The 229,354-nt window shown below is 64.7% G+C and carries 209 protein-coding genes, 2 tRNA genes, 1 other RNA gene and 1 pseudogene (2 of these 213 cut by a window edge); 103 read left to right on the forward strand and 110 right to left on the reverse strand.

Annotated features, from left to right (window positions below; translation table 11 throughout):
• Positions 1–1,674, reverse strand: the 5' portion of a protein-coding gene (locus K3148_RS01400; RefSeq protein ID WP_221425567.1) for a protein-disulfide reductase DsbD family protein. The gene continues 390 nt to the left of window position 1, outside the view; only the first 1,674 of its 2,064 coding nucleotides appear in the window; its start codon is at positions 1,672–1,674; its stop codon lies beyond the left edge, outside the window.
• A 43-nt stretch (positions 1,675–1,717) separates the two neighbouring features.
• Here K3148_RS01400 and K3148_RS01405 point away from each other — a divergent pair, with 43 nt between their 5' ends.
• Positions 1,718–2,932 (forward strand): FAD-dependent monooxygenase, encoded by a 1,215-nt coding sequence (locus tag K3148_RS01405; protein ID WP_221425568.1) that lies wholly within the window; start codon positions 1,718–1,720, stop codon positions 2,930–2,932.
• Positions 2,933–2,935: 3 nt separating this feature from the next.
• Here K3148_RS01405 and K3148_RS01410 read toward each other — a convergent pair whose 3' ends face one another.
• The 3 genes from K3148_RS01410 to hemC are packed head-to-tail and all read right to left on the reverse strand — an operon-like array spanning position 2,936 to position 5,502.
• Positions 2,936–3,832, reverse strand: coding sequence for an MICOS complex subunit MIC60 (locus K3148_RS01410; RefSeq protein ID WP_221425569.1), 897 nt, complete (start codon positions 3,830–3,832; stop codon positions 2,936–2,938).
• A gap of 57 nt (positions 3,833–3,889) precedes the next feature.
• Positions 3,890–4,573, reverse strand: a complete 684-nt coding sequence (locus K3148_RS01415) for a uroporphyrinogen-III synthase (protein ID WP_221425570.1) — start codon at positions 4,571–4,573, stop codon at positions 3,890–3,892.
• Positions 4,573–5,502 carry a hydroxymethylbilane synthase gene (hemC, locus tag K3148_RS01420; RefSeq protein ID WP_221425571.1) on the reverse strand — a complete coding sequence of 310 codons (930 nt, stop codon included), beginning with the start codon at positions 5,500–5,502 and terminating at the stop codon, positions 4,573–4,575. Before hemC ends, K3148_RS01415 begins: the two co-directional genes overlap by 1 nt.
• Positions 5,503–5,546: 44 nt before the next feature.
• On the opposite strand from hemC, the gene tsaD reads away from it, so the two are divergent.
• The 12 genes from tsaD to K3148_RS01475 all read left to right on the forward strand — a co-directional run bounded on the left by tsaD (position 5,547) and on the right by K3148_RS01475 (position 15,003).
• Entirely contained in the window at positions 5,547–6,587 is a 1,041-nt protein-coding gene (tsaD, locus tag K3148_RS01425; RefSeq protein ID WP_221425572.1) for a tRNA (adenosine(37)-N6)-threonylcarbamoyltransferase complex transferase subunit TsaD, read from the forward strand.
• Entirely contained in the window at positions 6,584–7,597 is a 1,014-nt protein-coding gene (locus K3148_RS01430) for an NAD(P)H-dependent glycerol-3-phosphate dehydrogenase (RefSeq protein WP_221425573.1), read from the forward strand. Before tsaD ends, K3148_RS01430 begins: the two co-directional genes overlap by 4 nt.
• Positions 7,594–9,129, forward strand: a complete 1,536-nt coding sequence (locus tag K3148_RS01435) for a lipopolysaccharide biosynthesis protein (protein ID WP_221425574.1) — start codon at positions 7,594–7,596, stop codon at positions 9,127–9,129. The genes K3148_RS01430 and K3148_RS01435 overlap by 4 nt, the downstream gene beginning before the upstream one ends.
• Positions 9,130–9,170: 41 nt before the next feature.
• Positions 9,171–9,908, forward strand: a complete 738-nt coding sequence (locus K3148_RS01440) for an OmpA family protein (RefSeq protein WP_221425575.1) — start codon at positions 9,171–9,173, stop codon at positions 9,906–9,908.
• 15 nt (positions 9,909–9,923) lie between these two features.
• Complete coding sequence (locus K3148_RS13935) at positions 9,924–10,049, forward strand: hypothetical protein (protein ID WP_282099594.1); 126 nt, start codon at positions 9,924–9,926, stop codon at positions 10,047–10,049.
• Positions 10,046–10,513: a helix-hairpin-helix domain-containing protein gene (locus K3148_RS01445; protein ID WP_221425576.1), complete on the forward strand. Its 468-nt coding sequence runs from the start codon at positions 10,046–10,048 to the stop codon at positions 10,511–10,513. The genes K3148_RS13935 and K3148_RS01445 overlap by 4 nt, the downstream gene beginning before the upstream one ends.
• 65 nt (positions 10,514–10,578) lie before the next feature.
• Positions 10,579–10,950, forward strand: a complete 372-nt coding sequence (locus K3148_RS01450; RefSeq protein WP_221425577.1) for a response regulator — start codon at positions 10,579–10,581, stop codon at positions 10,948–10,950.
• A 74-nt stretch (positions 10,951–11,024) separates the two neighbouring features.
• On the forward strand, positions 11,025–11,423 hold the full coding sequence (locus tag K3148_RS01455; RefSeq protein ID WP_221425578.1) for a four-helix bundle copper-binding protein: 399 nt from the start codon (positions 11,025–11,027) through the stop codon (positions 11,421–11,423).
• A 48-nt stretch (positions 11,424–11,471) separates the two neighbouring features.
• The gene (locus K3148_RS01460; RefSeq protein ID WP_221425579.1) at positions 11,472–11,909 is read left to right on the forward strand and encodes a lasso peptide biosynthesis B2 protein; all 438 of its coding nucleotides are present in this window, start codon (positions 11,472–11,474) and stop codon (positions 11,907–11,909) included.
• A 96-nt stretch (positions 11,910–12,005) separates the two neighbouring features.
• The gene (locus K3148_RS01465) at positions 12,006–13,181 is read left to right on the forward strand and encodes an acyl-CoA dehydrogenase (RefSeq protein ID WP_221426578.1); all 1,176 of its coding nucleotides are present in this window, start codon (positions 12,006–12,008) and stop codon (positions 13,179–13,181) included.
• 154 nt (positions 13,182–13,335) lie between these two features.
• On the forward strand, positions 13,336–13,977 hold the full coding sequence (gene maiA / locus K3148_RS01470) for a maleylacetoacetate isomerase (protein ID WP_221426579.1): 642 nt from the start codon (positions 13,336–13,338) through the stop codon (positions 13,975–13,977).
• A 15-nt stretch (positions 13,978–13,992) separates the two neighbouring features.
• The gene (locus K3148_RS01475; protein WP_221425580.1) at positions 13,993–15,003 is read left to right on the forward strand and encodes a fumarylacetoacetate hydrolase family protein; all 1,011 of its coding nucleotides are present in this window, start codon (positions 13,993–13,995) and stop codon (positions 15,001–15,003) included.
• Positions 15,004–15,025: 22 nt separating this feature from the next.
• Here the strand turns inward: K3148_RS01475 and K3148_RS01480 are convergent, their stop codons facing one another.
• Both K3148_RS01480 and K3148_RS01485 read right to left on the reverse strand, forming a co-directional pair.
• Positions 15,026–16,189 carry an acyl-CoA dehydrogenase family protein gene (locus K3148_RS01480; protein ID WP_221425581.1) on the reverse strand — a complete coding sequence of 388 codons (1,164 nt, stop codon included), beginning with the start codon at positions 16,187–16,189 and terminating at the stop codon, positions 15,026–15,028.
• A gap of 1 nt (position 16,190) precedes the next feature.
• On the reverse strand, positions 16,191–16,952 hold the full coding sequence (locus tag K3148_RS01485) for a crotonase/enoyl-CoA hydratase family protein (protein WP_221425582.1): 762 nt from the start codon (positions 16,950–16,952) through the stop codon (positions 16,191–16,193).
• A 115-nt stretch (positions 16,953–17,067) separates the two neighbouring features.
• On the opposite strand from K3148_RS01485, the gene K3148_RS01490 reads away from it, so the two are divergent.
• The gene (locus K3148_RS01490) at positions 17,068–18,336 is read left to right on the forward strand and encodes an acetyl-CoA C-acetyltransferase (RefSeq protein ID WP_221425583.1); all 1,269 of its coding nucleotides are present in this window, start codon (positions 17,068–17,070) and stop codon (positions 18,334–18,336) included.
• A 13-nt stretch (positions 18,337–18,349) separates the two neighbouring features.
• Here the strand turns inward: K3148_RS01490 and K3148_RS01495 are convergent, their stop codons facing one another.
• Positions 18,350–18,601, reverse strand: a complete 252-nt coding sequence (locus K3148_RS01495) for a DUF2061 domain-containing protein (protein WP_221425584.1) — start codon at positions 18,599–18,601, stop codon at positions 18,350–18,352.
• A gap of 202 nt (positions 18,602–18,803) precedes the next feature.
• Between K3148_RS01495 and K3148_RS01500 the strand changes: the two genes are divergently transcribed.
• Entirely contained in the window at positions 18,804–19,577 is a 774-nt protein-coding gene (locus tag K3148_RS01500; protein ID WP_221425585.1) for a WecB/TagA/CpsF family glycosyltransferase, read from the forward strand.
• Here K3148_RS01500 and K3148_RS01505 read toward each other — a convergent pair.
• The 6 genes from K3148_RS01505 to K3148_RS01530 all read right to left on the reverse strand — a co-directional run bounded on the left by K3148_RS01505 (position 19,574) and on the right by K3148_RS01530 (position 27,595).
• Positions 19,574–20,479, reverse strand: coding sequence for a sulfotransferase family protein (locus tag K3148_RS01505; RefSeq protein WP_221425586.1), 906 nt, complete (start codon positions 20,477–20,479; stop codon positions 19,574–19,576). The genes K3148_RS01500 and K3148_RS01505 overlap by 4 nt on opposite strands.
• 35 nt (positions 20,480–20,514) lie before the next feature.
• Positions 20,515–22,434 carry a sulfate adenylyltransferase subunit CysN gene (cysN, locus tag K3148_RS01510; protein ID WP_221425587.1) on the reverse strand — a complete coding sequence of 640 codons (1,920 nt, stop codon included), beginning with the start codon at positions 22,432–22,434 and terminating at the stop codon, positions 20,515–20,517.
• Positions 22,434–23,381 carry a sulfate adenylyltransferase subunit CysD gene (cysD, locus tag K3148_RS01515; protein ID WP_282099621.1) on the reverse strand — a complete coding sequence of 316 codons (948 nt, stop codon included), beginning with the start codon at positions 23,379–23,381 and terminating at the stop codon, positions 22,434–22,436. Before cysD ends, cysN begins: the two co-directional genes overlap by 1 nt.
• Before the next feature lie 137 nt (positions 23,382–23,518).
• Positions 23,519–24,931: an alpha-amylase family glycosyl hydrolase gene (locus K3148_RS01520; protein WP_221425589.1), complete on the reverse strand. Its 1,413-nt coding sequence runs from the start codon at positions 24,929–24,931 to the stop codon at positions 23,519–23,521.
• Positions 24,924–26,456 (reverse strand): MFS transporter, encoded by a 1,533-nt coding sequence (locus K3148_RS01525; protein WP_425594647.1) that lies wholly within the window; start codon positions 26,454–26,456, stop codon positions 24,924–24,926. Before K3148_RS01525 ends, K3148_RS01520 begins: the two co-directional genes overlap by 8 nt.
• Before the next feature lie 101 nt (positions 26,457–26,557).
• A complete protein-coding gene (locus tag K3148_RS01530; protein ID WP_221425591.1) occupies positions 26,558–27,595 on the reverse strand; it encodes a LacI family DNA-binding transcriptional regulator in 1,038 nt (345 codons plus the stop codon).
• A gap of 114 nt (positions 27,596–27,709) precedes the next feature.
• Here K3148_RS01530 and K3148_RS01535 point away from each other — a divergent pair, with 114 nt between their 5' ends.
• The 7 genes from K3148_RS01535 (at position 27,710) to K3148_RS01565 (ending at position 40,022) form a co-directional block, all read left to right on the forward strand.
• Entirely contained in the window at positions 27,710–28,402 is a 693-nt protein-coding gene (locus K3148_RS01535; protein ID WP_221425592.1) for a DUF6445 family protein, read from the forward strand.
• A 191-nt stretch (positions 28,403–28,593) separates the two neighbouring features.
• Positions 28,594–31,443, forward strand: coding sequence for a TonB-dependent receptor (locus tag K3148_RS01540; protein WP_221425593.1), 2,850 nt, complete (start codon positions 28,594–28,596; stop codon positions 31,441–31,443).
• A gap of 108 nt (positions 31,444–31,551) precedes the next feature.
• Positions 31,552–33,066, forward strand: a complete 1,515-nt coding sequence (locus K3148_RS01545; RefSeq protein WP_221425594.1) for a tryptophan halogenase family protein — start codon at positions 31,552–31,554, stop codon at positions 33,064–33,066.
• Positions 33,063–34,907, forward strand: coding sequence for an alpha-amylase family glycosyl hydrolase (locus K3148_RS01550; RefSeq protein ID WP_221425595.1), 1,845 nt, complete (start codon positions 33,063–33,065; stop codon positions 34,905–34,907). The genes K3148_RS01545 and K3148_RS01550 overlap by 4 nt, the downstream gene beginning before the upstream one ends.
• Positions 34,904–36,502 carry an alpha-amylase family glycosyl hydrolase gene (locus K3148_RS01555; RefSeq protein WP_247711609.1) on the forward strand — a complete coding sequence of 533 codons (1,599 nt, stop codon included), beginning with the start codon at positions 34,904–34,906 and terminating at the stop codon, positions 36,500–36,502. Before K3148_RS01550 ends, K3148_RS01555 begins: the two co-directional genes overlap by 4 nt.
• Positions 36,499–38,532 (forward strand): glycoside hydrolase family 97 protein, encoded by a 2,034-nt coding sequence (locus K3148_RS01560; protein WP_221425596.1) that lies wholly within the window; start codon positions 36,499–36,501, stop codon positions 38,530–38,532. Before K3148_RS01555 ends, K3148_RS01560 begins: the two co-directional genes overlap by 4 nt.
• Positions 38,529–40,022: a tryptophan halogenase family protein gene (locus K3148_RS01565; protein ID WP_221425597.1), complete on the forward strand. Its 1,494-nt coding sequence runs from the start codon at positions 38,529–38,531 to the stop codon at positions 40,020–40,022. Before K3148_RS01560 ends, K3148_RS01565 begins: the two co-directional genes overlap by 4 nt.
• A 60-nt stretch (positions 40,023–40,082) precedes the next feature.
• Here the strand turns inward: K3148_RS01565 and K3148_RS01570 are convergent, their stop codons facing one another.
• The 25 genes from K3148_RS01570 to K3148_RS01690 form a co-directional block, all read right to left on the reverse strand.
• Positions 40,083–41,063, reverse strand: a complete 981-nt coding sequence (locus K3148_RS01570; protein WP_221425598.1) for a hypothetical protein — start codon at positions 41,061–41,063, stop codon at positions 40,083–40,085.
• 171 nt (positions 41,064–41,234) lie between these two features.
• Entirely contained in the window at positions 41,235–42,017 is a 783-nt protein-coding gene (locus K3148_RS01575; RefSeq protein ID WP_221425599.1) for a Bax inhibitor-1/YccA family protein, read from the reverse strand.
• Between the two features lie 123 nt (positions 42,018–42,140).
• Positions 42,141–42,644, reverse strand: coding sequence for a type III secretion system chaperone family protein (locus tag K3148_RS01580; RefSeq protein WP_221425600.1), 504 nt, complete (start codon positions 42,642–42,644; stop codon positions 42,141–42,143).
• A 148-nt stretch (positions 42,645–42,792) separates the two neighbouring features.
• A complete protein-coding gene (locus K3148_RS13940) occupies positions 42,793–44,739 on the reverse strand; it encodes an SPOR domain-containing protein (RefSeq protein WP_221425601.1) in 1,947 nt (648 codons plus the stop codon).
• A gap of 45 nt (positions 44,740–44,784) precedes the next feature.
• On the reverse strand, positions 44,785–46,656 hold the full coding sequence (gene ftsZ, locus K3148_RS01590; protein WP_221425602.1) for a cell division protein FtsZ: 1,872 nt from the start codon (positions 46,654–46,656) through the stop codon (positions 44,785–44,787).
• Positions 46,657–46,794: 138 nt separating this feature from the next.
• Entirely contained in the window at positions 46,795–48,093 is a 1,299-nt protein-coding gene (ftsA, locus tag K3148_RS01595) for a cell division protein FtsA (protein WP_221425603.1), read from the reverse strand.
• Positions 48,093–49,001 (reverse strand): cell division protein FtsQ/DivIB, encoded by a 909-nt coding sequence (locus tag K3148_RS01600; RefSeq protein ID WP_221425604.1) that lies wholly within the window; start codon positions 48,999–49,001, stop codon positions 48,093–48,095. The genes ftsA and K3148_RS01600 overlap by 1 nt, the downstream gene beginning before the upstream one ends.
• Positions 48,994–49,983, reverse strand: a complete 990-nt coding sequence (locus K3148_RS01605) for a D-alanine--D-alanine ligase (protein WP_221425605.1) — start codon at positions 49,981–49,983, stop codon at positions 48,994–48,996. Before K3148_RS01605 ends, K3148_RS01600 begins: the two co-directional genes overlap by 8 nt.
• Positions 49,980–50,474 carry a DUF4262 domain-containing protein gene (locus K3148_RS01610; protein ID WP_247711610.1) on the reverse strand — a complete coding sequence of 165 codons (495 nt, stop codon included), beginning with the start codon at positions 50,472–50,474 and terminating at the stop codon, positions 49,980–49,982. Before K3148_RS01610 ends, K3148_RS01605 begins: the two co-directional genes overlap by 4 nt.
• Positions 50,471–51,400, reverse strand: coding sequence for a UDP-N-acetylmuramate dehydrogenase (gene murB / locus K3148_RS01615; protein ID WP_221426581.1), 930 nt, complete (start codon positions 51,398–51,400; stop codon positions 50,471–50,473). Before murB ends, K3148_RS01610 begins: the two co-directional genes overlap by 4 nt.
• Before the next feature lie 38 nt (positions 51,401–51,438).
• Positions 51,439–52,848 (reverse strand): UDP-N-acetylmuramate--L-alanine ligase, encoded by a 1,410-nt coding sequence (gene murC / locus K3148_RS01620; RefSeq protein WP_221425607.1) that lies wholly within the window; start codon positions 52,846–52,848, stop codon positions 51,439–51,441.
• Positions 52,845–54,041: an undecaprenyldiphospho-muramoylpentapeptide beta-N-acetylglucosaminyltransferase gene (gene murG / locus K3148_RS01625; protein ID WP_221425608.1), complete on the reverse strand. Its 1,197-nt coding sequence runs from the start codon at positions 54,039–54,041 to the stop codon at positions 52,845–52,847. The genes murC and murG overlap by 4 nt, the downstream gene beginning before the upstream one ends.
• Positions 54,038–55,297 (reverse strand): FtsW/RodA/SpoVE family cell cycle protein, encoded by a 1,260-nt coding sequence (locus K3148_RS01630; RefSeq protein WP_221426582.1) that lies wholly within the window; start codon positions 55,295–55,297, stop codon positions 54,038–54,040. The genes murG and K3148_RS01630 overlap by 4 nt, the downstream gene beginning before the upstream one ends.
• A gap of 5 nt (positions 55,298–55,302) precedes the next feature.
• Positions 55,303–56,580 carry a UDP-N-acetylmuramoyl-L-alanine--D-glutamate ligase gene (gene murD / locus K3148_RS01635; protein ID WP_221425609.1) on the reverse strand — a complete coding sequence of 426 codons (1,278 nt, stop codon included), beginning with the start codon at positions 56,578–56,580 and terminating at the stop codon, positions 55,303–55,305.
• Positions 56,577–57,647 (reverse strand): phospho-N-acetylmuramoyl-pentapeptide-transferase, encoded by a 1,071-nt coding sequence (gene mraY / locus K3148_RS01640; protein ID WP_221425610.1) that lies wholly within the window; start codon positions 57,645–57,647, stop codon positions 56,577–56,579. Before mraY ends, murD begins: the two co-directional genes overlap by 4 nt.
• A gap of 15 nt (positions 57,648–57,662) precedes the next feature.
• Complete coding sequence (locus K3148_RS01645) at positions 57,663–59,144, reverse strand: UDP-N-acetylmuramoyl-tripeptide--D-alanyl-D-alanine ligase (RefSeq protein ID WP_221425611.1); 1,482 nt, start codon at positions 59,142–59,144, stop codon at positions 57,663–57,665.
• Positions 59,141–60,619, reverse strand: a complete 1,479-nt coding sequence (locus K3148_RS01650; protein ID WP_221425612.1) for a UDP-N-acetylmuramoyl-L-alanyl-D-glutamate--2,6-diaminopimelate ligase — start codon at positions 60,617–60,619, stop codon at positions 59,141–59,143. The genes K3148_RS01645 and K3148_RS01650 overlap by 4 nt, the downstream gene beginning before the upstream one ends.
• Positions 60,606–62,318, reverse strand: a complete 1,713-nt coding sequence (locus K3148_RS01655) for a peptidoglycan D,D-transpeptidase FtsI family protein (RefSeq protein ID WP_221426583.1) — start codon at positions 62,316–62,318, stop codon at positions 60,606–60,608. The genes K3148_RS01650 and K3148_RS01655 overlap by 14 nt, the downstream gene beginning before the upstream one ends.
• A 41-nt stretch (positions 62,319–62,359) precedes the next feature.
• Positions 62,360–62,887, reverse strand: a complete 528-nt coding sequence (locus K3148_RS01660; RefSeq protein ID WP_221425613.1) for a hypothetical protein — start codon at positions 62,885–62,887, stop codon at positions 62,360–62,362.
• Positions 62,887–63,825 (reverse strand): 16S rRNA (cytosine(1402)-N(4))-methyltransferase RsmH, encoded by a 939-nt coding sequence (rsmH, locus tag K3148_RS01665; protein WP_221425614.1) that lies wholly within the window; start codon positions 63,823–63,825, stop codon positions 62,887–62,889. Before rsmH ends, K3148_RS01660 begins: the two co-directional genes overlap by 1 nt.
• A complete protein-coding gene (locus tag K3148_RS01670) occupies positions 63,822–64,247 on the reverse strand; it encodes a division/cell wall cluster transcriptional repressor MraZ (RefSeq protein WP_247711611.1) in 426 nt (141 codons plus the stop codon). Before K3148_RS01670 ends, rsmH begins: the two co-directional genes overlap by 4 nt.
• Before the next feature lie 463 nt (positions 64,248–64,710).
• The gene (locus K3148_RS01675) at positions 64,711–65,481 is read right to left on the reverse strand and encodes a GldG family protein (RefSeq protein ID WP_221425616.1); all 771 of its coding nucleotides are present in this window, start codon (positions 65,479–65,481) and stop codon (positions 64,711–64,713) included.
• The gene (locus K3148_RS01680) at positions 65,462–65,824 is read right to left on the reverse strand and encodes a hypothetical protein (RefSeq protein ID WP_221425617.1); all 363 of its coding nucleotides are present in this window, start codon (positions 65,822–65,824) and stop codon (positions 65,462–65,464) included. The genes K3148_RS01675 and K3148_RS01680 overlap by 20 nt, the downstream gene beginning before the upstream one ends.
• 32 nt (positions 65,825–65,856) lie before the next feature.
• Positions 65,857–66,873, reverse strand: coding sequence for a cysteine synthase A (locus tag K3148_RS01685; protein WP_221425618.1), 1,017 nt, complete (start codon positions 66,871–66,873; stop codon positions 65,857–65,859).
• Between the two features lie 42 nt (positions 66,874–66,915).
• Complete coding sequence (locus K3148_RS01690) at positions 66,916–67,233, reverse strand: 2Fe-2S iron-sulfur cluster-binding protein (RefSeq protein ID WP_221425619.1); 318 nt, start codon at positions 67,231–67,233, stop codon at positions 66,916–66,918.
• Between the two features lie 89 nt (positions 67,234–67,322).
• On the opposite strand from K3148_RS01690, the gene K3148_RS01695 reads away from it, so the two are divergent.
• Both K3148_RS01695 and K3148_RS01700 read left to right on the forward strand, forming a co-directional pair.
• Entirely contained in the window at positions 67,323–67,940 is a 618-nt protein-coding gene (locus K3148_RS01695) for a DNA-3-methyladenine glycosylase family protein (protein ID WP_221425620.1), read from the forward strand.
• Positions 67,941–67,970: 30 nt separating this feature from the next.
• Positions 67,971–68,777: an SDR family oxidoreductase gene (locus K3148_RS01700; RefSeq protein WP_221425621.1), complete on the forward strand. Its 807-nt coding sequence runs from the start codon at positions 67,971–67,973 to the stop codon at positions 68,775–68,777.
• Between the two features lie 47 nt (positions 68,778–68,824).
• On the opposite strand, the gene K3148_RS01705 is transcribed toward K3148_RS01700, so the two are convergent.
• On the reverse strand, positions 68,825–69,115 hold the full coding sequence (locus K3148_RS01705) for a 4a-hydroxytetrahydrobiopterin dehydratase (protein ID WP_221425622.1): 291 nt from the start codon (positions 69,113–69,115) through the stop codon (positions 68,825–68,827).
• A 58-nt stretch (positions 69,116–69,173) separates the two neighbouring features.
• Between K3148_RS01705 and ccmA the strand changes: the two genes are divergently transcribed.
• The 3 genes from ccmA (at position 69,174) to K3148_RS01720 (ending at position 71,092) form a co-directional block, all read left to right on the forward strand.
• The gene (gene ccmA / locus K3148_RS01710; RefSeq protein WP_221425623.1) at positions 69,174–69,755 is read left to right on the forward strand and encodes a heme ABC exporter ATP-binding protein CcmA; all 582 of its coding nucleotides are present in this window, start codon (positions 69,174–69,176) and stop codon (positions 69,753–69,755) included.
• Positions 69,752–70,411 carry a heme exporter protein CcmB gene (locus tag K3148_RS01715; RefSeq protein WP_221425624.1) on the forward strand — a complete coding sequence of 220 codons (660 nt, stop codon included), beginning with the start codon at positions 69,752–69,754 and terminating at the stop codon, positions 70,409–70,411. The genes ccmA and K3148_RS01715 overlap by 4 nt, the downstream gene beginning before the upstream one ends.
• Positions 70,412–70,516: 105 nt before the next feature.
• Positions 70,517–71,092, forward strand: a complete 576-nt coding sequence (locus K3148_RS01720; protein ID WP_221425625.1) for a DnaJ domain-containing protein — start codon at positions 70,517–70,519, stop codon at positions 71,090–71,092.
• A gap of 4 nt (positions 71,093–71,096) precedes the next feature.
• Here the strand turns inward: K3148_RS01720 and map are convergent, their stop codons facing one another.
• Together map and K3148_RS01730 are read right to left on the reverse strand one after the other, a co-directional pair.
• Positions 71,097–71,924 (reverse strand): type I methionyl aminopeptidase, encoded by an 828-nt coding sequence (gene map / locus K3148_RS01725; protein ID WP_221425626.1) that lies wholly within the window; start codon positions 71,922–71,924, stop codon positions 71,097–71,099.
• Between the two features lie 41 nt (positions 71,925–71,965).
• Positions 71,966–72,802, reverse strand: a complete 837-nt coding sequence (locus tag K3148_RS01730) for a PdaC/SigV domain-containing protein (RefSeq protein WP_221425627.1) — start codon at positions 72,800–72,802, stop codon at positions 71,966–71,968.
• Between the two features lie 43 nt (positions 72,803–72,845).
• On the opposite strand from K3148_RS01730, the gene K3148_RS01735 reads away from it, so the two are divergent.
• The 9 genes from K3148_RS01735 to K3148_RS01775 all read left to right on the forward strand — a co-directional run bounded on the left by K3148_RS01735 (position 72,846) and on the right by K3148_RS01775 (position 81,099).
• Positions 72,846–74,234 carry a leucyl aminopeptidase family protein gene (locus K3148_RS01735; RefSeq protein WP_221425628.1) on the forward strand — a complete coding sequence of 463 codons (1,389 nt, stop codon included), beginning with the start codon at positions 72,846–72,848 and terminating at the stop codon, positions 74,232–74,234.
• Between the two features lie 72 nt (positions 74,235–74,306).
• Entirely contained in the window at positions 74,307–74,660 is a 354-nt protein-coding gene (locus K3148_RS01740) for an SH3 domain-containing protein (protein ID WP_221425629.1), read from the forward strand.
• A complete protein-coding gene (gene argC / locus K3148_RS01745) occupies positions 74,650–75,591 on the forward strand; it encodes an N-acetyl-gamma-glutamyl-phosphate reductase (protein ID WP_221425630.1) in 942 nt (313 codons plus the stop codon). Before K3148_RS01740 ends, argC begins: the two co-directional genes overlap by 11 nt.
• A gap of 174 nt (positions 75,592–75,765) precedes the next feature.
• A complete protein-coding gene (locus K3148_RS01750; RefSeq protein WP_221425631.1) occupies positions 75,766–76,104 on the forward strand; it encodes a P-II family nitrogen regulator in 339 nt (112 codons plus the stop codon).
• A 61-nt stretch (positions 76,105–76,165) separates the two neighbouring features.
• The gene (glnA, locus tag K3148_RS01755; protein ID WP_221425632.1) at positions 76,166–77,575 is read left to right on the forward strand and encodes a type I glutamate--ammonia ligase; all 1,410 of its coding nucleotides are present in this window, start codon (positions 76,166–76,168) and stop codon (positions 77,573–77,575) included.
• A gap of 150 nt (positions 77,576–77,725) precedes the next feature.
• Positions 77,726–78,727, forward strand: a complete 1,002-nt coding sequence (locus K3148_RS01760) for a PilZ domain-containing protein (protein WP_221425633.1) — start codon at positions 77,726–77,728, stop codon at positions 78,725–78,727.
• 71 nt (positions 78,728–78,798) lie between these two features.
• Positions 78,799–79,404, forward strand: coding sequence for a lysozyme (locus tag K3148_RS01765; RefSeq protein ID WP_221425634.1), 606 nt, complete (start codon positions 78,799–78,801; stop codon positions 79,402–79,404).
• Between the two features lie 76 nt (positions 79,405–79,480).
• Complete coding sequence (locus K3148_RS01770) at positions 79,481–80,506, forward strand: hypothetical protein (RefSeq protein ID WP_221425635.1); 1,026 nt, start codon at positions 79,481–79,483, stop codon at positions 80,504–80,506.
• Between the two features lie 11 nt (positions 80,507–80,517).
• The gene (locus K3148_RS01775) at positions 80,518–81,099 is read left to right on the forward strand and encodes a fasciclin domain-containing protein (RefSeq protein ID WP_221425636.1); all 582 of its coding nucleotides are present in this window, start codon (positions 80,518–80,520) and stop codon (positions 81,097–81,099) included.
• A gap of 5 nt (positions 81,100–81,104) precedes the next feature.
• Here K3148_RS01775 and K3148_RS01780 read toward each other — a convergent pair whose 3' ends face one another.
• The 4 genes from K3148_RS01780 to K3148_RS01795 form a co-directional block, all read right to left on the reverse strand.
• Entirely contained in the window at positions 81,105–85,304 is a 4,200-nt protein-coding gene (locus tag K3148_RS01780) for a translocation/assembly module TamB domain-containing protein (protein WP_221425637.1), read from the reverse strand.
• Entirely contained in the window at positions 85,304–87,517 is a 2,214-nt protein-coding gene (locus tag K3148_RS01785; protein ID WP_247711612.1) for an autotransporter assembly complex protein TamA, read from the reverse strand. The genes K3148_RS01780 and K3148_RS01785 overlap by 1 nt, the downstream gene beginning before the upstream one ends.
• Positions 87,432–88,274: an arginyltransferase gene (locus tag K3148_RS01790; RefSeq protein ID WP_221425638.1), complete on the reverse strand. Its 843-nt coding sequence runs from the start codon at positions 88,272–88,274 to the stop codon at positions 87,432–87,434. Before K3148_RS01790 ends, K3148_RS01785 begins: the two co-directional genes overlap by 86 nt.
• A 162-nt stretch (positions 88,275–88,436) precedes the next feature.
• Positions 88,437–89,690 carry a threonine ammonia-lyase gene (locus K3148_RS01795; protein ID WP_221425639.1) on the reverse strand — a complete coding sequence of 418 codons (1,254 nt, stop codon included), beginning with the start codon at positions 89,688–89,690 and terminating at the stop codon, positions 88,437–88,439.
• 111 nt (positions 89,691–89,801) lie between these two features.
• Here K3148_RS01795 and K3148_RS01800 point away from each other — a divergent pair, with 111 nt between their 5' ends.
• Positions 89,802–91,451, forward strand: a complete 1,650-nt coding sequence (locus K3148_RS01800; RefSeq protein ID WP_221425640.1) for an amidohydrolase — start codon at positions 89,802–89,804, stop codon at positions 91,449–91,451.
• Here the strand turns inward: K3148_RS01800 and tatC are convergent.
• The 9 genes from tatC to K3148_RS01845 all read right to left on the reverse strand — a co-directional run bounded on the left by tatC (position 91,436) and on the right by K3148_RS01845 (position 98,753).
• Entirely contained in the window at positions 91,436–92,248 is an 813-nt protein-coding gene (gene tatC, locus K3148_RS01805; protein ID WP_221425641.1) for a twin-arginine translocase subunit TatC, read from the reverse strand. The two genes, K3148_RS01800 and tatC, sit on opposite strands and share 16 nt — an antisense overlap.
• Before the next feature lies 1 nt (position 92,249).
• Complete coding sequence (tatB, locus tag K3148_RS01810; protein ID WP_221425642.1) at positions 92,250–92,729, reverse strand: Sec-independent protein translocase protein TatB; 480 nt, start codon at positions 92,727–92,729, stop codon at positions 92,250–92,252.
• Between the two features lie 23 nt (positions 92,730–92,752).
• Positions 92,753–92,983 (reverse strand): twin-arginine translocase TatA/TatE family subunit, encoded by a 231-nt coding sequence (tatA, locus tag K3148_RS01815; protein WP_221425643.1) that lies wholly within the window; start codon positions 92,981–92,983, stop codon positions 92,753–92,755.
• Positions 92,984–93,050: 67 nt separating this feature from the next.
• Positions 93,051–93,614: an SMC-Scp complex subunit ScpB gene (gene scpB / locus K3148_RS01820; RefSeq protein WP_247711668.1), complete on the reverse strand. Its 564-nt coding sequence runs from the start codon at positions 93,612–93,614 to the stop codon at positions 93,051–93,053.
• A gap of 50 nt (positions 93,615–93,664) precedes the next feature.
• Entirely contained in the window at positions 93,665–94,468 is an 804-nt protein-coding gene (locus tag K3148_RS01825; RefSeq protein ID WP_221425645.1) for a segregation and condensation protein A, read from the reverse strand.
• Positions 94,465–95,484, reverse strand: coding sequence for a beta-N-acetylhexosaminidase (nagZ, locus tag K3148_RS01830; protein ID WP_221425646.1), 1,020 nt, complete (start codon positions 95,482–95,484; stop codon positions 94,465–94,467). The genes K3148_RS01825 and nagZ overlap by 4 nt, the downstream gene beginning before the upstream one ends.
• Positions 95,485–95,575: 91 nt before the next feature.
• Positions 95,576–96,295 (reverse strand): SPOR domain-containing protein, encoded by a 720-nt coding sequence (locus K3148_RS01835; protein WP_221425647.1) that lies wholly within the window; start codon positions 96,293–96,295, stop codon positions 95,576–95,578.
• Between the two features lie 3 nt (positions 96,296–96,298).
• Positions 96,299–98,038 (reverse strand): arginine--tRNA ligase, encoded by a 1,740-nt coding sequence (argS, locus tag K3148_RS01840; RefSeq protein WP_221425648.1) that lies wholly within the window; start codon positions 98,036–98,038, stop codon positions 96,299–96,301.
• Between the two features lie 61 nt (positions 98,039–98,099).
• Entirely contained in the window at positions 98,100–98,753 is a 654-nt protein-coding gene (locus K3148_RS01845) for a hypothetical protein (protein ID WP_221425649.1), read from the reverse strand.
• A 104-nt stretch (positions 98,754–98,857) separates the two neighbouring features.
• On the opposite strand from K3148_RS01845, the gene ispH reads away from it, so the two are divergent.
• From ispH to rnhA, 3 genes are read left to right on the forward strand one after another with little or no spacing between them, the layout of a single operon-like run.
• Positions 98,858–99,844, forward strand: a complete 987-nt coding sequence (gene ispH, locus K3148_RS01850) for a 4-hydroxy-3-methylbut-2-enyl diphosphate reductase (protein WP_221425650.1) — start codon at positions 98,858–98,860, stop codon at positions 99,842–99,844.
• Complete coding sequence (locus tag K3148_RS01855; protein WP_221425651.1) at positions 99,845–100,801, forward strand: homoserine kinase; 957 nt, start codon at positions 99,845–99,847, stop codon at positions 100,799–100,801.
• A 27-nt stretch (positions 100,802–100,828) separates the two neighbouring features.
• Entirely contained in the window at positions 100,829–101,278 is a 450-nt protein-coding gene (rnhA, locus tag K3148_RS01860; protein ID WP_221425652.1) for a ribonuclease HI, read from the forward strand.
• Positions 101,279–101,282: 4 nt separating this feature from the next.
• Here rnhA and K3148_RS01865 read toward each other — a convergent pair whose 3' ends face one another.
• Genes K3148_RS01865 through K3148_RS01875 form a run of 3 tightly spaced genes read right to left on the reverse strand, consistent with a single transcriptional unit; the run spans position 101,283 to position 103,603 of the window.
• Positions 101,283–101,459, reverse strand: coding sequence for a YegP family protein (locus tag K3148_RS01865; RefSeq protein ID WP_221425653.1), 177 nt, complete (start codon positions 101,457–101,459; stop codon positions 101,283–101,285).
• 60 nt (positions 101,460–101,519) lie between these two features.
• Positions 101,520–102,617, reverse strand: a complete 1,098-nt coding sequence (locus K3148_RS01870; protein WP_221425654.1) for an NAD(P)/FAD-dependent oxidoreductase — start codon at positions 102,615–102,617, stop codon at positions 101,520–101,522.
• Positions 102,614–103,603, reverse strand: a complete 990-nt coding sequence (locus K3148_RS01875) for an alpha/beta hydrolase (RefSeq protein ID WP_425594648.1) — start codon at positions 103,601–103,603, stop codon at positions 102,614–102,616. Before K3148_RS01875 ends, K3148_RS01870 begins: the two co-directional genes overlap by 4 nt.
• 81 nt (positions 103,604–103,684) lie before the next feature.
• Between K3148_RS01875 and K3148_RS01880 the strand changes: the two genes are divergently transcribed.
• From K3148_RS01880 to K3148_RS01910, 7 genes are all read left to right on the forward strand, one after another.
• Complete coding sequence (locus tag K3148_RS01880; protein ID WP_221425655.1) at positions 103,685–104,398, forward strand: A24 family peptidase; 714 nt, start codon at positions 103,685–103,687, stop codon at positions 104,396–104,398.
• A gap of 91 nt (positions 104,399–104,489) precedes the next feature.
• Complete coding sequence (cpaB, locus tag K3148_RS01885; RefSeq protein ID WP_221425656.1) at positions 104,490–105,599, forward strand: Flp pilus assembly protein CpaB; 1,110 nt, start codon at positions 104,490–104,492, stop codon at positions 105,597–105,599.
• Between the two features lie 38 nt (positions 105,600–105,637).
• Positions 105,638–107,206 (forward strand): type II and III secretion system protein family protein, encoded by a 1,569-nt coding sequence (locus tag K3148_RS01890; RefSeq protein WP_221425657.1) that lies wholly within the window; start codon positions 105,638–105,640, stop codon positions 107,204–107,206.
• 14 nt (positions 107,207–107,220) lie between these two features.
• Positions 107,221–107,874: a CpaD family pilus assembly protein gene (locus K3148_RS01895; protein WP_221425658.1), complete on the forward strand. Its 654-nt coding sequence runs from the start codon at positions 107,221–107,223 to the stop codon at positions 107,872–107,874.
• Between the two features lie 3 nt (positions 107,875–107,877).
• Positions 107,878–109,146, forward strand: coding sequence for a pilus assembly protein CpaE (locus K3148_RS01900; RefSeq protein WP_221425659.1), 1,269 nt, complete (start codon positions 107,878–107,880; stop codon positions 109,144–109,146).
• An 82-nt stretch (positions 109,147–109,228) separates the two neighbouring features.
• The gene (locus K3148_RS01905; RefSeq protein WP_221425660.1) at positions 109,229–110,200 is read left to right on the forward strand and encodes a type II secretion system F family protein; all 972 of its coding nucleotides are present in this window, start codon (positions 109,229–109,231) and stop codon (positions 110,198–110,200) included.
• Between the two features lie 23 nt (positions 110,201–110,223).
• The gene (locus tag K3148_RS01910) at positions 110,224–111,213 is read left to right on the forward strand and encodes a type II secretion system F family protein (RefSeq protein ID WP_221425661.1); all 990 of its coding nucleotides are present in this window, start codon (positions 110,224–110,226) and stop codon (positions 111,211–111,213) included.
• Between the two features lie 49 nt (positions 111,214–111,262).
• Here K3148_RS01910 and K3148_RS01915 read toward each other — a convergent pair whose 3' ends face one another.
• The 4 genes from K3148_RS01915 to K3148_RS01930 form a co-directional block, all read right to left on the reverse strand.
• Complete coding sequence (locus K3148_RS01915; protein ID WP_221425662.1) at positions 111,263–111,733, reverse strand: MarR family winged helix-turn-helix transcriptional regulator; 471 nt, start codon at positions 111,731–111,733, stop codon at positions 111,263–111,265.
• A gap of 65 nt (positions 111,734–111,798) precedes the next feature.
• Entirely contained in the window at positions 111,799–112,671 is an 873-nt protein-coding gene (locus K3148_RS01920; RefSeq protein WP_221425663.1) for a crotonase/enoyl-CoA hydratase family protein, read from the reverse strand.
• Positions 112,672–112,801: 130 nt separating this feature from the next.
• Positions 112,802–113,362, reverse strand: a complete 561-nt coding sequence (locus K3148_RS01925) for a DUF305 domain-containing protein (protein ID WP_247711613.1) — start codon at positions 113,360–113,362, stop codon at positions 112,802–112,804.
• Positions 113,363–113,380: 18 nt separating this feature from the next.
• The gene (locus tag K3148_RS01930) at positions 113,381–113,992 is read right to left on the reverse strand and encodes a DUF2231 domain-containing protein (protein WP_221425664.1); all 612 of its coding nucleotides are present in this window, start codon (positions 113,990–113,992) and stop codon (positions 113,381–113,383) included.
• A gap of 58 nt (positions 113,993–114,050) precedes the next feature.
• On the opposite strand from K3148_RS01930, the gene K3148_RS01935 reads away from it, so the two are divergent.
• From K3148_RS01935 to K3148_RS01950, 4 genes are all read left to right on the forward strand, one after another.
• Entirely contained in the window at positions 114,051–115,844 is a 1,794-nt protein-coding gene (locus K3148_RS01935) for a copper resistance system multicopper oxidase (RefSeq protein ID WP_247711614.1), read from the forward strand.
• Positions 115,841–116,821 (forward strand): copper resistance protein B, encoded by a 981-nt coding sequence (locus K3148_RS01940; protein WP_221425665.1) that lies wholly within the window; start codon positions 115,841–115,843, stop codon positions 116,819–116,821. The genes K3148_RS01935 and K3148_RS01940 overlap by 4 nt, the downstream gene beginning before the upstream one ends.
• 72 nt (positions 116,822–116,893) lie before the next feature.
• Positions 116,894–118,093, forward strand: a complete 1,200-nt coding sequence (locus K3148_RS01945; protein ID WP_221425666.1) for a pyrophosphate--fructose-6-phosphate 1-phosphotransferase — start codon at positions 116,894–116,896, stop codon at positions 118,091–118,093.
• A gap of 53 nt (positions 118,094–118,146) precedes the next feature.
• Positions 118,147–118,746 carry an SDR family oxidoreductase gene (locus K3148_RS01950; RefSeq protein ID WP_221425667.1) on the forward strand — a complete coding sequence of 200 codons (600 nt, stop codon included), beginning with the start codon at positions 118,147–118,149 and terminating at the stop codon, positions 118,744–118,746.
• A gap of 79 nt (positions 118,747–118,825) precedes the next feature.
• On the opposite strand, the gene K3148_RS01955 is transcribed toward K3148_RS01950, so the two are convergent.
• Both K3148_RS01955 and K3148_RS01960 read right to left on the reverse strand, forming a co-directional pair.
• Complete coding sequence (locus K3148_RS01955; RefSeq protein WP_221425668.1) at positions 118,826–119,611, reverse strand: SDR family NAD(P)-dependent oxidoreductase; 786 nt, start codon at positions 119,609–119,611, stop codon at positions 118,826–118,828.
• Positions 119,612–119,748: 137 nt separating this feature from the next.
• Complete coding sequence (locus K3148_RS01960; RefSeq protein ID WP_221425669.1) at positions 119,749–120,921, reverse strand: acetyl-CoA C-acetyltransferase; 1,173 nt, start codon at positions 120,919–120,921, stop codon at positions 119,749–119,751.
• A gap of 129 nt (positions 120,922–121,050) precedes the next feature.
• On the opposite strand from K3148_RS01960, the gene K3148_RS01965 reads away from it, so the two are divergent.
• The 3 genes from K3148_RS01965 to K3148_RS01975 are packed head-to-tail and all read left to right on the forward strand — an operon-like array spanning position 121,051 to position 124,391.
• Positions 121,051–121,797 carry a 2OG-Fe(II) oxygenase gene (locus K3148_RS01965; protein ID WP_221425670.1) on the forward strand — a complete coding sequence of 249 codons (747 nt, stop codon included), beginning with the start codon at positions 121,051–121,053 and terminating at the stop codon, positions 121,795–121,797.
• Positions 121,794–123,458, forward strand: coding sequence for a tetratricopeptide repeat protein (locus K3148_RS01970; RefSeq protein WP_221425671.1), 1,665 nt, complete (start codon positions 121,794–121,796; stop codon positions 123,456–123,458). Before K3148_RS01965 ends, K3148_RS01970 begins: the two co-directional genes overlap by 4 nt.
• Positions 123,459–123,464: 6 nt before the next feature.
• Positions 123,465–124,391 carry a class I SAM-dependent methyltransferase gene (locus tag K3148_RS01975; RefSeq protein ID WP_221425672.1) on the forward strand — a complete coding sequence of 309 codons (927 nt, stop codon included), beginning with the start codon at positions 123,465–123,467 and terminating at the stop codon, positions 124,389–124,391.
• 191 nt (positions 124,392–124,582) lie between these two features.
• On the opposite strand, the gene K3148_RS01980 is transcribed toward K3148_RS01975, so the two are convergent.
• The 5 genes from K3148_RS01980 to K3148_RS02000 all read right to left on the reverse strand — a co-directional run bounded on the left by K3148_RS01980 (position 124,583) and on the right by K3148_RS02000 (position 137,958).
• Positions 124,583–127,609 carry a TonB-dependent receptor domain-containing protein gene (locus K3148_RS01980; RefSeq protein WP_221425673.1) on the reverse strand — a complete coding sequence of 1,009 codons (3,027 nt, stop codon included), beginning with the start codon at positions 127,607–127,609 and terminating at the stop codon, positions 124,583–124,585.
• Between the two features lie 248 nt (positions 127,610–127,857).
• Positions 127,858–129,825 carry an alpha/beta hydrolase family protein gene (locus tag K3148_RS01985; RefSeq protein ID WP_247711615.1) on the reverse strand — a complete coding sequence of 656 codons (1,968 nt, stop codon included), beginning with the start codon at positions 129,823–129,825 and terminating at the stop codon, positions 127,858–127,860.
• Positions 129,826–129,953: 128 nt separating this feature from the next.
• Positions 129,954–133,451 (reverse strand): TonB-dependent receptor, encoded by a 3,498-nt coding sequence (locus K3148_RS01990; protein ID WP_221425675.1) that lies wholly within the window; start codon positions 133,449–133,451, stop codon positions 129,954–129,956.
• Between the two features lie 340 nt (positions 133,452–133,791).
• Positions 133,792–136,368, reverse strand: coding sequence for an ATP-dependent chaperone ClpB (clpB, locus tag K3148_RS01995; protein WP_221425676.1), 2,577 nt, complete (start codon positions 136,366–136,368; stop codon positions 133,792–133,794).
• A 141-nt stretch (positions 136,369–136,509) separates the two neighbouring features.
• Positions 136,510–137,958, reverse strand: a complete 1,449-nt coding sequence (locus K3148_RS02000) for an ATP-binding protein (protein WP_221425677.1) — start codon at positions 137,956–137,958, stop codon at positions 136,510–136,512.
• Between the two features lie 118 nt (positions 137,959–138,076).
• On the opposite strand from K3148_RS02000, the gene K3148_RS02005 reads away from it, so the two are divergent.
• The 5 genes from K3148_RS02005 (at position 138,077) to K3148_RS02025 (ending at position 145,327) form a co-directional block, all read left to right on the forward strand.
• A complete protein-coding gene (locus K3148_RS02005) occupies positions 138,077–140,326 on the forward strand; it encodes a penicillin acylase family protein (protein ID WP_221425678.1) in 2,250 nt (749 codons plus the stop codon).
• A gap of 56 nt (positions 140,327–140,382) precedes the next feature.
• The gene (locus K3148_RS02010) at positions 140,383–143,256 is read left to right on the forward strand and encodes a M16 family metallopeptidase (RefSeq protein WP_345719536.1); all 2,874 of its coding nucleotides are present in this window, start codon (positions 140,383–140,385) and stop codon (positions 143,254–143,256) included.
• A 65-nt stretch (positions 143,257–143,321) separates the two neighbouring features.
• Positions 143,322–143,627, forward strand: coding sequence for a hypothetical protein (locus tag K3148_RS02015; RefSeq protein ID WP_221425679.1), 306 nt, complete (start codon positions 143,322–143,324; stop codon positions 143,625–143,627).
• 204 nt (positions 143,628–143,831) lie between these two features.
• Complete coding sequence (locus K3148_RS02020; RefSeq protein ID WP_247711616.1) at positions 143,832–144,617, forward strand: hypothetical protein; 786 nt, start codon at positions 143,832–143,834, stop codon at positions 144,615–144,617.
• Positions 144,618–144,634: 17 nt separating this feature from the next.
• Positions 144,635–145,327 (forward strand): hypothetical protein, encoded by a 693-nt coding sequence (locus K3148_RS02025; RefSeq protein ID WP_221425680.1) that lies wholly within the window; start codon positions 144,635–144,637, stop codon positions 145,325–145,327.
• A 58-nt stretch (positions 145,328–145,385) separates the two neighbouring features.
• Here K3148_RS02025 and K3148_RS02030 read toward each other — a convergent pair whose 3' ends face one another.
• The 10 genes from K3148_RS02030 to rpsU form a co-directional block, all read right to left on the reverse strand.
• Entirely contained in the window at positions 145,386–147,542 is a 2,157-nt protein-coding gene (locus tag K3148_RS02030) for a S46 family peptidase (protein ID WP_221425681.1), read from the reverse strand.
• 154 nt (positions 147,543–147,696) lie between these two features.
• Positions 147,697–148,296 carry a hypothetical protein gene (locus K3148_RS02035; RefSeq protein ID WP_221425682.1) on the reverse strand — a complete coding sequence of 200 codons (600 nt, stop codon included), beginning with the start codon at positions 148,294–148,296 and terminating at the stop codon, positions 147,697–147,699.
• On the reverse strand, positions 148,293–149,558 hold the full coding sequence (locus tag K3148_RS02040) for a M48 family metallopeptidase (protein ID WP_221425683.1): 1,266 nt from the start codon (positions 149,556–149,558) through the stop codon (positions 148,293–148,295). Before K3148_RS02040 ends, K3148_RS02035 begins: the two co-directional genes overlap by 4 nt.
• Positions 149,555–150,424 carry a hypothetical protein gene (locus K3148_RS02045; RefSeq protein WP_221425684.1) on the reverse strand — a complete coding sequence of 290 codons (870 nt, stop codon included), beginning with the start codon at positions 150,422–150,424 and terminating at the stop codon, positions 149,555–149,557. Before K3148_RS02045 ends, K3148_RS02040 begins: the two co-directional genes overlap by 4 nt.
• A 118-nt stretch (positions 150,425–150,542) precedes the next feature.
• The gene (gene gatB, locus K3148_RS02050) at positions 150,543–152,042 is read right to left on the reverse strand and encodes an Asp-tRNA(Asn)/Glu-tRNA(Gln) amidotransferase subunit GatB (protein ID WP_221425685.1); all 1,500 of its coding nucleotides are present in this window, start codon (positions 152,040–152,042) and stop codon (positions 150,543–150,545) included.
• Complete coding sequence (locus tag K3148_RS02055; protein WP_345719537.1) at positions 152,043–152,807, reverse strand: hypothetical protein; 765 nt, start codon at positions 152,805–152,807, stop codon at positions 152,043–152,045.
• A gap of 178 nt (positions 152,808–152,985) precedes the next feature.
• Positions 152,986–154,467, reverse strand: coding sequence for an Asp-tRNA(Asn)/Glu-tRNA(Gln) amidotransferase subunit GatA (gatA, locus tag K3148_RS02060; protein ID WP_221425687.1), 1,482 nt, complete (start codon positions 154,465–154,467; stop codon positions 152,986–152,988).
• The gene (gene gatC, locus K3148_RS02065; protein ID WP_221425688.1) at positions 154,467–154,769 is read right to left on the reverse strand and encodes an Asp-tRNA(Asn)/Glu-tRNA(Gln) amidotransferase subunit GatC; all 303 of its coding nucleotides are present in this window, start codon (positions 154,767–154,769) and stop codon (positions 154,467–154,469) included. The genes gatA and gatC overlap by 1 nt, the downstream gene beginning before the upstream one ends.
• A gap of 62 nt (positions 154,770–154,831) precedes the next feature.
• Positions 154,832–155,401 carry an FKBP-type peptidyl-prolyl cis-trans isomerase gene (locus K3148_RS02070; RefSeq protein WP_221425689.1) on the reverse strand — a complete coding sequence of 190 codons (570 nt, stop codon included), beginning with the start codon at positions 155,399–155,401 and terminating at the stop codon, positions 154,832–154,834.
• 79 nt (positions 155,402–155,480) lie between these two features.
• Positions 155,481–155,687, reverse strand: a complete 207-nt coding sequence (gene rpsU, locus K3148_RS02075) for a 30S ribosomal protein S21 (protein WP_006834591.1) — start codon at positions 155,685–155,687, stop codon at positions 155,481–155,483.
• Between the two features lie 206 nt (positions 155,688–155,893).
• Between rpsU and crcB the strand changes: the two genes are divergently transcribed.
• The 6 genes from crcB to K3148_RS02105 all read left to right on the forward strand — a co-directional run bounded on the left by crcB (position 155,894) and on the right by K3148_RS02105 (position 159,443).
• Positions 155,894–156,304 (forward strand): fluoride efflux transporter CrcB, encoded by a 411-nt coding sequence (gene crcB, locus K3148_RS02080; protein ID WP_221425690.1) that lies wholly within the window; start codon positions 155,894–155,896, stop codon positions 156,302–156,304.
• On the forward strand, positions 156,301–157,431 hold the full coding sequence (locus K3148_RS02085) for an RluA family pseudouridine synthase (protein WP_221425691.1): 1,131 nt from the start codon (positions 156,301–156,303) through the stop codon (positions 157,429–157,431). Before crcB ends, K3148_RS02085 begins: the two co-directional genes overlap by 4 nt.
• Complete coding sequence (locus K3148_RS02090; RefSeq protein WP_221425692.1) at positions 157,428–158,081, forward strand: HAD-IA family hydrolase; 654 nt, start codon at positions 157,428–157,430, stop codon at positions 158,079–158,081. The genes K3148_RS02085 and K3148_RS02090 overlap by 4 nt, the downstream gene beginning before the upstream one ends.
• Complete coding sequence (locus tag K3148_RS02095; protein WP_221425693.1) at positions 158,074–158,286, forward strand: hypothetical protein; 213 nt, start codon at positions 158,074–158,076, stop codon at positions 158,284–158,286. Before K3148_RS02090 ends, K3148_RS02095 begins: the two co-directional genes overlap by 8 nt.
• A complete protein-coding gene (locus tag K3148_RS02100; protein ID WP_247711617.1) occupies positions 158,265–158,981 on the forward strand; it encodes an ATP12 family chaperone protein in 717 nt (238 codons plus the stop codon). The genes K3148_RS02095 and K3148_RS02100 overlap by 22 nt, the downstream gene beginning before the upstream one ends.
• A gap of 105 nt (positions 158,982–159,086) precedes the next feature.
• Positions 159,087–159,443, forward strand: a complete 357-nt coding sequence (locus K3148_RS02105; RefSeq protein ID WP_221425694.1) for a hypothetical protein — start codon at positions 159,087–159,089, stop codon at positions 159,441–159,443.
• 22 nt (positions 159,444–159,465) lie between these two features.
• On the opposite strand, the gene K3148_RS02110 is transcribed toward K3148_RS02105, so the two are convergent.
• Genes K3148_RS02110 through K3148_RS02130 form a run of 5 tightly spaced genes read right to left on the reverse strand, consistent with a single transcriptional unit; the run spans position 159,466 to position 163,450 of the window.
• The gene (locus K3148_RS02110) at positions 159,466–159,861 is read right to left on the reverse strand and encodes a hypothetical protein (protein ID WP_221425695.1); all 396 of its coding nucleotides are present in this window, start codon (positions 159,859–159,861) and stop codon (positions 159,466–159,468) included.
• A gap of 21 nt (positions 159,862–159,882) precedes the next feature.
• Positions 159,883–160,467, reverse strand: a complete 585-nt coding sequence (locus K3148_RS02115; RefSeq protein WP_221425696.1) for an ABC-type transport auxiliary lipoprotein family protein — start codon at positions 160,465–160,467, stop codon at positions 159,883–159,885.
• A 17-nt stretch (positions 160,468–160,484) separates the two neighbouring features.
• Positions 160,485–161,432 carry an MlaD family protein gene (locus K3148_RS02120; protein WP_221425697.1) on the reverse strand — a complete coding sequence of 316 codons (948 nt, stop codon included), beginning with the start codon at positions 161,430–161,432 and terminating at the stop codon, positions 160,485–160,487.
• Between the two features lie 3 nt (positions 161,433–161,435).
• Entirely contained in the window at positions 161,436–162,341 is a 906-nt protein-coding gene (locus tag K3148_RS02125; RefSeq protein ID WP_221425698.1) for an ABC transporter ATP-binding protein, read from the reverse strand.
• A complete protein-coding gene (locus K3148_RS02130; RefSeq protein WP_221425699.1) occupies positions 162,341–163,450 on the reverse strand; it encodes an ABC transporter permease in 1,110 nt (369 codons plus the stop codon). The genes K3148_RS02125 and K3148_RS02130 overlap by 1 nt, the downstream gene beginning before the upstream one ends.
• Before the next feature lie 105 nt (positions 163,451–163,555).
• Between K3148_RS02130 and K3148_RS02135 the strand changes: the two genes are divergently transcribed.
• From K3148_RS02135 to K3148_RS02145, 3 genes are read left to right on the forward strand one after another with little or no spacing between them, the layout of a single operon-like run.
• The gene (locus K3148_RS02135; protein ID WP_221425700.1) at positions 163,556–166,264 is read left to right on the forward strand and encodes a valine--tRNA ligase; all 2,709 of its coding nucleotides are present in this window, start codon (positions 163,556–163,558) and stop codon (positions 166,262–166,264) included.
• Between the two features lie 4 nt (positions 166,265–166,268).
• On the forward strand, positions 166,269–166,628 hold the full coding sequence (locus tag K3148_RS02140) for a VOC family protein (protein ID WP_221425701.1): 360 nt from the start codon (positions 166,269–166,271) through the stop codon (positions 166,626–166,628).
• A gap of 3 nt (positions 166,629–166,631) precedes the next feature.
• Entirely contained in the window at positions 166,632–167,366 is a 735-nt protein-coding gene (locus K3148_RS02145; protein WP_221425702.1) for a 7-carboxy-7-deazaguanine synthase QueE, read from the forward strand.
• Here K3148_RS02145 and K3148_RS02150 read toward each other — a convergent pair.
• The 5 genes from K3148_RS02150 to K3148_RS02170 all read right to left on the reverse strand — a co-directional run bounded on the left by K3148_RS02150 (position 167,363) and on the right by K3148_RS02170 (position 173,062).
• A complete protein-coding gene (locus K3148_RS02150) occupies positions 167,363–169,387 on the reverse strand; it encodes an ATP-binding protein (protein WP_221425703.1) in 2,025 nt (674 codons plus the stop codon). The genes K3148_RS02145 and K3148_RS02150 overlap by 4 nt on opposite strands.
• 99 nt (positions 169,388–169,486) lie before the next feature.
• Entirely contained in the window at positions 169,487–170,197 is a 711-nt protein-coding gene (locus tag K3148_RS02155; protein ID WP_221426591.1) for a TIGR02186 family protein, read from the reverse strand.
• 35 nt (positions 170,198–170,232) lie between these two features.
• Complete coding sequence (locus tag K3148_RS02160; protein WP_221425704.1) at positions 170,233–171,138, reverse strand: sulfite exporter TauE/SafE family protein; 906 nt, start codon at positions 171,136–171,138, stop codon at positions 170,233–170,235.
• Between the two features lie 56 nt (positions 171,139–171,194).
• A complete protein-coding gene (locus K3148_RS02165) occupies positions 171,195–171,665 on the reverse strand; it encodes a hypothetical protein (protein WP_221425705.1) in 471 nt (156 codons plus the stop codon).
• Positions 171,662–173,062 (reverse strand): glycosyl transferase family protein, encoded by a 1,401-nt coding sequence (locus K3148_RS02170; RefSeq protein ID WP_221425706.1) that lies wholly within the window; start codon positions 173,060–173,062, stop codon positions 171,662–171,664. Before K3148_RS02170 ends, K3148_RS02165 begins: the two co-directional genes overlap by 4 nt.
• Positions 173,063–173,145: 83 nt before the next feature.
• Here K3148_RS02170 and nhaA point away from each other — a divergent pair, with 83 nt between their 5' ends.
• Positions 173,146–174,363 (forward strand): Na+/H+ antiporter NhaA, encoded by a 1,218-nt coding sequence (gene nhaA / locus K3148_RS02175; protein WP_221425707.1) that lies wholly within the window; start codon positions 173,146–173,148, stop codon positions 174,361–174,363.
• Positions 174,364–174,388: 25 nt separating this feature from the next.
• Here nhaA and K3148_RS02180 read toward each other — a convergent pair whose 3' ends face one another.
• The gene (locus tag K3148_RS02180) at positions 174,389–174,826 is read right to left on the reverse strand and encodes a VOC family protein (protein WP_221425708.1); all 438 of its coding nucleotides are present in this window, start codon (positions 174,824–174,826) and stop codon (positions 174,389–174,391) included.
• 83 nt (positions 174,827–174,909) lie between these two features.
• Positions 174,910–175,659 (reverse strand): TorF family putative porin, encoded by a 750-nt coding sequence (locus K3148_RS02185; RefSeq protein ID WP_221425709.1) that lies wholly within the window; start codon positions 175,657–175,659, stop codon positions 174,910–174,912.
• Between the two features lie 269 nt (positions 175,660–175,928).
• Here K3148_RS02185 and K3148_RS02190 point away from each other — a divergent pair, with 269 nt between their 5' ends.
• The 3 genes from K3148_RS02190 to K3148_RS02200 are packed head-to-tail and all read left to right on the forward strand — an operon-like array spanning position 175,929 to position 178,549.
• Positions 175,929–176,732, forward strand: a complete 804-nt coding sequence (locus K3148_RS02190) for a metallophosphoesterase family protein (protein ID WP_221425710.1) — start codon at positions 175,929–175,931, stop codon at positions 176,730–176,732.
• Positions 176,733–178,043, forward strand: coding sequence for a UDP-glucose dehydrogenase family protein (locus K3148_RS02195; protein ID WP_221425711.1), 1,311 nt, complete (start codon positions 176,733–176,735; stop codon positions 178,041–178,043). It abuts the gene before it with no gap.
• A 50-nt stretch (positions 178,044–178,093) separates the two neighbouring features.
• On the forward strand, positions 178,094–178,549 hold the full coding sequence (locus K3148_RS02200) for a hypothetical protein (protein ID WP_221425712.1): 456 nt from the start codon (positions 178,094–178,096) through the stop codon (positions 178,547–178,549).
• On the opposite strand, the gene K3148_RS02205 is transcribed toward K3148_RS02200, so the two are convergent.
• On the reverse strand, positions 178,534–179,316 hold the full coding sequence (locus K3148_RS02205) for a hypothetical protein (protein WP_221425713.1): 783 nt from the start codon (positions 179,314–179,316) through the stop codon (positions 178,534–178,536). The two genes, K3148_RS02200 and K3148_RS02205, sit on opposite strands and share 16 nt — an antisense overlap.
• A gap of 168 nt (positions 179,317–179,484) precedes the next feature.
• Between K3148_RS02205 and K3148_RS02210 the strand changes: the two genes are divergently transcribed.
• Positions 179,485–180,366: a hypothetical protein gene (locus K3148_RS02210; RefSeq protein WP_221425714.1), complete on the forward strand. Its 882-nt coding sequence runs from the start codon at positions 179,485–179,487 to the stop codon at positions 180,364–180,366.
• Between the two features lie 156 nt (positions 180,367–180,522).
• On the opposite strand, the gene rnpB is transcribed toward K3148_RS02210, so the two are convergent.
• From rnpB to K3148_RS02235, 5 genes are all read right to left on the reverse strand, one after another.
• Positions 180,523–180,919, reverse strand: an RNA gene (rnpB, locus tag K3148_RS02215) — RNase P RNA component class A.
• Positions 180,920–180,964: 45 nt separating this feature from the next.
• Positions 180,965–182,290 (reverse strand): serine hydrolase domain-containing protein, encoded by a 1,326-nt coding sequence (locus K3148_RS02220; RefSeq protein WP_221425715.1) that lies wholly within the window; start codon positions 182,288–182,290, stop codon positions 180,965–180,967.
• A 37-nt stretch (positions 182,291–182,327) separates the two neighbouring features.
• Positions 182,328–183,077: an N-acetylmuramoyl-L-alanine amidase gene (locus K3148_RS02225; protein ID WP_221425716.1), complete on the reverse strand. Its 750-nt coding sequence runs from the start codon at positions 183,075–183,077 to the stop codon at positions 182,328–182,330.
• Positions 183,074–183,733 carry a histidine phosphotransferase family protein gene (locus K3148_RS02230; protein WP_221425717.1) on the reverse strand — a complete coding sequence of 220 codons (660 nt, stop codon included), beginning with the start codon at positions 183,731–183,733 and terminating at the stop codon, positions 183,074–183,076. The genes K3148_RS02225 and K3148_RS02230 overlap by 4 nt, the downstream gene beginning before the upstream one ends.
• A gap of 34 nt (positions 183,734–183,767) precedes the next feature.
• The gene (locus K3148_RS02235; protein ID WP_221425718.1) at positions 183,768–184,157 is read right to left on the reverse strand and encodes a M67 family metallopeptidase; all 390 of its coding nucleotides are present in this window, start codon (positions 184,155–184,157) and stop codon (positions 183,768–183,770) included.
• A gap of 69 nt (positions 184,158–184,226) precedes the next feature.
• Here K3148_RS02235 and K3148_RS13830 point away from each other — a divergent pair.
• The 3 genes and pseudogenes from K3148_RS13830 to rpoH form a co-directional block, all read left to right on the forward strand.
• Positions 184,227–184,370: pseudogene (locus tag K3148_RS13830) on the forward strand (GIY-YIG nuclease family protein); the annotation flags it as partial.
• Between the two features lie 147 nt (positions 184,371–184,517).
• Positions 184,518–185,459 (forward strand): RluA family pseudouridine synthase, encoded by a 942-nt coding sequence (locus tag K3148_RS02240; protein ID WP_425594653.1) that lies wholly within the window; start codon positions 184,518–184,520, stop codon positions 185,457–185,459.
• Positions 185,460–185,581: 122 nt separating this feature from the next.
• On the forward strand, positions 185,582–186,487 hold the full coding sequence (gene rpoH / locus K3148_RS02245; protein WP_221425720.1) for an RNA polymerase sigma factor RpoH: 906 nt from the start codon (positions 185,582–185,584) through the stop codon (positions 186,485–186,487).
• Here the strand turns inward: rpoH and K3148_RS02250 are convergent, their stop codons facing one another.
• Complete coding sequence (locus tag K3148_RS02250; protein WP_221425721.1) at positions 186,488–187,162, reverse strand: hypothetical protein; 675 nt, start codon at positions 187,160–187,162, stop codon at positions 186,488–186,490.
• Between the two features lie 107 nt (positions 187,163–187,269).
• Here K3148_RS02250 and mtgA point away from each other — a divergent pair, with 107 nt between their 5' ends.
• The 6 genes from mtgA (at position 187,270) to K3148_RS02280 (ending at position 191,950) form a co-directional block, all read left to right on the forward strand.
• Complete coding sequence (mtgA, locus tag K3148_RS02255) at positions 187,270–187,941, forward strand: monofunctional biosynthetic peptidoglycan transglycosylase (protein ID WP_221425722.1); 672 nt, start codon at positions 187,270–187,272, stop codon at positions 187,939–187,941.
• 239 nt (positions 187,942–188,180) lie between these two features.
• On the forward strand, positions 188,181–189,113 hold the full coding sequence (locus K3148_RS02260) for a cation diffusion facilitator family transporter (protein ID WP_221425723.1): 933 nt from the start codon (positions 188,181–188,183) through the stop codon (positions 189,111–189,113).
• Complete coding sequence (locus tag K3148_RS02265) at positions 189,113–189,682, forward strand: sigma-70 family RNA polymerase sigma factor (RefSeq protein ID WP_221425724.1); 570 nt, start codon at positions 189,113–189,115, stop codon at positions 189,680–189,682. The genes K3148_RS02260 and K3148_RS02265 overlap by 1 nt, the downstream gene beginning before the upstream one ends.
• Complete coding sequence (locus tag K3148_RS02270) at positions 189,679–190,398, forward strand: anti-sigma factor (RefSeq protein WP_221425725.1); 720 nt, start codon at positions 189,679–189,681, stop codon at positions 190,396–190,398. The genes K3148_RS02265 and K3148_RS02270 overlap by 4 nt, the downstream gene beginning before the upstream one ends.
• An 82-nt stretch (positions 190,399–190,480) precedes the next feature.
• Complete coding sequence (locus K3148_RS02275; protein WP_221425726.1) at positions 190,481–191,053, forward strand: fasciclin domain-containing protein; 573 nt, start codon at positions 190,481–190,483, stop codon at positions 191,051–191,053.
• Between the two features lie 192 nt (positions 191,054–191,245).
• Positions 191,246–191,950, forward strand: a complete 705-nt coding sequence (locus K3148_RS02280; protein WP_221425727.1) for a polysaccharide deacetylase family protein — start codon at positions 191,246–191,248, stop codon at positions 191,948–191,950.
• A 73-nt stretch (positions 191,951–192,023) separates the two neighbouring features.
• Here K3148_RS02280 and clpX read toward each other — a convergent pair whose 3' ends face one another.
• The 3 genes from clpX to K3148_RS02295 all read right to left on the reverse strand — a co-directional run bounded on the left by clpX (position 192,024) and on the right by K3148_RS02295 (position 196,022).
• Positions 192,024–193,280 (reverse strand): ATP-dependent Clp protease ATP-binding subunit ClpX, encoded by a 1,257-nt coding sequence (gene clpX / locus K3148_RS02285; RefSeq protein WP_221425728.1) that lies wholly within the window; start codon positions 193,278–193,280, stop codon positions 192,024–192,026.
• 195 nt (positions 193,281–193,475) lie between these two features.
• Positions 193,476–194,189, reverse strand: coding sequence for an ATP-dependent Clp protease proteolytic subunit (locus K3148_RS02290; RefSeq protein WP_221425729.1), 714 nt, complete (start codon positions 194,187–194,189; stop codon positions 193,476–193,478).
• A 111-nt stretch (positions 194,190–194,300) separates the two neighbouring features.
• Positions 194,301–196,022, reverse strand: a complete 1,722-nt coding sequence (locus K3148_RS02295; protein ID WP_221425730.1) for a methyl-accepting chemotaxis protein — start codon at positions 196,020–196,022, stop codon at positions 194,301–194,303.
• A gap of 381 nt (positions 196,023–196,403) precedes the next feature.
• Here K3148_RS02295 and K3148_RS02300 point away from each other — a divergent pair, with 381 nt between their 5' ends.
• Positions 196,404–198,494: a TonB-dependent receptor plug domain-containing protein gene (locus tag K3148_RS02300; RefSeq protein WP_221425731.1), complete on the forward strand. Its 2,091-nt coding sequence runs from the start codon at positions 196,404–196,406 to the stop codon at positions 198,492–198,494.
• 40 nt (positions 198,495–198,534) lie between these two features.
• Positions 198,535–199,902, forward strand: coding sequence for a cation:proton antiporter (locus K3148_RS02305; RefSeq protein ID WP_221425732.1), 1,368 nt, complete (start codon positions 198,535–198,537; stop codon positions 199,900–199,902).
• Positions 199,903–199,978: 76 nt separating this feature from the next.
• Here the strand turns inward: K3148_RS02305 and tig are convergent, their stop codons facing one another.
• On the reverse strand, positions 199,979–201,529 hold the full coding sequence (gene tig / locus K3148_RS02310; protein ID WP_221425733.1) for a trigger factor: 1,551 nt from the start codon (positions 201,527–201,529) through the stop codon (positions 199,979–199,981).
• Positions 201,530–201,589: 60 nt separating this feature from the next.
• Positions 201,590–201,674: transfer RNA gene (locus K3148_RS02315), tRNA-Leu, on the reverse strand.
• A gap of 151 nt (positions 201,675–201,825) precedes the next feature.
• Here K3148_RS02315 and K3148_RS02320 point away from each other — a divergent pair.
• The 5 genes from K3148_RS02320 to K3148_RS02340 all read left to right on the forward strand — a co-directional run bounded on the left by K3148_RS02320 (position 201,826) and on the right by K3148_RS02340 (position 204,796).
• Positions 201,826–202,074 carry a hypothetical protein gene (locus tag K3148_RS02320; protein ID WP_221425734.1) on the forward strand — a complete coding sequence of 83 codons (249 nt, stop codon included), beginning with the start codon at positions 201,826–201,828 and terminating at the stop codon, positions 202,072–202,074.
• A 23-nt stretch (positions 202,075–202,097) separates the two neighbouring features.
• Positions 202,098–202,268: a hypothetical protein gene (locus K3148_RS02325; protein WP_221425735.1), complete on the forward strand. Its 171-nt coding sequence runs from the start codon at positions 202,098–202,100 to the stop codon at positions 202,266–202,268.
• Between the two features lie 69 nt (positions 202,269–202,337).
• Positions 202,338–202,634, forward strand: a complete 297-nt coding sequence (locus tag K3148_RS02330) for a DUF3297 family protein (RefSeq protein ID WP_221425736.1) — start codon at positions 202,338–202,340, stop codon at positions 202,632–202,634.
• Between the two features lie 211 nt (positions 202,635–202,845).
• Positions 202,846–204,285, forward strand: coding sequence for a ribosome biogenesis GTPase Der (gene der / locus K3148_RS02335; protein WP_221425737.1), 1,440 nt, complete (start codon positions 202,846–202,848; stop codon positions 204,283–204,285).
• Positions 204,278–204,796, forward strand: coding sequence for a DUF2721 domain-containing protein (locus K3148_RS02340; protein ID WP_221425738.1), 519 nt, complete (start codon positions 204,278–204,280; stop codon positions 204,794–204,796). The genes der and K3148_RS02340 overlap by 8 nt, the downstream gene beginning before the upstream one ends.
• Positions 204,797–205,207: 411 nt before the next feature.
• Here the strand turns inward: K3148_RS02340 and K3148_RS02345 are convergent, their stop codons facing one another.
• Complete coding sequence (locus K3148_RS02345) at positions 205,208–206,500, reverse strand: DUF418 domain-containing protein (RefSeq protein WP_247711618.1); 1,293 nt, start codon at positions 206,498–206,500, stop codon at positions 205,208–205,210.
• A 294-nt stretch (positions 206,501–206,794) separates the two neighbouring features.
• Here K3148_RS02345 and K3148_RS02350 point away from each other — a divergent pair, with 294 nt between their 5' ends.
• The 3 genes from K3148_RS02350 to K3148_RS02360 are packed head-to-tail and all read left to right on the forward strand — an operon-like array spanning position 206,795 to position 209,664.
• On the forward strand, positions 206,795–207,520 hold the full coding sequence (locus K3148_RS02350) for a ParA family protein (RefSeq protein WP_221425739.1): 726 nt from the start codon (positions 206,795–206,797) through the stop codon (positions 207,518–207,520).
• A gap of 32 nt (positions 207,521–207,552) precedes the next feature.
• Positions 207,553–208,290: a hypothetical protein gene (locus tag K3148_RS02355; protein ID WP_221426739.1), complete on the forward strand. Its 738-nt coding sequence runs from the start codon at positions 207,553–207,555 to the stop codon at positions 208,288–208,290.
• Positions 208,291–208,329: 39 nt separating this feature from the next.
• Complete coding sequence (locus K3148_RS02360) at positions 208,330–209,664, forward strand: tetratricopeptide repeat protein (RefSeq protein ID WP_221425740.1); 1,335 nt, start codon at positions 208,330–208,332, stop codon at positions 209,662–209,664.
• A gap of 87 nt (positions 209,665–209,751) precedes the next feature.
• Here the strand turns inward: K3148_RS02360 and K3148_RS02365 are convergent, their stop codons facing one another.
• Entirely contained in the window at positions 209,752–210,981 is a 1,230-nt protein-coding gene (locus tag K3148_RS02365; protein ID WP_221425741.1) for a dihydroorotase, read from the reverse strand.
• Entirely contained in the window at positions 210,978–212,003 is a 1,026-nt protein-coding gene (locus K3148_RS02370; protein WP_221425742.1) for an aspartate carbamoyltransferase catalytic subunit, read from the reverse strand. Before K3148_RS02370 ends, K3148_RS02365 begins: the two co-directional genes overlap by 4 nt.
• 111 nt (positions 212,004–212,114) lie before the next feature.
• Between K3148_RS02370 and sppA the strand changes: the two genes are divergently transcribed.
• The 5 genes from sppA to K3148_RS02395 all read left to right on the forward strand — a co-directional run bounded on the left by sppA (position 212,115) and on the right by K3148_RS02395 (position 217,523).
• The gene (gene sppA, locus K3148_RS02375) at positions 212,115–213,995 is read left to right on the forward strand and encodes a signal peptide peptidase SppA (RefSeq protein ID WP_221425743.1); all 1,881 of its coding nucleotides are present in this window, start codon (positions 212,115–212,117) and stop codon (positions 213,993–213,995) included.
• Positions 213,996–214,066: 71 nt separating this feature from the next.
• Positions 214,067–214,141: transfer RNA gene (locus K3148_RS02380), tRNA-Val, on the forward strand.
• A 126-nt stretch (positions 214,142–214,267) separates the two neighbouring features.
• Entirely contained in the window at positions 214,268–215,053 is a 786-nt protein-coding gene (locus K3148_RS02385) for an enoyl-CoA hydratase-related protein (RefSeq protein WP_221425744.1), read from the forward strand.
• A gap of 2 nt (positions 215,054–215,055) precedes the next feature.
• A complete protein-coding gene (locus tag K3148_RS02390; RefSeq protein WP_221425745.1) occupies positions 215,056–215,871 on the forward strand; it encodes an HTD2 family dehydratase in 816 nt (271 codons plus the stop codon).
• Positions 215,868–217,523, forward strand: coding sequence for an acyl-CoA dehydrogenase family protein (locus K3148_RS02395; RefSeq protein ID WP_221425746.1), 1,656 nt, complete (start codon positions 215,868–215,870; stop codon positions 217,521–217,523). Before K3148_RS02390 ends, K3148_RS02395 begins: the two co-directional genes overlap by 4 nt.
• 31 nt (positions 217,524–217,554) lie before the next feature.
• On the opposite strand, the gene K3148_RS02400 is transcribed toward K3148_RS02395, so the two are convergent.
• Positions 217,555–218,844 carry an adenylosuccinate synthase gene (locus K3148_RS02400; RefSeq protein ID WP_221425747.1) on the reverse strand — a complete coding sequence of 430 codons (1,290 nt, stop codon included), beginning with the start codon at positions 218,842–218,844 and terminating at the stop codon, positions 217,555–217,557.
• Positions 218,845–218,968: 124 nt separating this feature from the next.
• Here K3148_RS02400 and K3148_RS02405 point away from each other — a divergent pair, with 124 nt between their 5' ends.
• Genes K3148_RS02405 through K3148_RS02415 form a run of 3 tightly spaced genes read left to right on the forward strand, consistent with a single transcriptional unit; the run spans position 218,969 to position 221,382 of the window.
• Entirely contained in the window at positions 218,969–219,787 is an 819-nt protein-coding gene (locus tag K3148_RS02405; RefSeq protein WP_221425748.1) for an aldo/keto reductase, read from the forward strand.
• Between the two features lie 46 nt (positions 219,788–219,833).
• Positions 219,834–220,784: an oxygen-dependent tRNA uridine(34) hydroxylase TrhO gene (gene trhO, locus K3148_RS02410; protein ID WP_221425749.1), complete on the forward strand. Its 951-nt coding sequence runs from the start codon at positions 219,834–219,836 to the stop codon at positions 220,782–220,784.
• On the forward strand, positions 220,777–221,382 hold the full coding sequence (locus K3148_RS02415; RefSeq protein ID WP_221425750.1) for a glutathione S-transferase: 606 nt from the start codon (positions 220,777–220,779) through the stop codon (positions 221,380–221,382). Before trhO ends, K3148_RS02415 begins: the two co-directional genes overlap by 8 nt.
• Here the strand turns inward: K3148_RS02415 and K3148_RS02420 are convergent.
• The 3 genes from K3148_RS02420 to K3148_RS02430 all read right to left on the reverse strand — a co-directional run bounded on the left by K3148_RS02420 (position 221,379) and on the right by K3148_RS02430 (position 225,490).
• Entirely contained in the window at positions 221,379–222,491 is a 1,113-nt protein-coding gene (locus tag K3148_RS02420) for an ATP phosphoribosyltransferase regulatory subunit (RefSeq protein ID WP_221425751.1), read from the reverse strand. The genes K3148_RS02415 and K3148_RS02420 overlap by 4 nt on opposite strands.
• Before the next feature lie 120 nt (positions 222,492–222,611).
• Positions 222,612–224,195 carry a phosphoglycerate dehydrogenase gene (serA, locus tag K3148_RS02425; RefSeq protein WP_221425752.1) on the reverse strand — a complete coding sequence of 528 codons (1,584 nt, stop codon included), beginning with the start codon at positions 224,193–224,195 and terminating at the stop codon, positions 222,612–222,614.
• Positions 224,196–224,335: 140 nt separating this feature from the next.
• Entirely contained in the window at positions 224,336–225,490 is a 1,155-nt protein-coding gene (locus K3148_RS02430; protein WP_221425753.1) for a phosphoserine transaminase, read from the reverse strand.
• A 259-nt stretch (positions 225,491–225,749) separates the two neighbouring features.
• On the opposite strand from K3148_RS02430, the gene K3148_RS02435 reads away from it, so the two are divergent.
• On the forward strand, positions 225,750–226,922 hold the full coding sequence (locus K3148_RS02435) for a glycosyltransferase family 4 protein (protein WP_221425754.1): 1,173 nt from the start codon (positions 225,750–225,752) through the stop codon (positions 226,920–226,922).
• 1 nt (position 226,923) lies between these two features.
• Here the strand turns inward: K3148_RS02435 and K3148_RS02440 are convergent, their stop codons facing one another.
• Positions 226,924–227,358: a hypothetical protein gene (locus K3148_RS02440; protein ID WP_221425755.1), complete on the reverse strand. Its 435-nt coding sequence runs from the start codon at positions 227,356–227,358 to the stop codon at positions 226,924–226,926.
• 90 nt (positions 227,359–227,448) lie between these two features.
• Here K3148_RS02440 and K3148_RS02445 point away from each other — a divergent pair, with 90 nt between their 5' ends.
• The gene (locus K3148_RS02445) at positions 227,449–228,765 is read left to right on the forward strand and encodes a replication-associated recombination protein A (RefSeq protein ID WP_221425756.1); all 1,317 of its coding nucleotides are present in this window, start codon (positions 227,449–227,451) and stop codon (positions 228,763–228,765) included.
• Positions 228,752–229,354, forward strand: partial view of a hypothetical protein gene (locus K3148_RS02450; protein WP_221425757.1) — the 5' portion only. The gene runs 279 nt beyond the window's last position; 603 of the gene's 882 nt are visible here — the first part of the coding sequence; the start codon lies at positions 228,752–228,754; its stop codon lies beyond the right edge, outside the window. The genes K3148_RS02445 and K3148_RS02450 overlap by 14 nt, the downstream gene beginning before the upstream one ends.

The raw sequence follows: 229,354 nt of genomic DNA on the forward strand, positions 1-229,354 counted from the left end.
GAGCAGGAATACGGAAAACGCCAGCGCCGCGAGCCAGACGGGCCGGAGCCATTTGCGCGGCGTCACCTTCGCGGTCGGCACGGACGAGAACGCAATCAGGGCGTTGATGAGCATGAGCGCGGCCACAACCGCCGCGATCAGGAAGGACCATCCTCCGACCCTCCAGGCAAGCCACGCCAGCGCCAACGCGGTGAGGCCCATCGGTAGCGCCATCCAGCGGCGGAAACGCTCCATCCACGGCCCCGGCTTGGGCAGGCGGCGGCGGAAGGCGGGAATGAAGCCGATCAGCAGGAAGGGCAGCGCAAGGCCGACACCGAGCGCAGTGAAGATCGCAAAGCCCTCGATCGGCCGCAGCACCAGCGCCGCGCCGAGCGCCAGCGCCATGAAAGGGCCGGTGCAGGGCGTCGCCACGAAGGCGGCGAGCAGGCCGGTGGCGAAACTGCCCCCTGTGCTCGCCCCGCGCCCCGAAATCGCAAGGCCCGGCACTTCAAACAGGCCGAGGAAATTGGCCGTGATCGCCAGCGCGAGCATGAGCAGCGCCGCCACCACCAGCGGCTCCTGCAATTGGAAAGCCCAGCCGATCTGCTGCCCTGCGGACCGCAGCAGCAGGATCAGCGCGCCCAGCGCCGCGCAGGCCAGCACGACCCCGGCTGTATAGGCGAGCGCATCGCGGCGTGCCGATATCTCGTCCCCGCCCGCCTTGGCCAGCGCCAGTGCCTTGAGGCTGAGGATGGGGAAGACGCAGGGCATGATGTTGAGCAGCAACCCACCGGCAAGCGCCGCGATCAGGAGCACCCAGAGCGCCGGCGTGTCGACCGGTCCACGAAGCGGCTTCACGCCTTCGAGCGGCACGTCGCGCTGTTCGGCCTCGAAGCGCAGCCCCTGCCCCTCGCCCAGCGAAAGGATGCCGGTCACGGTCTCCGGCAAGGGCGATGGGTCGAAGCCTTGCCGCTGTTTCAGGGGTACCTCGGCCACCAGCAGGTCGCCTTCGCGCACGAAGGTTTGCACCGCGGCGTAATCGGGCGCGAGGCCGCTGCCGAAATCGCTCGTGCCGACGAAGAGATGGAGGTCCCCGAGTTCGAGATCGGCGGGAAGCGGGATACCAACGCGCAGGCGGTTGCGCTGGACCTCGTACCCCGCCACGCTGTCGAGCTTCGGCGCGATCTTCGCCTGCCAGCGCGTGAAATCGCCACCCTGCTCCAGCGCCAGCCGCGCGTCCTGCGGCACACAGATGCGGTCGGTGCAGGCGAGGTAGGAGACGTAGCCGGCTATCGGCGCGATGTTGGCGACTGCTGCGTTTGGTGGCACCTCCACCGGCACCAGCACGGCGTATTCGCCTTCGTAAATGTGGTTCATCAGGCCGGAGATCACGAGCCGCTGTGGCACGGGATAGAGCGGCTCGCCCGCTTCCCAGCCCTCCGGCAGGTCGAGCGTAAGGCTCATGCCCTGCCCCGCGTCGCCAGGATTAGACCAATAGCCGTGCCATTCGAGGCTCGACGGGGTGAAATGCAGCGCCAGCATCCAGGTTTCGCCCGGCACCGGTGGTCCGTCGGCGCGCAGTTCGACGGCGATATTCTCGTCGCCGAAGCGCGCTTCCTGCGCTGAGAGACTGGCGGGCAGGACGAGGGCCAGCAACGCCAGCAGCAGGCGCAGCGTCCCCATCAAGCCGTCCATTCTGCTTGCTTCCGTCACATTTCGCGCATTAGGGACTGGCGCCATGACAGACAAGCGCGACCTGCTCATCCTCGGCGGCGGCCTCGTCGGCACCACACTGGCGCTGGCAGCAGCAAAACAGGGGCTTTCAAGCCATCTGGTCGACCGGGCCGATCCGGCAGACCTGACCGCAGAGGGCTTCGACGGGCGCGCCTCGGCGATCTCGACCGCGAGCTGGCGCCTGTTCCGCAACATCGGCCTGGCCGAAAGCCTCGAAGAGCACGGCTCCCCAATCGAAGCGATTGCAGTCGTCGACCAGATGAAGCCGGGCCGGATCGATTTCCGCCCCGAACCGCATGAAGGCACGCTGGGCCGCATGTTCGCCAACCGCCAACTGCGCATCGCCTTGTTCGAAGCGGCGAAGAACGAGCCGCTGATCGCCATGCACGCGCCGGTCGATGTAGCCAGCCGCCATCGCGACGCCTTCACCGCCAGCGCCACTTTGGGCGACGGCACGGTTCTCGAAGCCGATCTCCTCGTTGGCGCGGAAGGGCGCGGGTCGCCCACGCGCGAGGAAGAAGGGCTCAAGATGGCGAGCTGGGATTATTCGCACCGCGCAATCATCACCGGCCTCAACCATTCCAGGCCGCACCAAGGCGTGGCGTGGGAGATCTTCTACGAGGACGGCCCCTTCGCGCTCCTCCCCATGCTCGACGGCCCCGACGGCAAGCACCGCAGCGCGCTGGTGTGGACGGTGGACGAGAAGGACGCCGCCGGCGTGCTCAAGCTGTCCGACCGCGCCTTCCTTGCCGAAGTCGAAAAGCGCATGGGCGACATTCTCGGCCGCCTTGAGCTCAACAGCGGACGGTCCTCCTATCCGCTCAGCTTCCAGCACACCGCGCGGATCGTGGGCGAGCGCATGGCGCTGGTCGGCGACAGCGCGCACGGCATGCACCCGATTGCGGGACAAGGGCTGAACCTTGGCCTGCGCGATGTGGGCGCGCTGGTCGAAGTGCTGGGCGATGCCCGCCGTCTCGGGCTAGACCTCGGCGATGCGCAGGTGCTGGAGCGCTATGAGAAGTGGCGCGCGCTCGATTCCCTCATGGTCATGGGCGCGACCGATACGCTCACCCGCCTGTTCGGCGTGCCGGGCAAGACCGCGAGCGCGGTGCGCCGCTTTGGCATGGCCGGAGTCCAGCGCTCGGGCTGGCTCAAGCGTTTCTTCATGGACGAGGCGCGCGGCGTTTCGGGCGATGTGCCCGAGCTGATGAAGGCCTGAGGCCTACTCTTCCACCGGGCTGGGCTGCGAAATCCGGTTGCCGGCCCCGTCACGCAGGCGTCGCGGTTCAAGCACGGCCGAAGTCTCGATCAGGTCGAGCGCGCGCTGGGTCGCGGCATAGCGTTCCGCATCGCGCAGCCAGCCTTGCGCATTGGCCGCGCCGGGCATTTCGCGCACTTCGGCAATCGCGCTGTCGGTCCGGCCCGAGAGCAGGAACAGCCGCGCGCGTTCGATACGCATTTCGGGCTGCGGCGACGGCGCGCTTTCGCGGCGGATGGTGAAGAGCGCGCCCAGTTCCTCGGTAAAGCGTTCGAACCCGCCGCGATCGTCGCCCGACTGCAATTGCGGGGCGAGCCCGTCGAGCCGCGCGGTCAGCTGGTCGAGTGTTACCGGCTCGCGCGAGAAGGTGAGGATAGTGTTGACCGCGTTGGGCAGCGCGTCGCCGAAACGAAGCCGTAGCTGGTCCGCAAGATAGCCGAGTTCGGCGCCCTTATCGATGGCGCGGCGTATGGCGAAGGCGATCAGGAGTCCTTCGGCGCGCGCGGCGTTGCCGGCGGCGGCCTGCGCCTGCAGATCGAGGCGCGACAGGCGCTGTTCGGCCGCAGCGAGGCGCTGGTCGATCCCGCCCTGCTGTTCGGCCATCTGCTCGACCGTCTCGGCGTTGGCAGCGCGGGTCGGCCGGGCGCTGGGCGAAGGTACGGGCTGGCCCTCGGCGACGGGCTCCGCCAAGGTTGCCTGCTCACCCTCAGTCGGCGCAGCGTCGACCGCCTCGTCCTGGTTCATCCGCCATGTGACGTAACCGACCAGCGCGCCGCCAAGGGCGAAGGAGCCCGCGACCGCGAGCAGCATCGGCCGCATGGAGCGGCTGCGCGTGCGCCGGTTGCTCGAAAACTCGTCCATTCCACTCCAATCCGCGACCCGTTCGCGGCTCTCATTGTGCCGCGATATTCCCCGCGGTCAGCCTTGGCACAAAGCCTGCGCCAAGGCCAGTAGCTCGGCATCGCGCGGTGCGTGCGCGGTGTGGACAGCCTCCCAGCCATCGCCCGCCATTTCGGCGATGCGCGGGCCGAGCGCGGCGACGGTGATGGTCTTGCGGTCGATGCCGAGCCGCTCGCACTCCTCGATCAGGCGCAGCGCCGCCTCGCCCGAATGGAGAAGGGCCACCCCTCCCTCTTCGCGCATTTCCTTGCTGATCGAAGGCGAAATGTCGCGCGGCCGCATACGGTAGACGACGCGCGTCTCTATTGCGATGCCGATGGGCGGCGAGAGCTCGACCATCTTTTCGCCCGCCAGTCGCAGGAATGTGAGTTCGCGCCCCGCCACCTCGTCGAGCACGTGCTGCAAACCGCCCTTGCCGGTGAGCGTGACCATGAAGCCTTTTTCGCGCGCCGACTCTGCCGTAGCCTCTCCCACGGCGTAAACGGGCAGGCCTTCCAGCTTGTCGAGTTGCTTGCCGCCTTCGCGAAAAGCGTTCGAACTGCCGACCAGAAGCGCATCGACATCGCCTGTGTCGGGCAGCGACCATTCGACCGGGGCAACCTTGAACAGCGCGCAACCACTGGCCTCGAGGCCGAGCGCTTCGGCGGTTTCCAGCGTCACGCGCAGGCCCGGCTCCGGGCGAAAAACGAACAGCTTGCGCATCAGGCGAAGCTGCCGAAATGCGCCGCGACATGGGCGGGCGCTTCGGCGAGCAGGTCGGCGGCCAGCTGGCGCGGCGCGTCGAGATCGCCGGGCGCGAAAATCGCGTCGCGCGCAATGCGGATCGCGCCATCGGGGCTGTAGATCGCGGCGGTCATGCGCAGCGCATCGCCCTCGCGCCGGGTCAGAGCCGCAATCGGGCTGTGACAGGTGCCGCCCAAGCCTTCCAAAAGCGCACGCTCGGCCAGCACTTCCTCGCGGCTGGGCGCGTGATCAATGGCGGCGAGGATAGCTTGCGCCTCCTCGTCCGAGGCGCGGCATTCGATGCCGATGGCGGCCTGCGCCGGGGCAGGAAGCCAGTCCTCGGGGTCGAGCCTAACGCCCACTCCCTTCTCGCCCAGCCGGGCAAGGCCCGCTGCGGCAAGGAAGGTCGCGTCCGCCTCGCCGGCCTGCAGCTTGGCCATGCGGGTGGCGACATTGCCGCGAATGCCGACCACTTCGAGATCGGGGCGCGCGTGGAGCAATTGCGCCGCCCGTCGCGGCGCGCTGGTGCCGACCTTCGCACCTTGCGGGATCGCTTCGAGCGAAGTCGCGCCGAGCAGCACGTCGGCCTTGTCCTCGCGCGGAAGGATGGCGGCGATGGCGATCGCGTCCGGGCGGATCGTCTCCACGTCCTTCATCGAGTGGACTGCGGCGTCGATCCGGCCTTCTGCCAGCCAGATGTCGAGCTCGCGCGTCCACAGCGCCTTGCCGCCGATATCGGCTAGCGGGCGGTCCTGTATCTTGTCGCCGCTGGCGATGACGGGGACCAGTTCGACCCGCGCTTCGTCCCAGCCATGCGCGGCGCACAGCCGTGCGCGGGCTTCGTGGGCCTGCGCCATGGCGAGCGGGGAGCGGCGGGTTCCGAGGCGGAAAGGAGCGTTATCGGGCATGCGATTGCTTGCCCTAACGAGCGAGACCGCTAAGGGGAAGCGCAATGACACTCGTACTGGGCATAGAGAGTTCCTGCGACGAAACCGCCGCCGCGCTTGTCGACGGCGACCGGCGCATCGTGGCGCAGCGGATCGCCTCGCAGGACGCGGAACACGCGCCCTTCGGCGGCGTCGTGCCCGAGATCGCCGCACGCGCCCATGCCGAGCGGCTCGCCCCGATGATCGAGGGCGTGCTGGCCGATGCGAATGTCGCTCTGGGCGATCTCGACGCGATTGCCGCCACGGCGGGTCCGGGCCTTATTGGCGGGGTCATGGTCGGGTTGGTGAGCGCGAAGGCTCTGGCGATGGCGAGCGACGTGCCGCTGATTGCGGTCAACCACCTCGAAGGCCATGCTCTGAGCCCGCGGCTTGCCGACGCAGCTCTCGATTTTCCCTACGCCCTGCTGCTCGTTTCCGGCGGCCATTGCCAGATCCTGCGCGTCGACGGCGTGGGCCAGTACCGCCGCCTCGCGACCACTATCGACGATGCGCTGGGCGAAGCTTTCGACAAGACCGCCAAGATCCTGGGCCTCGGCTTCCCAGGCGGCCCTGCGGTCGAGCGCGTGGCGAAGGAAGGCGATGCAAAAGCGGTCCCCCTGCCCCGCCCCATGGTCGGCAGCGGCGAACCGCATTTCAGCTTCGCCGGCCTCAAGAGCGCAGTCCTGCGCGCGCATGAGAGCGGCCAATACAAGCCCGAAGACATTGCCGCGAGCTTCCAGCAGGCGGCCATCGACTGCGTGACCGACCGCCTGCGGATCGCGCTGGCCCAGATGGAGGATTGCAAGACGCTTGTGGTGGCCGGCGGAGTCGCTGCCAACGCCTCGGTGCGCGCCGCGCTCGAGGATGTGGCCCAAGCCCACGCGATGCGCTTCACCGCGCCGCCGCCTAAGCTGTGCACCGACAACGCCGCCATGATCGCCTGGGCGGGGATCGAGCGGCTGGCGCTTCCCGATTTCATCCCCGACCCGCTCGAAATTTCCGCACGGCCACGCTGGCCGCTCGATCCCGACGCAGAGCCCGTCCGCGGGGCAGGAGTGAAGGCATGAATTTGCGAGCATCCTCGGACCGGCCCATCGGCGTCCTCGGTGCAGGCGCGTGGGGAACGGCGCTGGCGCAGATGGTGGCAAGCGACGGCAGCGACGTGCTCCTCTGGGCGCGTGAGGCCGAACTGGTCGACGAAATCAATTCGCAGCGCACCAACACGGTCTACCTGCCCAGCGCCACGCTCGCCCCCTCGATCACGGCTAGCGACGACCTTGCCGAAATGGCCGCGCTCGATGTGCTGCTGGTGGTCACGCCCGCACAGCACATGGGCAGCGTGCTCGCAGCCATGCCGCGCCACCCGCGTGACCTCGTGCTGTGTTCCAAGGGCATCGAGGCAGGGTCGGGCCGCCTGATGAACCAGGTCGCGCGCGACGCGGCACCGGGGAGCGAGATCGCCGTCCTGTCGGGCCCGACCTTCGCACATGAAGTGGCCGCCGGACTGCCCGCGGCTTCGACCCTGGCCTGCGCCGGCGGCGAGGACCAGTGGGACCGCATCGCGCCCCACATCGCGCGCGCTGCCTTCCGGCCCTATTATTCCGACGACGTGGTCGGCGCGGAAATCGGCGGGGCGGTCAAGAATGTCCTCGCCATCGCCTGCGGCGTGGTCGAGGGCTTGCAGCTGGGCCAGAACGCCCGCGCTGCCCTGATCGCGCGCGGCTATGCCGAAATGCTGCGCTTCGGCGAGGCCAAGGGCGCAAGGCCCGAAACGCTGACGGGCCTGTGCGGCCTCGGCGATCTCGTGCTCACCTGTTCCTCCACCTCCAGCCGCAATTTCTCGCTCGGCAAGGCGCTGGGCGAAGGCCATAGGGCCGAGGAGCTGATGGCCGACCGGCGAACCGTCGCCGAAGGCGCGCACACTGCGCCGGTACTGGTCGAACTCGCCGCGCGGCACGGCATCGCCATGCCCATTGTCACGGCGGTCTACGACCTCCTCAAGGGCGACGATCCGCGCGAGGTGGTGCAGGGCATCCTGTCGCGTCCGCTCAAAGCGGAACAGGATGTCGCGGGATGAGCACCGCCGCCAGCGAAGACGACATGTCCGCCATCGCCAAGGGCGGTAAGCAGAATTTTCTCGGCTTCATCCTGCGCCTGCTTGCGCGCCTGCCGTTCCTGTTCATCGCCGGACGGCTCTACGGGCCCGACGCGCTCGGCCGATTCGCTTCCGCGCTGGTGGTCGTCGAACTGGTGGCGCTGGTCTGCGCCATGGGCGAAAAGCGCGGCCTTGCGCAGCGCCTTTCCGATGGCGAGGAAGCGCATCCGGCAAACCTCGTTTACGACGGGATGCTGCTCGCACTGATCTTTTCCAGTCTTGCCGCGCTGTTCTTCTGGTTCGTGCCCGCCCCCCTCTTTCCGAGCGGGGAGTTCACCGAGCTCGACCGGCTCGTTGTACTTGCCATTCCCGGTTACGCGCTGACCGAGATCGTGCTGGCCGCGCAGGCTTACAAATACGACATCGCCACCACCGTGCGCGCGCGCGCCGTGGTGGAGCCGTGGACGATTTCGATCATGGCAGGCGTGTTCTACTTCGTGCCCGTCCTGTCGGATTCCGGCCTGTCGCTCGCCTATTTGGTGTCTATCTACGCCGGGCTGGCCGTGGGCCTGTGGTCCTTCTTCCGCAGCTATGGCCCTCCGCGAAAGTGGCGTCCGCACCCGGTTTACATGGGCCGGATGACCGCCCGCGCCTTGCCGCTGGCGACCGCCGACGCCATCGAATGGGGCACGCGCCGGGTCGACATCCTCATCCTCGGCCTCTTCGCCGCGCCTGCAGCGGTGGGCGTCTATTACATCGCCCAGCAGGTCGCGAGCCTGCCGCAGAAGCTGAAGACCAGCTTCGAGCCGATCCTTGGTCCAGTCATCACCAAGAACCTCAAGATCAAGAACTACGAAGCTATCGCCAAGCAGATCTGCCAGGTCGGTTTCTGGATCATCGCCATGCAGGCCGGCATCGCGCTGGCGCTCGGCGTGCCGGGCGAAGCCGTGATGGGCCTCGTGGGACCGGAATTCGTCGGCGGTACGGGCGCGCTTGCGTTCCTGCTCGCCGCCGAAGTGGTTGCGGCCACGGCGGTCGTGTCGGAAGCGGTGCTCGTCTACATCGCGCGGGTGCGCAACTTGTGGATCTCCATCGCCACGATCGCGGTGCAGGCGTTGCTCACGATCCTCTTCATCGATTTGATGGTCAGCAATGGCTATGGCGAGCCCTTCAAGGCCGCGGCGGCGGCCATCGCGCTGATGGTCTCGCTCGGATTGGCCAGCCTGGTGAAAGCCTTCCTGCTGTCGCGCCTGATCAAGCAACCGATCAATCCCTTCCGCTGGTCGCTCGTCTGGGCGGTCGCGCCGGCGGTGTTGGTGGGCATCCTTGCAACATTCCTTCCCGAATGGGCCGAGCTAGCCTTCGGTGTGCCGGCCATCCTTGCGACCTATGGGTTCGTGATCTGGAAACGCGGCTTCGGCCCGGAGGACCGGATGCTGTTCAAGCGCAACAAGTACGCCGCCGCCGAGAAGGACGCGGCCGAGACTTCGCAAACCGTGGCGGAAAAGAAGTAGCGTCTTGGCATCGCGCTTGCCCCACGGCTAAGAGCCGCCTCATGTTCAAGCGCTTGCTTATTCCCGGAGGAGCACTGCTCGTCGTGGCCATCGGCTCGATGTCGAGCTGGTCGGGCCGCGCCGATCGGATGGCCACACGCCTGTCCGGCGAGGCCGAGACCGCGCTGGAGGCGGAAGGCTTGTCCATGGTCGAGGCCACCTTCGCCAACCGTTACGGATCGCCTTCGCGCCACCCCATCCTTTCCGGCGGCGAAGACCTCGATGACGAGCGCCGCACCCGCGCTGCGCAGCTGGTCAAGAGCGTGCGCGGGGTTGGAGGCGTCAGCTGGGCGGACGGTAGCGTAGTCGCCGATAGCGGCGAGCGCGCTTTCGAACCGCTTCACTGCCAAGAAGATGTCGAGGGTTTGCTGCGCACGCGCACGATCCGTTTCCAGGAGGCCAGCGCTGCGCTTTTGCCTGCCAGCCGCATGTTGCTGGACGAGGTCGCTGCCGCGCTCGAACCCTGCTCCGGCGCGATCATCGCCATTATCGGCCATACCGACCGTTCAGGCGACGAGGACGCCAACATCGCGCTCAGCATGGACCGGGCCCGCGTCGTACGCGAGGCGCTGGTTCGCCGCGGCATCCCGCGCGCCAGCCTGCGCGCGCGCGGACTGGGATCGAGCGAACCGGCCGAGCGCCTCACGCCCGAAGACCCGGCGAACCGCCGCATCGAATTCTCCGTCATCCGGCTGGAGCCTCTGACTCCCACCCCCGTCGACACGCCGGGCCCGAGGTAGGAAGGCGCACCAAACATGCCGATATGGTTCGAAGTCATTGCCCTGATGCTGGTCGCCTATCTCTTGGGCCTAACCATCGGCTGGGCGCTGTGGGGCCGCGCGGCTCCCGTTGAAACCGAAGATACGAAGGACGAAACATGAGCGAACTCCTCGCCGAAAACTGGATCCTGCTCGCGATCGCGCTGGTCGTCGGCCTGCTGGTCGCCTGGTTCCTCTTCCGCAGCACGCGCCGCACGCGCGTGACGGGTACGAAGAAGGATGTGCTCGACGAGGGCGCCGAGCGTGCGCAGCGCAACAGCGCACTGGTCGATGCGGCGCCCGCCGCCACCAGCGATCCGCAGCCGCTCAAGGTAAGCGACGGCAATGGCGACGACCTCACGCGCATAAAGGGCGTGGGACCCAAGCTCGCCGCCCTGCTAGAAAGCCTCGGCGTCACCTCCTTCGCGCAGATCGCAGCCTGGGACGAAGCGGAAATTGATCGGATCGACGGCCAGCTCGGCCGCTTCGAAGGCCGCATCCGCCGCGACGACTGGACCGGCCAGGCGCGCCTTCTGGCGGACGGCAAATCGGCCGATTTCAACAAAAAATATGGAGCCAGTGCCTGAGGCAGGAACCGAATTCGATCCGGCCCATTAGGTTATGTGGGTCGGATCGAACGAGGAGAGCCTGGATGGGACAGCATCAGCAGCCGCTACGCGTACTCGTCGCCGAAGATGAACTGATCGTGGGTCACGATCTGTGCGACACCGTTTCCGAAGCAGGATACCTGGTCGAAGGACCTTATAACGACCTGTCGAGCGCCATGCTCGCCTACCAGAAGACCAAGCCCGACATCGCCATTCTCGACATCCAGCTCGACGACGGCATCGTCTATCCGCTGGCCGAACAGATGATGGCCGAAAATGTCGAGGTGATTTTCCATTCCGGCGCGCTCACGCCGCAGGAAGTCTCGAGCCGTTTCCCGCAGGCACAGGCGCTGTCCAAACCCTGTCCTCCGGCCGAGGTCATCCACACCGTCCAGCGCGCCGCCGAAGCCCACTAGGCTTTTCTACCTCGCACGGAACTCATGGGCCGCCCGGCCCATTCCTTGAGTGCAACCTCAAGGAGAGAAAGATAATGTCGCTACAGAAAATGGTCGACGCGCACCCGCAGGTGCAGGACAAGACCGAAGAACTCGTCCTCGCCGCGCGCCATGCCATGCTGTGTTCGCTGTTCTGCACCAGCTGCGCCGATGCCTGCGTGGCCGAAATGTCGGGCAGCGACATGGACATGTCCCAGTGCATCCGCAACTGTCTCGACTGCGCCGATGTCTGCGCTGCCACTGCCCGTCTCGCAACCCGCCGCACCGCGCAGAATATCGATGTGCTGCGCAGCCAGCTGGAGACCTGCATCAAGGCCTGCGAAACCTGCGCCGAGGAATGCGAAAAGCACGACAACGATCATTGCAGGTGGTGCGCCAAGATGTGCCGCGAATGCGCCGACGATTGCCGTAAGGCCCTACCGCTCGTCCAGTAATTAGGGGCGAGGCGGAATCGGCACCTCGTGGTATGAAGAGACCGAGCCATGCCGAAACTGCGCACCTTCCTGGCGCTGGACACTGCCGACAAGATCGCCTCGCTCGAGGCGATTGCGCTGGTGCTCTACGCCAAGCTGCTGATCGCGCGCGTGCCGCCCCGACGGTGGCGCTCGCGCTTCGGTGCAGTGGCAAGGGCGCATGGGGGAGCTGGCGACCTTGCCACCATCCGCCGCGTCCGCCTCGCCATGCTGCGCGCGCTCAACAACGTCCCCGGCGCACCCAATTGCCTGCCCCAGGCGCTGGCCGCGCGATGGATGCTGCAGCGGCGCGGGATCGAGGCAAGTCTCTTCATCGGCACGCAGGCCGACGAGGCCGGGAGGCCGCGCTTCCACGCCTGGCTAAAGGTGGGCGAGGAATGGGTGACGGGCCTGTGCGACGAAAGCCGGTACACGCTGCTCGTGCCGGGCGATGTGCATACCGCTTGAGAGCGGCTACACCGCCCCTTGCGCAGTGTTTGGTCCTCTGCCATCGGCAGCGGAGAAAGTTTCAAAGGAGACCACATGGCTGGCCCGAATAGTGGGATGGTGCCGTTCGATTGGCAGGACCCGTTCAATCTCGACGAACAGCTGACCGAGGAAGAGCGGATGATCCGCGACGCCGCGCACGGCTTTGCGCAAGGCGAACTCCAGCCGCGCGTGATCGAAGCGTTCAACAAGGAACTCGACGCGCCCGAACTCTTCCCCCTGATGGGTGAAGCCGGCCTGCTGGGCGCGACCGTGCCGGAAGAATATGGTGGCGCAGGCGCAAGCTATGTCGCCTACGGCCTCATCGCGCGCGAGATCGAGCGCGTCGACAGCGGCTATCGCTCGATGGCCAGTGTCCAGTCCAGTCTCGTGATGTATCCGATCCATGCCTATGGTTCGGTAGAACAGAAGCGGAAGTACCTGCCCGGCCTCGCCAGCGGCCAGCTGATCGGCTGCTTCGGCCTGACCGAACCCGATGCAGGCAGCGACCCTGCCGGCATGAAAACCACCGCCAAGAAGGTCGATGGCGGCTATGTCCTCAACGGTTCGAAGACCTGGATCTCCAACTCGCCCTTCGCCGACGTTTTCGTCGTCTGGGCGAAGAGCGAAGAACATGGCGGCGGCATTCGCGGCTTCGTGCTCGAAAAGGGCATGAAGGGCCTCTCGGCGCCCAAGATCGAGGGCAAGATCTCGCTGCGCGCCAGCACCACCGGCATGATCGTGATGGACGAGGTCGAAGTGGGCGAGGACGCGCTGCTTCCCGAAGTGCAGGGGCTGAAGGGTCCGTTCGGCTGCCTCAACCGCGCGCGTTACGGCATCAGCTGGGGCGCGCTGGGTGCGGCGGAATTCTGCATGCACGCCGCGCGCCAATACGGCCTAGACCGCCAGCAGTTCGGCGTGCCGCTTGCTTCCAAGCAGCTCTACCAACTCAAGCTCGCCGACATGATGACCGAAATCTCGCTCGGCCTGCAGGGTTCGCTTCGCGTTGGCCGCTTGATGGACGAAGGCAAGTTCTCGCCGGACATGATTTCCATCGTGAAGCGCAACAATGTCGGCAAGGCGCTCGATATCGCTCGCAAGGCCCGTGACATGCACGGCGGCAACGGCATCTCGGAAGAATACCAGGTGATCCGTCACATGGTAAACCTCGAGACGGTCAACACCTACGAAGGCACGCATGACGTCCATGCGCTGATCCTGGGCCGCGCCATCACGGGGATCGCCGCATTCTGATCCCCTTTCCTACTTTTCGGATATGGAGCATCGCAGGGCGCATGAGCATGCACGATCCCGCTGAAACCCGCAGCTTTGGCGGGATTGGCGTGCCTAGAGGTTTTTCGACCAAGACCGTGTTCCATCCGTTCCACCCTGTAGGAGAGACTGCATGATCCGCCTGCATGGCTACTATCGCAGTTCGACCAGCTACCGCCTGCGCATCGCGCTGGAGCTGAAGGGGCTGGAATACGAGTATGTGCCGGTCAACCTGCTCACAGCTGAGCAGAAGGGCGAGGCCTTCACCAGCCGCAACCCCTTCGGCTCGGTCCCGCTGCTCGAAGCGGACGGTAAGGACCGCGTACAGTCAATGGCGCAAATCGAGTGGCTCGACGAAGCCTATCCTGACAAGCCGTTGCTGCCTTCGGACATCGAAGACCGGTACGTCGCGCGCGAACTGGCCTATGCCATTGCAACCGAGCTGCACGCGCCGCTGAACCTGCCGGTGCTGAAGTATCTCGCCAATGAGTACGGCAAGTCGCAGGACGAAATTGCGGTCTGGTATCGCCACTGCCTCGCCCGCACGCTCGACCCGCTTGAAGCGCGGCTGGCGCAGCTTGGCACCGGCGACTTCCTGTTCGACACCCCCGGCTTCTTCGAGGTCTGCTTGCTCCCGCAAGTCTACAATGCGCGGCGGTTCGAGTACGACTTCTCCGATAAACCGCATATCGAACGGATCGAGGCGGCCTGCCTCGCCCTTCCCGAATTCCAGCGCGCCCATCCGGACGCGCAGCCCGACAATCCCGAAAACCAATAAGAGAGAGGACCTTCCATGAAACTCGCCACGCTGAAAGACGGAACCCGCGACGGCAAGCTGGTGGTCGTCTCCAAGGACCTCACCCGCTATTGCGCCGCCGACAACATCGCCCCGACCATGCAGGCCGCGCTCGACAATTGGGACGAGGTCGCGCCCAAGCTGAACGCGCTCTACACCGATGTCGAACACCAGGCCGTACCCTGCGAGCGCTTCCACGAACGCGAGGCGCATTCGCCGCTGCCCCGCGCCTATCAGTGGGCCGACGGCTCGGCCTATATCAACCACGTCGAGCTGGTGCGTAAGGCGCGCGGTGCCGAAGTGCCCGAGAGCTTCTACCACGACCCGCTTATGTACCAGGGCGGCAGCGACAACTTCCTCGCCCCGCGCGACGACATCCCGCTGAAGGACACCAAGTGGGGCTGCGACATGGAAGGCGAGATTGCGGTCATCACCGACGATGTGCCGATGGGCGTGTCGAGCGAAGAGGCGGCGGACCACATTAAGCTGGTCATGCTGGTGAACGACGTGAGCCTGCGCGGCCTGATCCCGGGCGAACTCGCCAAGGGCTTTGGCTTCTTCCAGTCCAAGCCCGCCAGCGCCTTCAGCCCCGTCGCGGTCACGCCCGACGAACTGGGCGATGCGTGGAAGGGAAGCGTCATCCACCTGCCGCTGATGGTCGACTACAATGGCGAGCCCTTCGGCCGCGCCAACGCCGGGGTCGATGCGACCTTCAGCCTCGCAGATCTCGTCGCCCATGCCGCCAAGACCCGCGATCTGGGTGCCGGCACGATCATCGGGTCGGGTACGGTCTCGAACCAGGGTCCCGATGGCGATCCGGGCAAGCCGGTGGCCGATGGCGGCCTCGGCTACAGCTGCATCGCCGAAATACGCATGATCGAGACCATCGCCGACGGTGAGGCCAAGACGCGCTTCATGGCACCGGGCGACACCGTCCGCGTCGAGATGAAGGACGCCGAAGGCCATTCGATCTTCGGCGCCATCGAACAGAAGGTCGTCGAGGGGTAGTCGGCTACCCCTCGCACAGTCGTTACATCGCGCGGGCAATCACCATCTTCATGACCTCGTTCGACCCGCCGAAGATGCGGGTGATGCGGCTGTCGCGATACATGCGCGCGATGGGATAGTCGTTGATGTAGCCCGCGCCGCCATGGAACTGGAGGCATTTGTCGACCACCTCGCCCTGCAGTTCGGTGACCCAGTACTTGGCCATACAGGCCGTATCGACACTGAGTTCGCGCTTGAGATGTTTGGCGATGCAATCGTTGACGAACACCCGTGCCGCAGTCGCCCGCGCCTTCAGGTCGGCCATCACGAATTGCGTGTTCTGGAAGTCCCAGATGGTCTGGCCGAAAGCCTTGCGGCTTTTGACGTATTCCATCGTCGTCTCGAGCGCCTTCTCGATCCCCGTCATCGCACCCATCGCGATGATTAGGCGCTCCTGCGGCAGTTCGCCCATCAACTGGTAGAAGCCCTTGCCCTCCTCGCCGCCGAGCACGTTTTCGGCCGGCACGAAGACATCGTCGAAGAACAGCTCGCTGGTGTCGGCGGCATCCATGCCGATCTTGTCCAGCTTCTTGCCGCGCTGGAAGCCCTCGGCGCCTTCCGTCTCGAGCAGCATGAGCGAAATGCCCTTGGCGCGCTCCTTGGGATCGGTCTTGGCGACGACGATGATGAAGTCGGCGGTCTGGCCGTTCGAAATATACGTCTTGGCCCCGTTGATGCGGTAGCCGTTACCATCCTTCAGTGCAGTCGTGGTGATGCTCTGGAGGTCGGAGCCGACACCCGGCTCGGTCATCGCAATCGCGCTGACCAGTTCGCCGCTGACGAGCTTGGGCAGGTATTTCTTCTTCTGCTCCTCTGTCCCGTGGCGCACGAGATAGGGCAGGATGACGGTGTTGTGCAGGCTGGCGGCAAAGCCTTCGACATTGTGCTTGGCCTGCTGGTCGATGACGACCATCTCGTGGCGGAAATCGCCGCCGTGGCCGCCATATTCCTCGGGCACGGAGCTGCCGAGCAGACCGGCCTCACCCGCCTCGCGCCAGAAATCGCGCTCGACCTGGCCGTCCTCGCGCCACTGGAGCACGCGCTTTTCCGGGGCGTGCTGCTGGTAGAACTTGCCCACGGCATCGGCAAAGATCGAAATCTCCTCGTCGTCCATGAACTCGGGCTGGGGTACGTCGAGAACGCTCATCTTACTTCCCCTTCCAGTTGGGCTTGCGCTTTTCGGCAAAGGCGGCGGCGCCTTCGCGTGCGTCTTCCGAGACGAACACGGGACCGATCAGCTGCGCCTGCTTGTCGTAGCGTTCGTCCATCGCCCAGCCGCGCGATTCCTTCATGATCTGCTTGGACACACGCACCGCCAGCGGGCCGTTGGCGGCAATGCTGGCGGCCAGCGCCTTCGCACCCTCGAGCGCCGAACCGTCGGTGGCGCGGTTTATGAGACCGAGTTCATAGGCGCGGTCGGCGCCGATGAAGTCGCCGGTCAGCGCCAGTTCCATGGCAACCCGCTCGGGAATCTGATCGGGCAGCATCATCACCCCGCCAGCCGCCGCCACGAGGCCGCGCTTGGCTTCGGGAATTCCGAATTTCGCGTCCTTGTGCGCAACGACGAGGTCGCAGGCGATCATCAGCTCCAGCCCGCCGGCCAGCGCATAGCCTTCGACAGCGGCGATGAGCGGCTTCTTCGGCGGAGCCTGCACCACGCCGCCGAACCCGCGGCCTTCGATGCTGGGCGATTCGCCGCGCAGGAAGCCCTTGAGGTCCATACCCGAACAGAAGGTGCCGCCCGCGCCGGTGAGGATGCCGACACGCAAGTCGTCCTCGGCGTCCAGCCGGTCCATCGCCGCCGCGATTCCCTCGGCTGCCGCCTTGTTCATCGCGTTCTTGGCTTCGGGACGGTTGATCGTGACGATCAATACGCCGTCGTCGACTTCGGTCAGGACATCATCCGACATGCTCGCTCTCTCCATTTCATTCTGAAACTGTTCTTGCGCCCTTGCTGCTTGAGGTTTACGCAAACGTCAACCGGCAAAAGCCGCAAGTTTCGACAAGCCGAGAGAGGATCACGCCATGCCCGAAGCCTATATCATCGATGCCGTCCGCACGCCCCGAGGCATCGGCAAGCAGGGCAAGGGAGCGCTGGCGGCCATGCATCCGCAGCATCTGGCGGCCACGGTTTTGAAGGCCATAAAGGAGCGCAACGATCTCGACACCGCGACGGTAGACGACGTGATCTGGTCGGTCAGCACGCAGGACGGGATGCAGGCGGGCGATATGGGCCGCATGGCCGCACTCGATGCAGGCTTCGATATCACCTCATCGGGCACGACGCTCGACCGCTTCTGCGGCGGCGGCATCACCTCGGTCGCGCTTGCCGCGGCGCAGGTGATGAGCGGGATGGAGGATTGCGTCGTCGCGGGCGGGACCGAGATGATGAGCCTCACGGCGCAGATGGCGAAGGACAAGATGCAGGCGGGCCTCAAGCCGCCGATGATGGGCAGCTACAACGAGCGCCTGCAGGCGAGCCATCCGCAAAGCCACCAGGGCGTATGCGGCGATGCCATCGCCACAATGGAAGGCTTCACCCGCGAGGAACTGGACGAGGTCGGCTATCGCAGCCAGCAACGCGCGGCGCACGCGATTGCCGAGGGGCGGTTTGCGAAATCGGTGGTCCCGGTGACCGATGACGACGGCAATGTCGTCCTCGACAAGGAAGAATATCCGCGTCCCCAGACCACGCGCGAAGGGCTTGCCGAACTCGAACCGGCCTTCGCAAAGATCGCCAACGTCCCGCTCGACAAGAACGGCACGACCTTTGCCGGACTGGTCAACGCCAAGTACCCGGATCTCGACATCAAGCACTTCCACCACGCGGGCAACAGCTCGGGCGTGGTCGATGGCGCGGCGGCGGTGCTGGTGGCGAGCAAGGACTATGCGAAAGAGCACGGCCTCAAACCGCGCGCCCGCATCGTAGCGACGGCGAATATGGGCGATGATCCGACGCTGATGCTCAACGCCCCCGTCCCTGCCGCGAAGAAGGTGCTGGAAAAGGCGGGCCTGACCAAGGACGACATCGATCTTTACGAGATCAACGAGGCCTTCGCCGTCGTCGCCGCCAAGTTCGTGCGCGATCTCGAACTCGACTGGGACAAGGTCAATTTGAACGGCGGCTCGATCGCGCTGGGCCATCCGATCGGGGCGACCGGGTCGATCCTTATCGGCACGATGGTCGACGAGCTGGAACGGCAGGACAAGCGCTACGGGCTCGTCACCATGTGCGCGGCTGGCGGCATGGCTCCGGCCATTATCATCGAGCGCGTCGACGATTTCGTCGACTGACGCAGAGGTCGCATCAGGCGGTCTTCTCGGCCGCCTCGCCTTCGTCCTTGGCAAAGCCCCAGGACACGTTCGCCCAGGCGCGTTCGTGGAAGTAGTAGAGCACCATCTTGGTGACGACTTCGCTGATGGCGATGGCTCCGGCCGCCTTTGGGCTGCCGGTGAAGAACCAGCTCAGCAGGAAGGTGTCGAAGCTGCCGAGAATACGCCAGCTGACGGCCTTGGCGAAGCTGCGCGAATGCGCTTCGCGACCACGAAACAAGATCATCGAATTCCCTCGTTCCGGCGACCCGGCCGGATGTGTATCTCTTGACGCCCCGATACCTATCGGGACGAGCGTGGCCGCTTAGTGCCAAGCGGCGTAAAGTCAATCCTTTGAGGCGGATCGGGCTTGCAGAGAAAGGCTGCGCGTGTTTGAGGTCGAGGCCAGTTCCAAGGTTCACGAAAGACGCAATCCGCACGACATGGACATGTCCGCAAAACCTAAGGCCGCACGGGCAGCGCTGGTTCTCGCCAATATGACCATCGTCGGAGAAGACGAGGTCGAGGCGCGCCTGTTGCCGGCCATTGCCGAAGTAGAGAGGCCCGCCACGCTCGGCTTCATCAACGCGCATGGCGTGAACCTGTGCTGGGAAGATGCGGAGATCGCATCCAACTTCTCCGGGCTCGATTTCCTGCTGCGCGACGGGATCGGGGTCGACCTGTGCTGCCGCAGGATGGGCTGGCCGAGCGGGGCCAATCTGAACGGCACCGATTTCATCCCGCGCGTCCTCGACCGCCGCGATGGCTCGGTGGCGCTACTTGGCACGCAGTCTCCGTGGCTCGACGAAGCGGCCGAGCGCCTGCGCAAGCGCGGGCTCGACATAGGGGCCGTCCACCATGGGTTCGAGGACGTGCCCTTCTACGTCGACCTGGTACTGGAGCAGCGCCCCGCTACGGTCGTGCTGGCGATGGGCATGCCCAAGCAGGAGCAGGTCGCCGCGCTGATCCGCGAGCGGGCCGACTGGCCGGTGCTGGTCATCTGCGGCGGCGCGATCCTCGACTGGATCGCCGAGCGCTTCACCCGCGCGCCCGACTTCTACCAGAACAACAATCTCGAATGGCTCTATCGGCTCATGAAAGAGCCCAAGCGCCTGTTCCGCCGCTATGTGATCGGCAATCCGCTGCTGCTGATGCGCATCCCGGCGTTGGCGCGGACGGCCAAAAGCCAAGGCCTCGAGCCGAGGACGCTCCCCCGCGCCTAGCCCACCCAGTCGGGATAGTCGGTCACGCCGATCTGTGCGAGGACTTCGGGCAGCGCAGCGAGTTCGGGAGCGTAGAACTGCTCTACGCGCTTGCGGCTCGCCTTGTCGGGCATCTCGCGCGTGTCTTCGTTGAAGAAATAATAGACGTCGCGCAGCAGATCGCGCGCGGGTTTCACGCGGTTGAACACCGGCTCGAGCATGGCGTTGAGGCGCACGGCGACGTCGTGCAGTCCGCCCAGCTTCACGTCGCGCGACTTGTTCTCGTGATAGAGCGGTTCGGCCGGCAGCGCCGCATTGGAGACCCCAAGCGCATCGGCAAGGACGCTACGCAGTTTCGCCTGCCCCGCCTCGTCGCCCATCCAGTCCTGGAAGACGACGTGGATCTGCTCCTTCGGGAACACTTCGAGCCATTCGCGCAGCACGCTGGAGTAAGCGCCCTCGCGCAAGGTCAGCCGGTCGATCTCGTCCCAGCTCGCGATGTCGGCGTCGCGCTGGTCGATGCCGAGATCGACGAGCGCCGAGGCGCTGTAGCGCTCGAAGTCCTTTTTCGCGACCCACCGCTTGTTGTTGATCATCGTCCAGGCGGAGAAGAATCGTTCCGTCGGCTCGCGCAGGGTGAAGACGATGTGCGCATCGGGCGCTTCGGCGTGGATGGCCTCCGCCGCCCGCTTGCCGAAAGCGAAGTAAAGCGGCGAGGCTTCGAGCCGCGCCGTCGCTCCAGACACATCGCGGAAGCACGCTTCGTAGCGATCATAGGGGCATTCCACCCCTTCGATCAGCCGCGAAAGGAAGAAGTCCGTTTCCTTGTGGATCGACGGGGCCACGCCCTTCGTCCGCGCAAAGTAGCGGAACAGCGAGGTCGTGGCGGTCCGCGTGGGGCCTGCAAGGATGCACGTGCGCATGGCTTCGTATCCGTATCGTCAGCCGGTCCTGCCGCTTACTTGAGCGGCAGGATCTGCTTGATGATGTAGTCCGCGGCTTCCTCGGGGCTCATCGCCACCGTGTTGACGCGGATTTCCGGGCTTTCGGGCTCTTCATAGGGGCTGTCGATGCCGGTGAAGTTCTTCAGCTCCCCGGCCCGCGCCTTCTTGTAAAGGCCCTTCACGTCGCGTTGCTCCGCCACTTCAAGCGGTGTGTCGACATGTATCTCGATGAACTCGCCCTCGCCCATCATGTCGCGGACCAGCTGGCGGTCTGCGCGGAAGGGTGAGATGAAGGCGGTCAGCACGATCAGGCCCGCATCGGTCATCAGCTTGGCGACTTCGCCGATGCGGCGGATGTTCTCGATCCGGTCGGCCTCGGTGAAGCCCAAGTCCTTGTTGAGACCGTGGCGGACATTGTCCCCGTCGAGCAGGAAGGTGTGGCGGTTCATGATCGCCAGCTTCTTCTCGACCTCGTTGGCGATGGTCGACTTGCCCGAACCCGAAAGGCCGGTGAACCACAGCACGCGGGGGCGCTGGTTCTTCATCGCGGCGTGATCGTCACGCGTGATGTCGACCGCCTGCCAGTGCACGTTCTGCGCCCGGCGCAGGCTGAAGTGCAGCATACCGGCACCGACCGTGTGGTTGGTGATCTTGTCGATCAGGATGAAACCGCCGAGCGCACGGTTTTCCGTGTAGGGATCGAAAACGATCCGCTTGTCGGTGGTGATTTCCGCAACGCCGATCTGGTTCAGATGCAGCGTCTTGGCCGCAAGGTGTTCCATCGTGTTGACGTCGATCTCGAACTTCGGCTCGGCGACGGTCACGCTGACCATCTGCGTGCCGAGCTTCATCCAGTAGGCGCGGCCGACGACCAGCGGGTCTTCGTCCATCCACACGATCGTGCTTTCGAACTGGTCGGCCACTTCGGGCGGGCTGTCGGCAGCCGCCAGCACGTCACCGCGCGAGCAATCGATCTCGTCGTCGAGCGTGATGGTGACCGACTGGCCGGCCACACCTTCGTCGAGGTCGCCGCCCATGGTGACGACCGACTTGACCGTGCTGGTCTTGCCCGAAGGCAGCGAGCGGACGGTGTCGCCCGGTTTCACGCTGCCGGAGGAAATCAGGCCGGAGAAGCCGCGGAAGTCGAGGTTCGGGCGGTTCACCCACTGCACCGGCATGCGGAACGGGTGGGCAAGGTTCTCGTCCGAGCGGACTTCAACCGCCTCAAGGTGCTCCATCAGCGTGGGGCCATCGTACCAGCCGGTATTGTCCGAGCGCGACGTGATGTTGTCGCCCGCAAGGCCCGAGATCGGGATCGCGGTGAAGCTCTCGATGCCTATGCTCTCGGCAAAATGCGCGTAATCGGCGATGATCGCGTCATACTTTTCCTGGTCGTAATCGATCAGGTCCATCTTGTTGACGGCGAGCACGAGGTTCTTGATGCCGAGCTGGTGGCACAGGAAGCTGTGGCGTTTGGTCTGGACCAGCACGCCCTTGCGCGCATCGATCAGGATGCAGGCGAGGTCGGCGGTCGAGGCGCCGGTCACCATGTTGCGCGTGTACTGTTCGTGGCCCGGGCAGTCGGCGACGATGAACTTGCGGTTCTCCGTCGCGAAGAAGCGGTAGGCGACGTCGATCGTGATGCCCTGCTCGCGTTCGGCGGCAAGACCGTCGACCAGCAGCGCGAAGTCGATTTCCTGGCCCTGCGTGCCGACGCGCTTGCTGTCGCTTTCGAGCGCGGCCAGCTGGTCCTCGAAGATCATCTTGGAATCGTAGAGCAGGCGGCCGATCAGGGTCGACTTGCCGTCATCCACGCTTCCGCAGGTGATGAAGCGCAGCATGGTCTTGTGCTGGTGCTTCTCGAGATAGGCGTCGATGTCCTCGGCGATGAGGGCGTCGGTCTGGTAGATCGGATCGTTTGCGTTCTCAGGCATCAGAAGTAGCCCTCCTGCTTCTTCTTCTCCATCGAAGCGTCACCCGAATCCTTGTCGATCACGCGGCCCTGGCGTTCGGAGGTGGTGGTCAGCAGCATTTCCTGGATGATTTCGGGCAGCGTGGCCGCCTCACTTTCGACAGCGCCGGTCAGCGGGAAGCAGCCGAGCGTGCGGAAGCGGATCGAGCGTTCGGTGATCTCGGGGCGCTTGCCCATGACGCGCTCAAGGCGCTCGATATCGTCGGCCATGAACAGGCCGCCTTCGTATTCGAAGGTCGGGCGCATGGCGGAGAAGTAGAGCGGCACGATCTCGATATTCTCGAGATGGATATACTGCCAGATGTCGAGCTCGGTCCAGTTCGACAGCGGAAAGACGCGGATGCTCTCGCCCTTCTTCTTCTTCGCGTTGTAGATGTTCCAGAGCTCCGGGCGCTGGTTCTTCGGGTCCCAGCCGTGGCTGGCGGTGCGGAAGGAGAAGATGCGCTCTTTCGCGCGGCTCTTTTCCTCGTCGCGGCGCGCGCCGCCGAAGGCCGCGTCGAAGCCGTACTTGTCGAGCGCCTGCTTCAGCCCTTGCGTCTTCCACATATCGGTATGGAGCGGGCCGTGGTCGAAGGGGTTGATCCCCATTTCCTCGGCTTCGGGGTTCTGGTGGACGAGCAGTTCCATGCCAGCATCCTCGGCGCTCTTCTCACGCAGGTCGTACATCGCCTTGAACTTCCACGTCGTGTCGACGTGGAGCAGCGGGAACGGCGGCGGCGAGGGATAGAAGGCTTTCTTGGCGAGGTGGAGCATCACCGCGCTGTCCTTGCCGATGGAATAGAGCATCACGGGCTTTTCGGCCTCGGACACCACTTCGCGCATGATGTGGATGCTCTCGGCTTCGAGCCGCTGCAAATGGGTGAGGGACATGGGTTCTCGTCTGTGTCGTTCTGTCGTGCGAAACGGGATGCGCACGCCTTGCGCGCGCGTCTTCGATTCACAAGCTGCGATTGATGGCACGCGCGATAGGAGAACTTGCCGCTCAGCACAATGGGCGGGGTGAAGCTTTCGTCTCCACCCCTAGCCGTGCAATCGTATTGAAATCCTTATCGCGAACCGCTGCTCAGCAGCGTCCAGTCCCACGGCTGAAGGCGAAGCTGCTGCCCTTCGCGAAGGGTGACTTCGCCGCTGGGGTCAGCGCCTGCGCGAAACTCGCGATAGGTCCCGGCGGCCAGACCGCTGGTGAGCGTAACTGAAGCTGGGCGGTCGCTCATGTTGAATATGCCAAGCACCTTGTTGCCGTCGCGCTGGCGTACCCACGATAAGACCTGTTCGGGATTGGAATTCTCGACCTTGTGCATGACCGCACCCCATTGCCCGTTCGCCAGCGCCGGATTCGTCTTGCGGAAGGCGATCAGGCTGGCAAGCAGGTCGCCATAGCTGCACCCTTCGCCCTGGCTCCAGTCGATCGGGTCATGCTCGAAGAATTTCAGCCGCTTGGCGTTGCAGGCCTCCATCCCGTTGTGGATCAGCGGCAAGCCTTCCCCGGTGAACGAGAGCGCGGTCATCGCGGTCAGCGCATCGCCGTAGTTCTCGCGCATGGTGCCTTCCCACGCGTTGCTGTCGTGGTTCTCGATATAGGTCATGCGCATGGCTTCGCGCGGCCAGAGGCTCTCGTTCTCGGCGTAGTAGCCGTAGAAGCTGGTCGCGTTGCCCTTGCCGTGGGCCACGTTCTTCGAGGTGTTGTGCCAGTCCCACGCATAGGTCGCGTCGAAGGCCTCGTGGTGGAAGGCGGTCTGCTGCACCTCGCCCAGCATGAAGACGGGCTTGATCGCTTCGAGCCGCGCGCGCACCGTTTCCCAGAAATCGAGCGGGACATAACCCGCCACATCGGCACGGTATCCATCCACGCCGAACTCGCGCACCCAATATTCCATCGCCCCGCCGACATGCTCGCGCACGCCGGGCTGCGACCAGTCGAGATCGATAATGTCGGACCAGTCCCACCAGGGCGTGGGGCGGAAGTCGCCCTTCCAGTCCTTTTCGTACCAGTCAGGGTGCTGTTTCGCGAGATCGTTGTCCCACGCCGTATGGTTGGCAACGAGATCGAGGATGACCTTGAATCCCTGCGCGTGGGCAGCGTCGACGAAGGCGCGGAACTCTTCCTCGGTGCCGAATTCGGGGTTCACTGCGTAATAGTCCTGGACCGAATAGGGGCTGCCGAGCGTGCCCTTGCGGTTCTCCTCGCCGATCGGATGGATCGGCATGAGCCAGAGGATGTCGACGCCGAGTTCCTTGAGCCGCGGCAATTCGGCCTGCGCGGCCTTGAATGTGCCTTCCTCGGTGAAGTGGCGCGTGTTGATCTGGTAGAGCACGGCATCGCGCGACCATTCGGGATGTTCGATGGTCACCACTTCCCTGGGGGCATAGCTCGATGCGGAGGACACGGGCGAGGCATCGGCTGCGGAACAGGCCGGCAGCAGGGCAATAGCGGCGATGGCGGCTGCGAATTTACGCATGGGTTTTCTCCTGCGGAATGGAAGCGGCGACGCGCTGCATGGCGATTGCGGCTATGAGCCAAGAGGCGGCGGCGAACAGCATGGTCCACAAGGGCTCGCCCGGGAACAGCCACAGCATGACCTGCCCCATCACGGTCGCCACCAGCAGCTGCGGCACGACGATGAAGACGTTGAACAGCCCCATGTAGATGCCGAGCTTGGCCTGCGGGAGGTTCGAGGCGAGGATGGCGTAGGGCATGGCGAGGATGCTGGCCCAGGCGATGCCGATGCCGACCTCGGCCAGCAGCAGCGCGTTCGCATCGCGCACGAAAAAGAACATCAGGAATCCGGCCGCACCCAGCGTCAGGCAGATCGAGTGGGTCATGACCTGTCCGAACTTGCGGCTGAGCACCGGCAGCAAGGCCAGCGCGGCGATCGCGGCCACCCCGTTATAGACCGTGAAGAGCACGTTCACCCAGTTCGCGCCCTCGTTATAAGCGGCGCTCGCCGTGTCGGTGCTGCCGAAGACATATTGCGTCACCACCGGCGTGGTGTTGATCCACATGATGAAGAGCGCCGACCAGCTGAAGAACTGCACCAGCGCGAGGCGCTTCATCACCTCCGGCATACCGGCGAAATCGCCAACGATGCTGGAGAGCATGTTCGCGGACTGGCCCTTCTTGGCCATCGAGATCGCGACTGCGCTGAGCAGGCCGTAGACTGCCAGCAACCCGCCGAGGAGCAACATCTCTTTCTGCAGGTCGAGCGACTGGACAAGCAGGACTACGACAAGACCGGCCGCCATCCAGACGGCGCTCGAAAGATAGGTCTTTGCCGCAAGCGCCCTGATCGGCTGGCTGTCGTCCGGCTTTGCCTCGCCGCCGAAGGTTGCCATTTCCTCGGGCGAGAATTCCCTCGTGGTCACGATGGTCCACATGACGGCCGCGAAGAGCGCGAAGGCGCCGAACCAGAAGCTGTATTTGACCGTGTCGGGAATACCGCCATCGGGCGCGACATTGGCCACGCCCAGCTGGTCGAGGAACCAGGGGAAGATCGACCCGACCACCGCGCCTGCGCCGATGAAGGCGGTCTGCACGGCATAGCCCGCGCTGTGCTGGTCGGTCCTCAGCATATCGCCGACAAAGGCGCGGAACGGCTCCATCGAGACGTTGAGCGAAGCGTCGAGCACCCACAGCATGGCCGCCGCAAACAGCAGCGGCGCCCCGAAGGCGGGGCTCAGCGGCATCAGGAACAGCGACAGCGCGGCAAAGATCGCGCCGGTCAGGAAATAGGGGCGGCGGCGGCCCAGCCGGTTCCATGTCCGGTCAGACAGATGGCCGATGATTGGCTGGACGATGAGGCCCGTCAACGGAGCCGCGACCCAGAGCGCGGGCAGATCGTCGATGCTGGAACCGAGCGTCTGGAAAACGCGGCTCATGTTCGCGTTTTGCAGCGCGAAACCGATCTGGATACCGAAGAAGCCGAAGCTGATGTTCCACAGGCCGGCGAAACCCTGCCGAGGTTTTTCGCGAACAGTCGCGTCCATAGTCATGCAATCCTCATCCCGGCCGGGTCTTTGCGCCCGGTCCCTCGTTTCGCATGGCTGGCACGAAGCGGGCCGCAAGGCCACTGCGTATACGAATACGCTTATGCGGTGACGCTGCTGCCGCGCACGATCAGTTTGCCGGGCAATTTGCGCGGCGGAAGGTCGCGGCCCTCGACTTGCGCCAGCAGCGTTTCGACGAGCACTTCGCCCGCGCCCTTGATGTCTTGCATCACCGTGGTGAGCGGCGGCGTGGTCATGCTGGCGGCCGGAATATCGTCGAAACCGACCACCGCGACATCGCCGGGCACGCTGCGCCCCGCTTCGGAAAGCGCGCGCAGGGCACCGATGGCAATAAGGTCGCTCGCGGCGAAAATCGCGTCGAACTCCGCCCCGCTGTCGATCAGCGCCTTCGCCGCGGCCCGTCCCTGCTCCTCTGTGGTGAGGGCATCGAACTGCAGTTTGGGATCGGGCTCCAAACCCGCATCCGCCAGCGCCGCGCAAAGCCCCGCGTAGCGCCCTGCAAACTCGGGGTAGTGATCGTCCGCATGGCCGAGAAAGGCGATCCGCTTGCGTCCCTGCGCCAGCAAATGCTCGCCTGCCAGCCGCCCGGCCTCGACATTGTCGGTGCCCACGGTCACACCGCTGCTGTCGCTCGATACGGACCCCCAGCGCGCGAAATGCGTGCCCTGCCCGGCCAGTTGCTCCATCCGCTCGCGGTATTTGGTGTAGTCGCCATAGCCCAGCAGGATCAGCCCGTCGGCGCGGTGGCTGTCCTGGTACTGGACGTGCCAGTCGTCCTCCATGCGCTGGAAGGAGATGAGCAGGTCCAGCCCCCGGTCGGCAGTCGCGCGGGTGATCGACCCGAGCATCGCGAGGAAGAAGGGGTTGATCATGCTCTCGTCGGGCGTCGGGTCCTCGAAGAACAGCAAGGCGATGGTGTTCGAGCGCTGCGAACGCAAGGACGAGGCGTTCTTGTCGACCGTATAATTGAGGTCGCGCGCGATCTGCTGGATCTTGGCGCGGGTTTTCTCGCTGACCGAGCGATCACCGCGCAGGGCACGGCTGACAGTGGGCTGCGAAACCCCAGCCGCGTAGGCGATGTCGAAACTCGTCGGCCGTCCGGTCGGCTTGCGTCCCATGTCTCTCCCCAAGCACCGAAGCGCCTCTCTATCGGGACGCTAAGGCAGTCTTGCGCAGAAGTCCAAAGGCTTGGGCGTGAATTGTGCAAGAATCGGCGCTAACAGCCGGTAATCATGACCAGTCCCCTCGCCCTTTCGCCAAACGCCGCCCTGTCGGTGACCCGTTTCGGGCGGGAGGAGCAGCCGCTCGTCACCGTTACCGATGCGCTGGCCGATCCGGCGCAGGTCGTCGAAATTGCCGCGCGCCACAGCTACAAGCCTATCGGCGCGTTTTATCCCGGCCTCCGCGCTGCCGTGTCGGAGCGAATTGCGATGCCGCTCGTCGACCCCTTGCTAGAGCATTTCGTTTCGGCTTTCGGCCTCGCGCGCACGCCACGATTTCGCGAATGCTTTCTCTCGGTCGTCACCGCCAGCCCCTCGGACCTCGCCCCCATTCAGCGGCTGCCGCATTTCGACGGGACCGAACCAGAACGGCTCGCGGTTCTGCTCTATCTCGACGCGCAGGAAACCGGGGGCACCGGTTTTTATCGCCAGCGTGCAACCGGCTTTGAAAGCGTCGACGAAAGCCGCTTCGAAACCTACCGCGAAACGCTCGAAAGTGAGATCGCCCGACACGGCTTGCCCGATAGCCGTTACATCGATGGCGACACCGAAATCTTCGAGCAAACCCACCGGATCGAAGGCGCTTTCAATTCGCTTGTCATATACCGTGGCAACACGCTGCATTGCGCCGCCCTTCCCGGCGACTTTGCACCCGAGACAGACCCCCGAAAGGGCCGATTGACGCTCAATCTCTTCCTCGACTGACCCGAGAAAAACTCCAAACATTCAGTTAGTTACGCGACGCATTCATATCGTGTATACGTATGCCGTCTTCCGAAACCGGCCGCCGTGGACGTATCAAAAGCTGGAACAGGCGGGGGCAACACCTGCCACGAGTCTAACGGGACTGCTCGCGCTGCAAGCACACGGCCGGGCGATTTGGGAGAATACGCACAATGGCATTTCGCAAGCACCTGGGAGGGGGCATCAGCACCGGCGCAATCACGATCGCGCTGGCCTCGATCGCCGCGCCCGCACTGGCCCAGGAAGCCTCGGTCGAACCGCAGGATGAGAACGTCTCGGAAGCGGACAATGGCGCCGAAGACAATGTGATCATCGTCTCCGGCTATCGCCAGGCGCTCGAGAACGCCGTCAATCTCAAGCGCGAAGCCCCGGTCATCGCCGAAGCCTTCAGCGCCGAAGACATCGGCAAGCTGCCCGACGTCTCCATCGCCGAAACGCTGGGCCGCCTGCCCGGTCTTGCCGTGCAGCGCGTGGAAGGCCGTGCGCAAACGCTGTCGGTCCGCGGCCTCGGCCCCGATTATTCGAACTCGCTCCTCAACGGCCGCCAGCTGGTTTCCTCGGGCGATAACCGCGCGGTCGAATACGACCAGTATCCTTCCGAGCTGATCGACCAGGGCGTGGTCTACAAAGTGCCCTATGCCGGCCTCATCGGTCAGGGCCTTGCCGGTACCGTCGACCTGCGCACCATCCGCCCGCTGGCCAAGGGCGAGCAGATCTTCTCCATCGCCGGCCGCGTCGAATTCAGCGAAGACGGCGCGCTCAATCCCGACGTTAAGGGCTGGGGCTATCGCGCGACCGGCACCTATGTCGACCAGTTCGCCGACGACACGCTGGGTCTTGCCGTCGGCGTCGCCTACCAGTCGAGCCCGAGCCAGGTGAAGCGCTTCAACGCCTGGGGCTATCCCGAACTCGGCGATGGCGATGTCGACAGCGGTAACGCGCCCGACGGATCGCAGGGTGCGCTCGTCCTTGGCGGCATGAAGCCTTACGCAAAGTCGGTCGACCTCGATCGCCTGGGCGCTTTCGGTACGCTCGAATGGCAGCCGAGCCCCGAGTGGAACACCACGCTCGATGTCTTCTACGCCGACTATCGCGAGCGTATTCCGCTGCGCGGCATCGAATTCCCGCTCAATCCGGGCTGGGGTGCCGGCACGACGATTACCGACGTCAGCAACACCGGCCTTGCCGACAGCGTTACCTTCGAAAACGTCCAGCCCGTGGTTCGCAACGATTACGACCGCAAGGACGTGGAAACGATCGCGTTGGGCTGGAATACGAAATACGAGAACGACGACGTCATCCTCAACCTCGACGTCGCTTACTCGCGCGCCGACCGCCGTTTGCAGCAGATCGAAAGCTATTCGGGTCTGAACTTTGCCGCTGGCGACACCAATGCGGGCGACACGGTCACCTACACGCGCACCGGGGATGGCTTCCCGTTCCGGTTCACCAACCAGGTCGACTACTCGGACACCAGCATCATCCAGCTGACCGATCCGCGTGGTTGGGGTGGCGGCCGCGGCATCGTCCAGGCCGGTTTCATCAACGACACCAGCACGGATGACGATCTGTGGACGGTGCGCGGCGAAGTCGTCGGCAAGGTCGACAGCCCGCTCATCAAGAACCTGGTCATCGGCGCCTCCTACGACCAGCGCACCAAGTCGCGCGACATCACGCAGAACTTCCTCAGCCTTGCCGGCCCGAACGGCGCCTTCATCGACGATGGCGCAATCACTCGTGCGCCGATCCCGCAGGAAGCCCTGCTTGAGCCGATCGCCGCGCTCGACTTCCTCGGCTTCGGCCCGCAGGTCGCCTACGATCCTTTCGTGCTGCTCAACAACGGCACCTATGTCCTGACCAGCATCGAAAGCTCCGACCTGCCCTATCCGGGTGACTGGACCGTCGATGAAAACATCTGGACCGGTTACCTTCGGGCGGATCTCGACACCATGCTCGGTGCGATCCCGATGACCGGTAACATCGGCGTCCAGGCGGTCTTCACGAGCCAGAGCTCGAGCGGCTTCGAATCGGATGGCGGCATCGGTGCGCAGCAGGTCCCCGTGACCGATGGTGACGAATACTCGCACCTCCTGCCCAGCATGACGCTGAACTTCGCAATTGCCGACGACATGAAGCTGCGCTTCGGTGCGGCGCGGACGCTGGCCCGGGCCCGGATGGACTTCCTCAACGCCTCGACCAACGCGGGCGTCAGCGATGTCTTCGACTTCGAAACCGGTTCGATCTTCAGCGGCAGCGGCGGCAACCCGCAGCTTCGTCCTTACGTCGCCGACGGGGTCGACCTGAGCTACGAATGGTACTTCGGCGGCGAAGGCTATTTCGCGATTGCCGGCTACTACAAGTGGCTCGACGATTTCGTGAACTCGAACGCCGGCGTGGTGCGCGACTTCAGCTACCTGCGTCCGGTCCTTTCGGACCAGCAGCGCGCGATTGCCGATGCGACCACCTATTTGGGTGTTGTAAGCGCTCCGGACAATCAGGCCGATGGCTGGATCCGCGGCGTGGAAGCTTCGCTTTCGGTACCCTTCGCCCTGTTCACCGACGGCTTTGCAAGCGGCTTCGGTTTCCAGACCAGCGTGGCCTTCACCGACAGCGAGCTGACCATCTACCCGCAGGAAGGCGATCCTTTCGAAACCGACGTTCCGGGCCTTTCGAAGTGGGTCGTCAACTCGACCGCCTACTACGAGAACAGCGGCTTCGAAGCGCGTATCAGCCACCGCTATCGCACCGAATTCCTTGCCGAATTCCCCGCGATCTCGGCCAGCCGCGCCCAGCGCCTGACCTATGCGGAATCGATCTTCGACGCGCAGATCGGCTACCGCTTCGAGGACGGCACCGCTCTCGAAGGCCTGTCGCTGACCCTGCAGGCGCTCAACCTCACGGACGAACCTTTCGTGAGCTACGCCAACGGCGATCGCGAGCAGATCATCGATTACGAAGAGTACGGTCGCACCTACCTGATCGGCGCGTCGTACCGCTTCTGATCCTTTCGTCGGCAAGGCGGGCCGATCCTCCGGTCCGCTTCGCCCCCGAAACGCCGGGTTTGGTTTTCGCTTCGGCGAGCTAAACCCGGCGCAGAGGGAGAAGACCTTATGTCGGACAAGACAAACAGACGCCTTGTGATCGCCGGCGGCGGGACCGCGGGCTGGATGGCGGCGGCCGCACTGGCTCGCTTCGCACCTCCGGGAACTGCGATCACGCTAGTCGAAAGCGAGGCAATCGGCACGGTGGGCGTTGGCGAAGCCACCATTCCGCAGATCCACCTCTTCAACGGCGCCCTGGGGCTCGACGAGGCGGAATTCCTGCGCGAGACCAAGGGCAGCTTCAAGCTCGGCATCGAATTTGACGGCTGGCTGCGCGAAGGCGAAAGCTACATGCACGCTTTCGGGGCCATCGGCCGCAGCGCCGGGCTCCTGCCCTTTCATCATTATTGGCTGCGGGCCCGCAAACTCGGGATCGCCAAGCCTCTGATCCGCTATTCGCTCAACGAACTGGCCGCGCGCACCATGCGCATGCAGCGCGGACGGCGTGGGGGCACCGGGCCGGAAGTGCCCTATGCCTATCATTTCGATGCCGGTCTTTACGCGGCGTATCTCCGCCGCTTTGCCGAGGCGCGCGGTGTCACGCGGGTCGAGGGGCTGATCGAAAGCGTCGAGCAGGATGGCGAGAACGGGACGATCACCGGCCTTGCTCTGGACGGCGACCGCCGGGTCGAAGGCGACTTCTTCTTCGACTGCACGGGCTTTCGCGGCCTGCTGATCGAGCAGGCGCTGGGTGCCGGCTTCGACGACTGGACGAACTATCTTCCCTGCGACCGGGCCATGGCGGTGCCGTGCGAAGGCGGCGGCGATTTCACGCCCTACACGCGCTCCACCGCGCGAAAAGCGGGCTGGCAATGGCGCATTCCGCTGCAGCATCGCATCGGTAACGGGATGGTCTATTCCTCGGCGCACCTGAGCGATGACGAGGCGGCCGAGACGCTCCTCGCCAATCTCGACGGCGCGCCGCAGGGCGACCCGCGCCCGATCCGCTTCACCACGGGCAAGCGCCGCCAGCACTGGAAAGGCAATTGCCTCGCGCTCGGCCTCGCCGCCGGGTTCATGGAGCCGCTGGAATCGACCAGCATCCACCTGGTCCAGAGCGCAATCAGCCGCTTCCTTTCGGTCCTCCCGCAAGGCGATCCCGACCCTGCCATCACCGACTGGTTCAACGATCAGGCCGAGTTCGAGTGGACGCGCATCCGCGACTTTCTCGTCCTCCACTACACCGCCAATCGCCGCGATGGTCAGCCGTTCTGGGATGACGTGCGCAATATGGCGCTGCCCGAAACCCTCGTCGCCAAGATCGCGAGCTGGAAGGCCGCCGGCCTCATCCACCGCGAGCATGAGGAACTGTTCACCGACGTGGGCTGGTTGCAGGTTTTCGCCGGACAGGGTGTCGAGGCCGAGGGCTACAACCCGATGGCCGATGCCCTCACCGACGACGAACTGCGCGCGCTTCTGGACGGGACCGAGCACGCTCTCGTCGAGGAAGTGAAAGCGATGCCCCGCCACCTCGATTTCCTGCAGCAATTCATCCGTCCCGCCCCCCAGGGAGTGCCTTCATGATCCGTTCCGCCCTGCCTCTGCTTGCGCTCGCGATGACCGCCTGCGCCCATGCCGAAACGCCGCCCTCAACACCGACCGCTTCGGCCGAGACCGCGAACTTCCGCGATCGCCTCCCGTCGGAAGAAATCGTCTATTTCGTCCTTCCCGACCGCTTCGAGAACGGCGATCCGACTAATGATCTCGGCGGCTACGAAGGCGACCGTCTTGTTACGGGCTACGATCCGTCCGCCAAGGGCTTCTTCCATGGGGGCGATCTGAAAGGGCTCACCAGCCGCCTCGATTACCTCGAAGGGCTGGGCGTGACCGCGATCTGGTTCGCGCCGATCTTCCACAACAAGCCGGTTCAGGGCCCGGCGGGTGACGAGAGCGCCGGCTATCACGGCTATTGGGTGACCGACTTCACCCGGCCCGACAGCCATTTCGGCACCTATGAGGAATTCAAGACCTTCGTCGACGCCGCTCATGCGCGCGGGATGAAGGTCTATATGGACATCATCACCAACCACACCGCGGATGTCATCCGGTACGAGGATGGCGATGCGACCAATTACGAATACCGCAGCAAGGGCGATTATCCCTATTCGACCCGCGGCGGCCCCGATGGCCCGCGGATCAACGAAGGCTTCATGGGCGATGGCGACAGCAGCGCGGAAAACTTCGCCAGGCTGACCGATCCCAATTTCGCCTATATCCCCGTCGTCCCCGAGCCGGAAAAGGACGTGAAGGTCCCCGCCTGGCTCAACGACCCGATCTACTATCACAACCGCGGCAACAGCTCGTTCACGGGCGAGGATAGCCGGCTCGGCGATTTCTCCGGGCTCGACGACCTCTTTACCGAGCACCCGCGGGTGCGCGCCGGGATGATCGAGATCTTCTCCGACTGGGTGCGCGACACCGGCATCGATGGCTTCCGGATCGACACCGCGCGCCATGTCGATCCCGGCTTCTGGCAAGAATTCGTCCCCGCGCTGGAGGCTGTGGCAGCCGAGAACGGTATCCCCAACTTCCATATGTTCGGCGAGGTCTACAAAGATATCCCGCAGAACGGCTACATTGCGGAATATACGCGGCGCGACAAGCTTCCCGCCGTGCTCGATTTCGCGTTCCAGGCCTCGATGCGCGAACTGCTCGGGCGCGATCGGGGCACTGTGGTGCTCGCGCATATGTTCGATGGCGACGTGCTGTATGAAGGTGGCGAAGAGGCAGCGCGCGGCTTGCCGACCTTCCTCGGCAATCACGACATGGGCCGGTTCTCGACCCTCATAAAGGCGGACAAGCCCGACATCTCGCAGGAGGAACTGCTTCAGCGCGTCATGCTGGGCCATGCGATGATGCTGACCCTGCGCGGCTCGCCGGTTATCTATTATGGCGACGAACAGGGCTTCGTGGGCGACGGCGTGGACCAGCTCGCACGCGAGAACATGTTCCCCTCGAAGACTGTCGTCTACAACGACAACGACCTCATCGGCACCGATGCGACGACGGCGGACAGCAATTTCGACACTGCCCACCCGCTCTACCGCCTGATCGCCGAATTCTCGGCCATCCGCAAAGCGCACCCGGCTCTCACGCGCGGGCGGCAGGAAGTCCGCCATTACGAGCAGGAAGCCGGAATCTTCGCCGCCAGTCGCTTCGATCCCGGTGACGGGACCGAATACCTAGCGGTATTCAACACCACCGCCGCCCCGCGCAGCGCCAATGTGCTGGTCGGTTACGACGCGCGCGCTTTCGAAACGCTTGCCGGCACTTGCCCCGCCGCGCCCAAGGCACCGGGCAGCGCCCCCTTCACCCTCCCCGCCTTCGGCTGGGCCGTCTGTAAGGTATCGGAGACCGCCGAGTGAGCGCGAACATCGCCTCCGACCTGCCCTGGTGGAAGGGCGCGACGATCTACCAGATCTATCCGCGCAGCTTCATGGATTCCAACGGCGACGGGATCGGGGACCTTCCCGGCATCACCCAGCGCCTGCCCCATGTCGCCGATCTCGGCATCGACTGCATATGGATTTCGCCCTTCTTCAAGTCGCCGATGAAGGACTTCGGCTACGACGTTTCGGATTACCGCGATGTCGATCCGATCTTCGGCGATCTGGCCGATTTCGACCGGCTGGTCGCCCGCGCGCACGAGCTTGGCCTCCGGGTGCTGATCGACCAGGTCTATTCGCACACCTCGGACGAACACCCCTGGTTCGAGGAAAGCCGCGCCAGCCGCGAGAACGCAAAGCACGACTGGTACGTCTGGGCGGACGCCAAGCCCGACGGTTCGCCGCCGTCCAACTGGCAATCGGTCTTCGGCGGCCCCGCATGGACCTGGGACGCGCGCCGCGGGCAGTATTACCTGCATAATTTCCTGAGCTCGCAGCCGCAGCTCAACCTGCACAATCGCGACGTGCAGGACGCCATCCTCGACGTGATGCGTTTCTGGCTCGAACGCGGGGTCGACGGCTATCGCATCGACGCACTCAATTTCGCGATGCACGATCCGCAATTGCGCGACAATCCGCCCGCGCCCGAGAACGGCAAGCCGCGCACGCGTCCGTTCGATTTCCAGCTCAAGAAATACAACCAGAGCCACGAAGGCATTCCGACCTTCATCGCGCGCATCCGTGCGCTGACCGACGAGTTCAACGGGGTCTTCACGGTCGCGGAAGTCGGCGGCGACGATGCGGTACGCGAAATGCGCCTCTTCACCGATGGCGAGACCCATCTCAATTCCGCTTACAGCTTCAATTTCCTCTACGCCGAGAAGCTCACCCCCGAACTGGTCTGCCAGTCGCTGGCCGAATGGCCCGACGAGGAGCGGCTCGGCTGGCCGAGTTGGGCGTTCGAAAACCACGACACGCCGCGGGCGCTGAGCCGCTGGTGCGCGCCGGAAGAGCGCGAGGCCTTCGCCCGCCTCAAGATGCTGCTGCTGATGAGCCTGCGCGGCAACGCGATCATCTATTACGGCGAGGAACTGGGGCTGACCCAGGTCGACATCCCCTTCGACCAGCTCCACGATCCCGAAGCGATCGCCAACTGGCCGCTCACGCTGAGCCGGGACGGCGCGCGCACGCCCATGCCGTGGAATTCGAGCGCCTGCGCCGGTTTCGGCAGCACCGAGCCCTGGCTGCCCGTGGGCGAGGACAACCGCACCCGCCCGGTCGAAGCGCAGGAGGCGGACGAGACCTCGCTCCTCGCCTTCACCCGCGCCGCGATCGCCCTGCGCAAGGCCAATCCGGCCATGCACCACGGCGCGGTCACCGAGTGCCGCCACGAGGGCGACCTGCTCGTCATGCGGCGCGAAGCCGATGGCCAGATCCTCGAATTCCGCTTCAACCTCGGCGGCTCCACGCTTCCGCTGGAGGATTGCCAAGGCGCGCCGCTCATGACTATCAACGGGGCGAGCCAAAGCGAATTGCCGGCCCATGCCGCAATCATAACGGAGATGTCCGCATGAAACGCCTTGCTCTCTTCCTGAGCGCTTCCCTCCTGCCGCTGTCCGCCGCACAGGCCGAGACGGTGACCTCCCCCGATGGCCGCATCAAGGTCACGCTCGATGCCGATGGCGAGGGCATCCCGTTCTACCAAGTGTCGCGCGACGGCGTGCCGATCATCGCCAAGTCGAACCTCGGCTTCGCCTTCACCGACGCCGATCCGATGCGCCGCAATTTCGAAGTCGTCGGTTTTCGCGAGCAGGCGCAGAATACCAGCTGGGAGCAGCCCTGGGGCGAGCGCCAATGGGTCAACGACCGGCACAACGAACTTGCCGTCACCTTCCGTGAGCGTGACGACACGCCCCGCCAGATCACCGTGCGCCTGCGGGTGTTCGACGACGGCATCGGCTTTCGCACCGAATTCCCCGATAGCGCCCAGCAGCCAATCTACCGGATCGCCGAAGAGCTGACCGAATTCAACATCGCGGGCGACGGCACCGCCTGGTCGATCCCGGCGGGCGACTGGAACCGCTACGAATATCTCTACGAAAAGACGCCGATCAGCGCGCTTTCGACCGTCCACACGCCGGTCACCATGGTGCTGGGCAACGGCACGCACCTCTCGTTCCACGAAGCGGCGCTGGTCGATTACTCCGGCATGTGGCTGCGCCGCGTGTCGGGTACGCGCCTGCGCGCGCAGCTCGCGCCCAGCCCGCGCGGCCCCAAAGTGGTGCGCGAAGGCGCTTTCACCACGCCCTGGCGCACGATCCAGATCGCCTCGAACGCCAAGGGCCTGTTCGAGAGCGACATCGTCCTCAACCTCAACGAGCCCAACAAGCTGGGCGATGTCAGCTGGTTCACCCCGCACAAATACATCGGCATCTGGTGGGGCATGCACCTCGATGTCGAAAGCTGGGCAAGCGGCGAAAAGCATGGCGCGACGACCGAGAACGCCAAGAAATACATCGATTTCGCGGCCGAGCACGGCTTCCGCGGCGTGCTGATCGAAGGCTGGAATGTCGGCTGGGACGGTAACTGGTTCGGCAACGGGCGCGAATTCAGCTTCACCGAAGCCTATCCCGATTTCGATATCGCCGAAGTCGCGCGCTATGCCGAGGAAAAGGGCGTCCGCATCATCGGGCATCACGAAACCGGCGGCAACATCAAGGTCTATGAAGAGCAGCTCGAGGACGCGATGGCGTTCTACGAGAGCCTCGGCATCGATGCGGTGAAGAGCGGCTATGTCGCCGATGCGGGCGGTATCATCGCGCCCTATGGGGAAGGCGGCATGGGCGAGACCTTCGTCTGGCACGACGGGCAGGAAATGGTTCGCCACCACTTGAAGGTCGTCGAAGAGGCGGCAGAGCATCACATCGCCGTCAATCCGCACGAACCCATCAAGGACACTGGTTTGCGCCGCACCTATCCCAACTGGGTGAGCCGTGAAGGCGCGCGCGGGGCGGAATATGACGCCTGGGCCGTGCCAAAGAACGATCCGGGCCACGTCCCCGAACTGATCTTCACCCGCCTGCTGGCCGGTCCGATGGACTACACACCGGGTGTATTCTCGCTCGAAGGACGGGGCGCGACCGCGCCCGACCTGCCGAGCACGCTGGCGCGCCAGCTGGCCTTCTACGTGGCAATCTATTCGCCGATCCAGATGGTCGCCGACCTGCCGGAAAACCTCGTCAAATACCCGCGCGCACTCGACTTCGTGAAGCGCGTGCCGGCCGACTGGGCCGAGAGCATGCTGGTGGACGGCGCGGTGGGCGAATACGCGGTTATCGCGCGGCGCGATCGCGACACGCTGAACTGGTATGTCGGCGCGGTCACCGACGAGGCCGAACGCAACGTCAGCGTGCCGCTGTCCTTCCTCGACCCTGGCAAGAGCTACGCCGCCACCATCTGGCGCGACGGCGCGGCTGCCGACGGACAGGGCGACAACCGTCACGATATGGAGATCGAGACCATGACCGTCACCTCGGCCGAAACGCTCGACTTGCGTCTCGCACCGGCCGGCGGCTTCGCGATCGAGTTCGTGCCGCAAGGGTGAGCGACCCGCGCCCTCCCCATGTGGTCATCCTCGGCGGCGGCAGCGCTGGCTGGATCACGGCCTGCCTGCTGCACCATGCGTGGGCAGCAAGGGGCGGAAAGGTCACCGTCGTCGAGAGCCCGGCCATCGGCATCATCGGCGTGGGCGAGGGCTCGACGCCGCAATTGAAGGCCTTTTTCGACCATCTCGGGATCGCAGAGGCCGAGTGGATGGCCGCCTGCGATGCGACCTACAAGCTGGGCATTCGCTTCACCGGCTGGAGCGAGGCGGAAGGGTGTGAGAGCTATTTCCACCCCTTCCCCGGCCCCGTCGACCTGCATAGCGAGCCCGGCTTCGTGCAAAATTGCGCGCTTCGCAGGCGCGGCGGCGATGTCCCGGCGCATCCGGACGATTGGTTCCTCGCCGCGCACCTCGCACAGGCCGGCAAGGCGCCCCACCCCGGCGATGGCTTCCCCTTCCCGCCGAGCTACGGCTATCACTTCGATGCGCACAAACTTGGGGGCTTCCTGCGCGACTGGGCGGTGGCGCGCGGGGTGGAGCACCGGCCGCTCAAGGTCGAGGAGGTCGAACTAGGCGAAGACGGCGATATCGCCGCGCTGCTGTGCGAGGGCGGCGAGCGCATCGAGGGCGATCTTTTCGTCGACTGTTCCGGCTTTTCCGCGCTGCTCTCCGAAAAAACACTCGGCGCGCGCTTCCTGCCCTTCACCGAAAACCTCTTCAACGATCGCGCGGTAGTCATGCCGACGCCGCACGGGAGTACCCCGCGCCCGCAGACCGACGCCTTTGCCATGCGCGCAGGCTGGCGCTGGTCGATCCCGCTGACGACGCGGGTCGGCAATGGCTATGTCTATTCCTCGCGCCACATCTCGGACGAGGATGCCGAAGCGGAGCTGCGCACGGCCGTCGGGGCTGGCGACGAGATTGAGGCCCGCCTGCTGCAGATGAAAGTGGGGCGGCTGGAGAACAGCTGGACGCGCAATTGCCTCGCCGTGGGCCTTTCGCAGGGCTTTATCGAGCCGCTCGAAGCAACCGCGCTACATATCGTGATCCACACCGCGCTGGATTTTGCCGAGGGGTTTGAAAGCGGCGGCTTCACGGCCCGGCATCGCGACACGTTCAACGCGCGCCTTGCCGACCGCTACGAGGGCATACGCGATTACATCGTCGCGCATTACCGCGCGAATTCGCGGAGCGACACCGACTATTGGCGCGAAAACCGCGAGAACCAGGCGCTGTCCGAGCGGCTCAAGGCAATGATGACCGCCTGGTTCACCCATGAGGATATCGCGGCGGCCAACCGCTCGATCTACGGGCAGCAACCGGCTTATGCGCCGATGAGTTGGCATTGCTTGTTTGCAGGCTACGGCTGTTTTCCGCCACGCGAAAAGCTCCAGCCGCTGCCCAAAGGCATGCCGCATGGCGATGTGGAGGCTGTGCGCGCCATGCTGACCGCCTGTGCCACCAACTTCGGCGAATACGCGCCGCTATAGCCCACAAAAAAGGGCGGCAGGATCGCTCCCGCCGCCCTCTTGTGTTTCGTGTCTCTGCGCTCAGGGGACGGGCTCGTCGTCCTCGTCATCGGAATCGATGTCTTCGCCGAGGCCCGCCTCGCCCTGCACGACTTCACCCGACTGGAAGATCGGGCCTTCCGTGGGGAGGGTGGTGACCGGCTGGCCGTTGGCGTCTACCTCGCCGGTGGCAATCACGACCGGCTCTTGTCCGGTGGCAGGCGGGATATCGACCGGTGCCTGCGGTTCGCCAGCCGCTTCGAGCGGCGCGGTCGCGGGCATGGAGTTCACCACCGTCTCGCCCGGCGCGACTTCGACGGAAGGGTCGAGCGGATTGGTATAGCCCTGAACGGTGGTGGTCACCGTGGGCGGGCCATATTCCGAATCCCACGCAAGCAGGTCGACGCGGTATTGTTCGTAGGCGCGGAAGAAATCCTCGAACACGCCTTCGATGCGCGGCAGAGCGGTGGCCGAATAGGTGTCCAGAGTGCCGACCTCGATCGTGTTCACTTCCTGGCTGATCGTGAAGGCCACATCGCAGAAATCCGCCTTCGCAGGCGGCAGCGCGAAGTAGTTGTAGACCTGCGTCATGTAGGAATCCTGCACGTCGCGATAGGTGCCGCCATAGCGCTGGCGGAACTCGCTCTGCAGCGCACGGTTGGTCGCCGAAAGCTCACGCGCGTTGCGCTTGAGGAAGGCGCCGTAATTATCGACCAGCCCGGTGTATTTGAGGTCGAGGCAGTTGAGCGCCGCGACGTTGAGCGCCGAACGCAGGTTCCAGGTCGTCTGCGCCGGGGTCAGATTGGCGTTCACCGTCTGGCGCACGCCCGTGGCCGCGACCATCGGGATGGTCATGCTGGTGGTCGCGCCCATCGGCGGCGTCGGCCGCGGCGGGATGACGACCGGCGGGGGCGGCGGAGGCGGCGGGGGTGGCGGCGGAGGCGGAGGCGGGGCGGTGGTGCAGGCGGCAAGAGCGCCCAGAGCAGCCGTGAGGGCTGCGAGACGGATGGATTGTGCTGACATGCGGCTCACTGTGTGCCGACCCTCCTCAAGTCTTGGCTCTCATGATCGCGCCTCGTTCATTGACGGGACATGAAGCAGGCACGTCCTAGCGCCTTGACCGGACAAAGAAAATGCCCGGAGCGAGAGTTTCGCCCCGGGCACGTTTTTCCGGTCCGCATTTGCGGCCTGCCGTTACTCGCGGTTGCCGAGGAACTGCAGGATGAAGAGGAAGAGGTTGATGAAGTCGAGATAGAGGCTGAGCGCGCCCATCACGACGGCCTTGCCGGCAAATTCCGTGCCGCGCAGGTACTGGTACTCGTCCTTCAGGCGCTGCGTGTCGTAGGCGGTGAAGCCTGCGAAGATCAGCACGCCGAGGATCGAGATCACCAGGCCCATCGCGCCCGACTGGAAGATGAAGGCGTTGAGCAGCATGGCGACGATGATGCCGATGAGGCCCATCATCAGGAAGCTGCCCCAACCCGACAGGTTCTTCTTGGTCGTGTAACCGTAGAGGCTGAGGCCGGCGAAGGCAGCAGCCGCGGCGAAGAAGGCCGAAGCGACCGATTCACCGGTGTAGATCGCGAAGATCGTCGAGAGCGAGAGGCCCATAAGGGTCGCAAAGCCCCAGAACATCGCCTGCAACGTGGTCTTGCTGAAGCGCTGGATCCCGCCGAAGCTGATCACGAGGATGAAGGCCAGCGGGGCAAGCTTGATCACCCAGCCGAGCCCGGTGACCTGCAGCGAGCGGCCATAAGGCGTCTGCACGACGTTGAAGGCGCTTTCGAACAGCGGGGTGTTGACGAACAGCAGTGCGACGATGCCCGTCAGGAGCACGCCCGAAGCCATCATGTTGTAGATCGACAGCATGTGCTTGCGCAGGCCTTCGTCGAAGGTGGTCCCGCGCGTAGCCGCGTCGCCAGCGCGCGGAACGGACGTCATGTCCGGCCTGCGGTTGGTTTCGTTCCAATCGGCCATTGCAAAATTCTCCCTTGCGCAGGGCGAACCCGGCCCCGCTTCTGATAGCAATATCGTGTCTTTAGCGCCCGATTTCAAGCGAAACCGGAAGGGGTATGCCTAACGCGAAATCAAGGATTTGCGTCAGGCTTCGCCGGCGGCATCGACCATCGCGGCCTTGAGCGCATCGCGCGGGGCCTTGTCGCCCCACAGCACGAACTGGAAGGCGGGATAAAAGCGGTCGCATTCTTCCACTGCGATCTCCACCAGCGATTGCGCCTGGTCGAGGCTGAGCATGCCGTCATTCCCAAGCAAGGTGCCGTTGCGGTAGAGGAGCACGCCGCCGTTCGACCAGATATCGAAATGGCCGAGCCACATCTGCTCGTTGGCCAGCGCGACAAGCTCGTGCGCGGCGCCCGTCTTTTCGGCCGAAACGCGCACTTCGGGCAGGCACAGGATCTGCAGGACGCGGTCTTCGGGGCGCCAGATGCCGCGCAGCTGGTATTTCGCCCAGCTGCCCTGGATCTCGCCGCAGATTTCTTCGGCGTTGGATTCGCAAGGCCAGCCGCGCGCCTCGAACAGGGCGAGCAGCATGTCGAGCGGCGCTGCGTCCTCTTCGACTTCGAATTGCCGTTCCACGGCGCGCATCAGAGGTTTCCCGAAAAAGCCATGCGCCCATGTGACGAATGGTTAAGGTACTTGGCAATCGCGCCACCTCCCGGTGCTGGGGAGAACGCAAAGCGCCTGTGCATAGCTTGTGAACAAGCCCCCGCTTACGGATAGGGGCGCGTCTGCCTCAATCGAGCGTGTCGATCGCCTGGCCTTCCTCGCTGGTGAAGGTGAAGCTGTCTATTCCCAGCTGTTTCAGGCGGTTCACCACGTCGCGCGCGGCTTCCGGCGATTCGTAAGGGCCCGCCAGGAGGCGGTTCGCCTCGCCCCATGTGACGACGAACGGCCCTTTGTCCGAAAGCGCGCCTTCGGCCTTTCGCGCAATGCGCCGCCAGTCGAAGGCAAGCGCGTTGCGATCGCGGCCTGTCGCCACCTGAACCCAGTGACGCGAGGGGTGGGACGGTTTCTCGGCCTCGGGCGCGGGTCGTGCACCATCGAGCGGAAGGATAAGCTCGCCCTCCGCGCTGGAGAACGCAAAACTGTCGACGCCGATCGCCTTGAGGCGCGTGACAGCCTGGCGTGCTGCGGCGGCGCTGGGATAAGGCCCTGCAAGCAGGCGGTTGGCTTCACCCCATGGCGCGGTGAAAGCGTTCTTTCCGGCAAGCTCACCCTGCGCGCTGCGCCCGATGCGACGCCAGTCGAAACCGAGCGCATTAAGGTCGCGCCCCGTCGCGACCTGCACGTAATGGCGCACGGGCTCGGGCGGCGGAGGCGGCGCGTTGCGCTCGCGCGGGACTTTGATGGCCGTGATGTCCACGGCGCCTGCGCGAGGGCTGGCGCTGATCTCCTCGGCGAGCGCGAAATCGGCAAAGGCCTCGTCCAGACCGACTCGCGGCGCGGGAGGCGGGGGTGGCGGAGGCGGTGGCGGCGGAGCGGGACGCGTGACCGGCTGCTGCCCGAGATCGACTGGCTGCGTAGCCGCCGAGCGCGCCGGAGCGGCCTGCCCCTCCCCTTGCGAGACGGCGGGAAGCTCGCCTGCAAATGTCCCAGACGGACGAGGCGGCTGTGGCGGTGGTGGCGGTGGTGGCGGTGGCGGCGGCGGAGCAGCCGGCGTGGCCGAAACCGCGGGCAATTCGCTGGATACGCTATTCGACCTGCCACTCGCACGTTCGGTCCGATCCCGCCCGCTCCGCGATGCACGGCTCGCCTGCCTGCGGCCGATAGTCGCGCCGCGTGTATCGCCCTCCCGCCGCGTTGTCGGTGCGCGGGTTGATCCCATCGGTTCGCCGGTGGGCGCAAGGGCAGCATCGGCACGCGCCACAGCTGCCGGCCCTGAAGGCCGGTAGGCTGCGATCTGCGCATCGTCGGTGCCGATCGCCGCCGTGCGCGGAAAAACGCCGAGCGCACCCGCCGCGGCCTGCTGCGCCGGGGTCAGCTGGGTCATATACCGAAGATAAGGCTCGATCTTCGAAGCCATGGTTTGCGGCATCATGTCGCGCGCAATTTTCACCGCCGCTTCGGTTTCGCCAAGGATCGCGAGGCCGAAAGCGCGGGTGCGGAACCCTGCGGAATCGCCTTGCTGCAACAGGGGCAGCAACGTGGCCTCGAAGCCCGCCTTGTCGCCCGAGATCGCCTGGCTCAGCGCAAGGTTGCGGCGCACCGCGTCACCTGCCCCGGCGGCTAGCGCCATCCGGTAAAGCTCCTGCGCGCTGTGCGCATCGCCGACGAGGTCGAAAGCAAGCCCGCGATCGGCGGCCATGGCGGTTTGCGAAACACCCCCGCGCTCGGCTTCGGCGTAGAGGCGCAATGCCTCGACCGGCCGGCGGGCCAGCGTGTAGGCGCGCGCAAGGCCAAGAGAAATGCGTGCGTTGGAGGGCGAGAGCGCCTGTGCGCGGCCGAAGAAGCCGATCGCCGCCGTCACGTCGCCCAGTTTCAGGGCGGCGTCACCCGCGTCGATCAGCGCGGCGACATCGTTGCCGTCCCGCGCCAGGCGCTGGAGTGCGTTGCCCAGCTCCTGCGAACCGGGCGGCGGAAGCGCCTGCACGACTTCCTGCCCGCGCAGGGCGGGCGCTCCGGCAGCAAGGGCAACCAGGGCTGCGCCCGTGGCCCATTTTCTGGCTTTGCGTATCGGCATGACAGGGAACCAACGCGCCAGCAGGCGCGATGGTCCGAAACCCGTTTACTGGTTGTTCTGGCGACCGAGGAAGCGCGGAATGTTGAGGCCGCCGCTGCTGCCTTCATCCTCGTCCTCGTCGTCTTCGTCGTCCTGCGTCGAGCTGGAGCCGCGCGACAAATTGGCCATGCGTTCGAACAGCGTGCTGCCCTGCGGCGAACCGCCACCGGCAGGCGCTCCACCACCGCCGCCTGTACCGCCGCCGCCACCAGCGCCACCGCCGACGCCCGCGCCGCCGCCTGCACCGGCACCGGCACCGGCGTCACCGGCTCCGCTACCTTCGCCCGAGAAGAGCGGACGGCGGGCGGGCTTTTGCGAGAGCGGGCTCTGCTGTTCGGCATACTGGTCGCTGCCGAGTTCGAGAGCGTCGTCGTCGCCATACTCGTCCGACAGGTCGAGCGGCGAACCGGCACCGGCTTCGGCTTCGTCGGTCCAGCCTCCGTTCTCGCCGGCACCAGCGGCATAGCCCTGGTCGTCGGCCGGAGGGGGAAGCTGGTCCTCGTCGTCATAGGCGTCGAAGCGTTCGGTGTGCTCGTTGCGCATGCCGGCGAGCGGGTCGACGATGCCGTCGACGTCGTCGTCTTCCTCGCCGTAATCCTCGTCCTCGCCGAAGTCGTTGCCACCCGCGGGAGAGAGGCCGGCCGGGTTCATCAGCGGCCCTTCTTCGTCCTCGCTGTCGTCATAGACGGGTTCGGGCGCGGGTTGGGGCTCCGGCTCGGCATAGGATACCGGCTCGGGCTCGTAAGCGGGTTCAGGCTCGGGGTGCGGTTCCGGCTCTGCCGAAAGGCCTTCGTTCAGTTCGAAAGGCTCTTCTTCCGCCGGTGCGCTTGCCTGCAGGTCGAGGACCGGGCGCTGCGGCGCGCGCTGCGGAGCCATGGAGAAATTGCGCGGCTGCGCAGGCTTGGCGCTGCCATCCTCATCGATACCGGTCGCGACAACCGAGACGCGGATCTGGCCGTCGAGATCCGGGTTGAAGGCGCTGCCCCAAATGATGTTGGCATCGTCGTCGACCAGCTCGCGGATGTGGTTCGCCGCTTCGTCGACTTCGAGGAGCTTCATGTCCTCGCCGCCGATGATCGAGATGATGACACCCTTGGCGCCGGCCATGCTGACACCGTCGAGCAGCGGGTTGGCAATGGCGCGTTCCGCCGCCTCGAGGGCGCGGTTTTCGCCTTCGGCGGTGCCGGTGCCCATCATTGCCTTGCCCATCTCGCTCATCACCGAACGCACGTCGGCGAAGTCGAGGTTGATGAGGCCGGGCATGACCATGAGATCGGTGATCGAGCGCACGCCCTGCTGCAGCACTTCATCGGCAAGCGCGAAGGCCTCCTTGAAGGTGGTGTCTGCCTTGGCGACCAGGAACAGGTTCTGGTTCGGGATGACGATCAGCGTGTCGACGTGCTTCTGCAGCTCTTCGATGCCCGCTTCGGCGGCGCGCATGCGGCGCGTGCCTTCGAAGAGGAACGGCTTGGTCACCACGCCCACGGTCAGGACGCCCTTGCGGCGCGCAGCCTCGGCGATGACCGGTGCGGCGCCCGTGCCGGTGCCGCCGCCCATGCCGGCCGCGATGAAGCACATATTCACGCCGTCGAGCGAGTCCTCGATATCCTCGACCGTTTCCTCGGCCGCAGCCTTGCCCACTTCTGGGCGGGCGCCGGCGCCCAGGCCGCCGGTGATGTCGGGACCGAGCTGGATGCGCTTTTCCGCCGGCGAGCTGGCCAGCGCCTGCGCGTCGGTGTTGGCGACGATAAAGTCGACGCCTTCGATTTCGGAATCCATCATGTTGGCAATGGCGTTGCCGCCCGCGCCGCCCACGCCGACCACCATGATCTTGGGGCGCATGTCGTCGCTGGAAGCGGGTCCGATATTGATGCTCATTAGGCGTTCCCTTGGGACAAAATTCTGGCCGAGGCCGTGTTGCACACGCTTTTGGCACAAAGCGAATCGCGCATGCAAAGGTTAAATGCCTTTATCCACTGTGCGTAACGGGGGTTTCGGCCCGAATTGGCACGCAGATCAGAAATATTCGCGCACCGCTTGTACGACCCGGTTAACCAGTCCGAAGCCCGAATAGCGCTTCGTCGGCTGATAGCTCGGGCCGATGGTGCGGATGTCGACCGGGTCTTCCGAGGCGTAGAGGCACAGGCCCGCCAGCGTCGCGAAACCGGGCGTAGCGTGCGCCTCTGGCAGGCCGCGCAGCGCGGGCGGTTTGCCGCGTCGCACCGGCAAGCCCAGCGCGCCCTGCATGAATTCGGCGACCCCGTGCAATTCCGCGCCGCCGCCGGTCAGCACGACCTGCCCGCCGTTTGCGCCGGAAAAGCCCATGGCCTTCAAGCCCTTGTCGATCTCGGTCGTCATCGTGCCCAGCCGGTCGGTGACGATGGAAACAAGCTCGGCGCGGGCAATGCGGTTCTGTTCGTCCGCGCCGCGCGCGAGACGGCTGCCCGGCTCGTCGCCGGGACCGTTGACCGGGATCATTTCGCGGTGATCGCTCGGTGTCGCGATGGCCGAGCCGGAGACGCATTTGAGCCGCTCCGCCTGGCTGCGGCGGATCCCCAGCGAGCTGGCGATGGCGTCCGTGATATCGTTCGACCCGACGGGAATTGAGCGCAGGCCCAGCAGCATCCCGCCCGCATGGACCGAGACATTGGTGACCTGCGCGCCGATCTCGACCAGGGCAACGCCGAGGTCGCGTTCCTCGTTCGACAGGCAAGCATAGGCAGCGGCGAGCGGGCTGGCGACCACGCCTTCCACATCGAGATGCGCGCTTTGCACCGCCTCGATCAGGTTCCTCACCGGCGCGCCTTCGGCCAGCGTCACATGGATGTCGACACCCAGCGATTCCGCGTGGAGACCGATGGGGTTGGCGATGCCATGCGCCCCGTCGAGCGTGTAATGCGCCGGCTGCGCGTGCAGCACCATGCGCCCGTCGGGCTGGATATGGTCGCGCGCGGCAAACAGCAGGTGCTCGACATCGTCTTCGTCGATGCGGCGGCCGCCGATGGCGATCTCCACGCTGGCGATCTTACTTGAAAGACCGGCCCCGGCGCAGCCGATCCAGACGCCCGAGACGCTGGTGTTGGCGTTCGCCTCCGCCGTTTCCACGGCCGCGCGGATCGCGTGCGTCGCCGCGCCCATATCGGTGACATAGCCGCGCTTGATGCCTTCCGCCTTGCGGTGGGAAGAGCCGAGTACGATCATCTCGCCATCCTCGCTCTGGCCCATGATCATGGCCGAGATGCGGAACGAGCCGATATTCACCGCCGCATGGACACGGGCGATGCGCGGCAGCGGCGTGTGCGGCGAGGAGGCCATTATTCGGCGCTCCCTTCCGCCTGCAATCCGCGTGGGCACGGCCCGTCGGCGCAGCGAAGGTAGGCGCGGTCGGGCACGCGCATATCGATGGCCACCGCCTTGCCGCCGATCAGCCGGTTGCGCCCGTCCATCTCGGCGAACTTGACCAGCGCGGCGGACCCCTTGTCGCCTTCGGGCAGGGCCAGCATCTGGCCAGTCTTAAAGGTGAGGTTCCAGCGGCGGTTGCCGATCCACTCGGCGCCCGCAATCTGCGGCTTCAAAGCCGGGGCGGCATCGAGCAGCTTGTCGAGTTCGCCGACCTGTTTCTGCGCACCGGGTCCGGAAATAAGCAGCATTTCGCCCGCTTCCTCACGCGAGACCGGCTCGAGTTCGTGGCCGGTCGCATCGACCAGGATCAGCCGGTCGGGCTTGACCACCACCGCGTGCGGCTTGCGCTCGACGATATCGATCCGGAGCAAGTCGGGCAGCTGGCGCGAGACGCGCGCGTCCTTGACCCAGGACAATTCGAGCAGCCGTTCGCGGATCGCTTCCACATCGACGAGCGGCATCGGGCGATCCTGCTCGCCCAGAACGCGTTCGTAGACGATCTGGTCGTTCAGCCGCTCGGCCCCGGTCACCCGCACGCGGGCCACTTCGAACCCGGCGCGGCTGGCCGATTTGGCAAGCTCGCTGCGGGCATAATCTAAGGCCCCGGCGTAACTGGCGATGACCCAGGCGATACCCAGCGCGCCCGCCACGATCAGCGAGAGGAAAAACTTGTGCCACTGCTCGTCGGTAAAGGGCAGCGCGGCCATCGCGCGGTCGAGCAGGCCGGAGGTATGCTTCTTCGCCGCGCGCGCCTTCTGGCTGCGGCTGCGCGCAGCGGCGGAACGGCGGACGCCGGTGGGTTTGCGGCTGACCTTAGCCATCGCTTCCCCGACCCACCTTCACCTTGTGATCGCGCAGCGCGGCGGCGATGATCGTTTCGACCAGCGCGCCATATTCGATGCCGGCGAACTTCGCCTGCTCGGGAACGAGGCTGAGCGGTGTCATGCCTGGCTGCGTGTTGGTCTCCAGCACGAAGAGGCCGTCTTCGCCTTCTTCCTCGTCCCAGCGGAAGTCGGTGCGGCTGGTGCCCTTGCAGCCCAATACCTTGTGGGCCTTGAGAGCAATCTCGAGGCAGAGGTCGCGGATGTGTTCGGGGATGTCGGCGGGGCAGACATGGTCGGTCATCCCGTCGGTGTATTTCGCGTCGAAATCGTAAAAGCCGCTCTTGGGCTTCAGCTCGGTCACGGCGAGCGCGCGCGGGCCTTCGGGGAAATCGACCACGGCGGCGGTCATCTCGCGGCCCTTGATATAGGGTTCGGCGAGCAGTTCGGCGAAATCCTGCCACGGCCCCTTGGCCGAACGCGAGATCGGATTGCCGTGATTGCTCTCGTCGGTGACGATGGCGACACCGACCGAGCTGCCTTCGTTGACGGGTTTGAGCACATAGGGACGCGGCAGCGGATCGCGCTCGAACAGGTCGGCGCTCATCACGATCCGTCCCCCGGGCATGGGGATGCCATGAGGGACGAGCGCCTGCTTGGTAAGTTGCTTGTCGATCGCGATGACCGAGGTGGCGAGGCCCGAATGCGTATAAGCCACGCCCATCAGGTCGAGCATGCCCTGCACCGTCCCGTCCTCGCCCGGAACGCCATGGAGCGCGTTGAAAACGACATCGGGCTTCACCTCGGCTATGCGTGCGGCAATCTGGCGATCCATGTCGATCCGCGTGACTTTGTGGCCGCGCTCTTCAAGCGCCTTGGCCACGCCCTCGCCCGACATCAGGCTGACGGGGCGCTCGTTCGCCCAGCCGCCCATGAGGACGGCGATGTGGATGTTATCGGGCAATGTCGGGAGGTCGGTCAATGAACGGTCTCCGGGTGATAGAGGGCAGGTTGGCTATCGATGACGATCTGGTCGCAGCCTTCGTCCCACGGAAAGAGGCGCTGCTGAACGCCCGGCCAAACGATTTGATAGGCTTCTTCCATCTCCCCACCAGTCCGATACTTTTCATACCAGATGGCAGAAGCAAAATACTCGTCCACAAGATAATCGCTCACGACCACCCTCGCGACACAGTTGTACCCGTCCAAAAGGTCGTCGATCACCAACCCATCCCGCAATTTCAGACCTTGGCGACATTTGCCGAGAAGCGCATTGATCATGGAATGCATGACCTCGTTTCTCAGTCCGAAGATGATGACCTCGGGTTGACCCACCGTTTTGGGGAAGCCAATTGAGTAGCTAAACGTCGGTTCGTCACCATCTGGATCGAAGATGGTATTTACCTGACAGCCGGACTTCTCGATATTATCCAGAATTCCTTGCTCGAATTCGTTGAGTGGACGCTCGCTCACGGTCGCCCCACGCGCTGGATTTCCCATTCGAGTTCGACACCCGAATGCTCGTAGACACGGCGTTTCACTTCCTCGCCCAACCCTTCGATATCGGCGCTGGTGGCGTCGCCGGTGTTGAGGAGAAAGTTGGTGTGCTTCTCGCTAACCTGCGCGCCGCCCATCGTCAGGCCGCGGCATCCGGCCGCATCGACCAGTTCCCAGGCCTTTTTGCCCGGCGGGTTCTTGAAGGTCGAACCACCCGTCTTGGTACGCAGCGGCTGCGAGTTTTCGCGCGCTTCGGCGATCTCGTCCATTTTCGCGCCGATGACTTCGGGATCGCCCGGCTCGCCCTTGAAGCGCGCGCGGACCACGACCGCGCCTTCGGGCAGGGCCGAGTGGCGATAGGAATATTGCAGGTCGGAGGCGGGCAAAGTGTGGAAGCGCCCATCGGGCATCACGACTTCGCAATCGATCAGCACGTCGCTGACCTCGCGGCCATAGGCGCCGCCGTTCATGCGCACGAAACCGCCGACCGTGCCGGGGATGCCGCGCATGAATTCGAGGCCCGCCACGCCGCAATCTCGCGCCGCGCTGGCGACGAGGATGCCATGCGCACCGCCGCCGCAAGCGACGACGCAGCTTTCATCGTCGATGGCAACGTCGGCGAAAGGCTTGCCGAGTTTGATGACCACGCCCGGCACGCCGCCGTCGCGCACGATCATGTTCGAGCCGAGGCCCAGCGCCATGACCGGCAGGTCGCCGTCGAGGCGGCGGAGGAATTCCTTGAGGTCGGCGAGGTCTTCGGGCTCGAACAGCCAGTCGGCCTTGCCGCCGCTCTTGAACCAGACGAGCTTGGCGAGCGGCGCGTCGGGCGTCAGCTTGCCTTTGAGGCCATCGGTGTCGATCGGCGCCTCGATGGTTCCTTCGACCGAACAGTCCGGCGCCATGCCGCTGTCCCAGTTCCAGACGTCGTTTTCCTGATCGCTCACGAATCGCGTTCCTTCCCGACCGCATCGGCAAGACCGGCCGCCCATTTCGTGATGTCGCCCGCGCCGAGGCAGACCACGAGGTCGCCCTCTTCGATGTCGGCGGCGAGCTTTTTCGCAAGGTCGTCCCGATCCTCCACCGTAGCCGCGTTGCGGTGGCCGCGGGACTTGAGGCCTTCGACCAGCGCCTCGGCGCTCACGCCTTCGATGGGGTCCTCGCCCGCAGCATAGACCGGGGTAATGTAGACCTGGTCGGCCTCGTTGAAGCTGCTCTGGAAGTCGTCCATCAGATCGCGGAGGCGTGTGTAGCGGTGCGGCTGCATGACGGCGATGACGCGATTCTTCGTCGCCTCGCGCGCGGCTTCCAGCACGGCACGGATTTCGACCGGGTGGTGGCCGTAATCGTCGATCACGGTCGCCCCGCCGACGCTGCCGACATTGGTGAAGCGGCGACGCACGCCGCCGAAGCTGGAGAAGCCGTTGCAGATCACCTCGTCCGGGCAGCCCATCTCGATGGAGACGGCAATCGCGGCGAGTGCGTTCTGGACGTTGTGGCGACCGGGCATGGGCAGGCAGACGTTCTCGATACGGCGGTCTTCCTCGCCGCGCTGGCGCACGATCACATCGAAGCGGTTGCCGCCCTCATGCGGCTGGACGTTCACGCCGCAGATGTCCGCCTGCAGGTTGAAGCCATAGGTCACCACGCGGCGGTCGCGGACCTTGCCGATGACTGCCTGCACTTCGGGATGGTCGATGCACAGCACCGCCGCGCCGTAGAAAGGCACGTTGTGGATGAACTCGACGAAGGCGTCCTTCACCCCGTCGAAATCGCCGTAATGATCGAGGTGCTCGGGATCGATATTGGTGACGACCGCGATGGTGCCGTCCAAGCGCAGGAAGCTACCGTCGCTTTCGTCGGCCTCCACCACCATCCAGTCGCTGTCGCCCAGCCGGGCGTTGGAGCCATATTGTTCGATGATGCCGCCGTTGATTACGGTCGGGTCGATGGCCCCGCAGTCGAGCAGGCTGGCGATCATGCTGGTGGTGGTTGTCTTGCCGTGCGTCCCGGCCACCGCGATGGTCGATTTTAGACGCATCAGTTCGGCGAGCATTTCGGCGCGGCGAACCACGGGGATGCGGTTTTCGAGTGCGTGCGCGACTTCGGGGTTGGTGCGCTTGACCGCGGTGGAGGTCACGACGACGGCGGCGCCTTCGACGTTTTCCTTCTCGTGCCCGATCTTCACCGCGATGCCTTGCGAACGCAGGCGCTCGACCGTGGGGCTTTCGCTGATATCGCTGCCCTGCACCGTATAGCCGAGGTTGTTCATCACCTCGGCAATGCCCGACATGCCGATGCCGCCGATCCCGACGAAGTGGATCGTGCCGATATCGGTAGGTACGCCCTTCATTCCGAACTCTCCAATTTCGCACCCTGGCCCGCGACCTGGCCCTGCGAAGCCCCCCGCGCGTTGTTTCCGCCCACGCGGATTACATCCATCATGTCCGCCCCGCCGAAGCTTTCGACGAGGTCGGCAAGGTCCTCTACGGCCTTGGGACGGCCACAGTTCCATGCCGCATGGGCCGCGTTGGAAAGCCCTTGCGGATCGTCCGCCAGCACGCGGATCTGCTTGGCGAGTTCCTTCGCCTCGAACTTCTCCTGCCGGATCATCCGCGCCCCGCCCGCCTTGGCCATCTCGCGCGCGTTGAACGCCTGGTGGTCGTCGGTCGCGATGGGCAACGGGATCAGGATGGCCGGGCGACCCACGGCGGTCAGTTCCGCTATGGTCGAGGCGCCAGCACGGCCGATGAAGAGATGCGCATCGGCAAGGCGCGCCTGCATGTCTTCGAAATAGGTCGCCAGTTCGGCCGGAATGCCGTGAGTGCGATAGCGTTCGCGCACTGCGTCGAGATCTTCCGGGCGGCACTGCTGGGTGACCTGCAACCGCTGTCGGATCGCGGGCGGAAGCATGGCAAGGCCATCGGGGACGACTTCGGACAAGACACGCGCGCCCTGGCTGCCGCCGGTTACGAGCACGCGCAGCAGACCGTCCTCGCCATAGCTCGGGAACGGATCGTCACGCAGGGTGAGCACTTCGGCGCGCACCGGATTGCCGACGAGGAACACCTTGTCCTTATGCGCCGGTTTCAGCCGCTGCACATCGGGATAGGCGGTGGCAATCGCGTTCACGCGGCCAGCAAACAGGCGGTTCACGCGGCCCAGTACCGCGTTCTGTTCATGGACCACGGTCGGGATATCCGCCGAGGTCGAGGCGAGGATCGCGGGCAGCGAGGGATAGCCCCCGAAGCCGACCACCGCGCTAGGCTGGAAGCTGTCGAACAGCCGCAGCGCCATGGTGCGCCCTTCCCACACGGCCTTTGCGCCTTTCAGCCATTGCAGCGGGTTCTTGCCGAAACGCCCCGCGGGCAGGACATGGGCGGGCATGAAATCGGGCTTGCCGGGGATCTGCGCGCCGCGCTCGTCGGTGATCAGCGCGACATGGTGCCCGCGCCGGTCGAGTTCGGTCGCCAGTGCGAAGGCGGGCAGCAAATGGCCCCCGGTCCCTCCGGCGGCGAGCACGAAATGGCGGCTGGAGCCGGTCACTGGTGGATTCCGCGCGTAATGCGCGCCTCTGGTGTCGTCATCGCGCCCCCCTGCCCTATGCCCAGCAGGTCGCCAAGTCCCCTTGTCGTCGTTTTGAGATAGGGATTGCGGCGGGTGACTGCGATCAACAGGCCCACGGTCAGCGCGATCGCCATGGTCGAGGAGCCGCCATAGCTGATCAGCGGCAAGGTCATCCCCTTCGACGGGAAGAGTTGCAGATTGACGAGGATGTTGATGAAGGCCTGCCCACCCAACAGCGCGACGAGGCCTGTGCCGGCGAGAAGGGCGAAGAGGTCCTCCTCGTCCACCAGCCGCATCAGCACGCGCAGCACGATGGCGAGATACAGCAGGACGATGAAGGCGCAGGCGATCAGCCCGAATTCTTCGCCGATCACGCTGAAGATGTAGTCGGTATGCGCTTCGGGCAGGCTCATCTTTCTGAGACCGAGGCCGTAACCTGCTCCCGTCCAGCCCCCGGCGAGCAACGTACGGCTGGCCAGGTCGACCTGGTCATAGGCCGTACCGCCGCCAAAGAAACTGTCGATGCGGTGGCGGGCGTTGTCGTAGAGGAAATAGGTCGCGGTCAGGAGGAAAAGGCCGCCGCCAACTACGATGCCGAGCCGTTTGAGAGGGATGCCTGCCAGCAGGATCATGACGCCCCAGACGCCTGCAAACAGCATGAATTCGCCGAAATTCGGTTGCATCATCAGCAGCGCACCGATCAGGCCCGTCAGGCCGGTCACGAGCCATAGCACCGGGAGGTTGGGATCGCGCATGCGCCAGGACAACACCCAGGCGACCACAATCACGAAGGCAGGCTTCAGAAATTCGGACGGCTGGAACTGCATGCCGATGACGATCCAGCGCCGCGCGCCGTTGATTTCCACCCCGATGAAAGGGACGAGGAACAGGAGGCCGAGCATGGCGGCGGCGACCAGGACACCGAGCCGCCGCGCGTTCTCGCGGCTGAGCATCGAGGTGCCGAAGAGGATGCACAGCGCCACCGCCTGCCAGCCGAGATGGCGGTAGAAGAAGTAGAGCGGATCGAGCGTTTCCGACGAGGTCGACAGCCGGTCGGCGCTGGCCGGGCTGGCCGCCGCAACCGCGATCGCGCCGCCCGCCATAAGGAACAGCACGAGGCCGAGCAGAACGCGGTCGATCTCGCGCCACCAGATCTTCAGCTGGCTCCAGCGCGACAGCTTGCCGCCCGGGATGTGGGCGGGCTTGCGCTTGGCGCCGGGGACGAAGGGCTGCATGGCGGTCACTTCAGCGCCTCCACCAATTCACGGAAATGTTCACCGCGCTTTTCGAAGTCGGCGTACTGGTCGAAACTCGCGCAGGCTGGCGAGAGGAGGACAGTGTCGCCCGGTTTGGCCTTGGCGGCAGCGGCTGCAACAGCACGGTCGAGCGTTTCGCACTGCTCCACGTGTACGCGGCCTTCCAGCAGCGCGGCAAAGTCCGGACCGGCCTTGCCGATAGTGTAGACGGCTTTGACATGGGGCAGCTCAGCCTCGCACTCGCCCAGCCCCGGCTCCTTGGCGAGCCCGCCGAGGAGCCAGTGGATGTTGTCGAATGCAGCGAGCGCCGGTGCAGAGGCCGCGGTGTTGGTGCCCTTGCTGTCGTTAACATAGGCGATACCGGAAATCTCGGCGATACGTTCCATGCGGTGGGGGAGGCCCGTATACGAGGATAGCCCTTGCTCAATGTCCGCATCTGAGACGCCCAACGCTTCGCAAGCATGCGCCGCCGCGCTGGCGTTTTGTGCATTATGGGGTCCAGACAGGGCTGGCGATCCCGTTGCGCGCGGGTAGGCGAAGATTGGCACCTCCGCTTCATCCCGGAGCGTGTCGGCGATAGCATCGCTGTAGAGGTCATTGCCGGCGAATATCTTGGTGTGTTCTTCGGATTGCAGGTCGAACAGCCGCGCCTTGGCCTCGGCGTAAGCGTTCATATCCCCATCATACCGATCCAGATGGTCCGGCGTGATGTTCAGCAGTACCGCCACGTCGCAGTCGAGCGAATAGGTCAGATCGATCTGGTAGCTCGACAGCTCCAGCACATATACCCCGCCTTCCCGCAAAGGCTCCTGCTCGAGGATCGGGAGGCCGATATTGCCGCCCATGGTGGTCGGCACGCCTGCGGTCTTGAGGATGTGGTGGACCAGCGCGGTGGTGGTCGACTTGCCATTGGTGCCGGTGATGCCGACGACCTTGTGCGGCGGCAGGTCCGCCCTTGCCTGCGCGAAGAGTTCAATATCGCCAATCACCGGCACGCCGAAGCTGTCAGCATGGGGCTTGATCGGGTGGGTGTTGAGCGGAACGCCGGGGCTAACGACCACGCCAGCATAGCCGGTAAGGTCCGCCTCCAGCGGATCGCCGATGACGCAGCGTCCGTTGTAAGGCTCGCGCGCTTCGGCGCGGTCGTCCCACACCAGCACGTCCGCGCCCGCCGCCAGCAAGGCCTCGACTGTCGCCCGGCCGGACCGCGCGAGGCCGAGCACCGCGTATTTCTTGTCCTTCCAGGCGGGCGAGGTGATCATCTGAGTTTGAGCGTTGCCAGCCCCAGAAGTGCGAGCACGATGGCGACGATCCAGAAGCGGATCACGACCTTGCTCTCGGACCAGCCGAGCTGCTCGAAATGGTGGTGGATGGGCGCCATGCGGAAGACCCGCCGCCCGGTGCGTTTGAACCAGAAGACCTGGATGATGACCGACAGCGCCTCGAACACGAACAGCCCGCCGACAATGGCGAGGACTACCTCGTGATGCGTCGCCACGGCAATTGCCCCCAGCGCACCGCCAAGGGCGAGGCTGCCGGTGTCACCCATGAAGACAGCGGCGGGCGGCGCGTTGAACCACAGGAAGGCCAGCCCTGCCCCCATGATGGCCGCGCAGAAGATCGCCAGCTCGCCCGCGCCTTCGACGTAGGGAATGCCGAGATACTCGGAATAGTCCACGCGGCCCACGAGATACGCGATCACCGCGAAGGTGCCCGCCGCGATGATGACCGGCATGGTCGCCAGCCCGTCGAGCCCGTCGGTGAGATTCACCGCATTGCCTGCGCCGACTATGACCGTCGCAGCAAAAACATAGTAGAGTGGCCCCAGTTCGATACCAAAGTCGTTGACGAAGGGAACATAGACGAAGGTGTTGATCTGGCTGACGATTATGTAGCTGGCGATACCAGCCACGATGAACTCGAACAGCAGGCGGACCTTGCCCGACACGCCCTTGTGGCTGGCTTTCGAGACCTTGTCGTAATCGTCGAGGAAACCGATCAGGCCAAAGCCGCCGGTTACCGCGAGGCAGGCCCAGATGAAGGGGTTCGACAGGTCCATCCACAAGAGCAGCGACAGGAACAGGCTGATCAGGATCATCAACCCGCCCATTGTCGGTGTACCGACCTTGGCGAGGTGCGTCTGCGGTCCGTCCTCGCGGATCGGCTGCCCCTTGCCTTGGCGTACGCGCAGCATGTCGATGAAGCGCGGGCCGATGAACAGGCCGATGATCAGCGCCGTCAGCAGCGTCGCGCCCGCGCGCGCCGTCTGGTAGCGCACGAGGTTGAAGAGGCCCTCGAAATTGAAATACTCGGCGAGGAGATAAAGCATCGGCCTCGTCGGCTCCTAACTAGCGCGGGTGAAGTGATCCACGAGCTTGCCCAGCCCGACCGAATTGGAGCCCTTGACCAGCACGGCATCGCCCGCAACGATGCCGAATTCCTGCAGCAGTCCGATTGCCTCTTCGGCCGAATTGCAATGCTCCCACTCGAGCGGATTGCCAAGCGAGTTGAAGGCGGGTTTCCCCAGTTCGCGGGCCAGCGCGCGCATCTCGTCGCCCACCAGCAACGCATAGTCGACATCGGCGGCGATCAGAGGTTCGGAAAGCCCTGCGTGGAACTTCGCGCCGAAGTCGCCCAGCTCCTTCATCGACCCCAGCACGGCGATGCGGCGGGAGGACGGCGTTTGGCCCAGTTGCGCCAGCGTGGCGCGCATGCTGGCGGGGTTGGCGTTGTAGCTTTCGTCGATCAGCAGCGCCTTGCCGCCCGGCACGTCGATACCGTGACGGGCGCCGCGGCCCTTGAGACCGCCCATTTCGGCAAGCGCGAGGCCGGCTGCGGCCATGTCGCCACCCGCCGCGCGGACGGTCGCCATCACGGCGAGCGAGTTGATCACCCAGTGATCGCCCGGCTCGGCCACCGTGTAGCAAAGGCGTCCGCCGCCCTTGGCGGGGTTGCCGAATTCGCAGGTCACGAGGCTGCCGCCATTGGCGCTCGGGATCGCGTCGAGGAGGCGCACATCGGCACTCGCTGCACGGCCGAAGCTGACGACGCTGGCTCCCATGCGCAGTGCGGCGAGGCGCAGGCGTTCGAAGTGCTCGCTGTCGGCGGGAATGACCGCAACGCCGCCCGGCTCGAGCCCGGCGAAGATTTCGGCCTTGGCGTCGGCAATTGCCTCCATCGAGCCGAGGTTCTCGATATGCGCGGGCGCAATGGTGGTGATGACGGCGACATGCGGGCGGACCTGCGTGGTCAGCCCTTCGATCTCGCCGGCGTTGTTCATGCCCATTTCGAAGATGCCGAAGCGGCTGCGCGCGGGCATCCGCGCAAGGCTCAGCGGAACGCCGACATGGTTGTTGTAGCTGCGGGTGGAGCGATGCGCCGCGCCGCGGCTGGCGCGTTCGAGGCTGGCGAAGATCGCTTCCTTGACCCCGGTCTTCCCGACCGAACCGGTCACGCCGATGATCCTGGCTTCAGTGCGGCTGCGAGCCGCGCGGGCGAGCGCTTTTAGCGCCTCGGTCGTGTCCTCGACGAGGATGTGCGGATACTCGACCGGGCGATCGACGATGGCCGCAGCGGCCCCGTTGGCGAAAGCCTTGTCGAGGAAGCGGTGGCCGTCCATCGCCTCGCCCTTGAGCGCGACGAAAAGATCGCCATTCACGACGTCGCGGCTGTCCATCTCGACCCCGGCAATCTGGAAATCGCCGCTGGCGGTGCCGCCCACGGCCTCGGCAATGGCTTTCGAATGCCACAGAGTCAGCGGCAGCCGGTCGCGGTCCTCCGCAGGCCATTCCATATAGGCCGGGTGGCGCAGGATGGCGGCGCTCATACCTCACCTCTGGCGATGAGTGCTGCGCATTCGCGTGCGACTTCCACGTCGTCGAAGGGATGGACGGCCATGTTTTCTCCCGATCCGATGATCTGACCCGTTTCGTGGCCCTTGCCCGCAACAAGGACGATGTCGTCCTTGCCCGCTTCGGCAATGGCGGCATGGATGGCTTCGCGGCGCCCGGCCACTTCGCGCGCTTCGCCGGCGCCTTCAAGCACCGCGCGGCGAATGTCCGCAGGATCTTCGCCGCGCGGATTGTCGTCGGTGACGATCACGAGGTCGCTGGCCTTGGCGGCTGCTTCACCCATCGGCGCGCGCTTGCCATGGTCGCGGTCCCCGCCGGCCCCGAAGACGGTGATGAGGCGGCCCGTCACATGCGGACGCAGCGCGGCAATCGCGGCTTCCAGCGCGTCGGGCGTGTGGGCGTAGTCGATATAGACCGGCGCACCCGAAGGCGCGATGACAGCGCGTTCGAGACGGCCGCGCACCGGCTGAAGCCGCGCGACGGCGTCCCAGACACGGCTTGGGTCGATCCCGGTCGCGAGCGCAAGACCGGCCGACACAAGCGCGTTCGAAACCTGGTAGGCGCCGATCAGCGGCAAATTGATGGTCCGCTCGGTGCCAGCGTGTTCCACGGTGAGCGACTGGCCGAGCTGCGTCGGTTCGCGGCGGGTGAGGCGGATGTCCTCGCCCTGCTCCCCGACCGTCATGACATTCAGGCCGCGCTTTTTTGCATGGTCGACGACGCGGGCGTTCCACCCGCTCTCGCCCGCGCCCATCCAGATAACCGCGGTCGCGCCGTCCGATACGACCTCATCGAAGAGGCGCATCTTGGCGGCGAAATAGTCTTCCATGTCCGCGTGGTAATCGAGATGGTCGCGGCTGAAATTGGTAAAGCCAGCCGCTTCGACCGCGATCCCTTCGTTGCGGTATTGCGAGAGGCCGTGGCTCGAAGCTTCATAGGCGACATGGGTCACGCCCTCGCGCGCCAGGCCGCTCATGTTCGAGAGAAAGGTGACGATGTCGGGCGTGGTCAGCCCGGTCGACACGCTTTCGTCGGGCGTGGTCACGCCGAGCGTGCCGATGCTCGCCGCGCGCTCGCCCGACATGCGCCAGATCTGGCGTGTCATCTCGACGCAGGATGTCTTGCCGTTGGTGCCGGTGACTGCGACGATATGTTCAGGCACCGGGGTGAAGAATCCGGCTGCCAGCTCGGCAAAGCATTTGCGGGGAGTGTCGCTGGCGATGTGGAGCGCGCCTTCGACCGTAGCTTCGCTGCGCGCAACGACGGCAACAGCGCCGGCCTCGATGGCGGCAGGGATGAAATCCTCGCCATTCACCTGCGCGCCCTGAAACGCGCCGAACACGGTGCCCGGAGCAACCTTGCGGTTGTCGATGGCAAAGCCGGTGACGTTGATCTCGGCGCCGTCCGGGCAATCGATGCCGGCGGCAGCACAGAGCTTACTCAGCTTCATTCTGAGCCTCCGGAATGAGCGGGGTGATGGCGGAAATGTCGATATCACGCGTATCGTCGGGACGCACGCCGATCAGCGGGCCGATGCGGGGGACTAGGCGACCGACGATGGGCGCGGCGTTCCAGGCGGCGGTGCGCTGGTAGGAGCTGGCAAGCGTGCCGCGCGGTTCGTCGAGCATGGCGATCACGACATAGCGCGGGCGATCCATCGGGAAGGCCGCGGCGAAGGTGGAGACCAGCGCGGTCCGGCGATAGCCGCCCTTGCCGCCCGGCTTTTCGGCCGAGCCGGTCTTTCCCCCGACCCGGTAGCCCGGAGCATCGGCGTTGCGACCCGTGCCGTAGATCGCGATGGCGCGCATCATCTGGCGCATCCGGCTGGAGGTCGAGGCCTTGAACACGCGGCGGCCCTTGGGCGCCTCGCCCGGGCCCAGTTTCTTGAGCGTAGCCGGACGGTAGACCCCGCCATTGACCATCGCCGCATAGGCGCTGGCGAGATGCAGCGGCGTGACGGCAATACCGTGACCGAAACCGACGGTCATATTGGTGAGGCGCGCCCATTTCTCACCCGGCCATAGCGGGAAGCCCTTTGCCGGCAGCTCGATTTCGGGACGGCCGTTCATGCCTAAGTCTATCATGTACTGGCGCAGGCGTTCCGCGCCCATTTCATCGGCGATGCGCGCGCTGGTCGTGTTCGAGGAGTGAATAAGCGTTTCCACCGCATTCAGATCGTCGCCCATCGCGTGGCTGTCACGGATGGTGAAGCGCCCGACCTTGACCGGCGAGGCGTCGAAGCGGCGGCCCAGATCGCGGATCGTGCCGCTGTCGATGGCGGCGGCCACGGTCAGCGGCTTGAAGGTCGATCCCAGCTCATACACCTGGTTGGTGACGCGGTTGAACATGAGCTTCTGGCCGTCTTCGTCGATCTTGTTCGGATCGAATTCGGGCAGCGAAGCGAGCGCCAGCACCTCGCCCGTGTCGACATCGAGCACGATACCCGCGGCGCCCTGCGCCTGCGTGAGCTTCATGCCACGCCGCAGTTCGTCCTCCAGCGCACCTTGCACGCGCACATCGAGCGAGAGCGCAACCGGTGTGCCGCGCGTCAGCGGGTCGCGCAGGTGCTCGTCGAAAACCTGTTCCATGCCCACGCGGCCGCTGCCGTCCGCGGCAACATAGCCGAGGACATGCGCGGCCATCTTGCCTTGCGGATAGTGACGGTCCTCTTCCATCGGCATTTCGAGTGCGAGTTCGCCGATGTCCTGCACACGGTTCGCTTCTTCGGGCAGCAGGCGGCGGCGCAAATAGCCGCCCTTGCCGCTGGCGAGCTGGGCCGCAACGGCTTTCTCATCGAGGTCAGGGAAAATCGCCTTGAGCTTTGCCGCCACTTCGCCGGCGCTGGCCACCAGCGGCTCGCCGTCCTCACCAAGGGCCTTAGGATTGAACCACAGGGCATAGGCGGGAAAGGCGCGCGCCATGGGCACGCCGTTCCGGTCGACGATTTCTCCGCGGTCCGGCAGCAACGCCGCCTCGAGCGAGGTCGCGCGCGCGCCTTCGCCGCCTGCTCCGAGGAACAGGATGCGGGTTGTCGCGATCACGGCGACAAACGCGAAAGCAAGCGCGATCCAGAGGACGCGCCAGCGGGCAAGGTCGAGCGATTTCTGGCGGATGCTGACGAGCTGCACGCGGCCGCTCGCCATCGCCATGCTCACCGCTCCCGGTCCACCGTGGAGAGCGGAGAATGCGTTCACCGGGCGGCCTCGGCCATGGCTACCGACGCGTTGGCCGGCCGCGCAAGGCGCTGGGCGAGGCTCGATGCAAGCCGTTCGGCAGGCTGGCTTTCGGCCACCGCTACGGCAAGCGCCCGACCACCCTCGGAAGGTTTGTCGTCGTTCATCCAGTCGCCGAACAGGCTGTCCTCCTCGACCGGGCCGGTGTCGGCCTTGGCAACGCGGATCGGCTGGGGCGCACCCAGCCCGCGCGGCGTGCCGAGAGCGGCAAGCTGGCGCTCGTGCTCGACATACTGGTCGGCGCGCGGAGCCTTGTAGCCGAACTCGACCTGGTTCCACGCTGCCAGCTGGTGCTGGCTGGCACGGGTCTGGAACTCGGTTTCCAGCATCAGCTTGGAGCGTTCCGCTGCGATGATCTGTCGTTCGATCAGGCGCACTTCGCTTTTCACCGCGTTCACCCGGAAAGTAAGCGCGAGAAAGGCCGCAACACAGGCTGCGAGCACGACGAGCCAGCCGATCTGGCGGATCCGTGTGGCGTGGCTCATCAGGCGGCCTCCCTTGCTGGCGTTGCGGTGCGCACTGCGTGCCGCAGGACGGACGAGCGCGCGCGCGGGTTACGGTCGATCTCGGCCTCGGTGGGCTTGACCGCCTTGGAAACAGGGGAGAAGACCGGATCGACCTGCGCTGCCATGGGGACGTGACGCGAGCCGCTCGGGGTCGAGGATGCCTCGCGCAGGAAGCGCTTGACGATCCGGTCTTCGAGGCTGTGGAAGCTGACCACCGCAAGGCGGCCCCCTTCGCGCAGCAGGTGTTCGGCGGCCGACAACCCTTGGGACAGTTCGTCGAGTTCGCCGTTCACGTGAATTCTGATGGCCTGGAAGGTCCGCGTGGCCGGGTCCTTCTTGTCATGCGGCTTGTGGCCCAGCGCCTTGCGCACGACACGGGCGAGGTCGCCGGTCGTCTCGAGCGGGCGCGCGGCCACGATCGCGCGGGCGACGCGGCGCGACTGGCGCTCTTCGCCGTACTGGTAGATCACGTCCGCGATGGTGCTTTCCGCAGCAGTGTTGAGGAAGTCGGCCGCGCTTTCGCCGTCCTGGCTCATGCGCATGTCGAGCGGTCCGTCGGCGGAAAAGGCAAACCCGCGATGCGCCTGGTCGAGCTGCATCGAGGAGACGCCGATATCCATGACCACGCCGTCCACGCGCTCCACACCGGCAGCGCGCATGACTTCCAGCATCTCGGAAAAGCGATGCGGGTGAAGGATGAGGCGGGGCGGAGTACTCTCCGTCTCCCGCCAGGTGCGACCCGCCGCAATAGCGTCGGGATCCCGGTCGAAGGCGTGCACGGTCGCACCGCGTTCGAGCAGCGCGCGCGTATAACCGCCCGCGCCGAAGGTGGCGTCGATCAGCACATCGCCCGGCTGCGGGTCGAGCACTTCGATCACTTCGTCGAGCAGGACGGGAATGTGGGGCGCGCCGCTCATTTGCCTTTCGCCTTTGCATCGGCAAGCAGGCTTTCGCACGCAGCCTTGGCGCTGGCCCAGTCATCGCCCATTTCGGCAAGCTCGCTCGGGTTCCACAGCGTGAAGAAGCGCCCGCCACCCTGGAAGTAGAGGCCGTCCTCGATCCCGCCGAGGGCGCGCAGGTGTTCGGGCATGACAAAGCGACCGCTGTCGTCGAAGGGCATTTCGATGAAGCCGAAGAGCTGGCTGGCGCGCGTGTCGCGGTCGAAATCCTTGCCGACCCGCACGGCGATTTCCTCTTCGCGGTCGAGCTGGGCGTCGAGCTCTTCCTTGCGGCTGAGGCCGAAGCCGACGAGGCACTTCCACGTGGGGTGCTTCATGAGGCACAGGACGCGGCCGTCGGAGCTTTCCTTCACGGCCTTGCGGAAGAGGGGCGGAAGCACAAAGCGGCCCTTATCGCCCGCAGGCGAATAGGCTTGTCCGCTGTACCCTCCGAATTGCACGGTCCTGTCCCCGTCGCTTTGCCCCAATCGGCGTTTTCACCTCTCCACCGGACACACCTCCCCCGTCCGCAAAAGCGCGAGCTTTCACGGCGCGCCCGCATTGAGCGACGCGCGCAAAGACACTGGCATGTCCGATGTCGTGATGATTTATCGCGGGAGACGCGGGGATGGAAGGGAAAATTGCGGGATTTTACGGGATTGATCTGCAAGTCATTGTTTTAACGATATTTTTAATCGTGCAATCCTGTGTATATCCTTAACAATGTGTAACCCTAGGCTACGGAAAAACCACGGGAATCGGGTGCCTTCCCGCAGTATCCCGGACTGCCCCCCGTGATTTCCCGTGCCGAGTCCCGCGAATTCCCTTCTGCGTGTAAGTGGGCTTCCCATCAGCCCGAGGCCTTTAGTCCGAAAGCGGATCCAGCAGGCTCCACAGCGCCGCCTTGCGCGCTTCGGGGACCGGCTCTTCACCTTCCCAATCGAGCACGGCCGCATCGGCAAGCAGATACACTTCGCCGCGGCTATAGCGGCAGTTTGCCTGCAGGCCTTCGCTGGCGACCGTACAGACGCGCTCGGCGCTGCCGCTGTCGCGCGCTTCGAACCGTCCGGCGAGGTTCACCGGCAGGCGCCCGTCCACCAGCCGCTCGCCCTCGCCCTGCTCTTCGTCGAACAGCAATTCGAGGCCCATGCGGGAGAAGATCGGCGAGAGCAGCACGACGTCCTGCGGGCGGCGACGGTCGCCGATGCCGTATTCGGAATGCCGGGTCAGCATGGGGTCGGCGAGAATTACGGCCTTACCGCCCTGCGCGAGATAGGCATCGAAAGCCACATTCTCCGAGGGCGCAAGCGCGCGCGGCTGGGCCAGCAGGACCTGGTCGAGGCCATCGAGCGCTTCGGCTTCCAGCGTGTCGAGCGGGACGAGTTCGTACCGCGTCTCCAGCTCGGTGCGCACCCAGTCGGGTTCGCCGCCGCCGTCGATCATAGCGGTAATATCGCCCGCCTCGCCCCAGTAGATCGGCAGCGTCGTGAACAAGCCGAGCTTCGGCTTTCCGGCCTGTGCGGCCTCCATCTCCGCCGGTGCGGCAGCCGCCTCGTCCTGCGGGGTGTTGGCGTTGCAGGCGGTGAGCAGCGCCAGCGCGCCAGTTGCGAGCAGGCTAAGGCTGTTGCGGATCATTGGGCGCGCCCTGTTGGGGAACGGGAGCGGGCGATTGCGTCGGACCGGGCGCCGGTCCTTCGGGCAAGTCGGGCACCACGCCTGCCTCGACCAGCGGATCGTTCTGCGGCGCGGCGGCGGTCGGCTCGGTCGTCGGCGCGGCAGCCGGCGATGCCGCGCGGTCTACCTCGCGCGTGCGATCCTGGATGAGGCTGGCGAGCCCCACCAGCAGGACCATGAGCACCACGCCCCCGATCCCGATCTGCAGGCGCTGGACCGATTGCGAACGCGTGCCGCCCAAGGGCACATCGGCCGGCTCTGCGCCGCCCGGCGCGCTGCGGGTGAGGTCGAAACTGCGTGGCATAACAGGAGATTTGGGCGCTGAGGCGCCTTTCGTCAATCGCCCTCGTCTAGCCAGTCGAACACGGGAAGGCCCTTCGAACGTAGCCACTCCGCATTGTAGAGCGTGGAGAGATAGCGGAAGCCCGTGTCGCACAGCACAGTAGCAACCTTCGGGTTCTCGCGCCCCTCGGCAACCAGATGCTTGCCCAGCGCCACCGCGCCTGCGACGTTGATGCCGCTCGACAGGCCGAGGCACAGTCCTTCCTCGCGCAGCAGGCGGGAGACCCAGTTCAGGCCCTCCTCGTCCGAGATGCGGAATTGCGTGTCGATCGGCGCGCCTTCGAGATTGCCGGTAATGCGGCCCTGCCCGATACCCTCGGCGACCGAGGAGCCTTCGCCCTTCAATTCGCCATTGGCGTAGTAATTGTAGAGCGCCGCGCCATGCGGATCGGTCAGCGCGATGGTGACGTTCTCGTCCAGTTCCTTCAGCCCCATGCCGACCCCGGCGATGGTGCCGCCGGTGCCCGCTGCGCAGGTGAAGCCGTCGATCCGGCCTTCGAGCTGCTCCCACAGCTCCTTCGCCGTGCCTTCGATATGCGCCTTGCGATTGGCGGTGTTGTCGAACTGGCCCGCCCAGATCGCGCCTTCCGTCTCTTCCGCCATTCGGCGCGAGACGTGCTGGAAATGCTGCGGATCGGCGTATTTGGTTGGCGGCACGGTCACCAGCTCCGCCCCCAGAGCGCGCAGGGTCTGCATCTTCTCGCGGCTCTGGTTGTCGGGCATCACGATGATCGTGCGATAGCCCAGCGCGTTGGCGACGAGCGCGATGCCAATGCCGGTGTTGCCGGCGGTGCCTTCGACCACGCAGCCGCCGGGCTTCAACTCGCCGCGCGCCTCGGCGTCACGAATGATGTAGAGCGCGGCGCGGTCCTTCACGCTGGCACCGGGATTGGCGAATTCGCATTTGCCGTAGATGTCGCAGCCGGCTTCCTCGCTCGGCCCGGCAAGGCGGACGAGCGGGGTGTTGCCGATGAGGTCGAGCGTGCGCTCGCGTACGGGGATCTGTGTCATGCTCGCCGAGGTAGAGGTCGCCCTACCGCTGCGCAAACAACATCAATCTTCAGGGGCGATAGTAACCTTCAGCCCGTCGAGTTCGCCGGTGAAGGGGATCTGGCACGACAGGCGCGAGGTTTCCACGCGGTGGTCGCTGCTTTCGAGCAGGTCGTCCTCGTCCTCGCTCATTTCCGGCAGCTTGCCGGTAAAAGCGGGGTCGACATGGACGTGGCAGGTCGCGCAGGAGCAGCAGCCGCCGCACAAGGCGAGAAGTTCGTCGAAACCGTTGTCGCGAATGGCTTCCATCACGGTGAGGCCGTTTTCGACCTCGATTTCGGAAGTCTCGCCTTCGCGGGTGATGACGATCAGCTTGGGCATCGATGCATGTCCTGTGTTGCCTTGCCCGCCGCGCGGGCCCTATGCGAGGGGCTGCTATTCAAAGCGAGGCGGGAAGGCAAGCCAAAGACATGGGTCTAACCAACGCTCAGCTGCGCGATCACCTCGACGCCGTCGCCGCGCATGACCCGGTGGTGGCGGCTGCGATCCAGCGGGTCGGCTATCCCGAAGAACGCATCCGCCCGACCGGCTACCGCACCTTGTTGCGCACCATCGTCGGCCAGCAGGTCAGCGTCGCCGCGGCCGCGTCCGTGTGGGCTAAGCTCGAAGCCGAGCTGGGCGAGGACATGCACGCAGGCGAACTGCTCGCGCGCGATTTCGACACGCTGCGCGCCTGCGGCCTCTCGCGCCAGAAACAGGGCTATGCCCGCAGCCTCTGCGAACTGGTGGCGGGCGGCGAACTCGACCTCGAAAACCTGCCGCAGGACGACGAGGCGGCGATTGCCGAACTGACCCGTATCAAGGGCATCGGGCGCTGGTCGGCGGAAATCTACCTGCTCTTCGCAGAAGGCCGTCAGGACATCTGGCCTGCGGGCGACTTGGCCGTGCAGGCGGCCTGCGGGAAGCTGCTCGAGCTTTCGGAGCGCCCAAGCGAGAAACAGACGCGCGCGCTGGCGGAAGGGTGGAAGCCCTATCGCGGTGCGATGGCCATTTTCACATGGCATGCCTATGCCAACCCGGCGCTCTGACGCGACGGAACACTGTTTGAGAGAGGGACTATGACCACGCGCAAGGCAATTTTCGTGACCGGCGGCGCTTCGGGGATCGGGCGCGCCATCGCGCTCTACTTTGCCGAGCGCGACTGGTTCGTGGGCGTGGGCGATGTCGACGAGGCCGGCATGCGCGAAACGCTCGGCCTGATGAAGCACGGCTTCAGCTACCAGCACACCTTCGACGTGCGCGACCGCGAGGCGTGGGACCGCGCGCTCGACGGTTTTGCCACCGCGGCCGGCAGCCGGATCGACGTGCTGGCCAATAACGCCGGCATTCCACTGGGCGGCGCGCTGGAGGAAAACAGCGTCACCGAGATCGAACGCTGCCTCGATATCAATCTGAAGGGCGTGCTCTTCGGGGCGCAGGCGGTCTATCCTTGGCTCAAGAAAACCGCGCCCGGCTCCTGCCTGCTCAACACCGCAAGCGCGGCGGGTATCTACGGCACGCCCGGCGCGAGCGTCTATTCGGCGACCAAGTTCGGCGTGCGCGCCATCACCGAAAGCCTCGACGGGGAATGGGCGGACGACGGCATCAAGGTCCGCTCGATCATGCCCAGCTTCATCGACACACCGCTGCTCGATCACAATCCCAACGCGAAGAGCAACGAGGACATCCGCACCCGCGTGACCGACGCCGGGCTGGAGATCACGCCAGTCGAGGAAGTGGCCAAGGCCGCGTGGGATGCGGTGCATGGCGACAAGCTCCACACCACCGTCGGCAAGACCGCCAAGAGCCTCGCCTTCGGGGCGCGCTGGCTGCCCGGAAAGCTCCGCAAGCAAACCCGCGCCTCGGCCCGCCCGCTCGGAAAGTAAGATGGTCTAGTTGAGGCGCGCTCTTCCGGTGCGCGCGAGGGCAATCTCTAGACCAGCTTGTCGATCTTCTTGGCCATGTTCACGTCGCGCAGGGACAGGCCGCCCGCGTCATGCGTGGTCAGGGTGATGTCGACCTTGTTGTAGACATTGAACCATTCGGGATGGTGATCGCGCTTTTCGGCGATGATCGCGATGCGCGTCATGAAGGCGAAAGCCTCGGCGAAATCGGCGAATTCGAAGCTGCGCTCGATCGCCTTTCCCTCGCGCGTCAGCGACCATTGGGGCAGCGCGCGCAGCCAGGTGTCGCGTTCTTCGGCGGTCAGTTCTTCGACGGGCATGTTTCGCGAATCCTGTGTTGCTTGTGGCTAGCGCGGCTTTTGCCTATCGCACCCAACCATGCAAGCGCAGCTCATCGCGAAAGACATTGCCTGCCGCCGCGGAGAGAGACTGCTCTTCAAGGGGTTGTCGCTGGCGTGCGAAGCGGGCGATGCGCTGCATGTGGCGGGAGCCAACGGGGTCGGGAAGTCGAGCCTCATCCGCATTCTTGCAGGGCTGTTGCGCCCCTTCACCGGCGAAATATCCACGACTGGTGACATGGGGCTGATCGACGAACGGCTTGCGCTTGATCCGCACCAGCCGCTGGGGCGCGCGCTGGGGTTCTGGGAGCGGCTCGACGGATGCAGCGATGCAGGCCGTGCGCTCGATTTGCTCCAGCTCGACGAGCTTCGCGACATTCCGGTGCGGTATCTTTCGACTGGCCAGAAGAAACGCGCCGCGCTTGCCCGGCTGCTCAACCGCAAGTGCCCGATCTGGCTGCTCGACGAGCCGCTGAACGGTCTCGATGCGCAGGCTCAAGCCAGCGTCGAAGCGCTTGTAGCGCAGCATTGCGCAAGCGGGGGCATCGCCGTGGTCGCCTCGCACCAGTCCATCGCCCTGCCCGGCGGCCGGACACTCACCATCGAGGATTACGCGGCATGAGCGCGGCCCTGACCCTGCTGCGGCGCGATCTCGGACTGCTCCTGCCCGGTGGAAGCGGAGGTGGCGGCGTGCTGCCGCTCTTGTTCTTCCTCGCGGTGGCGATGCTGTTTCCCTTTGCGGTCGGCCCCGACGCGCAACTTCTTGCCCGCACGGGCGGCGGGGTGATCTGGGTCGCCGCGCTGCTGGCGGCGATCCTGCCGCTGGAAAAGCTCGTGGCGGGCGATCTCGACGCAGGCGTGTTCGACCAGCTGCACCTGCGCGGCATCTCGGAAGAGTTGGCGATGGCGGTGCGCCTCCTTGCCCACTGGCTAGCCTTTGCGCCGCTGCTGCTGCTGGCGACCCTCCCCGCCGCGGCCCTGCTGGGCCTGCCGGGAGAGACGGTGCGGATCGTGCTACTTGGCCTCCTTGCCGGTACCCCAGGACTTGCAGCCGTCGGCCTTGCGGTTGCCGCGCTGACCGCCGCCATGCGCGGCGGCGCGGCGCTGGCGGGGCTGATGGTGATCCCGCTCGCCGTGCCCATCCTGATCTTCGGAGCCGGCGCGCTCGCCCGCCCCGACCCCTCGGCCCTGCTGCTGACCGCCGCGATCAGTCTCGGCCTCGTCGCGCTTGCGCCCTTTGCCGCTGCTGCTGCCCTGCGCGCCGCGCGCGAAAGCTGACGATTGTCCGAAAATTGCAAGACAGGCCCGTCATGGTGACGGATGACATGGCTTAGCATCTGGCGTAAAACGCGGGCGAAACGGGCGGAAGGGGCATTTTCGCGAATGGAAGACGACGAAGATTTCGTGGATTTCTACGCGCTGCTCGACGTCGAGCGCGATTGCGATCGGTCTGGCATCGAAAAGGCCTATCGCCAGCTCGCGCAGCTCTACCACCCCGACCATTCCGAGACCGCCGACGTCGACAAGTTCCAGGAGGCAACGCGCGCTTACCGGACGCTGAAAGACGCCAAGAAACGCGCCACATACGACCGCGCCTATGCCGAGCATTACGGGGAAAAACCCGAGCCCGCGCGCCCGCGCGACGATATCGTCATCGACGGGGCGACCGCGGTGCAAGACGCCAAGGTCCACGAGCAGATCCTCCTCGCACTCTACAAGAAGCGGCGCGAGGACGCGCGCAATCCGGGCGTCATGCCCTATTACATCCAGAAGGAAACCGACTGCTCCGACGAGAGCTTCGAGTTCCACACCTGGTACCTGAAGTCCAAGGGCTTCATCGAGATCACGCAGGCGAGCGAGCTGGCGATCACCATCGAAGGTGTCGACCACGTCATCACGCAAAGCCGCGCCGCCAAGGAAAAGCTGCTGCTGGAGCAGGCAAAGCGCAGCGAGGGTTAGCCCCTCAATACGGCGGCTGGTGCAGGCCCTTGGGGCTTTCGGTGAAAATCTCGACACCGTCTTCGGTGATGCCGATCGAGTGTTCGAACTGGGCGGAGAGAGACTTGTCGCGCGTCACGGCGGTCCAACCGTCGCTCAGCATCTTGGCCTGCGGACGGCCGAGGTTGATCATCGGTTCGATCGTGAAGAACATCCCCGGCTTCAGCAGCGGCCCCGTGCCCTTGCGGCCCGTGTGGATGACTTCGGGCGCGTCGTGGAACAGGCGGCCGAGACCATGGCCGCAGAATTCCTGCACCACGCCGTAGCGATGCGAGCGCGCATGCGCTTCGATCACGGCACCTATATCGCCCAGTCGTGCGCCCGGCTGGCGCGCCGCCTCGATGCCGAGCATGAGACATTCATAGGTCACGTCGACCAGCTTGCGCGCCTTCAGCGCCGGTTCGCCGGCGAAGAACATCCGGCTGGTGTCGCCGTGCCAGCCGTCGAGCAGCGGGGTCACGTCGATATTGACGATGTCGCCGTCTTTCAGCGCCTTGTCCGAAGGAATGCCGTGGCAGATCACGTGGTTGATCGAGGTGCAGCAGCTGTGCGCATAGCCGCGATAGCCCATGGTCGCGGGCACCGCGCCGGCGTCGAGCATCATCTCGCGCGCCTTGTCGTCGATCTGGCCGGTGGTCACGCCCGGCTTCACGAAATCGGTCAGTTCGTCGAGGATTTCTGCCGCGAGGCGCCCGGCCTTGCGCATGCCTTCGAAGCCTTCCGGGCCATGGAGCTTGATGGTTCCGTCACGATAGACGGTCTGGTCGCTGTCGATTACCTGATATTCGGTCATGCGCGTCCATGTAGCGATACAGCGCGCAAAATGCGAGCATCCTAACGCTTCACGCTGAAAGCCTTGGCGTATTCCGGCTTCACGGCGTCGAGCACGGAGCCAGTGACGGGAAAATTGAGTTCGTAGTCGCCTTCGGCATAGGCGCCTGCGACATAGGGGCCGAAATAGACGCCGATGCGGTCGAATGTCTGCCCGTTGGAGGAGCCGATGAAAAGGCTTGCCTCGTCAAGACCCGGGCAATCGTTGAAGGGGCCGCCAGACGAGCGGTCCACCGCCATGCCCCGCTTGCGTTCGCGCGCCCGGTCCAGCGCCTCGCAAAGCCCCGCACCAAGAGCGTTCTCAAGCGCGACGGGCGAGTTGAAAAGCTCGATACCGGCAAGCGAGCGATCCCGCTCCTTGTCCCAGACAAGGGATTGCTTTCCGTAATTGCCGTGCGCTCCGCCTGTATACTCGTACAGTTTGGCCGAAAGGCTGAGGTAGCCGGGCACATCGGCAACGACTTGCCATTCCTTTTCGAAGCCACGGCTCTTGCACGACACGCAATCGCCGGGAAAATCGGCCAGCGACTGTTCCCACTCGCGCTTTTGCGCCGCCAACGCCGCCGCGCGTTCTTTTTCGAGCTGTTCGGCAAGAGCGTCGATCGAGCTGACATCTCGTGGCCAGCTATAGGCAAATTCTCTGGTTCCGCCGTCACGCTGCTCCTGATCGTCGAAAGTGAAGGCCTGCGCATCGTCCGCATCCGGTGCGGGCGGAGATTCTAGTGCCGCCGGGGCTTGTTGATTTTCCGGCGCGGCGGCGGGCGGGCCAGCTTCGTCCCCACCCGGTGCGCAGGCCGCGCTCGACAGGACAAGGGAAATCAGGAACAGGGGCGCACGCATCGAATTACCTTGGGACAAAGCAGATTAATCCGAGGGGAATACCATGGCCGACAAGACCGACCTAGTTCAAGCGGACCGCGGACAGGACGCTATCCCCATCCATCTCGTCAACAAGGACGGGTTTGGCAGCTGGGCCAAGTCGCTTTCCTCCGGCCAGCGCGCCGCGCTCGAGGCGCAGAAGTTCGACGGCAGCGGCTACCAGGTCGGCATCGTGCCCGATGGCGACGGCTGGTTTGCCGTGGGCGGCGTGGCCGATCCGGACGATCTTTCCAGCTGGTGCATGGCGAAACTGGCCGAGGCGCTGCCCGCAGGGACCTTTCGCCGCGCCGAGGGCGAACCCGGCCCTGCCCTGCACGGATGGCAGACCGCGCAATACAGCTTCACCCGATACAAGAAACCCGACAAGCCGACCGGCCCGCGCATCCTTCTCACCAAGGAAGCGAGGAAGATCGACGCAGCGCTGAACGAAGCGCGCGCGGTCTGCCTCGTGCGTGATCTCGTCAACACGCCGGCCGAGGATATGGGTCCGGCCGCGCTTGAAGAGCAGTGCGAACGCCTCGCCAAGGAGCATGGCGGCACGCTTTCTGTGACGCGCGGCGACCAGCTCGAACAGGGTTATCCCATGGTTCACGCCGTCGGTCGCGCCGCGACGCGCCATCACGCCCCGCGCATCATGCATCTCACCTGGGGCAAGGAGAGCGATCCCGTCATCGCCGTCGTCGGCAAGGGCGTGTGCTTCGACAGCGGCGGCCTCGACGTGAAGAGCTCCTCCGGAATGCTGCTGATGAAGAAGGACATGGGCGGCGCAGCGCACGCGATCGCGCTGGCCGGCCTGATCATGGGCGCGAAGCTGCCCGTGCGGCTGCACCTCCTCGTCCCCGCGGTCGAGAACGCCATTTCGGGCGACAGCTTCCGCCCCGGCGACGTGCTGAAATCGCGCAAGGGCCTGACGGTAGAGATCGGCAACACCGACGCCGAAGGCCGCCTGATCCTCGGCGATGCGCTGACCCGCGCTTCGGAAGAGAACCCGGAGCTGATCCTCGATTTCGCCACACTGACCGGCGCGGCGCGCGTGGCGCTCGGCCCCGACTTCCCCGCCCTGATGGCGCGCAAGGATGCGACCGCCGATGCGCTGATCGAAGCGGGTAAGGCGCATGACGACCAGCCGTGGCGCCTGCCCTTGCCCGAAGCCTATGCCGAATGGCTGCACTCCGATATTGCCGACACCAACAACGCGCATGGCAACGCCTTCGCCGGGGCCAGCGTGGCCGGCCTCTTCCTCGACAAATTCGTCGGCGACGGCATCGACTGGGCGCATTTCGACACCTTCGCATGGCGCCCCGCGGCCAAGCCCGGACGCCCCAAGGGCGGCGATGCCTACGGCCTGCGCGCTGCCTGGCACATGCTCCAGAACCGTTTCAAAGCGGCATAGTTCGTGCGTCCGACTTGCCCAGCACAAGGGACGGGGTTAAGCGCTCCCGCACCGCAAGAGGGAAAGAATTACGTGAGCGCAGCCGCCGATTACACATTGCCTGAAGGGATCGTGGGACTGAAGGGACCGGTGCAGAAGCCTGCTCCGGGAACACTTCCCCTGCGCGGCGACCTTGCGCACGTGGCGCTGGCCGATGGATATCTGGCGGCGCACTACGTCATCCCGCACGCCCGCAAGATCGGCGATGCCGATGTGACGCTCAAGCTCACCTCGCGCGACGATGCGGAAGACGGCGCGACGCTGCCCGCCAGATCGGACGTCGAGCTGCTCGATTGCGAAGGCGATTGGGTCTGGCTGACCGTCGGTCCGCAAGGCCCCAGCGGCTATGCGCACAAGAGCGCGCTCGCGCCCGACCTTGACGCATAAGATCTTCATCGACGGGGCGGCGGGCACGACCGGCCTCGAGATCGCCGAGCGGCTTGCAGGGCGGAGCGAATTCACCCTGGTCACGCTGGACGATACGCAGCGTAAGGACGCCGCCGCGCGGCGCGAGGCGCTGAACGATGCCGATGTCGCCATCCTCTGCCTGCCCGACGAGGCGGCGCGCGAAGCCGTCGCGTTGATCGATCCGGCCAGCGGCACCCGCGTGATCGACGCCTCCAGCGCCCATCGCACCGCCGATGGCTGGTGCTACGGCTTTCCCGAACTCATCGGCGGCGAGCGCGTCGCGGATGCCCGCCGCATCAGCAATCCGGGCTGCTATCCTACCGGTTTCCTCGGCCTGCTCGCCCCGCTGGTGAAAGCGGACCTCCTGCCCGCCGCCTGGCCCTACACCGTTCACGCGGTCAGCGGCTATTCGGGCGGCGGCAAGGCGCTGATCGAGCGGTTCGAGACCGGCAAGGCGCCGGCGTTTCGCGGCTATGGTCTCGCCATGGGGCACAAGCATCTGGGCGAGATGCAAACGCACGCAGGCCTCGCCCACGCACCCGTCTTCTCGCCCGCCGTAGTCGATGCCTTTCGCGGCATGGTGGTCGAGATACCGCTGCAGCTTTCGGCCATCGAGGGCGCCGGTGAGGCCGCCGCGTTGCTGGAGGCGCTGGAAGCGTTTTACGATGGTTCGCAAGTCGTCTCGGTCCACCCCGATTTCGACCTGCCGTCCGAACTGCTGCTGCAGCCCGACGCCAATCCGCGCGACGATTTGCAGCTCTTCGTCTTCGGGTCCGAGGACGGCACCCAGGCGCGGCTTATCGCCATGCTCGACAACCTCGGCAAGGGCGCAAGCGGGGCTGCGGTGCAGAACCTCAACCTGCTTTGTGGCCTGCCCGAAACCGCTGGCCTCCATCTCCCCTCTGCCTAAAATCTAGGCAGCACGCGTCCACCCTTTGGGCAACGCCGCCACGTATCCCGTCACCGACCCACGCAATTGCGCCATTCAAGCGTTTGGCACGCTTCTTGGAACGTCGCGCGCATACCAACATTAGGCCTGTGTGCGGCTTTTCCTCGCACGGCGCCAGACGGGACCGGTGGACACGTGAAAAAGATCGAAGCGATCATCAAACCCTTCAAGCTCGACGAGGTGAAGGAGGCGCTGCACGAAATCGGCGTGTCCGGCATCACCGTCACCGAAGCCAAGGGCTTCGGCCGCCAGAAGGGGCACACCGAACTCTACCGCGGCGCCGAATACGTGGTCGACTTCCTGCCCAAGGTGAAGCTGGAAGTCATCGTGCCCAGCGACATCGCCGAACGCACCGTCGAGGCAATTGCCGCCGCCGCCCAGACCGGCCGCATCGGCGATGGCAAGATCTTCGTCAGCCCGGTCGAAAGCGCCCTGCGCATCCGCACGGGCGAAAGGGACGAAGACGCGATCTGACCTATCCTGCCCGCAGGCTGTGCGGGTGCAATACGAATTACCCCAACGGAGGCTAACTACCATGGCAAGTGCAAGCGACGTCCTGAAGCGCATCAAGGACGAGGAGATCGAGTGGGTCGACCTCCGGTTCACCGACCCCAAGGGCAAGTGGCAGCACCTGACCATGGTCGCCGGCGCTCTCGATGAAGACCAGCTCGAAGACGGCCTGATGTTCGACGGCTCGTCCATCGCCGGCTGGAAGGTCATCAACGAAAGCGACATGATCCTGCGCCCGGACCTCGATCGCGTCTATGTCGACCCGTTCAGCGCCGAACCGATGCTGATCCTCTTCTGCGACATCGTGGAGCCCTCGACCGGCGAACTCTACGCCCGCGACCCGCGTTCGACCGCCAAGCGCGCCGAAAGCTTCGTGAAGAGCACCGGCCTTGGCGACACGATCTATGTCGGCATGGAAGCCGAGTTCTTCATGTTCGACGATGTCCGCTTCGAAGACGGCTATGCCGGTTCGGGCTACGCCATCGACGACATCGAATTGCCGACCAACACCGGCAAGGAATACGAGAGTGGCAACCTTGCCCACCGCCCGCGCGCCAAGGGCGGTTACTTCCCCGTGGCCCCGGTCGACAGCGCTGTCGACATCCGCGGCGAAATGGTCTCGACCATGATCGAAATGGGCCTGCCCTGCGACAAGCATCACCACGAAGTGGCCGCCGCGCAGCATGAGCTGGGCGTCACCTTCAGCACGCTGGTCGAAACCGCCGACAACCTGCAGATCTACAAGTATGTGGTCCAGCAGGTCGCCCATATCTACGGCAAGACCGCGACCTTCATGCCCAAGCCGATCAAGGACGATAACGGTTCGGGCATGCACACCCACATGTCGATCTGGGACGACGGCAAGCCGACCTTCGCCGGCAACCAGTATGGCGGCCTCAGCGAAAACTGCCTCTACTACATCGGCGGTGTCATCAAACACGCCAAGGCCCTCAACGCCTTCACCAACCCGACCACCAACAGCTACAAGCGCCTGGTGCCGGGCTTCGAAGCGCCGGTCCTGCTCGCCTATTCGGCGCGCAACCGCTCGGCTGCCTGCCGCATTCCCTATGGCGCGGGTGACAAGGCGAAGCGCGTGGAATTCCGCTTCCCCGACGCGATGGCGAACCCTTACCTCGCCTATGCCGCGCTGCTGATGGCCGGACTCGACGGTATCCAGAACAAGATCCACCCGGGCGAAGCCATGGACAAGAACCTCTACGACCTGCCGCCGGCAGAGCTCGCCGACGTTCCGACCGTCTGCGGCAGCTTGCGCGAAGCGCTCGAAGCGCTGGAAGCCGACCACGAGTTCCTCTTGAAGGGCGACGTCTTCACCAAGGACCAGATTGACGCCTACGCCGAACTGAAGTGGGAAGAGGTCCTGCGCGTCGAAACCACGCCCTGCCCGGCGGAATTCGACATGTATTACAGCGCGTAACCGCGACGCTGTTGTTGCATGATCGAGGGCGTCCGGTTTGGGCCGGGCGCCCTTTGCCTTTGCCGGTCACGGACGGATAGGCCCTACACAATTTCTTAGGGTCGACACGCTATGGTCCGCCGCAAAGCGATATAATCGAACGGGACCGGCATGAATTTCTGGCGCAAGGATATATCCGAGGATGACGCGCAGACGCGCGCCGATGTCATCATCCAGAAGAAAAAGCGCAAGCAGGACCCCAAAGCGTCGGGCCTCGGAGCGGTCGCCATCCCGCGCAACGGGCCGCGCGCAGTGCACCAGCGCAATGAGGACCGCCATGTCCTTCGCGGCAAGACCGCGCGCGCGGATATCGGCGGCAATATCCACGAGGTCTCGCTGCTCAATCTCTCCTCCAACGGCGTGATGATCGAAGGCGATCTTGCGGTCGATATCGGTGAGGAAGTCTATCTCTCGATCGAGGAATGCGCGCCGATCACCACCGCCGTGCGATGGCTGCGCGCCGGCCGCATCGGGCTGGAATTCATCGCCGAAACCGTCATCATCGCCGAAGCGGGCGTGCAGGAATACGTCGTCAAGACGATCCGCCGCGAGCTGGAGGAATCGGGTGCGGCATCGAAAATGGCGGTCGGTTCCGAACGCCGCGATATCTCCGCCCGGCACAATCTCGTTTTCGTCGCGAAGCTGCGCTGGGATGCACGCGAGGCCACTGCGCGCCTGCGCAATATTTCGCGCACCGGCGCCATGATCGCGCTCGCCGATCCGGCCGACATCGCTGTGGGTGAGGAGGTCACCCTGTCGCTCGCCAACGCCGGTGACGTGGCCGCGCGCGTCCGCTGGGCATCAGACCGGCAATTCGGCCTCGAATTCCTCGACGAGTTCGATGTCTCGCTGCTGGTGAAGGAACACTGCGCCGAGCTGGAGGCGGAAGACGACGCGGGCGGTCTTGGCCGTAGCAAGGAGCCCTGGAGCCCGGCGGCGGAAGATTTCGACGTCGCCAACATGCGCCTCGGCAAGGTCGAAAATCCGCACGAGGCGCCCGCCATGCGCTATGGCCGGCTGACGCTGGATGAAGTCTATGCGACGCTCTATCCGAACGGGAAACCCGCCGGTGCGGCGGAAGAGGCCGAACAATCGCCCGGAGCCGACGGCTAGAAAACAATTTCCTACTCACCTTAATTTTGCATGGTCCGGCGGCCTCTCTCGAAGCGAAAGGCCTCCCCCCCATGCATCGCAAACCGATTTTCGACGCCGTCCGCCGCCTGCTCGGACGCGGCTTCAGCCAGCGCGAGGTCGAAGCGCTCGACGCAGCGCTCGACCGTTCCGGCGAAAATCTTGCGCAGGACCGTGCTCCATCCGCTCCATCCTGTGGGGTCTCGCCCGCCGGGCTCCAACTCATCATGCAATTCGAGGGATGCGCGTTCCAGCGCCCCGACGGGCTCTACGAAGCCTATCCCGATCCGGGCACCGGCGGTGCACCCTGGACCATCGGCTGGGGCGCGACCGGCGCCGATATCACGCCAGGCACGGTCTGGACCAAGGCGCAATGCGACGCGCGGCTGGAGACCGATGTCGCAGCCCACGCCCGCGAGGTGCATGACGCGCTGGGCGACTGTCCCACCAGTCAGGCCCAATTCGATGCGCTCGTCAGCTTCCACTACAACACCGGCGCGATCCATCGTGCGACGCTGACGCGGCTGCACCGCGAAGGACACTACGAAGGTGCGGCGAACGAATTCGCACGCTGGCGCTACGCCGGAGGACGGGTGCTCAAGGGCCTCGTCCGCCGGCGCCGCGAGGAGGCAAAGCTCTATCGCTCAGCCCTCCCCTAGGGCGAACCTTGCCGTCTCATGAACCGGAACCGACTCGCGATCTACTCCGTTGGCACAGTCAAAGGAGTTCAAGACTATGCGTATGTTAATGGCAGGAGCAGCGGCCCTCGCACTGGCCGCCAGCGGTGCCGTTGCTCAGGGTAACGGCAATGGAAAGGGCAATGGCGGGGGCAACAAGCCCGCCGCCGCCCAGAACAAGGGCAATGGTGGTGGCCAGAAGGCCAACCGCGGTCCGCAGCGCCAGGCACAAGCCCAGCGCGGTCAGGGCCAAGGTAATGGGAAGGCCGATCGCGGCCCGGACCGTCGCCCGCAGCAGGCCAATCAGGGCAACCGTGGCAATGGCAACAACGGACAGGGCAACGACCGCGTCCGCTATAGCGATCGTGACGATCGCCGCGGCAACGACCGCGTGCGCTATGACGACCGACGTTATGACCGTGACGACCGACGCTATGACGACCGCCGCGTCCTTCGCGGAGAGCGGGACCTTCGCTGGCTTGCGCAGGACCGTTCGCGCGGCCTGATCGACGGGTGCCCCCCGGGCCTCGCCAAGAAGCGCAACGGCTGCAACCCTCCGGGCCAGGTCAAGGACCGCTACGAACGCAGCCTGTTCGGCAGCAATTACCGTCCGAGCCTGTTCGGCCTTTCCAACTACGATCGTCGCGGCGACTATTACTACCGTGACGGATACCTCGTGCGCTATGGCGACCGTGGTATTTCGAGCTGGCTCCCGCTGCTGGGCGGTGCGCTCGGCATCGGCAATGTCTGGCCGAGCGGCTACCAGAGTTACAACGTGCCCGACTACTACGTCGACTATTACAACCTCGGCGGACCGGACCGCTATCGCTATGCCGATAACGTGATTTATCGCGTTGATCCGGAAGACGCAGCCATCACCTCGATCGCCGCGCTGATTACGGGCGACGAATTCACCATCGGTCAGCCGATGCCGCGTGGCTACGACGTCTACAACGTCCCCTACGCCTATCGCGACCGCTATTACGACACGCCCGACTACATGTACCGCTACTCGGACGGCTACGTCTATCAGGTCGACCCTGAAACGCGTCTCGTGGCAGCCGCCATCGACCTGCTGATCTGATCCGGAGATACATGATGAAGAGCTTTTCCAAACCCTTCGTGCTGGCCGGAGCAATCGCAGGCCTCGCCCTGCTCCCGGCCTGCTCGAGCGATGCCGACACCGCCGAAGCCGAAACGGCCACGCAGGACACGTCCACCCGCACGCTGGCCGCGTCCTTGGGCGACCTGCCCGACATGGCCAGCCTCAACGGCGCGATCTCGTCGGCCGAGCTGGGTTCCGTGTTCGATGGCCCGGCAAGTTACACGCTGCTGGCGCCGAACGATTCCGCTTTCGAAGCGCTCGGCGGTACCGGCTCGACGCTGATGGCCGAAGAGCAGCGCCCGCTGCTGGTCGGAGTGTTGCGCGAACACATCCTGCCCGGTCACCTGACGCCGGAGAACATCCAGGCCGCGCTCGAAAGCCAGGGCGGCGAGGTCTCGATGACCACGCTCGGCGGCGGGTCGGTCACCTTCACGCAGGAAGGCGATACGATCATGGTTGCCAACGACAGCGGCGCCAAGGCCAGCTTCGTCGGCAGCGCGACGGCCGCCAACAACGGCGTGATCATCCCGCTCGATACGGTCCTCGTTCCCGAAGAGACCGCAGGGGCCTGACCCTATCAGTAGTCGCGGGAAATTTCCGCGACGACACTTTCGCGGCCGATGGTCGAGACGCTTGCGAGCAGCGATAGCCAGCTCGTGACGCGGAACTCGACCTCGGTCGCGCTGTATCCACGGCCGTCGGTGATGATTTCGACATAGAACCGGCGGCCGATATTCTTGCCCAGCGCCACGCCCGTCTGACGATTCAGCGCCGGGTCCGCCGACACGATGCGCAGTCGGTCGAGACCGATGGCCGAACGCAGCTGGTTGATCGGATCGAGACCGCCCCCACCACGAAGACTCGCGACCGCCGCGCCCAACTGCAGGGCGTCGGTCGCCGAAAGCTCTGTAATCGAGCCCCCGAACAGCAGCCGCGCGAGAATTTCCTCTTCGGGCAGCGCCGGATCGGAGCTGAATGCTATTTCGGTCTGGGTCACCGTGCCGGTCACCGTGACGATCACCTCCACCCCGTCGGCCTCGGTCTCGGCGCGGATGTCGAGCGTGGGGTCGATCGGCACGTTCTCGTCGAAATCGATCTCGCCCCGCGTCAGTTCGAAGCGCGTGCCGGCGAAGGTGTAATCGCCGCGGACCACCGTTGCGCTGCCGCCGATGCGCGGATCGTCGGTCGTCCCGCGAAGGATGATGTCCGCGCCCCATTCGCTGTCGAGACCCATGCCGTCGACATCGATGCGGCTGCTGCCGCGTGCGTCGATGAGATAGCGCCAGGGACGGCTTCCGGTCACTCGCGGCGCGCGGTCGGCAGGCGCGTTGATTTCGCGCGTCGAGATCCGCGGCAGGCGCATGTCCTCGGCTGCCGTGCCGAGTTTCCAGCTCGCCCGGTTGATCCGAACGCGCCCGGCAATGGTGCCGCCGAGCCCGTTGGAGACGATCCGCAGCGGTCCGCTGATGGTGGCGTCGAGACCGTTGGCGCGCAGCAGCCGCGCGTTGGTGGCCGAGGCGCGCAGGTCAAGCGTCGGCCCGCGAATCTCGGTGAAGCGGCCCTCGACCCGCTCGCCCAGCCCTTCGAGATCGACGATGCCGCTGCCGCTGACCGTGCCGCCGTTGCCAGTGCTGCCGGAAAAGCGCGTAAGGTTGAGGCGCGACCCTGCGAAGGTCCCGCGCACGGTCACGTCCTGGATGTCGGTGCCTGAAAGCGAACTGCGCACGCGCAGATCGTCGCTCGACACACGTCCCCGCACGGTCGGATTGGCCAGCGTGCCGCTCGCGTTGGCCGCAATGGCAACCGGCCCGGTGAGGTCGAACGCGTCGATCGCGGCAAGTCGCCAGAGGCTTTCTGCCGCGCCTTCATAGCGCAACTGCGCGTTGAGGTTGCCGGCGCGCAGCCGCTGGGTGAGATCGCCCGATTGCGGCAGGCCGGTGATGAGCGCCTGCACCCGGCCGCGCCTTATGTCCTCATTCGCCAGCACGGCGCGCGCTTCCAGCCTGTCCCCCTCCAGCCGCGCCAGCAGCGAGAGGTCGACCGGCTTGGAGGACAGGACCAGGCCCGAACGGGTGAGATCATCCACCTTCACCTTGGCAATGCCTGTGGGAAGGCCACCCTTGGGCTGGCGGAAGTCGATCGTCCCCGAAATCGTGCCGCCCATGCCGAGATCGCTGACGGCCACATCGACCAGCGAGAGTGGCATGCCCGCAAGCTTCAGTTCCAGCGCGGTCTGGTCGGGTGCAAAGACGCCCGAGGCGATTGCCCCGCCGTCGCCATAGTCGAGCTGGGTCGGCGCAAGCCGCCACCCTCCCCCGTCGAGCGCGGTGAGGACCGCGCGGCGCGGCATGGAGATGCTGCGACCGGCGAATTGCCCGTCGGCGGCCACCGCGATCCGGTCGGGCCGGAAGCGGGCGTTGAGGTCGAGCGCAAAGCGGTTGCCCCGGCGGCCCGTGATCGCTGCATCGATGCTGCCGACCCCGTCGACCACCTCGCCCTGCGCCGCCATCCGCCCGATAAAGAGCGTGCCGTATTGCAGCCCCTGCGCGTTGGCCGTGCCGCTGAAGCTGTAGGAGCCGTCCCCCACTACGCCGCTTGCGTCGACCTCGGCGCGGGCAATGGTGAGCTGCGTCTCGCCGCCGAACCGCGCGTTGCGGGCGGTGAGGTCGAGATCGACGCCCTGCCCGCCTCCGCGCGGCGCAAGCGCAACCGTGCCGTCGAGACCGCCGCCGCCTAGCGCAAGCGTGCCTTGCGCGCCGCCTTCGACCAGCAGCAGGTCGCCCGATACGTCGGTTTCGGAGACGACCAGCCGCTCGATGGAGATGCGCGTGGGGCCATTCTCGGGCGAATAGAGGCCAAGCGCGCCATTGAAGGGGCCGAGGACGGAAGAGCCTTCAGCGTCGATAGCAAAGCCCTCGTCCGTAGGCGCAATCGCGAGCCGCACATCTTCGAGCCCTGTGACGGGCCGTGCGAAGACCAATTCGGCCGTCGGTGCGCCGTCTTCCAGGCGCCCCTCCACGGTGAAGGGACCGTAGTCACTGTGCTCCCCGCGGCCGGCAAGCGTCGTGGTCGACCCGTCGATGGTGCCGTCGAGCGCAAGGGTGAGCTTTTCCGCATCGACCCGCAGGCGATCAAAATCGATCCCGGCGCCGCTGCGCGTAGCGATGCCGCCGCGCACGCGAATGGCAGGTCCGGCGAGGTTGGCGAGCGTATCGTTGCTGACCGGAGCGATGCGGCCATCCAGCGTGGCGCCAAGACGCCAGCCGCTGGGCAGGAGGTCGAAATCGATCAGCGCGGTGCCGCCCGCTGTCCCGACATTGTCGAGCGCGATGCGGTCGGCGCGGACCGGTCCGCGTATCTGGTAGCGCCCCGCTTCGAGATCGCCGCGCAAGGCGAGATTGGCGGCCAGCCCCCGGAAGGCGATGCGCAGGTCCTCCCCTTCGAGGCGATTGCCTGAAAGGGTGAGCCGGCCGCGCCCGGTCCCGTCGACAAGGCGCGGATCGACCAGCGCGTTGCCTGTCTCGACCCGTCCGACGCTCAGGGTCAGCGGCACCGTCCAGCGGCCGCCGTCGAAACGTGCGGTGCCCTGCTGCGAGAGGTTGGAAAGGCTCGTGGTGCCTAGCTCCAGGCGGCCGATGGCAAGGTCATGCACGATGGCCAGATCGGCGAAGGCGCCGTCCAGCGTCGCGTCCAGCCTGGCGTTCTCGAGCCTCAGTTCCGGTCCGAACAGCGCCGGATCGCGCAGGCTTGCGGCCAGTTCGTAATCGGACACACGGTTTTCGGCGAGGTCGACAAGTCCGTCGCCATCGAGACGCACCCCGCGTCCGATCAGGACGGTGTCGCCCTCGAAAGCGCGGTTGTCGATGGCGAGCCGTGCGCGCAGCGAAACGTCCTCGCCCAGCGCATCGGCCACCGTGCCGGTCACGAAATCGGACGGGTCGAGCTTGCCGGTGAGGCCGAAGGTGCCATCGCGATTGGTGATGCGCAGGGCGGCAACGCGCTCTTCGCCGGACCGCGCAAGCAGCCCGCCCGTCCATTGCGACCAGCTGCCATCGCCCCAGACGCGCGCCGTAAGCCCGCGCGGCAGGCCCAGCATCTGCGCGAGCGGGCCGTCGTCTTCCGCCCGCACGATAGCGCCGAGGTCGAACCGGTCGCCATCGGGCTCGGCATCGATCAGCACCGTCAGCCAGTCCTGCTGGCCGAGCCGCGCGTTGCCGTCGACGAAGAGGCGGCGGTCCTCCACTTGCACTTCGGCGTCGAGATCGACGCGCTGCGCCGTGTCACCGGCAAGGCCGGGCGCGAGCGTCAGATTGTCGATGGAGAGCCTGTCGATGGAAATATCGAAGCCGGGGAGGATGGGATTGTCCTCCTCGCTCGGCAGGAATTCGGGCAAGCGCGCGAGCGTGGCACGGCGCGCGGTGAAGCTGTCGATGTCCAGCCGGTTGTCGAACCAGGCGCGCGGGTTCCAGTCGATCTCGGCGCGCGGGATGGTGAGGAACACGCCTTCGGGATCGGACAGGCGCACGTCATGCAAGACCGCCTCGCCGTAAAGATCGCCCTCGATCCGCCCGATGCGGATGGTGAGGCCGTTGGGAAAGGTCTGCTTGGCGATCTGGCTGGCGAGGAAACGCTCGCCCAGCGGCGTGTTGAGGATCGCCAGCGCCGCGATGAGCAGCAGGATGGGTGCGCCGATGAGGATCGCGGCCCACTTGCCGATCCGGCGCTTGCGCCAGCGCTTCGGCTTGGTCGCCTCCACCGTTTCTTCCGTTTCGGCCATCAGAAGGCCTGTCCCAGCGAGACATAGACCGCGACCGGCGCGTCATCCTCGTCCGGCGTCAGCGGGACGCCGACATCGACGCGCAAGGGGCCGAAGCCGGTGTGATAGCGCAGACCCACGCCCGCGCCGATCTTGATTTCCTCGAAGTTGGGCGTCGGACCGGGGCCGACCGAACCCGCATCGACGAAGGGCACGACCGAGACCGCGCCATCGAAAAAGCCGGTACGGATGCGCGCCTCTACCGCCAGTTCGACGAGGCTGCGGCCGCCTGTAGGTTCGCCCAGTTCGTCGCTCGGTCCGATCTTGCGATAGCCATAGCCGCGCACCGATCCGCCGCCGCCCGCGTAGAAGCGGCGCGAGGGCGCGATGTCGAGCAGATCGGCGCCGGGGATGCTGCCGAAGGTCGCGCGCCCGGCCAGCACCAGCTTGTCCCCGAGCGACTGGTAATAGCTGCCGTCGACCTGGCTGCGCAGGTAGAAGCTTTCGACGCTGTTGGTAGTGGAAGCCTCTGGCGAAAGGCGTGCGCCGAGACGGAACCCGCGCGTCGGATCGAGCAGATCGTCGGTCTGGTCGAGCAGGATCGTGCCCGGTAGCGCGGCGACGAAATAGGTCTGGCGCGGCTGGCTCACCCCATCGATGTCCGGTGGGCGTTCCTGCGTGGCGACCAGTTCGAGACCGCCCGACCAGCTGATTTCCTTCTGGAAGAGCAGCGTCGACTTGCGCTCGTAAATACCCACCAGCGCCACGGTGCGCGCATCGAAAGCTGGGCTGTCGATGGTGTTGGCGTACGCGTCCACCGTGAGAACGCGGTCACGGCCGCCGAAATTGTTCTTGCGGAAGGTGACGCCGGCCAGCTGCTCCTGCGTCCCCACGATCCCGCGCAGGCGCAGCGCGCCTTCGGGCGGGAAGAGATTGCGATGCTCCCAGCTTGCCTGCAGGCGGAAGCCTTCTTCCGAACCATAGCCGATGGCGCCCGCAATCGTGCGCAGCTTGGCGCGCGAGATATCGACGTCCATCGCCACAACCCCCGGCTGGTCGCCCTGCGGCGGCGTGACCTCGCGAGGCGTTACCGAAACCGACGAGACGAGCCCCGTCGCGGTGACGGCGCGGCGCAAGTCCATAGAAAGGCTGCGCTGGTAGGTCTCGCCCGGCTCGAAACGCGCGATGGTGGACAGGTGGCGGCCCGACAGGAAGCGCGGGTCGCTGCTCGTCACTTTGCCGAAGACGTATTTGCCGTTGGGTTCGACGTTGAGCGTGAGATCGCCCTCGACCCGTTCATGGTCGATCAGCAACTGCGGCTCGTCGATGGCGGCAAAGGGATAGCCGGTCTCGCCCAGCGCGCGGTCGAGGTCGAACTGCTCCTGCAGGATCGTGTCGCTTTGCAGGAAATCGCCGGGATAGATGCCGAAGGTCTCGCGCAAGGCCTCGTAATCGGGCGCCGCGGAAAGATTGCCGAGGTTTACCGTGCCGACCTTGTAGCGATCGCCCGGAATGATGTCGAAGCGAACGGTCGGCTGCGCTTCGGCTGCGTCGTCGCCAGCCTGGATGCTGCCGATAGAGCGCAGCACCTGCCCGTCGTAATAGCCGTAGACGCGCAGCAGGTTGCCGAGCAGTTCCTCGTCCTCGCGCGCACGGGCGGCGAGCTGCGCGACATTGGCGTCCTCGTCCTCCAGCTCCTCGATTGTCGAAAGCGCTTCGTAGCGTTCGACGAAATCGCCACGCTCGGAAAAGGGCGGCTCGGTCTGCGGAAAACCGAGTACGAGATTGTCGGCAAGGCGTTCGGTTTCCGCCTCCTCCAAAGCGACCTGCGACTGGCCGAGATCGAGATCGGCGAACTCGATATCCTCTTCCGGCTCGAGCGGTTCGAAGCCCTCGATCGCAATGTCGTCCGGCCAGGCGAGATCGAGGCCGGGCGGTTCGGCGATGGGCGTTTCCGGATCGGGTGCGGTGACGTCGGACGGCTGGGATGTGTCCGCCCCTTTGGACGCCCATTCATCGGGGTTTTCGACCGCGCTGTCCGGAATCAGCTCTTCGAGACTTGCCGGAGCTTCGGGATCCTGCGCGGCCAGCGGCGTCGCCGCCAGCGCAAGCGCGGCGGCACACAGGGCCGGCGTCAGTAAAGAACGATCAGTCGGCGAGCTTGTATTCGCGCTGGCTGCCGTCCTTGGAGGGCATGGGTTCGCCGTCGCGTTCGCCGCGCGGTGCGGTTGCACGGGCGATGAGGCGCTTCTGCTCGGGTTCGGGCATGCGCTCCCAGCCGCCGCGGGTGAGACGTTCGAGCGGGCGGTAGCGGACCTTGTATTGCATACGGTCCGACCCTTCGACCCAGTAGCCGAGGTAGACATAGGGCAATCCGCTGTCAGCGGCGCGCCTGATGTGGTCGAGAATGATGTAGTTCCCAAGCCCGGCCCGATCCTCAATCTCAGGGTCGTAGAAGCTGTAGATCATCGACAGCCCGTCGCCCTGCACGTCCGTGAGGCAGGCACCGACCAGTTTCCCTGGTTCGTTACCCACTCCCGGTTCCCGATATTCAATGACATAGCTGGATACCGGTGTGTGTTCCACCATATCCGCAAAATCGCTTTCGTCCATCTCCGCCATGCCCCCGCCGGGGTGACGTGCCGCTAGATAGCGACGAAGCAGATCGTACTGCTCTTCGGTCGCCCAAGGGCGGCATTCGGAAGCGATCAGGTCGTCGTTCGCCTTGAGCGTGCGCTTCTGGCTGGACGAGGCTTTGAATTCCTGCGCCACGACGCGGACCGAGACACAGGCCTGGCAGTCGAGGCAGGACGGACGATAGGCGACGGTCTGGCTGCGGCGGAAACCGATGCGGCCCAGCGCTTCGTTCAGCTCGTCCGCGCTGTCGCCGCGCAATTCGGTGAAGACCTTCCGTTCGCTGCGCCCGGGCAGGTACGGACACGGCGCGGGGCTGGTCACGAAAAACCTGGGAAAGCGGATGGGTGCCGTCACGGCCTGCGGGTCCTCTCGAATGCGACGTTCTATTCGTTAACAACTCCTTTATGCATGACGAGGGTCCGACTTAAAAGACTATTAACCACGAAAAAGCGGGCGACCCGATGAGTCGCCCGCTTTCGAAGGACTTAGCCGTTAAGTTTTGGCGGGTAGGAACCCTTAGGCAAGCTCGGCCAATTCGACCGTATAGCCCTTGCCTTCCAGCTCCTTCACCAGCCGGTCGATTTGCGCGCCGTCGCGGGCCTCGCACTCGATTTCGGTAATCAGCCCCTTGGCGGGCAGCGTCGTGAAAATGCGCTGGTGGTAGATCTCGATGATGTTGACGTTGTGGGCGTTGAACTCGCGCATGACCTTGTACAGCGCGCCCGGGCGATCCTGCAGCGTGATGCGCAGCCGCGCGAGACGGCCCTGGCGGGCAAGGTCGCGCACCAGCACATTGGCGAGCAGGCGCGTGTCGATATTCCCGCCGCACAGGACGAGACCCACGGTCTTGCCAGCGAATTTCTCGCGGTTGGACAGCACGGCTGCAAGCCCTGCAGCGCCAGCCCCTTCGACCACCGTCTTCTCGATTTGGAGCAGCAGCGAAACCGCGTGTTCCAGCGCCGGTTCGTCTACCAGCAGCACTTCGTCGACCAGTTGGGCGATGATCTGGCGCGTGAAAGCGCCCGGTTCCTTGACCGCGATCCCTTCGGCCAGCGTGTCGCCGCCGCAGGGCAGTTCGGTGCCGGTCACGTGCGAATACATCGAGGGGTAAAGCTTCGCCTGCACGCCGACCATGTGGATGTTGGGATTGAGCGCCTTGGCGACGGTCGCCATGCCGCTCATCAACCCGCCGCCGCCGATGGGCACGACGAGGCAATCGAAGTCGAGCTTCTGCTCGAGCATTTCGAGCGCCACCGTGCCCTGCCCCGCCGCGACCTGCGGATCGTCGAAGGGATGGACGAAAGTCAGCCCCCGTTCCGCTTCCAGTTCGCGCGCATGGGCATAGGCTTCGTCGAAGGTTTCGCCGAACAGGACGACATTGCCGCCCACGCTTTCGGTCTGCATCACCTTCACGCTCGGCGTGGTCGAGGGCATGACGATGGTCACCGGCACACCGAGGCGGCGGCCGTGGTACGACAGCCCCTGCGAATGGTTGCCCGCCGAGGCAGCAATCACGCCCTTCGCCCGCTGTTCATCCGACAACTGGAGCAGCGCGTTGAGCGCGCCGCGTTCCTTGTAGGCGGCGGTAAACTGGTGGTTCTCGAACTTCAGCCAGATATCGGCGCCGGTAATTTCCGACAGCGTGATAGAGCGCATCATCGGCGTCTTCACCACCGCGCCGTCGATCCGCTCGGCGGCGGCGCGCACTAGGTCGAGTGTCAGCTGGTCGGTCGCGTGCTCAGCGCTACGCAAGGGAGATGCCTTGGTCATGCCCCTGCCCCTAGGGTTCGGAAAGCGCGCGCGCAATCGCGATAAGGGTTTGCCTGCGCCAAGCTATGCCTTATCGCTGGCACCCAAACGAATTTCCCGGGGTCCTTTCACATGAAAATCAAGCTTCTCGCCGCCCTCATGGCCAGCGCCATCGCCATGCCCGCGCATGCCGACGTGCTGGTGGAAAACGTCAAGGGCGTGACGCTCGACGAGAATGGCGCGGTGAAGCGCTTCGAAGCGCTGGTGATCGACGACGATGGCAAGATCACCCAGCTGATCGAGCGCGGACAGGACCGCCCCCGCACCGATTATCTCGAGGATGGCGAAGGCAGGGTCATGCTGCCCGGCATGATCGATGCGCATGGCCATGTCATGGGCGTGGGCTTCGGCGCGCTGACGCTCGACCTGTCCGACACCAATTCGCTGGAAGAGGCGCTGGACAAGATCCGCGCCTTCGCCGCCGAGAACGAGGCGCGCCCGTGGATCCTCGGTCGCGGCTGGAACCAGGAAAAATGGGGCCTCGGGCGCTTCCCCACCGCTGCCGAACTCGACAGCGCCGTGGCCGATCGCCCGGTCTACCTCGCCCGTGTCGATGGCCACGCGGGCTGGGCCAACAGCCTCGCCATGCGCGCGGCCAACATCACCTCGTCCAGCAAATCGCCTGCCGGTGGCCGGATCGAGAAGCTGGCCGACGGCAAGACGCCTTCGGGCATCTTCGTCGATGCGGCGGAAGAGCTGATGAACGCCGCCGTCCCCGCCCCGCGCCCGAACGAGCGCGACCTCGCCTTCGCCGAAGCGCAGAAGGTGCTGCACAGCTACGGCATCACGGCCATCGCCGACATGGGCACCACGATCGAGGACTGGCAGGCCTTCCGCCGCGCAGGCGACAACGGCTCGCTCACCCTGCGGATCATGTCCTACGCCGCCGGACCCGACCAGATGAACCTGATCGCCGGGGCAACCCCTTCGCCCTGGCTCTATGACGATAAGCTGCGGATGAACGGGGTGAAGCTCTATCTCGACGGCGCGCTGGGCAGCCGCGGCGCCTGGCTCAAGCAGCCCTATGCCGACGATCCGGGCAACACCGGCCTGCCGCTGACCCCGCCGGCCGCCTTGCGCAATATTCTCGTCCGCGCGGCGCAGGGCAATTTCCAGCCCGCCGTCCACGCCATCGGCGATGCCGCCAACGCCGAGGCGCTGAACGCCATCTCCGAGATCGCCGAAAGCTACGGCGGCGATCGCCGCTGGCGTATCGAACACGTCCAGATCGTCGATCCCGCGGACCTGCCCAAGCTCGCCCAGCACGGCATCATCGCCAGCATGCAGCCCGTCCACCAGACGAGCGACATGTTCATGGCCGAAGCCCGCCTCGGGCAGGACCGGCTGGGCGGTGCCTATGCGTGGAACAGCATTCTCCAGCTCGGCGGTCGCCTCGCCTTCGGGTCGGACACGCCGGTGGAATCGCCCGATCCCTTCGCCGGGCTGGCGGTGGCGATCACGCGCAGCAACGCGGCTGGCGAGCCGTTCGGCGGCTGGCGCCCGACCGAGCGGGTAACGCGCGAACAGGCGCTGGCAGGCTTCACCGCCGATGCCGCCTATGCGGGATTTGCCGAGGGGCGCTTCGGACGGCTTCTGCCCGGCGAGAGGGCCGACTTCATCCTCGTCGACACGGATCCCCTGCTGGCGACGCCGGAAGAAATCCGCGCCACCACGGTGCATGAAACCTGGGTCGGCGGGCGGAAGGTCTACGAAGCCGACTGATCGGCTTCGGGCTCGCTCGCCTCTTCTTCAGGCTTTGCCTTGGCCTCGCGCTTCTCGAAAATGCGCATCAGCACGAGTGAGCCTTCGAAGAGCAGCAGCAGCGGCACCGCCAGCAGCAACTGCGAGCCCGGATCGGGCGGCGTGATGATCGCCGCCAGCGCCACCACCAGCACGATGACATAGCGCCGCGCGCCGACCAGTTGCGCGCGCGTCACGATGCCGGCGCGGTGGAGCAGAAGCAGCAGGACCGGCAGCAGGAAGCTCATCCCGAAAGCGAGGATGAACTGCATCACCAGGCCCAGATATTCATTCGCCGTCGGCAGCGCCTGGATTTCCAGCCCGCCTGCCGTCCCCTCGAAGCCGAGGAACCACTCGAAGGCGGTAGGCATCACGACGTAATAGGCAAGGCTCGCCCCAGCGAGGAACAGGAAGGGCGTGGCGATGAGGAAGGGCAGGAAGGCCTTCTTCTCCTTCGCGTACAGCCCCGGCGCAACGAAGGCCCAGAGCTGGTTCGCGATATAGGGAAAGGCGATGCAGAACCCTGCGAAGAGCGCGACCTTCAGCTCGACGAAGAAAACCTCGTAAAGCTTGGTGAAGATCAGCTGGCCCTGGCCCTCGGGGAAGGCTTTCTTGAGCGGCTGGATCAGGAAGCCGAGGATCTGGTCGGCGAAATAGAGACAGGCGCCGAACGCCACCACCAGCGCCGCCACGCAGCGCACGAGGCGGCCGCGCAGCTCGATCAGATGGTCGAGCAGCGGAGCTTGGGTGTCGTCGATATCCTTGACTTCGAAAGCCATGTCAGCGCTCCCCCTGGCCATCGCCGAAGGGCAGGCCCGGCTCGTCCGAGGGTTTCGAGGCAGGTTTCGGAGCGGGCTTTACGGGCGCTTCGTCGCCGCCATGCTCGGGCGCCTTTTTGGGCGCGGCGCGCCGGATTGCGGCTTCGGCAGCGGCATCCGGATCGGCGGTTTCGCCAGCGGAGGCGAGCGGTTCCATCTGCGGCGGCACCAGCTCTTCCGGCCCACCACCCTCGGGCTCGTTGCCCGTGGGGTATTTCGCCATGATTTCCTTGTTACGCTGCGACCACTTCTCTTCCATTTCCTCGATCTCGGCCTGGCGGACCATCTCGTCGATGCCGGAGCGGAAATGGGCGGACATGCGGCGCAGCTTCCCGATCCAGCGCCCCGCGGCGCGCATGGCGGCGGGCATATCCTTGGGGCCGATGACGAGGATCGCCACGATGACGACCACCAGCAATTCGGCCGCGCCGATATCGAACATGGATCAGCGGCTCTTGTCGGCGATTACTTGGGTTCGGAAGGCGTCTTGACCTGGTCTTCCTTCAGGCCCCGGTCGGCAGGCTTGGCCTCGTGCGAAATCTGCTGTGTCGGCTTGGCATCATCCTCGTTCATGCCCTGCTTGAAGCTTTTGATGCCCTTGCCGAAATCGCCCATCATTTCCGAAATGCGCCCGCGCCCGAACAGGACGAGGATGACGAGAGCGATGATGATGAGCTGCCAGGGGCCGAGCGACATGGGAAACTACCTTTGAAAACCAAGTGTGTTGCAGCCCAATATAGGCCTGTGCGCGGGCGAAAGCCAGTCAGGCCGCGTCGGAGGGCTCTTCATCGCCTTCAGTGCCGGTCTGCGCGCCTTCGGTATCGTTCTCGCCCATGAGGTCGTCATAGGCGTCTTCTACGGGGTCGAGCAGGCCGGTAGCGCGCAATTCCGCGATTCCGGGCAGGTCGCGGCGGCTGGAAAGGCCGAAATGATCGAGAAATTCGGGCGTGGTCGCGTAAATCGTCGGCCGCCCCGGCACTTCGCGGCGCCCGGCGATCTTCACCCAACCCGCCTCCATCAGCACGTCCAGCGTCCCGCCGGAGGTCTGCACCCCGCGGATCGATTCGATTTCCGCGCGGCTGACCGGCTCGTGATAGGCGATGATCGCAAGCACTTCGGTCGCGGCGCGGCTGAGACGGCGGACCTGCTCGCGCTCCTTGCGCAGGAGGTGGGCAAGATCGGGCGCGGTTTCGAAATGCCAGCGCTTGCCGCGTTCCACGAGGTGGATGCCGCGCTTTTCGTAGGTTTCGGCGAGCGTCTTCAAAGCCGCGCGCACTTCGGACTTGTCGGCATCGCCTAGGAAACCCGCCAAGGCATCGACGCTCATCGGCTCTTCGGCCGCGAACAGCGCCGCTTCGACCGAGCGTTCGAGCGGGTTCACTTCGCCCGCCTCAATCGCATCGGTCCGAAAACCTCGTCTTGCGCGATTTCCGCCTTGCCCAGCCGCGCCAGCTCGAGCGCGGCGACGAAGCTGGAGGCGAGCGCCGACTTGCGCAGCCGCGGTTCGGCATGGGGCGGCAGGAAATCGCGCAGTTCCATCCATTCCAGCGTCACGCCGAGCATATTGGAGACCCGGTCGAGCGCCGATTCCAGCGTCATCACGGGCCGTTCGCGGACCATATGGACGGCAGGCGCGGTGCGGGCTTTCACCCGGCCATAGGCCTCGATCAGCGCAAACTGGTCGCATTCCCACTGGGTCTTGCGAACGATGGCCAGCCCTTCGGGCGCGCCGCGCAGGAACACGTCGCGGCCGATCCTGTCGCCGCCCATCAGACGCCCCGCCGCCTCGCGCATCGCGCCAAGACGCTGGAGGCGCAATTGCAGCTTGAGCGCCAGTTCCTCGGGGCTCGGATCTTCCTGCTCTTCCTTGGGCAGTAGCATGGCCGATTTCAGATAAGCCAGCCACGCCGCCATCACGAGATAATCGGCCGCAAGCTCCAGCTTCAGAGCCTCGGCATGGTCGATATAATCAAGGTATTGCTCGACCAGCGCGAGGATCGAGATTTCGCGCAGGTCGACTTTCTGCCGCCGCGCGAGGTCGAGCAGGAGGTCGAGCGGCCCTTCCCATCCATCGAGTTCGAGATAGAGCGCATCCTTGTCTACCGGGGCTTCGGCGGCGACACCGTCCCAGTCCTCCGCATCCTCCTGCGGTACGTCGGCAAAGAGCAGCCCGTCGCTCAAGCCGCAGCCTCCACGATGGCGAGCAGAGCGTCGCGCTTGGCCAGCAGTTCGGCGGTCTCGATGGCATCGGGAAAATCGCCCATCGCCGCGTGGACGCGGTCGAGCCGCGCGGCGGTTTCCTCCGACATCGTCGGGAAGCGGTTGGCGATGGTCTGCTGGTCGTCCATTTTCGCCCAGCAATTGAGGATGATGTCGCAGCCCGCCGCCAGCGCCGCAGCACCGCGATCGGGGATCGTGCCGTCGAGCGCCTCCATGTCGATATCGTCCGACAAGAGCAGCCCGTCGAAACCGATTTTGCCGCGCACCACGTCGCGGATCACGGTTTCGGAAAGCGTGGCGGGGTGCTCCGCGTCCCAGGCGGTGAAGACGATATGCGCGCTCATCCCCAGGGGGTGCGAGGACAGCGAGCGGAAGGGTTCGATGTCGGTTTCGAGCTCCGCATCGCTCGCATCGACGACGGGCAGTTCCTTGTGGCTGTCGGAGGTCGCGCGGCCATGCCCCGGCATATGCTTGAGACACCCGACCACGCCCGCGCGCGCCATGCCGTCGAGCACGGCGCGGCCCAGCGCCGCCACCTGCATCGGTTCGCTGCCGAGCGCACGGTCGCCGATCACATCGTCGGTTTCGGGGCGGCGCACGTCGAAAGGCGCGTGATAGTCGACGCTCACGCCTACTAGAGCCAGTTCGCGCGCCATGGCTTCCGCGTTGACCCGCGCGGCCTCGATTGCCGAGGCAGGTGCAATTTCGTAGAGTTTCGCGAAGGCCTCGCCCGCCGGGTATTTCGGCCAGACGGGCGGCTTCATGCGCGCAACGCGCCCGCCTTCCTGATCGATCGAGACGATCAGCCGGTCGCGGCCATGGATGGCGCGCAGATCGTCGGTGAGCGCGCGCATCTGTTCGCGGCTTTCGCAATTGCGGGCGAAGAGGATGTAGCCGGCCGGATCGGCGTCCTTGAAGAAGGCGCGCTCGTCGGCCGTCAGTGCGAGGCCGGAAATGCCGAAAATAGCCGGGGTCATGGGAAAGAAACTGCGCTGATTCCTCCGCCAAGCCAAGCGCGGCGGAGTCGTCAGGTGTGGAAATTACGGCAGGACGAGCCGATGGGGCGCGTTATTTCACGAAACAGGCGAGCCCATCGGCCTTCAGGCGGGTGCAGAGCGAGCGCGCTTCGCCCGTGCTGCCGTTGACCGCCTGCAGACGGTAAACGGTGCCGATATCGACCTTGGCCTCCACCACGCGGTGGCGCACGCCGTTGAGCACGGTGGTCTGGCGCATCAGGCGGCCCCATGCCTCCTGCGCATCGCCGCGCGTGGGATAGGCGCCGACCTGCACCAGCGTGCCCTTGGCCGGTTCGCTGCTGCGCGGCCCTTCGTTGAGCGTGGTGGCGAGCGAGGGAGCGGCGACTTCCTCTTCCGGCTCCTCGGGCTTGGCGGGCACGATTTCGGGCGTCACCGGCGCATCGGCGAGCTGGCCTTCGCGCGTCTGCCCTTCGCCCACGGCGAAGCTGGTGTCGCCCGTGCCGGGATAGGTCTTGCCGCCCTCGTCCTCGGGCTTGGTCTTGTAGTCGCCCTCGGGCGCCTGCACGAGGCTGCCGTCGGCGGGAGGCTCGTCGCTCGTTGCGCCGATGGCGAACCACGCCACCGCGACCAGCGCGCCGACCACGATCAGCGAGATAACGCCCAGCATCACCAGCCGCGAGGTGGCAAAGCCCGCATCGCGCTCGTCCTGGCCCTCCTCGGCCTCGAGCCAGGGGAGGTGTTCGTCGCCCTCGATCAGTTCGAGATCGGCCGATTCCCAGTCCTCGTCGTGTTCGTAGGGGCTGCGCGCCATCGCTTACATCTCCTCCACCGCCTCGACACCCAATATGCCGAGACCGTTGCGGATCACCTGTCCGACCTGCGCCGCCACGAACAGGCGCGCGGCGGTCAGTTCGGCGTCATCCTCCTGGATGATCCGCTTCGCCGGGTCATCGTTACCCGCATTCCAGAAACTGTGGAAGGCCGCCGCGAGATCGCCGAGGAAGAAGGCGATACGGTGCGGTTCGCGCGCCTTGGCGGCGGCTTCGACCACGCGCGGGAATTGCGCGGCTTCGCGCACCAGCGCGAGCTCGTCCGCACCGAGGCGGTCGAGATGCGCGTCGCTTGGCTCGACCCCCGCCTTGCGCAGCGTCGAGCGGATGCGGGCGTGCGCATACTGGAGGTAGAAGACCGGGTTGTCCTTGCTCGCCTCGACCACCTTCGCGAAGTCGAATTCCATCTGCGCTTCGGGCTTGCGGGTGAGCATGGTGAAACGCACCACGTCCTTGCCCACCTCGTTCACCACATCGGCCAGAGTGACGAAGGTCCCGGCGCGCTTGGACATCTTCACCGGTTCACCGTTGCGGACAAGGTTGACCATCTGCACCAGCTTCACGTCGAAGGGCACATCGCGCCCCGCCCCCTTGGTCAGCGCGGCGACGGCGGCCTTGATCCGCTTGACCGTACCCGCATGGTCGGCGCCCCAGATGTCGATCAGCGCATCGGCGTTTTCGGCCTTCTGGAAGTGATAGGCGAGATCGGCCCCGAAATAGGTCCACGCGCCGTTCGACTTCTTGATCGGGCGATCCTGGTCGTCGCCGAATTCGGTCGAGCGGAAGAGCGGCAGTTCAACCGGCTCCCAGTCCTCGGGCGGCGCCTTGCCCTTGGGCGCTTCGAGCACACCGTCGTAGACGAAGCCGTGTTCGCGCAGCCACGCCTCCGCCTCTTCGGGCTTACCCGCCGCCTGCAGCTTGGCTTCGGACGAGAACAGGTCGTGGTGGATGCCGAGCAGCGAGAGATCTTCGCGGATCATGTCCATCATTGCGGCAACCGCGCGTTCGCGGAAGAGCGGCAGCCAGTCGCTTTCGGGTGCGTCCTTGTAAGCCGCGCCGAATTCCTGCGCGAGACGCTCGCCCACCGGCTTCAAATAGTCGCCCGGGTAAAGCCCTTCGGGAATTGCGCCAATGTCCTCGCCCAGCGCTTCGCGATAACGCAGGTGCGCCGAGCGCGCGAGCACGTCGACCTGGCCGCCCGCGTCGTTGACGTAATATTCGCGGATGACCTTGTGGCCGGAAAACTCGAGCAGTCCGGCCAGCGCATCGCCCACCACCGCGCCGCGGCAATGGCCCATGTGCATCGGGCCGGTCGGGTTGGCCGAGACATATTCGATATTGACGGTCTTGCCGCCGCCGATCTGCGACCGGCCGTAATCCTCACCTAGCGCGGCGATAGCTTCCAGTTCGCGCAGCCAGGCCTGCTCGGACAGGCGCAGGTTGATGAAGCCCGGACCGGCAATGCTCGCCTCGGTAATATCGGGCTCGCGCGTCAGGTGCTCGACGATTTTCTCGGCCAGCGCGCGCGGGTTGGTCTTCGCCTGCTTGGCGAGCACCATGGCCGCGTTGGTCGCAAGGTCCCCGTGCGAGGGATCGCGCGGCGGCTCCACGGTGACGTTCGAGCGGTTGGTCTCGGGCGGAAGGCTTCCTTCCAACTCGAGAGCGTTGAGAACGGCGTCGATCTTCGCCGCAAAACCGGCGTGCAGGGTCTGGATGTCGGACATGACCGCGCGCCTAGACGAATGGCGCGAAATGGCAAGATGTCAGCGCATCGCGCAGCCCCGCTTAGCGGGTAGCGTTGTAGGCCAGCTGGTCCTCAGTGAGCTGGAAGCCGACAAGCAGTTCGAAGGTTGCCCGCTGGACGGCGGCGCGCACTTCGGGATCGGCCAGCGGATCGAGCGCGGCATCGGGATCGCCGGCCTTGCGCTTGCGCGTGATCTTCTCGCGAATATCGGCGGGCAGCGTGGCTTCGGCGCGGTTGACATAAGCCCCGGCGCGAGCGGTCGCCTCGGCGCGCTCCTGGCCGTCGGCGAAGTTCACCGTCACCGTGCCCACGCGCTTCGAGATCACGGCGCTGCCGCCGCGCAGGACGGTGGTGAAATAAGGCAGCTGGACGCTGCGTGCACCGCGCGCATCGGCGCGGCGGGCGACGACGTTGAAATTCGCTTCGGTATAGACCCGCTCGCCCGTCTCGTTGCAGGTCGAGGTCAGGTCGGTCATCGCCGCGGTCACGTCGAGATCGGCCTGCGTCTTCGACGTCGCGCTGCGGAACAGCGTCACATCGCCGGTGTAATCGGGAATGCCCACCGCCGGGCAGGTCGTGCGGATCGCCGTGATGCCGGCGCCGCCGCCGTCAACCACCAGTTCACCGGGCGACTTGCATCCTGCCAGCGCGAGACCCAGCGAAAGGGCGGTCAGGAGGCGAAAACGGTTGGTCATGTCGGCGGCATTCCTCATGTGTTCGTATTCATATCGCGCTATTGCCTTTGCGCGGAGCCCGCGTCCCCTAGCTTGGCGCGATGCAAAGCGCTAGGGGGACGCTCATGAACGCTCCCTTTCCATCCACCGGTGAGAATCGCGCTCGCCGCGATCATCGCCTGCCGCTCAAACTGCTGATCGCCGCTCCGCGCGGTTTCTGCGCCGGTGTGGACCGCGCCATCGAGATCGTGGAGCGCGCGCTCGAGAAGTATGGCGCGCCGGTCTATGTGCGGCACGAGATCGTCCACAACCGCTACGTGGTCGACAGCCTTAAGGCCAAGGGCGCCATCTTCGTGGAAGAGCTGGACGAGGTGCCCGACGATGTGCCGGTGGTCTTCTCCGCCCACGGCGTTCCGAAGTCCGTTCCCGCCGAGGCCGACCGGCGCAAGCTGCTCTATGTCGATGCCACCTGCCCGCTGGTGAGCAAGGTCCACCGCCAGGCCGAACGTCAGATCGAAAAGGGCCAGCACATCCTCTTCATCGGGCACGAGGGGCATCCCGAGGTTATCGGCACGATGGGCCAGGTGCCCGAAGGCCAGATCACGCTGGTCGAGACGGTGGAAGACGTCGCTACCCTGCCCTTCACGCAAGACGACAATCTTTCCTATCTCACCCAGACCACGCTCTCGGTCGACGACACGCGCGCGATTACCGATGCGCTGGAGGCGAAGTATCCGCAGATCGTCGCGCCCAAGGCAGAAGACATCTGTTACGCCACCAGCAACCGGCAGGCCGCAGTCAAGATCATCGCGCCGTCGAGCGATCTCGTATTGGTGATCGGCGCGCCCAATTCCTCCAATTCGCTGCGCCTCGTCGAAGTGGCCGAGCGGCTGGGCACCGATGCGAAGCTGATCCAGCGGGCCGACGAGATCCAGCCCGAATGGCTTGAAGGCGTGGGCACTCTGGGCCTCACCGCCGGGGCTTCCGCGCCGGAAAAGCTGGTGCGCGAAGTGGTCGATCGGCTGTCCGAATGGCGGCTCGTCGATGAGGAGCCCGTGACCGCAGCGGAAGAGCACATGATCTTCAAACTGCCTCGCCAGCTTACCGAATAGGTGGCGGTCTACACCCATCTCGGGGCGGAAGACCTCGCGCGGCTGATCGCGCGTTACGATGTGGGCGAGCTCGTTTCGGCCAAGGGGATCGCGGAAGGCATTTCCAACTCGAACTGGCTGATCGAGACCACGCGCGGCCGCTTCATCCTCACCATGTACGAGCGCCGGATCGACATCGGCGAGCTGCCCTTCTTCCTCGGCTTGCTGGATCATCTGGCGAGCCGCGGATGCGCGGTTCCGGCCACGATCCACGACCGCGACGGCGCCGCCTCGCGTAAGGTGGACGACAAGGCCGTGGCGCTGATCGAGTTCCTTCCTGGTGTCTCGCCGACCCAGCCATCGCCTGAACAAGCGCGCGCCGTTGGAGCCGCGCTGGCACAGATCCATCTCGCCGCGCGCGATTACCCGCAGACCCGCAGGAACGACCTGACACCCAAGGACTCTGCAACGACCCTGCAATCACACGGCGAAGACGAGCTGGCGCTGATCGATCCTGCGCTGCCGCAGGTGCGCGAACGCGCAGCCGACCTGCTCGAGCGCTGGCCCGAAGGCCTGCCCGAATCGATCATCCACTCCGATCTCTTCCCCGACAACGTCCTGATGCTGGGCGAAGAGGTCACCGGGCTGATCGACTTCTACTTCGCCGCCCGCGACATGATGGCCTACGACCTTGCTGTTACTCACGCCGCCTGGTGCTTCGACAAGACCGGCGCGCGTTTCGATCCCGCCATCGGCCAAGCGCTGGTGGCGGGCTATGAAGCGGTACGGCCGCTCGACCCTGTCGAGCGCGAGGCCCTGCCGGTACTGGCCGAAGGCGCGTGCCTGCGCTTCGTCGCCAGCCGGGCGGAGGACTGGCTCGACACGCCGGCGGACGCGCAGGTGCTGCGCAAGGACCCGATGGATTTCGTCCGCCGCTGGGATTTCTACGCCGAAGAGGGCGCGCGGGCGTTTGCCTGACGCGGCTGAGCCGCTAGGGGCGAGGCGATGAAACAGGTCGAAATCTACACCGACGGCGCGTGCAAGGGCAATCCGGGCGCGGGCGGCTGGGGCGCTCTGCTGCGTATGGGCGCGCATGAGAAGGAACTGTCGGGCGGCGAGCGCCAGACGACCAACAACCGCATGGAAATGACCGCCGCGATCCGCGCGCTGGGAGCCTTGCGCGAACCGTGCGAGGTCGCGCTGCACACCGACAGCAAGTACCTTATCGACGGGATCACCAAGTGGATCCACGGCTGGAAGAAGAAGGGTTGGAAGAACGCGGCCAAGAAGCCGGTCCTGAACGAAGACCTGTGGCGCGAACTCGATGCGCTGAAAGCCCGGCACAAGATCACCTGGCACTGGGTCAAGGGGCATTCGGGTCACCCGGAGAACGAACGGGTGGACCAGCTCGCCAGCGACGCAGCGGAAGCCATCGCCGCTGGCAAGGAGTGCTGATCGATCAGCTTTCGTCGACGGTTTCCGCGCCGGGGCCGTTTTTCTGGATCGATTCGATGGCGTTCTTCGCGCTCGCCTTGGAGCTGTAGCCCTCGGTCCAGAAGATCGGCTCAGAATTGTACATGAAGTAGGCGACGAACTCGCCGCCCTTGTTCTTCTTGATCTTGAAATGATGCGCCATCGTGCGGCCTCCTGTCCTTGGTTTCGGGAAGGCCCACCCTAACAAATGATGGCGGCTTGGCTACCCAAAGCGGGCCGGGTCATAGAGCGAGGCGTCGAGGCCCTGCGTTATTTGGTCGCGCGGCAGGCCCAGCAGCAGCTGCGCGGCAAGCCGGGCGGCGGCGGGCGAGGTCTGGATGCCATATCCGCCCTGCCCGGCGAACCAGGCGAAGCCTTCGACCCGCGGATCGTAGCCATAGATCGGCAGTCGGTCGGGCGCGAAGCTGCGCAGGCCCGCCCAGCGCCGCTCGACCGCCTTTATGGTCCAGTCGACCACCTTCTGTAGCCGGTCGATGGCCTCGGCCACGGCGAGTTCTTCGGGCGCAGCATCGCAGGCTGCGCTCGGCTCCTCGTCATGCGGGCTCAGCCAGAGCCGGCCGGCTTCGGGTTTGAAATAGAACCCGCCCGAAATGTCGAGCACCAGCGGCTGGTCGGATTGCGGTGCGGGGTCGGTGCGCAGCTGCACCACCGTGCGACGCAGGGGCTGGATGCCGAGCGGTTTCGCCCCCGCCATCTGCGCCACGCCATCGGCCCAGGCGCCCGCCGCGTTTACGAGGGTGCGCGCTTCATAGGTCCGACCATCCTCGCAGGTCAGCGTCCATGTTCCGTCCGACCGGACCGCCGAGGCCAGCCGCGCGCGGCAGACGAGATCCACACCGGCGCGCGCCGCGCGGGCCAGGTAATGCGCGTGGAGTCCCGCCACATCGATATCGGCGCAGGCCGGCTCCCAGACCGCACCGGTCCAGTTCTCGCGCAGCCCCGGCACCATCGCCTGCACTTGCCCGGCCCCGAGCCGTTCGATGGTCGCGCCGGTGTCGGCGAACCGCTCCATGAAGCCGTCGAGCGCGCGCCCGTCCACCTCGCGCCCGATGTATAGCGCCCCGCGGCGGGTCAGGAAGCCGTTGTCGCGCAGGTAGTCACCCGAAGCCAGCGTCAGCGGGACGAGTTCGGGCCCGCCGTAGCATTCCTCCCAGAAAGCGGCCGAGCGTCCGGTGGCGTGGTAGCCCGGTCGGTCCTCCGCCTCAAGCAGCAGCACGCGCGCCCCGCCCTCGCCCAGTTCGGCGGCCAGGCTGGCCCCGGCAATACCGGCGCCGACAAGGACGAAGTCGTAAGCGCTCACGCCTGCCGGGGTGCCACCCGGTCGAGAAATTCGGCGATGTCGCGCATGGCTTCGCCGCGCACGTCGTCGACCTCGCGCAGGATCTCATGATGCGCTTCCTCGCCAAAGGCGGCGATTTCGCCCTTCGGGAAACGCTCTGCCGCACGGGCGGCCGCCTCGTGCTTCACCAGCTTGTCGTTCGAGGTGGAGACGACCAGCACGGGAATATCGACCTTTTCCATCGCGCCAGGCGCTTCGATCTCGCGGGTCGAGGCGTAGGCGCGTTCGACCCAGCCCCAGCTGCCCGGCCCCATGGCAAGCTCGGGCCGCGTCTGGCGCCACCAGAGCTCGTCTTCATAGCGATCGTCGTCATGGGTGAGCAGGTCGCGGCGGCGCGCCGGCATCTCGCCGGGCTTCTCGCTCCACTTCCACGCCGGACGCTTGGGCGAACCGATTCGCGCCATGACCCGCGCCACCGAATGAAGCACGGCCAGCGGCAGCGGCGGCCCGGCCATGCCGAGCATGGGTGCCGACAGCACGACCGCGTCGGGATCGACCAGCCCGTCGACCAGCGCGCGGGTGACGATATGGCCGCCCATCGAATGCGCGACCAGCACATGGGGGCCGGGCGTGCTCGCCTTCCACGCGCTCCACAGATGCGCGAGGTCGGACGTCCACTGGGTGAAATCTTCGATATGGCCGGTGAGCTTGTCATCGCCGAGCCGGCCAGATCCGGCCTGCCCGCGCCAGTCGGCGGCGGTCACCCGCCAGCCGGCGCGATGCCATTCCTCCAGGCTTTCCAGATACTTCTCGTAGAAGTCCCCGCGGCCGGGAAGGAACAGGATCGAACCGCGCGGTGTCTCGCTGTTCGCCGCCCAGTCGATCCGGCGCAATTCATGGCCGTCGGCCGCCTGCCACCTGCTCTCGCTGGCGTCCGCCGGTATCGCGCGGCGATCAATCGCGGCAGCGCTGGCGCTTGTCTGGTTTTCGGGAATAGATGCCTCCACGATCCTCGGGGTCCATGGTTACTATTTGGTAAGCATGTTTCTGTAGCCCTGCCTTCCGAAACACGAATTTCGGGACGGGTCATGGACCAACAGATTGTCACCTATGTTCTGCTCGGCGCCTTGGCAATGGCGCTGCTGGTTGCCGCCTTCACGGATTTGAAGAGCCGCACCATCGGCAACAAGCTCAACCTCGCCATCGCCGCCGGTGCGCCGCTGTTCTGGTGGGCGACTGGGCTGGACCTGTGGCCGGGTGTCGGCATCCAGATGGGCATTGCGGTGGCGACCTTCGCCATCTGCGCGCTGTTCTTCGCCATTCGCCAGATGGGCGGCGGCGACGTGAAGCTGCTGACCGCGCTCGCGCTGTGGTTCCCGCCGACCAATTTCCTCGGCCTCGTGCTGATCATGGCCATGCTCGGCTGGGTGCTGACGCTGGTCATGGGTATCTGGGGCGTGGCGCATTCACGTGTCGTCGGCACCAAGCCGGTGCGCGACACCGCGCTGCTGGTCGCCTGCACGCTGGTGGCTGCCAATTTCGCCAGCGCCGTCCTGGGCGGCCCCAAGCTCGCCATACCGCAGGGCCTGCTCGATTCGCTGGCCACCCTGCCCAACGCGACGCTCATCCTCGCGATGGTGCCGATGGCGATCCTCGCCGTGGTCACGCTGGCCTCGATCCGCATCATCCGCCGACACGAACACCAGCCGCGCGTCCCCTACGGCCTCGCCATCTCGATGGCCGGCCTGTGGATCGTCGGCGGCGGCATTTTTTCCGGAATGACCGCGACTGCCGCGGGCTGAAACCCGATTTTAACCAATCGCCACTTACACATGGAAACCATAGCAGCCCGCACCGATTCCTCCGCGGGCCATATGAGGGGGCTTTATAGCCATGGATAGGAAGAAGCTGGTTCTGCTGGTAGGCGCGCTGATCGTTGCGATCGGTACCGCTCTTGTTGCCCGCAGCATGTTCGCCGGAGCCTCGGCTCCTCAGGCCCAGGCCGCAGCGGTCGTCGAACCGCAGGGACCCAAGGTACTCGTCGCGCAGCGTGCGCTGCCGACCGGCACCATCATCACGGCCGATGCCATCGGTTACCAGCTGTGGCCGGAAGAACTGGTGCAGGACGCCTACTTCCTCGACGGCGAGGCCGATGTCTCCAAGCTGATCGGCACGGTGGTCCGCCACCCGGTTACCGCCGGTGAGCCGGTCACGCAGGGCTCGCTCGTGAGCCCGGGCGACCGCGGCTTCCTTGCTGCTGCCCTTACGCCGGGTATGCGTGCCATCACCGTGCCCGTCGATGCGAAGAGCGGCGTTGCCGGCTTCGTCTTCCCGGGCGACCGTGTGGACATGGTGCTGACTCAGGCTGTGAACGGCGAAGGCCAGGCGCTGAAGGCTTCCGAAACCATCCTGCGCAACCTTCGCGTCCTCGCCACCGACCAGTCGACCGAACAGACGACCGTCGACGGCAAGACCCAGGTTCGCGCCTTCCGTACCGTGACGATCGAAGTCACGCCCACCATCGCGGAAAAGGTTGCTGTCGCGCAGACCCTCGGCACGCTCAGCCTCGCGCTTCGTCCGCTGGCCGATAGCCAGGGCGAACTGGAACGCGCTATCGCAGCGGGCGATCTCGTGATCCCCGAAAATGCGACGCCCGAAGAAGAAGAGCGCATGCTGCGCGAAGTCGCCGGCCGTCCGGACGATGGCAAGAGCACCTATGTGACCGGCGGCGACGTGTCTCGCTTCCAGCGCAGCTCGATGCCTTCGCAGAACCGTGGCGGTGGCGGTGGCGGTGGCGGTGGCCGTGCGGCACCTGCTCCGCGCAGCGAAAGCAGCGCCGAAAGCAAGGCGCCCGTGCGCAGCGGTCCGACCGTGATCGTGACCCGCGGCAAGAACGCAGAAGTCGTGACCGTTGGCCGTGCGGGAGGCGTAGCCGCCTCGGCTGGTGCCGGCACGCGCCGGGCCGGTGAAACCGCACCCGTCGCGCTGAGCACGCTTCGTTGAGCCTAGATCAGACAGGAAGCCATTCAGGGGGCCATTCCATGAAACGTCGTCTTACCACCAAACTGCTGCTCGCAAGCATCGCGCTCGCACCGATCGCAGCCGCTCCGACCTCGATGGCTACGGCCCAGTCGGTCACCAGCCCGAGCCAGGAGATCGTCCTTTCGATCGGTCGCGGCGAACTCGTCAACGTGCCCGGCAACATGGCCGACGTCTTCATCTCGAACGAGAACGTCGCCGATGTTCAGGTCAAGTCGCAGCGCCAGCTGTACCTGTTCGGCAAGTCGGGCGGGGAAACCTCCGTCTACGCCAGCAACGCAGCCGGTGACATCATTTGGGCGGCCAACGTCCGCGTCGGCTCGAACATCGGCAGCATCGACCAGATGCTCTCGCTGGCGATGCCCGAAGCGAAGATCAACGTCGCCACCATGGGCAACAACACCGTGCTGCTGACCGGCACCGTGGCCGCTCCCGAGGATGCCGCCGACGCCCAGTCGCTGGTCCAGGCCTATGTCGGCGAAGGCACCAATGTCATCAGCCGCCTGCGCATGGCGACGCCGCTGCAGGTCAATCTGCAGGTCCGCATCGCCGAAGTCAGCCGTTCGGTCGTGAAGCAGCTTGGCGTGAACCTCGCCACCGCCGATTCCACCAGCGGTTTCCAGTTCGGCATCGGCCAGGGCCGCGGCGCAATCTCGCAGTTCCAGCCGAGCTTCCGCAATTCGGTGACGGGTCAGCGTTTCCAGGGTCCGCTCGCCGTGGGCCAGGAATTCGAAGGTGAAGGCGCGACGATCATCGATCAGGTGACCGGCGGCTCCACCTTGGGCGCCTTCGGCAACTTCCTCGGCCTCGACATCGGCGCGGCGCTCGACCTTGCGGAGACGCAGGGCCTCGTGACCACGCTGTCGCAGCCGAACCTGACCGCCCTTTCGGGCGAAACGGCCGAATTCCTCGCCGGTGGCGAATTCCCCATCCCGCTCAGCCAGGGTCTGGGCACCACCACGATCGAGTACAAGAACTACGGTGTCAGCCTCGCCTACACCCCCACGGTTCTGGCCAACGGCCGCATCTCGATCCGCGTGCGTCCGGAAGTGTCGGAGCTGTCGAGCCAGGGGTCGATCAACTTGAACGGCTTCCAGGTTCCCGCGCTCATCACCCGCCGTGCGGAGACGACCGTGGAACTCGGCTCGGGCCAGAGCTTCATGATCGCCGGCCTGCTGTCGAACAACGCGCAGAACTCGATCGAGAAGGCTCCGGGCCTCGGCGACGTGCCGATCCTGGGCAATCTCTTCCGCTCGACCACTTACCGCAAGGGTGAGACCGAGCTGGTGATCGTGGTCACGCCGTATCTGGTGAAGCCGGTGAACGCGAACGACATCCGCCTGCCGACCGACGGTTTCCTCAAGCCGACCGAGTACCAGCGCCTGCTGGAACTGCGCGAGGCCGACGGTGTCTCGGGCGCAACCCGCCCGATGCCGACCGCAACCGGAACCGGTGCAGCGCCCGCGATCTCGCAGGCCCCGGCACAGGGTGACGAACAGCTGGCAATGCCCGCCGAGGCACGCCGCACCGAAAAGACCGCGGCTGCCAAGCCCGGCTTCAGCTTCGAATAAGGGGGACGAGGACAATGCGTAATCTCAACACTCGCACACTCGCGGCTCCGCTGATGGCCTCGCTGGCCCTCGCCCTTGGCGCATGCGGTCCGTCGAACATGTCGAACCGCACGCTCTACAGCGTGAAGCAGCCGGTCGTGGAACGCTCGAACTACGTGCTCGACCTGAACACGACGGCCGAAGGCCTGCCGGTTTCCGAGCAGCAGCGCCTTACCGGCTGGTTCGAAAGCATGAACCTGCGTTACGGCGACCGCGTTGCCATCGACGATGGCAGCAACAGCCTTGCCGTGCGCGACGATGTCGCCGCGATTGCCGGCCGTTACGGGATCCTGGTCGCCGAAGGCGCTCCGGTCACCGCCGGCCAGGTCGGTCCGGGCCAGGCCCGCGTGGTCATCACCCGCAGCACCGCCTCGGTGCCGGGTTGCCCCGACTGGTCGCACCTCGACGAAAGCAACGAGGGCAACGCGACCAACCCCAATTACGGGTGCGCCACCTACAGCAACCTTGCTGCCATGGTCGCCAACCCGGAGGACCTCGTCCAGGGCCAGCAGGGCACGGGCGAGACCATCGTGACGACTTCCACCAAGGCCATCCAGGCCTATCGGGAAATGGAACCGACCGGTGCCGGCGGCCTGCCCGAAGTTAGCAGCAGCGAAGGAGGCAACTAAGCCATGAGCGCCCTATCCAAACCCGGCGGTATGCCCGGCAATCGCGATCCGTTCGCCGCCTATATCTGCGACGAAACGGCTCTGGACGTCCTGCGCCCGGTGGTCATCGAACTCGGCTGGCAGCCGGAAAAGTGCAACAAAGGCGGCCTGCGCAACGCAGTCCAGTCGCTCTCGGTGTCGGCCAGCCCGAACATCCTGATGGTGGACCTGTCCGAAAGCGGCGACCCGCTCAACGACATCAACGCCCTGGCCGAGGTTTGCGAACCCGGCACGGTCGTGATCGCCATCGGCCAGGTCAACGACGTGCGCCTCTATCGCGACCTCCTCGCGAGCGGCATCCACGATTACCTGCTGAAGCCGCTGTCGGCCTCGGTCCTGCGCGATTCGCTCACCGCGGCGCAGTCCGTCTTCATGGCTCCGCGTGGCGGCGAAAGCGAAGGGGTCAAGCGCCACATCTCGACGGCCATCATCGGCACGCGCGGCGGTGTGGGTGCCTCCACCCTCGCCACTTCGCTCGCCTGGCACTACAGCGCCGACAAGGCGATGCCGACCGCGTTGCTCGATCTCGACGTGCACTTCGGCACCGGTGCGCTCACGCTCGACCTCGAGCCGGGCCGCGGCCTGACCGACGCGATCGACAATCCGAGCCGTATCGACGGCCTGTTCATCGAACGCGCCATGATCCGTGCGAACGACAACCTCGCCATTCTCTCGGCAGAGGCACCGATCAATTCGCCGCTGATGACCGACGGCGCGGCCTTCCTGCAGCTGCAGGAAGAATTCCGCCACGCCTTCGAGATGACGATCGTCGACCTGCCGCGCAACATGCTGATCAACTTCCCGCATGTCCTGAACGACGTGAACGTCGCCACGGTCGTGTGCGAGATGACGCTGGCTTCGGCCCGCGACACGATCCGCGTGCTGAGCTGGCTCAAGGCCAACGCGGGTCACGTCACGCCGCTGGTCGTGGCCAACAAGGTCCAGGCCGGCGCTTCGGAAATCAGCAAGGCCGATTTCGAAGCCTCGATCGAGCGCAAGATCGACGTCACCCTGCCCTTCGACCAGAAGGGTGCGACGGCGGCCGCCAAGCTCGGCAAGACCTTCATCGACGCCAGCGGCTCGAGCAAGGTTTCGAGCGGCATCAAGCAGGTCGCAAGCCGGATCATCGGCCTTGGCGACGAAGACAGTGACGAGGCTGCGGAAGCGGCCGGCAAGAAGTCGCTCTTCGACCTCAAGGGCCTGATGGCCAAGAAGGACAAGGCTGACGCCTGATGACGGGCATCGGGGGCAAGCGGGCTTTAGGCCACACCGCCCCCGATCCCACGCAGATTAACGGACGGGACGGAGTAGTAAGATGAACATGATCCAGCTCGTGCTGGTAGCCGGCGGCCTCCTTGTCCTGGCAACTCTGGGCGTCTTCGCCTTCGCCGGGCCCAGCGCCGGCAAGGCCAGCCAGCGCCGCCTGCAGCAGGTCCGCTATCGCCATTCGGAAAGCACCGATGCGAAAGTGGAATCGCAGATGAAGAAGGCGATTGCCGCGCGCAGGCCCAAGCAGTTCAAGCAAGCTGGTTCGGGCTCGCGCCTCGAAGCGCTTGCCGTCCGTCTCGACCGTACCGGCAAAGGCTGGACGCTCTCGCAATACGCCTACGGCTCGCTCGGTGTGGGTCTCGTGGTTGCCGTGATCATCTTCCTGCGCTCTGGCTCGCTTCCGCTCAGCCTGGCGCTCGGCGTTTTTTCCGGGGCCGGAATCCCGCACTTTGTGGTGAGCCGCGCAATCAAGAAGCGCACCAACCAGTTCAACGTGAAATTCGCCGACGCCATCGAATTGCTCGTTCGCGGCCTTCGCTCCGGTCTTCCCGTGACCGAAACGCTTGCCGTCGTTTCGCAGGAAGTGCCGGGCCCGGTGGGTCAGGAATTCAAGGGCATCGTCGAGCGTATCAAGATCGGCCGGACCATGGAGGAATCGCTCCAGGAAACCGCCGACCGCCTCGGCATTCCGGAATTCAACTTCTTCTGCATCACGCTCGCAATCCAGCGCGAAACCGGTGGTAACCTCGCCGAGACGCTCTCGAACCTTGCCGACGTGCTGCGCAAGCGCTCGCAGATGAAGCTCAAGATCAAGGCGATGAGCTCGGAATCGAAGGCCTCGGCCTATATCGTCGGCTCGCTGCCCTTCATCGTCTTCGGCCTGATCTTCTGGATCAACCCGGAGTATCTCGGCGGGTTCTTCACCGATGACCGTCTGATCGTGACCGGCCTTGGCGGCCTTACCTGGATGGGTATCGGCGTCTTCATCATGGCCAAGATGGTCAACTTCGAAATCTAACCGCCCGAGGAAAGAGAACAGTCATGGAAAGCTCCACCGGCCCTACCCTCCTCGGTTTCGACGTGATCTTGATCGGGTCGATCCTGGCAGGTTTCGCAGCGCTCGCCGTGCTCTTCGCGATCTACACTGCGGTCACCATCAAGGACCCGATGCAGAAGCGCGTGAAGGCATTGGAAGGCCGCCGCGAGGAACTGAAACTCGGCCTCGTCACGGCTGGCTCGAAGAAGCGCCAGAGCCTGGTGCGCAAGACCAACACGACCGACAAGGTCCGCGAGACCCTCGGCAACATGAAGGTCCTGCAGGACAGCCAGGTCGAGATGATGCAGCAGAAGCTCGCCTGGGCGGGTTATCGCAACAAGGAAGTCGCGGTCATCCTGATCGGTCTGCGCATGATCCTGCCGATCGTTTTCGGCACCATCGCGGCGATCCTGCTTTACGGAATCGAGATCTACCCCGACTGGCACTTCAAGCGCGTGGCCGCGCTCGCCTTCGCGGTGTTCGTGGGCTACAAGGGCCCGGAAATCTACCTGAAGAACGTCGCATCGAAGCGCACCGACGCCATCCGCAAGGGCCTCCCCGACGCGCTCGACCTGCTGGTGATCTGCGCCGAGGCCGGCCTGACCGTCGACGCCGCCTTCAACCGCGTCGCCAAGGAACTGGGCCGCGCCTATCCGGAACTGGGTGACGAATTTACCCTGACCGCGATCGAGCTGTCCTTCCTCAACGAACGCAAGAAGGCCTTCGACAACCTCGCCTATCGCGTGAACTTGGAAGCGGTGAAGGGCGTGGTCACGACCATGGTCCAGACCGAACGCTACGGTACGCCGCTGGCCTCCGCACTGCGCGTGCTCTCCGCCGAATTCCGTAACGAGCGAATGATGCGTGCAGAAGAAAAGGCCGCGCGTCTCCCGGCGATCATGACCGTGCCGCTGATCCTTTTCATCCTGCCTACGCTATTTATCGTCATCCTCGGACCCGCCGCCTGTTCGATCGCCGACGCTTTCGCCGACTAGGCCGAAAGCTTCGCCGACAGGGCGGACGAAGAGAGCCTCGCCGACTTACCTAGTCGGCGAGGCTTTCTGCATCGAACTCGCCCGCGTTTTCGCGCAGCCGCGCCAGCATGTCGCGCATGGCGGTGCGTTCGTCCTCGGTGAGCACGGAGAACAGTTCTTCCTCGATCTTGAGCGCCAGCGGCATGATACCGGCATGGACCGCCCGGCCCTCGGCGGTCAGTTCAAGCAGGTGCGAACGGCCATCGGCCGAGTTGGGCTTGCGCTCGGCCAGGCCGCGGCTTTCCAGCGTCTTGCAGGCGCGGTTGACCGGCACCTTGTCCATCAACGTGGCCTGCGCCAGCTCGCGCTGGGTGGTCGGCCCGCTGTCGCCGAGCACCGCCATGATGCGCCACTCGGTCGTCTTCAGCGCGAACCGCTTGCGATACTGCTCCGCGATCCGGGTCGAGACCGCGTTGGAGGCGATCGAGAGCTGGTAGGGCAGGAATTCGGCGAGGCGCTTTGAAGGCTTGCGTGCAGTCATGACGCCTAGCTCTAACCCGCCCTCCCCGTTTTACAAGGTTGCAAGCGTGACTATCACAGCTGCAACTACTCGTAGCCGGGCTCGTCCCACCAGGGGTAGAAGTCGGGCATGTCCGCGCTCACCGTGTCGGGATAGGCGGGCGCGCGCTTTTCAAGGAAGCTGGCGATGCCCTCCTTCGCATCGGCGCTGCGGCTCAGGCGATAGATCGCGCGGCTGTCGATCCGATGCGCGTCCATCGGGTGGCCGCCCCCGCCCAGCCGCCACAGCATGGCGCGGGTCATGGCGACCGAGACGGCCGAGGTGTTGTCGGCAATCTCGCGCGCGATGCCTACCGCCGCATCCATCAACTCGCCCTGCGGATGGACCGAACGCACCAACCCGCGCTCTTTCGCTTCCGCCGCATCGAAGATCCGTCCCGTCATGCACCATTCGAGCGCGGTCTGCATGCCGACCAGCCGCGGCAGGAACCAGCTCGAAGCCGCTTCGGGCGTGATCCCGCGCCGCGCAAAGACGAAGCCGAAGCGCGCGTTGTCGCTGCAAAGGCGGATGTCGAAGGGCAGCTGCATCGTCGCGCCCACGCCCACGGCCACGCCGTTGCAGGCCCCGATCAGCGGCTTCTTGGAATTGAACAGCCGCAAGGTCAGCCGCCCGCCCCCGTCGCGCACGCGCTCGTCAGAAAGGTCGTCCACCGGATTGGGGTCGGAGAACACATGCCCCCCGCCCTCCGGCGTCAGGTCGGCGCCGGCGCAAAAGGCCCGCTCGCCCTCCCCCGTCACGATCACCGCGCGCACGCTGTCATCGCCATCGGTCACGTCGAGCGCGTCGATGAACTCGGCCATCATCACCCGGGTGAAGGCGTTCATCTTCTCCGGCCGGTGAAGCGTCACCGTGGCAATGCCATCGGCAATGTCGAGCTTGATCTGCGTGTAGGCGGTCATCGATTATGTCTCTCCGCGTGTTCCCTCGTGATGGGACACATGGACCATGGTCCTGCGGGAAATGCAAAACCTCACTTCGCCCACTCAGACGGCAAGAAAGCGATTGAGCGTCCCAGCACGCGCGCCCGCTTTATGGCGTGGCACCACCATCAGGGTTGAGGAAGCCTTCGAATTTCGGGACCGGGCGAGCTACCGCCTCTTCATCCGTTGCGGCGATGCCGTTGCGGTCGATATCGTCGATCAGCCACCTCATCTCGGCGATTTCCTTGCGCTGCGCCTCGATGATCGAATTGGCGAGTTCCTGCACCCGCTTGTCCTCGATATGGGCGCGCTCGCTGGTCATGACTGCGATCGAATGGTGCGGGATCATCGCCGACATCCACTCGCTGTCGTAGACCGTCTCCTGGCTCCGCACGAGCCACAGGGCGAGGACAAAAGTCACCACCGACACGCCGATAATGATCCAATTCTTTTTCGTGTTCTTGTACATGCCCCACATGAAGAGCAGCATCACCACCGCCATCACCGCGCCCATGACGAAGGTCATCCAGAAGCGCGTCTCGCTCCACATCACGTGGTCGAGCGCATAGGTGTTGAGATACATCAGGCCGAACATGATGGCGGTCGACGTGCCGACCATCGCCATGAAACGTTTGTAATTGCCTTCGTGTCCCTTGTGAGCGTCTGCCATCGGTAATTCTCCCCTGGTTTACGCCCACAAATGTCCGGCCCCGTGGCCGAGTTCCGCGCCGAGCCAGCCCTGCGCCAGGACCGTGATGGCCGCGAGCGCGAGCAACGCGCGCAACAGGTTGCGCCTCTCGCCCGCCGAAAGCGCGATCCAAGCAATGAACGGACCCGCTATGCCGAGACCCGTTCCGAGCCAGCGGTGCCACTGCATCGCGCCGTCCCCGCCCAGCCATATCCCGGTGTGTATCCAGCCGAACAGCGCCGCGACGCCGGCGGTGATGCCACCTGCCGCTGCCGAGATTTGCGCAGTATGGCGCATGCGTTCGCTACCTCGCGCGGCAAAGAGAAGCTCCGCCAGGGCGGCGAAAAGCAACAGTGCAATCGGAAAATGGACCGTCGCCGGGTGGAGATTGTTGAGCAGGTTTGCGTATCGGGGCGAAGGCGCCGCCGGAGCGGATTGCGACGGTTCTGCTGCCGTTGCGTTCGGCGATGCATCCTGCGCCGGTGCAGCCTCGACTTCGACCGCCTCGGGTTTTTCCTCCTCATGCGGTTCGGGCCCATGCGCGTAAAGAGCGGCGGGCTGGACAAGGAGCGCCAATGCGGCGAGCAGGAGCAAGGTCGCAGATTTCGTCATGATGCCATCTTGCCGTTTCGCCCTTTGAATGCAGGGGCGCCTTTCCTATAATCGGGGTATGTTTTCCAAACAGATGGGCCTCGGGCCGGTTTCCCGCCGCAACTTCATGCTCGGCACCGCCGGTGTCGCAGCGAGTGGCTTGGCCATGCCGGCCTGGGCTCGGGGCGAGAGCCTGACGCATGCCGCGCAAGGCCCCGGCGAGGTCTCGGGCGAGCGCATCGCGCTTACTGTCGACAACCATCACTTCGGCGTCGGCGGGCGCAAGGGCCACGCGATTGCCGTCAACGGGACCGTCCCCGGCCCGCTGGTGCGGCTGCGCGAGGGACAGAACGTCCGCATCGACGTGACCAACAATCTCGCCGAGGACACCTCCATCCATTGGCATGGCCTCTTGCTGCCTTTCCAGTTCGACGGGGTGCCGGGCGTCAGCTTCCCGGGCATCAAGCCGGGCGAAACCTTCACCTATGAATTCCCCATCCGGCAGAGCGGCACCTATTGGTGGCACTCGCATTCGGGCCTGCAGGAGCAGATCGGGCATTACGGCCCTCTCGTGATCGAGAGCGCCGAGCCGGACCCGCGCTACGACCGAGACTATGTCGTCCTGCTAAGCGAATTCACCCCGCGCCATCCGCACGAGATCGCGCGCCTGCTGAAGGTCGGCGAGCATTACTTCAACTACCAGATGCAGTCCGCGACCGAGGGCGACATGCCGGCGGACGAGCGGCTGATGTGGGGCGGGATGCGCATGAACCCGCGCGACATTTCCGATGTCACCGGCGCGACATATACCTTCCTTCTCAACGGGCACGGGCCGATGGACGGTCTCGAATATCTCTTCACGCCGGGCGAGCGGGTGCGGCTGCGGATCATCAACGGCTCGGCCATGACCTTCTTCAACATCCGCATTCCGGGCGTCCCGATGACGGTGATTGCCGCAGACGGCATGGACGTGTCGCCGGTCGAGGTGGACGAGTTCCAGATCGGCACGGCGGAGACCTATGATGTGATCGTCACGCCGCCAGCCGGCAGCCATGCGCTGGTCGCCGAGGCGATGGACCGCAGCGGCATGGGCCTCGCCTCGCTGACCTCGCACAGGGGCCACCGCGCCACGCCACCGCCTCTGCGCGAACCGGTCACGCTGACCATGGCGGACATGGGCATGGGCTCGATGGATGGTGCAAGCGGCGGGGCGATGAGCCACGACGCGCATGGCGGGATGGACCATTCCGGCATGAACCATGGCGGAGATGCGATGGCCGGCATGGACCATAGATCGATGGACCATTCGATGCGCGACACCTCGAAACTGCCGCCGGATGTGAAAGTCGGCCCCGGGCTCGATATGGTCTCGCCCATGCCGATGGACCGGATGGATTACCCCGGCCTCGGCCTCGACACGGTGCCGCATCGCGTCCTGCGATACACGGACCTGAAGGCCGCGCGGATGAATCCGCACCGCATGCCGACCCGGAGCATGGAAATCCATCTCACCGGGAATATGGAACGCTACATGTGGAGCTTCGACGGCAGGAAGTTCTCCGCCGTCACCGACGATCCCATCCGCTTCGCCTATGACGAGCGCGTGCGCGTGAAGCTGGTCAACGATACGATGATGGCGCACCCGATCCATTTGCACGGCCATTTCTTCGAGCTGGTCAACGGCGCAGGGATGATGAACCAGCCTTTGAAGCACACGGTGATCGTCCAGCCGGGAAGCACGGCAACCTTCGATGTCACCGCCAACGAGCCAGGCGACTGGGCCTTCCACTGCCACCTCCTCTACCACATGCACGCTGGCATGATGCAGACCGTCACCGTGCGGCCCTTCCCCGCGCCGGAGGACGCAGCATGAGGCTCCGGACCGTCCTCGCCGCCCCCCTGCTTCTGGGCGCCGCGCCGGCCGCCGCGCAGGACCATTCGGGCCATGGCGACCATTCCGCGAACGATCAGGAGGAAGCGCAGCCGCAAGCCGATTCGGAAACGGAAGACCATTCGCGCCACCAGCAGGCCCCCGCGCCGTTCAAGCTGGCCGATATGACCGGCGCCCCGGCCATGGATCATTCGATGCACCAGGTCGGCGACCTACCCTCCGGCCCGCCCCCGCCCGAAGCATTCGAAGGCCCGCAGCACGCGGCGGACGAAATCTATGGCGAAGCCGCTATGGCCGAAGCGCGTGCGACCAACCACGCGACGCATGGTGACATGAAGACCGGCACGCTCATGGTCGAACGGCTCGAAGCGCGTCTCGGCGAAGGCGAGGACGGCTGGCTGTGGGATGTCCAGGGGTGGTACGGCGGCGATATCGACAAGTTCGTCGTCAAATCCGAAGGCGAAGGCGAGATCGGCGGGGACCTCGAGGACGCCGAAGTGCAGGCGCTGTGGGGCCATGCCATCGGCCCCTTCTTCGACCTCCAGGCAGGCGTCCGCCTCGACCTCGAGCCCGAAACGCGCAGCCATCTCGTCCTCGGCGTGCAGGGGCTTGCGCCCTATATGTGGCATGTCGACGGCGCGCTGTTCCTCTCCGACCGCGGCGACATCACCGCGCGGATCGAGGGCGAATACGACCAGAAGATCACCCAACGCCTGATCCTCCAGCCGCGCGTCGAACTGGAACTCGCGGCGCAGGAAATCCCCGAACGCGGCATCGGCGCCGGGCTGACCAAGATCGAGCCGGGCCTGCGCCTTCGTTGCGAGATCGCCCGTGAATTCGCACCCTATGTCGGCGTCGAATACGAAGCCAAGCTCGGCGAAACTGCCGACCTCGCGCGCGAAGAGGGCGAGGACGCCGCCGGGTTCAAACTGCTCGCCGGTATCCGCGCATGGTTCTGAGTCAGCGCACGCATTCGTAGTCATCCACGCGCGCTCTGGCCTAATGACGCGGGGCTTGGCAGAACCTTCGCCATGGGAGAGAAAACCGTCGCCATGCTCACCGCAGGGGGTCTTGCGCCCTGCCTGTCCTCCGCCGTCGGGGGGCTGATCGAACGCTATTCCGAGATCGCGCCCGATGTGCGCATCCTTGCCTATCGCAACGGCTATGCAGGTCTGCTGACGGGCAACAGCATCGAGGCGACCGCCGTGGTGCGCGCCAGTGCGGGCCGGCTCCATGCCTTTGGCGGCAGCCCCATCGGCAACAGCCGCGTGAAGCTGACCAATGTCGCCGACTGCGTGAAGCGCGGCCTGGTGCAGGAGGGCGAGGACCCGCTCGCCGTGGCTGCCGAGCAGCTCAAGCGCGACCGCGTGGATATCCTCCACACCATCGGCGGAGACGACACCAACACCGCAGCCGCCGATCTCAAAGCGCATCTCGCCGCCATCGGCTCCAACCTCACCGTGGTCGGCCTGCCCAAGACGATCGACAACGACGTCGTGCCCATCCGCCAGTCGCTGGGCGCATGGACGGCGGCCGAGCAGGGCGCGCTCTTCGCCCGCAACATCATCGCCGAATTCTCGGCCAACCCGAACATGCTGATCGTGCATGAGGTGATGGGCCGAAATTGCGGCTGGCTGACCGCGGCAACCGCGCGCGCGCATCACGAATGGGTCGGCACCGCGCCGTTTGCCGAATGGGTCGACAACGCCGCCGCGCGCTGGGACGTGCACGGCGTTTACATCCCCGAGCGAGCCTTCGACCTTGCCGCCGAAGTCGAGCGCCTGCGCCGCGTCATGGACGAGCACGGCGGGGTGAACCTGTTCATCTCCGAAGGCGCCGGCTTGGGCGAGATCGTGGGCGCTATGGAGGCCGCAGGCGAGGAGGTCCCGCGCGACGCTTTCGGGCATGTGAAGCTCGACACGATCAACCCCGGCCAGTGGTTCGCCGACCGCTTCGCCAAGGAACTGGGCGCGGAAAAGGTACTGGTGCAGAAGAGCGGCTACTTCTCGCGCTCCGCCCCCGCCAACGCCTCCGACCGCGAACTGATCGCGCACTGCACCCGCCTCGCGGTAGACGCGGCTCTCCAAGGCACCAGCGGCGTGGTCGGCCATGACGAAGAGCGCGGCGACGAACTCAGGGTCATCGAATTCGACCGCATCGCCGGCGGCAAGACGTTCGACGTGACCCAGAGCTGGTTCCGCGAGCTGCTCGCCGAACTCGGACAAGCCTGAGCCGGAACGCCCTCCTGCCTGGCCGGTTGCATCGGCAACACAGGAGTACTTGCATGAGAATTCTCGTCGCCGGGTCCACCGGCAACACCGGCACACGCCTCGTCAAGGAATTGCAGAGCCGTGGCCACGAAACGGTCGCGCTGGTTCGCGAGTCTTCCGACACCAGCAAACTGCCCGAGGGCGCCACTCTTCGCCAAGGCGACCTGACCAATCTTCAGAGCGATGTAACGGACGGATGCGAGGTCGTGATTTTCGCGGCCGGTTCGGGCGGCGACACGAGCGCGGAGATGACCGACAAGGTCGATCGGGACGGCGCGATAAGGCTGATCGACATTGCCGAGAAGAGCGATGTCCGCCGCTTTGTGATGCTGAGCTCGGTTGGTGCGGACGATCCCGATCCCGACAGCGACCTTGCCCATTACCTCGAGGCAAAGCACGCCGCCGACGAGCATCTGAAGAAGAGCGATCTCGAATACGCCATCCTGCGGCCTGTCGCGCTCACGGATGACGGGCCTACGGGCTCGGTGAAATTGGGCGACGAGGTCGATCCCAAGGGCAAGGCGGCGCGCGGCGACGTGGCGCAGGTGCTGGCCGACGCGGCCGAACAGCAGGAATGGACCGGCGCAATCAAGCTGATGGAAACGGTCTACTAAGCCGCCGCTTTCGGACAGAAAAACGCCGCCTGTTCCCTTGGAGAACGGGCGGCGTTTCTGTTTGCGGTAACAGTATAGCTTAACGCGGAGCCATGCGGATGGCGCCGTCGAGGCGGACGTCTTCGCCGTTGAAATAATCGCACTCGATCATGGTCATGGCGAGCTGCGCGTATTCTTCCGGATTGCCGAGGCGCTTGGGGAACGGGACCGAGGCGGCCAGCGCGTCCTTCACCTGCGGCGGGGCGGCGTTCATCAGCGGGGTGTTGAAGATGCCCGGCAGGATGGTGTTGATGCGGATGCCTTCGTTCATCAGGTCGCGCGCGATGGGGAGGGTCATGCCGATCACGCCGCCCTTCGAAGCCGAATAGGCCGCCTGGCCGATCTGGCCGTCTTCACCGGCCACGCTGGCCGTGTTGACGATGGCGCCGCGCGCGCCGTCTTCGTTCAGCGGGTCGAGGCTCATCATACCGGCGGCCGACTTGGCGATGCAGCGGAAGGTGCCGATCAAATTGACCTGGATGACGAATTCGAAGGCCTGGAGCGGGAAGTGGCTGATCTCGCCGGTCTGCTTGTCGCGCTTGGCCGTCTTGATGGCGTTGCCGATGCCGGCGCAATTGACGAGGATGCGTTCCTGGCCATGCGCTTCGCGTGCCTTGGCGAAACCGGCGTCGACGTCCTCGTCGCTCATCACATTGACCTTGCAGAAAATGCCGCCGATGTCCTTGGCGACCGCTTCGCCCTTTTCTTCGTTCATGTCGAAGATGGCGACCTTCGCGCCCTTGGCCGCGATCGCGCGGGCGGTGGCTTCACCGAGACCCGATGCGCCACCGGTGACGACGGCGGGGGTATTGCTGCTGACTTCCATTATTCTCTCCTGAGATCAGAAAACCGTTCGCCCTGAGCCTGTCGAAGGGCCGTCCTTCACTTGTGGCGCATCGCTAGAAGAAAGTGCGGTGCTTCGACAAGCTCAGCACGAACGGAAAATTGATGTTTCGCGTTCGATTAAAGTGCCTCAACGATGGTCACGTTGGCGACGCCGCCGCCTTCGCACATCGTCTGCAGGCCATATTTCTTGCCCCGCGCCTTGAGCGCGTGGACCAGCGTGACCATGAGCTTGGTGCCCGATGCACCCAAGGGGTGGCCGAGCGCAATAGCCCCGCCGTTGACGTTGAGCTTTTCCGGGTCCGCACCGGTGTGCTTGAGCCATGCGAGCGGCACGGGCGCGAAAGCCTCGTTCACTTCGAACAGGTCGATGTCGGAAATCTTCATCCCCGCACGTTCGAGCGCGCGATCGGTGGCGAAGAGCGGTTCCTCCAGCATGATCACCGGGTCGCCGGCCGTCACGGTGAGATTGTGAATGCGCGCCAATGGCGTGAGGCCGTATTCCTTCAGCGCCTTCTCGCTCACCACCAGCACCGCGCTCGACCCGTCGCAGATCTGGCTGCTGGAAGCGGCGGTGATCGTGCCTTCGGGGCTGAGCAGCTTCACGCCGGAAATGCCTTCCAGCGTTGCGTCGAAACGGATGCCCTCGTCCACCGTGTGCATTTCGGTGCCTTCGGGCGTCTCGATTTCCACCGGCACGATCTCGTCGGTGAAGGCGCCCGACTTGGTCGCTTCGATCGCCTTCTGGTGACTGGCGAGAGCAAAGCGGTCGAGATCGTCCTTGGTGAAGCCGTGCTTCTTCACGATCATTTCCGCGCCCATGAACTGGGACCACTGGATGCCGGGGTATTTCTCTTCAAGGCCCGGCGATTTGTAGTTCCCGAGGCCCTCCTTCATGTGGAACATGGCGGTCGAGCCCATCGGCACGCGCGTCATGCTTTCGACGCCGCTGGCAATCACCACATCCTGCGTCCCGCTCATCACGGCCTGCGCGGCGAACTGGATCGCCTGCTGGCTGGAACCGCACTGGCGGTCGATGGTCACCGCTGGCACGCCCTCGCCGAGATGCTTCGAGGCGAGCACAGCGTTGCGGCCCACCTGCATGGCCTGTTCGCCGCCTTGGCTGACGCAGCCCATCACGACATCGTCCACCGCCTTCGCCTCGAGCCCCGAACGCTCCATCACTGCGTCGAGAGACTTTGCCGCGAGGTCGACCGGGTGGACGCCCGCAAGCCGCCCTCCCCGACGCCCACCGGCGGTGCGAACGGCTTCGACGATATAGGCTTCGGGCATGGGAAATCCTCTTCGGTTGCGATTTGCGACCGGCCTATGGCTGGTTTCCGTTTACGTCAAGTGCAGCTTGCGGGGATGCGCGCGGAGCCGTGCTTGCGAGCTGTCGGAGCGCATCGTAAGGCTTGCCCCATGGCCGCGAAGAAGCTTTTCGAAATCAATCCGGACCTCGACCGCAAGGCGCTTGCCGAGCGGTTCGCAAAGGCGGGTCGCATCCAGGTGCGCAATGTCCTGACGCAGGAAACGGCGCGCGAAATCCAGATGATCCTCGCGCGGACGACCAAGTGGGGCATGTCGGTCATGGCCGACGACGGTTCGGGTGCAAAGCCGCAGAGCTTCCGCTTGGAAGAGATGCAGGCCCCGGGCGGCGCGGACAGGGTGAACGCCGCTGCCATGGCCGCTCACCAGTCATCCGCGCGCGGCGACTACGGCTTCCGCTTCGCGCAATACCCCATGCTGACCGCGCTTCAGGAAGGATGGGACCCGGGAAGCCCGCACGAATTGCTGCTCGAATACATCAACGCGCCCGAGTTCCTCGATCTTGTACGGGACATCACCCGCACACCGACCCTGACCAAGGCGGACGGTTCGGCCTCATTGTTTGCCGCCAACCATTACCTCGGGCGGCACATCGACAGTCATGTGGCGGAAGGGTGGCGCTTTGCCTATGTCCTCAACTTCGCGCCCGAAAACTGGCACCCGGACTGGGGCGGCTACCTCAATTTCCTCGACGAGGACGGGGACGTGATCGAAGGCTGGAAGCCGCGCTTCAACGCGCTCAACCTCTTCGCCGTGCCCACGGCCCACCAGGTATCCTACGTCCCGCCCTTCGCGCCCGTCGGCCGTACGGCGCTGGTGGGGTGGCTCCGCGACCAATGAGCGCCCGCGATCCGCGCAGCTTTTTCGACGAGGCCAACAGGCTGGCTTCCAGCGGCAAGATGGAAGAAGCGCTCGCCCTGCTTGCGCAAGGAAGGGCCGAATATCCGGAGCACGCCGACCTCGCCAACGGGCTCGGCGCGTTCCAGCTCCGCGCGGGACGCAAGATCGAGGCGGCGGAGAGTTTTGCGAAGGCCTGCACGCTCGATCCATCCCGCAGCGAATTTCAGCTCAATCACGCAATTGCGCTCAACGCCACGAGCGACCACCGGCGCGCCCTGGAGGTGCTGGAAAGGTTGGAAACGACGCTGGCCACGGATGTGCGCTATGCCTCGGCGCGCGGAACCGCGGAGCGCGGTTGTGGCAATCTGCTGGCGGCGCGGCAGTGGTTCGAGACGGCGTTGCAATGCAAACCGGATCACGCTGTCGCCGCGCACGGCCTGGCGCGCTGCGCGCTGGAACAGGGCGATGCGCAGGCGTCGGAGCTTTTCCGCGCAGCGATCGCGATGGCGCCGGGCGATCCGGAAATGATCCTCGCCTATGCCGAAGCGCTGCATGGCGAAGGGGACCGGGGACAGGCGCGGCAGGTCGCCGAGGAACTTGCCCGGCGGTTCCCTGCATGGTCCGACGGATTGCGCCTGCTCGCCCAGATAAAGCTGGCCGCGGGCGAGGACTTTTCCGATGTCTATCGCGCGGCGCAGCTGCAACAGCCCACCAACCCCGCCATCGCCCGCGCGCATTGGCAGCAACTGTTTTCGACCGACCGTTTCGCCGAAGCGGCCGATGTCGCGGGTGAGGCGACGCGGCAGTTTCCCGATGCCGAGGGGTTCGCTCTGCTCGAGGCCACCGCCTCCAGCGCCGCGCTCCAACTGGAGCGGGCCGATCGTCTTTTTGCAGGATTGACTGGCAGCGGCATCGACAGGACGATCCACGAGGCGCGTCACTGGTATCGCAAGCGCGATTTTCAGCGCAGCGCAGCGGCGCTCGAAGGCGTGATCGAGCAGGACAGGGATAACTTCTCCGCCTGGGCGCTTCTCGGCCTTGTCTGGCGCGAACTCGACGACCCGCGCGATGATTGGCTGCACGGGCAGAAAGGCCTTGTAACCCAGCTGGAGGTCGTTCTCGAGGGAGCAACGTGGGCCGAGGTGGAACAGGAACTCGATGCCATCCACGCGAACGCCTCCTTCCCGCTCGGGCAATCGCTGAGAGGAGGCACCCAGACCCGTGGGCGCCTGTTCGACCGGCCTTCAGAGCCCATCCAGAAATTGCGGGAGGGGATCGCCGCCACCGTCGAACGCTATCGCGACAATCTTCCGCCCGAGGATCCGGACCATCCCATCCTGAGCCGGAGGAACCGGCCGCTCGCCTTGGCGGGTTCCTGGTCGGTGCGGTTCCTTGAGGGCAGTTCGCGCCATGAAAGCCATATTCATCCCGAAGGCCTGGTTTCGTCCGCGTGTTACATCCGGGCTCCGGAGGGGGGCGGCGGCGAGCTGGAACTGGGCCGGCCACCGCCCGATCTGAATTCGAACCTTCCGCCCGAACGCGTTTTCGAGCCGAAAGAGCGCCATCTCGCACTGTTTCCCAGCACGCTTTATCACGGCACGCGCCCCTTCGACGGTGCCAAGCGGATGACGGTTGCATTCGACGTCGTAAGCGGCTTGTAAGGCGCGATGTCAGGACCGGAGCAGAATAAGGATCGCGCCTGGGGCGAATATTGGGCAGACCAGGCTCGCCGCGGCGGGAAAGGCACCGGTTGCCTGCCCGAGGCCATGCATTCGATCGCCCGTGCGCAGCAGCAGTGTTGGAGCGGCTTTGCCGACGCGCTGCCGCACAATGCGGACGTGCTCGATCTGGCAACCGGCAACGGCATCCTGCTGCATTGGCTGAAGGCGATGAGGCCTGATCTCTCGCTGACCGGCATCGACCTCGCGCCGCAATTGCCTCCACCTCCTGCCGGTTGCCGTACGATGCCTAGCACGCGCATGGAAAACATTCCTCTGGGCGATGCGAGCTTTGATGCGATCGTCAGCCAGTTCGGCTTCGAATATTCCGACGTCGCGGCGACGATCGGCGAAATCTCACGCTTGTTGCGCGACGGGGGGACAGTTGGCTTGCTCCTCCACCGCGGCGACGGGCCGATACTCGAACACAATATCGCGCGCCGGGAAGCCATCCGCTGGGTTCTCGAAGAGCAGTCGCTTTTCGAAGCGCTTCGACGCCGTATGGACAAGGGCGCTGAAGGACGGGCTCGGGCGATCGAACACGCAGAAAGCGTGGCCAGGCAAGGGGCGCATATCTTTGGGCAGCAGTCGCCCGCCTGGGAGATTTCCGAAGCTGCGCGCCAGACGCTCGCCCTGGGCGCCAAAGACAATGTCGAAGGCATTACGAGAACCTTTGCGGTGATCGCGCAACGCGCCGGCGAAGAAATGGACCGCCTCGGCGATCTGGAAGATGCCTGTGCGACCGCGGACAATCGCGCGGCGCTGCTCGCCCTCTTCGCCGAGGCCGGTTTCGAGGCTGGCGAAACGCAAGCGATCTCGGCTGGGGCCGAAGAGCGCCCCTTTGCGGATTTCCTGCCCTTTTGCAAAACGCGCTAGCCCTGTTGGCCGCCAAGCTGGGCGCTTGACCGTCTAGCACCCCCATCTCGTTAAGCCAAAGCGTGAGCGAAGCTTCGCGGCCAGAACGCGTTCGTCTTGCGCATTCTCTCCGCGATGTCCCCCAAAGGAAAAAGGGCGGCGGACCGAAGTCCGCCGCCCCTCTTGTCTGCTGCGACTGCAGCGGTCTGTTCTTAGAACTTGAACAGGACCGATGCGAAGAAGTCGCGGCCAAGCACGTCGTAGGTGCTCGGGTAGGTGTTCGTCTGACCCTGGTTGTCACCGAGGAGCAGCGAGTTCGGACGGTTGCTCACGACGCCGTCAGCGTCGAACGTCGGGGTACCCGGGAGAGTGTCAAAGATGTTGTTGACACCAACCGTGAAGGTAGCCGCGTCGTTGACAGCGAACGAGAACGACAGGTCCAGGAGATCGTAAGCATCGATTTCTTCGACGCCGTTGAAGTCCGAGTAGAGAACCGTGTCGTCATCGTCGGTGACCGAACCGACATGGCGCCAGCGAAGCGACGTGGTGACCGGGCCATCCACGAACGAAGCACGAGCCGTCCACTTGAACTCGGGAACCGGATCGCCGCACTCGATGCCGAACTTGCCGGCGCATTCGATGACGGTGTCGAGTTCCGCGACGGGGCGGAAGCTGTTGTTCTCGTTCCAGGTGCCGAGCACCGAGAAGTTGAAGTCCTGCTCACCCGTGTCGGTGAAGAGCGAGAACGGCAGCGCAGTGCTGTAGGCCATCTGAAGGTCGATACCCGACACTTCGTAGGTAGCCACGTTCACGCCGGCAACCAGCGGCGGGTTCTCGACGTTGATCTGGCCGTCACCGTTACGGATACCGACGAAGGGCTGGCAGACCGAAGCCGACAGATCCTGGACTTCGCCGAAGCACAGGTTGAACAGGCCCTGGAGGCTGCCACCTGCGATCGAGATGAAGTCACGGACTTCGATGTTGAAGTAGTCGGCCGTGAGCGTGAAGCCCGGGAGGAATGCCGGCTGAAGCACGACACCAGCGGTCCAGCTGGTCGAGACTTCTTCCTGCAGGTCCGGGTTACCACCGAAGAGCGCAGGGATCTGCGCGTTCGGCTGAACAGCCGTACCGCCACCGATGCTGCCAACCGGCACGCCGGTCTGCTGGCAGAGTGCGGCTGCACCTGCGTTGGCGGCGATGAAGTCGGCGCTCGCGCAGGGGTCGGTTGCCTGCGGGAAGCCGATCGACTGGCCGCCGAACAGTTCTTCCACGTTAGGCGCACGAACCGCACGCTGATACTGGCCACAAAGCGTCACGTCGGGGATCGGCGAGAACTCGACGCCACCGGCGTAGGTCCAGGTGCCACCGACTGCTTCGAGCGAGTAGTCCGAGTAACGGGCTGCACCGGTCAGCTCGAGGCGAGCCGAGCCGAATTCGACCGGAACATTAACTTCGGCGAAGATCTCGCGAACGTCGTACGAACCTTCGGTCGGCGAACCGGCGTTGAAGCCGATCACGTCGCCCGAGGCGAGTGCGGTGTCGGGCAGGAAGCGCGAAGCGACCTTGCGGTATTCGCCACCCAGGGCGAAACCGACCGGCTCGGCAGTACCGATAGCGAAGTCGCCAAAGGTACCCGAGATGGTGCCGACGAAGTTCTGCAGGCTCGAAATGTCGCCATTCTGTGCCTGGATCGAGATCGCATCAACCTGGTCTTGGGTAAGAGCACCGGGGCCGAAGATGTTGATCGGGGTACCGGTGCCATCAAGGCCAGCCTGGAACGCCGAACGCGAAATGTTACCAGCCTGGACGTTCGCGTTACGCGTACGTGCGAACAGGTAATAAGCGTCGTAGCTCAGGTAGTCGTTGATCGGACCGCGGATGCCGCCGAGAACACGAAAGGCGTTACGCTCGTCGAGCGAGTTACGGCCACCGGTTTCCAAGGTACGACGGTTCACGTCGAGACGGACAACCCCCAGTTCGGCGGTCGGCAGGGCCGAGAGGCCGTTGGCAACGCGCTCGGCGCTGGCAGCAGCTTCACGCTGGTCGAGGATGTTGAGTTCGTCGATGACGCTCTGGTCGAGGAACTGCGACACCGTGTCGATGTCGATGTTGTACGTGCCGGTCACCGGGGTGGCGGCCAGTTCCTGGGCAACGCGGTTCTGCACGAACGAGACTTCGGTGTAAGCGGTGTGACCGCCGCCGATGTCATAGTCCGCATAACCACCGATCAGGTAACGTTCCTGAGGGATTTGCAGGTAGTTAACCGGAGCGTAGTTGTAAGAATAGCCATTGGTCGGGCTGAGGATGCCCTGCTCGAAGAACACACCGTCGTCGAGGGTCAGGCCTGCACCCAGCGGAAGCGTGGGCGCTTCGCCCGGATCGTTGAAGTCACCGTCGCCGTTGAGGTCGACTGCCGGCGCGCTGGGCGTGGTACCCGGAGCGTTGAAGCGGCCTTCCGGCGGGGTGCCCGAACCGAACTGCTGCAGGTCGACACCGAAGCTTTCGCCGCCGATCGCGAAGAACGAGAAGTCACGGTCGCCCTGGAAGATCTCGTCACGGTTGTAGTACTCACCGAAGACGGTGGCGTTACCGCGACCATCGGCGAATTCGCCGCCGACAGCAGCGTGCACTTCGTAACGTGCGCCGTCGCCGCGACCGGTGATCGAGTACTGACCGCCGATTTCGAGGCCGTCGACGTCCTTGAGGCGGAAGTTGACGACGCCAGCAAGTGCGTCCGAACCGTACACAGCCGAAGCACCGCCGGTCACAACGTCGACCGACTCAAGCAGGAACTGCGGGATGGTGTTAAGGTCGACGACCTGGTTGGTATCGTAGAACATCCAGCGACGGCCGTTGACGAGAACGAGCGAACGCTCTTCGCCGAGGCCACGCAGGTTCAGCGTAGCGGTACCGGTGCCGGGGTTGTTCGAGTTCGACGTGAAGCCGGGAACGACCTGCGGCAGGGTGTTGATCACGTTCTCGACGTTGACCGTACCCGACAGCTTGAATTCTTCGTCCTGCACGACTGCGACCGGAGCGGCCGTGTCGACGTTGCGGCGCGCAATGCGCGAACCGGTGACGATGATCGGCGCAGCGGCCGTATCTTCGACCTGCGCACCCGGCTGGGTGCCCGGCTCGTTCGGCACATCATCGACTTGCGCAAGTGCGGGCGAAGCAATCATGGCGCCTGCCATGATCGTGCCCGTCAGAAGCGAAGCCTTCGTAAAACGATAAGACATTGATTTCCCCTCAAATTCAGTAACCGCCTTACGGGGTCACTCAAAATGGTTGAATCCAGGCATTTGCCCGAACCGGGGTGGTGTAGGCTTAGGCTTAACTTTTGAGCAATCCCCAGCGCGCCGCAGCGCCTGCAATTTAGAGCGGTGTTGCAATTCGGTTACAGATGTTTCTTTCCCGGATTACCGGGCTTCGCCAAGAAGAAAGGCCGGGCGATCGCTCGCCCGGCCCTTGCCGTATTGCTTGTGGATTAGAGGCCGCCCGGGCCGCAATCGTTCGCCAGGAAGTCCAGCATTTTGGTGAAGAACTGAACCTGGTGCTCGTACATCAGCGTGTTGTAGAAGTGATCCGCACCCTTCAGCGTCAGGTACTGGATATCCTTCTTGCCCGCCTTGGCCATCGCATCGCGATAGTCCTCGAGATGATAATAGAGCACGCGTGCGTCGACATCGCCATGGATCATGAGGATCGGAATGTTGACCTTGGCAACCTCCTCGATCGGGTTGATGCCGATGGTACCGCGACGCTTTTCCCAATCATCGAATGCGGTCGGGACAAAGGCGCTGCGGCGCTGACGATAGGTCTTGGCCGGATCGGCCACTGCCGCACCGGCGATCGTGCACTGGTAGAGGTTGGGTTCGCGCGATGCGGCCACAAGGGCGGCATAGCCACCATAGGACCAGCCCATGAAGGCGACGCGATCGGGATCAACCAGACCCTGCTCGACCAGGTAGAGTACGCCGTCGTCCTTGTCGTCCTGCATGGCAAGACCGTGCTCGCCATAGCCAAGGTCGAAGTGCTTCTGGCCCCAGCCGGTCGAGATGCGGTTCTGCGGACGCAGGACGGCATAACCGGCGTTGACCAGCAGCTGATCCCATTCATCATAGCCGACGACGCCGTTGACGTGCGGCCCACCATTGTGGCGGACGATGAGCGGATACGGGCCTTCGCCCTTCGGCTTCATGAAATAGGCCGGGATCATGAGCTTGCCGTCGCGCGAAGGATAGCGGATGAACTCGACGTCGGCGAGCTGCTCGGGCTGGATCAGCGGGTTGCGGCTGCCCAGCTTGACCATGCGGCCATCGCGCACGAGCCAGTAGGAGCCCGGATCACGGGGTCCGCTGTTGCGCACGATCATCGATTTGCCATCGCGCGAACGGCTGGTGATGGTGACCTGGTGCGCGTTCGGGATTTGCGCTTCGAGGGCGTCGTAAAGCGCCTTCTCGTTCTCGTCGAACCAGATGGTGCGATATTTGTCCCAAGGGTAGATCGCGCCAACCAGCGTTTCGTCGCCGGGCATGGAGCTGGTGCGGATACCCATGATGTCGGCCTGGTCGGTTCCGGCCAGTTTCTCGCCGAACTGGCCGGTCTTGGTGTTAAACTCCCACAGAGCCGCCTTGTCTTCGCCACGGTTGTCGATGATGTAAGCGATATCGGGATTGGCAGGATCGAAGCCCTGCGGTCCCATGATGCCGCCGATGAACCGATAGAGGTTCTCGTACTTGGAAGCATCGATGGGGTCACCCAGCTTCGTCCAGCTGCTGTCGCCCGGCCCACGGTAATAGTTCTGGACCATGTCACCGTCCTGCCCGGAGGCAAAGCGCGGGTTACCGTCGACGTCGAACTGGACGTTCGTATATTCGCGGTTGCCGCGCAGAACGAGGCTCTGCGTGCCCTTCTCCAGATCGAACTTGTAGAAGGACCGCGGGCGGAACGCGGCATAGGGATCGACACCCGTCACGTCCGAGTTGGTCGTCGCCTCGGCGATCAGGATCTTGGTCGGCTCGTTCGGCAGCGTGCTGATGATGTCGAAATTGCCCGGCAGCGAACGGAATTTGTTCTCCTGCAGGTCATAGGAATACTGGAGGTAGTCGTAGGTGCCCTCTTCGGGACCCGGCACGCGCGAACGGCGCTGCTGCCAGGCACGGCCCGAAATGACGTTGTCGCTTACCCAGCGCGCCGACTGGATTTCCATCGGGTCTGCGTTGAGGCGGCGCAGCGGCTTCGACATGTCATCCGTCGAATAGATTTCGAGGAGGTATTCGCCTTCGCGGCTTTCGGTCTTGTGCACGAGCACATGCTTGCCGTCCGGCGAAATCTGCACGTTGCTGATCACATCGCGAAGCGCCCAGGCTTCGATCGGCACACTCGGCGCACCCGTCTGCGCGGTCGCCGGCACCATGCCGGTGGCGAAACAGACCGAGGCGGCAGCCGCCATCAGGCCTTTCTTCAAGCTCAACATAAAAGGGGACCCTCTCACAAGTTAATCCAGCCCAAAATAAATATGGGCGGCTCCACGCCGAAACATAGAGCCGCCCACGGTTAGTTCAACTCACCTGAACGGCGTTAGAACCGGTACTCGACAGTTGCGAAGAACTCGCGACCGTTGAGGTTGTAACCTGCACCGATCGGAATGTTCGAAATGCAGAGGCCCACTTCGTCGCAGTCAACCTTTGGCGGTTCGGTGTCGAAGATGTTGCTGACGCCGAGGCGGATGAGGAAATCATCGGCCTGGTAGCGCAGCGACACAGCGTGCTCGAACCAGTCATCAACGAAGTCGACATCGCGACAGAAGACGCCGTCACCTGCGACGATCGGATCGGGGCCGCCGTCGGGGCCGTTCGAACCGAAGCCGGTGCAGGTGCTGGAATCCTCACCGCTCGGCGTACCGTCGGGCTGGAAGCCGAACACGTCCGAGAAGTTGTCACGGAAATCGGGATCCGCAGCCTGCTGGCCCACCCAGCGGGTGGTCCAGGCCAGACGCCAGCGGTCGACCTCGGCAGAGAACACGCCACGACCACTCCAGCGCGGAAGGCCGAATTCGCCCTCGTCGTTATCGCGGGTTTCGTTACCGAAGTTGTCGCGGAAGACCTGCAGACGTTCGAGCAGGTGGTTGGCACGAAGGTCCAGACCGAATTCGACCTGGCGACCGCCGATGGCGAACTCTTTCCCGAAGGCTGCGTTGAAGTCCACACCGCGCACGGCGTCCGTGTCGAGGTTGAGGAAGCCGATATCGGCCGAGGTGATCAGGTCGAGATCGTCCGGAGCCGTGCCGACATTCAGCGCGTCACAGAACTGGCTGACCTGACCGTCTTCACGCAGATAGCAGTCGTTGGCTGCGAACTGCGCCGAGATGGCGACGACCGACTGGTCGACCTTCAGATCGTAGTAGCTGCTCGAAAGCGACACGTCCCAACCGTCACCGAAGGTCTCCTCGAAAGCGAAACCGGCCGTGATCGAACGCGAGGTTTCCGGTTCGAGGTCGAGACGACCCTGACGCGAAATCTCCACGCTCGAGAGCTGGTTTGCCGAAGGCTGACCGAAGGCCGGGAAGTCGAGACCGACGGAAGTCGGATCGCGGCCTTCGCGGATGCAGTTGTCGAGAACGAACTGTTCGCGATCGTCCTGCTCGGCAACATAGACACCGCCGATAAAGGCCTCGGTGGGAACGGCGCAGGGATCTACGATGGTGTTGAAACCGGTGGTGTCGACCAGGAAGTTCTCACGCAGGTTCGGTGCACGGAACGACGTGCCGTAGCTAAAGCGCAGCAGCAGCGGCTCGATCGGGCGCCAGCCGCCCTTGATCGAGAACGTGCCGGCCGTGCCGTAGTACTCTTCGTCGGTCACACGACCCGAAAGGTTCAGACTGAGTTCCTGGACCAGCGGCTTGCCGGCCTGAAGCGGAACGTCGAGTTCGACGAAAGCTTCGCGGATCCACTTGCTGCCGATCGCGCCCTTGTCCGAGAAGAAGTTCAGCGCAAGGCCGTTCGACTGCACGAAGTTGGTGGTCGAATCGATGGCATCTTCACGCCATTCAAGGCCGAACACCGCGCCAACCGGACCGGCCGGCAGGGTGAACAGGTCACCGGTGAGGAAGCCCGAAATGACGGTCTGCTCGTAGATGGTCTTCGACGAACGGTTGCCGAACACATAGTTGCGCTCGGCCGCAGTCGCGAAATCGCCGGTTGCGAAACCGAGGACGCTTTCAGCGAACAGATTGACCGGCACACAGCCATCGAGAAGGTCGGGTGCGGCGAGTTCCGGGTTGGCCAGCTGCGACGCATCGCAGGGCGTGATCGGAGCCGGCGTACCGAGGAGGCCCGGGTCACCGAAGTCCACGGTCGGATCGTAGTCGTCCGCAATGCCGTCACCGTCGTTGTCGACGATGCCGTCGCCGTTGAAGTCACGGGTCGGGTCGATGCCGATAGCAAAGGCAAGCTTGTCTTCGCGGATGTCGTTCGAGAAGACGTTACCTTCCGAACGGGTGTAGGAACCCGACACTTCGAAACCCCAGCTCGGAGCGATGAACGGCAGGTCGCCGCGCACACCGAACACACCGCGGTACTGTTCGATGTTGGTCTTGAAGTTGTTGCGGTCGCCATCGATGACGAAGCGCGAGGTAACCGGCTGCGGCACCGGGAACGGCAGGAACGGCGAGCCGGTGTTGAACACACCCGACGCGTTGTAGCAGTCCACGCCATTCGGCTGGTTGGGGTTACACGGGTTGAACTGGTTGTTGTCCGGAACGCTGACGTTCGCCTGATAGACGGCGTTGTCTTCCGAATTCACGTCCACGTTCGTGTAGAGGACCTCGAAGAACGGCGTGATGTTGGCTTCGCCGGCGAGCGTGTACTCACCATAGCTCATCACGTTCCAGCGGTTCTGCTCGGGGATCAGCTCGAGCTGCGGGTAGGCACCGTTGGTGCTGAAGTCTGCATAGCGGACATCCTGCACACCGTCGCCATCGATATCCACCGGCGCGCCGGTGAAGAAGAAGTTCGATTCGGTGTAGTTCGGAACGCCCGAGTTGCTTTCACCAGGGGTGAAGTACAGAACGCGGAAGGCACCGAAGGGCTCGATGATGCTGCTGCGCAGGCCCTGGCCGTTACGCTGACACTCGTTGACCGGAAGGGTGATATCGCCACCCGAATCGACAAGTGCGTTGACCTGGTCGGTCAGTTCGACAGTGCGGATTTCGCCGTTCTGCGTGATTTCGTAGTCGGTCGTACAACCGGCCAGGAAGTCACGGTCACGGGCGCGGATGCGGTCGCGGTGATCGTATTCGGCGCCGATGCCGATGAAACCACGGTCGAGGTTGATGCCGTAGGATGCGCTGACCGTGTAGTCGTCACCGGCACCCATCGGGTTGACGGTTCCGCCAGCAAACAGTTCGAGACCGTCGAAATCCTTCTTGAGGATGACGTTCACAACACCGGCGACGGCGTCCGAACCGTAGACCGACGACGCGCCGTCGAGCAGCAGGTCCGTACGCTCGATGAGCGAACCGGGAAGAAGGTTGATCGAGGGAGCCGTCGGAGCACCACCGACACCCGAAGGCGCAAGGCGGCGGCCGTTCAGCAGGAGCAGCGTACGGTTCGCACCGAGGCTGCGCAGGCTGACCGTCTGGTTACCCGGGCCGTTGTCGAGGACGAAGCCCTGGAAGGTTGCGTCGATCTGAGTGCCGGAAGCGGCCTCGTCGCGCTGGAGGATCTGCGAAGGATCGAACAGACCTTCGTCACGCGCCGCTTCGGTGGTGATGACCTGGAGCGGCGAGATGCTGGTGTAGGTGTCGCGACGGATACGCGAACCGGTCACGACGATGGCTTCGTCGTTGCCCTGGCCGGTTGCACCGACATCGGTGACGTCGACGACGTCTTCAGCGTCGTTGGTGTTGTTGTCTACACCATCGGGACCTTCGGTCTGGATGACGCATTCGCCAGCGACCAGCTCTTCGTTGGCGGCGCAGTCGGTATCTTGGGCCTGCGCCGAACCACCTGCCGCAATGGCGAGGACGGATGCGGAAAGCGCGAGCCCCTTGAACGTATTATGATGAATCTTTCGCATTACACACTCCAGTTGCGAGAACCGGAACTGTGTCCCGTAAACCGGACGACCCCTAAGCGCTCCCCAGTAAGCGCCGCATTTCCGAAAGAATCGTCGAGGTACGGAGACCCCCAGTCCCAATGACAGCAGTTCTGCGAGAGCGTCGGCCCTATGTCAAAGACGGGGCCGAGTGTTTCACTTTCTTTGCAGGGCTTGTGTGGCGCAAATCACACATTTTTTGATATGTTGGAGCGGCCCTCGAATTATGACATCATTTCCGTCTATTCCAAGCAGGGTCCAGCGCAACATAATTACAACACCCGGCGCCGCTGAATCAGGCGCCGGGTGCTGTTTTCGCGAATCAGGAGACGTTCATCTCCAGCGCACCGTCGCCCTCGTCGATCTTGACCGTCGAACCATCGGGCACATTGCCTGACAGGATCAAGTCGGCCAGCGGGTCCTGCACGTAGCGCTGGACCGCGCGCTTGAGCGGACGCGCACCATAGACGGGATCGTAGCCCACCCGGCCGAGCCACTTCTTGGCGGCATCGGTAAGATCGAGCACGATCTTGCGATCCTTGAGCAGCTTCTGCACCCGCGCGACCTGGATATCGACGATCGGGGCCATGTGCTCCTGCGCAAGGCGGTGGAAGAGGATGATCTCGTCCAGCCGGTTGAGGAACTCGGGCCGGAAGTGGCCTCGCACCACGTCCATCACCTGCGGCTCGACCTCCTCGACCTTCTGTCCGTCCTCCATATTCGCCAGATACTGGCTGCCGAGGTTGGAGGTGAGGATGATCAGCGTGTTCGAGAAATCGACCACGCGGCCCTGCCCGTCGGTCAGGCGGCCGTCGTCGAGCACCTGCAGCAGCACGTTGAAGACATCGCTGTGCGCCTTTTCGACCTCGTCGAATAGCACGACCTGATAGGGCCTGCGCCGCACCGCCTCGGTCAGTACGCCGCCTTCTTCATAGCCAACATAGCCCGGAGGCGCGCCGATCAGGCGGGCGACGGCGTGCTTCTCCATGAACTCGCTCATGTCGATGCGCACCATCGCCTGGTCGTCATCGAACAGGAAGCCGGCGAGCGCCTTGGTCAGCTCGGTCTTGCCGACACCGGTCGGGCCGAGGAAGAGGAAGCTGCCCAGCGGACGGCCCGGGTCCTGCAGACCCGCACGCGCACGGCGCACGGCCTTGGACACCGCGTCGATGGCCTGTGACTGGCCGATCACCCGCTTGCCGAGGATGTTTTCCATGTCGAGCAGCTTTTCCCGCTCGCCTTCCATCATCTTGTCGACCGGGATACCCGTCCAGCGCGAGACCACGCCGGCGATATCGTCTTCGGTGACCTCTTCCTTGAGCAGGGCGTTGTCCGTCTGGCCGCTGGCCTCCTGAAGCCGCTTTTCGAGCTCGGGGATCTTGCCGTATTGCAGCTCACCCGCCTTCTGCAGGTCGCCGCCGCGCTGGGCCTGTTCGAGTTCGATACGCGCTGCGTCGAGCTCTTCCTTGACCCGCGCCTCAGCATGGATCTTGTCGCGCTCGTTCTGCCAGCGCGTAGTCAGTTCGGAGGACTGCTGTTCGAGCTCGGACAGCTCCTTGCGCAGCGCCTCCAGCCGATCCTTCGACGCGCTGTCGGTTTCCTTCTGCAAGGCCTGCTCTTCGATGCGCAGCTGGATGATGCGCCGGTCGAGGCCTTCGATTTCCTCAGGCTTGCTCTCCACCTCCATGCGGATGCGCGAGGCCGCCTCGTCCATCAGGTCGATGGCCTTGTCGGGCAGGAAGCGGTTCTGGATGTAACGATTGCTGAGCTGCGCTGCGGCCACGATCGCGCCGTCGGTGATGCGCACGCCATGGTGCAGCTCGTACTTGTCCTTGATGCCGCGCAGGATCGAAATCGTGTCCTCGACGCTGGGCTCATCGATATAGACGGGCTGGAAGCGCCGCTGGAGCGCGGGGTCCTTCTCGACATACTTCTGGTATTCGTCGAGCGTGGTGGCGCCGATGCAGTGCAGTTCGCCGCGCGAGAGAGCGGGCTTCAGCAGGTTGCCCGCATCCATGCTGCCTTCGCTCGCGCCCGCGCCGATCAGCGTGTGCATCTCGTCGATGAAGAGGATAATCTGGCCTTCGGCGCCCTTCACCTCGTCGAGCACGGCCTTCAGGCGCTCCTCGAACTCGCCGCGGTACTTCGCGCCCGCAATCAATGCGCCCATGTCGAGCGACATGAGCGTGCGGCCCTTGAGGCTGTCGGGCACATCGCCATTGGCGATGCGCAGCGCAAGGCCTTCGGCAATCGCGGTCTTGCCGGTACCGGGTTCGCCGATGAGAGCAGGGTTGTTCTTGGTCCGGCGGGCGAGGATCTGCACCGTGCGGCGGATTTCCTCGTCGCGGCCGATGACGGGATCGAGCTTGCCGTCGCGCGCCGCCTTGGTGAGGTCGCGCGCGTATTTCTTCATCGCGTCATAGGCCTCTTCCGCGCCCGCGCTGTCGGCGGTGCGGCCGCCGGTCACTTCCTGGATCGCGGCTTCGAGCGATTTGGCGTCGATGCCCGCCGCCTTCAGCGCGCGACCGGCGTCGTTGTCCTGCATGGCAAGCGCCTGCAGAATACGCTGGACCGGCACGAAGCTATCACCCGCCTTCTCGGCAAGCTGCTCGGCCTGGTCGAGCGCGCGCACGGCATCGTTGTCGAGCCCGGGCGTCTGCTGCGCCCCGCCCCCCGACACCGAAGGCACCTTGCCCAGGGCGGTGTCGATTTCGGTGATGGCGACACCCGGATTACCCCCGGCGCGCTGGATCAGCTGCGCGGCCATGCCCTGCTCGTCGTCGAGCAGCGCTTTCAGCAAATGCGCGGGCGTGATGCGCTGGTGGCTCATGCGAATGGCGACGGTCTGCGCCGCCTGCAGGAAGCCCTTGGCCCGGTCGGTGAACTTTTCGAGATTCATCTATAAACCCCTCATGCGAGAATTACCGCTCGAATATGGTGTTGCCATTGTGCAACACAAGCCCTCCCCCGCGAAATTTTGCGAGGTGTGTTAGTCGCATATAGGGGTGCTCGCGCAAGCTGCGAGAGGCAAGGGGAAATTTTATTGGGCGGCCACGCCCTCAAGGCCGGGGACCATCACCGTGCGTCCGCCGCCGAAATCCTCGCGCACCACGATCAGCCCCTGCCGCTCGAGATGGTCGAGCAGGCGGCGGATGCGGCCCGGCGAGCTGGTGCCATAGGCGCGGGCGAGTTCGTTCTCGTCGACCTGCGTTTCGCCCGCATGGGCCGCCTTGGCGATAACGAGGAAGGGCCCGAGGAGGTCGTCGTCAACCGCGCTGGCAAGAGCCATGATCCGCGCCTGCATCTCCTCGCCCAGCTCGGCCAGCCCGGCGCCTGCAATCGCGAAGCGGCGGCGGAAGGCGTGCATGTCGGGCATGGGCCCGATCAGCCGTTCGCGGCGGCAACGGGTGAGGAAGGTCTGGTACTGCGCGCTCGCCGACTGGAAGGCGATGCCCTCCTCGCGCGAAAGCTCGCCGATGATCTCGGCAATGCGGCTGGCGACGTGCGAGGTGTCGAGCGGCTCGGCGGGCGCTTCGACCTGCCGTTCCTCGGCGTGGGCGATGCTGTCTTCCAACTCGTCCACGCGCGGCGCGGGCGGCGGCGCGGGAGGCGGCGGGGCCTTGGCGACATCGCTGGCCAGGTCGCGGGTGAGCAGGTCGGCCATGTCCTCAGGCGCGGTGTCGGGCAGCGCCATCAGCCCTTCGCTGCGCGCGACCTTGCCGGTCTTCACCGGACCGATCTTCACCGCCAGCGGCAGGCGCGTGATCGCCGGACCCAGAGCGAGGAAATGCCCGCGATCAAGTTCGCGGATACGCTCCGCCTGACGGCGATCCATGCCTAGAAGGTCGGCCGCGCGCACCATGTCGATGTCGAGGAAGGTGCGCCCCATGAGGAAGTTCGAAGCCTCGGCCGCCACGTTCTTGGCGAGCTTCGCCAGCCGCTGCGTAGCGACGATCCCGGCAAGCCCGCGCTTGCGCCCGCGGCACATGAGGTTGGTCATGGCCGACAGCGTCATGCGGCGCGTGTCCTCGGCGATTTCGCCAGCCACTGCCGGGGCGAACATCTGCGCCTCGTCCACCACCACGAGCGCCGGATACCAATGTTCGCGCGGGGCATCGAAGAGCGCGGTCAGGAACTGCGCGGCGCAGCGGATCTGTTGTTCGACTTCCAGCCCGTCGAGATCGAGCACCACGCTGGCGCGATGCTCGCGGATGCGGCGGGCCAGCGCCTCGATCTCCCCCGGCGAATAGGCCGAGCCGTCGATCACGACATGGCCGAACTCGTCCGCCAGCGAAGGGAAGTCGCCTTCCGGATCGATCACCACCTGCTGCACCATGCCGGCGCTCTCTTCGAGCAGGCGGCGCAGCAGGTGCGACTTGCCGCTCCCGGAATTGCCCTGGACGAGCAAACGGGTGGCGAGGAGTTCCTCGACGTCGAACTCGACCGGCTTGCCGGACGTTTCGTGGCCTATGGTGATCTGCGCTGTCACAAGCCTTGGCTAGCGGTCCGAATCCGGAAACCGGAAGGGCGCGCGCCCCTGTTTTGCCCAGTCCATTGCCTCGCTTCGTCGCACTCGCTAGACGAGTTGCAGGAGAGGACTGAAGTTTATGAAGAAGTGGTCGCTGCGCATTGGCGCTGCCGTGCTCGTCATCTTGCTGGCCGCGTTCATCGGTCTTGCGACTTGGGAGCCCCTGTGGGCAGACCGCGAAGATGTGGAGCCGAGCACCAGGGCCTATTCCGCCGAGATCATCCGCGACAGCTACGGTGTCCCGCATATCTACGGCAAGACCGACGCCGATGTCGCCTTCGGCGTCGCCATCGCCCATTCGGAAGACGATTTCACCACCCTGCAGGACGTGATCGCCATGAGCCGCGGCCGCTATGGCGCAATCGCGGGCGAGAGCGGCGCGGCGGTCGACTACGCCTACCACCTGATCGACGCGCGCGGGACCGCGGAACGCGAATATCCCAAATTGCCCGAAGACACGCGCGCGCTGTTCGAAGCTTATGCCGCCGGCCTCAACCAGTTCGCGCGCGAAAACCCCGGCGAGGTCAAGCTCGGCAATCTCTTCCCGGTCGACGGCACCGATGTCGCGGCCGGGTTCGCGCTGCGCCAGCCGTTCTTCTTCGGTCTCGGGAATGTGATCCAGCCACTGGTTGCGGGCGAGGATCTGCGCCGCGAATTCGGCCCCGACATTCCCGGTTTCGCCCGTCCGCCCGCAGGCGATGTCGGCGCACGGCCCGGTGAAGCCACCGCTGATGAAGAGGAGGAACTAGCCTACTCTCCCTTCGGCACCGAAGGCGCGCTTTCGGGAAGCAACGCCTTTGCCGTGGCACCCGAGAAGTCGGGTGGGCCGACCACACTCATTTCCAACAGCCACCAGCCCTTGCGCGGCGGCGTCGCCTGGTACGAACTGGTCGTCGAAAGCGAGGAAGGCTGGCATTTCGCGGGCGCCAACTTCCCCGGCTCGCCCTTCCCCTTCCTGGGGCACAACCGGCACCTGGGCTGGACCAACACCGTCAACCGCCCCGATATGGTCGATGTCTACAAACTGAGGGTCCGTTACCCGAACAAGTCCGCCGACCGCCCGACGCATTATCAATTCGGAGACGAGTGGCTCGAACTGGAGCACGAGACCGTCACCCTGCCCGTGCGCGTGGGCCCCATCGTCCTGCCGATCGAGCGCGACATCTATCGCAGCGTCCACGGCCCGGTCATCCTCAACGACGAGGGCGCTTTCGCCATTCGCTATGGCGGGATGGGCAACATCGGCCAGCTGGATGCTTATTACCGCCTCAACAAAGCGAAGGATTTCGCCGAGTGGGAGAGCGTGCTCGCCCGCCTCGACATTCCGAGCACCAATTTCATCTATGCCGACGAGACCGGCAACATCGCCTATATCTACAACGCTGCCGTGCCGGATCGCCCAGCCGAGGTCGATGGCGAGCGGGTGAACTGGCGCGGTGTGCTCGATGGCACCAACCCCGCGCTGCTGACCCGTGGCACGGTCGATTACAAGGACCTCCCCCGTTACTTCAATCCGGCGAGTGGTTGGCTCTACAATTCGAACAACGAGCCCTACACCGCCGCCGGGGCGGGAAGCGACCTGTCGCCCGATGCCTTCGCGCCGGAACTGGGGGTGGAGCTGAAGCAGACCAACCGCTCGCGCCGCGCATGGGAATTGATGAGCGCCGCCGACCGGCTCGACCGCGCGACGCTGGAGCGCATCAAATACGACACCGCCTATTCCCGCAGCGGCTATATCGCCAAACTGTGGGATGCCCTTGCCGCGCTCGACCTGTCGGATGCCGAAGACCTTGGCGAAGCGCGCGACATGCTGCTCGCCTGGGATTTCGAGGCGGACAACGAAGGTCCCGCCGACGCTCTGGCGCTGCTGATGATCCGCGATTTCATGTCGGCGGAATATCAGAACAAGCCCGAGGCACCCGACGTGCGCGAGATGCTGGGCGAGTCCGTTGCGCATCTCGAACAGCACTTCGGCCGGATCGACCCGCCCATGTCGGAGCTACTCCGCCTGCGCCTCGGCGATGTCGACCTGCCGCTCGACGGCGGCTCCGACACGCTGCGCGCTTCGACCACCTGGCGCGTCGACGACGACGGGCGCCTAGCTCTGGTGCATGGCGACAGCTTTATCCAGTGGGTCGAATGGCACGAGGGCCGGCAGGTCTTCTCGCGCTCGATCCAGCCTTTCGGCGCGGCGAATGGCCGCGCGGACAGCCCACACTACACCGACCAGATGCAGCTGTTCGTCGATCACCGGCTGAAACCGGTGCATTTCTGGCGTGAGGATGTGGTCGCCAATGCCGTCAGCCGAAAGACGGTGACGCACCGCTGATCACTGTCTAGCGTGCGATGCGAGAGAAATTCCGAGTCGAAAACCGGGGAGACATTATGCGTTTCAAGACTTTGCTGGCGGTATCGACCGCGCCCTTCATCCTTGCCGCCTGCACGGCGGCCCCGGGCTACGATATGGCGGATGCGAGCGATGCCGATGTCGCCGCGACTGCGGACACCGCCGAAGTCGCGGAACTGACCGCGCTGATCGACGAAGTCTCGATTCCCTACGAGAAATTCACGCTCGACAACGGGCTCGATGTCATCGTCCACACCGACCGGAAGGCCCCGCTGGTCGGCGTCGCCGTGTGGTACAATGTCGGTTCGAAGGACGAGCCCGCCGGAAAGTCGGGCTTTGCCCATCTGTTCGAGCACCTGATGTTCAACGGTTCGGAAAACGCGCCCGGAGAATATTTCCAGTACCTGCAGGAAATCGGCGCGACCGACACCAACGGCACCACCAATTTCGACCGCACGAACTACTTCCAGACCGTCCCCACCGGCGGGCTCGAACGGGCCCTGTGGCTCGAGAGCGACCGGATGGGCTATCTGCTCGGCGCGGTCACGCAGGCCAAGCTCGATAACCAGCGCGGCGTGGTCCAGAACGAAAAGCGCCAGGGCGACAACCAGCCCGGCGGCCTGATCTTCTACGAGCTCGTCGAAACGCTCTTCCCCGCCCCGCACCCTTACGACCATACGCCGATCGGATCGATGGCCGATCTCGACAGCGCGAGCATGGAAGACGTGCGCAACTGGTTCCGTGACAAATACGGCCCCAACAACGCCACGCTCGTCCTGGCCGGCGATGTCTCGGCCGCCGAAGGCCGCCGCCTGGCGGAGAAATATTTCGGCGCGATCGAACGCGGACCGGTGAACAATCCGGCCGAAGCGTCGATCCCTGAGCTGGCCGAGAATGTGCGCACCGTCATGCGCGATCAGGTCGCCACCACCAGCATCACCAAATACTGGACCGTCCCCGGCATTACCGACCGCGAACTGACCGCGCTGACTGTTGGCGCGCAGATCCTCGGGGGCCTGTCCTCCAGCCGCCTCGACAATGCGTTGGTGCGTAACGAGCAGCTGGCCGTTGGCGTTTCGGGCGGCAATTACGCTTTCCAGCGCGTCGGCATTCTGACCGTGGGCGCCTTTGCCAAGCCCGGCGTCGAGACCGAGACCGTCGAGGCGCGCCTTGGGCAGCTGATCGACCAGTTCATCGCCGAAGGCCCGACCGAAGACGAAGTGCGCCGCGCGGCGACCAGCACGGTCGCCCAGACCATCCGCGGTCTCGAACAGGTCGGCGGCTTCGGCGGCAAGGCCGTTACGCTGGCTTCCGGCGAAGTGCTCGCCGGCGATCCCGACTTCTACGCCACCCAGCTCGAAACGCTCGCCACGCTGACGCCGGCGGAAGTCCAGGCGGCAATGCAGCGCTGGATGACGCGTCCGGCCATGACGCTGATCCTCGAGCCGGGCGAGCGTGACAGCAGCTACGAAGAAGCCGCTTCGGTCGAGGGCGACGCGGCCGATGCCGGCGAGGCATCGGACGAGGTCACCGTGACCGAGGTGCGCCCCGCCCCGCCGCTCGGCGCAGGTTCCAGCCTCGACTTCCCCGATGTGGAGCACGCCACACTCGCGAACGGGATGAAGGTCCATTACGCGATGCGCGACGCGGTCCCTGCGACCTATGTCACGCTGAGCTTCAACGCCGGTAGCGCGGCCGATCCGCTCGACAAGCGCGGTCTCGAAACGCTGGCGATGACGCTGTTCGACGAAGGCACGACCACGCGCACCTCGCAGCAGCTCGCCGAAGAGCGCGAGCGGCTAGGCGCGAACATCTCGCTCGGCGGCGGTTTCGACCGGTCGAGTTTCACATTGTCCGCCCTGTCGGCCAATCTCGTGCCCTCGCTCGAGCTTCTTTCCGACATCGTGCGCAACCCTGCTTTTGCCCCGTCGGAGCTCGAACGGGTCCGCACCCAGCAGATCACCAGCATCGAGCAGGAGATGAAAACGCCCGCCGCGATTGCGCAGCGTATGCTAGCGCCGCTCGTCTATGGCGAGCGAAATCCCTATGGCGGCGCGGCGAACGGGGACGGCGCCTCGGTCGGCAGCATCACCCGTGCCGACGTCACTGCCTTCAAGGACCGGTGGATCCGCCCCGACAATGGCGAGATTTTCGTCGTTTCGGACCGTCCGCTGGCCGAGATCGTGGGCGCTCTCAATGTCGTCTTCGGCGACTGGGATGCGCCTGCCGTTGCCAAGGGCGTGAAGGACTTCAGCGCCACGCCGCAAGCCCCCGACCAGCCGCGGATCGTGCTCTACAACCGGCCCAATTCGCCGCAGAGCTATATCCTCGGCGGCCAAATCACGCCGGTCGACGCGCGCGACGAAACCTATGTCGACTTCCTCAACGCGAACAACGCGCTGGGCGGCAATTTCCTCGCCCGGATCAACATGAACCTGCGTGAGGACAAGGGATGGAGCTATGGCTCCTATGGCTACAACCAGACCCGCGAAAACGCCGTGGCCTATCTGGTCCAGGCGCCCGTGCAGGCCGACCGCACCGGGGATTCGCTGGCCGAACTGATCCGCGAAACGGGCGACTTCCTTACCACCCGCGGCGTCACCGACGATGAATTGCGCCGTATTGTGGCGGCTGAAATCGGCGAGCTTCCGGGCCAGTTCGAAACCTCGCCCGATATCCTCACCGCGATGCAGAACAACGCGCTCTACGGCCGTCCGGACAATTACTACGAATTGCTGGCCGATCGCTACCGCACGCAGACCCGCACCAGCCTCGACGCCGCGGCCCGCGCTGCGATCGATCCGGACCGTTTCGTCTGGGTGATCGTTGGTGATGGCGAGAAGGTCGAACCGCAGCTCGAGCAGCTCGGCCTCGATGTCGAGGTGATCGACCTGGTCCAGACCGAGAACTGAGGCTTATTGACATTCATGTCAGCAAGCTCGAAGACGCAACGCAGTTTCAATCAAGGAGAATTCGCATGTCCGTAGCCGGTACTTATGACACCGTCGTCAAGAGCCCGATGGGTGACCAGAAGGGCACTTTCACCGTCGTTCCGGGTGACGATGGGAACACCTTCACCGGTTCGATGCAGGGCGGCATGGGCGGCATGGACGTCAAGGATGGCAAGATCGATGGCGACACGCTGACTTGGGCGATGGACATGACCGTCCCGATGCCGATGACGCTCAACTGCAAGGCCACCGTCGATGGCGACCAGCTGACCGGCACCGTCAACGCCGGCGCGTTCGGCGACATGGCGCTGACCGGCGAACGCCAGGGCTAAGCGCCCCCGCGAGCGACCACAATCCGAAGGGACCGTCGGAGCGATCCGGCGGTCCCTTTTTCGTGGGCGTCGGGATCGCAGAGCGAGCCGTCAGCCCCTGCCTTGCAATGCGGGCCGATCAATGATTGTCTTGCCGCGTTCACGGGTCGAGTCTCGCCCGGCACCTCGAAAAGAGGGCCCGGCTGTCTGATGAGGAGAGAGCCTGTGCCTAAAGCAATCACGAAAGCCGTCGCCGCCTGCGCTGTTACCGCCTTGGCCGCCACCCCGGTAATGGCCGAAAAGGCGAGCGAGCTGACCTATATCAACGGCTCGCTTGGCCGCGACGCAGAGACCCAGCTGCGCGACCGTGGCTTCGCCCATGTCTCTACGCACAAGAACGACATGGGCTACGTCTACAGCTACTGGTGGGACGCAAGCGACGACGATTGCGTGAATGTCGAGGTCTACGACGGCCGCGTCATGACCATCAACGACGCGAGCGACCAGGATTGCGGCCACCATCAGGGCAACGCCGGGGCAGCCGTCGCCGCCGTGGCCGGAGCCGCCATTCTCGGCGCGCTGCTCAGCCACAAGTCGCACCATCACGAAGACAACCAGCATCACAGCGACCGCGACGCCGAGCTCGCCTATGATCGCGGCTACAAGGACGGCCTCTACCACCATCCGTTCCACAATCCCGACCGCGAACAGGCCTATGTCGATGGCTATCACGCGGGCGTGAACGAGCGCACCGCCAACGCCGAGCATCACTATGGCCGCGGCGGGCATGCGCAAGTCGCCCGCTTCAAGGATCTGCAGGACGCGCGCGCGGCGGGCGGGATGAGCGAGCTGGAACGCCGGGGCTTTCGCCAGGTCGACAATTTCACCAGCGGCAATACCCGCTATTCGATCCAGTGGCAGCCGGAATCGCGCCAATGCGTGCAGGTCACCATCGCCGACGGTCGTTTCTACGACCTGCGCGATATCGGCCGCCACCCCAAGTGCCGCTGAGCGCAGGAGAGCGAACTATGAAGCCGATCCTGATCGCGGCGGGCGCTTCGGCGCTCGCCCTCGCCGCCTGCTCGGAAACGCCGGCCAATGACGATCCGGCAAGCCCTGCCGCTCCCGTCGACGTTATGGTCGCCATCCCCGAAAGCCTCGCGCCCTTCGGGGACGGCTATCCGAGCACCGGCGACCCTTGTCGCAAGCTGGGCGAAAGCGCGGCGACCTCGAACTATCTCGACGACAGCGCCATCCTCGTCGGCTGCCCGAGCGAAGCTTCGGCCACGGCATTAGGCGGGACTGTGGTCGACACCATTGACGGTGTGCGGCTCGTCAGCGTGCCCATGAGCGATGCCAACGCCGGCATGGGCGAGAACGGTCCGATGCCGTCGAGTGATGCAACGGTCGCCGGGACCGACTACAATGCCACCACGATCTTGAGCTGCGGCTTTGGCGGCTCGGCTCCCAACCAGTCCTGCAACGCTGGCGTGAAGCGCAATTGGGGCGAAGACGGCACAAACCTCGTCGAGATCACCAAGCCCGATGGAAGCAAGCGCGCGATCTTCTTCAACGGCACCACCCCCTATGGCGCCGACAGCGCCGAGGCCGACGGATCGGCTGGCTGGGATTTCAAACACACGCGCGATGGGGACCGGGTCACGATAACCTTCGGGCCGGAAACCTATGTCATCGTCGACGCGCTGATCGAAGGCGGCTGATACGAAAAGGGCCGCTGGTCTGCACCGGCGGCCCTTCCTGTTTGATGACGGGCGTGGCTTACTCGACCACGTCCATTTCCTCGATAAGGCCCTGCGCGCCGTCGACCTTGTCCATCACCCACAGCATGTAGCGGGTGTCGACATGGATCGTGCGCGTGGTGCGCGGGTCGAAGTCCCAGTCCGAATTGACGCTCTCGAACGTGCCGTCGAACAGCAGGCCGACCAGTTCGGCGCGCGCGTTCAAGGTGGCCGAACCGCTGTTGCCGCCCGTGCTGTCGAGATCGGAGAGGAAGTTCACCGGCACCGAGCCGACGTCTTCGGAATAATACTTGCCGTAATCCTTCTCGCGGATTTCCTTCAGCTGGCGTTCTGGAGCGTTGAACGGATCCTCGCCCGTGTCCTTCTCGGTGATGCCTTCCAGCGTCGTGAACGGCAGATAGGCCATGCCATCCTTCGGCGATCCGCCGAGCACCGTGCCATAGGTCACGCGCAGGGTGGAGTTGGCGTCGGGATAGGTCAGCACGCCCTTGCTCGCCTGCCACTGGGTGATCGCTTCCATATAGGCCGGACGAAGGGCAAGCGCGCGGCCCGAGCGTTCATCCGAAGCGTCTTCGAGCCCGCGCTCGTATTCATAGAGCGCGACGGCCAGCTTCATGAAGGGATCGTCCATCGCTTCGAGTTGCGCCGGCGTCGCTTCCATCAGCGAGAGACGGGTTTCCGCATCGTCCAGCGTGGTCCCTGCGTAATAGGCGTCGAGCTTGGCTTCGAGGGCGGCATCGCTCATCCCGTCGGTCAGGCCCAGCGCGTTGTCGAAGACGGCAACCCGGTTGTCCTGGTCGAGATAGCTGTCGAGGAACAGCAGCCACTGCGCCTTGTCGACGCCCGCGTCATAGCGGCGGTCTAATGCCTGCAGGCCCTGACGGAAGAAGGTCATGTCGCGTTCCTGGAAGCCGGGGGCGCGCAGCGAGTCTACCTTCTGCCGTTCGTGCGAGAGACGGTAAAGACGCTGTGCGGCCGACAGCAGGGCCGGACGGGTCGCGAAATTGTACCAGAAGCCCTTGCGTGCCTCGGCTGCGCTTTCCTCGGTCAGCGCCTGGAGGCCGGTGATCGCCTCGCCATAGGCGGCGCGGCTGCGGTCGGCGGCGATCCAGGCGGCAAGGTCGGCCTCGCGCTGGGCACGGCGGTCGACGAGGCCCACGCGGCGTGCGCCTTCGAGCTGGCCGCGGGTGTTCTTCTCGAAATTGTTGAGACCGGCGAGCAGCGATTCATACTTCACGCGCGCGTCAGACCCTTCGGGCGCCGCTTCCTCGATCGTGTCGATCCAGTCGTTGATGAGCTTGACGTAGGTCGGATAGGTCCAGCTGAAGGTATTTTCCACCTCGGCCAGCGTCGCATAACGCGAGGTCGAACCGGGATAGCCGGCGGCCATCACGAAATCGCCTTCCTTCAGGCCCGATGCGCTCACCTTGAGGTGGTGCTCGGGGGCATAGGGGACGTTTTCTTCCGCATAGTCGGCGGCCGAACCGTCGGGCGCGACATAGGCGCGGTAGAAGGCAAAATCGCCGGTGTGGCGCGGCCACATCCAGTTATCGATATCGCCGCCATACTTGCCGATCGAATCCGCCGGAGCGTAAACGAGGCGCACGTCGCGCACCTCGAGGCGTTCGATCAGCGTGTATTCCTTGCCGCCGTAGAAGCTGGCGACCTGGCAGCGATAGCCAGCCTTGGCTTCGCATTCGGCAGTGATGTCTTTCATCCGCTGCTCGACCGCGTCGTAGCGTTCGGTCGGCTCCATCGCCTCGGTGCCGGCGCGCATGCGCTGGGTCACGTCGGTGAGAGCGGTGGTGACATAGATGCGCGAACCGGGCGCGGCGGGCAGTTCCTCGCCCAGCGCCTTCGCGAGGAAGCCGTTTTCGAGATAGTTGTTCTCGGCGGTCGAATTGTACTGCACCGAACCGCGCGCGCAGTGGTGGTTGGTGACCACGAGGCCCTGCGGCGAGACGAAGCTTGCCGAACAGCCGCCCAGCGAAACGATGGCACCCATCGGGAAGCCGGTGAGATCGCTCAGCGCTTCGGGATCGATCTCGAGCCCGGTGGCGCGCAGGTCGTCTGCAATTTCGGGAAGCTGCTGCGGCGTGAACATGCCTTCCTTGGCGGCGAGCGGCGCGGAGGCGGCGCAGGCCAGCAAGGCGGCGAGAGTTGCGGATTTACGCATAGGTAATGTGACCCCTTCCGATTTGCGCGCATAGGTTTGCGCGCTTGGTGAGAGCGCTAGGCAGAATTGCAGCGCCGATCAAGCGAACGGCACGTCGTTTGTCGATTGGGCAAGGTGCCCGCCTATTCGAAGCGGGCCCTATTCGAAGCGGGCCCTATTCGAAGCGGGCACTATCCATCATGGCGCGCACGCCGGTGATGTAGCGGTCGAAATAATGCAGGCGCGGCGCCTCGAAGCTGATCAGGTAGAGCTTCTCGTCGATGATCGCGGCGCGCGCTTCGCCCAGTCGTGCGACATTGTCACCGCCGGTGTAGCTGTAGCGGAAATGGACGCCGGGATGGCCGCCCAGCGTGGCCGGCGTCACTTCGACGATTTCGAACAGCGATCCGCCGAGCACGATATTGGCAGTGTCTTCATACCATTCGACGAGGTCGGTAGGCAGCATGTCCTTGTCGAATTCGGGCAGCGGATTGCGCTTGCGCTGATTGCGCTTGAACAGCGTCTCGCCGTCCTTGATCTTGGCGAAGAAGCTGAGTTCGGAGAGTGCGATGCCGTCCTGAGTCCATACTTCGCTGCGGCTCGTGGGGCGCTCGGTTGCGCGATTCCAGTCCTCCGGCGCAGTGACGCGCAGGTCGCTGCGTGCGACCTTGCGGGTGTCGCCTGCCTCGACCAGCCGCCAGGCGGCAGCGGCAGGGACAGGAGCGAGCGCGGCGGCGAGCGTCAGCGGTGCGGCCAGTTTCACAAGGGTCTTCACGAGGCAACCTCCCCTGCCATGGAGGCCAGCAACGCCGCATCGGGCGCGTCGGGCCTGAGTTCGAGATAGCTGCGCAGGGCGGTTTGCCCCTCGACCTTGTGGCCGTCGCGCAGCAGCGACAGGCCGAGGCCGCGCCAGCTTTCCGCCGGGTATTCGCCGGTCGCGATGGCCTGGCGATAGAAGTCGGCGGCCTGCGCGAAATCGCCTTCCTCGGCGCGCGCCCGATAGAGTTCGCCGCGCGCGTAAAGAAGGTCGCCGGTCCAGCCGAGAGGATCGTCGCCCGCCAGCGTGGCGAGAAGATATTCCGTCCCGCCGAAATCCTTCAGCGCAATCTGGTCGTCGATCAGCGCGGACCACCAGGGCCCGATCGCCGCCCGGTATTCCTGCGCGCCGGTGTAGCGGTTTTCCGCGTCTTCACCGGCGGCCTCGCGGGCGAGCTGGGCAAGGCGGCCCATGCGGTCGGTCGAGCGCGGGTGGGTGGCGAAGAGGCCGCCGTTGCGGTTTTTGTCGCTGCGGTGGCCGCGTTCCTCGGCGGTCGCGTCCATCTCCGCGCCCAATTGCGACCAGATAGCGGAGGCGGCGCGCGGATCGTATCCGGCGCGCATCAGCTCGTCGATCGAACCGGCGTCGGCTTCGCGCTCCATGTCGCGGTTAAAATCATAGACGCTGCCCAGCACCGCCATCTGCGCGGCCATGCCGGCGGGATAGGGCAGCCGCACGGGCAGGACCGAAAGCCAGCTCAGGATATCGGTCTTGGTCCGGATCTGGCGGAAAATGCGCAGCGAATGCTGCTTCTCGAAATGGGTAAACTCATGGCCCAGCACGGCGGCCAGCTGCGCTTCGTCGCGCATGCGCAGGAGGAGGCCGGAATAGACCAGCATCACGCCATTGGGCGCCATGCTCGCGTTGAATTGTGGCGTGCGGATCAGGTAAAGGCGCGTTGCGGCGCAGCGCTGGTCGCCCACCGTCTTGCACAGCACCGAGCGGACGTAGTCATTGAGCGCCGGGTCCTCGATCAGGAAGCGCGATTCCTTGAGGCGCTTTTCCGCCTCGTCCATCTCGTACCACAGGCCCTTTTCGAGCTCGTCCTTCGGCTCATAGCCATGCGCGCTCGGCAGCGGGGCTTCTTCGCCAGAGTTCTCAATTGCGTCGGCCTCGACCTCGACAGCGACCTCGGCCTGCTCCTCGGCTTCCACATCTTGCGCGGCGAGCGGCTGCACGGCGAGCGCCGCCAGTGCTACGCTAGAGAAAAGGCGCTTCATGGCGTGTCCTCCGCTCCAGGCTCGTGTTCCTCGGTTGCGCCCTCGGTATCCGCCTCGTCCTCCGGAGGAAGGACGGTCCCGTCCTCGGCGGTGGGCGGCGGCAGGACGATCACTTCGCCGGTAGGTTCAGCCCCCGGTTCACCGGCGGCCTTGCGGGGAAATTCTTCCATCAGCTGCGCGACGCGCTTCTCCGCGCCTTCGACCGTGCGCGGGTCGCCGCCCATGGAGGTGTCGACGTTGAGCCATACCAGGTCGCCGGTCTCGAGGTCCACCAGACCTGCATAGCCGATATGCGTCCCCGAAGGCACGAAGCCGCCCCCCAGTACCAGCGCGAGCCCCTGCAGCACCTTGCGCCCGGTCGAGCCGTAGCTGTCGTAGGTGAGGAAGAAGAGGCCGTAATCGCCGCCCAGTTCCTTGAGCCGCGCGGCCTCCTCGCCCAGCGTCCAGTCGAACTGGTCCTTCTTGGTCGGCAGGCGATTGCCATAGGTCATCTTGTGCGCAAGCACCGCACCCGCAACCGTGCCGAAGAGCGCGGTATATTCCTCGACGAGATCGGCCATCTCGCCCTCCTGCTCGGGGACCATAACGAGGTTCGTGCCCTGCGCGCCGTGCACTTCGGCCAGCGCGGTGATGAGATTGGCCTTGGCCGTCTCGGTCCATTCCGCATTGGGTTCGTGCATGCCGCCGGTCGTCTGGCTGCCGACGCGCACGCTGGGCCGGAAGACGAGGATATTGGTCTCGCCCGCGCGGATCTCGTAGCCGTCCTTGACCTCGGTCCGTTCAAGCCCGCCGAATTGCGCCGAGGCCGGCTGGGCGCTTGCAAGCGTCAGCGACAAAACGGCGAAAATGCCGATGAAAATACGCATGAGGAGCGACCCTCCGTGAATGGGGAGCAAAAAACGTCGCATAATCAGGATGAACCGTCGCTGACGCGCGACGGTTCCCTGACCGGGCCAGGCAGGTGCTCCGCAAACGCGGAAAGGATCAGCCGTCGAGCTTGGCCTTCAGCAGCTGGTTGACCACGGCGGGATTCGCCTTGCCCTGCATGGCCTTCATCGTCTGGCCGACGAAGAAGCCAAACAGCTTGTCTTTGCCGCCGCGATATTCGGCAACCTTGTCTTCGTTGGCCGCGATGATCTCGTCGATTGCCGTCTCGATCGCGCCCGTGTCGCTGACCTGCTTGAGGCCGCGCTCGTCAGCGATGGCTTCGGGCTCGCCGCCCTCCTTGAGGACGATCTCGTAAATCTCCTTGGCCTGGCCGCCGGAGATCTCGCCCTTGTCCTGCATGGCGAGGATGCTGGCCTGCGCTTCCGCCGTGGCGTTGGCCATGTTGGCGTCCTCGCCCAGCGATTTCACGACGCCCGGCGCGACCGAGAGCGCCCAGTTGGCGACCTGCGTCGCGACCTTGGCTTCGGGCTTGCCGATCCTGGCAGCGGTTGCGGCGAGCAGCGTTTCAAAGCGGCCGAAGGTCTCGACCTCGGCCGTCAGCTCGCGCGCGTTGTAGGGCGTGAGGCCCAGCTCGTTCTCGTACCGGGCGCGCTTGGCGTCGGGCAGTTCGGGAAGCGATGCGCGGCATTCCTCGATGAAGCTGTCTTCCAGCTCGAGCGGCAGCAGGTCCGGATCGGGGAAGTAGCGATAATCATGCGCGTCTTCCTTCGAACGCATGGTGCGCGTGGTACCGGTGCCCGGATCGAACAGGCGCGTTTCCTGGTCCACCGTGCCGCCGTTCTCGATCACGTCGACCTGGCGGTTGGCTTCGTATTCGATGACCTGCATCACGAAGCGCACCGAGTTGACGTTCTTCGTCTCGGTGCGCGTGCCGAATTCCTCGCCCGGGCGGCGGACGCTGACGTTCACGTCGGCGCGCATCGAGCCTTCTTCCATGTTCCCGTCGCACGAACCGACATAGCGCAGGATCGAACGCAGTTTGCGGACATACGCGCCCGCTTCGGCGGGGCTTCGCATATCGGGCTTCGACACGATTTCCATCAGCGCGATGCCGACGCGGTTCAAATCGACATAGGACATGGTCGGATGCTGGTCGTGCATCAGCTTGCCCGCATCCTGTTCGACGTGGATGCGCTCGATCCCAATCACCTTGTCTTTGGGAATACCTGCCTTTTCGTCCGCCTCTATGTGCAGCGCGCCCTCGCCCACGATCGGGTGGTAAAGCTGACTGATCTGGTAGCCCTGCGGCAAATCGGCGTAAAAATAGTTCTTGCGGTCGAACCGGCTCCACTTGTTGATCTCAGCCTCGATCGCCATGCCGGTGCGCACGGCCTGGCGGATGCATTCGCGGTTGGGCACGGGCAGCATTCCGGGCATCGCCGCATCGACGAGGCTGACCTGCGTGTTCGGTTCCGCCCCGAAGGCAGTCGAAGCGCCGCTGAACAGCTTGGCGTTTGAAGTCACCTGCGCGTGGACTTCGAGGCCGATCACGACCTCCCATTCGCCGGTTGCGCCCTGGATGCGGTAAGTGCTCATTCAATCTCCAACCATAGGATTGAGTATTCGCGTGTGCGGTAGTTCCGCAATGGCAGCTAGATCGCCATCGTAGCGACCGTTTAGTTCTCTTACGGTTTCTTCACTCCATGGAGCAAACGCTTCCGAAAAACGCGACTTGGGGTAAATTGCCTCGTTTTTTAGCATCTCAAACGCTCGAAATTGTGGATTGAGCGTCAGCCTTTGATTCTGTGCAAAAACCGCTTCCGCGGAGGCGCTAGGTCGTGAATCGATAGTTTGGGGGAATTGTAACCGTCCAGCACTAAGTCCCGTGAGTTCTGCGAGAATGGTATATTGAAGCGTTCTAAAATCTTCATAGCGCCATATAACAAAATCAGTATCGCTCATAATTTTCTGCATGCGCTGAATTAGCTCATACCAACTATGCTTTCCAGATTGCACCAATTGCCGTAAATCTTCAATACTTGTCGCATTGCCGTGCCGAAGCGACTCCGCGTAAGCTGAAGCTAAAAAGTGAGCCTGGTTCCTAATGCACAACCAAATACGAATAGGCCGCTCGGGCAGGGCTCGCCTCAATTTCGCTAATCGGAAACTAGCGTTAGGATACAACAGTTTCCCCCCGAAAGATTCGTGAGATGAACCAATGAAGTTTTCTTCCGACAAGATCGCTCGTTCATAGCTTTCTATCGCTCGCACGAGCCTGGGCTTATGACTTTTGCCAGAACGGATACCTTTTGCAGCAAGCAGCAACGGGTGGGATCGGTGATCGAAGAAAGCTTCAACCATAGGCCGAGCGTCGAGTAATGGCCAATACATCGACCCAGCAAGTGCAATTTGCGGCCGATTGTAGGTCAGGATGTTCTGAAGGTATGTCGTAGCAGTCTTATGCGCGCCAAGGTGTAATTCCAGGGTCACTGGTCAGGCTCGGCGCAACAAAGACTATTTGCATTCCAGCACGATAAATTCACCACCACTTCTCCGGCTTCGCTTCGAATCCGGCGCGCTGCTGGATCGCGAGGCCTGCGTTCAGCACGCCCTGCTCGTCGAAGGGCTTGCCGACCAGTTGCAGGCCCAGCGGCAGGCCGTCCGGATTGACCGTGGCGGGCACGCTCATGGCGGGAAGGCCGGCGAGCGATGCGGGAACGGCGAAAACGTCGTTCAGATACATCGTCAGCGGGTCTTCGTTGAGCGAACCCAGCGGGAAGCTGGCGGTTGGCGTGGTCGGCGCGAGGATCACGTCGCACTCACCGAAAGCCTTTTCGAAGTCCTGCGCCACCAGCGTGCGGATCTTCTGCGCCTGCGTGTAATAGGCATCGTAGAACCCGGCGCTCAGGACATAGGTGCCGATCAGCACGCGGCGCTTCACTTCGTCGCCGAAACCGGCGGCACGGGTGGCGGCGTACATGTCCTGGAGGCCAGCGCCATCGGGCAGATCGCGCAGGCCGTACCGCACGCCGTCATAGCGGGCGAGGTTGGAGGAAGCTTCGGCAGGAGCGATGATGTAATAGGCAGGCAGCGCGTATTTCGTGTGCGGCAGCGAAACGTCGACGATTTCCGCGCCAGCGTCGCGTAGCATGGCCTTGCCCTGCTCCCAGCTGTCGAGGATCGCCTGGTCGGTGCCGTCCATGCGGTATTCCTTGGGAATGCCGACCTTCTTGCCCTTGAGATCGGCATTCAACGCCGCTTCCCAGTCGGGCACGTCCATCTGGAGGCTGGTCGCGTCCTTCGGATCGAACCCGGCCATCGCTTCGAGCATGATCGCGCAGTCTTCGACCGAGCGCGCCATCGGCCCCGCCTGGTCGAGGCTGCTGGCGAAGGCGACGACGCCCCAGCGGCTGCAGCGGCCATAGGTCGGCTTGATGCCGCAAATGCCGGTGAAGGCGGCGGGCTGGCGGATCGAGCCGCCGGTGTCGGTGCCGGTGGCGGCAGGCGCGATGCGCGCGGCGACGGCGGAGGAGGAACCGCCCGACGAACCACCCGGGCTCATCGCGGCATTGGTGCCGTCCTTCTTCCACGGCGAGGAAACGTTGCCGAAATAGCTGGTCTCGTTCGACGAACCCATCGCGAACTGGTCGAGATTGAGCTTGCCGAGCATGCCCGCGCCTGCATCCCACAGCTTCTGGCTGACGGTGCTCTCATACTCGGGCTTGAAGCCTTCGAGGATGTGGCTGGCCGCGGTGGTCTGCACGCCCTTGGTGGCGAAGAGGTCCTTCATGCCGATGGGCACGCCGCCCATCTTGCCGAGGTCCTCGCCCTTCGCGCGCTTCGCATCCACCGCATCGGCGGCGGCCAATGCGTGGTCGGGCGTGGTCACGATGAAGGCGTTGAGTTCGGCGGCCGAAGCGACGGCCGCGTTGAAGCTTTCGGCCACTTCACGTGCAGTGAAATCGCCGCCGGCCACGCCGTCGCGGATGTCCTTCACGCCAAGCTTGGTAAAGTCGGTCATTATTCGATCACCTTGGGCACGCCGAAGAAGCCGTGTTCGGCTGCCGGTGCATTGGCGAGCACATCCTCGCGGCGGCCCCCGCTGGTTTCGGGAATGGCATCGACCACGTCGTCGCGCAGGCGAAGCGTGTTGGGGATGACTGCGGTCATCGGCTCGACGCCGGAGGTATCGACCTCGCCCAGCTGTTCGACCCAGTCGAGGATGTTGTTGAGTTCGGGGACCATCCGATCAAGCTCCTCGTCGCCCATCTTGATGCGGGCGAGCGAGGCGATCTTGGCCACTTCTTCGCGTGTGACTGACATGGGCAAGCGCCCTAGCCGCGCGCGGGATTCGCTTCAAGCGGCGAAAGGGCGCTTGGCCCTGTCTATTCGCCCGAAGCTTCGGCTCCGGCTTCGGGAGCGCCCGGCGCCCCTTGCGCGCCCATCATCGCCTGGAGCTGCATCATGCGCGCTTCGGCTTCCTGACGGCTCATCACTTCGACGATCTCGACTTCGAAGACGAGGTCGCTGTTCGGCGGGATCACCGAACCGGGCTGCGGGCTGTCGCCATAAGCCTGGTCCGACGGTATCTCGATACGGTACTTGCCGCCTTCACGCGTCTGGAGCAGCCCATCGAGGAAACCGGGGATGACCGCGCCTTCCTCGATCACGAACGGCGTGCCTTCGGGGAAGAGTTCGGGCGGCAGCGGGCTCTGCTGCGAGCGGTCGAATTCGGTGCCGTCGGGCAGCGTGCCGACGTATTTCACGAAGGCGATATCGCCCATCTCGACCGCATCGCCCTTGCCCTCGACCAGCGTTTCGACCGACAGGCCCTTTGGCACGGCCGCCCAGGCAAGGCCTGCGCCCAGCAGGATGGCGACAAGGACGCCGAGCCAGAGCTTGGTCAGCGAGCCCTTCTTGATGGGCTGGAGCGGAACGCGGGTGATCTCGGTCATGTATTTCCTGGTCCTGATACGCAAAGGGCGCGGATTTCTCCGCGCCCTCATGGCTTAGCACGATGGTGCTGGCAACGGCTTACTTGATGCCGTCACGCTCCATACGCTTGCGCTCGAGCTTGCGCGCGCGGCGAACGGCAGCAGCCTTTTCACGGGCGCGCTTTTCGCTTGGCTTCTCGTAGTGGCGACGCAGCTTCATTTCGCGATACACGCCTTCACGCTGCAGCTTCTTCTTCAGCGCGCGGAGGGCCTGGTCGACATTGTTATCGCGAACCATGATTTGCATAAACTTCAATACCTCGACTTTACGGGCCAGAGCCCGCCTCTAGCGGGGTATGCCTCCTTGAATTGGGCTTCGCCTGATAAACGAAAAACGCGCCGAATCCGTTCCGGACCGGCTCGAACGGGGGCGCACATACGGATTCGGCTGCAAAAAGGCAAGCGCCAATGGGCGGGTTTCGCAAAGCCGCGCTTGGCGCTAGAGGCAAGGCCATGTCCTCCCTCTCCCCCCTCGTTGCAACCCTGCACGTCGCCATCGGCGGCGGACTCGGTGCGGCCCTGCGCTACCAGACGGGCCGCGCGATGACGCAGTGGCTGGGGGCGCCGATCATTTCCGCCTTTCCTTTTGCAACGCTGGCGGTCAATGCGGTCGGCAGCCTGCTGATGGGTGTCCTGGCCGGATGGCTGGCGCGCCACGGAAGCGAGAGCTCCGAACAGCTGCGGCTTCTCCTCGGCGTCGGCCTGCTCGGCGGGTTCACGACGTTCAGCGCCTTCAGCCTCGAAATGGTGCTGATGATCGAGCGCGGACAATTCCTTTTTGCATCGCTTTACGCGGTGCTCTCCTTCGCGCTCGGCATCAGTGGACTGATGGTGGGCCTAGCCATCATGAGGATCGCCGGGTGAAGACCTCCGACGAAGTACGCAATTTCACCGTGGAGGCCGATGACGACGGCATCCGTCTCGACCGCTGGTTCAAGCGCCACCTGCCGCAAATCGGCTTCGGCACGGTCAGCAAGTGGGCGCGCACCGGGCAGATCCGCGTCGACGGCAGCCGGGCCAAGCCGGACGACCGGCTGGCGCAGGGGCAGCAGATCCGCGTGCCGCCGGGCGGCGACGCCCCACACAAGGCACCCAAGCAGAAGCGCGAACTGACCAAGGCCGAAATCGAGCAGGCCGAGGCCATGCTGATCGAGCAGACCAAGTCGGCGCTCGTAATCAACAAGCCCCCCGGCCTCGCCACGCAGGGCGGCACCAACACCTTCAACCACGTCGACGGCCTGCTCGACGCCTATATGGAAGAGGGCGAGGAGCAGCGCCCGCGTCTCGTCCACCGGCTCGACAAAGACACCTCCGGCGTCCTGCTGGTCGCGCGCACGCCCGGCAGCGCGGCCTTCTTCTCCAAGCGCTTCTCGGGCCGCTCGGCCAAGAAGATTTACTGGGCGCTGGTGGTCGGCGTGCCCGATATCCGAGAAGGCGTGATCGAAGCCCCGCTCGCCAAGCAGCCCGGATCGGGCGGCGAGAAGATGCATGTCGACCACGAAGGCGGCGCGCCTGCCAAGACAAAGTACCGCGTTGTCGAAAGCGCGGGCAAGAAGGTCGCCTGGCTCGAACTGCAACCCATGACCGGCCGCACCCACCAGCTGCGCGTCCACTGCGCGGCGATGGGCCATCCGATCGTGGGTGACGGGAAATATGGCGGCAAGGAAGCCTTCCTGACCGGCTCGGTCAGCCGCAAGATGCACCTCCACGCCCGCCGCCTGATCATCGACAGCCCCGATGGCGGCAAGCTCGACGTGACCGCCGAGCTTCCCGAACACTTCGCGGCGAGCATGGAGCAGATCGGCTTCGACGAAGGCGCGAGCGACGCCACTCCCATGCGCGACGATCCGCCGCCCAACACGCGCGAGGAAAAGAAGCAAAAGGCCCGCCAGCACGCCAAGAACTACCGCAAGTCCCAGCGCGGCCCCCGCCGTGCGCGCGGCGGCACGGGTGCCAAGCCCAAGGGCCGCGGGGGAGCCAAGCGCAAGTGACCCGGCTCGTGGTCTTCGATTGCGACGGCACGCTGGTCGACGGGCAGGCGGCGATCTGCGACACGATGGACGAGGCCTTTGCGGCGGCGAAATTGCCCGCACCCGATCGCAACGCGGTGCGCCGCATGGTTGGGCTCAGCCTGCCGCTGGCGCTGCGTGAGCTTGCTCCGCACGCGAGCGAGGACCAGCACGCCATCGCGCTCGAAGCCTACAAGGCCGGCTATCGCGAGCGGCGGGTGACGGGCATTCTCGAAGAACCGCTCTACGAAGGCATGGCCGCGCTGATCGAGCGGCTCGCCGCGGCCGGCTGGCTGCTGGGCGTGGCTACCGGCAAGAGCGACCGGGGCCTCCACGCCTGCCTCGACACCCATTCGATCAAGCACCATTTCGTCACCCTACAGACCGCCGACCGCCATCCGTCGAAGCCGCATCCCGCAATGCTGGAAGAAGCGCTGGCGGAAGCCGGGGTCGGCGCGGCTGAAGCCGTTATGGTGGGGGACACAACCTTCGACATGGAGATGGCCCGCGCCGCAAACGTGCGCGCGGTAGGCGTCGCCTGGGGCTATCACCTGCCGCACGAATTGCGGGAGGCGGGCGCAGACGGTGTCGCCGAGACGATGGAGCAGTTGGAGGCAATGATCCGTGGCTGAGCCCGATCCCGCCATTCGCCGTTTCTACACGATCCAGCTGCTGCGCCTCGGCGGCGCGATCCTCGTCGTGGGCGCGATCCTGATCCTGACCGACACGGTGGAAGCGCCCGACATCCTCGGCTATCTGCTGCTCCTCATCGGTCTGGTGGACTTCTTCCTCGTCCCGATCTTTCTGTCCCGCAAATGGAGCAGCCGCGCGCGATGAAGCGTTTCTACAAGGATGTCAGCACCGCCAAGACCGATCTGGGCTGGACGGTCTCGCTCGACGGGCGGCCGATCAAGACGCAGGGCGGGCAGCCGCAAGTGGTGCCGAGCGAGGCGCTGGCCGAAAAGCTAGCAGCCGAGTGGAGCGGACAGGGCGAGACGATCGACCCCGCCGCCTTCCGTTTCCGCGACATGAGCGATTACGCGCTCGACGTGGTGGCGCGCGGCCGGGATAGCCTGGTCGAGAAACTGCTGGGCTATGCGGAGACCGATACGCTCTGCTTCCGTGCCGATCCGGAAGAGGCGCTCTATCGCCGCCAGCAGGAGATCTGGGAGCCGATCCTCGAAGGAGTGGAAGCGCGTGAGGGCGTTAAGCTCCACCGGATCAGCGGCATCCTCCATCGCCCGCAGACCGAGGACACACGCGCCCGCCTCGCCGCGCGGCTGGAAGGGCTCGATCCCTTCACCCTCACCGCGCTGGAACAGGTCACCTCGCTCGCCGCCTCGCTGTGCATCGGGCTTGAAGCCTTGCAGCCCGATGCCGATGGCGCTGCGCTCTGGAATGCCGCCAATCTCGAGGAAGACTGGCAGGCCGACCTCTGGGGCCGCGACGAAGAGGCCGAAGAACGGCGCGCGAAACGCAAGGGCGACTTCCTGGCCGCGATGGAGTTCCACCGCGCCGCGACCGCTGGCTGATCCTGCCGAAATCCTGCCAGCGCCTTAACCTTGCGCGGCAAACCTTTTGGCATGGCTTTGCTCTAGGCTCCCTCCTGTCCGACAGGTCGAATGGGAGCGTGGACGATGCCTGTAAAAATCCTTGCAAGACTGGCTGCAATCGCTGCTGCGACGGGCTGCCTAGTGCCCGCCGCCTCGGCCTCCGACGACCGGCAGTACATCTATTGCGTCGCCTCGGCCTCCAGCCCCGGCGGCAAGGCCTACTTCAGCGGCGTCTATCCCGGCACATGGGACCAGTCGCCGGACGACGAGGACGCCTTCTATCGCCACGTTTCGCAACGCGTCGACGAAGCGGTCGAGCGCAGCACCACCTATTGCTACGCGCTGGACACGTTCGACGAAGCCGGGCTCGACCGTCAGGAAGGCGTGGAGATGCTGCGCAAGGGCGGCTGGGAGCCGGTCGACCTTACCTGGAGGCCTTGAGGCCTCCAAGCTGGAAACGGCGTTAGCTGTTCGCGGACTTTCTTTTCTCTAGCCGAAAGCGAATTTCCGCAGCGGCCCAACCCAGCAGAAATGCGGGCAGCATCCACGCCAGCAGCCGTGCCATTAACTCGAAATCAAACGCGAAGCCTACGCAATCGAAGCCACCAAACAGCTCGTGGCCGGCATCCTGAAGCTCGCGAAACTTTTGGAGGCAGACGTTACCGTAAGATGCCACATCCATTTGCTCGGATAAGACCCAGAGAAACGCATTGGATACTACCAGGACTGGTGCGAGCAATCTGTGAACGCGGAACAAGTATCCGCTAATCGCAGGAATGAGGCCACAGCCCAGCCCCCACCACATTCCGGCCAGCAAAACTTCCAGACCGAAAATCGTGAAATGGGTCGGATGGTACACGCTGTGATCTACAGTCCAGCTTTACCCAACCCACTCCGCAACCTGCCCGGCCACATCGTTGGCGGCCTGGTTCAGCGCGGGACCGACGCTGGACACGTCGGCGGCCACTCCGGGCACCACGGCTTCGAAGCGGCGCGTGACGACTTCGCTGCCCTCGCCCGGACGCACGGCGTCGAAGACCACGCGTACGCTGCCGTCGCGCGCGTCGTAGCCGAAGGCGCGCAGCGTGCCGGTGAGGCGGTTCTCGGCGAGCGCGCCGGGATCGTCACCGTCGATCACCACGCGGCTGGAGCGCGTGCGGATGGTTTCGGCCATCAGGCGGCGAAACAGGCGGGCGGGCTTTTCGACCCAGACCGCGTCCTTCAGATAGGCGAGTTCGGTGTCGGTCACCTGCACCGGAACGCGGGTCACGTCGAGCGCGCTGGGCGCTTCGAATTCCTTCAACACCAGCGCGGTGCCCGCCGTGCTGGTCCCGCCCGTACCCGCCGGTGCGCTGGCGGTCGGCGTGAGCGTCAGCAAGCTCTCGGGCGGTTCGCTGCCAAAGGAGAGGCAGCCGCCGAGCAGCAGGGCCGGCGCGAGAATGGCGAATTTGAAAGGCTTGGTCATCGCGTCTTTCCCTCGGCTCACGGCTCGTATTCGGGCAGCGGCTGGCTGTTGAGCAAGGCGCCTGCGCCCTGTTCGTCGATCTTTTCGGTCACATCCCGCAGCGCCTTACTGGTGGCGCGCAGGTCGCGCAGCGTGGCTTCGGCGGCAGGCAGCGTGCTTTCGGTCAGCTGCTTGGTCGCGGGGCGAGCCTCCGCCAGCACGCCCTGCAATTCTTCCGACGCGTTTCCGGCCTGCTTTAGCGTAGTGCGAAGCTGGTCGGCCAGCGCCGCGCCTTCCTGGTTGAGCAGGCGATCGGTCGATGCCGTCACCTGCTCGAACTGGTCGAGCGCTTCGGAGGCTTCGCGCAAGGTCACCTGCAATTCGGCCATGGTACGCTCGAACTGCGGGGCGGCCTGCGCAAGGTCGGCGGTCATCTGGTTGGTGTTGGCAAGGATGCCGGCGATCTCGCCCTGGTTCTCGTCATCGAGGAGCTGCGTCAGCCGCTCGGTCAGCGTTGCCAGCCGTTCGAGCAGCAGCGGTGCGTTGGAGAGCAGCGCGTTCAGGCCGCCGTCCTTGGGCGGGATGATCGGAACGCCTTCGGTGCAGGCCGTCGTTTCGCAGGAAATCGGCGGGGCTCCGCTGCGCGCGCCATCGAGCAGGATGGTCGACACGCCGGTAAAGCTGCCTTGGATGGTCGCGGTGGTGCCGACGAGGATGGGCACCTCTTCCTTCACGCTGATGCGCACGCGCACGAATTCGGGGTCCTTCTCCCACAGCGCGATCTGGCTGACCTGCCCCACGGGCACACCGGCAAACGCGACCTGGCTGCCGTTGGCGAGGCCCGACACGCTTTCCTTGAAAAAGATGTCGTATTCCTTCTGCGCGCCTTCACCCCAGCGCGCAATCCACACGATGAACAGCGCCAGCGCCGCCAGCACAGCCAGGGTAACCGCCCCCACCCAAACGTAATTCGCCCGTGTTTCCATTGGTTAGGCCTTATCCTTTGTCGCAGGCGCGTTGTCCAACGCTTTGACCGCATGGGCGGCCACCGGCATGTCCATGTGCTTGCGCAGTTCGTCCAATGCCTGCGCGGTGAGCGCGGCGCGGCCACGCGGGCCGTTGAAATATTCCTGGATCCACGGGTGGTCGAGTTCCATCAGGTTCGGAACCGTGTCGACCGCGATCACCCGCCGGTCCGCGATCACCGCCACCCGGTCGCAAATCTCGTGCAGCGTATCGAGATCATGCGTGATGAGAAACACGGTGAGGCCGAGGGTTTCCTTCAACTCTCGCGTGAGATTGTCGAAGGCGGCCGCTCCGATGGGGTCGAGCCCCGCGGTCGGCTCGTCGAGGAAGAGGAGTTCGGGATCGAGCGCCAGCGCGCGGGCAAGGCCGGCGCGCTTCTTCATCCCGCCCGAAAGCTCACTCGGGAATTTGCTCACCGCTTCTTCGGGGAGGCCCGAAAGCATGATCTTGTAGCGCGCGATTTCGCGGCGCAGTTCGTCCGATATTTCGGGATAGAACTGCTTCAGCGGCACTTCGACATTCTCACCCACCGTCAGCGTCGAGAACAGCGCGCCGCCCTGGAAGAGCACGCCCCAGCGGTCGCGCACGCCGATTTCCTCGTCCGGATCAGCATCGACGATGGACTTGCCGAAGACCTTCACATCGCCCGCTGTGGGCGTCTGCAGGCCGATGATCGAGCGCATCAGCACCGATTTGCCCGTACCCGATCCGCCGACCACGCCGAGGATTTCCCCGCGCTTGACCTCAAGGTCGAGATTCTCGTGAATGACCGCATCGCCGAACTGGTTCTTCAGCCCTTCGACCACGATCGGATAGTCGCCGCGGAACCGTTCGTGACGGCCGCCGGATGCGCTCTCGCCTTCGGCCATCAGCCCCACCCCAGTTCGGTGAAGAAAACGGCGAAAAACGCGTCCAGCACGATGACTGCGAAGATGGCGGAGACCACGGACATGGTCGTGCGAATGCCGACCTCTTCCGAATTCCCCTTCACCTGCATACCGTTGTAGCAGCCCGCCAGCCCGACGATCAGGCCGAAGACCGGCGCCTTGATGAGGCCGACCCACACGTCGTAGGTCGGCACCACTTCCTTGATCCGGGCAAGGAAGGTCCAGAACGGAATGCCGAGCATCAGGTCGCCCACCACGGCGCCGCCAATGATCGCCATGCAGCTGGCGTAAAAGCCGAGAAGCGGCATGGTCAGGACCGAGGCCATGATGCGCGGAATGACCAGCGCTTCCATTGGCGATATCCCGATGGTGCGCATGGCGTCGACTTCTTCGGTCAGCTTCATCGTGCCGAGCTGCGCGGCAAAGGCGCTGCCCGACCGACCCGCGACCATGATCGCGGTCATCAGCACGCCAAGTTCGCGCAAGGTGATACGGCCGACGAGGTTCACGGTCAGCGTTTCCGCTCCGAAGGCGGCCAGCTGGACCGCGCCCTGCTGGGCGATCACGATGCCGATGAGGAAACTCATAAGTCCGATGATCGGCAGCGCCGAAACGCCGACCAGCTCGACCTGACGCACCAGCGCGACTATGCGGAAGCGGCGCGGGTTCTTGAACAGGTTCCCGGCCGAAATAAGCAGCGCGCCGAGGAAGCTGATGACCCCGATCGCGCCCGTGCGGGCGTTGAAGACCTTTTCGCCCATGGCTTCGGGCACGCGACTCCACACGGGCAGGCGCGGCGCGGCGAGGTCCTCGTCGCTGCTGATCCCGTCGAGCGCGCCGAGCAGCCTTTGCGCCCTCTCGCTCGCGCCGGTGATCTCGGCCTGGTGTTCGGAGGCGATATTGCAAGCCATCCACGCGCCGACCGTGTCGATTTCCGACACGTTGGATAGGTCCACGCGCGCAATCGGTCCGTCGAGGCTGCGTAGCTCCTCGTCCAGAGCGCCGATGGTAGACACGAGATAGGGCCCGGTCAGCGTCAAGACCGCGCCCCCGTCCCCCTGTTCCAGTTCGTATTCTGCCAAGCGTGCCATTCGTGCCCGCGGTATGCTTGGAAATGCCTCGCTAAACAAGCGCGTATCACTTCGCATCCCCTACGGCGTTGCATCGCACAATTTGCGCTGGCATGGGCGTCCATCATGAGCACCGAGCTATCCAAGACCTTCGACCCCGCCGAAATCGAGCAGCGCTGGTACGCGCATTGGGAGGAAAACGGCCTGTTCCGTCCGGAACGCAAAGACGCCGAGCCCTTCACCATCGTGAACCCGCCGCCCAACGTCACGGGTTCGCTGCACATCGGCCATGCGCTCGACAACACGCTGCAGGACGTGGTGATCCGCTACGAACGCCTGCGCGGCAAGGATGCGCTGTGGGTGGTCGGCGTCGACCATGCGGGCATCGCCACGCAGATGGTGGTCGAACGCCAGATGGAAGCCAAGCAGGACAAGCGCACGAATTATTCCCGCGAAGAGTTCGTCGACAAGGTCTGGGAATGGAAAGAGGAAAGCGGCGGCACGATCACGCGCCAGCTGCGCCGCTTGGGCTGCTCGATGGACTGGTCCAGAGAACAGTTCACGATGGACGAGCATTTTTCGAACGCCGTGCTCAAGACCTTCGTCGATCTCTACAACGACGGCCTCATCTACCGCGACAAGCGGCTGGTGAACTGGGATCCGAAGCTCAAGACCGCAATTTCGGACCTCGAAGTCGAGGCCACCGATGTGAAGGGCGGCTTCTGGCACTTTAAGTACCCGCTCGCGGACGGTGTGACGACGGCGGAAGGCAAGGATTATCTCGTGGTGGCGACCACGCGCCCGGAGACCATGCTGGCCGATATGGCCGTGGCCGTGCACCCCGATGACGAGCGCTACACATCGGTCGTGGGCAAGGACATCCTCCAGCCGATCACCGGCCGCCGCTTCAAGGTCGTGGGCGACGAGCACGCCGATCCCGAACTTGGCTCGGGCTGCGTGAAGATCACGCCGGGTCACGATTTCAACGACTTCGACGTGGGCAAGCGCGCAGGGATGAAACCGGCCGAGATGCTCAACATGCTCGATGCCGAGGCGAACGTCTGCCAGACGGCCGACGGGCTGGTGCCGGAGGAATTCCTCGGCTTGCACCGCTTCAAGCGCGACGGTGTGGATGGCGCGCGCGAGTTGGTAGTGGCGCGCATGAAGGAACTCGGCTTCCTCATCCCGCACGTCACCAAGGACAAGGAAGGCAACGAGGTCGAACATGACGCCGAACCGCGCACCATCGCGACGCCCTTCGGCGACCGCGGCGGCGTGGTCATCGAACCGTGGCTGACCGATCAATGGTACGTCGATGCCGAAAAGCTCGCCAGGGCGCCGATCGAGGCGGTCAAGGACGGCACCATCGAGATCGTCCCCAAGAGCTGGGAGAAGACCTTCTTCAACTGGATGGAGAACATCCAGCCCTGGTGCGTCAGCCGCCAGCTCTGGTGGGGTCACCGGATTCCGGCCTGGTATGACGCCGAAGGCAAGGCCTATGTCGCCATGACCGAGGAAGAAGCGCAGACGCAGGCCGGTGATGGCGTCGCCCTCACCCGCGACGACGACGTGCTCGACACGTGGTTCTCTAGCGCGCTCTGGCCCTTCGCCACGCTCGGCTGGCCGGACAAGACCGACCTGCTCGATAAGCATTATCCGAACGACCTGCTGATTTCCGGCTTCGACATCCTTTTCTTCTGGGATGCGCGCATGATGATGCAGGGCATGCATCTGACCGGAAAGGCGCCGTGGCCGCGGCTTTACCTTCATGGGCTGGTGCGCGCCGCCGACGGGGCAAAAATGTCGAAGTCCAAGGGCAATGTCGTCGACCCGCTCGGCCTCATCGACCAGTACGGCGCCGATGCGCTGCGCTTCTTCATGTCGGCGATGGAAAGCCAGGGCCGCGACATCAAGATGGATGAGCGCCGCGTCGAGGGCTATCGCAACTTCGCGACCAAGCTCTGGAACGCCACGCGTTTCTGCCAGTCGAACGGCATCGGTGCGAGCACCAGCATCGCGGCTCCGGAGGCCACGCAGGCGGTCAACAAGTGGATCATCGGCGAAGTCGTCGAGACCAAGAATGCCCTCGAACAGGCGATGGCCGACCTGCGCTTCGATGCCGCCGCGAACACGATCTACCACTTCGTCTGGGACCGCTTCTGCGATTGGTATATCGAGCTGATCAAGGGCAATTTCGATGAGGAAACCAAGGCCGTCGCCGGCTGGGCGCTCGACCAGATTCTCGTCATGCTCCACCCCTTCATGCCCTTCATCACCGAAGAGCTGTGGTCAAAGCAGGGCGATCGTCCCGATTACCCGCTCATCACCGCCAAGTGGCCCGAGCCTCAGGCCGAAATCGATGAAGCAGCGAAGGCCGAGATCGACTGGCTCATCGCGCTCACCAGCGCGGTCCGCACGGCGAAGAACGAGCTCGGCATCGCGCCGGGCGCGAAGCTGGAAGCCTATTGCCCCACCCCGTCGGTGCTGGGCCGCAAGGTCGTCGAAGAGAACGTCGCCGCCATCGAACGCCTCGCGCGCCTCACGCCGGTCCACTTCGCCGAAGCGCCCGGCGGCGCGGCAATGCAGGTGGCCGCGGGCGAAGACGCCTTCATCGTGCCGCTCGAAGGCGTGATCGACATCGAGGCGGAGAAGGCGCGCCTGACCAAGGCGATGGAAGCTTCGATCAAGGAAGCCAAAGCCCTCGAAGGCCGCCTCGGCAACGCCAACTTCGTCGAACGCGCCAAGCCCGAAGCCGTCGAAAAGGCCCGCGCCGACCACGCGCACCACGTGGCCGAAATCGACCGCTTGAAGGGCGCGCTGGCGCGCCTAGGTTGAAGCCATGAAGCTCGATCACATGGTTGTTCTGGTGCGCTCGCTCGAAGCGAGCCTGCCCTGGTACGACGCCTTGCTTGGCCTCATCGGTTTCCGCAAGACGCGCAATCACGTGTGGACGAGCGACGATGGCCTGAGCGTCGATCTCAAGCAAGCCAAAGCGGCTACCTCGGAGTACGAACGCTACGCCCCCGGCCTGAATCATTTGGGCTTTACGGCGCCCGATGAAGCCGCCCTCGACGCGGTCCGCGACGGGATGGAGCAGGCGGGGTTCGAAGTGCCGCACAAGCAGTATTTCGACGGCGAAACGGCCACCTTCTTCCGCGACCCCGACGGGATACGCGTCGAAGTGACGGTCTACAGCTAGGTCATGCCACTAGTCCTCGCCACGGATGACAGCGGCGGGCCGGAGATCTTCGCTTCGGTCCAGGGCGAAGGGCCGAGCGTGGGGCGCCCGGTCGCCTTCATGCGGCTGTCGCGCTGCAACCTCGCCTGCGTCTGGTGCGACACCGCCTACACCTGGCATTTCGAGGGCGACAACCGCCCTCACCACGACGGTGTGACCTTCGAGCGCAAGGCCAACCAGGTCACGCTCGACGAGGACGAGGTTGCCGCGCGCATCACGCAGCTAGGACAGGACCGGCTCGTCATCACCGGCGGCGAGCCGCTGCTTCAGGCCCCGGCGCTGGCAAAGCTGCTCGATTTGCTTCCCGGTATCTCGGTGGAGATCGAAACCAACGGGACCACCAAGGCCCCGCCCCGGCTCGATATCCGGATCGACCAGTTCAACGTCAGCCCGAAGCTGGCGCACAGCGGCAACCCCGCCGACCTCGCCCTGCTGCCCGAACGCCTTGACGCCTACGCCACCGACCCGCGCGCCTTTTTCAAGTTCGTGATCGCCGAGCCTTCGGACGTGGACGAGGTGCTGACGCTGCACGATCGCTATCGCTTCAAGCCGGGCCATGTCTTCCTGATGCCCGAGGGAACCGACAGCGAGACGTTGCGGGAACGTGAGAAATGGCTCGCGGACCTATGCCTAAAGCACGGTTTCCGCATGAGCGACCGCCTGCATATCCACCTGTTCGGCGATACGCGCGGGACTTAACCCTGCGAACGCCAGCGCTGCACGGTGCGCAGGACGATGTCCTCCTCGCCGCCGGGGTTGTTCCACAATTCGACGAAGCTCGGGTCTTCCGAAGCCGGGCGCTTGATTTCCTCGAGGTTGTCGAAGCTCACGCGGATCGGGATGGCGACACCTTCGCCGCAGATGATGCACTCGCGGTTGCGCAGCGCCGGGATCGCGTCGAGGAAGCCGCGCGCGCCTTCGGGCATGGCCGCGCGGACGAATTCCTGGTCGCGATCGTTGTTGAGACGCATCGAGATGATCGTACCGCACTGCGATAGCACGCCTTCGGCAAGGTCCGAGGGACGCTGCGTGATGAGGCCCAGCGAGATTCCGTATTTACGGCCTTCCTTGGCGATACGGCCGAGGATGGTGCCGACCGAGTTGCCGTCGGCGTTCTTCTCGTTCGGGACGTAGCGGTGGGCTTCCTCGCAAACCAGCAGGATCGGCGTGGTCTTCTCGTCGCGGCCCCAGATCGCGAAGTCGAACACGAGGCGGCTGAGCACGGCGACTACGGTCGCTGTGATGTCCGAAGGCACGCCCGAGACGTCGATGATCGAGATCGGCTTGCCGTTCGACGGCATGCGGAAAATCTTCGAGATGAAATCGGCCATGGTGTCGGCCACCAGCATGCCCGAGAACATGAACTGGTAGCGCGGATCGCTCTTGAGCTCGTCCAGCTTGTTCTTGATGCGCATATAGGGCGCCGAATTGGTCGCCTTGTCGAGCTTGCCCATCTGGTCCTGGATCTCGTTGGAGAGATCCGAGAGGAGGTAGGGGATCGGCGAATCGACGGTGATCTTGCCCATGGTCTGAGCCAGCTTGCTCTTGCTGCGCGCCTTCAGCAGGCACTTGGCGAGGATGTCGGCATCGATCTGACGTTCGTTGCCGTTGCTGGTCAGGATGACTTCGCAATGCTCCTCGAAGTTCATGATCCAGTAGGGCATCTGGAGGTTCGACACGTCGAGGATGACGCCCGTCTGGCGGAAGGCCGCCGAATATTCGCCATGCGGGTCGATCATGACGATATGACCTTCGGGCGCGGCCTCGCAGATGCGGTGGAGGATCAGCGCGGCGCTGGTCGATTTACCCGTACCGGTCGATCCCAGCAGGGCGAAATGCTTGCCGAGCATGGCGTCGACATAGACGCCGGCGCGAATGTCCTTGGTGGGATAGACCTTGCCGATAGTGACCGCGCTGCGGCCGTCCGAGGCGTAAACCTGTTTGAGGTCCGGCGTGGAGGCCGGATAGACCATCGCGCCGGGCACCGGATAGCGCGTCACACCGCGGCGGAAGCCGTGCAGCTTGCCGGTGAGCTTTTCCTCGATCCCCTCGCCCAAGAAGTCGATGTTGGCGAGGATGCTGCCAGCCTTGCGGTCCTGCTTCTGGTTGCGCACGCTGGCAAGCAGCCAGCTGTTGCCGACGCGGATCTTGATCTGCGAACCCACCTGGCCGGCCATGGCGATGGAGGGGTCGGTGTCATCGGCGCATTCGGTCAGGCGCTGGGTATCGATGGCGATCATCGAACCGGAACCGGCGATTTCGAGCACCACGCCGATGGGCTGGAGCGCGTTGTCGCTGATCGGCACTTCTTCTTCCGGCTCAGGCTCCGGCTCGGGAGCCGGCTTGGGCGCGAGATCGGACGGACGCGGCGGCGCTTCGCCAAGCTGCGGTGCAGCAGCGGCGGGCTTGGCAGCCGGAGCGACGGCTTGCGTCGCGGCAGGCTGTGCTTGCGGCTGGGTGGACGCAGGCTGGGGCTGAGGCTGGAACCCGGGCTGCGCTTCTGCCTGCGGCTGCGGCTGCGGCGCTTCGGGCTGCGGCGTTTCGGGCTGCGGCTGATGCACATAGCCCGACCGCGAGACGACGCCAGTCTGGGTCTGCTCGCTCTCTGCCGAACGACGGATGCGATCGCGCAGGGAATTGCTGCGGCGCTCGGGCTGCTCGGCCTCCATCTGGCGAGACGGATCGTAACTGCCGAAATTACCGTTGCCGAAATCATTCATCGTAAAGCCCTGGCCCTTCGCAAATCGCACACTTGGTCGCGAAGTCTCATGGACGAAGAAGGGTTAAGATCGGGTCAACGATACTTCGAAGAAGCGGGCCTAGAGCCGTGCGAAGAGGCGCCCTGCCCCCCAGCCCATCACGACCGAGAGCAGCACGGCGATCAGCCCGTAGCCGAGGCCGAAATTCTGCGAATAATATTCGACCTGCCGCTCCATCCCGACCTTGCGCACCTCGACCTCGGCCACCGCCGATGCGATCACGCGCCCTTGCGTCACGGCAAAGGTTTCGGCGGTGTAGGTGCCGGTCGTCACGTTGGAGGGGAGCTCGATCCGCGCCTGGTAGAGCACGTTCTGGGTGATCTGCACACCGCGCATATCCTCCTTGTAGAGGCCCTGGCGCTGTTTCAGGTCGACGAGGCCCCGGGCGAAGCGCTGCTGCTGGGCCGGGTCGATACTGCCGCTCGGCGAGAGCTGGATATTGCGCGTGCCGAATTCGTAGATCGCGGCGGTCTTGTCGTCGACGATGTCGGACACGGGCCGCGAGGAGGCGACGGCGAAGAAGCTCGGCACCGAGCGGAAATCGTTGCTCTGCGCGTTGACCCAGACGCCGGCGAAACGCTCCTTCTCGCGCAGGCGGATGGGTTCCGCAGGACCCTTCAGCACGACGACGATGTCATAGCCCTGCCCCGCCCGCCCCGCAGGATCGAGCACCGCGCCGAAGAGCAGCAGCTCGGTTCCGGTGAAGCCTTGGCGCACCTGCACCTCGTGCTGCGACACCTCGGGCACCAGCACCGGATCGCGCTGGCCCATCAGCGCAAACGCCGCGAGGAGGAGCAGTGCCCACCTCACAGCGGATACACCGTGTAGATTTCGTCGGGCTGGTAGAAGAGGCCGAGCAGCATGCGGAAAGCTATGGCGAGCACGATGGTCGCGAGCACCAGCCGCAGCACTTCGGGCTTGGCCTTGACCGCCAGTTGCGACCCGAGCTGCGCGCCGGTGACCGATCCGATCAGCAGTAGCGCCACCAGGACGATGTCGACTGCGCGGGTGGTGAGCGAGTGCATGATCGTGGTGGCGATGGTGACGAAGAGGATGTTGTAGAGACTGGTCCCCACGACGACATTGGCGCTCATCCCAAGGATGTAGAGCATGGCGGGCACAAGGATAAAGCCGCCGCCCACGCCCATGAGCATGGTGAGGATGCCCACACCGACGCCCACGATGGCCGGCGCCAGCGGCGAGATGTAGAGACCCGAGCCGTAGAAACGCCAGCGCCACGGCAGGTTCGCCACCAGCGGGTGATGCCGCCGCCGCGCTGCCTGCTTGCCCGCCGATCCGCGCAGCAATTGCAGCGATTCCTTCGCCATGAGGATGCCGATCGAACCGAGCAGCACGACGTAAAGCGAGCTTATGACGACGTCGATCTGGCCGATCGAGCGGAAAAACCGGAACAACAGAGCGCCGATGCCTGCCCCCACGATCCCGCCGCCGACCATCACGGTGCCCATGCGATAATCGACCCCCTTGCGCTTAGAATGCGCGAGCACGCCCGAAACGCTGGCGCCGGTGACCTGCGTGGACGCGGAGGCGGCCGCTACAGTCGGGGGAATGCCGTAGAAGATAAGCAGCGGCGTGGTCAGGAACCCGCCCCCGACGCCGAACAGGCCGGACAGGACGCCCGTCAGCGCACCCAGCGCGACGATCCACAGGCCGTTCACCGACAGATTGGCTATGGGCAGGTAAACGTCCATGTCCCGCCCCTATATCGGATAGGGGTTACTTGAAAGCTGGCACGCGCGCAAAATCGCTACTGGTCGGCTTCCGTGTCGCTCTGGCCACCGTAGGCCCCCGCAGAGGCGGCTTCGGTGGCGATCGGCGGAGCATCGAAAGTACCGGAGGCTGCGATCCACAAGGAGCTATGCGCCACTGCCATTGTCGGCGTTTCGAGACCGTCCTGCAGATGCGCCGGCGGCGCTGCGTCGAGACCGATGACCCCTTGAGCGACCGGACCCTTGGCTTCCGCTTCATCAAGCGCGGGTGTTGCGCGGCTCTCGCTGTCATCTTCCCCGACCGGAGTGACTGGACTTGCATCTGCTCGAGCGATGGTTTGCCCACTTGACACCTGTTGGGCCTCCGCAGGCGCAGGGTCTGCCATCGGGGCCGCAGGCTCATCAGGCCATACCGCCAGCAGGGAAACACGCAGCGCCACCCATCCCAGACATACGCTGGCCAGAAAGACCAGAGGGCGCCCACGACGCTGGTATGCACGGTTCGTCATGCGGACTTCTCCTTGCGCAGCGAAAGGACCGGGTGGCGCGAGTGTTCGGTCTTGTCCCACAGGACCGGCGCGCCCTTCAGGCTTCGCCAATAGGCGAGCATGGCCCGCCGGCCGCTCATGATCGCGATGATATTGCTGACCAGCACGCGAGGCATGGCGAGCAGCCCCTGCCGCAAACCGTATTCGCGCGCAGTGAAAAGGCCGCGCATCGCAATCCGCCAAACCAGTCCGGCAAAGGTGACCAGGAGCAAGGCTTTCAGCCCCGGCGAGAGGACAGCAGGGGCGACCACACCCATATCCGCCAGGAAATGCGTCACCATCGCCAGCCCGACCAGCCCGTAGCCGAGCCCCAGTAGCAGCGCGGCGAGCGGGCCGCGCCGGTCGCGCAGGGTCATCCAGTGCTGCGCCAGCGATCCGCCCCAGCCGAGGCGGGCCCAGCCCTGAAGCGCGATGCCATGCGTCCAGCGCGTCTTCTGGCGAACCGCGCTCTCGATGGTGGAGGGGAAATAGGCGCGGGTAGCGACAAGGCGGCCGTCGTCGGTCCTCACCCTCAGGAATCGGCTGCGGCCGCCCAGCGCCGCGATCCTCAGGCCAAGCTCATAATCCTCGGTCAGCGCGCCTTGTGCGAAGGGTCCGTCTCCGGATTGCGCAGCCAACTGGCCAAGCATGGGACGCGCGATTGCGCAGCCGACGCCCGCGCCCGGAATGGCGCAGCCCAGCACGTTGCGCACGGTCATGGCCTTGGCATGGCTCTCGGCGAATTCGTCCGAATAATGGCTCGCGATCCAGCGCGAATCGGATGGCGGCAGAGCCATCACCGGCAGTTGCACGAAATCGTAATTGGCCGCGCTGTAATCGAGGAGGGCCAAAGCGGCGGGATCGACCATGTCCTCGGCATCGTGGAGCACGACCATATGCGCTGGTACGCCGCTGCGCGCCTCGTCTTCGCATAGCGCGGCATAGAGGCGGTTGAGGCAATGCGACTTGCAGGTCGGCCCGTCCTCACCCACGATCACGACCCGCACACGAGGGTCCCCGCGAGCCGATGTCATGACGGAGGCTATGGTCGCCGCATCGTTGCGATAGCAGCCGACATAAATCCGCAAATCGCGATCCGGCCAGACATCGAGCGCATGATCGAGTGTGGGCCCGATGACCTCCGTTTCCTGCCACGCCGGGATAAACACGGCGCAGATGCCGGACAGGCGGTGTTCGTCCAGCGCGCTCGCCGGCAGCCGCGGTGTGCTGAGCCGGCCGGTCAGCCGATGCCAGCCATAGAGGATGTCCACGGCCAGTTCGTCGACCAGGCCGATCGCAAAGAACACCGCCGCGAACAGCAGCAATTCGTGATGAAAAGCCGCCAGCCCCCCGGCGACACCCGTCAATAGCGTTTGCAACCCGTTTTCCCCTTACAACCTCCCTATCGCGGCGATTCGAGACTTGCAACGCGCTTGGCTTTGCGAAAGAGAGCGCAACCGTAATGACCGAACGTCCTTCTGCCTTCCGCCTCGTCTTTGCCCCCGTCCGCGCGCTGTTCGTCAGCGACGCTTCGGCGGGCATCCTGCTGATCCTCGTGGCCGTCGCGGCCATGCTTGCAGCCAATTCGCCCTTTGCCGAGGACTACCACCACCTCTTCCACGGGCTCCTGTTCGATGCCTCGGTGTTCAAGCTCAACACGCTGCACCTGTGGATCAACGATGGCTTGATGGCGATTTTCTTCTTCGTCGTCGGCCTGGAAGTGAAGCGTGAATGGATCGAGGGGCAGCTCTCGACCGCGCAGCAACGCCGCATGCCGGTTCTGGCTGCCGCCGCCGGCATGGCCGTACCAGCCTTGGTCTACCTGTTCTTCGTCAACGCCGAAGGTGCAGGCGAACTTACGCGCGGCTGGGCCATTCCTGCCGCGACCGATATCGCCTTTGCGATGGGCGTGCTGGGCTTGCTGGGCAACCGCGTGCCGGCCTCGCTGCGCCTCTTCCTGCTGACCGTCGCCATCGTCGACGATATCGGCGCCGTGCTGGTCATCGCGCTCTTCTACACCGCCAAGATCAAGCTCTCGTGGCTGGTCGGCGCGCTGCTGGTGACGGGCGCGATGTTCGCCATGAACCGGATGAAGGTGAAGGCCTACTGGCTCTTCATCCTTGCCGCCATCGTCCTGTGGTTCTTCGTACTGAATTCGGGCGTTCACGCCACCATCGCAGGCGTGGTGGCCGCGCTGACCATCCCCATGGTCGGGAAAGACGATCACACGATGGTCGAGATCATGGAGCATAACCTCGCCCCGTGGAGCGCCTATCTCATCGTGCCGGTCTTCGGCTTTGCCAATGCGGGCGTTCATCTTGGCGATCTGGGGCTTGCAGGCGTGCTCGCGCCCCTGCCCCTGGCGATTGCGGCGGGCCTCTTCGTGGGCAAGCAGATCGGCATCTTCTCGGCCATCTGGGCGGCCGACAAGTTCGGTTTCGCCCCGCGTCCCGACAACGCCAGCTGGCCCGAAATCTGGGGTGTATCGATCCTGTGCGGGATCGGCTTCACCATGTCGCTGTTCATCAGCGGCCTCGCCTTTGCCGGCAACGCGCTGCTGGTAGAGGAGGCCAAGATCGGCATCCTGATGGGTTCGCTGATTTCCGCCGTGGTCGGTTACACGATCCTACGGCTGACGACGGCGCATCCGGACGACGCGCGCTCGCCCTACGTGGACTGAGCGCGCCGTCGCCTCGGCGATCCGCTTACCAGCTGCCGGTGTTTTCCATGCTCGCCCAAGGTTCCTGCGGGTCGAGATAGCCGTCCTGCAGCAATTCGACCGAAATCCCGTCGGGCGATCGCACGAAGGCCATGTGCCCGTCACGCGGCGGGCGGTTGATCGTGTGCCCGGCGTCCATCAGCCGCTGGCAGGTCGCGTAGATATCGTCGACGCGATAGGCGAGGTGGCCAAAGTTGCGGCCCCCGTCATAGGTCTCCGGCGCGCTGCCGTCTTGGGGCGGCCAGTTGTAGGTCAGTTCGAGTTCGGCGACATCCTCCTGCCCCGGAGCGGCGAGGAAGATGAGCGTGAAGCGCCCCTTCTCGCTTTCCTTGCGGCGGATTTCCTCAAGGCCGATGAGCTTGAAAAAGGCGATGGCCGCGTCGGGATCGGCGACGCGGATCATGGTGTGCAGATAATGAGTCATGGGCACGCAGGTAGGGAGCGTGCGGCTAAAGGAAAAGGGGCGCACCTTGCGGCACGCCCCTTGGTACAGCGCCAGTGAATTCTCTAGAAACTGGCGGTGATCGTCCCGACGATGGCGTCGTCGGTGAAACCGTCGATCGAGGGGCCTTCGACGCCGACATAGGCGACGCCGATTTCGAGGATGCCCGACGTCACGCTGGCGCCCAGCGACCAGTCGAGGCCGCTGTCGTCGCCTTCGCCCGCCAACAGCGGCGGCGCGAGCACGCCATCGGTGTAGCCGAGGTGCGCCGAGAGCGAGACCGGGGTCGAGGGAATGCCGACGCCAAGATCGGTGTAGACATAGAGATTGTCTTCGCCGCCGAGCGAATCCTGTTCCCACGCATAGGCCGCGCCCACGGTGGCTTCTGCCGGGCCGAGGTTGAAACCGACCGAAGCGTAAGGCTCCCAGTAATCGGTATCGAGGCCGAGTTCCTCGGTCGGGTAGAGATAATAAAGCAGGCCCACATCGACCGTGACGCCTTCGGCCACAGTGCCGGACCAGCCGCCGTAGATGTCCAGTTCCATCTCGCCATAGGCATCGCCGCCATCGATGGAGGACGCCCAGGTGCCGACATAGAAGCCGCTGTCATGCGCGACATCGACGCCGCCCTGGATGGCCGGGTCGCCGCCCGAAAGCGATACGCCGCGGAAGCGGTAATCGGTGGTCAGTGCCGCGTTGGCGGAAACGGTGACGCCGCTGTCGTCGTCCTGGGCTTGGGCCATAGACGGTGCGGCAAGGCCGCTGGCGAGAGCAGCGAGCGAAACGGCAAGCTTGCCGCGAAAGGACGTGAGCATTCTCGAACTCCTGTTGGTTCGTATTGGTGCTTCGTCCCACCTGCGTTTTCGCCGGGTCCCGTATTTTGAAAGGGGCTCCTCGGTCGAAATCGAAAGGAAAGTGCCCGATTCGCGTCGCCCGCGCAAGATAGCGTCGCCAATCATTCGCTAGCGCAGCATAAAGCGTGGCTATTGTGCAACTGCGAACACAGCCCCATATCCCGGTCCGACTTGCCGCTTCGGGCCGGAACGCCTAAGCGCTCGCCACCCCTCGGGATAGCTGACGCCAGATGTTCGATTCAATCCGCCGCATGTTCTCAGGAGCCTTTTCGCAGGGCCGCACGGCGCGCGTCCCCGATGGCGAGCGGTGGTATGTCATCGGCGACATTCACGGACGTTGCGACCTGCTCGAAGCGCTCAAGCACGCGATCGAGGAAGACGACGCCGCGCTTGGCACCGCCGACACGACGATCGTGTTCCTCGGCGACCTCGTCGACCGCGGGCCGGACAGCCACGGCGTGGTCAAGCTGGCGCGAAGCTGGGGCAAGGAGCGAAAGGTTCGCTATCTTGCCGGCAATCACGAGGAAATGTTTCTTCAGAGCTTCGAAGACCGCGACGTCCTGCGCCATTTCCTGAAGCACGGCGGCAAGGAAACGGTGCTTAGCTACGGCATCGACCGCAAGGCCTACGCCAAGATGAAGATGGGCGAGTTGCAGGAGGCGATGACCAAGGCCGTACCTGCGAAACACCGCGCCTTCCTCGAAAGTTTCGAGGACATCATCGTGGCGGGCGATTACGTCTTCGCCCATGCCGGGATCAATCCCAAGCTGCCGATGGACCAGCAGAAGCAGTCCGACCTGCGCTGGATCCGCGACCGCTTCCTGCGCCACGAGGAACCGCTCAGCCACGTCGTCGTCCACGGCCACACGATCTTCGAGGATATGGAACATCGGGAGCACCGTATCGGTATCGATACCGGGGCCTTTCGAACCGGGCGCCTGACCGCGCTGGTGCTTGAAGACAACCACCGCCGCACGATACAGGCCATCGCCAGCGACGATGGTGCCGTGAAAATAGAAAAGAGAGATGCGTAAATGAAGATCGCAATGGTGGGTTCGGGCTATGTCGGCCTGGTGTCCGGCGCGTGTTTCGCCGATTTCGGCCACGACGTGGTCTGCATCGACAAGGACCAGTCGAAGATCGATCGTCTGCACGATGGCATCATGCCGATCTACGAACCGGGGCTTGCCGAGCTCGTCGGATCGAATGTTGCTGCCGGGCGCCTCACCTTCACCACCAGCCTTGCCGAGGGCATCAAGGGCGCCGACGCCATCTTCATCGCCGTGGGCACGCCGAGCCGCCGCGGCGACGGCCATGCCGACCTCTCCTTCGTCTACGCCGTGGCCGAGGAAATCGGTGCAAACCTTGCGAATGACGCGGTCGTCGTCACCAAGTCGACCGTTCCGGTCGGCACTGGCGACGAGGTCGAGCGCATCCTCAAGGACAGCGGGACGAGCCACAAGTTCTCGGTCGTGTCGAACCCCGAATTCCTGCGCGAGGGCGCGGCCATCGGCGACTTCAAACGCCCCGACCGCATCGTGATCGGCGCCGAGGACGATTTCGGCCGCGAGGTCATGAGCGCGGTCTACCGCCCGCTGTTCCTCAACGAATCCCCGATCCTCTTCACTGGCCGCCGCACCAGCGAGCTAATCAAATACGCCGCCAACGCCTTCCTCGCGACGAAGATCACCTTCATCAACGAGATGGCGGACCTGTGCGAAAAGGTCGGCGCAAACGTGCAGGATGTCAGCCGCGGTATCGGCATGGACAACCGCATCGGATCGAAGTTCCTCCACGCCGGGCCCGGCTATGGCGGATCGTGCTTTCCCAAGGACACGCTGGCGCTGCTCAAGACGGCCGAGGATTACGACAGCCCGACGCGGATCGTCGAGGCGGTGGTCAAGGTCAACGACAGCCGCAAGCGCGCCATGGGCCGCAAGGTCCTCGACGCGCTGGGCGGCGCGGACAAGGCGCGCGGCAAGAAGGTCGCGCTGCTCGGCCTGACCTTCAAGCCCAACACCGACGACATGCGCGACAGCCCCGCCATTGCCGTGTCGCAGACGCTGACCGATGCCGGCGTCGAAGTCGCGGCCTACGATCCCGAAGGCATGGAACTGGCCAAGCCGCTGATGCCCGAGGTCACCATGGTGGACGATCCCTACACCGCCATCGAAGGGGCTGACGCGATCGCCATCGTGACCGAATGGGACGCCTTCCGCGCGCTCGACCTCACTCGCGTGAAGGACCTCGCCAAGGCACCGGTCCTTGTCGACCTGCGCAACATCTACCGTCCGGAAGACCTCCGCGCGGCCGGCTTCGAATATACGAGCATCGGCAGGGGCTGATTCCGTTTTGGGGCGTTGTCCGCTTCGAAACGAAAGGAAAGGTCACAGGGATGAGCATCGACGATTCCGAAGGGCTCGATAACCCGGTCGCAAAATGGACCGTCATCGCCACCATGACTGCCTTGGTCCTGGTTCTGGCCATTTCCGCTTGGCTGGCGTTTTCAGTCTCGCTCGACATGTTCGCCCGCGTCGAGGACGACGGACAAATTCACATCCGTGGCAGCGAGACGCAGTTCGTCGGTTTCGCCAAGGGTACCTACTCCGGCCACGAGGTGCTGATCGAAGGCCTCCCCGGCACCGAGCAGATCCAGGAATTTCCGTTGGTCTGGCGCGCGCTCTGCGTCGTGCGCGATGATCCTCGCACCGACTGGAGCGAGGCCAATCCCATGCTCAAGGTGCATTTGCATTCCGAGGAAATGGACGAAACCTGCCGGCCGTTCGAGGGGCTGGAAATCGAGGGCTCTCCTCGCGTTCCCCAGCACGGGGCAGTTCAGCCGAACCAGTGATGGCGGTTGGCCTTGCTTTTGAGGCACACCACCACGGCACCCAGCACCAGCACTCCGGCGACCAGCGTGGCGAGAGCAATCGCGCCGCTTTCCTGCCCGCCGCGCTTGTAGATTGCGAAAAGGGCCCAGGCGAAGACCAGCGCGTACCACGGATTGCCGCGACTACGGGCAACGGCCACGGCTGCGATGACGCCGCCGACGGCGACGATGATCGCGGTGATCATGGGGAATTGTCCTGCTCCGCCCACCCCGTGATAAACAAGACTTGCGCTGATGTTGACGATGCTCGCTGCGGTGAGCCAGGCGGCGAGCGCGCTGAAAGTGATTGCGACGATGGTGCGCTCGGCAAGGGTGAAGGGCCTCTCGAACGCCACCAGTCGGCGCAGGATGACCAGCAGCGCGGCGAGCGAAGTCACGATGATCAGCGCAGAAATCACCGTCAGATTTGCGAACTGCGTATAGACTGCCCACACGCCCTGCATCGACAGCGCCAGCACCGATGGCCAGCCGATCTGCGCCAGCAGGGTATTTTCGCGCTGCCCGGGAAGCGCCTGCCATACAGCGTAGAGCGCGCTGCCGAAGAACAGCGGCCCCCAGATCGCAAAGGCCCAGCCCGCGGGCGTGATCAGCGTGCGCACGCTGTCCGAGCGGTCGCCAATCGGGTCTCCGAAACCCAGTTGCGGCAGGAAAGTCGCGCCAATCTGGACGATGACGGCAAGGATAATGGCGAGGCGCTGGAAAGCGGAGCGAGGGATCGGAGCGGTCATGTCTGCCTCAACCGGTTGAAGCGCAAGCCGTTCCTTTGCGTCTACGGCTAGCCGTGTCGCCCGCATCAGCGAGCGGTTTCACTATCCCATCTGGGACATTCACCGCCGTTGGCCTGTGATTAGCCTTGTGGTTGAAGTTTCGACTATCACCACAAGGACACCAGCACGATGAAAACCACCGCACTCCGCACGCTTGGATTGGCACTGGCCGTATCGGTCGTCGCCAGCCCCGCACAGGCCGGCCCGTTCGACAAGCTGCGCAAGAAAGCGCAGGAAATCGAGAAAGCCGCAGACGATGCCAAGACCGCCGCAGAGGCTGCCGAAACCGTGGTCGATGCAGCAAAGCGGGGCGCACGTCCCGGCGCGACGACATCGCTGGGCTCGCCCCTGTCGGGTGTTCGGGCCGTTGACGGCTCGGTCCCGGGCGGTCGCAACAATCCCAAGACCGCAGGGTCGGGCAATTACGCGGGCCGGGCCCCGGCCGCACCGGCGAAATACGCCTCGCTGACGAAATGCGCCAACCTCAATATCGGCAACGCCTTCGTTGCGCAGACCGGCGACTACACGTTCCAGCAGGGACTGAGCACCGAAACCCGCGGCGGCCTCATCGATCGCGAACCCGTGTCGCTCGACGGCTGCACGGCTCCCGGAATGGGCGTGGGCGATGTGCTCTATGTCGAAGTCGACGCGGCGAAATACGACAAGCACCGGTACGCGCTGCAATGCGTCGCGTTCGACGGGAGCCAGCAGCTCGACAACGTGAATGCCCCGCGCGAAAACAATTACACCGGCAAGGATGTCATGCTCCACACCGGCAACAGCCTGGGTTACGAGCCCACCGCATCGGGCAGCAATTCGGACCGTTCGGGCGCCTATGATGCCTATCTTGCCAAGCGCGGACGGGCGATGATCACGTTCAACATGCCCGGGCTTCACACCGACAAGAGCGGCACCGATTTCTATTGCCAGCACTACGACAAGGCGACCGGCAAGAGCGCGCTTGCGTTCACCTACCGCCGTGGCCCGGTCGATCGGCAGGGCCGCCGCTGAGCCGACTGCCGGGAAGAAGCCCGGAACGGAATGCGAAGCTGCTCGACCTGACCGGTCAACGTCCCGACCGGAGTCCCGGATCTTTCCCTGAGCAGCTTCACGGATGTGGCGGCACGCAGCACGGCGCTGTGTGTCGCCACTTTTTTGCGAAGGAAAAGTGCCAGGGGGCCTGTAAGCCGGGTTCTGTTCCGCGCGCGGTATGCTTCCACACCAGCCGCGCGGCGGCAGCCATTCGTCTAGACCCTGAATTACTTCAAGGTTCCAGCAGCCAACCCGGGCGGTCGATGCGAAACGCACCTGCTGTTGCCAGCGCGCCGCCCCTATTCGGCCTTGCTCCGGGTGGGGTTTGCCATGCGGGTGCTGTTACCAGAACCCCGGTGCGCTCTTACCGCACCCTTTCACCCTTGCCTGATCCCGTGAACGGGCCATCGGCGGTATGCTCTCTGTGGCACTTTCCCTGAGGTTGCCCTCGGCGGGCGTTACCCGCCACCCTTGTTTCGTGGAGCCCGGACTTTCCTCGCGACCGGAGTCACGCGGCTGCCCGGCCCCCTGGCGCGTGGGCAGATAGAGGATCTGAGGCAGACGGCCAAGTCCAATGTCACTTGGCAGCAGGCAGGCGTTCCAGCTTCTCGCCAGCGCTACTGTCGCGGCGCCCCATGGATATACCGTCGGGCGTGGACACAAACACGCGGTCGAACGCGCGCCAATGGAGGCCCGAAGCAACCGGGGTCAGGTGGAACGACCAGTAGTCTGGCTTTCCGATCATGCGCAGGCGGAAATGGCCATATTCCTCGCGCTCGATAGCAATATCACCGAAACTTTCGCTGGCGTATTGCCCTTCGAGCTTGCTGTGCGCCTCTCCGGCTTCGACCACCTCCGGACGCGGCGCGCGTGAGACGAGCGGCTTCTCTCCCATGAGAGCAAGAAGATCGCGCTTCATGGTCAGCGCCGGAGCTGAAAACAGGTTTCCGACGAACACTACGGAATTCCGCCCGCTGTTCCAGGAGATGGCATTGGCAAAATACCCTGGCAGGCTGCCTTGCACCGAAACATACTCGCCAAAGGTTTCTTCGCCTCGATCGACCGACCCGAGCGGGTCTTCCGCTTCGAAGAACTCTGGATAGGAGCCCGAAGCAAGCCCTTCGGCCCAGATGGCAAGATCCTCCGCCGTCGCCACCAGGCCAGATGCGCCCATCTCCAGGGGGGCGGACGGCGCGGGCACGATGCCGGAAGGTTCGGGACCTGCGGTATAGCCCTTCGCTCCATGCGCATAATCGGACGCCTCGCCCTCGCCGATCTTGCTGGCTTTCATCCCTTGCGGAACCAGCACCTGGTTCTCGACGAAATTGGCGAAGCTCTGTCCGCTGACATTCTCGACGACCTCCGCTAGAAGCGCATATCCTATGTTTGAATAGCGCTCGGCGCCCACCGGGGCCAAGCGATCGCGATTTTCGGCAACCCAGCGCGCGACAGACCCGCCCGCAAAGCTATCGGGCAGATCGCGCGGCAGGCCGGACGTGTGATCGAGGACTTGGGCGACGGAAGCCGTGGTGGCTCCTTCAAGATCCGGCAGATATTCGGCAATCGGCCTTGGAAGATCGATCTGCCCCGAGCGGACCAAATGAACCACTGCCGCAGCAGTCAGGCCCTTGGTTATCGAGGCAGCGCTATACCGTGTTGGTGACCCGTGGGGTGTCCGGGTCCCAAAGTCGGCAAAGCCATAGCTTTTGGTGAAAACCGTCCGGCCTTCCTCCCGGACCAGCAATCGGCCCGAAAGGTCGTTGGTTCGCGCAGCGGCGGAAAAAAGCGCGTCTGCTCGTTGCTCCAAACGATGCGAAACCGGAGGGTGAGTCATCTCAACCGGTGGAGGGGTGTGGGTACAGCCAGCAACGCCGACGAGCGAAAGGAGGATTACGAAACGCATGACGTGTATTAATCAGCTAATACACGTCATGGCAAGTCTATCTTGCGCGTCCCCGGTCTCGGTCGAGCAGAAGCTGGAACAGGATCGCGCGGACCTGCCCGTCGATCACGCCATCGATCTTTTCCGGGCGCCAGCGGCGCTGGAAGGCCTCGACCGCCTTGTGGCCATCCGAAATGTCATAGCCGAAGCGTTCGAGGGCGAGGTAGAAGCTCGCATCGTTATCGAAGGGATCGCCGCGTTCGAGCTTGTTCGGGCGCGGCAGGCAGAGACCGTATTCGGCGAGGCGATCCCACGGAAACAGCTCGCCCGGATCGATCTTGCGTGCAGGCGCGACGTCCGAATGGCCGACCACATTGGCGCGCGGGATGTCGTATTGCTTGACCATGCGCGCTACCAGCGGGACCAACGCTTCGAACTGCGCATCGGGGAACGGCTCGTAGCCGTATTTATGGCCCGGATGGTCAAGCTCGATGCCGATGCTGGCCGAATTCACATCCTTGATGCCGCGCCAGTAGGATACGCCCGCGTGCCAGGCGCGCTTTTCCTCGGGCACCAGCCTCACGACCTCGCCCGCCTTGCCGATGAGGTAGTTGGCCGAGACCTTGGCTTCGGGATCGCACAGCCGCTCGATGGCGAAGCCCTTGTCCTTCATCTCGGTGTAGTGAATCACCACCATGGTGATCGGCAGCTTGCGCTCGTCATGGTTGGGCGAGAGGATCTTGCGGTCGACCAGTTCGTCTTCCGCCTCGGGAAGCCCCGCACCCAGTTCGCCGAAATCCGAACTCATCCGATCAGTCCTTCCGCTTCGGGCAGGACCGCGCCCAGGACCAGCGTCTCCTCTGTGCGCGCATATTGGAGCCCGCCGCCTGACCCTTCGGCCAAGAGGTGGATCATATGCGCGGCCGCGGTGCGGCTGGAGAGTTCGGAATGCGGCAGGCTGCCGTCGATGGCCTTGCCGATATTGTCGTCGAAAGCGACCTTAGTGCCGGTCGCGCGGACCACGATCTCGCAATTGCCGTCGCGAACTTCCGCGCCGATATCGAGCGTGCCGCCGCGCACCAGCGCGTCGATGGCGATCTGCGCGAAGTTCAGCAGCACCTTGACCGCAGGCTTGGCGAGATTGGCGGCTTCGATCGCCCAGTGAATCTCGACCTTGTCCTTGTCCGCCACCAGCGCATTAATCAGCGCCTTGGGCTCCTGCACATCCACCCGGTCACCGAAACCCCCGGCCGCGCCGAAAGCGAGGCGGAAGAACTTGAGCTTGTTGGTGGAAGTGGTCGCGCTCTGTTCGAGCAGGGCGATCACGCTCTTGCGCATCTCGGGATCGTCTTCCATCGCGAGCAGCTCGAGCCCGTTGTTGAGCGCGCCCACCGGGCTCAGCATGTCGTGGCACAGGCGCGAGCACAGCATTGCCGCAAGGTCGATCGATTGACTGTCGTCCATGTATTTCCTGTCGAAACTCGAAATTTGCCGCCTTCTAGCGGGGGGAGACCTCATAGGGAAGCGGCGTGAATCCCGCATCCCCTTCGCGCCAGAATGTGACTCGTCCTGCCGCGATTATCGCCCAGACAAGCCCTTGTCCCGTCGCCATCGCCTCATCCGTGACGGAAGGACGGGCGAGACCATTGGGGTGCGAGTGGTAGTAGCCGAGCACCTGCGGCCCGCCCGAACGCGCGGCGCGGTGGGCATCGACCAGCGCCTGTGCGTCGATCTCGAAGTGGGTTTCCGGCCGGGCATGGACATTGGCGGCCGGTGTGGCGGAGGTAATCACCCCGCCCTCGCCCAGCAGGATACCGCAGCACTCACGCGGATGCGCCTCGGCCGCAGCGGCAAGCAACGCATCGAGAATTGTTTGGGAAGCTATCAATCCGTTCGCCCTGAGCTTGTCGAAGGGCCGTCCTTCACTTAGGCGCGACCGATGCCGTTCTGGGCCTACATGCTACATTGTCGCGGCGGTGCCTACTACACCGGGCATACCGACGACCTGGAAACGCGTGTCGCGCAACACGTGCGCGGGTCCGTGACTGGATTCACTTCCGACAAATTGCCGGTCGAGCTTGTTTGGTCGCAAGAGTTTGCCGACCGTGAGGAAGCACTGGCCGCCGAAAGGCAGATCAAAGGGTGGTCGCGCGCGAAGAAGATGGCACTGATCCGCGGAGATTGGGGCGCGATATCAGCGTTGGGCAGAAAGAAGGACGGTGCTTCGACAAGCTCAGCACGAACGGAAATTTTGAGCGGCGTGATTGGAAGCCCTGGCCGCCTCGACAAGGCGCTGGCCGACGCAACCGGTTTGTCGCGCGAGCGGGTGAAGGGGCTGATCGCGGACGGCGCAGTAGAGATCGGTGGCAAGACGGCAAGGTCGGCCTCGGCAAAGATCGCGGCAGGCGACGACTATTCCCTCGCTCTTCCCCCGCCCGAGCCGCTGGAGACGGTGGCGCAGGACATCCCGCTGGACGTTGTGTTCGAAGATGCGCACCTGCTGGTGGTGAACAAGCCTGCCGGAATGGTCGTCCATCCGGCGGCGGGCAATCCCGACGGCACGCTGGTGAACGCGCTCCTGCACCACTGCGCGGGCCAGCTTTCGGGGATCAACGGCGTGGCGCGGCCAGGCATCGTGCACCGGATCGACAAGGACACCTCCGGCTTGCTGGTCGTCGCCAAAAGCGATGCCGCGCATGAGGGGCTGGCTAAGCAGTTCGCCGACCATTCGATCACGCGCCGCTATCTCGCCGTGTGCGCGGGCCATCCCAATCCGCCCAGCGGCACCGTTTCGGGCCGGATCGGGCGGTCGGACCGGGACCGCAAGAAGATGGCCGTGCTTCCCGACGACAGCATCCGCGGCAAGCACGCCGTCACGCATTACGAGACGGTCCGGCGGCTGAACCACGCCGCGCTGATCGAATGCCGCCTCGAAACCGGGCGCACGCACCAGGTCCGCGTTCACTGCGCGTCAATCGGTCATGCGCTATTAGGGGACCCTGTCTATGGACGCACTCCCAAGCCGCTCCGCGCGACGCTCGAGAGCCTCGATTTCCAGCGCCAGGCGCTGCACGCGGCCCGACTCGGATTCATTCATCCTATCAGCGGCGAAAGCTTGGATTTCTGCGCCGAATTGCCCCCCGATATGAGCGAACTCATGCGGGAACTCATCGACGAAACCGCTCGTTGATATCGATGAAAGTCGATGCAATTTTCGCGTGGCTGCGCTATACGTAACGAAGTGGCCCGAACGGTCGGATGCCCATCAGGGGTCCGGCGCATGAGGTCGACGCTAGAAAGGTCAGGGACTACGTGAACACTACCAGAAGTTTGAGCGTTCCGGCGCTCGGCGGTGAGCAGAGCCTCAACCGCTATCTCTCCGAAATCAAGAAATTCCCGATCCTCACGCAGGAACAGGAATACATGCTTGCCAAGCGCTATGAAGAGCATGGCGACAGCGAAGCGGCTGCGCAGCTCGTCACTTCGCATCTGCGGCTCGTGGCGAAGATCGCCATGGGCTATCGCGGCTACGGCCTGCCCGTTTCGGATCTCATTTCCGAAGGCAATGTCGGACTGATGCAGGGCGTCAAGAAATTCGAAGCCGACCGCGGCTTCCGCCTCGCCACCTATGCCATGTGGTGGATCAAGGCGAGCATCCAGGAATACATCCTTCGCAGCTGGTCTCTCGTGAAAATGGGCACGACCGCCGCGCAGAAGAAGCTGTTCTTCAACCTGCGCCGCATGAAGAAAAACCTCGATGCCTACGAGGACACCGACCTCCACCCGGACGATGTGCAGAAGATCGCGACCGACCTCGGCGTGCCCGAGCAGGAAGTGGTCAACATGAACCGCCGGATGATGATGGGCGGCGATGGTTCGCTCAACGTGCCGATGCGCAACGGCGAGGAAGGCTCGGGCGAGTGGATGGACTGGCTGACGGACGACCGTCCGCTGCAGGACGAGACCGTTGCCGACGCGGAAGAAAAGGAAGTGCGCCACGAGATGCTGGTCGAGGCGATGGACGCCTTGAACGAGCGCGAGCAGCACATCCTCACCGAACGCCGCCTGACGGAAAACCCGCAGACGCTCGAAGAGCTGAGCCAGGTTTACAACGTCAGCCGCGAACGCATCCGCCAGATCGAAGTGCGCGCGTTCGAAAAGCTGCAGAAGGCGATGAAAGCTATCGCCGGCGAAAGGCTGCTTCCGGGCGTCGCCTGATTAGTCTTCGATTTGCATTTGCGAGGGGTCGGAAGCGTCGGTTTCCGGCCCCTTTTCTGATGTCTCGACGCGTGACAAAGTGCCGAGCGCTGGCTCAGCCAGCATACGCCTGGAGAAAGCGAGCAACTCTCGGCGCGAGTTGATCTTGCAATAGGCCGTGCCCCAAGCATCCATGTTGCGCGCTTCGAGCAACTTGCTTTTTGGGCAGCGTGACTGGAGCACCTTGAATGTGGTCACCAAGCCATCGTCACCGCTAGGGCGAGCCATCAATGTATATTCGCTTCCAGGGATCATCCCTTGCTGAAGCACCCAAAGCTCCCAACGATTCCCGTCCTTCTGCGCATTGCCGATCTTAGCGAAGAAGCCGCGAGAGAAGTCAACACCTGCCAATTCATCCAGCTCATGGGCTACACGAATGTTGGTGGCACAGTGGAAGACACCGTAGTGGGAGAAACGGTACCAATTCGTTCCGGCAGCAAATTCGTCCGCTGGATTAGGCGTAAACTGCCAATCCCCGAAAGCGACTCTGCTTTCGCATCCCGCAATCACGTCGGGAGAGCTGTACCCACGAGGCCAAAACTCGTCCCATTCGAAATCATAAAGCGGCAGGTCAGAGTGTATGAGGGAGTTTTCCCACTCATACGGTTCTTCAGCCGAGATTTGTCCCGACTGCATGAGCAGTCCCGCTGCGAGTAGTTTTCTCCACATTGCCTAGCGATAAGTGCAATTCTCGCGCGCAACAATACGTTGCCTCGGATTGGGCGCGTCCATATGGCTGTGGCATGTTACGGCGCATCGCCTTCTATCTATTTAAACTTGGGCTTTGCCTCTTCGCGCTGAGTCTGGCGCTTGTCCTGCTGTTCAAATTCGTGCCTGTGCCCGTCACCGCGACCATGGTGATGGATGGGAATGGCATCACGAAGGACTGGGAGCCGCTTTCGGACATCGACCGCAACATGGTGCGGGCCGTGATCGCTGCGGAGGATGGCAAGTTCTGCAGCCATGACGGTTTCGACCGCAAGGCAATCGAAGACGCCATCGCGAACAACGCCAAGGGCGGTCGCATCCGCGGTGGCTCGACGATTAGCCAGCAGACCGCGAAGAACGTCTTCCTGTGGCAGGGCGGTGGCTATTTCCGCAAAGGGCTGGAGGCCTATTTCACGCTGCTGATCGAGAAGGTCTGGGGCAAGCGGCGGATCATGGAAGTCTATCTCAACATCGCTGAGACGGGCATCGGGACCTATGGCGTGGAAGCCGGTGCCCAGCGGTACTTCGGCAAGCCCGCTAATTCGCTAACCCCGCTCGAGGCGGCGCGCATGGCGGCGGCCCTCCCGCTGCCCAAGGAGCGCTCGGTCAAGAACCCGCAAGGCTGGCTGCGCGGCCATGGCAGCACAATTGCGGCACGGATCGGACAGGTACGCCGCGACGGCCTCGACGCCTGCGTTTACGAATAGCCGAGGCGTTTGGGGCGAGGCTGTTACCCTCTAGGGTGCCACCAACTCCCTCACGATCAACCGCGCCCAGCCTCGCCCGTCGCCTTTCTTGAGGCGCGTAAACCTTGCCCTTGGCGGTGAATGTTATAACATAGCGGTCCTGATATTCCGTATCACGTTGAATTCGTGTGGATTTTTCTTGAAGGCCCCGGCCACCTTGGCCTAATCCGGGGTCGAAACTGAGGGAAGGACAGCAGCGCTTGGGCATCGGACACAGCCACGACCATGCGGACGGGCACGACCACGCGCATGGTCACGGGCACAGCCACGCGCCGGCCGATTTCGGCCAGGCTTTCCTGATCGGCATCATCCTGAACACCGGCTTTGTCATCGTCGAGGCGGTGTATGGCTGGCTGTCGGGGTCCATGGCCCTCATCGCCGATGCCGGCCACAACCTCTCAGACGTACTCGCCCTCTTGCTAGCCTGGGGCGCGAGCGTTGCCGCCAAGCGTCCGCCAACCGAGCGCTTCACCTATGGCTACAAGAGCTCGACCATCCTCGCCGCGCTAGCTAACGCGGGGCTGCTGCTCATCGCCATCGGCGCGATTGCCTTCGAGACGATCCACCGCATGGCCGAACCCGCGCCTGTCGAGGGCATGACCATGGTCATCGTCGCGGGCATCGGCATTGCGATCAACACCGGCACCGCCCTCCTTTTCCTGCGCGGGCGCAAGCACGACATCAACATTCGCGGCGCCTTCCTGCACATGGCGGCCGACGCGCTGGTTTCGCTGGGCGTGGTAATTGCCGGCGTGCTCATAATCGTCACGGGCGCGAACTGGATCGACCCGCTGGTCAGTATCCTGATCGTGGCCGTCATCGCCTGGGGAACATGGGGCCTGCTCAAGGATAGCGTAGCCATGAGCCTGCTCGCCGTGCCCAAGGGCATTTCGGAGAGCAAGGTGCGCGGCTATCTGGCCGGGCTTCCGGGAGTAAAAGAGATCCACGAGCTGCATATCTGGCCCATGTCGACCACCGAGACGGCGCTGACCGCGCATCTCGTCATGCCGGGCGGCCACCCGGGCGATGCCTTTTTGGAGGAAGTGGCCGAAGAGCTGCAGCACCATCACAGGATCGGCCATACGACGATCCAGATCGAGCAGTCGCGCCTGCACTGCTCGGGCCGGTGCTGATGCAGCCAGCCAGTCGCGAAGCGCGTGAACGCCTCAAGGCGGCCATGCAGCGACTGGCATCGGGCGAACGCTCTGCGCTCGAGGATATCTACCGCGCCACCTCGGCGAAACTATTCGGGATTTGCCTGCGTATCTTGGGCGACGAAAAGGAAGCCGAGGACGCCTTGCAGGACGTCTATATCTCTTTGTGGCGCCGGGCCGACCGCTACGATCCCGAACGGGCGAGCCCGATCAGCTGGCTAGCCACCTTCGCGCGCAACCGCGCTATCGACCGGCTGCGCATGGGAAAGGTGCGCCAGGGCAGCGTGCCCGAGGACGCCGCCGCCCCCGTCGCCGACAAGGCCCCGCTGGCCGAGGCCCTGCTGATCGACGCCGAGCGCGAGGCCCGCGTCCATACCTGCCTCGATGCGCTGGAGGCAAACCCCCGCGAGGCGATCCGCACGGCCTTTTTCGAAGGCCGCACCTATGCCGAGATTGCCGAGGCGCGCGGCATCCCGCTGGGCACGATGAAAAGCTGGGTCCGCCGCGGCCTCATGAAACTCAAGGCCTGTCTGGAGAAGGGCGAATGACCGACGATCCCGCTCCCGAAGACATGATGGCCGCCGAATACGCCCTTGGCGTGCTCGAAGGCGAGGAGCTGCTGGCCGCGCGCGGGCGCGAAGCGCGCGATCCCGAATTCGCGGCCGAGGTCGCCTTGTGGCAGGACCGGCTCGCGCCGCTGCTGGACGAGGTCGATGCCGCAACCCCGCGCGAGGAAGTGTGGGAGCGGATATCGGCGGCCCTTGCTGACGCGGGCGAGTCCGGCGAGGTCGTCTCGCTCGCATCCCGCCTGCGCCGCTGGAAAATGGCCGCGGGCGTCGCCACCGCCGCTGCGGTCGCTGCTGTCACCTTGCTGGTGGCTTCACCAACGCAGACGCCCTCGCCTGCTCCTGCCACTCCAGAAGCCCCGCTCGCCGCCTCGATTCCGATTGCCAACACGCAGCTTCGCCTTGCGGTGACCTACCTCCCCGATCGCCAGGAACTGCTCGTTTCGGCGAGCGGCCTGACCGCCGACGGTGTCCACGACCACGAGCTGTGGCTGATTCCGCAAAGCGAGAACACGCCCCTGCTGTCGCTGGGCGTGGTCGCACCGGGCGAAGAGCGCCGCTATCCGCTCGCCCCCGAAGTTGCGGCCGAGATGGCCGACGGTTCGGACCTCGTGCTCACGCGCGAACCGCTGGGCGGCAAGCCACGCGACGCCGATGCCGGACCGGTGGTGGCCGAAGGGCGCCTGCAGAAAATCTGAAGAATTTTGCATCCGCCGCGGCGGGCGCTTCGTAACTCCACGCACAAGTTGGACGGGGCTTGTGACAAACAGGAGTTACCCGATGATCATTTCCAAGCAGCTCAAGGCCGCAGCGGCCGCATCCGTCCTCGCAATGGGCGGCCTCGCCCTTGCCACCGGCGCCCCGGCGCTCGCGCACAACCACAAGGAAAAGCCGGCCAAAACGCAGGCGAATATCGTCCAGACCGCAATTGGCACCGGCGTCCATGAGACGCTTGTCGCCGTAGTGCAGGCCGCCGACCTTGCGGATACGCTTTCCTCGCCCGGCCCCTTCACCGTTTTCGCGCCTACCGATGACGCCTTCGCCGCGCTTCCGGCCGGTACGGTCGACAGCCTGCTGCTGCCCGAGAACAAGCACCAGTTGCAGGACATCCTGAAATACCACGTCGTCGCCGGGCGCGTGCCCGCCGCGGCCCTTTCCGCCGCAATCACGCGGAGCGGCGGCAGCTACAGTTTCGAAACGGTCGCAGGCGAAACCCTGACCGCGAGCTTTTCGGGCGACAACAACATCGTGATCACCGACGGCGCCAACCGCACGAGCACCGTGACCATGGCCGATGTGAAGACAACCAACGGCGTGATCCACGTCACCAACGGCGTCTTCCTGCCGGGCTGACCCTCCGCATTCCTCCAGCGCCGCAGGGTTCCCCCTTTTGCAGAAGCGGCGCCACTGGCCCCGCCCGCCGATCCAACCCGGCCGGCGGGGCCTTTTTTTTCATTCGCGTGAAAGCATCCCAACCGAAGTGTGATCGCGATCCATTGCGCGCTCACCCGGCATTGGATAGCGCCCTCCGTCGAGGAGAGCGGAATGCAAAAGCGTTGGATAATCGTTCCAATCGTGGTGCTGGCTGCCGTTGGCGGGCTTTGGCAAATATCGAAGGCGAAATGTTTTCAGTTGGTCGGGGACGTCGTCTGCCGCGTGGAAACCCAGCGCAAGATCGTTGCCCTGAGCTTCGACGATGGCCCGACGCCGGAAGGCGTCGACGCGATATTGCCGATCCTTGCGAAATACGATGCCTCCGCCACCTTTTTCCTGATCGGAAGCAGGATGGAGCGCTTTCCCGGCTCTGCCGAGAAACTGTTGGCCGCAGGGCACGAGCTGGGAAATCACTCCTACACCCATCAACGCAATTTGCTGAAGCCGCAAAGCTTTTATGAAACCGAAGTCAACCGGACACAGGCGCTGCTGCAGACAGCCGGGTCAGACACTCGCTGGTTTCGTCCGCCATTCGGGAAACGCCTGATTGGTCTTCCGCTCGCGGTCGAACGGGCCGATCTGCTGACCATTACCTGGGATGTGGAGGAGCAGCCAGAAAAGTTCGACGGCAATCCAAGAGCCTTCGCCAGCGACATCATCGCACGCGTGAGGCCGGGATCGATCATCCTGATGCATCCGATGTATCGCCACAACCAGACCGCCCGCGATGCCCTGCCACTTGTCCTCCAAGGGTTGCAGGAGCGTGGCTACGAGGTGGTCAGCGTTTCCCGATTACTGGACGCCGCCCCGGATTGATCCTTGCCGAACGCGAAGACGCCGCGCAGTCGCTGGACTACGCGGCGTCTCGAAATAGCTGGTTCTGAAGAGCCTAGGCCGCTTCTTCCTTGGGGCCGTGAACCTGGATCGGGTCCTTCTTGCCTTCGACCACATCGGCGTCGATCACGATCTCGGTCACGCCGTCCATGTCGGGCAGGTCGAACATCGTGTCGAGCAGGATGCCTTCCACGATCGAGCGCAGGCCGCGGGCACCCGTCTTGCGGGCGATGGCCTTCTCGGCGATCTTCTTGAGCGCGTCTTCCTGGAAGGTAAGCTCCACGTTCTCGAGTTCGAAGAGCTTCGCATACTGCTTGCACAGCGCGTTCTTCGGCTCGGTCAGGATGGTGATCAGCGCATCGGTGTCAAGATCGCGCAGCGTGGCAATGACCGGCAGGCGGCCGACGAATTCGGGGATCAGGCCGAACTTCAAGAGATCTTCCGGCTCGCCCTTTTCGAGCAGTTCGCCGATGCGGCGCTTGTCCGGATCGGCGACATGCGCGCCGAAGCCGATCGAGCGCTTCTGCAGGCGGTCGGCGATGATCTTTTCAAGCCCTGCGAAGGCGCCGCCACAGATGAACAGGATGTTCGTCGTGTCGACCTGCAGGAATTCCTGCTGCGGATGCTTGCGGCCGCCCTGCGGCGGTACGCTGGCCGTGGTGCCTTCCATCAGCTTGAGGAGTGCCTGCTGCACGCCCTCGCCCGACACGTCGCGCGTGATCGAGGGATTTTCCGCCTTGCGGGTGATCTTGTCGATTTCGTCGATATAGACGATGCCGTGCTGGGCCTTCTCGACGTTGTAGTCGGACGCCTGCAGCAGCTTCAAAATGATGTTCTCCACGTCCTCGCCCACGTAACCGGCTTCGGTCAGCGTGGTGGCGTCGGCCATGGTGAAGGGCACGTCGAAGGTGCGCGCCAGCGTCTGCGCCAGCAGCGTCTTGCCGCAGCCGGTCGGGCCGACGAGCAGGATGTTCGACTTGGCAAGCTCGACATCGCCTGCCTTGCCGCCGTGCTTGAGGCGCTTGTAGTGGTTGTGCACCGCGACCGAGAGGACGCGCTTGGCGCGGTCCTGACCGATCACGTAATCGTTGAGCGTCTCGAAGATTTCTTTGGGCGTCGGGACGTCGCCGTCTTTCTTGCCGGAGATGCCCGCCTTGGTTTCTTCGCGGATGATGTCGTTGCACAGTTCGACGCATTCATCGCAGATGAACACGGTCGGGCCCGCAATCAGCTTGCGCACCTCGTGCTGCGACTTGCCGCAAAAGCTGCAGTACAGCGTGGATTTGCTATCGGTTCCGCTCAACTTGGTCATTTCCTGCTCTGCCCCCGCCTAGCCCTACAATACAGGGATTCGCCGACTCTAGGCCGGTGACGGGATGGGTCAATATCTCACTACCAGCTACCCCTTGCCATAAGCTGAAGGCCAAAGGGTTGCCCGGTGGCTAGGACAAATCTGCAACAGTCCCCCTGGGAGACAAAAGCACCCAGGGTTACTGCGGGGTAAAGATTACTCCGGCGCGCCGCCCGAGCCCTTGTCCTCGTCCTTCACCGGCTCGTCGTCGCCCTCGTTTTCGGGGCGCGCTTCGAACACCTTGTCGACGATGCCGAATTTCATCGCTTCCTCGGCCTCGAGGAAGGTGTCGCGGTCCATCGCCTTTTCAATCTCGGTCAGGCTCTTGCCGGTGTACTGGACATAAAGGTCGTTCATACGCTTGCGGATCCGCAGGATCTCGCGCGCCTGGATTTCGATGTCCGACGCCATGCCGCGGGCACCGCCCGAAGGCTGGTGGACCATGATGCGGGCGTTGGGCAGCGCGATGCGCATGCCGGGTTCGCCAGCGGCAAGGAGGAAGCTGCCCATCGAGGCGGCCTGGCCGATGCACACGGTCGAGACGCGCGGCTTGATGTACTGCATGGTGTCGTGGATCGCCATGCCGGCCGTCACCACGCCGCCGGGCGAGTTAATGTACATGCTGATCGGCTTGGACGGGTTTTCGCTTTCGAGGAACAGCAGCTGCGCCACGATGAGCGAGGCCATGGTGTCTTCCACCTGGCCGGTGACGAAGACGATGCGTTCGCGCAGCAGGCGGCTGAAGATGTCAAAGGCGCGTTCGCCGCGGCTCGACTGTTCGACCACGGTCGGCACCAGCGCCCCGGTGATGGGATCGCGGGTGAACTGGCCCTGCGTGCCGTGTGCTTCGCTGCCGAAGAGGTCGATCATGAAAATCCTTCCGTCTGAATATCGTGCGCCTATGTCGCCATCGCAGGCGCGATGTTCAAGGGGGTTAATTACGCACTCGGCGAACTACCCCCAGCAAGCGTGATATCGGCGTCAGGCCGCGCGGACGTGTTCGAGGAACTCGGCCACTTGCGCACGCAGCACTTCGGCCTGCTGTTCGAGCGAGGTGCAGCCGGTCAGCACCTGGCTGGCTGCCGCGCCGGTCGCCACCGCCATGCGGCTGACCTCGTCCATATCGCCGCTCACCGCCTCGGTGTTGCGGGCTGCAGCATCGATGCTGCGCGCCAGTTCCTGGCCGGCGACCGCCTGCTGGTCGACCGCCGCCGCGATCGAGGTCGAGGTCACTCCCAGTTCGCCGACCTCGTCGGTGATCTTGCGCAGTGCGCCTGCGCTGGCCGAGGACGAGCTCTGGATCAGCTTGATCTGCGCTTCGACCTCTTCGGTGGCCCGCGCGGTCTGGGCGGCGAGTTCCTTCACCTCGCTCGCCACCACAGCGAACCCGCGCCCTGCCTCGCCGCCGCGCGCGGCCTCGATGCTGGCGTTGAGGGCGAGGAGGTTGGTGCGCTGGGCGATCTGGCCGATCATTTCGACCACTTGCCCGACATGGGTCGCCATCTGGTCGAGCTCGGAGACGGTCCCTTGCGCGTCCTGCGCCGCATTATTGGCCTGTCCGGCGCGCTCGGCGCTGGAGGCGGCCTGGCGGCTGATCTCGCCGATCGACATCACGAATTCGTCGCTTGCCGCCGCCGCGCCGGTGACGACACCCGAGGTGTCGGCGAGCAGGCGCGAGGCGTTGATGACGCGCGCGCTCGATTGCTCGGCGTTGTCCGACATCGTGCGCGCGGCCTCCTTGAGCTGGCCGCTGGCGGAGGCAACATCCTGCGCAACGCCGCTGACCATGCGCTCGAAGCTGTCAGCCAGGTTCTGGATCGCGGCGACCTTGCGGTTGCGCTCCTCGGCAGAGGCGACCTGGTTTTCCAGTTCGAGACTGGCCTTCTCGCGCGCCGCGTCCTGCATGACACGCAGCCTTTCGAGCGCACGGGCCATCTCGCCGATTTCGTCCTTGCGGTGAATTTCTGGAATTTCCAGATCGCTCGCGCCCTCGGCGAGTAGCGTGCTGGTTTCGCCGATGTTGCGGATCGGGGCGACGACACGCCGCGCGATAATCTTGCGGCCGAGCAAGACGGTGAACAGCGAGGCGATGCCGAGCAGCAGCATGACGATGATGAAGGTCTCGATTTCCTGCATCTTGGTCCGTTCGACACGGTAGAGCGCGACCTCGGCGCGGTTGCGCAGATCGTTTGAAATCTGCCCCACCGCATAGCCATGCTTGAAGGCCGGGATAACCGCGCCGTAGATGTCCTCTGCCGGGGTTGTGTAGAGCGCCTGGAGCGATGTCTTGAGGCCGGCGAGTTCCGTGTCGATCCGCGTCAGCGAAGCCAGTGCTTCGCTCTCTTCCGCGCCATAAAGCGCGCGCAAGGCCGCGCTCTGCTCGATGCCCTGATCCACCATTTCGATGGCGGTATCGAGATCCTGTGCGCGGTTTCCTTCATCGAGGAAATTGCCGAGGCTTTCCTGCGAGGCGTGTACATTTGCGCCAATGCGCGAAACCAGCAGGGTCTGTTCCGTGATCGAAGTGAGTTCCTGCGAGTTCTGTTCGATCCGCTTGAACCCGAAGGTCGCCACGAGGCACAACACCACCACGCCCAGGGCGAAGGCGGCAAACAGCCCGTTCATCTGGCGCGCAATCGATTTGCCGCCCGACGGCAAGGATTGCGCCGGTACGTAGTCATCGTAATCGGAGGAATAGGACACGTCGGAAACTCGCGATCTCTTGCGCGGGTCCGTCGGAGCTCTCCCGACGCTGCGACACAGGGGTGCGCGGCCGCGCGTCAGGTCCGGCGCCAAGGACCGGTCTGCCGCTGCCTGCTACCCCCACCGCGACCCGCTTGTTCTTCTTCGGTTGGTGGCGAACCCTCGAATCGCTCCGTGGGCCATGACGTTCATCCCTATGCCCACGGGGTAATGGAAACGTTAACCAAACCGCGACCGCGGCCCCCGCTGATTGCGAGGCACATTCATCGATCACACAAGTTGAAAGGAAAACGCTTGTCGGGCTCCGAATGCCATTGGTCGACCGCGGCTTGGGTTGATTGGCTACAGTTGTAGACGAATGACACACCCAGAGGAGAGAGAATGTCTATTCGTACCGCCGCCAGCCGCCTCGCCCTAGCGTGTGCGCTTGCTCTGCCAGTGAATGCAGCCGCCAAGGACGGCGAAACCGCACTGGCTGAAACCGCACCCTCTCAGGCTGCGGACACGGCACGGGTTTTCGAGCCTGCGTATTTCGCCCAATTCGCTCCGCGCAATGCGCTCGACATGGTCAGCCGCATTCCGGGGTTCTCCATTTCCGGCGGGAATGACAACGGCCAGCGCGGCCTGGGTCAGGCGAACCAGAACGTGCTGGTCAATGGAGAGCGCTTTTCAAGCAAATCGGATTCGCTGCGCGACCAGCTACGCCGCATCCCCGCCTCCGATGTCGTGCGGATCGAACTGGTCGACGGTAACACGCTGGACGTACCCGGTCTGACCGGCCTCGTCGCCAATGTCATCTACGCCGCGCAAGGCGCTTCGGGGCAGTTCCGTTGGGACACCGGCTTTCGCGCGCACAACACCTCCGCGCAGCTCTATGGCGGCGAGATTTCGGTGACCGGCAGCGACGGCCCGCTCGATTTCACCGTATCGCTTTCCAACGACAACAACCGCTTCGGCGCCGATGGACCGGTGCTCATTACCGCAGCCGATGGCTCACTTATCGAGCGGCAGGAGACGAAATTCTCCGGCGGGTTCGACAATCCCAAGCTCTCGACCAGTTTCTCCTATGATTTGGGCGGAGAGACCACGGCCAATCTCAACCTGAGCTATGGCGAGGACTTCTTCTTCCGCAACGAACCCGAAATCGGCTTTCCGGTTGACGGTCCGGTTCGGACGCGCGACGTCCGTGTCCGCGAGGACGGGCCGCAATACGAAATCGGCGCGGACATCGAATTCCCGCTTGCTGGCGGCAAGCTCAAGCTGATCGGCCTTGAACGCTTCGAGCGTGACAATTTTGCCGTCACGCTCGTCGATTCCTTCGACGACGGCAGCGCATCCACCGGTTCGCGCTTCCGCCAGACCAATGGTGCGGGCGAGCGTATCGGCCGGGCCGAATATGGCTGGCGTATGCTCGACGCCGACTGGCAGCTTTCGGGAGAGGCCGCTTTCAACCGGCTGGACCGCGTATCCCAGCTGTTCGAGCTTGCTCCTTCCGGCGACTTCGTACGCATCGCTTTCCCGGCCGGCACGGGTGGCGTGACCGAAGACCGCTACGAAGGCAGCCTGTCCCTGTCGAAGGAGCTTTCCCCCACCCTTTCGGTGCAGGCCATCGGCGCAATGGAGTTCTCGCGCATCGAGCAGACGGGCTCTGCGGCCAATTCGCGCAGTTTTCGGCGGCCGAAGGGCTCGCTCGCCACCACCTGGAAGCCGGCCGACGATTTCGACGTCTCGCTTACCCTTGCGCGCCGCGTGAGCCAGCTTTCCTTCGGCGATTTCCTCGCCAGCGTCTCGCTCAACACCGATAACGAGAACGGCGGCAACAACCAGCTGCAACCCTATCAGAGCTGGAACATCGACCTGGAAGCCAACAAGCGTCTGGGTCCGTGGGGCTCGCTCAAATTCGAGGCGCGGCAGGCCTGGTTCGAGGATTTCATCGACTGGTTCCCGCTCGAAAACGGCGGGGAAGCGCGCGGGAATATCGGCGATGCGGAGCGCACCCATCTTGAGGCGACGGCCACGCTCAATCTCGATCCGATCGGCATCGGCGGTGCCCGCATCGACCTGCGCGGCGTGAAGCGCTGGATGAGCGTGACCGACCCGTTTACGGGCGAACTTCGCGATTTCTCGTGGGACCAGCGCGGCGTCATCGACATCGACTTCCGTCACGACATTCCCAGCACCGACTGGGCATGGGGCGCCAATCTCTACAGCGACGACAGGGCGGGCTATTCGCGGCTGCGCGAAACCGGCCGCGAATGGGAAGGGCCGACCTTCCTCAATCTGTTCGTGGAGCACAAGGATGTCATGGGGCTGACGGTAAACGCCGGTTTCCGCAACCTGCTCGGCGCACGGCAGAGGTTCTACCGCACCGTCTTCGAGACCGACAGGCCCGACGCCGAGATCGCCTATCGCGAGGACATGGACCGCCGCATCGGCCCGATCTTCCGCTTCTCGGTCAGCGGAGATTTCTGATCGCCCCTGAACCAAGCGCGCAACCGCGCGTTCGGTAGGGATGGAATTCGAACCGCGCATCTTCCTCTTCGTAATCTTCGGCCTCGGCCTCGTGCTGGCCGTCACGCTGGAAAAATGGCTCGCCCGGTTCTGGCTCTCGCTGCCGATCGTCTATGTGGCGGCGGGCTTTGCGCTCTATTCGCTGCCCGTCGACTTGCCCCACATCAACCCGACCTTTGACGGCTTCGATGCGTTGGCGCTCGAATATGTGACCGAGTTCATCGTCATCGCTTCGCTGATGGCGGCCGGCATCGCGATCGACCGGCCGGTGAGCTGGAACAACTGGAAGCAGATCTGGCCGCTGCTGGTGATCGCCATGCCGCTGACGATTGCCGCGGTCGCGCTGCTTGGCTGGTGGGCGCTCGGCCTGCCGGTGGCGAGCGCGCTGCTGCTGGGCGCAGCTATGGCGCCGACCGATCCGGTGCTGGCGCGCAGCGTGCAGGTCGGGCCTCCGGGCGACAACGAGCGTCACGATGTGCGCTTTTCGCTGACCGTGGAAGCCGGGCTTAACGACGGGCTCGCCTTTCCCTTCACCTATCTCGCCATTGCCGCGGTGGGCATGGCCTCGCTCGGCGGGTGGACGCTCGAATGGTTCGCGCTCGATTTCGTCTGGCGCATTGCCGCCGGGGTCGTCGTTGGCTGGGCCGTGGGTCGGCTCGGCGCCTGGTACGTGTTCGAGCGCGAGGCCGACGCGCCGATGGAAGAGATCGACGAGGCCAGCGAGAGCGCCGACCAGCCGAAATATTCGACCAGCGAGGGCCTCATCGTGCTCGGCACTCTGCTGCTTGCCTATGGGCTGGCGGAACTGGCCGCAGGCTATGGCTTCCTCGCGGTCTTCGTCGGCGCGGTTACCGCCCGCCAGCGGGAGAACCGCAGCCGCTATCACAAGCTCAGCCACCACTTCATCGACCAGATCGAGCAGATCGTGCTGGTCGCCGTCCTGTTCGGCTTCGGCGCCATGCTGGCGAGCGGCGTACTCGACGCGCTGACCTGGCCCGCCGCGCTGGTCGGGCTGGCGCTGGTCTTTGTGATCCGCCCGCTTGCCGGAATGCTTTCCGAAGCCTTTTGCGACCTGCCGTTGATCGGGCGCGTTGCGATTGCCTTCCTCGGTGTGCGCGGCATGGGGTCGATCTATTACCTCGCCTACGGCCAGAACCACGCGCAGTTCGAAGGGCTGGACGTGCTGTGGGCGACGGCGAGCTTCACCATCCTCGTCTCGATCGTGGTCCACGGCATCGTGGCGGGACCGCTGATCGCCTATGTCGAGCGCCGCCGCGCGCATATCCATCAGGGGCAGGAGGAAGAAATGGCCTGCCTCGCGCCCGACAATTCGCGGCTCGCCCTCGAGCGTCCGTCCAAGCCCGGCTGATTTCCGAACGAGCAACGAAAAGGGGCGGCAGGATCGCTCCCGCCGCCCCTTCGCAATTTCTCAAGCCAGTCGAAGCTTACTTCTTGGCAGCAGCCTTCTTGGCCGGCGCCTTCTTCTTGGCTGCGGGCTTCTTCTCGCCCTCGTCCTTCTTGGCGGCGGCCTTCTTGGCAGGAGCCTTCTTCGCTGCCGGCTTCTTCTCGTCCTTCTTGTCGTCGGACTTCTTGGCAGCTGCCTTCTTCGCCGGAGCCTTCTTGGCAGCGGCCTTCTTCTTGGCCGGCTTCTTGGCGGCTTCTTCGCCCTCATCCGCTTCGATCGCGGCTTCGAGTTCCTCGCGCGTTACTTCGCGATCGGTGATCTCGGCCTTGTCGAAGAGGAAGTCGACGACCTTGTCTTCATAGAGCGGGGCGCGCAGCTGGGCGGCGGCCATCGGTTCCTGCTGGATGTACTGGATGAAGCGTTCGCGATCTTCGGGGCGGTACTGCTGTGCCGCCTGCTGGATCAGCATGCTCATTTCCTGCGAGGTGACCTGGACGTTGTTCGCCTGGCCGATTTCCGACAGCAGCAGGCCGAGGCGCACGCGGCGTTCGGCGATCGAACGGTAATCGTCCTTTTCCGCTTCCATTTCCTTCAGCATCTCTTCGGGATTTTCCGAACGAGCCGCTTCCTGCTGGAGCTGGGTCCAGATCTGGTCGAATTCCGCATCGACCATGCCCTGCGGCACGGCGAAATCGTGACCCGCAGCCAGCTGGTCGAGCAGCGAGCGCTTCATCTGCGTGCGGGTGAGGCCGGCGGTTTCCTGCTCGAGCTGGCTGCGCAGGAGTTCCTTCAGCTTGTCGAGACCGTCGAGGCCGAAGTTCTTGGCGAACTCGTCGTCGATCTTGGTGTCGCCTTCGACCTTCACTTGCTTCACCGTGACGTCGAATTCGGCCTTCTTGCCGGCCAGATGCGTCGCCTGGTAATCTTCGGGGAAGGTGACTTCGATGGTCTTGGCATCGCCGGTCTTCACGCCGACCAGCTGCTCTTCGAAGCCGGGGATGAACATGCCCGAACCCAGCACCAGCGCGGCGTCGTCGGCCTTGCCGCCTTCGAATTCGGTGCCGTCGACGCGGCCCACGAAGTCGATGATCAGCTGGTCGCCGTCGGCCGCCTTCTTGGACTTGGCGGCGTCCTTGTAGCTCTTGTTGTTCTCGGCCAGCTTGCCGATTGCGTCCATGACTTCATCGTCCGACACGGGAACGGTCAGGCGCTCGATGGCGATATCGTCGGTCGAGGGCGCGTCGATTTCGGGCAGCACTTCCAGTTCGACAGTGAGCTCGGCGTCCTTGCCTTCCTCATAGCCTTCGCCCAGCTCGACCTTCGGCTGCATCGCGGGCTTCAGCTTGTTGTCGGCCATGGTCTTGTCGACCGATTCGCGAATCATCTCGTTCACGGCTTCGGCGTGGAGCTGTTCGCCATGCATCTTGCGCACGAGGTTCGCGGGCACCTTGCCGGGGCGGAAGCCGGGCATCTTCACCTGCGGGGCGATCTTCTTGATCTGCGAATCGATGCGGGCATCGATTTCCTTGGCCGGAATGGTGATCGCGTAGGCGCGCTTCAGGCCGTCGTTGGCGGTTTCTTTGATCTGCATGGGTTGGGACTCGTAAGGTTACTGTCTGTCTGTGCGAATGGCCTGCGACAGGAGCGGAAATGGTGCGGGCGAAGGGACTCGAACCCCCACATCTTTCGATACTGGTACCTAAAACCAGCGCGTCTACCAATTCCGCCACGCCCGCAAACCGCAAAAGCATGGGCTGCGCTGACAGTTGCCCGCCGCGCATATAGGCGCGTGCCTCTAGAAGGATGCGATCAAAAGGGCAAGCGCGGCGACCGCTCAAGGAACACCCTTTCGCGTCGAAGCGTTCGTCAGGGGAAAGGATCGCGATCATGAGCGACTACGAAACCCCGAAAGTCCCGCCTGCAACGCCCCCGGTGATCGACCCCGACGTCGCCCCCAAGACGGCGGCGGAGATGGAGGCGGACGGCGAGACCGAAGGCGATGTCCTCGCCGACAAGACCGAACCCGACGACATCGACGTCGAGGCCGAACAGGCCATTCGCCCTGCCATGGATGGCGGACGCGGCGGCGAAGGCGAGCAGGCGCTCGACGCGGCGACCATGCTGCCGCCCGATTGATCGCAGCACGAAGGAGACACGCTATGGCGACCCAACCCACCCCCGATATCGAACCGGCGGCCCCGCAGGAAATGCCGCCCGGTGGTCCGCCCAACGAAGCGCCGATGCAGGAGCCTCCCGGCTTCGAGCCGTTGCAGCCCGATTACGACGATCCCTCCCCCGGCCCGGACGAGACGCCGACGCTTCCGGACTGAGGCTGGCCGGATTGAGCCTGGCCCGAATGCGCTTGCCGGGAACCCCGCCGCGCAGTACAGGCGCGCCCCATGAGTGAAGACACCAAGACAGACGACAAACCCCAGACGCCCCCGATGCAGCTTTCGATCAATCCGAAGAGCAAGCATTTCGACGTGGACGTGCTCCAGCGCGGCGTGGGCATCAAGTTCAAGGACCGCGTGCGCACCGATATCGAGGAATACAATATTCCCGAAGGCTGGGTGCGCGTGCAGGCCGGCAAGACCGTCGACCGGAATGGCAATCCGCTGACGCTGAAGCTCAACGGCCCGGTCGAAGCCTGGTTCGAAGACCTGGGCGAAAATCCGCCGGTCGCGAAGGCCGACTGAATCCGGCTTTCCTACATTCGGGCTTCGATGGCAGGACGCGTGGCATGAGCCTGTCCTGCCTCCGGAACCCGCGAAAAACCGCCGCTTGCGCAACCATTTCGCGCGGCGGCGTTTTTCTTTCCAGGACCGTGCTCCATCCGCTCCATCCTGTAGGATCGGCGTTCCGGTCTTGCCAAAGACCCCACCATCGCCCACCTCGCCGAGCATCATCATGACCCAAGTCGAGAAACCCACCGTCATCATCATCGGCCGGCCCAACGTCGGCAAGTCGACGCTGTTCAACCGGCTGATCGGCAAGAAGCTCGCGCTGGTCGACGACCAGCCGGGCGTAACGCGTGACCGCCGCATGGGCGATGCCGAGATTGCAGGGCTCGAGTTCACCGTGGTCGACACCGCCGGGTGGGAAGACGAAGACCCCGACAGCCTGCCGGGCCGGATGCGCAAGCAGACCGAAGTCAGCCTCGAAGGGGCCGATGCGGCGCTGTTCGTAGTCGATGCGCGCGCCGGGATCACCCCGCTCGACGAGGAGATCGCCCGCTGGCTGCGCAGCCAGGACGTGCCCGTCGTGCTCGCTTGCAACAAGGCGGAAGGCAAGGCGGCCGAGCCGGGTATCCTCGAAAGCTACAGCCTCGGCCTTGGCGAACCCATGGGCATCTCGGCCGAACACGGTGAAGGCATCGCGGACCTCTTCAGCGGGCTGTGGCCGATCATCGGCGCCAAGTCTGAAGCTGCCGAGGCGGCGGCTCAGGCCGAAGCAGAGTTGGACGAGGAGGACCTCTCCGGCCCGCTCAAGCTCGCCATCGTCGGACGACCCAACGCGGGCAAGTCGACGCTGATCAACCGCCTGCTGGGCGAAGACCGCCTGCTGACCGGCCCCGAAGCGGGCATCACGCGCGATTCCATCGCGGTCGACTGGGAATGGTTCGATCCCAAGGCGAACGAGCCACGCGAAATCCGCCTGATCGACACCGCCGGTATGCGCAAGCGCGCCAAGGTGACCGAGAAGCTGGAGAAGCTGTCGGTCGCCGATGCCAAGCGCGCGATCGACTTCGCCGAAGTCGTGGTGCTGCTGCTCGATGCAACCAAGGGTTTGGAACACCAGGACCTCAAGATCGCCAGCCAGGTGCTCGAGGAGGGCCGGGCGCTGATGGTGGCGATCAACAAGTGGGACATCGCCGAAAACGCCTCCTACCTCTTCAACGGGATCCGCGAAGCGCTCAACGAGGGGCTTAGCCAGGTCCGCGGCGTGCCGCTGTTCGCCGTGTCGGCCAAGACCGGCAAAGGTCTCGACACCATGCTGTCGGCCGCCTTCGAGCTGCGCGAGGCGTGGAGCCGGCGTGTGCCGACCGCCGCGCTCAACCGCTGGTTCGACGATGCGCTGGAAGCCAACCCCCCGCCCGCGCCGGGTGGCCGCCGCATCAAGCTGCGCTACATCACGCAGGCCAGCGTGCGTCCGCCGCGCTTCGTGGTCTTCGGTACGCGTCTCGACGACCTGCCCAAGAGCTACGAGCGCTATCTCGTCAACGGCATCCGCGCCAAGCTGGGCTTCGACGCCGTGCCGGTGCGCGTGGTGCTGAAGAGCCCCAAGAACCCTTACGACTCGAACCGCGGAGGGGGCGGCAAGTTCTCGGGCGGGCAAGGTCGTGACTGACGTCCTGCTGCTGATACCGGGGCTCGAACTGCTGGAGCGCACCAGTTCCTCGATCCGGGTCCAGAACGTGGTCCAGCTGTCGATGGCGCCGGCGTTCCTGCTCGCCGGGATCGGCGCGGTCATGAACGTCATGACCAACCGCCTGCTGTGGGTCGCGAACAAGATCGAACGCATCCTCGCCGCCGACGAGAAGAAGGAAGCGGGCGACCTGCTCGCCGAATTGCCCGCGCTCGAGCAACGCCGCATCCTTGCCCAGCGCGCGGTAATGCTGAGCACGGCGGCAGCGTTCACCATCAGCATCGTGATCATGCTGCTGTTCGTGAGCGCCTTCGTTAAGACCCCGCTCGGTACCTTTGTGGCCTTCACCTGGATGCTCACGATGGGGCTGCTGATGGCGGGACTCGCCTTCTTCCTGCAGGAGACGCGCACGGCCGCACGGCGCAATCTGGAGCGGATGAAGGAACGGCATTACGGCCCCCAGGACGCCGATCGCCGCGAAGAAGGCTCATAAATACGGTCACTTGCCCTTGCGGTGAGACCGTAGGACAACGGTAGCCTCCTGTTCATCCGCCGCAGCGCACCCCTTTCCTACAGAAAAGGAGAGGTGCCATGCCCCGCATTGAGATTGCCCTGTGTTTGCGAAACGCTGGAGCAGATCACACGGTTATAGCCGAGGCTCTCGATCTGCCCACGGCTCTCATGATTGCCGATATCAACACCCCGGCGGGAAGCGCAGAGATCCGGCAGGACGGGCGGTGCCTTGCCCGGCTGACAAAGCACGGACGCGAGCGGGCGACATTCTGGGAGGTCTCTCGAGCCTGATTGGCCCCACCTTTTCATTATGAGGGCAATATCTCGTGGGAAGTCTAATGGCCTCGTTCAGAGGATCGCCAGAGCCCGGTCCTGAAAGGGGCTGAAGCGGCTAGCTGCGGGATGGATGCCGTAGAGTGAAGAGCCTGCCATAGGTCAGACACCGCCACACCCATTCAAGCGGACCGTATCGAAAACGGTCGAGCCATGGTTTGGACCACGCAAGCATCACGACCCACGCAATTGCTGTCACGAGATAGAGTTCACTGCGACCCAGCCGCCCGAAGAGATCGAGGCCCCAGTTTCCGAACACGAACAGCATCACGAGTGAGATGCCGAGATAATTCGTAAACGCCGCCCTTCCCGCCGCGCTCACTCGATCGGCCAGGAAGTGTCCCGCCTTGGGCGCGTTTATCGCGAGGAGAGAGGCCAGACCCAGTGTCATGAACAGCTTCGGCAGGTACCCCCATCCGAGTCGCGCGGCGAAGCCTTCGTAATAAGTGACCCCGTCCCGGATCGTCGCAAGCGCGATTATCGTCGTAAGGAAAACGCCCAGCGCCAAGCCTGCCCACCCCCACAGCCGTTGCTTCCGCGGATCCATCCCGCCCGTAAAAAGGCCGAATTGGTAAAGCGCCATTCCGATCAAGATCAGCGGCAGGGTTTCGAACACCAGCAGCCAGGGATCCGTAAAGGGCGCGCTGCCGTGTTGCTCGAAGGTATGCCCCACGAGATCGCCATAGCTGCCTTCCTGCCATATGCGCGTTTCGCTCCGTCCATCGGAAAGATCCCGCTCGGCACCGGCCAGGAGCTCTGCCTGCACCTGAGCCAGCGCGGCGCTGTCAGGCTCCGGACCATCGGCGACCACCTGCATGAAGACCATGGTCACGCCGTAGAAGATTGCCCCTGCCAAGAAGCCGAGCAGGCCGAGCACCATCTGCTTGTGCGGTTCGAGGTCGATGAACAGGAGCACAGCCGCGATCCCGGCCATCGAATAGGCAAGCAGGATATCGCCGCGCCAGATCAGGTAATAATGGATGAGGCCGAAGATCCCGAGCCACAGCAGGCGCCGGATTTGCAGCCAGCGGCTCGCCCCTTTCGCCCGTGCCTTCTCCACGAAGAGATAGATGCCCGCCCCGAAAAGCAGCGTGAAAAGCCCGCGCATCTTGCCGTCGATCAGGACGAATTGCGCGGCCCACATCCAGTCATAGGATACCGAGTGACCCGACGCGAAGGCTCCTGGATAGATCGAGGCGGTAAAGGGCTGACCCATGGAGATGATGTTGGCGGCAAGGATACCCATGACGGCGATGCCGCGGATGAAGTCTAGACTCGCGATTCGCCCTCCGGTCAGCGCGACCGGCTCGGGTGCGGTGTCAGCCGGCCCCTCTTCTCCTTGCGCGCTCACCCTCTCTTAACTCCCTCTCGCTAGGACAAGGCCTCGCACATAGGCACAGGCGGGCATGCCAGCCCATAGTCCATGATGTCGCAGTGCACAGGAACGGCCGCATCTCGGGAAGCGTGCGCGGGCATCCACGGCGGGGCCAGGGCAGTCCCGCAAAACCCCTTCCAAAGCGACCCTGCGGCAAATGTTGAACGATATTAACCCTAAATTAGGGGTAGTCTGCGATCCCCCTAATTCGAGACCGCCGCCCACAAGCGGCAAAACGGATTGATACAGGCGCTACAGGGGGACCTAGCCTTGCGTGTACTGGCTTTGGCATCACAAAAGGGCGGATCGGGTAAAACCACGCTCTCCGGACATCTGGCCGTTCAGGCCCAGCGAGCGGGCGCAGGCCCGGTCGTCCTGATCGACATCGACCCGCAGGGGTCGCTCGCCGACTGGTGGAACGAGCGCGAGGCAGAACTGCCCGCATTCGCACAGACCACCGTTGCGCGACTCGCAGCCGACCTTGCGATCCTGCGCCAGCAGGGCTTTAAGCTTGCGGTCATCGATACGCCGCCCGCGATCACCATGGCGATCCAGTCGGTGATTTCGGTGGCCGAGCTCATCGTCGTCCCGACTCGCCCCAGCCCGCACGATCTTCGTGCCGTGGGCGCCACGGTCGACCTGTGCGAACGCGCCGGCAAGCCGCTGATCTTCGTGGTCAACGCGGCAACGCCCAAGGCCAAGATCACCTCGGAAGCCGCCGTCGCGCTGTCGCAGCACGGCACGGTTGCCCCGATCACCCTTCACCACCGCACCGACTTTGCCGCCTCGATGATCGACGGCCGCACGGTGATGGAAGTGGACCCGGAAAGCCGTTCCTCGGCCGAAATCACCGCGCTGTGGAAGTATATTTCCGACCGGCTGGAAAAGCAGTTCCGTCGGACCGTGTTCGCCGCGCCCGGCCAGCAGGCCGCAGCCGCGCAGCAGCCCGGTCTTCATCGTCCCGCCGGTGGCTTCGGCCGTCGGGTCGCCCAGTAAGAGCAACGTAAGGAAAGGCGGAGGCCAGCCGGATGTCAGACGCCAATTTCGCTTCCCTGTCTTCGACCCTGCTTGCACGCAAGGGCGGCGCCAAGCCTGCCATGCGTCCGCAGTCGGCAGTGCTGGGACCGGTCGACGGTGTTGCCGCGGCCGCCAATCTCGAAGACCTGGGCTGGAACGACATGGGTGAAGATTCGCCCGACGCGATGCCCGCGGCCGCAGCGCCTGCTGCGAATCACGCATCCGCATCGCTCGCCGAATCGAGCCTGATCAAGAAACCCGCCCTTCCCCCGCTGGAAGAGCGCGAGGATTACGACGCTTCGGAACTGGAAGTCGGCCAGGAGATCGAGGAGCCCCGCGTGGTTCCGATCACCCCGCTCCAGAAGAAGGACCCGTCCTCGGGCCAGAACCAGGTGCGCGAATCGCTCGATCGCATCGCCAGCCAACTCGACGGCAAGACCTCGGTCGAAGCCGATAACGAGGACGACGAGGAATTCGAGGAAGAGATCGTGGAGGCCGCACCGGTCGCCAGGGTCGTCCTTCCCAAAGCCATCAAGCCTGCCCCGGCCCGCTCGAACACGGTCGCCAAGGGCAAGCGCGCAGCCTTCACGCTGCGTCTCGATCCGGAGCGTCACCTGATGCTGCGCCTCGCCTGCACCGTTCGCGGCAGCAGCGCACAGCAGCTCGTGACCGACGCTCTCGACGGCCTTTTGGCCGAAATGCCGGAAATCGCGATGCTCGCTGCCCAGGTGCAGCGCGGCCCGAATTGAACTTGAAGGACGTGGGATCGCCTTTTGAGGGGTAATAGAATGAAAAAGAGCAACTCCACTTTCATCAAGCTTGCCGTCACCACGGCGCTTGCATCGACGGCCCTCGCCGGTTGCTCCGGCAAGGTTGCGCCCACCGCCGCCCATTCGGCCGGCAAGGCAGAGGTCGCCCTCCAGAAAGGCAAGGCCGACAAGGCCGTGACCCACGCCGAAGCCGCCGTGCTGGCTGCTCCGCGCGATGCCTATGCCCGCACCCTGCTTGGCAACGCCTATCTCGAAGCAGGCCGCTTCGCTTCGGCAGCGCAGAGCTTCGAAGACGCCATCGCGCTCGGCGATACCTCGCCGCGCACCGTGATCAGCCTTTCGCTGGCACAGACCGGCATGGGCGACCGTCCCGCCGCAATCTACACGCTCGAGCGCCACGAAGCCGCGATCGACCCGTCGGACTTCGGCCTCGCCATTGCGCTGGCCGGCCAGCCGCAGCGCGGCGTCCACATCCTTTCGAACACGCTTCGCGCCGGCAACAACACGGCCAAGGTTCGCCAGAACCTTGCCTATGCCTATGCGATGAGCGGCCAGTGGCGCGAAGCGCGCCTGATGGTTTCCGAAGACGTTCCGGCCGACAAGGTCGGTGAGCGCATGGCCGAGTGGGGCGCCACCGCGCATCCCGAACTCTACCGCCAGCGCGTGGCCGGCCTGCTGAAGGTCGACATCGTCGAAGACCAGGGCCAGCCCGCCATGCTCGCGCTTTCGAACAATCCGAGCGTCGAGATGCTCGCTTCGGAGAACGTCGAGGCCGAACTTCCGACCACCGAGCCGGTGATCGAGTTTGCCGTTGCCGAGGAAGTACCCGCCGAAGCGCCTGCCGCTCCGCCGCAGCGCATCGTCTTCGACGATCCTTTCTTCAACGAGCGCAAGGCTCAGGCCGAAGACGAGGCGCCGCGCGCCGTGATCGTCGCCGCGCTTCCGGAAGAGACCGCTCCGGCCGCCAAGCCCGCTCCGCGTGTCGCCGAGGCCGAAGCTCCGGCACCTGCACCGCGCAAGGATGCGGCAGCCGTCCCGGCGCTCAACCTCGCGGATGGCGACTACAACATCCAGCTCGGCTCCTACTTCTCGATGGAAGACGCCGAACTGGGCTGGACCAAGTTCCAGCAGATGTATCCCGAACTCGCCAAAGCCGAGCGCGTCATCAGCCGTGCCCGCGTCAACGGCAAGCTCTACTTCCGCGTGGCCGCCGTCGGCTATGCCAAGGATAGCGCCCGCGCCTTGTGCTCGAGCGTCAAGGGCAAGGGCGGTGGCTGCATCGCCTATGCGCAGGCCAACCCGCTTCCGGGTGCCCTGCTCGACAACGGAACCGTACGGGTCGCAGCGCGCTAAAAACCACACGCGCACATAAAAGTTACCACCGAGCCTCGGCCTCTTCCGGATCCGTCCGGAAGGGGCCTTTTCTTATTCGCGAGTGCTTTAAAGTTCGACCGCGACCCCGCCCTTCCACAGGGCGGCAACGCGGCCTTGCGTGGGCTGCCCGTCGAAAGGCGTGTTGCCGGCAGTCGCGGCCATCTTGCTGCTCTGGATTACCCAGGGCTTGTCCGGATCGACTAGTACGACATCGGCCTCGTGACCCTCGATGAGGCTACCCGCCTCGACGCCCAGCAGGCGGGCCGGGTTGGTCGACACCAGTTCGAAAGCGCGGGGCATGTCGATCACCTCGTCGCGCACCAGCGAGAGCACCATGGCAAGCAGCGTTTCGGCTCCGGCCATGCCCGGCTCGGCATCGCTAAACGGCAGCCGCTTGTCCTCTGGCCCGCGCGGATCGTGCCCGCTGGAGACGATGTCGATCGTGCCATCGGCGATGGCCTCGCGGACGGCGTGGCGGTCGGCCTCGCTGCGCAGCGGCGGCGAGAGGCGGGCAAAGGTGCGGAATTCGGCCGTGGCGAGGTCGGAAAGCATGAAATGCGCGGGCGTCACACCGGCGGTCACCCGCTGGCTCGAGGCCTTGGCGCGGCGCACCAGGTCCAGCCCTGCGCGCGTCGTCACTTGGCGGAAGTGCAGCCGCGCGCCAGCCATCTCGGCCAGCGCGAGGTCGCGGGCGATGGCAATCGCTTCCGCCTCGGCAGGCGCGCTCGGCAGACCCCGTCGCGTGGCGTATTCGCCTGCCGTGGCCACGGCCTCGCCCACTAGCGCCGCATCCTCGGCATGGGCGATTACGGGCATGTCGAGCATGGCGGCGTATTGCAGCAGGCGCAGCATCACGCCGCTGTCGGCGATCCACTGACGGCCCGTCGCCACACCGCGCGCTCCGGCTTCACGCATTAGCGCGATTTCCGCGATCTCGCGCCCTTCGAGGCCGCGCGTCGCAGCTGCGAGCGGGTGCACCCAGAAGTCGGGCTTGCCGCTCTTGGAAATATACGAAACCCGGCTCGGCAGGTCGAGCGGCGGCGACTGGTCGGGCATGAGCGCGGCGCGCGTTATGCCGCCGAAATGGAACGCCGGCTTGTCGATTGCAAAGACGCCGAGATCGACAAGGCCCGGTGCGACCAGCTTTCCGCGGGCATCGACATTTTCGCCTCCATCCGCATCGATATCGCCCAGCGCGGCAATCCGGCCATGCTCCATGCGCAGAGCGCCTTCGCGCAAGCCGTCGGGCGTGACCAGCGTCGCGTTGCGGATCGTGACGGGTGCGGTCTGCTTCATGCCGCCTCTCCCCATCCCTCGACCCCGCGAACGCGGCGGGTCAGCACATCGAGGCAGGCCATGCGGATGGCCACACCCATTTCCACCTGCCGCGTGATGATCGAGCGATCGATCATGTCGGCCACATCGCTGTCGATCTCCACCCCGCGGTTCATCGGCCCCGGGTGCATCACCAGCGTATCCTTCTTGGCCTTTTCCAGCCGCGTCTTCGTGAGGCCGTAAAGGTGGTGGTATTCGCGCTCCGAGGGGATGAACTGGCCGCTCATCCGCTCGGTCTGGAGGCGCAGCATCATGACGACATCGGCCCCGTCGAGCGCTGCGTCGAAATCGTGGAACACTTCGGCGCCCATCGCCTCGATCCCCACCGGCATCAGCGCGGGCGGCGCGCAGAGGCGCACGCTCGCGCCCAGCGCCTGCAGGCAGAGCAGGTTGGAGCGAGCGACGCGGCTGTGCAGGATATCACCGCAGATCACGACGTTAAGGCCGGTGAAGTCCTCCGCGCTTTCGCCGCGCTCGCGCAGGGCATGGCGCAGCGCCAATGCATCGAGTAGGCCTTGTGTCGGGTGCTCATGCTGCCCGTCGCCCGCGTTGAGCACGGGGCAGTCGACCTTGTCGGCGATCAACCCGGTCGCCCCGCTCGATCCGTGGCGGATGACGATGGCGTCGGCGCGCATGGCGTTCAGAGTGATCGCGGTGTCGATCAGCGTCTCGCCCTTCTTCACGCTCGACTGCGCGGCGTGCATGTTCACCACGTCCGCGCCGAGCCGCTTGCCCGCGATCTCGAAGCTCAGCAGCGTGCGCGTGGAATTCTCGAAGAAGGCGTTGATGATGGTGAGCCCGGCCAACGCGTCGACATGCTTGGCGCTCTGCCGGTTGAGGGTCACCCACTGTTCCGCCTCATCCAGGAGGAAGAGGATCTCGTGGCGCTCCAGCTGGCCGATGCCGAGGAGGTCGCGATGCGGGAATGCGAGGCCACCCGCAGGATAGCGGGCCGCATGGGGCGAGGTGTCCGAAGGTGTCATTAAAGCCATGCCCTTAGTCGAGGGCTATCGCCCCCTCAAGCATATTCCTGTGGCGCAAGCCTGCGCCCTTCCCTAGGCTTGGGCCAAGAGAAATACTGGGGACGTGATTTCATGCATTTTGCAGGCAAGGTCTGGCGCTTGCTGGTCGGCATCAAGGACGGGCTCGTCCTTCTTTTCATGCTGCTGTTCTTCGCATTGCTTTTCGCACTCCTTACCGCGCGGCCCAGCCCGGCGCAGGTCCGCGAAGGGGCCCTGCTGCTCGAACTCGATGGCGTGATCGTCGAAGAGCGCACGCCGATCGACCCCTTTGCCGCCCTGCTTTCGGGCAGCGCACCGGTGGGCGAATACCAGGCCCGCGACCTCGTCCGCGCCATCGATGCAGCCGCAAAGGACGAGCGGATCACCGCCGTCGTCCTCGATCTCGACAGCTTCCTTGGGGCAGGACAGGTCCATCTTGCCGAAGTAGGCGAAGCGCTCGACCGCGTGCGCGCGGCGGACAAGCCGGTGCTGGCCTACGCCACCGCCTATGCCGATGACGGCGTCTTCCTTGCCGCACACGCCAGCGAGGTCTGGGTAAACCCGCAGGGCGGCGCTTTCGTCGCCGGACCGGGCGGCAATCGCCTCTATTACGCCGGCCTGCTCGAAAAGCTGAAAGTAAACGCCCGCGTCTACAAGGTCGGAACCTACAAGAGCGCGGTCGAACCCTACACCGAAAGCGGCATGTCCGAGCCCGCGCGCGAAAACGCGCAGGCGCTTTACGGCGCACTGTGGGAGGAATGGCAGGCGAATGTGAAGAAGGCGCGCCCCGCTGCCGACCTCAAGCTGGTCAGCGGCGATCCGGCAGCGTGGGTGGAAGCGGCCAATGGCGATCTGGCGACTGCTGCGCTTAACGCAGGGCTGGTCGACAAGCTTGGCACGCGCACCCAGTTCAACGAGCGCGTCGTCGAACTGGTAGGCGAGGATGAATGGAGCGACCTGCCCGGCGCCTATCCCTCGACCCAGCTTGCCGCTTGGCTCGAAGACAATCCCTGGCCGGTTGAAAGCCGTCGCATCGGCGTCGTCACCGTCGCCGGCGAGATCGTGGATGGCGAGGCTGGCCCCGGCACCGCGGGCGGCGCGCGCATCGCGGCCCTGCTCGACGAAGCGCTCGACGAGGATCTTGCGGGCCTGGTCGTGCGCGTCGATTCCCCGGGCGGCTCGGCGCTTGCCAGCGAGGAAATCCGCAACGCCATCCTGCGTCACAAGGAGAAGGACATCCCGGTCGCCGTCTCTATGGCCAATGTCGCAGCCAGCGGCGGCTATTGGGTGGCGACCCCGGCGGACCGCATCTTTGCGGAACCCGAGACGATCACCGGCTCCATCGGCATTTTCGCCGTCATTCCCACCTTCGAGGATGCCGCGGCCGAGCTCGGCGTGAACGCAGACGGCGTGCAGACAGGGCCGCTCTCGGGCCAGCCCGACCCCATCGCCGGCTTCACGCCCGAGGTGGAGCGCATCCTGCAGGCCGCAATCGAAGACGGCTATGCCGACTTTCTGACCCGCGTGGCATCCTCGCGCCAGATGAGCCTCGAGCAGGTTGACCGCGTCGGCCAGGGCCGCGTCTGGGATGGCGGAACCGCACGCCAGATCCGCCTTGTTGACGAATATGGCGGGATGGCAGAGGCGCTCGAATGGGTCGCCGCGCAGGCCGAACTGGGCGACGAGAAATGGGCGCCGGTCTATCTCGGCGCCGAGCAGAGCACGGCGGACACGATCCTTCGCCAATGGCTGGTCGGCGAGGAAGAAGCCGGCGGCCGCGATGTCTTCGCCATGCTGGCGGGCGAGCAGCGCGCGCGGACGAGCATGATCTTCACCGATGCGCAGCGCCTGCTCGGAACCAGCGGCGCGCAGGCCTATTGCCTCGTCTGCCCTTCCCCTGCCCTTGCCAAGGCTCAGGGAGAGCGACGCTTCGACGGCGCGCTGGCCAGACTGGTTTCGTTTTTCGCCGATTGACCCGCTTGCCATGAGGCGATTCGCCGCGTAATGGCGCGCCCCTGCCCGGCAGTCATTGCCGCGATACGGGCGGGCGCGTAGCTCAGTGGTAGAGCACACCCTTCACACGGGTGGGGTCGCAAGTTCAATCCTTGCCGCGCCCACCATTCCTCCCGCGAAATCGTAGCCTTTGCCTGCCCTGGGGGCACCCCGGCATTTGGGTGGCCAAGTGAGTTGCAAATCACAACGATAGCTTTCACTCTGGGCGCGAGAGAAAGGGGTTTGATTCACTTATGAGCCAATTCGAAACCATCCGTGCGACCCGCGAAGGCGATGTCCTCACGATCACGCTTGCACGGCCCGAGCGGCTCAACGCCTGCCCGCCGCAGATGGCAGACGAGATTTTCGACGCCATTCGCGATCTGGGCGATGCCCGCGCTGTGCTAATGAAAGGCGAAGGCCGGGCCTTCTGTTCGGGCGCCGACCTCGCTTCAAACGCCGATTCCTCGATCACCGGGGGCGACCGCGCATTTTCGTCGCTGAGCCGCCACTACAACCCGATGATCCAGGCGCTGGCGAACGCGCCGGTGCCGGTCGTCGCCATGGTGCAGGGCCCGGCTGCAGGGGTCGGCTGCTCCATTGCGCTGACCGCCGATTTTGTGATCGCGGGCAAGAGCGGCTATTTCCTCCAGGCCTTCGTCAACATCGGCCTCGTGCCCGATGGCGGCGCAAGCTGGATGCTTCCGCGCCTCGTCGGCACCGCACAGGCCACGCGAATGATGATGCTGGGGGAGAAAATCTTTGCCGAGGAAGCCGAGCGCATCGGTCTCATCTACAAATGTGTCGAGGATGACGCGCTGGAGAGCGAGGCGCAGGCGCTGGCCGAACGGCTGGCGCGCGGTCCGACCCTCTCGCTCGGCCTGATGAAGAAGACGATGCGCGATGGGCTGCAGGCGGATCTGGGATCGACGCTGGCCGCTGAAGCGGTCGCCCAGCGCAAGGCAGGCGGCACGCAGGATGCCATGGAAGGCGCAATGGCCTTCCTCCAGAAACGGAAGGCGGACTTCAAGGGCGCCTGAGGATGAGTTCCATCACCGAAACGCTGCTTGACGATTGGCAGCAGGCGGTCGGGCGCCAGCAGGTCGCCGAGGAGGTTCTTGCAGCCTCAGCCCTACAGCGGTTCGGTCGGGCAGTCGGGTGCAGGGACGAACTTGGCGGCGTCCCGCTGCCGCATTGGGCGTTTTTCCTGCCCTCCCCGCTCGACGAGGAAATCGGGTCCGATGGCCATCCGCGCCGGGGTGACTTCCTCCCCGATGTAACGCTGCCGCGCCGCATGTATGCTGCGTCCAGCATCGAGTTTGTGAGCGATCTCGAAATCGGCGCCCCCGCACGGCAGGTGAGCACGGTGGCCGACCTCACGCACAAGTCGGGAAGCACGGGCGATCTCGTTTTCGCCAAGGTCGAAAAGCGGCTGGAGCAGGAGGGGAGCCTGCGCGTGCGCGAGGTCCAGACCTACGTCTATCGCGGCGAAGGCGAACCTGCCCCCATGCCGGTTCCTGCAGACGACACACCGGAGGGCGAGCGCTGGCAGCCCGATGAGGTCAACCTTTTCCGCTTCTCTGCCGCAACCGCCAACGGCCACCGCATCCATTACGATCACCCCTACACCACTCAGGTCGAAGGCTATCCTGCCCTGATCGTCCACGGCCCCTTCACGGCCGCCAAGCTGGCTGCCCTCGCCATGCGCGACGGGGCGCTGGCGAGCTTCTCCTTCCGGGCGATGGCCCCGCTCTTCGTCGGCCAGCCGATCACCCTGCGGCGCAGCGACGAGAACACCTATGAAGCCGTGCGCTGCGATGGCCTCATCGCGATGTCCGCCAAGGCCTCGTTCCGGTGACCGACACTCTGGCGCTCGCCCGCGAGGCTGTGGCGGCAGCCCAATCGTACACCAGCGCGATCCGCACCAGCCTGAACGCTCGGCTCGTCTCCGATGGCCGGATCGACATGGCGGAGGCCGAGCGCCAGCAACGCCGATTGCATGGTTTTGCCTGGACCGCCACACTCGCCGATGCACTGGCGGCGCTGGTCGACTGGGCCGCAAGGGCCGAGGCGGCCGGGCAGTTCGGCGCCATCGAAACCCGCGTGCTCGAAATCGGCATGGGTGACTATTGCGCCCAAATCGCCGGCGGTGTCGCCATGAGCCAGAGCGAGGTGGTGCGCCCGGCGGAATATGGTCTGCTGACCGAGGCCCGCGCTTTCGAGGACGAGCCATCGCTGCGTCATTTCCTTGCGGAAGGCAACGCGCCGGAGGCCCGGGCCGACCTTGCCCAAAGGCTTGCGGCAGGCGAACGCCCCTTCGAAGGCACGGGCGACGAGACGCTCGACATGATCCGCGACCAGTTTCGCGCCTTTGCCGCCGACCGCATCGCTCCGCACGCCCACGAATGGCATCTTGCCGATGCACTGATCCCGTTGCCGGTGGTTGAGGAGATGGCCGAACTCGGCGTCTTCGGTGTCTGCATCGCGGAAGAATACGGCGGCCTGGGTCTGGGCAAACAGGCGATGTGCCTTGTCTCGGAAGAGCTTTCGCGCGGCTGGATTTGCGCCGGATCGCTCGGCACGCGGTCCGAGATTGCCGGCGAACTGATCGGCGAGAACGGCACCGAGGCGCAAAAGGCGAAATTCCTGCCCCGCATTGCGGACGGGTCTGTCCTTCCGACCGCCGTCTTCACGGAACCCGATACCGGATCGGATCTCGCCTCGGTGCGCACCCGCGCCACGCGGCAAGCCGACGACAGCTGGCGGATCGACGGGGCAAAAACCTGGATTACCCATGCCGCGCGAGCCGATCTCATGACAGTGCTTTGCCGCACCAATCCCACAACGCCCGGCTATGGCGGGTTATCGATGATGCTGGCGGAAAAGACCCGCGGCACCGACAAGCACCCTTTTCCCGATGGCGGCATCGACGGCAGCGAAATCGAGGTTCTCGGCTATCGCGGCATGAAGGAATACGCGCTCGGCTTCGATGGTTTCCGAGTTGCCGCAGGCGGCCTTCTCGGCGGCGCGGAAGGACAGGGGTTCAAGCAGCTCATGCGGACCTTCGAAGGCGCCCGCATCCAAACGGCCGCGCGCGCCGTGGGCGTTGGATGGAACGCCTTCGACCTCGGCCTCAAATACGCCTGCGAGCGCAAGCAATTCGGCAAGCCCCTCCTCGCCTTCCCCCGCGTGTCGGACAAGCTGGCGATGATGGCATGCGAGCTGGTCATGGCGCGCGAACTGACTTGGTCGGCTGCGCGCCAGAAGGATCGCGGCGAGCGTTGCGATATCGAGGCCGGCATGGCCAAGTTGCTGGCCGCACGGGTCGCCTGGGCCTCGGCCGATAACGCGCTGCAAATTCACGGCGGCAATGGCTATGCGCTCGAATATGAGATCAGCCGCGTGCTGTGCGACGCGCGCATCCTCAATATTTTCGAAGGGGCCGGCGAAATACAGGCACACGTGATTGGACGCGGACTGCTAAGCCCCGGAAGGGCCAAGCGGGATTGAATTGGTCGGAGACTGGGGCCTCCAGTCCGGATCAATCCATGAAGGGATCGCGCATGAGGATCGTATCGTCCCGCTCGGGGCTGGTCGAGACCAGTGCAACCGGCGTTTCGATCAGTTCCTGGATACGCTGGACGTATTTCACCGCGTTGGCGGGAAGGTCCGCGAAGCTGCGCGCGCCGGCGGTTGATTCCTTCCAGCCTTCCATCGTCTCGTAGATCGGCTCGACCGCGGCCTGGTCGGCGGCGTGGCTGGGGAAGTAGTCGTAGACGTTGTTCCGCAGGCGGTAGCCGGTGCAGATCTTCACCTCGTCCAGCCCGTCGAGCACGTCGATCTTGGTGAGCGCGATGCCGGTCACCCCGCTGATCGCGCAGCTCTGTCGTACGATCACCGCATCGAACCAGCCGACACGGCGCTGGCGGCCGGTTACGGTGCCGAATTCGTGACCACGCTCGCCAAGACGCTGGCCGATTTCGTCTTCCAGCTCGGTCGGGAACGGGCCGCTGCCGACGCGGGTGGTGTAGGCCTTGACGATGCCCAGCACGTAGCCGGTCGCATTGGGACCGAGGCCGCTGCCCGAAGCCGCCGTACCGCTCACTGTGTTCGAGCTGGTGACGAAGGGATAGGTGCCGTGGTCGATATCGAGCAGCACGCCCTGCGCGCCCTCGAACAGGATTTTCGCGCCCGCCTTGCGCACTTTCTTGAGGCGCTTCCACACCGGCTGGGCGTATTGCAGCACGAAGTCGGCGATCCCGCGCAATTCCTCGAGCAGGGCCCCGCGGTCGACGGGCGGCTGGTCGAAACCGGCACGCAGAGCGTCGTGATGGGCACACAGACGGTCGAGCTGCGGCTCCAGATCGTCGAGATGGGCAAGGTCGCACACACGAATGGCGCGGCGACCGACCTTGTCTTCGTAAGCCGGGCCGATGCCGCGGCCGGTGGTGCCGATCTTGCCCGAACCGGCTGCGGTTTCGCGCAAGCCATCAAGATCGCGGTGGATCGGCAGGATCAGCGGGCAATTGTCGGCCACCGCCAGATTGTCGGCGTTGATGGTGACGCCCTGGCCTTCCAGCTTTTCGACTTCCGCCTTGAGCGCCCACGGATCGAGCACCACGCCGTTACCGATGATCGAGAGCGTGCCCGACACGATGCCCGAGGGCAGCAGCGAGAGCTTGTAGGTCGTGCCGTCGATGACCAGCGTGTGGCCGGCGTTGTGCCCGCCCTGGAAACGGACCACGGCATCGGCGCGGCTGGCGAGCCAGTCGACGATCTTGCCCTTGCCCTCATCGCCCCACTGGGCACCGATCACGGTAACATTGGCCATCGGGAAATCTTTCAGCTGGAAGGAAGCTCAAACGCGCGCGGAACTAGGCGCATATGCGGCATGGGGCAAGGCGCAAACCGGATACTTCGCGCCACTTCTCCATTGGTGTTGCAAAGGAGACCTTATGACCGACTACCCCACTCTCAACCTCAACGACGGCCGTCAGATTCCCCAGCTGGGCTTCGGCACCTGGCAGATGGAAGAGGAGGACGCGCCCGAGGCCGTCTCCACCGCCATCGATGTCGGGTACTGGCTGGTCGATACGGCGGCGATCTACGGCAACGAGAAGGGTGTCGGAAAAGGCGTTGGCGAATGGTCCGACATCTTCCTGCAGACCAAGATCTGGAACGACAGCCAAGGTTACGACCGCACGCTGCGCGCGGCAGACAAGTGTCTCGAACGGCTCGGCCGCGAGCATGTCGACATGCTGCTGATCCATTGGCCCTGCCCCGAAAAGGACCAGTTCGTGGACACCTGGAAGGCGCTGATCGAATTGCGCGATGCGGGCAAGGCCAAGTCCATCGGCGTCTCCAATTTCCGCGAGGAGGACCTGAAGCGCATCATCGACGAAACGGGTGTGACCCCGGCGCTCAACCAGATCGAACTGCATCCCAGTTTCCAGCAGCGCGCCATGCGCAAGGTTCATGAGGAACTGGGTATCGTGACCCAGAGCTGGTCGCCGCTCGGCCAGGGCAAAGGCATGTCCAACGAGGTGATCGAGGCAATTGCGGAAGAAGCCGGCCAGCCGGAGACCGCCGTTATCCTGCGCTGGCATATCCAGCACGGGCTTTGCCCCATCCCCAAGGCGTCCAGCCGCGATCATATCGAGGCGAATTTCAAGGCGCTGTCGTTCGAATTGTCGGACGAGCAGATGGGGCGGATCGACGCGCTCGACGATCCCAAGGGCCGAATGGGACCCGACCCGGCCGACTTCAACGGATAAGAACCGGGATGCATGAGGCGCGCCGGGCTGCTATCGGCGCGCCATCATGACCGACCTGCCTATCCGTATCGCGGCGCTCTACCACTTCACGCGCTTCGAAGATCCCGCAGCCCTGCGCCCTGCCCTGTTCGCCTGCGCCGAGGCGAATGGCGTGCGCGGGACGCTGTTGCTGGCGCAGGAAGGGATAAACGGCACCATTGCAGGCGGCGACGCAGGCATCGAAGCGGTCCTCGACCATATCCGCTCGCTTCCGGGCTGCGAAGGACTCGACTGGAAGGAATCGCGGGCGGCCGAGATGCCCTTCCACCGCACCAAGGTGCGCCTCAAACGCGAAATCGTGACCATGGGCCAGCCCGATCTCGATCCGGTCGATGGCGTAGGCACCTATGTCGAGGCGCAGGACTGGAACGCGCTGATCGCGGACCCCGATACGATACTGATCGACACGCGCAACGACTACGAAGTGGCCATCGGCACCTTCGAAGGCGCGATCGATCCCGAGACCAAGAGCTTCCGCGAATTTCCCGAGTGGTTCCGCGCCCGCCGCGCCGAATTCGAGGCCGAAGGACGCACACCGAAGATCGCCATGTTCTGCACCGGCGGCATCCGCTGCGAGAAATCGACCGCCTTCGTGAAGGCCGAAGGGCTAGACGAGGTCTATCACCTCAAGGGCGGCATCCTCAAGTACCTCGAGGACATTCCCGAGGACCAGAGCCGCTGGCAGGGCGAATGCTTCGTCTTCGACGAGCGGGTCAGTGTGAAGCACGGCCTCGACGTCGGCTCGCACAGCCTGTGCCGCGCCTGCCGCCGCCCGTTGGCCGAGGCCGACCTCACCCATGAGCACTACGAGGAAGGCGTGTCCTGCCACCAGTGCTTCCCCGAACGCAGCGACGAACAGCGCGCCCGTTATCGCGAGCGCCAGCGGCAGGAAAAGCTCGCCGCCGCGCGCGGGGAAGAGCATATCGGGCGCAGGGAGACCGGGGCCGAGGATGGCTGAAACGATCCTCTACAGCTTCCGCCGCTGCCCCTACGCCATGCGCGCCCGGATGGCGCTGCATGTCAGCGGCGCGCAATACGAGCATCGCGAGGTGGTGCTGCGCGACAAACCAGCCGAAATGCTGCAGGCATCGCCGAAGGGCACGGTGCCGGTGCTGGTCACCCAGGATGCGGGCGTGCTCGAAGAGAGCCTCGACATCATGCGCTGGGCGCTGGCCGAGGCCGATCCGGAGGGCTGGCTGGACCGGCAGGATGACGCGTTGGTGGAAGCCAATGACGGCCCCTTCAAGCACCACCTCGACCGGTACAAATATTCGACGCGCTATGAGGACGTCGACCCGGAAGAGCACGGCGCAGCGGCTGTCGATCAATTGCGTGAGCTCGACTCCCGCCTGTCAGCCCAGCCCTATTTGTGCGGCGAGACGCGCGGGTTTGCCGACATCGCCATCTTCCCCTTCGTGCGCCAGTTCGCAAACGCCGACCGCGAGTGGTTCGCCGCGCGGGACCTGCCCCACGTTCGCCGCTGGCTGGACGGGCTGGTGAATTCGGATCTCTTCGCCGCGATCATGGCGAAGCACGAGGCGTGGAAGCCTGCCTAGAGCGGTTTGGGTTCGCCGCCTTCCAAGACATGAGTGCAGCCGAATGCTTCCGCCCGATCCCTTTCCGCGTTGGCAGCGACCGTACGCCAGCCATCGGCGCGCAGGCGCGACGCCAGGGCGCGGTCATGGCCGAGCGGGAGGAAGACGGTGCGCGAGCTGGTGCCGCTATCGGTCCCGAGCACTTCGAGGAGCGGCTCCATATAGAGCGAGAAGCCGGTCGCGGCCTCGTCGCTACCCTTGATCGCATAGGTCCCGCCCCGTCCCAGCGCGGCGCGCGCGCCCTTCGCATGCAGGGTAAAGCCGAACCAGCTCTGGTATTCGAAACCGTGGCGTTCGGAGGGGTCGAGCGTGAGACGTGCCCGGTCACCCAGAGCACCTGCCACTTCGCGCAAGCCCGAAATACGTGTCGCCAGCGCGCCGCCCGCGTCGAGCGCGGCGAGCTTCTCGATCGCGTCCTCAAACGGGCCGGTTGCGTAGAGCAGCGGCAGATAGGCTTCGCCGCCTGCGGCCTTGAGCGCGCCGGCATCCTTCATGTCGAGTTCGCGGCGAACCGCCTCGCGCTTGTCGTCGGCGAGCGGGAGCGCCTTCTCGGCCAGCGTATCGACGAGATCGGGCAAGGTGAAATCGACCGAAAGGCCGGTGACGCCTGCCGCCTCCAGCGCATCGAGAGCGACGGTAACAGCCTCGATCGCAGCGGCGACATTGTCGCGCCCGATGAGTTCGGCGCCCAATTGCAGGCGCTGGCGTGCGGGGTCGAGCTGGTCGGCCTTGAGCAGCGCGACGTCGCCTGCGTAGCAAAGGCGCAAGGGCCGAGGCGCATCGGCAAGACCGGTGGCGGCGATCCGCCCGACCTGCACCGTCATGTCTGCGCGCAGGGCCAGCGTGCGCAGGCTTTCGGGGTCGGTGAAGCGCACCATCCGGCGCGTCGCCACGCCTTCCATGCGGCCCGCCAGCGATTGCTCGAACTCGATCAGCGGCGGGCGCACCCGGTCGTAGCCATGACTGTCCATCGCCCGCAGGATATCGCGCATGGCGCGCGTAATCGTGGTAGCGCGCTGCGGCAGCGCGTCTTCGAGGCCGATGGGCAGGAGATCGTCGGGGTGTGTCACAAGTTTTCTTTCCGTTCGCCCTAAGCTTGTCGAAGGGCCGTACTTTTTTGTCAGCGCAGGTCCAGAAGAAAAGGACTGTGCTTCGACAGGCTCAGCACGAACGGAGCTTATGTGGGTATCTTAAAATGCCAGTGGCATTACCGTCTTCACGCCTTCGAGCGCGCAAGCCTTCTTCACCACCTCGTCCGGGATCGGCTGGTCGACGCTCAGCAGCAGCACCGCTTCCCCGCCAGCCGCGCGGCGGCCGAGGTTGAAGGTACCGATGTTGATGCCGTTTTCGCCCAGCAGCGAACCGATGCGGCCGATGAAGCCCGGCGCGTCCTCATTGACGATGTAGAGCATGTGCCCGTCGAGTTCGGCCTCGATCCGCACGCCGAAAATCTCGACGAGACGCGGGGCGTCGGCTCCGAACAGCGTGCCGGCGACGGAGCGATCGCCGCTGTCCGTGCCCACCGTCACGCGCAGCAGCGTGTTGTAGGCGCCTTCCTTCTCATGGCGGATCGAACGGATGTCGAGACCGCGTTCCTTAGCGAGGAAGGGCGCGTTGACCATGTTCACCGTATCCGAATACTGGCGCATGAGGCCGGCAAGGACGGCGCCCTCGATCGGCTTGCCCGAAAGTTCGGCTGCCGCGCCTTCGCGCTCGATATTGATCTTGGTGAGATTGCCGTGGGCAAGCTGGCCCACGAGGCTGCCGAGATTTTCGGCCAGCTTCATGTAGGGGCGCAGCTTGGGCGCTTCTTCCGCGCTCAGCGAAGGCATGTTGAGCGCGTTGGTAACGCCGCCGTTAACGAGGTAGTCCGCCAGCTGTTCGGCCACCTGCAACGCGACATTGACCTGTGCTTCGGTGGTGCTGGCGCCAAGGTGCGGAGTGCAGATGAAGTTGGGCTTGCCAAAGAGCGGCGAATCCTTGGCCGGTTCGGTCTGGAACACGTCGAGCGCGGCACCGGCCACCTGGCCGCTGTCGAGCGCGTCGGCGAGGGCCGCCTCGTCGATCAAGCCGCCGCGCGCACAATTGACGATCCGCACGCCCTTCTTGGTCTTGGCGAGGTTCTCACGGCTCAGGATGTTGCGCGTTTCTTCGGTCAGCGGCGTGTGCAGCGTGATGAAATCGGCGCGCGCGAGCAACGTGTCGAGATCGACCTTCTCCACGCCGATTTCCAGCGCGCGGTCCTCGGTCAGGAAGGGGTCGAAAGCGATAACCTTCATCTTCAGGCCCTGCGCACGAGCGGCGACGATCGAGCCGATATTGCCCGCGCCGATCAGGCCCAGCGTCTTGCCGGTGACTTCGACGCCCATGAAGTCGTTCTTGGGCCATTCGCCAGCCTGCGTGCGGCGGTCGGCCTGCGGGATCTGGCGGGCGAGCGCCATGATCATCGCGATGGCATGTTCCGCGGTGGTGATCGAGTTGCCGAATGGGGTGTTCATCACCACCACGCCCTTGCCGCTGGCATAGGGGATATCGACATTGTCGACGCCGATACCGGCGCGGCCGATGACCTTGAGATTGGTCGCCGCATCGAGGATTTCGGGCGTCACCTTGGTCGAGGAACGGATGGCGAGGCCGTCGTATTCACCGATCCGGGCTTTGAGTTCTTCGGGCGTTTCGCCGGTGATGACATCGACGTCGCAGCCGCGCTCTTCGAAGATGCGCGCCGCGTTCGGGTCCATCTTGTCGCTGATGAGGACTTTGGGTTTGCTCATTGGATTACTCCGGAATTTTTGATATCCGTTCGCACTGAGCCTGTCGAAGGGCCGTCTTTCACTTTTGGCTCTGCGCTGGAAAGAAAGTGCGGTGCTTCGACAAGCTCAGCACGAACGGGAAAACGGTGGTGCGCGGCTTATCAGCCGTTCTTGACGGTTTCGTAGGCCCACTCGATCCACGGCAGGAGACGCTTCAGGTCTTCCTGTTCGACCGTGCCGCCGCACCAGATGCGCAGGGACGGCGGGGCATCGCGATAGCCGTTGAAGTCATAGCCGACGTCGCGCTCTTCGAGGAGCTTGACGATCTTCTTCGGAACGCCTGCCTTGTCCTCCTCGGAAAGGCTGTCGTACCAGTCGCCCTGGAAGAGGAAGCAGACACCAGTGTTCGTCTGCTTGGCCGGGTCGGATACCATGTTGCGCAGCCACGGGGTCGCTTCGATCCAGTCCTTGACGATCTTGGCGTTGGCGTCGGCACGCTCGAACATTGCCTTGCGGCCGCCCATCGCCTGCGCCCATTCGAGCGCTTCGATGTAGTCTTCAGTGGCCAGCATCGAGGGCGTGTTGATCGTCGCGCCTTCGAAAATGGCACTGTTGATCTTGCCGCCTTTCTTGAGGCGGAAAAGCTTGGGCAGCGGCCATTCGGGATCGTATTCCTCGATCCGTTTAACGGCCTTGGGGCTGAGAATCAGCATGCCGTGCTGGGCTTCACTGCCCATCACCTTCTGCCAGCTGTAGGTCGTGGCATCGAGCTTAGCCCAGTCCATCTCCATTGCGAAGACAGCGCTGGTGGCATCGTTGATCGTCACGCCTTCGCGGCCCGGAGCGAGCCAGTCGGTGTTCGGGATCTTTGCGCCCGAGGTCGTGCCGTTCCAAGTGAAGACGACGTCGCTTTCCTGCGGGATCGAGGCGAGGTCGGGGATCTCGCCATAGTCGGCGTCGAGCGTGGTCAGCTGGGGCAGCTTCAGCTGCTTGACCGCGTCCTGGATCCAGACATTGCCGAAGCTTTCCCAGGCCGCGACGGTGGCCGGGCGGTCGGGGCGCAGCATCGTCCACATCGCGCATTCGAGCGCGCCCGTGTCCGAGGCCGGCATGATGCCGACAAGGTAATCCTCGGGCACGCCGAGCATCTCCTTTGACAGGTCAATGGCGTATTTCAGCCGCGACTTGCCAAGCGCACTACGATGCGAGCGTCCGAGCGATTCGGTTTTCAGATTGGATGCAGACCAGCCCTTGTGTTTGGCGGTCGGCCCCGATGAGAAGAAGGGGCGCTCAGGCTTGAGCGTCGGTTCAGTCATGTATTCTCTCCTTGCAGAGAGCACGCGCGGCGTTGGGACCGCGTGGCCCGCTGGCGGCAATAAAGTTGCTTCGCTTCGAGTCAACGTGAAATAGGTATGCGCCCCCAAAAGGCGCGGGTTCAGTCTAGCAACTGTGAGACGGGCCGCTGCGTTCCAGCGCGCTATCCGAGGTGCGATGGGGCGATGCGCTGCGGCGGTGCCTCGTGGAAACGCCCTAAATACTCGCCAAAGCGCGCAGCTTTTCCTATGGCCGCGCGCAATGGAAGCAAAAGACCTCCGCATCGCGCTGTTCAGCGGGAACTACAATTACACCCGCGATGGCTGCAACCAGGCCCTGAACCGGCTTGCCGACTACATTCTGCGGCAGGGGGCGGCGCTGCGCGTCTACGCCCCCGTGGTCGAAAATCCGGACTTCCCGCCGACCGGCGACCTCGTCGACGTGCCCAACATGCGCATGCCGGTGAAGAACCGCGGCGAATACCGCCTGACATTGGGCCTCGGCAGCGATGCGAAAAAGGACCTCGAGGCCTTCAAGCCCAACCTCATCCATGTCTCCGCCCCCGACCCGACAGGGCACGCAGCGGTCAAATGGGCGCGTGAGAACGACATTCCGATCCTCGCCAGCGTCCACACGCGTTTCGAGACTTATCCGCGGTATTACGGCCTAAGCTTCCTCGAGCCGGCCGTCGAGGCGCTGCTGCGTCGTTTCTATCACCGCACCGATGCGCTCGTGGCCCCGTCGCAAAGCCAGATCGACGAGCTCAAAGCGCAAGGGATGCATGAGGATATCAGCATCTGGTCGCGCGGCGTCGACCGCGAAATCTTCGATCCCTCGCGCCGCGACATGGAATGGCGGCGCGCCAACGGTCTTGCCGACGACGATGTGGCGATCGTCTTCCTCGGCCGCCTGGTCATGGAAAAGGGCCTCGACGTCTTTGCCGATACGGTGGTCGAACTGCGCAAGCGGCAAGTGCCGCACAAGGTGCTCGTCATCGGTGACGGTCCGGCCCGCGACTGGTTCAAGAAGGCGCTGCCCGGTGGCACCTTCGTCGGCTTCCAGACCGGCAAGGACCTCGGTCGTGCCCTCGCCAGCGGGGACATCTTCTTCAACCCGTCGATCACCGAGACCTTCGGCAACGTCACGTTGGAGGCCATGGCCTGCGGCCTGCCTGTGGTCGCCGCGGGTGCAACGGGTGCGGCCAGCCTCGTCCATGACGGCGAGACCGGTCGCCTCATTCCGCCCAGCAAGACCGAAGCTTTCTCGAAAGCCTGCGCCGAGGCTCTCGCCGCCTATTGCACCGACGACGACCTGCGCCTTGCGCATGGCGCAGCGGGCGAGAAGGCCGCGCGCGCCTATAGCTGGGATGCGATCAACCAGGCGGTGGTCGACACTTATCTGCGGCTGCACGACCAGCGCGCCGCCGCAGGCTAGTTCAGCGCAGCACGCCCTTGCGGCGCATCGACCACGCGTACCAAAGCTGGAACAGGGCTAGTCCCCAGAGCAGGATCGGGAACCACGCGGGCTGCATTTCGGCAAGCTCGGCCGGCATATCCGCCCCGGCCTCATAGGCCGTGGTCATGGCGATGCCGAGGATGGACACCGCATAGGCCCAGAGCGCGAACCGGCTCCGGAAAAGCAGCAGCAACGACCCCAGAAGAGCGCCCCAGACACCCAGCGCCCAACCGGCTTCGGCCCAGGCGGGGAACTGGTCGAGATAGGCGATACCTTCCGGCGGGTAGCCCATCCCTTCGAGGTATTCCATGTTTCGAAGCTGGGTCTGCGTGTAGTCGTTCGCCCCGAACGCGTTCCAGGCCAGCGTCAGCAGGCCGACTACCCAAAAGTGCCAAGGCGTTTTCGCCTTTTCCATATATCCCTCCCTATCGCCGCGACCCGCTGGCGATGCTAGCATGGCTCTTGGGAATGGCAATTCGCCGCCGAGCCATTAGGTAGGGGCGCGATGGCCGACCTCTTTTCTGACGACTTACCGCAAAGCTCCAGGCCCGACGCGCTGCGCGAAGATGCGCCGCTCGCCGACCGGTTGCGCCCCGCTAACCTCGACGAGGTGATCGGGCAGGACCACCTGACCGGCGCGGAAGGCGCGATCGGGCGCATGGTTGCCGCCGGACGACTGTCGAGCATGATCCTGTGGGGGCCGCCGGGCACGGGCAAGACCACCATCGCCCGCCTGCTGGCCGATAGCGTGGGGATGCGGTTCGAAAGCGTCTCGGCCGTGTTCTCGGGCGTCGCTGATCTCAAGAAGGCCTTCGCCGCCGCCGACAAGGCCTCAGAAGCCGGTCAGCGCACGCTTCTGTTCGTGGACGAGATCCACCGCTTTAATCGCGCGCAGCAGGACGGCTTCCTGCCCTTCGTCGAACGCGGCACGGTCACCCTTGTTGGCGCGACGACCGAGAATCCGAGCTTTGCGCTCAACGCCGCGCTCTTGAGCCGCGCGCAGGTGCTGATCCTCCAGCGGCTCGACCACGGCGCGCTGGGACAATTGCTCGACCGGGCGGAAGAGCTGGAAGGCCCCCTTCCCCTGACGACGGAAGCCCGCGATGCGCTGGTCGCAAGCGCCGATGGCGACGGGCGTTTCCTGCTCAACCAGGCCGAAACGCTCTATAACGCGAAAATCGAGGAAGCGCTGGATCCGGGCGCGCTCGGCAAATTCCTGCAGCGCCGGGTCGCCGTATACGACAAGGACCGCGAAGGGCATTACAATCTCATTTCCGCGCTCCACAAGGCGGTGCGCGGCAGCGATGTGCAGGCGAGCCTTTACTATCTCGCGCGCATGCTCACCGCGGGCGAAGAACCGCGTTTCCTCGCCCGGCGCCTCGTCCGCATGGCGGTGGAGGACATCGGCATGGCCGATCCGCAGGCGCTGGTGCAATGCATGGCGGCCAAGGACGCCTATGAATTCCTCGGCAGTCCCGAGGGCGAACTCGCGCTGGTGCAGGCCTGCACCTACCTCGCCACCGCACCCAAATCGAACGCGGTCTACAAGGCGCAGAAAGCCTCGTTCAAATCGGCAAAGGAAACCGGCAGCCTGATGCCGCCGCAAAACATTCTCAACGCGCCGACCAAGCTGATGAAGGATATCGGTTATGGCGCAGGCTACAGCTACGACCACGATGCCGAGGACGGTTTTTCAGGCGACAATTACTGGCCCGAAGAGATGGAGCCGCAAAGCTATTACGAGCCGGTCGAACGCGGTTTCGAGCGCGAGGTGAAGAAGCGGCTCGACTATTGGGACAAGCTTCGGCGTGAACGCGGATAGGCGCTTCCGCCATTTCCTCGCCATCGACTGGTCGGGAGCCAAAGGTCAGCGGCAGAAGGGCATCGCGCTCGCGATCGCCGATGCGGCTGGAGGACCGCCTGTTCTGGTCGAGCACCGCTGGTCCCGCGAGGATGTTCTGGCCGTCCTGCGTGATGACTTGCCGCCTAACACTCTGGTCGGTCTCGACCTAGGCATCGCGCTGCCGCATGCCGATTGCGGAGGCTACTTTCCGGGCCTCTCGGAAACACCCGAGGATGCTCCTGCTCTGTGGCATTTGATCGATAGGGTTGCGGCCGACGAACCCAATCTCGGGGCCAACAGTTTCGTCGCCCATCCCGACCTGCGTCCCTATTTCCGCGATGGCAGCGAGACCGGTACGCATTTCGGCTGCGATGGAGCAAGCCATGGGCGCGGCCGCTTTCGCGTCACCGAGCAGGCGCAGGCTGCCATGGGGTGCAAACCCTACTCCAACTTCAACCTCGTCGGAGCGGCGCAAGTCGGCAAGTCGAGCCTGACGGGGATGCGCATGCTGCATCACTTGCGCGGACACCTGCCCGTGTGGCCCATCGACCCGCTGCCCCACAAGGGC

The sequence above is a fragment of the Qipengyuania aurantiaca genome, assembly GCF_019711375.1.
In the GTDB taxonomy this organism is placed as follows: domain Bacteria; phylum Pseudomonadota; class Alphaproteobacteria; order Sphingomonadales; family Sphingomonadaceae; genus Qipengyuania; species Qipengyuania aurantiaca.

Coding starts and splice junctions, on each gene's coding strand:
- K3148_RS01405 (WP_221425568.1), top strand. CDS start 1,718: ATGACAGACAAGCGCGACCTGCTCATCCTCGGCGGCGGCCTCGTCGGC.
- K3148_RS01410 (WP_221425569.1), bottom strand. CDS start 3,832: ATGGACGAGTTTTCGAGCAACCGGCGCACGCGCAGCCGCTCCATGCGG.
- K3148_RS01415 (WP_221425570.1), bottom strand. CDS start 4,573: ATGCGCAAGCTGTTCGTTTTTCGCCCGGAGCCGGGCCTGCGCGTGACG.
- hemC (WP_221425571.1), bottom strand. CDS start 5,502: ATGCCCGATAACGCTCCTTTCCGCCTCGGAACCCGCCGCTCCCCGCTC.
- tsaD (WP_221425572.1), top strand. CDS start 5,547: ATGACACTCGTACTGGGCATAGAGAGTTCCTGCGACGAAACCGCCGCC.
- K3148_RS01430 (WP_221425573.1), top strand. CDS start 6,584: ATGAATTTGCGAGCATCCTCGGACCGGCCCATCGGCGTCCTCGGTGCA.
- K3148_RS01435 (WP_221425574.1), top strand. CDS start 7,594: ATGAGCACCGCCGCCAGCGAAGACGACATGTCCGCCATCGCCAAGGGC.
- K3148_RS01440 (WP_221425575.1), top strand. CDS start 9,171: ATGTTCAAGCGCTTGCTTATTCCCGGAGGAGCACTGCTCGTCGTGGCC.
- K3148_RS13935 (WP_282099594.1), top strand. CDS start 9,924: ATGCCGATATGGTTCGAAGTCATTGCCCTGATGCTGGTCGCCTATCTC.
- K3148_RS01445 (WP_221425576.1), top strand. CDS start 10,046: ATGAGCGAACTCCTCGCCGAAAACTGGATCCTGCTCGCGATCGCGCTG.
- K3148_RS01450 (WP_221425577.1), top strand. CDS start 10,579: ATGGGACAGCATCAGCAGCCGCTACGCGTACTCGTCGCCGAAGATGAA.
- K3148_RS01455 (WP_221425578.1), top strand. CDS start 11,025: ATGTCGCTACAGAAAATGGTCGACGCGCACCCGCAGGTGCAGGACAAG.
- K3148_RS01460 (WP_221425579.1), top strand. CDS start 11,472: ATGCCGAAACTGCGCACCTTCCTGGCGCTGGACACTGCCGACAAGATC.
- K3148_RS01465 (WP_221426578.1), top strand. CDS start 12,006: ATGGTGCCGTTCGATTGGCAGGACCCGTTCAATCTCGACGAACAGCTG.
- K3148_RS01475 (WP_221425580.1), top strand. CDS start 13,993: ATGAAACTCGCCACGCTGAAAGACGGAACCCGCGACGGCAAGCTGGTG.
- K3148_RS01480 (WP_221425581.1), bottom strand. CDS start 16,189: ATGAGCGTTCTCGACGTACCCCAGCCCGAGTTCATGGACGACGAGGAG.
- K3148_RS01485 (WP_221425582.1), bottom strand. CDS start 16,952: ATGTCGGATGATGTCCTGACCGAAGTCGACGACGGCGTATTGATCGTC.
- K3148_RS01490 (WP_221425583.1), top strand. CDS start 17,068: ATGCCCGAAGCCTATATCATCGATGCCGTCCGCACGCCCCGAGGCATC.
- K3148_RS01495 (WP_221425584.1), bottom strand. CDS start 18,601: ATGATCTTGTTTCGTGGTCGCGAAGCGCATTCGCGCAGCTTCGCCAAG.
- K3148_RS01500 (WP_221425585.1), top strand. CDS start 18,804: ATGTCCGCAAAACCTAAGGCCGCACGGGCAGCGCTGGTTCTCGCCAAT.
- K3148_RS01505 (WP_221425586.1), bottom strand. CDS start 20,479: ATGCGCACGTGCATCCTTGCAGGCCCCACGCGGACCGCCACGACCTCG.
- cysN (WP_221425587.1), bottom strand. CDS start 22,434: ATGCCTGAGAACGCAAACGATCCGATCTACCAGACCGACGCCCTCATC.
- K3148_RS01520 (WP_221425589.1), bottom strand. CDS start 24,931: ATGCGTAAATTCGCAGCCGCCATCGCCGCTATTGCCCTGCTGCCGGCC.
- K3148_RS01525 (WP_425594647.1), bottom strand. CDS start 26,456: ATGGACGCGACTGTTCGCGAAAAACCTCGGCAGGGTTTCGCCGGCCTG.
- K3148_RS01530 (WP_221425591.1), bottom strand. CDS start 27,595: ATGGGACGCAAGCCGACCGGACGGCCGACGAGTTTCGACATCGCCTAC.
- K3148_RS01535 (WP_221425592.1), top strand. CDS start 27,710: ATGACCAGTCCCCTCGCCCTTTCGCCAAACGCCGCCCTGTCGGTGACC.
- K3148_RS01540 (WP_221425593.1), top strand. CDS start 28,594: ATGGCATTTCGCAAGCACCTGGGAGGGGGCATCAGCACCGGCGCAATC.
- K3148_RS01545 (WP_221425594.1), top strand. CDS start 31,552: ATGTCGGACAAGACAAACAGACGCCTTGTGATCGCCGGCGGCGGGACC.
- K3148_RS01550 (WP_221425595.1), top strand. CDS start 33,063: ATGATCCGTTCCGCCCTGCCTCTGCTTGCGCTCGCGATGACCGCCTGC.
- K3148_RS01560 (WP_221425596.1), top strand. CDS start 36,499: ATGAAACGCCTTGCTCTCTTCCTGAGCGCTTCCCTCCTGCCGCTGTCC.
- K3148_RS01570 (WP_221425598.1), bottom strand. CDS start 41,063: ATGTCAGCACAATCCATCCGTCTCGCAGCCCTCACGGCTGCTCTGGGC.
- K3148_RS01575 (WP_221425599.1), bottom strand. CDS start 42,017: ATGGCCGATTGGAACGAAACCAACCGCAGGCCGGACATGACGTCCGTT.
- K3148_RS01580 (WP_221425600.1), bottom strand. CDS start 42,644: ATGCGCGCCGTGGAACGGCAATTCGAAGTCGAAGAGGACGCAGCGCCG.
- K3148_RS13940 (WP_221425601.1), bottom strand. CDS start 44,739: ATGCCGATACGCAAAGCCAGAAAATGGGCCACGGGCGCAGCCCTGGTT.
- ftsZ (WP_221425602.1), bottom strand. CDS start 46,656: ATGAGCATCAATATCGGACCCGCTTCCAGCGACGACATGCGCCCCAAG.
- ftsA (WP_221425603.1), bottom strand. CDS start 48,093: ATGGCCTCCTCGCCGCACACGCCGCTGCCGCGCATCGCCCGTGTCCAT.
- K3148_RS01600 (WP_221425604.1), bottom strand. CDS start 49,001: ATGGCTAAGGTCAGCCGCAAACCCACCGGCGTCCGCCGTTCCGCCGCT.
- murB (WP_221426581.1), bottom strand. CDS start 51,400: ATGGCGCCGGACTGTTCGGTCGAAGGAACCATCGAGGCGCCGATCGAC.
- murC (WP_221425607.1), bottom strand. CDS start 52,848: ATGAAGGGCGTACCTACCGATATCGGCACGATCCACTTCGTCGGGATC.
- K3148_RS01630 (WP_221426582.1), bottom strand. CDS start 55,297: ATGCAGCCCTTCGTCCCCGGCGCCAAGCGCAAGCCCGCCCACATCCCG.
- murD (WP_221425609.1), bottom strand. CDS start 56,580: ATGATCACCTCGCCCGCCTGGAAGGACAAGAAATACGCGGTGCTCGGC.
- mraY (WP_221425610.1), bottom strand. CDS start 57,647: ATGCTTTATCTCCTCGCCGAGTATTTCAATTTCGAGGGCCTCTTCAAC.
- K3148_RS01645 (WP_221425611.1), bottom strand. CDS start 59,144: ATGAGCGCCGCCATCCTGCGCCACCCGGCCTATATGGAATGGCCTGCG.
- K3148_RS01650 (WP_221425612.1), bottom strand. CDS start 60,619: ATGAAGCTGAGTAAGCTCTGTGCTGCCGCCGGCATCGATTGCCCGGAC.
- K3148_RS01655 (WP_221426583.1), bottom strand. CDS start 62,318: ATGGCGATGGCGAGCGGCCGCGTGCAGCTCGTCAGCATCCGCCAGAAA.
- K3148_RS01660 (WP_221425613.1), bottom strand. CDS start 62,887: ATGAGCCACGCCACACGGATCCGCCAGATCGGCTGGCTCGTCGTGCTC.
- rsmH (WP_221425614.1), bottom strand. CDS start 63,825: ATGAGCGGCGCGCCCCACATTCCCGTCCTGCTCGACGAAGTGATCGAA.
- K3148_RS01675 (WP_221425616.1), bottom strand. CDS start 65,481: ATGATCCGCAACAGCCTTAGCCTGCTCGCAACTGGCGCGCTGGCGCTG.
- K3148_RS01680 (WP_221425617.1), bottom strand. CDS start 65,824: ATGCCACGCAGTTTCGACCTCACCCGCAGCGCGCCGGGCGGCGCAGAG.
- K3148_RS01685 (WP_221425618.1), bottom strand. CDS start 66,873: ATGACACAGATCCCCGTACGCGAGCGCACGCTCGACCTCATCGGCAAC.
- K3148_RS01690 (WP_221425619.1), bottom strand. CDS start 67,233: ATGCCCAAGCTGATCGTCATCACCCGCGAAGGCGAGACTTCCGAAATC.
- K3148_RS01695 (WP_221425620.1), top strand. CDS start 67,323: ATGGGTCTAACCAACGCTCAGCTGCGCGATCACCTCGACGCCGTCGCC.
- K3148_RS01700 (WP_221425621.1), top strand. CDS start 67,971: ATGACCACGCGCAAGGCAATTTTCGTGACCGGCGGCGCTTCGGGGATC.
- K3148_RS01705 (WP_221425622.1), bottom strand. CDS start 69,115: ATGCCCGTCGAAGAACTGACCGCCGAAGAACGCGACACCTGGCTGCGC.
- ccmA (WP_221425623.1), top strand. CDS start 69,174: ATGCAAGCGCAGCTCATCGCGAAAGACATTGCCTGCCGCCGCGGAGAG.
- K3148_RS01715 (WP_221425624.1), top strand. CDS start 69,752: ATGAGCGCGGCCCTGACCCTGCTGCGGCGCGATCTCGGACTGCTCCTG.
- K3148_RS01720 (WP_221425625.1), top strand. CDS start 70,517: ATGGAAGACGACGAAGATTTCGTGGATTTCTACGCGCTGCTCGACGTC.
- map (WP_221425626.1), bottom strand. CDS start 71,924: ATGACCGAATATCAGGTAATCGACAGCGACCAGACCGTCTATCGTGAC.
- K3148_RS01730 (WP_221425627.1), bottom strand. CDS start 72,802: ATGCGTGCGCCCCTGTTCCTGATTTCCCTTGTCCTGTCGAGCGCGGCC.
- K3148_RS01735 (WP_221425628.1), top strand. CDS start 72,846: ATGGCCGACAAGACCGACCTAGTTCAAGCGGACCGCGGACAGGACGCT.
- glnA (WP_221425632.1), top strand. CDS start 76,166: ATGGCAAGTGCAAGCGACGTCCTGAAGCGCATCAAGGACGAGGAGATC.
- K3148_RS01760 (WP_221425633.1), top strand. CDS start 77,726: ATGAATTTCTGGCGCAAGGATATATCCGAGGATGACGCGCAGACGCGC.
- K3148_RS01765 (WP_221425634.1), top strand. CDS start 78,799: ATGCATCGCAAACCGATTTTCGACGCCGTCCGCCGCCTGCTCGGACGC.
- K3148_RS01770 (WP_221425635.1), top strand. CDS start 79,481: ATGCGTATGTTAATGGCAGGAGCAGCGGCCCTCGCACTGGCCGCCAGC.
- K3148_RS01775 (WP_221425636.1), top strand. CDS start 80,518: ATGATGAAGAGCTTTTCCAAACCCTTCGTGCTGGCCGGAGCAATCGCA.
- K3148_RS01780 (WP_221425637.1), bottom strand. CDS start 85,304: ATGGCCGAAACGGAAGAAACGGTGGAGGCGACCAAGCCGAAGCGCTGG.
- K3148_RS01795 (WP_221425639.1), bottom strand. CDS start 89,690: ATGACCAAGGCATCTCCCTTGCGTAGCGCTGAGCACGCGACCGACCAG.
- K3148_RS01800 (WP_221425640.1), top strand. CDS start 89,802: ATGAAAATCAAGCTTCTCGCCGCCCTCATGGCCAGCGCCATCGCCATG.
- tatC (WP_221425641.1), bottom strand. CDS start 92,248: ATGGCTTTCGAAGTCAAGGATATCGACGACACCCAAGCTCCGCTGCTC.
- tatB (WP_221425642.1), bottom strand. CDS start 92,729: ATGTTCGATATCGGCGCGGCCGAATTGCTGGTGGTCGTCATCGTGGCG.
- tatA (WP_221425643.1), bottom strand. CDS start 92,983: ATGTCGCTCGGCCCCTGGCAGCTCATCATCATCGCTCTCGTCATCCTC.
- scpB (WP_247711668.1), bottom strand. CDS start 93,614: ATGAGCGTCGATGCCTTGGCGGGTTTCCTAGGCGATGCCGACAAGTCC.
- nagZ (WP_221425646.1), bottom strand. CDS start 95,484: ATGACCCCGGCTATTTTCGGCATTTCCGGCCTCGCACTGACGGCCGAC.
- K3148_RS01835 (WP_221425647.1), bottom strand. CDS start 96,295: ATGGCGCGCAGCCCCTACGAACACGACGAGGACTGGGAATCGGCCGAT.
- argS (WP_221425648.1), bottom strand. CDS start 98,038: ATGTCCGACATCCAGACCCTGCACGCCGGTTTTGCGGCGAAGATCGAC.
- K3148_RS01845 (WP_221425649.1), bottom strand. CDS start 98,753: ATGACCAACCGTTTTCGCCTCCTGACCGCCCTTTCGCTGGGTCTCGCG.
- ispH (WP_221425650.1), top strand. CDS start 98,858: ATGAACGCTCCCTTTCCATCCACCGGTGAGAATCGCGCTCGCCGCGAT.
- rnhA (WP_221425652.1), top strand. CDS start 100,829: ATGAAACAGGTCGAAATCTACACCGACGGCGCGTGCAAGGGCAATCCG.
- K3148_RS01865 (WP_221425653.1), bottom strand. CDS start 101,459: ATGGCGCATCATTTCAAGATCAAGAAGAACAAGGGCGGCGAGTTCGTC.
- K3148_RS01880 (WP_221425655.1), top strand. CDS start 103,685: ATGGACCAACAGATTGTCACCTATGTTCTGCTCGGCGCCTTGGCAATG.
- cpaB (WP_221425656.1), top strand. CDS start 104,490: ATGGATAGGAAGAAGCTGGTTCTGCTGGTAGGCGCGCTGATCGTTGCG.
- K3148_RS01890 (WP_221425657.1), top strand. CDS start 105,638: ATGAAACGTCGTCTTACCACCAAACTGCTGCTCGCAAGCATCGCGCTC.
- K3148_RS01895 (WP_221425658.1), top strand. CDS start 107,221: ATGCGTAATCTCAACACTCGCACACTCGCGGCTCCGCTGATGGCCTCG.
- K3148_RS01900 (WP_221425659.1), top strand. CDS start 107,878: ATGAGCGCCCTATCCAAACCCGGCGGTATGCCCGGCAATCGCGATCCG.
- K3148_RS01905 (WP_221425660.1), top strand. CDS start 109,229: ATGAACATGATCCAGCTCGTGCTGGTAGCCGGCGGCCTCCTTGTCCTG.
- K3148_RS01910 (WP_221425661.1), top strand. CDS start 110,224: ATGGAAAGCTCCACCGGCCCTACCCTCCTCGGTTTCGACGTGATCTTG.
- K3148_RS01915 (WP_221425662.1), bottom strand. CDS start 111,733: ATGACTGCACGCAAGCCTTCAAAGCGCCTCGCCGAATTCCTGCCCTAC.
- K3148_RS01920 (WP_221425663.1), bottom strand. CDS start 112,671: ATGACCGCCTACACGCAGATCAAGCTCGACATTGCCGATGGCATTGCC.
- K3148_RS01925 (WP_247711613.1), bottom strand. CDS start 113,362: ATGGCAGACGCTCACAAGGGACACGAAGGCAATTACAAACGTTTCATG.
- K3148_RS01930 (WP_221425664.1), bottom strand. CDS start 113,992: ATGACGAAATCTGCGACCTTGCTCCTGCTCGCCGCATTGGCGCTCCTT.
- K3148_RS01935 (WP_247711614.1), top strand. CDS start 114,051: ATGTTTTCCAAACAGATGGGCCTCGGGCCGGTTTCCCGCCGCAACTTC.
- K3148_RS01940 (WP_221425665.1), top strand. CDS start 115,841: ATGAGGCTCCGGACCGTCCTCGCCGCCCCCCTGCTTCTGGGCGCCGCG.
- K3148_RS01945 (WP_221425666.1), top strand. CDS start 116,894: ATGGGAGAGAAAACCGTCGCCATGCTCACCGCAGGGGGTCTTGCGCCC.
- K3148_RS01950 (WP_221425667.1), top strand. CDS start 118,147: ATGAGAATTCTCGTCGCCGGGTCCACCGGCAACACCGGCACACGCCTC.
- K3148_RS01955 (WP_221425668.1), bottom strand. CDS start 119,611: ATGGAAGTCAGCAGCAATACCCCCGCCGTCGTCACCGGTGGCGCATCG.
- K3148_RS01960 (WP_221425669.1), bottom strand. CDS start 120,921: ATGCCCGAAGCCTATATCGTCGAAGCCGTTCGCACCGCCGGTGGGCGT.
- K3148_RS01965 (WP_221425670.1), top strand. CDS start 121,051: ATGGCCGCGAAGAAGCTTTTCGAAATCAATCCGGACCTCGACCGCAAG.
- K3148_RS01970 (WP_221425671.1), top strand. CDS start 121,794: ATGAGCGCCCGCGATCCGCGCAGCTTTTTCGACGAGGCCAACAGGCTG.
- K3148_RS01975 (WP_221425672.1), top strand. CDS start 123,465: ATGTCAGGACCGGAGCAGAATAAGGATCGCGCCTGGGGCGAATATTGG.
- K3148_RS01980 (WP_221425673.1), bottom strand. CDS start 127,609: ATGTCTTATCGTTTTACGAAGGCTTCGCTTCTGACGGGCACGATCATG.
- K3148_RS01985 (WP_247711615.1), bottom strand. CDS start 129,825: ATGGCGGCTGCCGCCTCGGTCTGTTTCGCCACCGGCATGGTGCCGGCG.
- K3148_RS01990 (WP_221425675.1), bottom strand. CDS start 133,451: ATGCGAAAGATTCATCATAATACGTTCAAGGGGCTCGCGCTTTCCGCA.
- clpB (WP_221425676.1), bottom strand. CDS start 136,368: ATGAATCTCGAAAAGTTCACCGACCGGGCCAAGGGCTTCCTGCAGGCG.
- K3148_RS02005 (WP_221425678.1), top strand. CDS start 138,077: ATGAAGAAGTGGTCGCTGCGCATTGGCGCTGCCGTGCTCGTCATCTTG.
- K3148_RS02010 (WP_345719536.1), top strand. CDS start 140,383: ATGCGTTTCAAGACTTTGCTGGCGGTATCGACCGCGCCCTTCATCCTT.
- K3148_RS02015 (WP_221425679.1), top strand. CDS start 143,322: ATGTCCGTAGCCGGTACTTATGACACCGTCGTCAAGAGCCCGATGGGT.
- K3148_RS02025 (WP_221425680.1), top strand. CDS start 144,635: ATGAAGCCGATCCTGATCGCGGCGGGCGCTTCGGCGCTCGCCCTCGCC.
- K3148_RS02030 (WP_221425681.1), bottom strand. CDS start 147,542: ATGCGTAAATCCGCAACTCTCGCCGCCTTGCTGGCCTGCGCCGCCTCC.
- K3148_RS02040 (WP_221425683.1), bottom strand. CDS start 149,558: ATGAAGCGCCTTTTCTCTAGCGTAGCACTGGCGGCGCTCGCCGTGCAG.
- K3148_RS02045 (WP_221425684.1), bottom strand. CDS start 150,424: ATGCGTATTTTCATCGGCATTTTCGCCGTTTTGTCGCTGACGCTTGCA.
- gatB (WP_221425685.1), bottom strand. CDS start 152,042: ATGAGCACTTACCGCATCCAGGGCGCAACCGGCGAATGGGAGGTCGTG.
- K3148_RS02055 (WP_345719537.1), bottom strand. CDS start 152,807: ATGGTTGAAGCTTTCTTCGATCACCGATCCCACCCGTTGCTGCTTGCT.
- gatA (WP_221425687.1), bottom strand. CDS start 154,467: ATGACCGACTTTACCAAGCTTGGCGTGAAGGACATCCGCGACGGCGTG.
- gatC (WP_221425688.1), bottom strand. CDS start 154,769: ATGTCAGTCACACGCGAAGAAGTGGCCAAGATCGCCTCGCTCGCCCGC.
- K3148_RS02070 (WP_221425689.1), bottom strand. CDS start 155,401: ATGACCGAGATCACCCGCGTTCCGCTCCAGCCCATCAAGAAGGGCTCG.
- rpsU (WP_006834591.1), bottom strand. CDS start 155,687: ATGCAAATCATGGTTCGCGATAACAATGTCGACCAGGCCCTCCGCGCG.
- crcB (WP_221425690.1), top strand. CDS start 155,894: ATGTCCTCCCTCTCCCCCCTCGTTGCAACCCTGCACGTCGCCATCGGC.
- K3148_RS02100 (WP_247711617.1), top strand. CDS start 158,265: ATGGAGCAGCCGCGCGCGATGAAGCGTTTCTACAAGGATGTCAGCACC.
- K3148_RS02105 (WP_221425694.1), top strand. CDS start 159,087: ATGCCTGTAAAAATCCTTGCAAGACTGGCTGCAATCGCTGCTGCGACG.
- K3148_RS02115 (WP_221425696.1), bottom strand. CDS start 160,467: ATGACCAAGCCTTTCAAATTCGCCATTCTCGCGCCGGCCCTGCTGCTC.
- K3148_RS02120 (WP_221425697.1), bottom strand. CDS start 161,432: ATGGAAACACGGGCGAATTACGTTTGGGTGGGGGCGGTTACCCTGGCT.
- K3148_RS02125 (WP_221425698.1), bottom strand. CDS start 162,341: ATGGCCGAAGGCGAGAGCGCATCCGGCGGCCGTCACGAACGGTTCCGC.
- K3148_RS02130 (WP_221425699.1), bottom strand. CDS start 163,450: ATGGCACGCTTGGCAGAATACGAACTGGAACAGGGGGACGGGGGCGCG.
- K3148_RS02135 (WP_221425700.1), top strand. CDS start 163,556: ATGAGCACCGAGCTATCCAAGACCTTCGACCCCGCCGAAATCGAGCAG.
- K3148_RS02140 (WP_221425701.1), top strand. CDS start 166,269: ATGAAGCTCGATCACATGGTTGTTCTGGTGCGCTCGCTCGAAGCGAGC.
- K3148_RS02145 (WP_221425702.1), top strand. CDS start 166,632: ATGCCACTAGTCCTCGCCACGGATGACAGCGGCGGGCCGGAGATCTTC.
- K3148_RS02150 (WP_221425703.1), bottom strand. CDS start 169,387: ATGAATGATTTCGGCAACGGTAATTTCGGCAGTTACGATCCGTCTCGC.
- K3148_RS02155 (WP_221426591.1), bottom strand. CDS start 170,197: ATGGGCCAGCGCGATCCGGTGCTGGTGCCCGAGGTGTCGCAGCACGAG.
- K3148_RS02160 (WP_221425704.1), bottom strand. CDS start 171,138: ATGGACGTTTACCTGCCCATAGCCAATCTGTCGGTGAACGGCCTGTGG.
- K3148_RS02165 (WP_221425705.1), bottom strand. CDS start 171,665: ATGACGAACCGTGCATACCAGCGTCGTGGGCGCCCTCTGGTCTTTCTG.
- nhaA (WP_221425707.1), top strand. CDS start 173,146: ATGACCGAACGTCCTTCTGCCTTCCGCCTCGTCTTTGCCCCCGTCCGC.
- K3148_RS02180 (WP_221425708.1), bottom strand. CDS start 174,826: ATGACTCATTATCTGCACACCATGATCCGCGTCGCCGATCCCGACGCG.
- K3148_RS02185 (WP_221425709.1), bottom strand. CDS start 175,659: ATGCTCACGTCCTTTCGCGGCAAGCTTGCCGTTTCGCTCGCTGCTCTC.
- K3148_RS02190 (WP_221425710.1), top strand. CDS start 175,929: ATGTTCGATTCAATCCGCCGCATGTTCTCAGGAGCCTTTTCGCAGGGC.
- K3148_RS02195 (WP_221425711.1), top strand. CDS start 176,733: ATGAAGATCGCAATGGTGGGTTCGGGCTATGTCGGCCTGGTGTCCGGC.
- K3148_RS02200 (WP_221425712.1), top strand. CDS start 178,094: ATGAGCATCGACGATTCCGAAGGGCTCGATAACCCGGTCGCAAAATGG.
- K3148_RS02205 (WP_221425713.1), bottom strand. CDS start 179,316: ATGACCGCTCCGATCCCTCGCTCCGCTTTCCAGCGCCTCGCCATTATC.
- K3148_RS02210 (WP_221425714.1), top strand. CDS start 179,485: ATGAAAACCACCGCACTCCGCACGCTTGGATTGGCACTGGCCGTATCG.
- K3148_RS02220 (WP_221425715.1), bottom strand. CDS start 182,290: ATGCGTTTCGTAATCCTCCTTTCGCTCGTCGGCGTTGCTGGCTGTACC.
- K3148_RS02225 (WP_221425716.1), bottom strand. CDS start 183,077: ATGAGTTCGGATTTCGGCGAACTGGGTGCGGGGCTTCCCGAGGCGGAA.
- K3148_RS02230 (WP_221425717.1), bottom strand. CDS start 183,733: ATGGACGACAGTCAATCGATCGACCTTGCGGCAATGCTGTGCTCGCGC.
- K3148_RS02250 (WP_221425721.1), bottom strand. CDS start 187,162: ATGCAGTCGGGACAAATCTCGGCTGAAGAACCGTATGAGTGGGAAAAC.
- mtgA (WP_221425722.1), top strand. CDS start 187,270: ATGTTACGGCGCATCGCCTTCTATCTATTTAAACTTGGGCTTTGCCTC.
- K3148_RS02265 (WP_221425724.1), top strand. CDS start 189,113: ATGCAGCCAGCCAGTCGCGAAGCGCGTGAACGCCTCAAGGCGGCCATG.
- K3148_RS02270 (WP_221425725.1), top strand. CDS start 189,679: ATGACCGACGATCCCGCTCCCGAAGACATGATGGCCGCCGAATACGCC.
- K3148_RS02275 (WP_221425726.1), top strand. CDS start 190,481: ATGATCATTTCCAAGCAGCTCAAGGCCGCAGCGGCCGCATCCGTCCTC.
- K3148_RS02280 (WP_221425727.1), top strand. CDS start 191,246: ATGCAAAAGCGTTGGATAATCGTTCCAATCGTGGTGCTGGCTGCCGTT.
- clpX (WP_221425728.1), bottom strand. CDS start 193,280: ATGACCAAGTTGAGCGGAACCGATAGCAAATCCACGCTGTACTGCAGC.
- K3148_RS02290 (WP_221425729.1), bottom strand. CDS start 194,189: ATGATCGACCTCTTCGGCAGCGAAGCACACGGCACGCAGGGCCAGTTC.
- K3148_RS02300 (WP_221425731.1), top strand. CDS start 196,404: ATGTCTATTCGTACCGCCGCCAGCCGCCTCGCCCTAGCGTGTGCGCTT.
- K3148_RS02305 (WP_221425732.1), top strand. CDS start 198,535: ATGGAATTCGAACCGCGCATCTTCCTCTTCGTAATCTTCGGCCTCGGC.
- tig (WP_221425733.1), bottom strand. CDS start 201,529: ATGCAGATCAAAGAAACCGCCAACGACGGCCTGAAGCGCGCCTACGCG.
- K3148_RS02320 (WP_221425734.1), top strand. CDS start 201,826: ATGAGCGACTACGAAACCCCGAAAGTCCCGCCTGCAACGCCCCCGGTG.
- K3148_RS02325 (WP_221425735.1), top strand. CDS start 202,098: ATGGCGACCCAACCCACCCCCGATATCGAACCGGCGGCCCCGCAGGAA.
- K3148_RS02330 (WP_221425736.1), top strand. CDS start 202,338: ATGAGTGAAGACACCAAGACAGACGACAAACCCCAGACGCCCCCGATG.
- der (WP_221425737.1), top strand. CDS start 202,846: ATGACCCAAGTCGAGAAACCCACCGTCATCATCATCGGCCGGCCCAAC.
- K3148_RS02355 (WP_221426739.1), top strand. CDS start 207,553: ATGTCAGACGCCAATTTCGCTTCCCTGTCTTCGACCCTGCTTGCACGC.
- K3148_RS02360 (WP_221425740.1), top strand. CDS start 208,330: ATGAAAAAGAGCAACTCCACTTTCATCAAGCTTGCCGTCACCACGGCG.
- K3148_RS02365 (WP_221425741.1), bottom strand. CDS start 210,981: ATGAAGCAGACCGCACCCGTCACGATCCGCAACGCGACGCTGGTCACG.
- K3148_RS02370 (WP_221425742.1), bottom strand. CDS start 212,003: ATGACACCTTCGGACACCTCGCCCCATGCGGCCCGCTATCCTGCGGGT.
- sppA (WP_221425743.1), top strand. CDS start 212,115: ATGCATTTTGCAGGCAAGGTCTGGCGCTTGCTGGTCGGCATCAAGGAC.
- K3148_RS02385 (WP_221425744.1), top strand. CDS start 214,268: ATGAGCCAATTCGAAACCATCCGTGCGACCCGCGAAGGCGATGTCCTC.
- K3148_RS02390 (WP_221425745.1), top strand. CDS start 215,056: ATGAGTTCCATCACCGAAACGCTGCTTGACGATTGGCAGCAGGCGGTC.
- K3148_RS02400 (WP_221425747.1), bottom strand. CDS start 218,844: ATGGCCAATGTTACCGTGATCGGTGCCCAGTGGGGCGATGAGGGCAAG.
- K3148_RS02405 (WP_221425748.1), top strand. CDS start 218,969: ATGACCGACTACCCCACTCTCAACCTCAACGACGGCCGTCAGATTCCC.
- trhO (WP_221425749.1), top strand. CDS start 219,834: ATGACCGACCTGCCTATCCGTATCGCGGCGCTCTACCACTTCACGCGC.
- K3148_RS02415 (WP_221425750.1), top strand. CDS start 220,777: ATGGCTGAAACGATCCTCTACAGCTTCCGCCGCTGCCCCTACGCCATG.
- serA (WP_221425752.1), bottom strand. CDS start 224,195: ATGAGCAAACCCAAAGTCCTCATCAGCGACAAGATGGACCCGAACGCG.
- K3148_RS02430 (WP_221425753.1), bottom strand. CDS start 225,490: ATGACTGAACCGACGCTCAAGCCTGAGCGCCCCTTCTTCTCATCGGGG.
- K3148_RS02435 (WP_221425754.1), top strand. CDS start 225,750: ATGGAAGCAAAAGACCTCCGCATCGCGCTGTTCAGCGGGAACTACAAT.
- K3148_RS02440 (WP_221425755.1), bottom strand. CDS start 227,358: ATGGAAAAGGCGAAAACGCCTTGGCACTTTTGGGTAGTCGGCCTGCTG.
- K3148_RS02445 (WP_221425756.1), top strand. CDS start 227,449: ATGGCCGACCTCTTTTCTGACGACTTACCGCAAAGCTCCAGGCCCGAC.